Genomic DNA, 188,875 nt, shown 5'->3' on the forward strand with positions numbered 1-188,875 from the left:
CTGCCGGACGCGCTCGGCCTGGCGGCCCAGCTCGTCGTTGGGGGAGGAGCGCCAACCGGTGGGCGTGCCACCGCCGTTGGTGCCACCGCCGCCCGCGGGCGCGGCCGCCGGGTCCTGGCGCTGGGGGCGCGAGGGGAGCGGGCGCTGCGGCGGCTCGGGGGCCCGACGGCCCTGCTGCTCACGCTCCTGCTGCTCCTGCTGCTGTGCGGCGTGCCGGTTCTGCGGATCCTGCTGCGCGGGCTGCTGGTTCTGCGGCGCGGCCTGCTGCTGGTTCTGCTGCTGGAACCAGTTGGTCTCCAGCGTGTCGTACAGCGGCGTGCGGCCGTCGCCGGGACCGGCCGCGGGGAGCAGGTCCTCGGGCTGGGCGGACTGGGGCTGCGTGGACTGCGGCTGCGCGGACCGGGGCTGCGGCGACTGCGGCTGCTGCGGCGAGGTCTGCGGCTGCTGGGGGATGCCCTGGCCGGGGTCGATCTGACCGCGGCGGGGGGCCGGCGGGCGCGGCACGGTGTAGTCGGGCATCTCCCGACTGCCGCGCTGCGCGAGGCCGTTGGCCTGACCCGGCAGGGGGTCCGTCAGCGGGTCGTTCAGCGGATCCTGCTGCCGGGCCTGCTGCTGGTTGTGCTGCTGACCCTGCTGCGCGGGCTCCTGGCCCTGCGGCTGGTGCCGCTGGGCGTCGCCCGGGCCCTGGCCGCCGCCGAAGACGTCCGAGCGGACGAACTGGCCGGTGGAGCCGGTGTCCTGCGCCGCGGGGGTGCCGGGCGGCGGTCCGTCGAAGTCGGGGCGGGCGAACTCGGCGGTGGAGCCGGGGCCCTGCCGGTCGTCCACGCCCGCGCCCGCGCCGGCCGTGGGCTGCGGGAACTGGCCCGTGGACTCGTGCTCCTCGTGACCGCGCGGGGCGTCGAAGGGCTCGCGCGACACCTGCGGCTGCGCGTTCTCGTCGCTCCAACTCGGCACGCGGGGCTGCGGGTTGCCACCCGGCAGCTCGGCACGCGGCCCTCCGCGCGGCGGCAGCTGCGGCCTGCGGCCCTGGTCACCGGCGTCCGCCGGCGGGTTCATCGCATTCGTACGCTGCTGGGGAACCGGAGGCTGCGGGGCGTTGCCGCCACGGCCGCCCTGCGGCGCCTGCGGCTGACGGCCCTGGCCCGGTCCCTGCTGGCCCTGCTGCTGCACGGGCTGCCCCGGCTGTCCCTGCTGCGGAGCGGCAGGCGGACGCTGCTGTCCGGTCTCCCGGGCGGGCAGCGCGGCCCGCGGACCGGAGCCCGCGACCTGCTGGCGCGACGCACCGGCACCGGTACCGAGCCGTCCCGGACCACCCGGAGCACCGGCACCCGGGCCGCTGCCGAGGGCGGGGCCGCCACGGCCGGGCCCACCGGCGAGGCCGGGGCCACCGCCGAGCGCGGGGCCGTTGTTGCCCGCGCCGACGCCGCGGCGCGCGGCCGCGGCACCCGCGGCGGCCTGAGCGGCGGCGGGGCCACCGGTCGGGCCGGGGGCACCGGGCTTGCCCGGCGCCTTCTTGCCGCCCTGGGCCACGTCGACGGGGAGCATGACCAGCGCGGTCGTACCACCGGAGTCGGACGGGCGGAGCTGGATGCGGATGCCGTGGCGCTGCGACAGACGACCGACCACGAACAGACCCATGCGGCGCGAGACCGAGACGTCCACGGTGGGCGGCGAGGCGAGCCGCTCGTTGATCGCCGCGAGGTCCTCGGGCGAGAGGCCGATGCCGGTGTCGTGGATCTCGATCAGGACGCGCCCGTCGGGCAGCGCGTGACCGGTGACCTTGACCTTGGTCTGCGGCGAGGAGAAGGAGGTCGCGTTCTCGAGGAGCTCGGCGAGGAGGTGCACGAGGTCGTTGACGACGCGTCCGGCGACCTCGGTGGCGGGCACCGCGGCGAGCTCGATGCGCTCGTACTGCTCCACCTCGGACGCGGCGGCACGCAGCACGTCGACGAGCGGGACGGGCCGGGTCCACCGGCGGCCGGGCTCTTCACCGGCGAGGACGAGGAGGTTCTCACCGTTACGACGCATACGCGTGGCGAGGTGGTCGAGCTTGAACAGCGAGGACAGCTGGTCCGGGTCGGCCTCGCGGGACTCCAGCTCCGAGATGAGCGAGAGCTGGCGCTGGATGAGGCCCTGGGAGCGGCGCGAGAGGTTGGTGAACATCGCGTTGACGTTGCCCCGCAGAAGGGCCTGCTCGGCGGCGAGGCGGACGGCCTCGCGGTGCACGTCGTCGAAGGCCGCGGCCACCTGGCCGATCTCGTCGCGGGAGTGCACACCGACCGACTCGACGGAGGTGTCGACGTCCTGCGGGTCCGACTCCGAGAGCTGCTTGACCAGCTCGGGCAGGCGGTCCTGGGCGACCTTGGTCGCGGTGTCCTGCAGGCGGCGCAGCGAGCGGATCATGGACCGGGCCACGACGAAGGCGCCGACGAGCGAGACGCCGAGCACGAGCAGGATCAGCGCACCGTTGAGGATGGCCGACTGCTCCGACTCGTTGCGCAGCTCGCGGGCCTTCTGCTCCATCTCGCCGAGCAGCGTCAGCTCGATCTTGGCCATCGCGTCGATCTTGGTGGTGTCCGCGTCGACCCAGTCCTTGTAGGACCGCTTGTCCTGGAGCTTGATGCCGCCCTCCTGCTCGAGGACGCGCTTGGCGTACTCGTTGGCGGCCTTGACCGCGGGGTTGCCGCCGTCGATGGGCTTGGTGAGCTCCTCGGCGTTGCCCGCGTAGATCTTGCTGAACGTCTGGAGCTCCGAGCGCTCCTTCTCGTTCGCGCTGAGGCCGAAGGTGCGGTCGGTCTCGGAGATCTTGCCGTACTCGTCGTCGTTGGCCGGCAGGGCCGCGGCGATGATCGCCCGCTGGACGGACGCGTACTCCTTGGCCGAGGAGAAGGCGGCCAGGGCGCGGGTGCGCTGGATCATGTCCGGGTTGCTGGTCGCCTGCGCCATGTCCTGCGACAGCGCGAGCAGCTGCTCGACGAGCTGGCTGTAGGCCTCGACGGTCTGCGAGGTGGACTTCTCGTCCTTGAAGGCGTCCTTGCGGACCTTGTTGATGCCCTGGAGCTGCTGGGTGATCTGGACCGCGCTGTGCCGGACGCCGAGGAGGCCCTTCTCGCCGTCGGTGTCGTTCAGGTCCTGGGTGCCCTGCAGGAAGTTCCGGTACACCCGGTCGGTCTTGTCGCGCGCGCCCTTGACCGTGTAGTCCGTGGCCTTCGCGCCGTGGGCGAGCGGGCCCGCCGACTTGTCGCGCTCCTCCTGGAGCGCCGCGGCCAGCTCGGTGGCCTGCTTGGTCATGTCGGTCAGCAGCTTCATGTTGTCGAGCTGCTGGATCTCGTCCATGGACGAGTTGATGCGGAGCGCGCCGAGTGAGGTCGCGGTGATCACGGGGAGCGCGAGCAGCGAGACCAGGCGGGTGGAGATGCGCCAGTTGCGCAGGGCTATTCGGGAGCCGGGACCCGTGGGCGACTTGGCTCCGGCCGAGCTCTTGCCCTTGGCCGGGGCGGCCTTCGGGCCGCTCTCGCCGGGCGTGCCCGGTGCGGGGTTCTGGGCGTGCTGGGGAGAGGCGCCGCGGTCCGTCCCGCCGCGCTCCGGCTCCGCAGCGGCTTCCCCTCGGCCCTGGCGGGCCTGGGGAGACCCCGCGCCATCCCTCTTGAAACGTCCCTGCACTAGCGTCGCAACCTCTGGACCAGGCGTCCTGCCGCTCGGCGGCCGGACGGTGTCGGCGTCGTGGGGCGGCAAGCGCCCCATGGATGGTCGTGAGTGAGCCGGCGCTGCTCCCCCTTCCCGCCGCCACTCGGCGCTGCGTTGCGCCCCTGCGCGCCGGTTCGATCCCGCGGCGGTCCCGGGAATTCCAGCACAGTGCCGGATCTCCAACAAGGCCCGTGTGTCGCGCCGCGACCTACGTGACGCCGTGTGAGTGCGGAGTCACGAGACGTAGAAAGTGATCTAGGAGAAAACGGACTGATCGCCGCAAAGCTTCCGCCGGTGAGGGGTGTCCCAGTCTTCATGATCAGGAGCGGAATGGTGCCTTCAGTGGCGCAATGTCCGTTTTCAAGCGGCCGATCCCCGGGGTGACTTGCCCTTTTTGTCGGCTGACTCGTGAGCAAACTCACATGAAGATCATGGCCTCTTCTGGACTTTGGCCGGGAATTGGATGTTTAGCCTGACGCTTTACAGGGATGGCGAATCCGACAAGCTGCGTCCGTCAGAAGACGCCTGGACCGACAGGGCCTGAACACCAGATGAAGACTGTGAAGTCGACGATGTTCCGCAACATAGCCAACCCGCGCCGCACCACTCTCGCGCACCTCAAGGACGCCGACGAGATGCAGGCGGCGCCGCAGCAGCCGGAGCACGCCGTCGAACTGCCGACGCAGACCGCCAACCCCAAGCGCACGATCCTCATGGACGCGCCCGAGGCCCAGACTCCCGTCGCGGGCTGACGAGCGGCAGGTCGGGACGGTCCGCCGCGTTAGCCTGGAGCGTCAGACTCCACCCATTCCCATCAAGGGGCTAAGGCTCTCGTGCGCATCGCCAGGTTCTCCATCGACGGCAATGTCGGCTACGGCGTAGTCGAGGGGGAGAGCACCCCCGGTAAAGAGGGCGAGCTCGTCCTCGACATCATCAAGGGCATCCCGTACGCCGACTTCGAGCTGTCCGGCACCAAGGTCCCGCTGAGCAAGGTCCGCCTGCTGCCGCCGGTGCTCCCGAACAAGATCGTGGCCTTCGGCCGCAACTACAAGGAGCACGCGGCGGAGCTCGGCAACGAGGCCCCCGACGCCCCCTTCGCGTTCCTCAAGCCGTCCACCTCGCTGGTCGGCACCGGCGACGCCATCACGTACCCCTCGTTCTCCGAGGAGCTGCACCACGAGGCCGAGCTGGCCGTGGTCATCGGCCGCATGTGCCGCGAGGTCCCGCGCGAGCGGGTCAAGGACGTGATCTTCGGCTACACCTGCGCCAACGACGTCACCGCACGCGACGTCCAGCGCCGCGAGAAGCAGTGGGCCCGCGCCAAGGGCTTCGACAGCGCCTGCCCGCTCGGCCCCTGGGTGGAGACCGGCATCGACCTGGCGGCCGCGAACGACCTCACCGTCCAGTGCACGGTCAACGGCCAGCAGCGCCAGCTCGGCAGCACCAGCGAGATGCTCCACCCGATCGAGGATCTGATCGTGAACATCTCCGAGGCCATGACGCTGCTCCCCGGCGACGTCATCCTCACGGGCACCCCGGCAGGGGTCGGCCCCCTCAACGTCGGCGACGAGGTCGCCGTCACCATCGAAGGCATCGGCACTCTCACCAACAAGGTGATCAAGCGTGGCTAACGCGACCCGCGTACGTTTCTGTCCCTCGCCGACCGGCAACCCCCACGTGGGTCTGGTCCGCACCGCCCTCTTCAACTGGGCCTACGCCCGGCACAACGAGGGCACCCTGGTCTTCCGCATCGAGGACACCGACGCGGCTCGCGACTCCGAGGAGTCGTACGAGCAGCTGCTCGACTCGATGCGCTGGCTGGGCTTCGACTGGGACGAGGGCCCCGAGGTCGGCGGCCCGCACGCGCCGTACCGCCAGTCGCAGCGCATGGACATCTACAAGGACGTCGCCACCAAGCTCATCGACGGCGGCTACGCCTACCCCTGCTACTGCACGACGGAGGAGCTGGACGCCCGCCGCGAGGCCGCCCGCGCCGCCGGCAAGCCGTCCGGCTACGACGGCCACTGCCGCGACCTGACCGCCGAGCAGATCGCGGCGTACGAGGCCGAAGGCCGCAAGCACATCATCCGCTTCCGGATGCCCGACGAGGCCACGACCTTCACCGACCTGGTCCGCGGCGAGATCACCGTCCAGGCGGAGAACGTCACGGACTACGGCATCGTGCGCGCCAACGGCGCCCCGCTGTACACCCTGGTCAACCCGGTCGACGACGCCCTGATGGAGATCACCCACGTCCTGCGCGGCGAGGACCTGCTCTCCTCGACGCCGCGCCAGATCGCCCTCTACAAGGCGCTGATCGAGCTCGGCATCGCCAAGGCGATCCCCGAGTTCGGCCACCTCCCGTACGTCATGGGCGAGGGCAACAAGAAGCTGAGCAAGCGCGACCCCCAGGCGTCGCTCAACCTCTACCGGGAGCGCGGCTTCCTCCCGGAGGGCCTGCTCAACTACCTCTCCCTCCTGGGCTGGTCGTTCTCGGCGGACCAGGACGTCTTCACGATCCCCGAGATGGTCGCCAAGTTCGACCTCGCGGACGTGAACTCCAACCCGGCCCGCTTCGACCTGAAGAAGGCCGAGGCGATCAACGCCGACCACATCCGGATGCTGGACGTGAAGACCTTCGCCGAGGCCTGCGCGCCCTGGCTGAAGGCCCCGCACGCCAACTGGGCCCCCGAGGACTTCGACGAGGCCGCCTGGCAGGCCATCGCGCCGCACGCGCAGTCCCGCCTGAAGGTCCTCTCGGAGATCACGGCCAACGTCGACTTCCTGTTCCTGAAGGAGCCGGTCGAGGACGAGGCGTCCTGGACGAAGGCGATGAAGGAGGGCTCCGACGCCCTCCTGCGCACGGCCCGCGCCAAGCTGGAGGCGGCCGACTGGACCTCTCCGGAGTCCCTCAAGGAGGCCGTCCTGGCCGCCGGCGAGGAGCACGGCCTCAAGCTCGGCAAGGCCCAGGCCCCGGTCCGCGTGGCCGTCACCGGCCGCACGGTCGGCCTGCCCCTCTTCGAGTCCCTGGAGATCCTGGGCAAGGACAAGACCCTGTCCCGCATCGACGCGGCCCTGACGAAGCTCACCGCGTAACAGCACCCCGCACCACGAAGGACCCGGAAGCCACCACGGCTCCCGGGTCCTTCGCATACGGTCGGAAGCATGCCGATCAAAGCGGTGGACCTCATGCCGATCAAAGCCGTGGTCTGGGACATCGACGACACGATCTTCGACTACGCGCGCGCCGACACCGCCGGCATGAACGCGCACCTCGTCGCCGAGGGCCTCCTGGAGAGGTACGAGAGCGCGGAGCGCGCCCTGGCGCTGTGGCGGCGCCTCACCGAGCGCCACTGGGCCCGCTTCGGCGCGGGCGAGGTCGCCTTCGAGGAGCAGCGCCGCGACCGCGTACGCGACTTCCTGGACGCCCCCGCCCTGGCCGACCCCGACGCCGACGCCTGGTTCGCGCGTTACGTCGGTCACTACGAATCGGCCTGGTCCCTCTTCCCCGACACCGTCCCCACCCTGGACGCCCTCGCCGGCGACTACCGCCAGGCGGTCCTCTCCAACTCCGCCCTGGCCGTCCAGGACCGCAAGCTGAGCGTCCTCGGCATCCGCGACCGCTTCGAGGCCGTCCTGTGCGCCGCCGACCTCGGCGTCTCCAAGCCCGCCGCCGAGGCCTTCCACGCGGTCTGCGCGACGCTGGGCCTTGACCCCGCCGAGATCGCCTACGTCGGCGACCAGCCGGAGATCGACGCGAGGGGCGCGAGGGACGCGGGCCTCGTCGGGATCTGGCTCGACCGCAACGCGGGCACGCAGGAAGGTCCGTCGGGCGTACACCGCATCACGCGCCTCTCCGAGCTCCCCGCGCTGCTGCGCGGGGATACCCGTTTTGGAGCGCCGTCCACCTTCGGGTAATGTTCTTCCTGCGCCGAGGGGAGCGGGACGAAAAGCCCGGAACCGGAAGCGCAAGCCAAGCAAAATCCCCCCGGGGGTTGCGTTTCGGTGGCCTATGGTGTAATTGGCAGCACGACTGATTCTGGTTCAGTTAGTCTAGGTTCGAGTCCTGGTAGGCCAGCTCGCAGAGCTCATCTGCAAATGTGGATCTCATCCACGAAGCCCCCGTTGTGTAGCGGCCTAGCACGCTGCCCTCTCAAGGCAGTAGCGCCGGTTCGAATCCGGTCGGGGGTACAGATCCTTCCCGCGGGAACAGATCGGGTCGCACCCACTGTTTCTGATGCAGGATCGCTAGGGCCCCCGTTGTGTAGCGGCCTAGCACGCCGCCCTCTCAAGGCGGTAGCGCCGGTTCGAATCCGGTCGGGGGTACTGAGTTGGTCTAAACCACATTGGTCTATGGTGTAATTGGCAGCACGACTGATTCTGGTTCAGTTAGTCTAGGTTCGAGTCCTGGTAGACCAGCTCGGATCTGCGGCGTTGTTCGTTGAACGCGTGCAAGATCCACGCCCCCGTTGTGTAGCGGCCTAGCACGCCGCCCTCTCAAGGCGGTAGCGCCGGTTCGAATCCGGTCGGGGGTACAGAACGGCAAGGGGCCTTCCCACTGGGAAGGCCCCTTCGTCATTCTCCCGTCGCCTCCGCGCCCCCTGCCGACCCCTTGGCCCCTTGCGCGAAGCGGCGGTTGGACTCCTCGGCCTGCGCGATGCGACGCAGGCTCAGCAGCACCGGCTCGTACAGCACCGTGAGCGCGACGGCCGCTTCCAGCTGCCGGTCCGGCGACTCGTACCGCTCGATCAAGTCCAGTTCCGAGACCGCCAGTTGGCGCCCCGCGCGCGCATAGGGCGCCAAGTCCTCGACGGCGCACGGATATCCGAGCCGGGACAGGGTGGCGACCGCGGTCACCAGCATCCGGTACGCCGGTGACTCGTCGCCGTACTCCTGCGCGTGCTCCCAGTCGAGCCGCTCCAGGAGTGCGTCGACCGTGCGGCTGGCCTCCTGCGCCGACGTGTCCCCCTCCGTGGGCTCGGGGCCGTGCGGCAGGGCCCATACCGCCGTGCCCAGACGGGAGTTGTGGTCCAGGGAGTCGTCCTCCAGGGCCGTCAGGACCTCGCGGGCCGAGGCGACGGGGACCCGGCCCACCTGGATCAGCGCCCGCACGAGGCGGAGCCGCTCCAGATGGGAGTTGTCGTACTCGGCCTGCGTCGCGGTCACGCGGTGGCCGGGCGGGAGCAGGCCCTCGCGCAAGTAGTACTTGATCGTCGCCGTGGGGATCCCGCTGCGCCGGCTCAGCTCCGCCAGTCTCATCGGCTCGTGCCTCCTCTTGCGTCTCCCTTTGGAGAGTGGCACTATCCAATCATGGATAGCAGAACTATCCAATGCTCGGCCAAGGCTCCATCAAGGGGGAAACGCCATGAGCGACAAGCCGATCGAAGGGCGCATGACCGCCGACGCGCAGGGTGGTGTGGTCGTCTTCCACATCGGGATGCGCATCAACAACTTCCGTGCCGTACGCAGCTGGTGGCCCGTCTTCCTGGCGATGCCGCGCATGCTCAAGGAGCTGTCGCGGGACCGGGGGAGCGGGATGCTGGGATACCGGCTGCTGCTCGGTGGGCCGCGTCTGATGTACGTGGTCCAGTACTGGGAGTCGCAGGAGAAGCTGCTCGCCTACTCGGCGGCGCAGGACAAGCAGCACCGTCCCGCGTGGGCGGCCTTCAACCGCCGCATCAGGGAAGGCAGGGGGAAGGTCGGCTTCTGGCACGAGACGTTCGTCGTGCCGGCCGGATCCCATGAGGCGGTGTACGTCAACATGCCCGCGTTCGGTCTGGCGGAGGCCACCGGCGTGATCCCCGTGGGCCGTCGCGGGGACCGGGCCGCCGATCGCCTCAAGGCGGCCTGAGAGGTCGGGGAGCGCTCGGGCGGGGGCGCGGGCGAAAGAAAGCGCCGGAAGGGGCCGCCGCGGCGTTGAGGCGGTCCCTTCCGGCGCTCTGTGTCTTGCTCTGTGGTGCTGGTGCTGGTGCTGGTGCTGGCGCTGGTGCTTTCGACGTCGGACGTCAGGCGCGTCAGGCGCGAGGTGTCGTCAGCCGGCGCGGCGCAGGGCCTCGGAGAGGCGTCCCGCCGCGTCGATGACCGCCTGCGCGTGCATGCGGCCGGGGTGGCGGGTCAGGCGCTCGATCGGCCCGGAGACCGAGACGGCGGCCACCACGCGGTTCGAGGGGCCGCGCACCGGCGCGGAGACGGACGCGACGCCCGGCTCGCGCTCGCCGATCGACTGGGCCCAGCCCCGGCGGCGTACGCCCGAGAGGGCCGTGGCCGTGAAACGGGCACCCTGGAGACCGCGGTGCAGGCGCTCCGGCTCCTCCCAGGCCATCAGGATCTGGGCCGACGAGCCCGCCTTCATCGTGAGCGTCGAGCCCACCGGGACGGTGTCCCTGAGGCCCGAGAGGCGCTCCGCCGCGGCCACGCAGATGCGCATGTCGCCCTGGCGGCGGTAGAGCTGCGCGCTCTCGCCCGTGACGTCGCGCAGGTGCGTGAGGACCGGGCCCGCCGTGGCGAGCAGGCGGTCCTCGCCCGCTGCCGCCGCGAGCTCGGCGAGGCGCGGGCCGAGAATGAAACGGCCCTGCATGTCGCGCGCCACCATCCGGTGGTGTTCCAGTGCCACGGCGAGTCGGTGGGCCGTGGGTCGTGCGAGCCCGGTGGCAGCGACCAAGCCCGCGAGGGTGGCCGGACCGGACTCCAGAGCGCTCAAGACAAGGGCCGCCTTGTCGAGGACGCCGACGCCGCTAGAGTTGTCCATGCGTCGATACTCCCGTCTCACTCTGTGAAACGCAAGTTCAAATTTCCGTGGAACCCGCCACGCTGTACGAGCGATCCGCGGACCAACGGATCGGCTGTCGAGGTGCGGCACGAGGGGTACGCGCGTCGGCGAACGGATTCTCTAGTTGGGCCGGCGATGCGGCCGGTCGGAGGGAAAGCGATGGGTAGGACACTCGCGGAGAAGGTCTGGGACGACCACGTCGTCCGGCGCGCCGAGGGCGAGCCCGACCTCCTCTTCATCGATCTGCACCTGCTGCACGAGGTGACCAGTCCCCAGGCCTTCGACGGCCTCCGTCAGGCCGGCCGTCAGGTGCGGCGGCTCGACCTCACCATCGCGACCGAGGACCACAACACCCCGACCCTCGACATCGACAAGCCCATCGCCGACCCGGTCTCGCGGGCGCAGCTGGAGACGCTCCGCAAGAACTGTGCCGAGTTCGGCGTGCGGCTGCACCCGCTGGGCGACGTCGAGCAGGGCGTCGTCCACGTGGTGGGACCGCAGCTGGGACTGACCCAGCCCGGCACCACGGTCGTCTGCGGCGACTCGCACACCTCCACCCACGGCGCCTTCGGCGCGCTGGCGTTCGGCATCGGCACCTCCCAGGTCGAGCACGTCCTCGCCACCCAGACGCTGCCGATGGCCCGCCCGAAGACCATGGCCATCACCGTCGACGGCGAACTGCCCGACGGCGTCACGGCCAAGGACCTGATCCTCGCGATCATCGCGAAGATCGGTACCGGCGGCGGCCAGGGCTACGTCCTGGAGTACCGCGGCCCGGCCATCGAGAAGCTCTCGATGGAGGCCCGCATGACCATCTGCAACATGTCCATCGAGGCGGGCGCCCGCGCCGGGATGATCGCCCCGGACGAGACCACCTTCGACTACATCAAGGGCCGCGCCCACGCCCCGCAGGGCGAGGACTGGGACGCCGCGGTGGCGTACTGGAAGACCCTGAAGACCGATGACGACGCGGTCTTCGACGCCGAGGTCTACATCGACGCCGCCTCGCTGGCGCCGTTCGTGACCTGGGGCACCAACCCCGGCCAGGGAGCGCCCCTTTCGGGACACGTCCCCGACCCGGCTTCGTACGAAGACGCTTCGGAGCGCAACGCCGCCGAAAAGGCCCTGGAATACATGGGGTTGACCGCCGGGCAGGCGCTGCGCGACATCAAGGTCGACACCGTCTTCGTAGGCTCCTGCACCAACGGCCGCATCGAGGACCTGCGCGCGGCCGCCTCCGTCGTCGACGGTCGCAAAGTCGCCGACGGCGTACGGATGCTGGTCGTCCCCGGCTCGGTCCGGGTCGCCCTGCAGGCCGTCGAGGAGGGCCTGGACAAGGTCTTCACCGCCGCCGGCGCCGAATGGCGGCACGCGGGCTGCTCGATGTGCCTGGGCATGAACCCCGACCAACTGGCCCCCGGCGAGCGCTCGGCGTCCACGTCGAACCGCAACTTCGAGGGCAGGCAGGGCAAGGGCGGCCGCACCCATCTGGTCTCCCCGCAGGTCGCCGCGGCCACCGCGGTCACCGGCCACCTCGCCTCGCCCGCCGACCTGTCCGACGCCCCCGTGACCGCCGGAGTCTGAGAACCATGGAAGCTTTCACCACGCACACCGGCCGGGCCGTTCCGCTGCGCCGCAGCAACGTCGACACCGACCAGATCATCCCCGCCCACTGGCTGAAGAAGGTCACCAGGGACGGCTTCGAGGACGGTCTCTTCGAGGCCTGGCGCAAGGACTCCGAGTTCGTCCTCAACCGCCCCGAGCGCCAGGGCGCCACGGTCCTGGTCGCCGGACCGGACTTCGGCACCGGATCCTCCCGTGAGCACGCCGTGTGGGCGCTGCAGAACTACGGCTTCAAGACCGTCATCTCGTCCCGCTTCGCCGACATCTTCCGCGGCAACTCGCTGAAGAACGGCCTGCTCACCGTCGTACTCGACCAGAAGGTCGTGGACGCGCTCTGGGAGCTGACCGAGAACGACCCGCAGGCCGAGATCACGGTGGATCTGCAGGACCGCCAGGTCCGCGCGGAGGGCATCACCGCCGACTTCGAACTCGACGAGAACGCCCGCTGGCGGCTCCTGAACGGCCTGGACGACATCAGCATCACGCTGCAGAACGAGGCGGACATCGCCGCGTACGAGACCGAGCGCCCCTCGTACAAGCCGCGGACCGTCCAGGTCTGACGTCCCGCAAGACCTCGCAACACCCTGATGTACCCCCAATCGTGGACGGTTGGGGGTACATCTGTGTGCGCCCGGCCGGGGCCCCCGATGACCTGAACGGGTGGTCTCAACTCCCTTGCTCCCGAAGGAAGAAGAGGCCGGAAATCCCCTTGTACTTGGCCTGTCGGGGTACCCTCAGGAGGGCCGTGGATGGCGGTAGTTACCCCCTGCGGAGGCGACAACTCGCCCCAGATGGCACAATCGGTGCATGGGACGTGACAGCCAACTCGAGCTCTACGGGCTCGTCGCGGACCAACTGAAGGAAGCGCACTCACGGGTGCGTGCACTGCAAGTCCCGGAGGGCGTACGGATGGCGCTGACCCGGAAGCTGCTGGTCATTACGGCCGCGGCCAAACACGATCTCGCCGATGCGGCAAGGCGTCTGGAGCGATTGATGGCGTCCCTCGACGAAGCGGACGAGGGCCGATTCCCCGAAGACACCTGAGTGTCAAGCCTCAACGGGCCTTCGAGGAACTCCGAGATGGGCCAGTTCGTTGCGGCACAAGGGTGATTAGCCCGTTTCGTGTTTGATTTGCGGTATATATCTGCCTAACGTGCGAAAAAGCCGGAGTATTTCGCTCCCGGCAATGTCTCCGAAGGGGAAGACGTGAACAAGGCGCAGCTCGTAGAAGCGATTGCCGACAAGGTCGGTGGCCGTCAGCAGGCCGCCGACGCCGTGGACGCGGTCCTGGACGCCATCGTCCGTGCCGTCGTCAGCGGGGACCGTGTTTCGGTCACCGGCTTCGGCTCGTTCGAGAAGGTCGACCGTCCGGCCCGTTACGCCCGCAACCCGCAGACCGGGGAGCGCGTGCGGGTCAAGAAGACCTCCGTTCCGCGCTTCCGTGCGGGCCAGGGCTTCAAGGACCTGGTGAGCGGCTCGAAGAAGCTCCCGAAGAACGACGTCGCGGTCAAGAAGGCGCCCAAGGGCAGCCTGACCGGCGGTGCTTCGGCGACGGTCAAGAAGGCCGCGGCCAAGAAGGCCACCGCCAAGAAGGCGACGGCGAAGAAGACCACCGCCAAGAAGACCACCGCCAAGAAGACCACGGCGACGGCGAAGAAGGCGACGGCGAAGAAGACGACCGCCAAGAAGACCACCGCCAAGAAGGCGACGGCGACGGCGAAGAAGGCCACGGCGAAGAAGACCACCGCCAAGAAGGCCGCTCCGGCCAAGAAGGCGACGGCCAAGAAGACCGCGCCGGCGAAGAAGGCCACGGCGAAGAAGGCGCCCGCCAAGAAGTCGACGGCGCGCAAGACGACCGCCAAGAAGGCCACGTCCCGCAAGAAGTAAGGGCACGAGGGCACTCACGCGCCGGGCCGGGCTCCCACGGGGGAGCCCGGCCCGCGTCGTGTGTCCAAGCGCCGTGTTGTCCAAGAGCGTGTGCCTGTGGGCGTCCTACGCGCGCGGGATGCCCAAAAACCCTGCGGGGCCCGACGCTCAGAAGGTCTGCAGGGTCACCAGGGTGATGCGGCGGGCCTCGCCCTCGCCGTCGACCTCGATGCGCACGCGCTGCCCAGGCCGCAGCAGGCGCAGCCCGCCCGCGTCGAACGCGGGGGCCTCGAAGGGCACGGGAGTCCCGTCGTCGAGCAGCACGCTGCCGCTGCGGGTCTCTGAGTCGTACGTGTACGCGGTCGCCTGCATGGAGAGCAGCGTACTCAGTCGGAGATGAGCAGTCGGGCGGCGGCCGCCGTGGTGCGCGGGCCGACGCCGAGCGCGAGAGCGGCCCGCAGGTCCTCTCCGGTGTCCACGTCCTGGCGTACGGAGTCGACGCCGCCGAGCGCGAGTTCCACGGCGCCGGACGCCGCGTGACGGGCCCGGGATGCCGTGCCGAACGCGGGGCGCAATTCCGTGCCCGCCGTCGCCGACAGCAGTGTTGTCCCGATTCCCGCGGCATCCGGCATGAATGCGCGGGGGAATTGGGCGGCGTCGTCGAGAGCGCGGGCCAATTCCGCGGGGCGCAGCGCCGGCAGATCGGCGTTCAGGGCCGCGACGGGCGCTTCGGGGCGTTCGGCACGCACGAGGGCCGCTCCGTGCGCGAGAGCGGCGTTCAGGCCCCCTCCCGGCGCGTCCGGGACGATACGGGCGCCCAGGGCCGCGAGCTCGCGTCCCGCCAGGGCGTCGTCCGTGACTACTGCCACATCCCGCACCGCCGGGCAGGCCGTCGCCGCGGCCACGGTGTCCTGCGCGAACGCCAGGGCGAGGTCCGGCCGCAGGCCGTCCCCGGAGGCCGGGGCGAGCCTGCTCTTGGCGCGCGCCAGCGGTTTCAGGGGTATGACCAGGGTCCACTGCACGGGCGCTCCGTCCTTCTCGTCGCGCCCATTGTGACCTGCTGGGGAGCAGGGGCCGTGAGGGCGGGCGTACGGTGTTCTCGACAGACCGGCAGCCTGGGGCGACACTTGTGCGGCCGACCAGGTTCATGGAGGAAGGTGTCCGCGTGTCCCGCCGCAGAATCGGCTTCTGGTACCGCCTTGCGGCGGTCATCGCAAAACCGCCGCTCGTGGTTCTGTTCAAGCGGGACTGGCGTGGAATGGAACACATTCCGGCCGACGGAGGATTCATCACGGCGGTGAATCACAACTCCCATATCGACCCGTTCTCGTACGCCCACTTCCAGTACAACACCGGACGGGTGCCGCGATTCCTGGCAAAGGACGGCCTTTTCAAACGCGGCTTTGTCGCCAAAGTGATGAAGGGCACGGGCCAGATCCCGGTCTACCGCGAGACCACGAACGCGCTCGACGCCTTCCGCGCCGCGGTCGACGCCATCGAGCGCGGTGAGTGCGTCGCCTTCTACCCCGAAGGCACCCTCACCAGGGACCCCGACATGTGGCCGATGACGGCCAAGTCCGGTGCCGCGCGGGTCGCCCTGAAGACCAAGTGCCCGGTGATTCCCGTCGCACAGTGGGGCGCCAACCTCGCCCTGCCGCCGTACAGCAAGAAGCCCGCCTTCTTCCCGCGCAAGACGCTCCAGGTGAAGGCCGGGGCGCCCGTCGACCTGTCGCGCTTCTACGACAAGGAGCCGACGCCCGAGGTGCTGCGCGAGGTGACCGAGACCATCATGGCCGCGATCACCGAACTCCTTGAGGAGATCCGGGGCGAGAAGGCCCCCGAGACGCCGTACGACCCGCGCAGGGCGCGGTTGGAGCAACGACGCAAGGCCGCGGGCGGCAGCGCCGCGCGGAGCACCGCAGAGAGCACCTCGGAGGACAGCAAGTGACGAACCCCGTGAACTCGGCAGGCCCCGTGAAGGCCGCCGTCTTCGGAACGGGCTCCTGGGGTACGGCCTTCGGCATGGTGCTCGCCGACGCGGGGTGCGACGTCACCCTGTGGGGCCGTCGCGCCGAACTCGCCGACGCCGTCAACTCCACGCGGACCAACCCGGACTACCTCCCCGGCGTCGAACTCCCCGAGAACCTCAGGGCGACCACCGACCCGGCCGAGGCCGCCGCCGACGCCGACTTCACGGTGCTCGCCGTGCCCTCGCAGACGCTGCGCGGGAACCTCGCCGAGTGGGCGCCGCTGCTCGCCCCCGACACCGTCCTCGTCTCCCTCATGAAGGGCGTCGAACTCGGCTCCGCGATGCGGATGAGCGAGGTCGTCGAGGACGTCACGAAGGTCCCCGCGGACCGGATCGCCGTCGTCACCGGACCCAACCTCGCCCGTGAGATCGCCGCGCGGCAGCCCGCCGCCGCCGTGGTCGCCTGCCGGGACGAGGCCGTCGCGCAGCGCCTCCAGACGTCCTGCCACACGGCGTACTTCCGCCCGTACACCAACACCGACGTGGTCGGCTGCGAGCTCGGCGGCGCCGTGAAGAACGTCATCGGACTCGCCGTCGGCATCGCGGACGGCATGGGCCTCGGCGACAACGCCAAGGGCTCGCTCATCACGCGCGGCCTCGCGGAGACCACCCGCCTCGGGCTCGCCATGGGCGCCGACCCGCTGACGTTCTCCGGACTCGCGGGCCTGGGCGACCTGGTGGCCACCTGCTCGTCGCCGCTCTCGCGCAACCACACCTTCGGCACCAACCTCGGCAAGGGCATGACCCTGGAGGAGACCATCGCGGTCACCAAGCAGACCGCCGAGGGCGTCAAGTCCTGCGAGTCCGTGCTGGATCTGGCCCGCAGGCACGGCGTCGACATGCCGATCACGGAGACCGTCGTCGGGATCGTGCACGAGGGAACGCCCCCGATGGTCGCCCTGAAGGAGCTCATGTCGCGCAGCGCCAAGCCCGAGCGCCGCTGACTGTTTTTGGGACAGCGGGTACTCTCGACGCGATATGAGCAGCGAGAACCTCCCCCAGAGCCCTGAGCCCCGCCCCGAGCCGAGCTCTGAGCAGCCGGTCCGCAAGCCGCGTGTGGCCGTCGTGTTCGGCGGTCGCAGCTCGGAGCACGGCATCTCCGTCGTCACGGCCGGCGCCGTGCTGCGCGCGATCGACCGGACCAAGTACGACGTCCTGCCGATCGGCATCACCACGGACGGCCGTTGGGCGCTGACCGCCGACGAGCCCGACCGGATGGCCATCACCGACCGCAAGGTGCCGAGCGTCGCCGAACTCGCCGACTCCGTGGAGGGCGGCGTCGTCCTGCCGCTCGACCCGAGCAACCGCGAGGTCGTCTACAGCGAGCCCGGCTCCGTGCCCAAGGCGCTGGGCGAGGTCGACGTCGTCTTCCCGATGCTGCACGGTCCCTACGGAGAGGACGGCACCCTCCAGGGGCTGCTCGAACTCTCCGGAGTGCCCTACGTCGGCTCCGGTGTCCTCGCCTCGGCCGTCGGCCAGGACAAGGACTACATGAAGCGGGTGTTCGCGTCCTTCGGCCTGAACGTCGGCCCCTACCTCGTGATCCGCCCCCGCGAGTGGCGCCAGGACGAGGCGGGTGCCCGGCAGCGCATCGCGGACTTCGCCGGCGAGCACGGCTGGCCGCTGTTCATCAAGCCCGCGCGCGCGGGTTCGTCGATCGGCATCACGAAGGTCGACTCCTTCGAAGGCCTCGACGAGGCGATCGCCGAGGCACAGCGCCACGACCCCAAGATCCTCGTCGAGGCGCTGCTGCGCGGCCGCGAGATCGAGTGCGGCGTCCTGGAGTTCGAGGACGGCCCGCGCGCGAGCGTGCCGGCCGAGATCCCGCCCGTGCAGGCGCACGATTACTACGACTTCGAGGCCAAGTACATCGACTCGACGCCCGGCATCGTGCCCGCGCCGCTGACGCCCGAGGAGACCGCGGAGATCCAGCGGCTCGCGGTCGACGCGTTCGAGGCGGCGTCCTGCGAGGGCCTGGTGCGCGCGGACTTCTTCCTCACGGAGGACGGGCAGTTCGTGATCAACGAGATCAACACGATGCCGGGCTTCACGCCCATCTCGATGTACCCGCAGATGTGGGAGAAGAGCGGCGTCGGCTACGCGGAGCTGGTGGACCGCCTCATCCAGGCGGCGCTCAACCGCTCGACGGGGCTGCGCTAGCGGCCGAGGGGCCGTCCCCACGCCGTCAGGCGATCCCCTTGGGGATGGTCTTCTTGATGGGGGCGGCGAAGTCCGTGAGCGGGCCGAGGCCGTCCCCCGTCCGCTCCTCGGGCAGTTTCACCTCGACGTAGGCGAGGCGTGCCCCGGTGGTGAAGGTGTACGAGCCGTCGTCGTTCTTCTGCAGGAGCCAGGCCACGCCGTTGACCTTCACGCCGTTCTTCTCGGCGTACGCGGGATCGATCATCTCCGGGGGCCGCTCCACACCGCAGCGCAGTATGATCGCCGGGTCTCCCCACCCGGCGGTCAGCTCGGACGTGGGGCCGGGGTCCGTGCGCTCAAGACCGTCGAGCTTCTTCGGGAGCTGCTTGTGCAGGTCCCGGCAGAGTCCCGCTGCCTTCGCGTTCGGGGACGGAACCACCACCGACGCCTCGTCGTCCGTAGATGAGCAGGCCGCTGTCGTGATCAACAGGGCGAGAGCGGACGTTCCTGTGAGGCAGCGGCGCCGGAGGCGGGGGATGTTCACCGGGCCAGGGTAGACGGGGGCTACAAGTGCACGACCGGGCAGGTCAGCGTTCTGGTGATGCCATCCACCTGCTGGACCTTGGCGACCACCATGCGGCCGAGCTCGTCCACCGTGTCCGCCTGGGCGCGCACGATGACATCGTAGGGACCGGTCACGTCCTCGGCCTGGATCACTCCTGGGATCTTGCCGATCAGCTCGGCGACGGTCGACGCCTTGCCGACCTCTGTTTGGATCAGGATGTACGCCTGTACCACGGAACCTCCAGGGCGGCCACGAGGATCATGTGGGGGAGAAGGGACGCCACGGTACCGCGTCGCCGCTCGCCGCGGGGAGACCCGGGCGACCTGTGGCGCGCACATCGTGGTGGACGGACAACACAAGTTGACGGTCATGTCGACCGTACCGACGACAGAGACGGCTCGCGACCGGGGGCCGGGCAGCGTGAAAGGGCATGGTGAGACTCGGTGAAGGGAACCGTGGGCGAGTTGGGGGAGTTCGGGCTCATCAGAGAGCTCACCTCCCGGCTCACCTCCACTCCGGCCGTACGGCTCGGCCCTGGCGATGACGCCGCGGTCGTGTCCGCTCCGGACCGCAGGGTCGTGGCGAGCACCGACATCCTCCTGGAGGGGCGGCACTTCCGCAGGGACTGGTCCACGGCGTACGACGTGGGCCGCAAGGCCGCCGCGCAGAACCTCGCCGACATCGCGGCCATGGGTGCCGTGCCGACCGCGATCCTGCTGGGCCTGGTCGTCCCCGCCGAACTGCCCGCAAGCTGGCCGACCGAGCTGATGGACGGCCTCAGGGACGAGTGCCAGGTCGCGGGCGCGGCCGTCGTCGGCGGCGATGTCGTCCGTGGCGACACGATCACCGTCTCGATCACCGCGCTCGGCGACCTGCGCAACCACGAGCCGGTCACGCGCGCGGGTGCCCAGCCCGGCGACGTCGTCGCCGTCACGGGCTGGTTGGGCTGGTCCGCCGCGGGGCACGCGGTGCTCTCCCGCGGCTTCCGCTCGCCCCGCGCCTTCGTGGAGGCCCACCGCAGGCCCGAACCGCCGTACCACGCGGGCCCCGCGGCCGCCGGGCTCGGCGCCACCTCCATGACGGACGTGAGCGACGGGCTCATCGCCGACCTCGGGCACATCGCCGAGTCCAGCAAGGTGCGCATCGACATCCGCTCCGGAGACGTCGACGTGCCCTCCCAGATGAACGACATCGGCCAGGCCGTCGGCGTCGACCCGCTGCAGTGGGTGCTCAACGGCGGCGAGGACCACGCGATCGTGGCGACGTTCCCCGCGGACGTGAAGCTGCCCGCCCGCTGGAAGGTCATCGGGGAGGTCCTCAACCCCTCGGCGCTGCCCCAGGTGACGGTGGACGGCGCCCCGTGGACCAGCAAGGGCTGGGACCACTTCGGGGACGACGGGGACACCGAGTGACCGCGCCGCCGCGGGTGCTCACCGTCGCGGGGTCCGACTCCGGGGGCGGCGCGGGCATCCAGGCCGACCTGAAGACGATGCTGGCCCTCGGCACGCACGGCATGAGCGTCGTCACCGCCGTCACCGCGCAGAACTCCCTTGGCGTACAGGGCTTCTGGGAGCTTCCGGCGGAGGCGGTGCGGGCCCAGTACCGCAGCGTCGTCGACGACATCGGCGTGCAGGCCGTGAAGACCGGCATGCTCGCGTCGGCCGAACTGGTCGACGCGGTCGCCGAGTTGCTCGCGGACACGGACGCGCCGGCCGTCGTCGACCCGGTCGGCGTCTCCAAGCACGGCGACTCGCTGCTCGCCGCCTCCGCGCTGGACTCCGTCCGTACGAAGCTGCTGCCGGTCGCCACGGTCGCGACGCCCAACCTCGACGAGGTCGCCCAACTGACCGGCGTCCAGGTCGAGTCCGAGGACGGTCTGCGGCGCGCGGCGGCGGCCGTCCTCGCGTACGGACCGAAGTGGGTGCTCATCAAGGGCGGCCATCTGAGCGGTGACGCCGTGGACCTGCTCACCGACGGCTCCGAGGAGCACCTGCTGCGCGCCCCGCGCCACGACAACCGCCACACGCACGGCACGGGCTGCACGCTCGCCAGCGCGATCGCGTCGCAGCTGGCGAAGGGGCAGGGCGTGCCGGAGGCCGTCGCGGCCGCCAAGCGGTACGTCACCGGGGCGATCGCCGCGGGCTTCCCGCTCGGCGGCGGGATCGGCCCGGTGGATCACGGCTGGCGGTTCAGGGAGGCGTAGTCCCGCGCGGGCTGCCGTTCCGGCGCGTAGTCCTTGAGCGTGAGGTCGCTCGCGGCCTTCTCCGTCAGCCGCTTGAAGAAGCCGGCCAGGAAGCGGGAGCTGAGCACGCGGTACGCCTGGTCGCGGCTGCGGATCTTCTTCTCGGTCGGCGGCGCGAGGAAGGGGCCCGTGTTGTCCGAGATCTTCTGGCAGCCCTTGGCGTAGCCGTGGATCTCCGCCTCGTACGCGGCGAAGGCGACCCGGTGGTCGCCCCGCGCGGCCGCGAGCTCGCCGGCCAGGACGTACGCGGACACCAGGGCCGTGCCCGTCCCGATGCCGCCCATCGTGGCGCCGTACCCGGCGTCCCCGAGAAGGACCACACGGCCCTGCGAGAGCCGGTCGACGTGGATCTGGGCGATGGCGTCGAAGTACAGGTCCTCGGCGCCCTCCAGCCCGGCCAGCGCCTTTTCGGCGTGCTTCCAGCCCATGCCCGCGAACCGCTCCGCGAGGATCTTCTTCTGCTGCGCGGCGTCGTGCCGGTCGAAGTCGAGCCGCTCGGAACGGAAGACCAGGCCCACGCCCGCCCTCTCCGGGTCGCCGTCGTAGTTGCTGAACATGACGGTGCGGCCGGGTTCGCTGTAGAGGCGGGCCGTGCGGTCGAGGCCCAGGTGGTTGGGGACGTCGAAGCCCGCCATGTAGTAGCCCAGGAACCGCAGGTACCGCGACTCGTCGCCGAAGACCAGGCGGCGGGTGTGGGAGTGCAGCCCGTCGGCGCCGACGACGAGGTCGAAGCGGCGGGGAGCCCCGTGGTCGAAGGTCACGGCGACGCCTTCGGAGTCCTCGGTCAGCGAGGCGATGGAGTCTCCGAAGACGTACTCCACGCGGTCCTTGGTGCGCTCGTAAAGGATCTTGGAGAGGTCGCCGCGGAAGATCTCCACGTCACCGCTCATCAGGAACGCGGGCAGATCGACCCGCTCCGTGTCGTCGGCCTCGACGATGGTCTGGCGGCCCATGTGCGTCTGCCTGCGGTGGACCTCGTCCCAGATGCCCATGCGCCGCAGCACGGTGCGGTGCACCTCGCCCCGGAAGTCGACGGCGAAGCCGCCCTCGCGCAGGGCGGGCGCCTTCTCCACGACGGTGACGCGGGCTCCGTAGCGAGCCAGCCACAGGGCGAGCGCGGGGCCCGCGACGCTGGCGCCGGAGATCAGGACGTTCAGGTGGGCGAGGCTGTGGGTGGGGGTCTGAGGGGTGCTTGTCCGGGAGGTGCTTGCCCGGGAGGTGTTCGTCCGGGAGGTGTTTGTCCGAGAGGCGCTCGTCTTCTTCGTCATGTCAGGAAGCCTCGGGCCGGCCGCTGACCGTACGCCTACCGTTCCCTGACCGCCGCTGACCGCAGGCTCCGGCCCCGCTCGAAGGCCTTCTCGTAGGCCTGTGGGGAGAGCCGCGCGCGGGCCGCTTCCTCCAGGGGTACGACATCGGGGTCGTCGGCGATCAAGGTGCCGCGCAGGCCGTGGGCGGCGCCCAGGAGCAGGGCGGTCTCCTCCGGGGCCGCGGCGGTGGCCGCCAACGCCTCGGCCACCTCGGCCAGTTCACCGATGCCCGTGGTGAGGGTGCCGGTGCCCGAGGCGTGGATGTCGGCGCCCGAAGCCAGCACGCGGGCCTGCTCGAACCAGTCGGCGGCCTCCTGCGCGCGGGATTCGGCGAGCGCTGTCCTGCCGAGGCCCACCAGGATCCGCACGCTCTCCGCGAGGCTGAACCAGTTGGCGGCGCAGGCCTCCAGAGCCGCTTCGTAGTGCTCACGCGCGCGTGCCGTGTCTCCCGACAGACGGGCCACGTCCCCGAGTCCGCGCCGCGCGGTCGCCACCTTGTCGGGGACGCCCGTGGTGCGGGCGAGCGCCGCCGCGTGGGTGAAGTGGGCGGTGGCCTCCTCGAAGTCGCCCTGGTGCAGCAGGACCGTGCCGCGCTGGTGCAGCAGATCGGCGGTCTCCTCCGGGGCACCCAACTCCCGTACGTGTACGAGACCTTCGTCCAGCAGCCGCAGGGCGCGCTCCCGGTCGCCCCGCCAGTCGGCGAACATCCCCAGCGGATCCAGGCAGTTGGCCATGCCCCAGCGGTCACCGGCCGTACGGAAGCCCGCCAGGGCGCGGGCGAAGGCCGCCTCGGACGCGTCGGGACGGCCCGCGAACAACTCCTGGAAGCCCTGGCCGATGTCGAGCAGGGCCACCCCCCAGGGGTGGTCGCCCACCTGGTCCCGCACCCGGTCCTCCATGGCACGCGCGGGACCGCCCGCGATCGACCAGAGCACCACCAGGTGCGGCAGCCGCAGGGGCCCCTCGAGAGCGGCGAGCAGGCCGTCCGCGCGTGCGAGGCGCTCCGGTTCGGCGGGGTCGTCGCCGGTCCCCGCGATCGTGTTGACCAGGCAGAGGACGTACTCCTCGGCGAGGCCCTCCGGGGGCTCGGTGCCCACCGCGTCGAGGAGTTCGAGGGAGAGCGGGGTGCGCTCTCCGTAGAGGCCGCGCAGCCGCCAGAACCAGGAGAGCGCGGCCATCAGCCGGAGCCCGCCGAGCGGTTCGGTGCGGGTCAGGTGGCGCAGTGCGGCATCCAGGTTGCCCTGCTCGGCGGCGAGCCGGGCCAGCCAGGGCAGTTGCTCGCGCCCGCGCAGCCGCGGCTCGGCGCGCTCGGCGAGGGACAGGAAGTGCGCGGCGTGCGCGGCCCGCAGCCGCTCCTCCTCGCCCGCGTCGGCCAGCCGCCGGGCGCAGAAGGCGCGAATGGTCTGCAGCATGCCGTAGCGCCCGTCGGCCACTTCGAGGAACGACTTCTCCGCGAGGGAGGCGAGCAGGTCCTCCGGGTACGGGATCCCGCAGACGGCCTCCACGGCGTCGAGCGTGGCCCCCGAGGGGAACACCGTCAGGCGGCGGGCCAGCTCCCGCTCCTCGTCGTCGAGCAGCTCCCAGCTCCACTCCACGACCGCGTGCAGGGTGCGGTGCCGGGCCGCCTTCGTGCGGTCGCCCCGGGACAGGAGCCGGAAGCGGTCGCCGAGGCGGGCGGCGAGCTCGTCCAGGGTGAGGGTGCGGAGCCGGGCGGCGGCCAGCTCGATGGCGAGCGGAAGGCCGTCGAGGGCCGCGCAGATCTCGGCGACGAGCCGCTCCCGGTGCTCGACACCGCCGCTCTTGTCCCGGTCCACGTCAGCGCGCGTGTGCCGGTCCGTGTCCACGCGCGCGTAGTGGTCGGCCACATCCGGCCGTACGGCGGCGGCCCGGTCGGCGAAGAGCCGGGCCGCGGGCCCGGCGGCGAGCGGCGGCACCGGCCACAGGACCTCGCCCGTGATGCCGAGCCCCTCACGGCTGGTGGCCAGCACCCGCACCCCGGGGCAGGCCCCGAGCAGCAGCCCGGCGACCCGCGCCGCGTCGTCGACGAGGTGTTCGCAGTTGTCCAGGACGAGCAGCAGCTCACGGCCGCGCAGCGCGGACAGCAGCCGCTCGGTGGTGTCACCGCCCGGCGCGTGGAAGCCGTCCCGTACGCCGAGCGCGGTGAGGATCGCGTACGGGACCCCGGCCCCGTCGGCGAGCGGCGCCAGTTCCACGTAGCAGACGTCCGGCAGCGCGCGGGCGGCCTCGATCGCGAGCCGCGTCTTGCCCGCGCCGCCCGGCCCGGTGAGCGTGACGAGCCGGGCCTCGGCCAGCAGGGCGCCGATCCTCGCGAGCTCGTCGGAGCGCCCGATGAACCGCGTCAGCTGCGCGGGCACGCCCCGCTGTCGGGCCGGCTCCTGGCCCTGGAGCAGCTCCAGGTGGAGCGCGGACAGCTCGGCGGAGGGGTCGGTGCCGAGTTCGTCCGCGAGGGTGCGCCGCGCCTCCTCGTAGACGGTGAGGGCCTCGGCGGGGCGCCCGCCCGCGTGCAACGCCCGCATCAGCTGGCCGTGGAGCCGCTCGCTCAGCGGATGCCCGGCGATCAGTTCCCGCAGCTCCGGTACGAGCTCGGCGCCGCCGCCCAGCGCGAGATCCGCGTCGACGCGGTCCTGGACGGCGGCCAGGCGCTGCTCTTCGAGGCGGGCGACGAGCGGCCCCGCATCCGGGAGGTCGGCGAGGGCGGGGCCGCGCCACAGGCCGAGCGCCTCCCTCAGGAGTGCGGCGGCCCGCGGCCGGTCCCCGGAGCCGAGCGCCCGGCGCCCCTCGCGGGCCAGGCGTTCGAAGCGGTGCAGGTCGACGTCCTCGGGGGCGACGGCGATGCGATAGCCGGTGGGGGCCGCCTCGATGGCCAGGCCCAGGCGCTTGCGCAGCCGGGAGACCTGGGACTGCAGGGCGTTCGCGGCGCCCGCGGGCGGCTCGTCCCCGTAGAGGCCCTCGGTCAGCCGCTCCACGGAGACGGTGCGGCCCGCGTCCAGGAGCAGCAGGGTGAGCAGCGCGCGCGGACGCGGCCCGCCGGGGTCCAGCGGGGTGCCGTCGGGGGAGCGTACGTCGAGGGGACCGAGGATGCCGAAGCGCATCCGCAAGATTCTGGCAGGTGCCCCTCCCGGCAGGCCTCCCTGTGGGCACAACAGGTCCCCCTGGGGGCACACGAAAAAGCCGGTTCCCTAAAAGGGAACCGGCTTTTTCAGCAACCAGCTAGGTGGCCGCGCTGGCGTCAGCGCGAGACCTTGCCGGCCTTGATGCACGAGGTGCAGGCGTTGAGGCGCTTCGGCGTCCCGCCGACCACGGCACGCACACGCTGGATGTTCGGGTTCCAGCGACGGGGCGTACGGCGGTGCGAGTGCGAGATGTTGTTGCCGAAGCCCGGCCCCTTGCCGCAGACGTCGCAGTTGGCAGCCACGGGTCACTCCAAAGACTTCAGATGCACTTACGGTTAAACCCGGCATGCCGGGATCAGTGCAATGATCGGAGTGGCGTTGCCAGGAGGAATGGCCCGATGCGTATCGGGCAACCGGAGCAGCATACAACGACTGCTTCGGTACAACGAAACTACCATGGCTCGCCCGGCCCCCGCCCCGGGGCCTCTGTTCACCCTGGGTCTACGCTGCGTCCATTCCGGATGGTCAAGGAGGCGAACAGGTGCCGCAGAACCTCGACGCGGTCGCGGTGCGCGCCTGGTGCCGACTGACTCTGGACGCGCTCGGCAGGGCCCGCGAGGAGATCGACTCGATCAACGTCTATCCGGTCGCGGACGGGGACACGGGGACGAACCTCTATCTGACCGTGGAGTCCGCCTCACAGGCCGTCGACGCGGCGTTCACGGGCCACGAGCCCGCTCTGCCCTCGCTGGCCGAGACCGTGCGCGCGATGGCGCACGGAGCGCTCATCGGGGCCCGCGGGAACTCGGGCACGATCCTGTCGCAGCTGCTGCGGGGTATGGCGCAGGTCCTCGGGGGGCCGGAAGGCGGTCCCGAAGCCGAACCCGACCGTGAGGCAGATCACGTCGACGGGCAGACCCTGGCCCTCGCGTTCCGACGTGCCGCCGACCTCGCCTACCAAGCCGTCGCGCACCCGGTCGAGGGCACCGTCCTGACGGTGGCGACCGCGGCGGCCCGGGCCGCCGCGGATCTCGAAGGCGACTGCGGGGCGGTCGCGTGGGCCGCGTACGACGGCGCCTGCGCGGCCCTGGAGGCGACGCCCGGACAACTCGCGGTCCTGGGGCGCGCGGGAGTCGTGGACGCCGGCGGGCGCGGGCTCGTCGCGGTCCTCGGGGCGCTGGTGGGCGTGCTGTCGGGCGAGACGGTGGTCCTCAAGAGCGCCGAGAGCGGTCACAAGGGTGCCGAGGGCGGCCACGCGCGCGTGGAGGCCGTCGAGTGCGAGGACCTGCCGGGGGACACGGGCGGCCCCGCCTTCGAGGTGATCTATCTCCTGGAGGCGGACGACGACGCCGTCGACCGGCTGCGGAACCGGCTCGACCGGCTCGGCGACTCGCTCGTCGTGGTCGGCGGCGACGGGCTCTGGAACGTCCACGTCCATGTCGACGACGCGGGCGCGGCCGTCGAGGCGGGCGTGGAGGCGGGCCGTCCGCACCGCATCCGCATCACGCACTTCGGAGCGGGCGACGCGCACGCCACCGCGCAGCCGCCCCGGGAACGTACGCAACGAGCCATCGTCGCCGTCGTGCCCGGCGAGGGCCTTGCCGGGCTCTACGCCGAGGCAGGGGCGACCACCGTGCCCGCGCGCGTGGGGGAGCCGCCCGCGAGCGGCGAACTCGTCGACGCGATCCGGCGGGCCCACGCGCACGAGGTGGTGCTCCTGCCCAACGACGGCGAGCTGCGCCACACCGCGGCCGCCGCGGCGGAACAGGCGAGGACGGAAGGCGTGCGGGTCGCGCTGATCCCCACCCGCTCCGCGGTCCAGGGCATCGCGGCTCTCGCCGTGCACGAGCCGGACCGCCGCTTCGACGAGGACGTCGTCGCCATGACGTCGGCGGCCGGCGCGACCCGGTACGGCGAACTGGCCGTCGCCGAGCGGCAGTCGTGGACCATGGCCGGCATCTGCCAGGCCGGGGACGTCCTCGGCCTGATCGACGGCGACGTCGCGGTGATCGGCTCCGACGTGGCGCCCACCGCGGTCTCGGTGCTCGACCGCATGCTGTCGGCGGGCGGCGAGATGGTCACGCTCGTGCTCGGCGACGACGTGCCCGAGACCGTCGCGGAGCACCTGGAGAAGCATGTGCGCGAGGCGTATCTGGCGGTCGACACCGTGGTCTACCGCGGCGGCCGCCAGTCGGCGCTGCTGCTGATCGGCGTGGAGTAGCGCCCCGGTGGGCGGCGGATTCGGGACGCGTACGCCGGATTGTCAGTGGCGTGGTGTGCAATGGATCTCGTGCCTGCGCTCGAAGAACCCCTGAAGAAAGTGGTCGGCCCCGCCACCGCGAAGGTGATGGCCGAGCACCTCGACCTGCACACGGTCGGCGACCTCCTGCACCACTACCCGCGGAAGTACGCGGAGCGGGGCGAGCTCACCCGCCTCGCCGAACTCCCGCTGGACGAGCACGTCACGGTGGTCGCCCAGGTCGCGAGCGCCCGCATCCTGAAGTTCAACGGCGGCAGGGGCCAGCGTCTGGAGGTCACGATCACCGACGGCAGCGGCCAGGTCCAGCTCGTCTTCTTCGGCCGCGGCATCCACAAGCCGCACAAGGACCTGCTGCCCGGCACCCGCGCGATGTTCGCCGGCAAGGTCTCGGTCTTCAACCGCAAGATGCAGCTGGCCCACCCGGCGTACCAACTCCTCAAGGGCGACGGCGACCAGGCCGGCGAGGCCGTCGGCTCCTGGGCGGGCGCCCTCCTGCCGATCTATCCGGCCACCGCCAAGCTGGAGTCCTGGAAGATCGCCAAGTCGGTCGACATGGTCCTGCCCAGCGCCCAGGAGGCCGTGGACCCGCTGCCGCCCGCCCTGCGCGACGGGCGCGGGCTCGTCCCGCTCACCGAAGCGCTCCTGAAGATCCACCGGCCGCACTCGAAGGCGGACATCGCCGCCGCCCGCGACCGCCTCAAGTGGGACGAGGCGTTCGTCCTCCAGGTGGCCCTGGCCAGGAGGCGGTATGCGGACGCGCAGCTGCCCGCCGTGGCCCGCAGGCCCAAGGAGGGCGGCCTCCTCGACGCCTTCGACGCCAAGCTGCCCTTCACGCTCACCGAAGGCCAGGAGAAGGTCTCCAAGGAGATCTTCGACGACCTCGCCACCGAGCACCCGATGCACCGCCTCCTCCAGGGAGAGGTCGGCTCCGGCAAGACGATGGTGGCGCTGCGCGCCATGCTCGCCGTCGTGGACGCGGGCGGGCAGGCCGCGATGCTCGCGCCCACCGAAGTCCTCGCCCAGCAGCACCACCGCTCGATCGTGGAGATGATGGGCGAGCTCGCCGAGGGCGGGATGCTCGGCGGCGCCGAGCAGGCCACCAAGGTCACGCTGCTCACCGGCTCCATGGGCGCCGCCGCCCGCCGCCAGGCCCTTCTGGACCTCGTCACCGGCGAGGCGGGCATCGTCATCGGCACGCACGCGCTGATCGAGGACAAGGTCCAGTTCCACGACCTCGGCCTGGTCGTCGTCGACGAGCAGCACCGCTTCGGCGTCGAGCAGCGCGACGCCCTGCGCGGCAAGGGCAAGCAGCCCCCGCACCTCCTGGTCATGACGGCCACCCCCATTCCGCGCACGGTCGCGATGACGGTCTTCGGCGACCTGGAGACCTCCGTCCTGGACCAGCTCCCCGCCGGGCGCTCGCCGATCGCCAGCCATGTCGTCCCCGCCCAGGACAAGCCCCACTTCCTCGCCCGCGCGTGGGAGCGCGTGCGCGAGGAGGTGGAGAACGGCCACCAGGCGTACGTGGTCTGCCCCCGCATCGGCGACGAGGAGGAGGACCCGAAGAAGGCCAAGAAGAAGGCCGAGGAAGAGGCCACCGCCGAGAAGCGGCCGCCGCTCGCCGTGATCGAGGTCGCCGAGCAGCTCGCGCGCGGGCCCCTCCAGGGTCTGAAGGTCGAGGTCCTGCACGGCCGCATGCAGCCCGACGACAAGGACGCGGTGATGCGCCGCTTCGCCGCGGGCGAGACCCAGGTCCTGGTCGCCACGACGGTCATCGAGGTCGGGGTCAACGTCCCGAACGCCACCGCCATGGTGATCATGGACGCGGACCGCTTCGGCGTCTCCCAGCTGCACCAGCTCCGCGGCCGCGTCGGCCGCGGGTCGGCCCCGGGCCTCTGCCTCCTGGTCACGGACATGCCCGAGGCCAGCCCCGCCCGCGGCCGCCTCGGCGCCGTCGCCTCGACGCTCGACGGCTTCGAGCTCTCCCGCATCGACCTGGAGCAGCGCCGCGAGGGCGACGTGCTCGGCCAGGCCCAGTCGGGTGTCCGCTCCAGCCTGCGCATGCTCGCCGTCATCGAGGACGAGGAGGTCATCGCAGCCGCCCGCGAGGAGGCCGTCGCGGTCGTCACGGAGGACCCCGACCTGGAGCACCTGCCCGCGCTGCGCACCGCCCTGGACGCCCTGCTCGACGCCGAGCGCGAGCAGTACCTCGACAAGGGCTGACGGCCGTGCACGCCATATCGTGGGGTGAGCCCACCAACGTGGCGCATCCCCAGCCAGAAGGACTCAGATGACCCGCGTGATCGCCGGCTCGGCCGGCGGACGCCGCCTCGCCGTCCCGCCAGGGAACGGCACCCGCCCCACGTCCGACCGCGCGCGGGAGGGCCTGTTCTCCACCTGGCAGGCCCTGCAGGGCACGCTCGACGGCGCGCGTGTGCTCGATCTGTACGCGGGATCCGGCGCCGTGGGCCTGGAGGCGCTGTCCCGCGGCGCCGCCCACACCCTGCTCGTCGAGGCGGACGCCAGGGCGGCACGCACCATCAGGGAGAACGTGAAGGCGGTGGGCCTGCCCGGCGCCGAGGTGAGAGCGGGCAAAGCCGCCCAGATCGTCCAGGGGGGCGCTCCCGCCGCCCCGTACGACCTGGTCTTCCTCGACCCTCCGTACGCCGTCGAAGATGACGATCTTCGGGAGATCCTCCTCACACTCCGCTCGGAACGCTGGCTCACGGACGACGCGCTCGTCACCGTTGAACGCAGTACGAGAGGCGGAGAATTCGGCTGGCCGGAGGGTTTTGACCCCCTCAGGTCCCGTCGCTACGGCGAAGGGACGTTTTGGTACGGTCGCGCCGCCTCTACGTGCGACGACTCAGAGATCGCGCCATGACCGGACCGGAGAGCGAGGGACTCACGTTGCGCCGCGCCGTCTGTCCGGGGTCTTTCGACCCCATCACCAATGGACACCTCGACATCATCGCCCGCGCCTCCAAGCTGTACGACGTGGTGCACGTCGCGGTGATGATCAACCAGTCGAAGAAGGGCCTCTTCGAGATCGAGGAGCGGATCGACCTGATCCGCCAGGTCACCGCCGACTTCGGCAACGTGGAGGTCGAGTCCTTCCACGGCCTCCTCGTCGACTTCTGCAAGCAGCGCGACATCCCGGCCATCGTCAAGGGCCTGCGCGCCGTCAGCGACTTCGACTACGAACTCCAGATGGCCCAGATGAACAACGGCCTCTCGGGCGTCGAGACCCTGTTCGTCCCGACGAACCCCACCTACAGCTTCCTCTCCTCCTCGCTGGTCAAGGAGGTCGCGGCCTGGGGCGGCGACGTCGCCCACCTGCTGCCGCCGCTGGTCCACGAGGCCCTCGTCGAACGCCTGGGCAAGAAGTGACCCCTGTGCGGACCTCCTGACAGTGCGTCACCCGGTGTCGGGCGGGCGGCCGGTGGCCTTACAGTCGTCCCGTCCGTCTCCCAACCAGCTGTAGAGAGTGGCGAGCCATCGGTGGACGTGCAGAAGAAGCTCGACGACATCGTCGAGGCGATCGGCAGTGCCCGGTCCATGCCCATGTCGGCCTCGTGCGTGGTCAACCGCGCCGATCTGCTCTCGATGCTCGAAGAGGTCAGGCAGGCCCTGCCCGGCTCTCTCGCCCAGGCTCAGGAGCTCATCGGCGGCCGTGAGCAGCTGGTCGAGCAGGCCCGCCAGGAGGCGGAGCGGATCATCGAGACCGCGCACGCCGAGCGCGGCTCCCTGATCTCCGACACGGAGGTCGCCCGCCGCTCCCAGGGCGAGGCCGAACGCATCCTCGCCGAGGCCCGCCAGGCCGCCGAAGAGGTCCGCGTCGAGGCCGACGACTACGTGGACAGCAAGCTCGCCAACTTCGAGGTCGTCCTCACCAAGACCCTCGGCTCCGTCGGCCGCGGCCGCGAGAAGCTCCTCGGCACCGGACCCGGCCTCGACGAGCAGGGCTACGAGGACGAGGACGCCCCCGAGCGCAGCCACGACCCCGAGACCCTGCGCCGCAACGCCGACGCGTACGTCGACGCCAAGCTCGGCGCCTTCGAGGCGGTCCTCGCCAAGACCCTGGAGGCCGTCGGCAAGGGCCGCCAGACCCTGCACGGCCGCGCCCCCGCCGACGAGCTCGGCAGCCTCGCGGAGGGCGCCACCACCCAGGGGCACACCACCGACGCCGAGTACCTCGCCGACCTCGCGGGCCCCACGCCCGCCGCGGAGCCCGCCGCCCCGCCGCAGCCGGCCCAGGCCCCGCCGATCCCGGCCCAGCAGCCGTACGCGCCGCCCCAGCAGCAGCCCGACCCGTACGGGTACCAGCAGCAGGACCAGTACGCGTACCAGCAGCAGGCCTACGGCCAGCAGGACCCGTACGCCGCGTACCCGCAGCAGGACCAGTACGGCTATCCCCAGCAGGGCTACGACCAGCCGCAGCAGCCGCAGTACCAGCAGGCCCCCGCGCCCGCGGCCCTCGAGGAGACCAGCCTCTTCGACACGACCATGATCAGCGCCGAGCAGCTGCGCCAGTACGAGCAGGGGCGCTAGGGGCGCATCGGGACCGGATTGGGCCGAGAGCGGATGGTCAAGTATCCTGGCTCTTCGGTCGCGCATACGTCCGCGACTCCGGCTGCCCACCCAAGCCTCACTTCTGAGGCATCAGTGCGGCGGCCCCTCCTATGGACCTCCAGGATTCGAAAGCAGGAAAAGCCCTGAGCACGCGCCTCGACCACCGCAACCCCCTCGTGTTCGACACACACGAGCTGGGTCGGCGTCCCGGTGCCATGCAGCGGCTGACCCGCGAGATCGAGGCACCGGCCTCGCCGGCGTCCTTCGGTATCGAAGGTGTCATCGGGGTGCCGCAGGGCGCCCCGGTCGAGCTGGAGATCCGCCTTGAGTCGGTCATGGAAGGGGTGCTTGTCACAGGCACCGCCCGTGCATCGGCCGAGGGGGAGTGCGTAAGGTGTCTGGAGCCGCTCGAGCTGGAGCTCGACGCGGACTTCCAGGAGATGTTCTCGTACCCTGACGCCGACGACCGGGGCCGCACCGCGGAACCGGCCGACGACGCCGAGGAAGACGAGGACAGGCTCTTTCTCGAGGACGGCATGTTCGACCTCGAGCCTGTGCTGCGTGATGCGGTGGTGCTCGCACTGCCGATGCAGCCGGTGTGCCAGGACGACTGTCCGGGCCTGTGCTCCCAGTGCGGAGTGCGGCTCGCGGACGACCCGGACCACCACCACGACGCCGTCGACATCCGTTGGGCGGCTTTGCAGGGACTCGCTGGCACCATCCAGGACGGCGAGAAGGACGAGATGAGCGGCGCCGAAGCGGAAGCGGGCGTCGACGAGAAGCAGGAGAAGTAGCCGTGGCTGTTCCGAAGCGGAAGATGTCGCGCAGCAACACGCGCCACCGCCGGTCGCAGTGGAAGGCTGCGGTCCCCACCCTGGTTTCGTGTGAGCGTTGCCAGGAGCCCAAGCAGCAGCACATCGCGTGCCCGAGCTGCGGCACCTACAACAAGCGCCAGGTCCTCGAGGTCTGAGCGGCTGGTGAGAGGCACCGTGTCTAGCCCCAAGAAGGCGGAAGACGCCAAGAAACTGGCGGAGACAACGGCCTCGTCCCACACGCTTCTGGAAGGGCGGCTCGGGTACAAGCTCGAGTCCGCCCTTCTGGTGCGCGCGCTGACCCACCGTTCGTACGCGTACGAGAACGGCGGCCTGCCGACGAACGAGCGCCTGGAGTTCCTCGGTGACTCCGTGCTCGGTCTCGTCGTCACGGACACGCTGTACCGCACCCACCCCGACCTGCCCGAAGGCCAGCTGGCCAAGTTGCGGGCCGCGGTGGTCAATTCGCGTGCGCTTGCGGAGGTAAGCCGTGGCCTCGAACTGGGCTCCTTCATCCGGCTCGGCCGGGGCGAAGAGGGCACCGGAGGCCGGGACAAGGCATCCATCCTCGCCGACACCCTTGAAGCGGTGATCGGCGCGGTCTATCTGGACCAGGGTCTGGACGCGGCGGGCGAGCTGGTGCACCGGCTCTTCGACCCGCTGATCGAGAAGTCCTCGAACCTGGGTGCGGGCCTGGACTGGAAGACCAGTCTCCAGGAGCTCACCGCGACGGAGAGCCTCGGCGTGCCCGAGTACCTCGTCTCGGAGAGCGGACCCGACCACGAGAAGACCTTTACTGCTGCCGCCCGCGTCGGAGGCGTCTCGTACGGCACCGGCACCGGCCGCAGCAAGAAGGAAGCGGAGCAGCAGGCCGCCGAGTCCGCGTGGCGCGCGATCCGTGCCGCCGCGGACGAGCGGGCGAAGGCGGCGGAGGCCGCCGCTGCCGCGCAGTCCGAGGGGACCGCCGACACCCCCTCGGCCTGACGCCGCATATCCTTTGATGCCGGTCGCCCCTTCGGGGGCGGCCGGCATCTGTGCTGGAGGAGACCATGCCCGAGTTGCCCGAAGTCGAAGTCGTCCGCCGTGGCCTGGAGCGCTGGGTCAGCGGTCGCGTCGTCGCGGATGTGCAGGTGCTGCATCCGCGCGCGGTGCGGCGGCACGTCGCGGGCGGCGAGGACTTCGGCGCCCGGCTCGCGGGGCACCGGATCGGGCTCGCCCAGCGGCGCGGCAAGTACCTGTGGCTGCCGCTCGCCGACTCCGCGCAGTCCGTCCTGGCCCATCTGGGCATGAGCGGCCAGCTTCTCGTGCAGCCCCAAGAGGCGCCGGACGAGAGGCACTTGAGGATCCGGGTGCGGTTCGCGGACGAGCAGGGCACCGAGCTGCGCTTCGTCGACCAGCGCACCTTCGGCGGGCTCTCGCTGCACGACACCACCGCCGACGGACTCCCCGACGTCATCGCGCACATCGCGCGCGACCCCCTCGACGAGGCGTTCGACGACGCGGCCTTCCACCTCGCGCTGCGTGCCCGCCGTACGACGATCAAGCGGGCGCTGCTCGACCAGTCGCTGATCAGCGGCGTCGGCAACATCTATGCGGACGAGGCCCTTTGGCGCTCGAAGCTGCACTACGAACGGCCCACCGGCGCCTTCACGCGCCCGCGCACGGCCGAACTCCTGGGCCACGTACGGGATGTGATGAACGCGGCCCTGGCCGTCGGCGGCACCACCTTCGACAGCCTCTACGTGAACGTGAACGGCGAATCGGGGTACTTCGACCGGTCGTTGGACGCCTACGGCCGTGAGAACGAGCCGTGCCGCCGCTGCGGCACCCCGATCCGCAGGCGCCCCTGGATGAACCGGTCGAGCTACTTCTGCCCGCGCTGTCAGAGGGCGCCGCGCGCCTCGTCGTAGCGCTCCTGGGCCGTGCGGACCTCGTCCTGCCGGGCCTCCACGAAGCGGATCAGCGTCAGCAGGCGCTCGGCGACCTCCTGTCCCAGCGGGGTGAGGCGGTAGTCCACGCGCGGCGGGTTGGTCGGCTGCGCGTCGCGGTGCACCAGGCCGTCGCGCTCCAGCGCGTGCAGGGTCTGGGACAGCATCTTCTCGCTCACGCCGTCGACGCGGCGGCGCAGTTCGTTGAAGCGGAACGTGCCGTCGTGCAGCGCGCCGAGGGTGAGCGCTCCCCAGCGTCCTGTGACGTGCTCCAGCGTGCTCCGCGACGGGCACTGCCGGGAGAACACGTCGTACGCCATGTCCGTGGAATCCATGCAGACACCATACTCTCGCGCAGCGCTTGCCGCTGGGTTGCGCTAACTGAAAGTTAGTGCTTTCCTTCTTCTTGTGCCTGCCGGACCCCGGCGATCCACCCAGCCATGACCTGACGCAGCCCTGCCCTCACGAGGAGTACACCCGTCATGACCAGCCCTGTTGTCGCCATCGCCTACCACTCCGGCTACGGCCACACCGCCGTCGTCGCCGAGGCCGTCCGCGCCGGTGCCGCCGACGCGGGCGCCACCGTTCACCTGATCAAGGTCGACGAGATCACCGAAGCCCAGTGGGAGCTGCTCGACGCGGCCGACGCGATCGTCTTCGGCTCGCCCACCTACATGGGCACCGCCTCCGGCGCCTTCCACGTCTTCGCCGAGGCCACGTCCAAGCGCTGGTTCGCCAAGGCCTGGCACGACAAGCTGGCCGCCGGGTTCACCAACTCCGGCTCCAAGAGCGGCGACAAGCTGCACACCCTGCAGTACTTCCAGACGCTCGCGGCGCAGCACGCCATGCACTGGGTGAACCTCGGACTGACCCCGGGCTGGAACTCCACCACGGGTTCGGAGAACGACCTCAACCGCCTGGGCTTCTTCTCCGGAGCCGCCGCCCAGACCAACTCCGACGACGGCCCCGAGGGCGTGCACAAGGCGGACATCGCCACGGCCGAACACCTCGGCCGCCGCGTCACCGAGACGGCGCGCGTCTTCCTCGCGGGCAAGGCGTCCGTCGCGGCCTGACCCCGGGCCGTCCCGCCGTCAGCGGGACCGTCCGCCGGTCAGAAGCCGAAGTCCTGCGTCCACCACGGGCCGCCCTGCGCGAAGTGCGCGCCGACGCCCATGGTCCTGTAGTCGCAGTTGAGGATGTTGGCGCGGTGGCCGGGGCTGTTCATCCAGGCGTCCATCACGGACTGGGCGTTGGCCTGCCCGCGGGCGATGTTCTCGCCGCCCAGGTCCGAGATGCCCGCCTTCTCGGCGCGGTCCCACGGCGTCGCGCCGTCCGGGTCGGTGTGGTCGAAGAAGTCCCGCTCGGCCATGTCGGCGCTGAACTGCCCGGCCAGCGCCGCGAGCCGGTCGTCCGCCCGCACCGGCCTGCAGCCCGCCTTGGCCCGCTCCTGGTTGACCAGCGTGAGCACCGCGGCCTCGGCCGCGCTCTCGTCGGACGGCGACTGCGGGGGAGTGGCGGGAGCCTTGGGCTTCTCCTCCTGCGTACGAGAGGGACTCGGCGTCGCCTTCTTCTCGTCGGCGTCCGGCTTCGGCGCCGGGGAGGACGGCTTCTGCGAGGGCGTCTTCGACGGCTTTGGGTCGGCCTTGGACGGGGCCGGGGCGGGCGCCTGTGAGCGGCCCGTGCCACGGCTGGGCGAGGGCGCGCCGCGGTCGGCGGTGCCGTCGGTGCCGCCCTGCGGGTCCACCTGGGTCGGGGAGCCCGCGGAGCGCACCTGGCCGGGGTCGTCGCTGCCGAGCCGGTAGGTGTCGGCGCCGGGCACCAGGCCCGAAGCGACCGCGACGGCACCCATCGCGACGGCGGCGGAGACACCGAGCAGGCCCGTGCGGACCGGGGCGGCGGCGCGGCCCCCGCGGCGGTGCGACACCGTCCCCGGTTGGATCTCAGGGGTGGCGGCGGCGCGGCCGGCGCCGGAGCGTCGGTGGCGTCCCATCTCCTGGCCTTTCGTCCTTACGATCAACGTGACTCACCCATACGGGTGAGGCTCATCGAGTCCGGACTGTACGCGATGGCGCATGGGGGCGAAGTGCTCCGAGAGCAATTGGCCGGTTAGCGTGCAGCCATGAACGAAGACGTACGACTCACCGCCTGGGTGCGAGGACGCGTGCAGGCTGTGGGTTTCCGCTGGTTCACGCGGGCCAAGGCCCTCGAGATCGGCGGCCTGAGTGGTTTTGCTCTCAATCTGGAGGACGGTCGCGTCCAGGTCGTCGCCGAGGGGCCCCGCGCCGGCTGTCAGGAACTGCTCGACTGGCTTCGCGAGGGCGACACACCCGGACGGGTCGACGGAGTCACCGAGATCTGGGACACACCACGTGGCATATACGAGACCTTCGCCATTCGCTGACGCTGACCCGGGCGGACGCGGTGGGACGGGGGTCACCGCGTGCCGCGACGTGTGTCCCGGGCAACTGCCTGAGGCAGAAAAGACCTGGTGGTTGCCAAGAACGGCTTGCCGTGGCAGGCTCCGCAGGTAAGGATGATCTCCACGCCCCCAGGGCCCCGAAGGAGAAGCAGCGCCGCCCGTTCCGAGGCCGCGCGCCCCCGGGTCGCCCGCCAATACGGGGTGTGATCGTGTTGACCGTCAAACTTTTTGGTGAGACTCTGGAAGCCCCGCGCACCTTAGCTGTTTGGCATGTGAGAACGGCCAGCAAGACCCAGCGAAACAAAGAGTGCCAAGCACCGCGGGTGCGATTCCCTCACGACCCACACCGCTTCGGTCGGTCACTCAGTGTGGAGGACCATCCATCATGGCAAAGGCGCTTCTCGGTTACGTCGGCGGCAGCGACCCGCGACTCCTCGCCGAGATGCGACGGCTCCAGCAGCGCGTCCAGGACCTCGAATCCGAGCTCGTTCGGATCCAGGCCGAGAACGACGCGCTGGCGGCTGCCGCTTCTCACGAATCGCTCCTGGAGAGCATCGACGTACCCCAGGCGGAGCCTGCGCTCACCTGACCACTACTTGATCAAGTACATACCGGGGCCTTCCCGCAAAGGCGCCTCGTGGTAAGCAAGTGGTCGGGCTGCCCGTGTCAGCCGCTTGTCTCCAGATCTGCAAGGGACGCTTCGGCGTCCCTTCTTTCTTTGCCCCGGCGTACGCTGCTGTCTTTACCGTCTGATGTGCCCTGCATCTTCATGGGTGAAACGGTCAGTGAAAGGTAGAGTCCGACGGCGTGCATCTCAAGGCCCTGACCCTGCGCGGCTTCAAGTCCTTCGCGTCAGCCACGACACTGAAGTTCGAGCCGGGCATCACCTGCGTCGTCGGACCGAACGGTTCCGGCAAGTCCAATGTCGTGGACGCGCTCAGCTGGGTCATGGGCGAACAGGGCGCCAAGTCCCTGCGCGGCGGCAAGATGGAGGACGTCATCTTCGCCGGCACCACCGGGCGGCCGCCGCTCGGCCGGGCCGAGGTGTCCCTCACCATCGACAACTCCGACGGCGCGCTGCCCATCGAGTACGCCGAAGTCACCATCACGCGGATCATGTTCCGCAACGGCGGCAGCGAGTACCAGATCAACGGCGACACCTGCCGCCTCCTCGACATCCAGGAACTGCTCTCCGACTCCGGCATCGGACGCGAGATGCACGTCATCGTCGGACAGGGGCAGCTGGACGGCGTGCTGCACGCCGACCCGATGGGGCGGCGCGCCTTCATCGAGGAGGCCGCGGGCGTCCTCAAGCACCGCAAGCGCAAAGAGAAGGCGCTGCGCAAGCTCGACGCGATGCAGGCCAACCTCGCGCGCGTACAGGACCTGACCGACGAGCTGCGGCGCCAGCTCAAGCCCCTTGGCCGGCAGGCCGCCGTGGCGCGCAGGGCCGCCGTCATCCAGGCCGACCTGCGCGACGCCCGGCTGCGGCTCCTCGCCGACGACCTCGTACGGCTGCGTGAGGCGCTGGACGCGGAGGTCGCCGACGAGGCCGCACTCAAGGAGCGCAAGGAGAGCGCCGAGACCGAGCTGAAGGCCGCCCTGCAGCGCGAGGCGCGGCTGGAGGAAGAGGTGCGGCGCCTCACCCCGCGGCTGCAGCGGGCCCAGCAGACCTGGTACGAGCTGTCGCAGCTGGCCGAGCGGGTGCGCGGCACCGTCTCGCTGGCCGACGCCCGGGTCAAGAGCGCCACCGCCGCGCCGCCCGAGGAGCGGCGCGGGCGCGACCCCGAGGACATGGAGCGCGAGGCCGCCCGCATCCGGGAGCAGGAGGCCGAGCTGACGGCCGCGCTCGAAGCGGCCGAGCACGCCCTGGACGACACGGTGGCCCACCGGGCCGATCTCGAACGGCAGTTGGCGGTCGAGGAGCGGCGACTCAAGGACGTGGCGCGGGCCATCGCCGACCGGCGTGAAGGGCTCGCGCGGCTCGGCGGGCAGGTCAACGCGGCGCGTTCGCGGGCCGCCTCCGCGCAGGCCGAGATCGACCGGCTCGCCCTCGCGCGGGACGAGGCCGCCGAGCGCGCGGTCGCAGCTCAGGAGGAGTACGAGCAGCTCAAGGCCGAGGTCGACGGGCTCGACGCGGACGACGCGGAGCTCGGGGACCGGCACGACGCGGCGAAGCGGGACCTCGCCGAGGCCGAGGCCGCGCTCACCGCGGCGCGGGAGGCGGCCACCGCGGCCGAGCGCAGGCGGGCCGCGGTCGCAGCCCGGCACGAGGCCCTCGCGCTCGGCCTGCGGCGCAAGGACGGCACCGGCGCGCTGGTCGCGGCCAGGGACCAGCTCGCGGGGCTGCTCGGTCCCGCCGCGGCCCTGCTCACTGTCGCCCCGGGCTTCGAGGTGCAGGTCGCGGCCGCGCTCGGCGCGGGGGCCGACGCCATCGCCGTGAACGGTCCCGGCACGGCCGCCGAGGCCATCCGGCTGCTGCGCAAGCAGGACGCCGGGCGCGCGGCGCTGCTGCTCGGCGGCGCCCCCGACGACGTACAGCCGGAGCGTCCCGAGGGGCCGCCGTACGTCGCCGATCTCGTGCGGGGGCCCGACGAGCTGATGCCCGCGGTGCGGCGGCTGCTGCGCGGGGTCGTCGCCGTGGGGACGCTGGAGGACGCCGAGGATCTCGTCCACGCCCACCCGGAGTTGACCGCCGTCACCGCCGAAGGGGATCTGCTCGGGGCGCACTTCGCGCACGGCGGGTCCGCGGGGGCGCCCAGCCTGCTCGAAGTGCAGGCCTCGGTCGACGAGGCCGCCGCCGAGCTGGAGCAACTGGCCGCTCAGTGCGAGGAGTTGACCGAGGCGCAGCGGGCCGCCGGTGAGCGGCGCAAGGAATGTGCCGCGCTGGTCGAGGAGTTGGGGGAGCGGCGCAGGGTCGCCGACCGGGAGAAGTCGTCCGTGGCCCAGCAGTTGGGGCGGCTCGCCGGGCAGGCGCGGGGCGCCACCGGGGAGGCGGAACGGTCCGCCACCGCCGCCGCCAAGGCGCAGGAGGCGCTGGACAGGGCGGTCGAGGAGGCCGAGGAACTCTCCGAACGCCTTGCCGTGGCGGAGGAAGCCCCTGTCGACGAGGAGCCCGACACCTCGGTGCGCGACCGCCTCGCCGCCGACGGTGCCAACGCCCGGCAGACCGAGATGGAGGCCAGGCTCCAGGCGCGTACGCACGAGGAGCGGGTGAAGGGCCTCGCGGGCCGTGCCGACTCCCTCGACCGGGCCGCGCGCGCCGAACGTGAGGCACGCGCGCGTGCCGAGCAGCGCAGGGCGCGCCTTCGCCACGAGGCGGCGGTCGCCGAGGCCGTGGCGTCCGGCGGGCGCCAGCTGCTCGCCCACGTCGAGGTCTCCCTGGTCCGCGCCCAGGAGGAACGTGCCGCCGCCGAGCGCGCCAAGGAGGTGCGGGAGCGGGATCTGGACGTCGCGCGGGGCCAGGGCCGTGATCTCAAGGCCGAGCTGGACAAGCTGACGGATTCGGTCCACCGCGGCGAGGTACTCGGTGCCGAGAAGCGGCTGCGGATCGAGCAGCTGGAGACCAAGGCGCTGGAGGAGCTCGGTGTGGAGCCGGCGGGACTCGTGGCCGACTACGGCCCCGATCAGCCCGTGCCGCCCTCGCCCCCCGCCGAGGGCGAGGAGCTGCCCGAGGACCCCGAGCACCCGCGGAACAAGCCGGTGCCGTTCGTCCGCGGCGAGCAGGAGAAGCGGCTCAAGTCGGCCGAACGGGCGTATCAGCAGCTCGGAAAGGTGAACCCGCTGGCCCTTGAGGAGTTCGCGGCGCTGGAGGAACGGCACAAGTTCCTGAGCGAGCAGCTGGAAGACCTCAAGAAGACGAGGGCCGATCTCCTCCAGGTGGTGAAGGAGGTCGACGAGCGCGTCGAGCAGGTCTTCACCGAGGCCTACCACGACACGGCCCGGGAGTTCGAGGGCGTCTTCTCGCGGCTCTTCCCCGGCGGCGAGGGGCGGCTGATCCTGACCGACCCCGACAACATGCTCACCACGGGCGTCGACGTCGAGGCCCGACCGCCGGGCAAGAAGGTCAAGCGGCTCTCGCTGCTGTCGGGTGGTGAGCGGTCGCTGACGGCCGTGGCGCTGCTCGTTTCGATCTTCAAGGCCCGGCCCAGCCCGTTCTATGTGATGGACGAGGTCGAGGCGGCGCTCGACGACACCAATCTGCAGCGGCTCATCCGCATCATGCAGGAGCTGCAGGAGGCCTCGCAGCTCATCGTGATCACGCACCAGAAGCGCACGATGGAGGTCGCCGACGCGTTGTACGGCGTCTCCATGCAGGGCGACGGCGTCTCGAAGGTCATCAGTCAGAGGCTCCGCTAGCCGGTCCGGCAGCCAGGCCGAGGACCCACTTCAAGAGTTCAAGCCTTGAACGCACGTAGCCTCACGTTGCCCTCAAATTCACAGCAGCCCACCTATTGACTTCGAAACTTGAAGGCATAGTCTCTGCAACGTTGCTTTTACCTTCAGGTGGTGGGCGGCGTGAAGTTGTGCGCCACTTGAAGAGCTCGCCCCCACCCCGGCAACGTTGCCGGTGGCCCGAGGAGTACACGTGACCAGCACATCGCAGGCGCCTCAGTCCGGAGCCAGAGAGGCCCAGCCGGACCATCTCGGCCATGTCATCTTCATTACGGCGGCCGCCGCGATGGGTGGCTTCCTCTTCGGCTACGACAGTTCGGTGATCAACGGCGCGACCGTCGCCATCCAGCACCGCTTCGACGTCGACGCCAACATGCTCGGCTGGATCATCGCCACCGCCCTGCTGGGCTGTGCCGTCGGTGCCGCGGTCGCGGGGCGCATCGCCGACCGCATCGGCCGCATCCGCTGCATGCAGATCGCCGCCGTCCTCTTCGCGGCCAGCGCCATCGGTTCGGCCCTGCCGTTCGCGGCCTGGGACCTGACGGTGTGGCGCCTCATCGGCGGCATCGGCATCGGCATGGCCTCGGTCATCGGCCCGGCCTACATCGCCGAGGTCGCGCCGCCCGCCTACCGCGGCCGGCTCGCCTCGTTCCAGCAGGCCGCGATCGTGATCGGCATCGCCGTCTCCCAGCTGGTCAACTGGGGCATCCTGAACATGGCCGACGGCGACCAGCGCGGCAAGCTGATGGGCCTGGAGGCCTGGCAGTGGATGCTCGGCGTCATGGTCATCCCGGCCGTCCTCTACGGCCTGCTGTCCTTCATCATCCCCGAGTCGCCGCGCTTCCTGATCTCGGTCGGCCGGGACGTCGAGGCCAAGAAGGTGCTCGGCGAGGTCGAGGGGACCGCCATCGACCTGGACGCGCGCGTCGCCGAGATCGAGGCGGGCATGCGCAGCGAGCACAAGCCGTCGTTCAAGGACCTGCTCGGCAAGGTCGGCTTCCTGCCGATCGTCTGGATCGGCATCGGGCTCTCGGTCTTCCAGCAGCTCGTCGGCATCAACGTGATCTTCTACTACTCGAACCAGCTGTGGCAGTCGATCGGCAAGGACCCGTCCAGCTCGTTCCTGTACTCCTTCGAGACGTCGATCGTGAACATCGTCGGTACGGTCATCGCGATGATCTTCGTCGACCGCATCGGCCGCAAGCCGCTGGCGATCATCGGGTCCGCGGGCATGGCGGCCGCCCTGTTCACCATGGCGTGGGCGTTCTCGTACAAGACCGGCTCCGGTGACACCGTCTCGCTGCCGAACGCGCAGGGCCTGACCGCGATCATCGCCGCCAACGCCTTCGTGCTCTTCTTCGCCCTGTCCTGGGGCGTGGTGGTCTGGGTGCTGCTCGGCGAGATCTTCCCGAACCGCATCCGTGCCGCCGCGCTCGGTGTGGCCGCGGCCGCCCAGTGGCTCGCCAACTTCGCGATCACCAAGACCTTCCCGAGCATGTCCGAGTGGTCGCTGACCGGCTCGTACATCATTTACGGCGCCTTCGCGGCGCTCTCGATCCCCTTCGTCATGAAGTTCGTCAAGGAGACGAAGGGTAAGGCCCTGGAGGAGATGGGCTAAAACCCCGCTGCCCCCTCCTCATCAGGAAGCTGCCCCGGCTGAAGGACTCGTGCTCACTTGTCCTTGAGCCGGGGCAGTACGTTTTCGCAGAAGTGGTGCAGGCTGCGCCAGCCCTCGTCGACGGGCATGCCGCCGACGAGCGGGTGCAGGATGAGGCTGTCGACGTCGCCCTTGGCGTACGTCACACACTCCTCGGGCGTCAGGACGCGGTAGACGCCCTCGGCGCGCAGCTCGTCGACCGTGGTGGCCCCCGACTTCACCGCCGAGTGGATGTCCTTGTTCTGCCAGGAGGCGTACGTGCGGGCCTCGTGCAGGAAGTGCTCGCCGTGCTCGGCCCAGGTGCGGTCCGGGTCGTCGGCGATGTGCAGGAGCGGGGTCGTTGCGGCGGGCATCATCGTCCAGCCCTCCGTGCCGTGCTCCGCGAGCTGGGCGTTGTAGTACGCCTCCAGGTCGGGCAGGTGGGCGCTCGGGAAGAACGGCAGGCCGAGCCGGGCCGCGCGCCGCGCCGCCGCCTTCGACGAGCCGCCGACGAGCAGCATCGGGTGCGGCTGGGTGAACGGGCGCGGGGTGATGCGCACCGTGCGGCCGCGGAAGGCGAAGGGCTCGCCCGTCCAGGCCGCGAGCAGGGTCTGCAGGAGCTCGTCCTGGAGCTTGCCGCGCAGCTTCCAGTCGACGCCCGACTGCTCGTACTCCTCGGGCCGGTAGCCGATGCCCGCCACGGTGACCAGGCGGCCGCCGCTCAGCAGGTCGAGTACGGCGATGTCCTCGGCGAGCCGCAGCGGGTCGTGCAGCGGGCCGATGATCGCGGACACCGTCACCGCGATGCGCCGGCTCGCGCCGAAGACGGCGCCCGCGAACGTGAAGGGCGAGGAGATCCAGCTGTTCTCCGCCCCGTGGTGCTCCTCGGTCTGGATGGTGGAGATGCCGCGGTCGTCCGCGTAGGTGGCCATCTCCAGGGCGGTCCGGTAGCGCTCGCTCAACGAGGCGGGTGTCGCCGCGGGATCGACGAGGTTGAACCGTACGACTGTGGCGGGCATGCAAACGTCCCCCTTCACCGTGCGTGGGCGGCGAAGGGGGACGTTAGTTGACGTGGTGTCAGATGGATAGCCTCGTACGGAAGTTGGAGTACTCCGTACCGAAGATGGCGCGGATCAGGCGGAGACCAGCTCGGTCTCGCCCCCGCCGTCGCTCTTCCCGGCCGCGGCCGCGTCCTTCTCGACCAGCGGGGTCTTCGGCAGGATCGCGTACAGCGCGGCGGCGATGAGGATCGTGGCCAGCCAGCCGAGGCCGTGGCGGCCGATCCAGGAGGTGGCCAGCGGGCCGCTGAACCAGTCGACCTTGGTGAAGAGCAGGCCCACGATCAGGGCGACCGCCCAGGCCGTCATGGCCTGCCAGGCGAAGCCGGCCTTGTACCAGTAGGCGCTGGTGCGCTTGGTGTCCATCAGGGCCTCGCCGTCGTACGTCTTGCGGCGCAGCATGTCGATGCCGAAGACGCCGATCCAGGCGGAGAAGGCGACCGCGAGCAGGGTGAGGAAGGAGATGAACGAACCCATGAAGCTCGTCGCCACGTTCATCAGGATGTAGCCGAAGATCAGGCTGATGATCGCGTTCACGCTGACCGCCCACGCGCGCGGGACCTTGATGCCGAGCGTCATGGCGGTGAAGCCCGCGGAGTACATCGACATCGAGTTGATCAGCAGCATGCCGATGAGGGCCATCAGCAGGTACGGCACCGCGATCCACATCGGGAGCAGCTCGCCGAGGAAGGAGACCGGGTCCTGGGCCGAGGACAGCTTCGGGTCGGAGACCGCCATGACGGCGCCCATCAGGACCATCGGGACGACGACGATGCCGGCGCCGCCGATGGCGTGGCCGACGAGCGGCTTGTTCGAGGCGGTGCGCGGGAGGTAGCGGGTGAAGTCGGGGCCCGTCGGGACCCAGCTGATGCCGCCCGCGGCGATTGTGCCGACGCCCGCGACCATCATCGCGGTGGAGCCCGCGGGCTTGTCGAAGACGGCCGACCAGTCGGTCTCGGCGAGGAGGTAGATCAGTACGAGCACGCTGAACGCGCCGAAGGCGTACGTCGACCAGGTGCTGCAGATGTGCAGGATCTTGCGGCCGAGGCCGCTGATCAGGAACGTCGCGGCGACGAAGGCGACCAGCGTGACGACGGTCAGCGCGGTGCTCGACTCGATGCCGAAGCAGATGTTCAGGACCGTGATGATCGCGTACGCGCCCGTGACCGCGTTGATCGTCTCCCAGCCCCAGCGGGCGACCCAGATCAGCGCGCCCGGGAAGAGGTTGCCGCGCTGGCCGAACACCGCGCGGGAGAGCGTCATGCCCGGCGAGCCGCCGCGCTTGCCGGCGATGGAGATCAGACCGACCATGCCGTAGCTCAGCAGGGGCGAGACGAGCGCGACGACCAGGACCTGCCAGAAGTTCAGGCGGTTGGACACGACCAGGCCCGCGCCCATGGTGAGCAGCAGGACGCTGATGTTGGCCGCCACCCAGGTGGGGAACAGCTCGCGAGTCTTGCCGGTGCGCTCGGCGTCCGGGACGGGCTCAAGGCCGCGTGTCTCGAGGGCGCCTTCGGTTTCGGCGGTGGTGGTCATGGGGGTGGGTCCGTGCCTCTCGCTCGGCTCGCAACGTCGCGATCCGTCGGTGGGGGTGATCGCGATGGACTCTACGCGCGTTGATGCGGCGAGCTCCATCGTACTTTAGTCCGAGTAGTGCCCTGCTTGTGCATATGTTCTTTGGAGGAAACCACAATCTGGGCCTCTGCGGGGGCCATGGCCGATACTGGGTGGGTTATGGAAATCGTCATCCTTGCTGTAGTCATCGCCGTGGTCGTGATCGGCGCGCTCGGCGGGCTCGTGATCGGCAGCCGCAAGAAGAAGCAGCTGCCTTCGCAGGCCCCGTCCAGCACGCCCACCATCACCGCACCTGCCGCCGAACCGAAGGTCGGCGAAGAGGCCGAGGCGCCGCGCGACGAACCGCGCCGCACGATCGAGGAGGTGGAACTCCCGCTCGTCGAGCCGTCGGCCTCGGCCCCGGTCGTCGTCGAGGAACCGGTCGCCGAAGAGCCGGCCGCGCCGGAGATCGAGACCCCCGAACCCACCGCCGGACGCCTGGTCCGGCTGCGCGCCCGGCTCTCCCGCTCGCAGAATGCGCTCGGCAAGGGGCTGCTCACGCTGCTGTCCCGCGAGCACCTCGACGAGGACACCTGGGAGGAGATCGAGGACACGCTGCTCACCGCGGACGTCGGCGTCGCGCCCACCCAGGAGCTCGTCGAGCGGCTGCGCGAGCGCGTCAAGGTGCTCGGCACCCGCACCCCCGAGGAGCTGCGCGCCCTGCTGCGCGAGGAGCTCCTCACGCTCCTCGGCACCGGTGAGGGCACCGACTTCGACCGCGCCGTGAAGACCGAGTCCGGCCTGGAGACGCCGGGCATCGTGATGGTCGTCGGCGTCAACGGCACCGGCAAGACCACCACCACCGGCAAGCTGGCGCGCGTCCTCGTCGCCGACGGCCGCTCGGTCGTCCTCGGTGCCGCCGACACCTTCCGCGCGGCCGCCGCCGACCAGCTGCAGACCTGGGGCGAGCGCGTCGGCGCCCGCACGGTCCGCGGCCCCGAGGGCGGCGACCCCGCCTCGATCGCCTTCGACGCGGTCAAGGAGGGCATCGCGGACGGCGCGGACGTCGTGCTCATCGACACCGCGGGCCGGCTGCACACCAAGACCGGCCTGATGGACGAGCTCGGCAAGGTCAAGCGCGTCGTCGAGAAGCACGCCCCGCTGGACGAGGTCCTCCTCGTCCTGGACGCCACGACCGGGCAGAACGGCCTGGTGCAGGCGCGGGTCTTCGCCGAGGTCGTCGACATCACGGGCATCGTCCTCACCAAGCTCGACGGCACCGCCAAGGGCGGCATCGTCGTCGCCGTGCAGCGCGAGCTGGGCGTGCCGGTCAAGCTGGTGGGTCTCGGCGAGGGCGCGGACGACCTGGCGCCGTTCGAGCCCGAGGCGTTCGTGGACGCGCTCATCGGGGACTAGGGGGCTCCGCGCGCCGGTGCTCGTCTGCGGGTGCGTGGTGGCTTGTCACGCAGTTCCGCGCGCCCCTTCGGGGGTGTCGTGCGAGTCGCGTGAGTCGTGCGAAGCCTTACGAAGTCGCGCGAAGCCGTACGAAGTCGTACGAAAAGGAAGGGCCTCGCCGCATGGTGCAGATGCGGGGAGGCCCTTCCGTATGGGGTGGCTCGGTGTGCCGTGGCTCCGGATGCGGTGGCTCCGGATGCGGTGGCTCCGTATGTGGTGGCGGCTCAGGTCGGTGACCGATGGGCCACGTACGCCAGTGTCCCGAGGAGTAGGCGCGCCTGGGGCGGGTTCGTCGCCGAGTCGAGTGCGGGGGAGCGTAGCCACTGGACCGGGCCGAGGCCGCCGCGGTCGGACGGCGGCGCCGTGATGTGGTCGCCGGGGCCCAGGCCGTGCAGGTCGAGGGCGGCGTCGTCCCAGCCCATGCGGTAGAGCAGCTGGGGGAGTTCCGTCGCGGCGCCCGGGGCGACGAAGAACTGCGCCCGGCCGTCCGGCGTCACCGCCACAGGCCCCAGGGGAAGACCCATCCGCTCCAGCCGGACCAGGGCGCGCCGCCCCGCCGTCTCCGCCACCTCGATCACGTCGAAGGCGCGCCCCACGGGCAGCAGCACGGCCGCGCCGGGGAACTCGGCCCAGGCGTCCGCCACTTCGTCGAGCGTGGCTCCGGCGGGGACCTCGGGGGCGAAGTCCAGGGGGTGGGCGCCCGGGGCCGCGCAGTCGGCGGCGCCGCACGAGCAGACGCCGTCCAGGGCGCGGGCGCCGGGCACCGCGTCCCAGCCCCACAGGCCGGTGTACTCCGCCACCGTGGTGCAGTCCGAGGCGCGAGCGCGCCGCCGTGATCCGGTCCGGGGCTTGTCGGTTCCCCGGGTGCCGCCGATCGTGAAGCCCATGCCCCCTCCAACGGGTCGAGCGTGCCGCGGTTACGTGACGGAATCGGATCGTGACCCTCTGTTTTCACGACGGCGCCCGGCGGGCTCACGGGTGGTGCGCCCGGTGGGATGCGCCCCGGTGCACTCCGCTCCGCCCACTTTCCGTCGTCCTATGTCAAGTGAATCGCTTGTGGCCGCCCGGGAGTTCATTCGAAGGGGTGGCGAATGGTGGCGTTTCCGGGATCGCCCTCGCCGGAGGGGTGATCGTAGGATTACTTTCAGTGCACGACCCCGGGAGTTCGAGCACCCGCGGGTATGCCGGAGGCAAGTCGGTTTCCTGTTCGATGGGTGACATTCTCCGGACGGACAGCCGCAAGACGCGGCATTCTGTTAGGGCTTGGCGTGGACAGCGGCAAGTGTCTTGAGGGATGGGGGCGTTCCAGTGGGCGGCAATGGCGGAGGCGGCACGAACGCTGAGAAGCGCCCCAATGAGATGCTCACGTCCTGGTTCGTGCGCAGCGGCTGGTCGAAGGGTGAACTGGCGCGCCAAGTGAACCGCAGGGCACGGCAGTTGGGCGCCCATCACATTTCCACGGACACCTCACGGGTGCGCCGCTGGCTGGACGGCGAGAATCCTCGCGAGCCGATTCCCCGCATTCTTTCCGAACTGTTCTCCGAGCGGTTCGGCTGCGTCGTCGCCGTCGAGGACCTCGGCCTGCGAGCCGCGCACCGCACGCCCGCCTCCTCCGGCGTCGACCTGCCCTGGACCGGGCCGCAGACGGTCGCGCTCATCAGTGAGTTCTCGCGCAGCGACCTGATGCTCGCCCGCCGGGGATTCCTCGGCACCTCGCTCGCGCTCTCCGCGGGTCCCGCCCTCATCGAGCCCATGCAGCGCTGGCTGGTGCCCTCGCCGTCCACGCCGCCCGCGGAGCCCGAGCCCGCCGCCGTCTCGCGTCGCCCGGCGCGGCTCTCCAAGCCGGAGCTGGACCTGCTCGAGTCCACCACGGTGATGTTCCGTCAGTGGGACGCCCAATGCGGGGGAGGGCTCCGGCGCAAGGCCGTCGTCGGTCAACTGCACGAGGTGACGGACCTGTTGCAGGAGCCCCAGCCCGAAGCCACGTCCCGGCGCCTGTTCAAGGTCGCGGGCGAACTGGCCGAGCTGGCGGGCTGGATGAGCTATGACGTGGGCCTGCAGCCCACCGCCCAGAAGTACTTCGTCCTCGCCCTGCACGCCGCCAAGGAGGCGGGCGAGAAGCCCCTCGGTTCGTACATCCTCTCCAGCATGAGCCGCCAGATGATCCACCTCGGCCGGCCCGACGACGCCCTCGAACTGATCCACCTCGCGCAGTACGGCAGCCGCGACTGCGCCAGCCCCCGCACCCAGGCGATGCTGTACGCGATGGAGGCCCGCGCGTACGCCAGCATGGGCCAGCCCGGCAAGTGCAAGCGGGCCGTGCGGATGGCCGAGGACACCTTCGCCGACGCGGAGGACTTCAACGAACCCGAGCCGGACTGGATCCGCTTCTTCTCCGAGGCCGAACTGAACGGCGAGAACGCCCACTCCTACCGCGACCTGGCCTACGTGGCGGGCCGCAGCCCCACGTACGCCTCGCTCGCCGAGCCCGTCATGGACCGCGCCGTGGAGCTCTTCGAGAAGGACATCGAGCACCAGCGTTCGTACGCGCTCAACCTCATCGGCAAGGCCACCGTCCACCTGCTCCGGCGCGAGCCCGAGCAGAGCACCGTCCTGGCGGGGCAGGCGCTCGACATCGCCAAGAAGGTGCGCTCCGAGCGGGTCAACACCCGCCTGCGCAAGACCGTCGACACCGCCGTGCGGGACTTCGGGGACGTCGCCGAGGTCCTGCAGATCACCGAGCGGCTCGCCATCGAGATGCCGGAAACCGCGGAGGCGGTCTGAAGCACCGGCACGACCGGCTCCGGCCGCGGCAGGACCATCCCGAACAGCCCGACTCGGCTCCCCCACGCCAGGTCAATCGGATGGCCTCCGCGGCCGGTTTCTGCGGTGTGCGCAGGGTATGAACTCGCGCCCCGCCCGACCCGGCAGTTCATGACCGCGTAACACGCACGACCTCTTCGTCACTGCGGTGAAACACCGGGGGGCGCCCGCCGAAACGGCGCTGCGCCAATCTCTGGCGCATAACCGGCCCCCAGCCCCGCCCTCCCCAGGAGCAGGGCCCCTCGGTACCGCACAGGCTTCGCCCGCACGGGCCGCATACGACGACGAGGAGACGCCGATGCCCCCAGGCATCACGATCGCCGCAGACGCCCCCGAGCTGTCTGCCGCCAACACCGGGTTCATGCTCATCTGTTCCGCCCTGGTGATGCTCATGACGCCGGGACTCGCCTTCTTCTACGGAGGCATGGTCCGCGTCAAGAGCACCCTGAACATGCTGATGATGAGCTTCATCAGCCTGGGGATCGTCACCATCCTCTGGGTGCTGTACGGCTTCTCCGTGGCGTTCGGCACCGACCACGGCAGCCTCTTCGGGTGGGAGGGCGACTACGTCGGGCTCAGCGGCCTCGGCATCAACCAGCTCTGGGACGGCTACACCATCCCGGTCTACGTCTTCGCCGTCTTCCAGCTGATGTTCGCGATCATCACGCCCGCGCTGATCAGCGGCGCCCTCGCGGACCGCGTGAAGTTCACGGCCTGGGCGCTGTTCGTCGCCCTGTGGGCCACCATCGTGTACTTCCCCGTCGCGCACTGGGTGTGGGGCACCGGCGGCTGGGCCTTCGAGCTCGGCGTCATCGACTTCGCGGGCGGCACGGCCGTGCACATCAACGCCGGTGCCGCGGCCCTCGGCGTGATCCTGGTCATCGGCAAGCGCGTGGGCTTCAAGAAGGACCCGATGCGGCCGCACTCGCTGCCGCTCGTGATGCTCGGCGCGGCCCTGTTGTGGTTCGGCTGGTTCGGCTTCAACGCCGGGTCGTGGCTCGGCAACGACGACGGCGTCGGCGCGCTCATGTTCGTCAACACGCAGGTCGCCACCGCCGCGGCCATGCTCGCCTGGCTCATCTACGAGAAGATCCGGCACGGCGCGTTCACCACGCTGGGCGCCGCTTCGGGCGCCGTCGCGGGGCTCGTCGCCATCACCCCGTCCGGCGGCTCCTGCTCGCCGCTCGGCGCCATCGCCATCGGTGCCATCGCCGGTCTGCTGTGCGCCATGGCCGTGGGCCTCAAGTTCAGGTTCGGGTACGACGACTCCCTCGACGTGGTCGGCGTCCACCTGGTCGGCGGCATCGCGGGATCGGTCCTCGTCGGCTTCTTCGCCACCGGCGGCGGTCAGTCGAAGGCGCAGGGCCTCTTCTACGGCGGCGGCCTGGAGCAGCTGTGGAAGCAGCTCGCGGGGGTCGGGGCCGTGCTCGCGTACTCCCTGATCGCCTCCGCGGTCCTCGCCCTCCTCATCGACAGGACGATCGGCATGCGGGTCGCCGAGGACGACGAGGTCGCGGGCATCGACCAGGTCGAACACGCCGAGACCGCCTACGACTTCAGCGGCGCGGGCGGCGGCACGGCCCCGCGTACGACGCCGCCCCCGGTGCCCGCGCCGGTCCAGGACGGTGCCCAGGCCCAGAAGAAGAACAAGAAGGTGGACGCATGAAGCTCATCACCGCGGTCGTCAAGCCGCACCGGCTCGACGAGATCAAGGAAGCACTGCAGGCCTTCGGCGTCCAGGGCCTGACCGTCACCGAGGCCAGCGGCTACGGACGGCAGCGCGGCCACACCGAGGTCTACCGGGGCGCCGAGTACACCGTGGACCTCGTGCCGAAGATCCGCATCGAGGTGCTCGTCGAGGACGACGACGCCGAACAGCTCCTCGATGTCGTGGTGAAGGCCGCCCGTACCGGCAAGATCGGGGACGGCAAGGTCTGGAGCGTCCCGGTCGACACGGCCGTCCGGGTGCGCACCGGCGAGCGCGGGCCCGACGCGCTGTGAGGCGGTCGGGCCGGACGCGGGCGACGACGCGGAACTGAGCGGGACTGAACAGGAGCTGCTGGGTGACGAGTGTGGACGTACGTACTGAATCGGAATCGGAAGGCTCCGGACCCAGCGGTTACGCGGCGGCCCGGCTGCGGCTCCTCCAGGAGGAGTCACGGTCCGGGCCGCCGCGCCGTTGTGCCCTCGCCGAGCTGACGGACGACTGGCTGGCCGGGCTCTTCCGGGCCGCGGGCGGCGCCGAGGGCGTGCCGCGGGGTGCCGCGCTCGTCGCGGTGGGCGGTTACGGGCGCGGCGAGCTCTCGCCGCGCAGCGACCTGGACCTGCTCCTGCTGCACGACGGGAGCGCCGACGCCGCGGAGGTCGCCGCCCTGGCCGATCGCCTCTGGTACCCCGTCTGGGACCTCGGGCTCGCCCTCGACCACTCCGTGCGCACGCCGTCGGAGGCCCGCAGGACCGCCGGCGATGACCTCAAGGCGCACCTCGGACTGCTCGACGCGCGGCATGTCGCGGGCGACCTGGGGCTGACCACGGGGATGCGCACCGCCGTGCTCGCCGACTGGCGCAACCAGGCGCCGAAGCGGCTGCCCGAGCTGCGCGCGCTCTGCGAGGAACGGGCCGCCAGGCAGGGCGAGTTGAGTCACCTCCTGGAACCCGACCTCAAGGAGGCCAGGGGCGGGCTTCGCGACGCCACGGCGCTGCGGGCGGTCGCCGCCTCGTGGCTCGCGGACGCCCCCCGCGAGGGCCTCGCCGACGCCCGGCGGCGGCTGCTGGACGTGCGGGACGCGCTGCACCTGGCCACGGGACGGGCCACCGACCGGCTCGCCCTCCAGGAGCAGGACCAGGTCGCCGCCGCCCTGGGCCTGCTGGACGCCGACACCCTGCTCCGTCAGGTGTACGAGGCGGCCCGCGTCGTCTCGTATGCCAGCGACGTCACCTGGCGCGAGGTCGGGCGCGTGCTGCGGGCGCGGGCCGCACGGCCTCGGCTGCGGGGGCTGCTGGGTGGTGGGCGGGGGAGTGCCGCCGGTGGGCGGGGCGCTGCCGCCGCCGAGCGTTCGCCGCTCGCCGAGGGGGTCGTGGAGCAGGAGGGGGAGGTCGTGCTCGCCCGTGCGGCGCGGCCCGAGCGGGACCCCGTCCTTCCGCTGCGGGCCGCCGCGGCCGCCGCGCAGGCCGGGCTTCCGCTGTCGCTGCACGCCGTGCGACGCCTTGCGGCGGTGGCGAGGCCGCTGCCCACGCCGTGGCCCGCCGAGGCGCGCGAGCAGTTGGTGACGCTGCTCGGCGCGGGCCGGCCCACCGTCGAGGTGTGGGAGGCGCTGGAGGCCGAGGGGCTCATCACGCGGATGCTGCCGGACTGGGAGCGGGTGCGGTGCCGGCCGCAGCGGAACGCCGTCCACACCTGGACCGTCGACCGGCACCTGGTGGAGACGGCGGTACGGGCCGCCGAGCTCACGCGGCGGGTGGGGCGCCCCGACCTGCTGCTGGTGGCCGCGCTGCTCCACGACATCGGGAAGGGGTGGCCGGGGGACCACTCCGTGGCCGGGGAGATCATCGCCAGGGACGTGGCCGCGCGGGTCGGCTTCGACCGGGCGGACGGGGAGGTCGTCGCGTGCCTCGTGCGGCACCACCTGCTCCTCGTGGAGACCGCGACGCGGCGTGACCTGGACGATCCCGCCACGGTGCGGGGCGTCGCCGAGGCGGTCGGGTCCGTGGGGACGCTGGAGCTCCTTCACGCGCTGACCGAGGCGGACGCGCTCGCGACCGGGCCCGCGGCGTGGTCGGCGTGGCGGGGCGCGCTCGTCGCCGACCTGGTGAAGCGGGTGGGGGCGGTCCTCGCCGGGGACGAGCCCGCGGATCCCGAGGCCGCGGCGCCCACGGCCGAGCAGGAGCGGCTCGCGGTGGAGGCGTTCCGCACGGGCGGTCCCGTCCTGTCCCTGCGGGCGCGGGCCGAGGGGGAGCCCGCCGACGCGGCGGAGTCGGCGCCGCTGGGCGTGGAGCTGATGGTCGCCGTGCCGGAGCAGCCGGGGGTGCTGTCCGCGGTGGCCGGGGTCCTTGCCACGCACCGGCTCGCGGTGCGGACCGCGGAGCTGCGGGAGGCCGGGCCGCCTGCGGGGATCGAGGGGGTCGAGGGGTCGGTGCTGCTGCTGAACTGGCGGGTCGCGGCGGAGTACGGGTCCTTGCCGCAGGCCACGCGGCTCCGCGCCGATCTGGTCCGGGCTCTCGACGGGTCCCTGGACATCGCGGGGCGCCTTGCCGAGCGGGACGCCGCCTATCCGCGGCGGCGGGGGACCGTGGCGCCGCCGGCCCGGGTGACGGTGGCCCCGGCGGGCTCGCGGCGCGCGACGGTGATCGAGGTGCGGGCCCAGGACGCACCGGGGCTGCTGCACCGCATCGGGCGGGCGCTGGAGGCGGCCGGGGTGATGGTGCGCAGTGCGCATGTGTCGACGCTGGGAGCCAACGCGGTGGACGCCTTCTACGTGACGGGGACCGACGGGGCGCCGTTGTCGGGGGAGCGTGCGGCGGAGGTCGCCCGTGGGGTGGAGGAGGCGTTGCGGAGGTAGCCGGGCCGGGCCGGTGGCCGGGCGGGGCCGTGGTCGCGGCAGGGAAGTCCCGCCCGGAGCCCCGGGCACCGGCACGCGGCAGATACTCTGGAAGGCGACCTGTCAGCCCGCCCCCAGATCCGAGGATTCGCGACCGCCGTGTTCGATACTCTCTCCGACCGCCTCGCAGCGACATTCAAGAACCTCCGGGGCAAGGGCCGCCTGTCCGAGGCGGACATCGACGCCACGGCGCGCGAGATCCGCATCGCCCTGCTCGAGGCGGACGTGGCCCTGCCCGTCGTCCGTGCCTTCATCAAGCAGGTCAAGGAGCGCGCGGCCGGCGCCGAGGTCTCCCAGGCCCTCAACCCCGCCCAGCAGGTCATCAAGATCGTCAACGAGGAGCTCATCGGCATCCTCGGCGGCGAGACGCGGCGCCTGCGGTTCGCCAAGACCGCGCCGACGGTCATCATGCTCGCGGGTCTGCAGGGTGCCGGTAAGACGACCCTCGCCGGAAAGCTCGGCCGCTGGCTGAAGGAGCAGGGCCACTCCCCGCTCCTGGTGGCGTGCGACCTCCAGCGCCCCAACGCCGTCAACCAGCTGAGCGTGGTCGCCGAGCGCGCCGGCGTCGGCGTCTACGCCCCCCAGCCGGGCAACGGCGTGGGTGACCCGGTACAGGTCGCCAAGGACTCCATCGAGTTCGCCAGGACGAAGCAGTACGACGTCGTCATCGTCGACACCGCCGGCCGTCTCGGCATCGACCAGGAGCTCATGCAGCAGGCCGCGGACATCCGCGACGCGGTCAGCCCGGACGAGGTCCTCTTCGTCGTCGACGCGATGATCGGTCAGGACGCGGTCAACACGGCCGAGGCCTTCCGCGACGGCGTCGGCTTCGACGGCGTGGTCCTCTCGAAGCTCGACGGTGACGCCCGCGGTGGTGCCGCGCTCTCGATCGCGCAGGTCACCGGGCGCCAGATCATGTTCGCCTCGAACGGCGAGAAGCTGGACGACTTCGACGCGTTCCACCCGGACCGCATGGCGTCCCGCATCCTCGGCATGGGCGACATGCTCACGCTGATCGAGAAGGCCGAGCAGACCTTCTCGCAGCAAGAGGCCGAGAAGATGGCCTCGAAGCTGGCCTCCAAGAAGGGCCAGGACTTCACGCTCGACGACTTCCTGGCCCAGATGGAGCAGGTCAGGAAGATGGGCAGCATCAGCAAGCTGCTCGGCATGATGCCCGGCATGGGCCAGATCAAGGACCAGATCAACAACCTGGACGAGCGGGACGTCGACCGCACGGCCGCCATCATCAAGTCGATGACCCCGGCCGAGCGCCAGGAGCCGACGATCATCAACGGCTCGCGCCGTGCTCGTATCGCCAAGGGCTCCGGCGTCGAGGTCAGCGCGGTCAAGAACCTCGTCGAGCGCTTCTTCGAGGCCCGCAAGATGATGTCCCGCATGGCCCAGGGCGGCGGTATGCCGGGTATGCCCGGGATGCCGGGCATGGGCGGCGGCCCCGGCAAGCAGAAGAAGAAGCAGAAGCAGGCCAAGGGCAAGCAGCGCTCCGGCAACCCGATGAAGCGCAAGCAGCAGGAGCAGGAAGAGGCCACGCGCCGCGAGCAGGCCGGTCAGGCCGGGGGCGCCTTCGGCCTCCCGGGCGGCGGCCAGCCGGGCAAGGACTTCGAGCTGCCCGACGAGTTCAAGAAGTTCATGGGCTGAGCTCGGATCGTCGCGTACGCCGCTTGGGGCGCCTCTCTGGTGAGGGGCGCCCCAGGTGTTTCCGCGCGGGTGCCCAGGTTTGTTTTGTGACGTAACGTCCGAATATGAGCAACCCTGTGCCGCCGCGCCAGGCGCCCGATCAGCCGTGGCGCTCCGAGGGCGCGCCCCCGCCCGCACCCACGCCGCCGCCGAAGAAGAAGATGCCGGGCGGCTGGGGGAGCCTGATCCTGACGGCTCTGATCGTCTATCTCATCGCCAACCTCGTGCTGTCGTTCTTCAACGAGGGCGACGAGCCGACCATCTCGTACACGGAGTTCAGCAAGCAGGTCGACGACGGCAACGTCACGAAGATCTACGCCAAGGGCGACGCGATCCAGGGCCAGCTCAAGAAGGAGCAGCCCAAGCCGGACGGGGACAAGGGGAATTACACCAAGTTCACGACGCAGCGGCCCGCCTTCGCCGACGACAAGCTCTGGGACGACCTGACCAAGCACAAGGTCACCGTCACCGCCGAGCCCGTGGTGCAGGAGCGCAGCTTCCTGTCGAACCTGCTCATCTCGCTCGCCCCGATGCTGCTGCTCGTCGTGCTGTGGATCTTCATCGCGCGGCGCATGAGCGCGGGCATGGGCGGTGGCGGCGGCATGCTCGGCCGCAAGACGCCGCCCAAACCGGTCGAGTTGGAGCCCGGGGCGAAGCGGACGACCTTCGAGGACGTCGCCGGCATCGACGAGGTCGAGGGCGAGCTCAACGACGTCGTCGACTTCCTGAAGAACCCCGACGCCTACCGCACGATGGGCGCCAAGATGCCGCGCGGCGTGCTGCTCGCCGGGCCGCCCGGCACCGGCAAGACCCTGCTCGCCCGCGCGGTCGCGGGCGAGGCGGGCGTGCCCTTCTTCTCGGCATCCGCCTCGGAGTTCATCGAGATGATCGTGGGCGTGGGCGCTTCACGCGTGCGTGAACTCTTCGCCGAGGCCCGCAAGGTCGCCCCTTCGATCATCTTCATCGACGAGATCGACACCATCGGGCGCGCGCGGGGCGGCGGCAGCGGGATGGGCGGGCACGACGAGCGCGAGCAGACCCTGAACCAGATCCTCACCGAGATGGACGGCTTCTCGGGCGCCGAGGGCGTCATCGTGCTCGCCGCCACCAACCGCGCCGACATCCTCGACCCCGCCCTCACCCGGCCGGGACGCTTCGACCGCGTCGTCAACGTCTCGCCGCCCGACCGCGGCGGACGCGAGGCCATCCTCAAGATCCATACGCGCGCCATCCCGCTGGCCGACGACGTCGACCTCGCCCAGGTCGCCCGTACGACACCGGGCATGACCGGCGCCGAACTGGCCAACCTCGCCAACGAAGCCGCCCTGCTCGCCGTCAAGCGCAAGCAGAAGCAGGTCACGCAGTCCGACCTCTCCGAAGCCATGGAGAAGGTCCAGCTCGGCGCCGAACGGCCGCTGGTCATGCCGGAGGAGGAGCGCCGCCGCACGGCGTACCACGAGAGCGGGCACGCCCTGCTCGGCATGCTGCAGCCCGGCGCCGACCCGGTCCGCAAGATCACGATCGTGCCGCGCGGCCGCGCCCTGGGCGTGACGCTCTCCACCCCGGACTCCGACAAGTACGCCTACACCGAGGAATACCTTCGGGGCCGAATCATCGGTGCCCTGGGAGGCATGGCCGCCGAACACGTCGTCTACGGAGTCATCACCACCGGCGCCGAGAACGACCTGGAGCAGGTCACCAACATCGCGCGTGGCATGGTCGCCCGCTGGGGCATGAGCGAGCGCGTGGGACGCCTCTCCGCCCTGCCGAACGACGCACAGCAGGCGTACGGGCTCTCGGCCGCCCCGGAGACCCTCGACACGATCGACGGCGAGATGCGGCGGATCGTCGACGAGTGCTACGAGAGCGCCTGCCGTCAACTGCGCGACCACCGCGGCCAACTGGACGACCTGGCCGCGGCGCTGCTGGAGAACGAGACGCTGGAGGAGGCCGAGGCGTACCGGATCGCGGGCATCACGCGGATGACCAAGGACAGCTAGAGGCTCCATCACGCGGATGACCAAGGACAGCCGGAGGCTACGGAGTACCCGGCCGCTACGGAGTACGCGCGATCAAGTACCGGAAGACGTTCGGCATCCACACCGTGCCGTCCGTGAGCCGGTGCGGGTGCAGTGCCTCCGTCAGTTCCTTGTCGACCTGTGCCTGGTCCGTCGCGCCCACCGCCGCGTCGAACAGGCCCGTCGAGAGCAGCCCCCGGACCGCGCTCTCCACGTCCGCGTATCCGAAGGGGCACGCGACGCGGCCCGAGCCGTCCGGCTTGAGGCCCGCCCGCTGGGCGACCTCCTCCAGGTCGTCCCGCAGGGCGGGGCGCCAACTGCCCGTGCTCCGGAGGGGATCGGCGAGCTTCGTCGCCACCCTCAGGACGGAGGACGTCGCGCAGCGCTCCGGGGGACCCCAGCCCGCGAGCACCACCGGGGTGCCGCGCCCGGCGAGCGGGGCCGCGGCCTCCAGGAGGGACGCGAGGCCTTCGGAGTCACCTGCCATGCACCCGATCGGCTGGAACGCGGTGACGAGGTTGTACGGGGTCAGCGCCGAGTCCGCCGCGTCCGCGGGGTCGCCTTCGACGAGGCGCGTGTCGGCACGCGCGTGTGCCTCCCGCGCTCCGTCCGGCAGCAGGCGCTCGCGCGCGAGGGCGAGGCGTTCGGGCGCCGAAGGGTCGACGCCGGTGACCGCGGCACCCCGTGACGCCGCCATGAGCAGGGCGAGTCCGGAGCCGCAGCCGAGACCGAGGAGACGGGTGCCGTCGCCCACTTCGAGCCGTTCGTACACCGCTTCATAGAGCGGGACCAGCATCCGTTCCTGGATCTCCGCCCAGTCACGCGCGCGTGCGCACAGGTCCACACGGGGGGTCGCGCCCGCGTGGAGGAGGTGCGACTGCACGAGTGTTGGTGTCATCGAAAGCGCCCCAATCCGCCGAGAGTTAGTGCTGTGCCGGAATTCAACGGTTCGTCCGCCCCCGTGTAGTGCGCTCGCACTCCCCCCGTATGCCAGACAACTCCGCATCCGTCGTGGCGTCCAGAGGTTGTGTGGCAATGCTTGTGTGCCACCGTTGTGCGCCCCCTGGAGGAAAAGAATTCCCCCCTCCCGAGGCCCGCCCCTACCATGCGCGCCATGGCCAAGACACCCGTGCTCACACCCCAGGCGGACGACTTTCCCCGCTGGTACCAGGACCTGATCAACAAGGCCGAGCTGGCCGACAACGGCCCGGTGCGCGGCTCCATGGTGATCCGACCGTACGGGTACGGCCTGTGGGAGCGGATGCAGCAGGACATGGACGCCCGCATCAAGGAGACGGGCACCCAGAACGCCTACTTCCCCCTGCTCATCCCGCAGTCGTACCTCACCCGGGAGGCCGAGCACGTCGAGGGCTTCGCGCCGGAGCTCGCCGTCGTGACGCACGGCGGCGGCAAGGAGCTCGAGGAGCCCGTCGTCGTCCGGCCCACCTCCGAGACGATCGTCAACGAGTACTTCTCCAAGTGGGTGCAGAGCTACCGAGACCTGCCGCTCCTGATCAACCAGTGGGCGAACGTGGTCCGTTGGGAGATGCGCCCCCGCCTGTTCCTGCGCACCTCGGAGTTCCTCTGGCAGGAGGGCCACACCGCCCACGCGACGTACGAGGAGGCCCGCGACTTCGCGGCCCGCATCCACCGCCACGTGTACGGCGACTTCATGCGCGACGTCCTCGCGATGGACTTCGTGCTCGGCCGCAAGACCGCCAAGGAGCGCTTCGCCGGCGCCATCAACACCCTGACCCTCGAAGGCATGATGGGCGACGGCAAGGCCCTCCAGCTCGGCACCAGCCACGAGCTCGGGCAGAACTTCGCCAAGGCCTTCCACACCCAGTACCTGTCCAAGGAGGGCAGGCAGGAGCTGGTCTGGCAGACCTCCTGGGGGAGCACGACGCGGCTGGTCGGCGCCCTGGTGATGATGCACGGCGACGACGACGGCCTGCGCGTGCCGCCCCGCCTCGCGCCCGTCCAGGCCGTCGTCCTCGCCGTCAAGGGCGACGACGCCGTGCTCGCCGAGGTCCGCGCGATCGGCGAGACCCTGAAGGCGGCGGGCGTCCGCGTCCACGTCGACGACCGCACGGAGATCCCCTTCGGGCGCCGCGCCGTCGACTGGGAGCTCAAGGGCGTGCCGGTCCGCATCGAGGTCGGCCCGCGCGACCTGGCGAACGGCACCGCGATGCTGGCCCGCCGGATCTCGGACAGGCACAGCCCCGGCGGCAAGGAGCCGGTCGCGATCGAGGCCCTCCCCGGGCTGCTGCCCGGCGTCCTGGAGGAGGGCCAGCAGCTGCTCCTGACGCAGTCCCGCGAGCGCAGGGAGTCTGGCACCTCGGACGTCACCACGGTCGAGGAGGCGGTGGAGGCCACCGCCGCCGGCGGCTGGGCACGGATCCCGTGGGCCTCGCTCGGCGAAGAAGGCGAGGCCAGGCTGGCCGAGCACGCCGTGACCGTACGGTGTCTGGTCGCTGAGGACGGGGCGGTGCCGGACGCCGATGAGACCCCCGGTAACGTCGCTGTCGTGGCCCGCTCCTACTGAGGAGCGCGGCTCCGGTACCGACGCGCCGGTTCTTTGCCCGTACGCCTGTCCAGGCACCACGAGCCCCGGCGCGAGGGAACGCTCTACGCGCCGGGGCGTACGCGCCACTACGTACCGGCTTGGTGCGAGCTGTGAGGCTTCTCCGCAGATCAGCGCACCCGCCCTCGTCCGGACGCATCAACGGCAACTGACGGGTACGTGCAAATTATTTGGGATGCCCCGGAATGGAACCCCGAGGGCACCCGGCTCGTTGTCACGACGTGAGCACGACACCACCTGTTCTCGCCGCAGAGCTGGCACAGGCGTGGGCCGACATTCAGCGGCACCACCCCGAGCTGCCGGACCTAGCCGCGCCCGAATCCCTGATCGGAGAGTCGTCGTCCGCCTGTGGCGCCGAGCTCTCCTTCGAGCGACTGCTTCACGAGGCAGTCCATGGCATCGCCGCCTCGCGCGGCGTTCGCGACACCTCACGCGCCGGCCGCTACCACAACCGCAGATTCCTCGCGATCGCCGAGGAGCTGGGTCTGGACCACCCTGAGGAGCCACACCCCAGCAGTGGCTTCTCGCTGGTCACGCTCAACCCCGAGGCCAAGAAGCGCTACCGCCCGACGATCGAGCGGCTGCAGCGCGCCCTGAAGGCGCACACCGCGGCGACGACCGCGGACACCGCGCGCAGCTTCCGGGGCCCTGCCGCCCGGCACGGCTCCTCCGGAGGCGGCGTGCGCGTGAAGGCGGTCTGCGACTGCGGGCGCAACGTCCGCGTCGTGCCCTCCGTGCTCGCCCAGGCGCCGATCATGTGCGGCGGCTGCGGCAAGCCCTTCAGGATCCCGGAAGCGGTGGGCGCGGGCGTGGGCTGAGCTGGACCGGGGCGCCCGGACCGGATTCGGGTGCCCCGGCGACGTATGGCACAATGGCTAGCTGTACTCGACAGCCGCACAGGACCCCTCTCTCCTCCGGCTGACGCGTCCATCGGGCACTCGAGTACCGCAACCCCACGCGGCATCTTCGTTGTGCCCACCCACGTCAAGACCAGGAGACACCACTCCCGTGGCAGTCAAGATCAAGCTGAAGCGTCTGGGCAAGATCCGTTCGCCTCACTACCGCATCGTCGTCGCCGACTCCCGTACCCGCCGTGACGGCCGGGCCATCGAGGAGATCGGTCTGTACCACCCGGTGCAGAACCCCTCGCGCATCGAGGTCAACTCGGAGCGTGCCCAGTACTGGCTGTCCGTCGGCGCCCAGCCGACCGAGCCGGTCATGGCCATCCTGAAGCTCACCGGTGACTGGCAGAAGCACAAGGGCCTGCCGGCCCCGGCGCCGCTGCTCGTCGCGGAGCCCAAGGACAAGCGCGCCGCGTTCGAGGCCTTCACCAAGGGCCTCGAGGGCGACGACACCAAGGGTGAGGCCATCACCCAGAAGGCCAAGAAGTCGGACAAGAAGGCGGACGAGGCCGAGGCCGCGTCCACCGAGTCGACCGAGGCCTGAGCATGCTCGAGGAGGCTCTCGAGCACCTCGTGAAGGGCATCGTCGACAACCCCGACGACGTGCAGGTCGCCTCGCGCAACCTGCGCCGCGGACGCGTCCTCGAGGTCCGGGTCCACCCCGACGACCTCGGCAAGGTGATCGGCCGCAACGGCCGCACCGCACGCGCTCTGCGCACGGTCGTGGGCGCCATCGGCGGCCGCGGTGTCCGCGTCGACCTCGTCGACGTGGACCAGGTTCGCTGAACCGGGTTCGCACAGAACCACAGCAGCACCGGCTCGGGCCGGGGAGGGCTTACGAGCCGTCCCCGGCCCGTAGTCGTGAACGAGGAGAGAACGCAGTGCAGTTGGTAGTCGCCCGCATCGGCCGTGCCCACGGCATCAAGGGTGAGGTCACCGTCGAGGTCCGCACGGACGAGCCGGAGCTGCGGCTCGGCCCCGGCGCCGTCCTCGCCACCGACCCCGCCGCCACCGGTCCGCTGACCATCGAGACCGGCCGTGTGCACAGCGGCCGCCTCCTGCTGCGCTTCGAGGGCGTACGCGACCGCACGGGCGCCGAGGCCCTGCGCAACACGCTCCTGATCGCCGAGGTCGACCCGGAGGAGCTCCCCGAGGACCCCGACGAGTACTACGACCACCAGCTGATGGACCTCGACGTGGTCACCGAGGACGGGGTCGAGGTCGGCCGGATCACGGAGATCTCGCACCTGCCCTCGCAGGACCTGTTCATCGTGGAGCGCCCCGACGGCAGCGAGGTCATGATCCCCTTCGTCGAGGAGATCGTCACCGAGATCGACCTCGAGGAGCAGAAGGCCGTCATCGCCCCGCCCCCGGGGCTCATCGACGACCGCGCGGAGATCGCCTCCGCCCGTGACGCCGAGGCGGCCGGTGCGTCCGAGGCGGCCGGCGCATCCGAGTCGGCCGGCGCGTCCGAGTCGGCCCCGGAGGACCAGGCGTAATGCGGCTCGACGTCGTCACGATCTTTCCCGAGTACCTGGAGCCCCTGAACGTCTCCCTCGTGGGCAAGGCACGCGCGCGTGGGCAGCTCGACGTCAACGTGCACGACCTCAGGGAGTGGACGTACGACCGGCACAACACGGTCGACGACACCCCCTACGGCGGCGGCCCCGGCATGGTCATGAAGACCGACCCCTGGGGCGCGGCCCTCGACGACGTGCTCGCCGAGGGGTACGAGGCAGGGGCCCACGGACCCGTCCTGGTCGTCCCCACGCCCAGCGGCCGCCCCTTCACCCAGGAACTCGCCGTGGAGCTCTCGGAGCGCCCCTGGCTGGTCTTCACGCCCGCCCGCTACGAGGGCATCGACCGCCGCGTCATGGACGAGTACGCGACCCGCATGCCCGTCTACGAGGTCTCCATCGGCGACTACGTCCTCGCGGGCGGAGAGGCCGCCGTGCTGGTCGTCACCGAGGCCGTGGCCCGGCTCCTGCCCGGCGTCCTGGGCAACGCCGAGTCGCACCGGGACGACTCCTTCGCGCCCGGGGCCATGGCCAACCTCCTGGAAGGCCCGGTGTACACCAAGCCTCCCCAGTGGCGCGGGCACGGCATTCCGGACGTGCTGCTCAGCGGTCACCACGGCAAGATCGCGCGCTGGCGCCGGGACGAGGCGCTCCGGCGCACCACCCGCAACAGGCCCGATCTCATTGAGCGTTGCGACCCCAAGGCCTTCGACAAGAAGGACCGCGAGATGCTCTCGATCCTGGGGTGGCGGCCGGGGCCCGACGGCCGATTTGGGCGAGACCCCGAGGCCGTGGAAGAATAGACCGCTGCTGTACGTCCAGCGTGCGCCCCTGCCACAGGGGGAACGACGCCCGCCCGACGCGATCAGCTACCGAATTCTCATCACCACGTTCCGCTGATGACCTGTGGCATCAGCGAAGAAAGCAGACGATCATGGCTAACCTGCTCGACTCCGTCGACAGCGCGTCGCTGCGCAGCGACATCCCGGCCTTCCGCCCGGGTGACACCGTCAACGTCCACGTCCGCGTCATCGAGGGCAACCGCTCCCGTGTGCAGCAGTTCAAGGGCGTAGTCATCCGTCGCCAGGGTGCCGGCGTGCGCGAGACCTTCACGGTCCGCAAGGTCTCCTTCTCCGTCGGCGTCGAGCGCACCTTCCCGGTGCACACCCCGATCGTCGAGAAGATCGAGCTCGTCACCCGCGGTGACGTGCGTCGCGCGAAGCTGTACTACCTCCGTGACCTGCGCGGCAAGGCCGCGAAGATCAAGGAGAAGCGCGAGAGCTGAGCTCCCGCGCGGGTCCACGGCGGGGCCGGATAGCATCTGGCCCCGATGGACACCGAAGCACAGCACACGGAGCGCGACCGCTCCTCCCCACCCTCCGATCCCGGAGACGTCCCGAACGTCGCCGACGCATCCGAGGAGACGGAGGAACGGTCGCGCTCCGTTTTCGCGTCGGTCGTCGAGTGGCTGCCGGGCGGCAGGCTCACCCTGACGTTCCTGCTGTGCATGGCCTCCCTGCTCGTGGTCAGCACCTTCGTCGTGCAGCCCTTCCAGATCCCGAGCGGCTCCATGGAGCCCGCGTTCCGGGTCGGGGACCGGGTGCTCGTCAACAAGTTGGCGTACCGTTTCGGTTCCGAGCCGCAGCGGGGTGACGCGGTCGTCTTCGACGGCAGCGGCTACTTCGGAGATGCCGACTACATCAAGCGGGTCGTGGGCACGGGGGGAGACCGGGTGGTCTGCTGCGACAAGCGGGGGAGGATCAAGGTGAACGGCGAGCCCGTCGACGAGCCGTACCTGTTCGAGGGGGACACCCCCTCACAGGTGCCCTTCGACGTCGTCGTCCCCGAGGGCAGCCTGTTCCTCCTCGGAGATCACCGCAGCGCTTCCAGTGACTCCCGCGATCATCTGGGGCAGCCCGGCGGCGGCATGATCCCCGTCGGCGAGGTCATCGGCAGGGCCGACTGGATCGCCTGGCCGATCGGCCACTGGACCTCCCTGAAACGCCCCGACAGCTACGCGCGCGTGCCGGCACCAGGCGGCGCGCATGGGTAACCGCGGGCGGACGCGTGCCGCAGGACACCGGGCCGACACCCGGCTGCCCACAGGGTCGAGGCCGACCGACGGTCCGGCTCTGCCGGGCCGGGCCGAGCGGCGCAAGCTCGCGAAGAAGGTCAAGCGGCGCAGGCGGCGCTCGGCGATCAAGGAGATACCCCTCCTCATAGGTGTGGCGCTGCTGATAGCCCTCGTCCTGAAGACCTTCCTGGTGCAGGCCTTCGTGATTCCCTCGGGCTCCATGGAGCAGACGATCCGGATCGGGGACCGGGTCCTGGTCGACAAGCTCACCCCCTGGTTCGGGTCGAAGCCGGAGCGCGGCGACGTCGTCGTCTTCAGGGACCCCGGCAACTGGCTCGAAGAGGAACAGGGCAAGAAGAAGGACGACCCGGTGGTCGTCAAGCAGGTCAAGGAAGGCCTCACACAGATCGGTCTGCTGCCGTCCGACAACGAGCGGGACCTGATCAAGCGCGTGATCGGCGTCGGCGGCGACACCGTGAAGTGCTGTGACAAGAACGACAAGGTCACCGTCAACGGCGTACCGCTCGACGAGCCGTACATCCACCCCGGGGACAAGCCGTCCGCCTTCGAGTTCGAGGTGAAGGTCCCCGAGGGGCGCCTCTTCGTGATGGGCGACCACCGCAGTGACTCGGCGGACTCCCGTTTCCACCGCACCGAGAAGTACAGCGGCACCGTCTCCGAGGAGGAGGTGGTGGGGCGCGCGATCGTCATCGCCTGGCCCTTCGGGCACTGGCGCAAACTGGAGGAGCCGGACACGTATGCGTCGGTTCCCGACGCGCGTGCGGGATCGGACAACGCCACAGGAGCGTCGCATAGGGTGGCCACCGGCGATCGATACGGATTGATCCGGCTCCCGACCCCTGCGGAACTCCCGCTCGTTATGGGAGTGGTGGGCCTGCATCGCATCTGGGGCAGGCGGCGGCACGGACTGAGGAGTGGATGTGGGGGATTTGGCGGTCGGCGCACGATCCGGACACGAGGGGCCCGAGGAGCGGCCGGGACGATCCGACGAGCCGGGCGTCGAGTCCGTCGCGGGCGGCGAGAATCCCGGGAGTGACGCCGTGGACGGTGAGGACACACAGGGCGAGCGGGACGCCAAGCAGCCGAAGAAGCCCCGGTCCTTCTGGAAGGAGCTGCCGCTCCTCATCGGTATCGCGCTGGTCCTGGCGCTGCTGATCAAGACCTTCCTGGTGCAGGCGTTCTCGATCCCGTCGGACTCGATGCAGGACACACTGCAAAAGGGCGACCGCGTCCTCGTCGACAAGCTGACGCCGTGGTTCGGATCCGAGCCCGAGCGCGGCGAGGTCGTCGTCTTCAGGGACCCCGGTCACTGGCTCGACGGCGAGCCCACCCCCGACCCGAACGCGGTCCAGCGGGTCCTCGGCTGGATCGGCCTGATGCCGTCCGCCGACGAGAAGGACCTGATCAAGCGCGTCATCGGCGTCGGCGGCGACACCGTGGAGTGCAAGGGCACCGGGCCGGTGAAGGTCAACGGCAAGGCGCTGAACGAGCCGTACGTCTTCCCCGGCAACACCCCGTGCAGCGTCGACGACCAGGGCGGCCAGTTCAAGGTGACCGTCCCCAAGGGCAAGATCTGGGTCATGGGCGACCACCGGCAGAACTCGCTGGACTCCCGCTACCACCAGAACCAGCCCGGCGGCGGCGCCGTGCCCGTGGACAACGTCGTGGGCCGCGCCATCGTGATCGCCTGGCCGCCCACCCGCTGGGCGACGCTGCCCAAGCCCGACACCTTCGATCAGCCGGGCATCAACGCGCTCTCCAGCGCGGCGCCGGGTGCGCTCGGTCTCGCGGGCGCCGTGCCGATCGTGCTCTGGCGCCGGCGGCGGCTCACGGTCGCTGCCGCGCGGAACGCGAGGGTTTCTGGCGGCAGTACCGCCGGGTAGGGTGCCGTCCCAGATCGCCGATCTTCCGCCGCCCGTGCACACGGGCGGCGAGGTCGTCTCCGAGACGGGGGAGCACTGGGATGAGCAGGACACAACGTACGGACGAGGGCCACGGCCGGCTCGGCAGCGTGCTGTCGGGCGTCGCCGTGGCCCTCGGCTGTGTGCTCTTCCTCGGAGGGTTCGTCTGGGGCGCGGTCCTGTACCAGCCGTACACCGTCCCCACCGGGTCGATGACACCGACGATCGGTTCGGGCGACCGGGTGCTCGCGCAGCGTATCGACGGCGACGACGTGCGCCGCGGTGACGTCGTCGTCTTCAAGCAGGCGACCTGGGGCGACCTGCCGATGGTCAAGCGGGTCGTCGGCGTCGGCGGCGACAGGATCTCCTGCTGCAAGGACGGCAAGCTGACCGTCAACGGCAAGGAAGTCGCAGAACCGTATCTTCCCGAGGGCAAGGGCGCCGCGGCCACCGGCATCCCCGCCACGACGGTCCCCAAGGGCCGCCTGTTCCTGCTCGGCGACGAGCGCAGCGGGTCACTGGACTCCAGCGTGCACCTGGGCGACGGGGACCACGGTTCGGTGCCGCGGAGCGCCGTGCAGGGGCGGGTGGACGCGGTGGCCTGGCCGATGGACGAGTTCGGCATGCTGGAGAGGCCCGTCGGCTTCGCGGACATGCCGGGCGGCATCTCCGAGCCGGGGCCACTGCGCCTGGTGGTGATCGCGATCGTGGCCGGCATGGTGCTGGTCCTGGGCGGTGCCGCGTACGGGCCGCTGGCCAGGCGCATGGGCCGCGGGCGGGCAAGGAGTCGTACGAGGGAGGCGGCCGGTGTCGGCTGAGGACACGATGTCATCCGCTCCGCCGGAGCCCGGGCGGCCGCTGCGCCGGGTGGCGCGGGTGGTGCTGCTCGACCCCGACGACCGCATCCTGCTGTTGCACGGCCACGAGCCCGGTGACCGGGCCGACGACTGGTGGTTCACGCCGGGCGGCGGCCTGGAGGGCGACGAGACGCGTGAGCAGGCGGCCCTGCGCGAACTGCGCGAGGAGACGGGCATCACGGAGGTCGAGCTCGGCCCGGTCCTGTGGCGGCGGGTCTGCTCCTTCCCGTTCGACGGGCGGCGCTGGGACCAGGACGAGTGGTACTACCTGGCGCGTACGTCACAGACGGCGACCGTCGCCGAGGGCCTCACCGAGCTGGAACGGCGCAGTGTCGCCGGAGCGCGTTGGTGGACGTGCCGAGAACTGACCGAGGCTCATGAGACGGTGTATCCGACCAGGCTCGCCGAGCTGTTTCGCAGACTGCTCGACGAGGGGCCCCCGGTTCGGCCCGAGATCCTCGACACGGAAATCGTGTAGGGGCTCGCGGGGCTGACGCACAATAGGGGGACGCACGGCTGAAGGGGAACATGCCATGAGCGCCGAGGACCTCGAGAAGTACGAGACCGAGATGGAGCTGAAGCTCTACCGGGAGTACCGCGATGTCGTCGGTCTGTTCAAATATGTGATCGAGACCGAACGGCGCTTCTACCTCACCAATGACTACGAGATGCAGGTGCACTCGGTCCAGGGCGAGGTTTTCTTCGAGGTGTCCATGGCGGACGCCTGGGTGTGGGACATGTACAGGCCCGCCCGCTTCGTCAAGCAGGTGCGGGTGCTCACGTTCAAGGACGTGAACATCGAGGAGCTCAACAAGAGTGACTTGGAGCTGCCGGGCAGCTGAGTTCACTCGCCGGGGTGGCGGGGTTTTCCACAACCGGCGAGTAGTGCACCAAGATCCAACAGGTGCGGGCTGAACCGTGACTGTGGGTGCCGGAGGTGGTGCCGACATGAACGCACGGGGAGCACTCGGCAGGTACGGCGAAGATCTGGCCGCGCGGCGGCTGATCGAGTCGGGGATGACGGTCCTGGAGCGCAACTGGCGCGCGGGCCGGAGCGGTGAGATCGACATCGTGGCCCTGGACGGCGAGGCCCTTGTCGTCTGCGAGGTCAAGACGCGCAGGGCGGCCCCGGTCGGGGCGTCGCTGTTCGAGCATCCGATGGCGGCCGTGAGCCGGGTCAAGGCGGAGCGGCTGCGGCGCCTGGCGGAGCGGTGGATCGAGGCGCGCGGCGGCCCACCGCCGGGCGGTGTCCGCATCGACCTGGTCGGGGTCCTGATCCCGCGCCGCGGCGCTCCCGTGGTCGAGCATGCGCGCGGGGTGGCCTGATGGCATTCGCGCGTACGTGTTCTGTCGCCCTGGTCGGCGTCGAGGGCGTGGTCGTCGAGGTGCAGGCCGACCTGGAGACCGGCGTGGCGGCGTTCACGCTGGTGGGGCTGCCGGACAAGAGCCTGACCGAGAGCAGGGACCGGGTCAGGGCCGCCGTGGTCAACTCGGGCGCCGAGTGGCCCCAGAAGAAGCTCACGGTGGGGCTGAGCCCGGCCTCGGTGCCGAAGGGCGGCAGTGGATTCGATCTCGCTGTCGCGTGCGCGGTCCTCGGGGCGGCCGAGCGGATCGACCCGAAAGTGCTCGCCGACATCGTGATGATCGGCGAGCTGGGGCTCGACGGCCGGGTGCGGCCGGTGCGGGGAGTGCTGCCCGCGGTCCTGGCGGCGGCCGACGCGGGGTACGAACAGGTGGTCGTCCCGGAGTGCACGGCCGCGGAGGCCTCGCTGGTCCCCGGGATCTCGGTCCTCGGGGTGCGCAGTCTGCGCCAGCTCATCGCGGTCCTCACCGATGAACCGGTGCCACAGGAGGAGCCGGAAGAGGCGGGGCGGCCGGATCCGATGCTCGCCGGGCTCTGTGTGCCGGGGACCGGCGCGGGCACGGGCCTCGGCGGGATGCCGGACGACACCCACGCGCTGGACCTGGCCGATGTCGTCGGCCAGGCGTCGGCCAGGACCGCCATCGAGGTGGCCGCCGCCGGGGCGCACCACCTCTTCCTGCAGGGACCGCCGGGTGCGGGCAAGACCATGCTCGCGGAGCGGCTGCCGGCGATCCTGCCCCGGCTGACCCGGGAGGAGTCCCTGGAGGTGACGGCGGTCCACTCGGTGGCGGGCATGCTGCCTCCGGGCAGGCCGCTGGTGGACATCGCGCCGTACTGCGCGCCGCACCACTCCGCCACGATGCAGTCGCTCGTGGGCGGCGGCCACGGAATCGCGCGGCCCGGAGCGGTCTCGCTGGCCCATCGCGGGGTGCTCTTCCTCGACGAGGCGCCTGAGTTCAGCAGCAAGTCGCTGGACTCCCTGCGCCAGCCCCTGGAGTCGGGCCATGTGGTGATCGCGCGCAGTGCGGGGGTGGTGCGGCTGCCCGCGAAGTTCCTGATGGTGCTCGCGGCCAACCCCTGCCCTTGCGGTCGGCACGCGCTGCTGGGGGACGGCTGCGAATGCCCCGCGTCGGTCGTCCGCCGCTATCAGGCCCGCCTGTCCGGCCCGCTGCTCGACCGGGTGGACCTGAAGGTCGAGGTGGAGGCCGTCACCCGCTCCGAACTCGCCGGGTACGGCACGCGGGGAGAGTCCACGCAGACCGTCGCCGACCGGGTGCGCACCGCACGGGAGAGAGCGGCCGCCAGGCTGGCGGGCACCGGCTGGCGGACCAACAGCGAGGTCCCCGGACATGCGCTGCGCACGCGCTGGCCCGCCGCCCCCGGCGCCCTGGACGCGGCCGAAGTGGACCTGGAGCGGGGCTTCCTGACCGCCCGCGGCCTCGACCGGGTCCTGCGGGTGGCCTGGACCGTCGCGGACCTGGCGGGGCGCGACAGGCCCTCCGCACAGGACGTCGCGCTCGCCCTCCAGCTCCGTACGGGGATCTCGCGCGGTGTGCCGATGACCATCGGGGCGCTGACGTGACCGTGGATCCGCCGCTCGACGAGGAGCGGCTCGCCCGGGCCGCTCTGACGCGGGTCCTCGAGCCCGGGGACGCGGTCGGTGGGCGGTGGTTGCGGGAGGTCGGGGCCGTCGAGGTGCTTCGGCGGCTGAGGGCTGCCGAGGAGCGGTTGCCGGGGGTGACCGCGCGGCGGTGGGAGGGGCTGCGGGCGCGGGCCGCCCTGGTGCGACCGGAGAGTGACCTGGAGGGGGTGCGGGACGCCGGAGGGCGGTTCGTGTGCCCGGGGGAGCCGGAGTGGCCGTCGCCCCTGGACGACCTGGGTGACGCGCGGCCGGTCGGGCTCTGGGTACGGGGGCGGCCTTCCCTGCGGATATGGGCGCTGCGGTCGGTGGCCGTCGTGGGGGCGCGTGCCTGCACGGAGTACGGCGCGCACATGGCCGCCGGTCTCGCCGCGGGGCTCGCGGAGCGCGGCTGGGTCGTGATCTCCGGTGGGGCGTACGGCGTGGACGGTGCCGCGCACCGCGGGGCGCTCGGGGCGGGCGGTGCCACCGTGGCCGTGCTCGCGTGCGGGGTGGACCGGGCCTATCCGCGTGGGCATGCGGAGTTGATCGGGCGGATCGCGGAACAGGGTCTTGTGGTCGGGGAGTTGCCGCCGGGGGGTCATCCGACGCCGAGCCGGTTCATTCTGCGGAACAGGGTGATCGCCGCGTTGACCCGGGGGACGGTGGTGGTCGAGGCCGCCTACCGCAGCGGGGCGCTCGCCACGGCGCGCAGTGCCCAGGAGTTGGGGCGCTTCGCCATGGGGGTGCCGGGCCCTGCGACCAGCGGTCTGTCCGCCGGTGTGCACGAACTGCTCCGGGGCGACGGAGTCCTTGTCACCGATGCCGCGGAAGTCGTGGAACTGGTCGGCGACATGGGGGAGGTGGCCCCGGAGAGGCGGGGCCCCGTCGTGCCGCGCGATCTGCTCGCCCCCGGGGCGGCGCGCGTGCTGGCCGCGCTGCCCGCGCGGGGGCGTACGACGGCGCGGGGCATCGCGCGCGACGCGGGCACGAGTGAGGACGACGCCGTAGGGCGACTGTACGAGCTTCAGTCGTTGGGGTTCGTTGAACGACACGGCGATGGTTGGCAGTTGACACGCCAGACGATTGCGTCCCTGTTCGCCGAAGGAGGTGAATGGTGACCGAGCGTGTTCCGCCGGACGGATGACCCCCGACGACCTTGGGAAATCGTGCAGTTGATGCGCCGGCACCGTCACGCACCGCTATGGAATCGACTGCTTGGGGCACCCAGCGGAACGTGTCTGCGCACGCACGATCCCATAGCCTTCGCACACTGCGACACTTCAGTCACGCTACGCTCACAAGGATTCCGGCACGGACAGGCAATCAGGCGGACGACCTCATTCACTCCACGCACGCTCCCCACCGCACAGGCGCGGGCGACCCCGGTGACTCCACCGGCTCGCGCGACGTCACCGACCCACGCGACCTCACCAGTTCACGGCAGAACGGCTCAAGGCGACGAATGCCCCAGCACACCTCAGGGTCCGACCGGGCAGCGGTTCCCCCCGCTGCCCGTAGCGGCGAGCGGGAGCGGCCTCCCGCACCCTCGTCGCTGGACGAGTTGTGGCGCTCGTACAAGGAGACCGGGGACGGGCGTCTTCGGGAGCAGCTGATCCTGCACTACTCGCCCTTGGTGAAGTACGTGGCGGGCCGGGTGAGCGTGGGGCTTCCGCCCAACGTCGAGCAGGCCGACTTCGTCTCGTCCGGGGTGTTCGGGCTGATCGACGCGATCGAGAAGTTCGACATCGAGCGGTCGATCAAGTTCGAGACCTATGCGATCACGCGCATCCGCGGCGCGATGATCGACGAGCTGCGGGCGCTCGACTGGATCCCGCGGTCCGTGCGGCAGAAGGCGCGCAATGTCGAGCGGGCCTACGCCACGTTGGAGGCGCAGCTGCGGCGGACGCCCTCGGAGGGCGAGGTCGCCGCCGAGATGGGGATCGCGCTGGAGGAACTGCACGCGGTTTTCAGCCAGTTGTCGCTGGCGAACGTGGTGGCGCTGGAGGAGCTGCTGCACGTCGGCGGTGACGGCGGCGACCGGCTCAGCCTGATGGACACGCTCGAGGACCACGCGGCCGACAACCCCGTGGAGGTCGCGGAGGACCGGGAGCTGCGGAGGCTGCTCGCGCGGGCGATCAACACGCTGCCCGAGCGCGAGAAGACCGTCGTGACGCTCTACTACTACGAAGGGCTCACGCTCGCCGAGATCGGCAATGTGCTCGGGGTGACCGAGAGCCGGGTCAGCCAGATCCACACGAAGTCGGTGCTGCAGCTTCGGGCGAAGCTGGCCAGTTTCGGGCGCTGAGGGACGCTGAATCGTCCCTTCCCCAGGTGAGGGAGTTGGGGAGCGACTCCCGCGAGGGGCCTCCCGTCCGTAAAGTGGAGCTGTGCCAAGGATTCGAGCGGCCTCTGTGGCCGAGCACCGGTCGATGCAGCGAGGCGCCCTGCTGGACGCCGCGAGGTCCCTGCTGTCCGAAGGCGGTACGGAGGCGTTGACCTTCCCCGCCCTTGCCGAGCGCACGGGGCTTGCCCGGTCGTCCGTGTACGAGTACTTCCGGTCGCGGGCCGCCGTGGTGGAAGAGCTGTGCGAGGTCGATTTCCCCGTCTGGGCCGCGGAGGTCTCCGCGGCGATGGAGGGGGCGGACACGGCCGAGGGCAAGGTCGAGGCGTATGTGCGCAGGCAGCTGGCGCTGGTGGGGGATCGGCGGCATCGGGCCGTGGTCGCGATCTCCGCGAGTGAGTTGGACGCCGGGGCCCGGGAGAAGATCCGGGCCGCGCACGGTGGGCTCATCGCGATGATCGTCGAGGCGTTGGAAGCGTTGGGGCATGCGCAGCCTCGGATGGCGGCGATGTTGCTTCAGGGGATTGTGGACGCGGCGGTTCGGCGGATCGAGCTCGGCGTGGCCGAGGAGCCGGAGGCCATTACCGAGGCTGCGGTTTCCATGGCTCTGCGGGGTGTGCGGGGCTGAGGCCCTGTTCATCGATGCCCGGCGGCTGCGGGCTGTGCCCGCCCTTCCCCGAGCTGAGACCCCACTCGCCGTGGAAGCAGGCGGGACGGGCCGTGGTGCAGTAGCCACGGCGGCAGCAGGGTCAGTGGGTCCAGGTACGTCTTCGCTCTGAGCAGGCCCCAGTGAAGGCAGCTCTCCCCGCAGTGGCCCGTGGGCGGGGACAAGGTGCCCAGTTGTTCGCCCGCCGCGATTTTCTCGCCCCTCTTCGCCGTCGGGGTCACCGGCTCGTACGTCGTACGCAGTGGGGGATCTCCTGTGCCTGTCAGCTCCAGCGTGACCACTCCTCGGCCTGCCACCCTGCCCGCGAAAGTGATCCGGCCCGGTGCCACCGCTCGCACCGGGGTGCCTGGTGGGGCGGCCAGGTCCACGCCCCGATGGCCCGCGGCGTACGGGGTCGGTGGGGGGTCCCAGGGGCGTACGACCTGAGGGCGGGTGCCCACCGGCCAGGCCGTGGCCGGGGGCGGGGCGGGCATCGGGACAGGGACCGGGAAGGTCGCGAGCAGGGCCGCCAGCGTCGGCAGCAGGAGTTCCAGGCGCATGGCAGAACGGTCCCGTGCCGACCCGATCCGCGGGGATCATGGACCGGATCTGTGGACTACCGGGCGGTTGTGGACAGCGCCGTCACCCGGTACCTCGCGGGTCCCGTACACTTCTTGTGGCGATCCGGGTCACCGGGTCGACTTCGCACGCCCCGACACCAGGCCATGAACAGCCGGTGTCAGCGCCCCTCGGTCCCTAGTGGCAAGGCGCACAGCGGGCGTCAGGCGCGAGTGCCGTCCGGCACACGCGGCACAACCGAGAATCTCAAGGAGAACGGCCATGGCCGTCGTCACGATGCGGGAGCTGCTGGAGAGCGGCGTCCACTTCGGTCACCAGACCCGTCGTTGGAACCCGAAGATGAAGCGCTTCATCTTCACGGAGCGCAACGGCATCTACATCATCGACCTGCTCCAGTCGCTGTCGTACATCGACCGCGCCTACGAGTTCGTCAAGGAGACCGTCGCCCACGGCGGCACGGTCATGTTCGTCGGCACGAAGAAGCAGGCGCAGGAGGCCATCGCCGAGCAGGCCACCCGCGTCGGCATGCCCTACGTGAACCAGCGCTGGCTGGGCGGCATGCTCACCAACTTCTCGACCGTCTACAAGCGTCTGCAGCGCCTCAAGGAGCTCGAGCAGATCGACTTCGAGGACGTCGCCGCGTCCGGTCTGACCAAGAAGGAGCTTCTCGTGCTCTCGCGCGAGAAGGCCAAGCTGGAGAAGACCCTCGGTGGTATCCGCGAGATGCAGAAGGTGCCCAGCGCCGTCTGGATCGTGGACACCAAGAAGGAGCACATCGCTGTCGGTGAGGCCCGGAAGCTCAACATTCCGGTTGTCGCCATCCTCGACACCAACTGTGACCCCGACGAGGTCGACTACAAGATCCCGGGCAACGACGACGCGATCCGCTCCGTCACCCTGCTCACCCGCGTGATCGCCGACGCCGTCGCCGAGGGCCTCATCGCCCGTTCCGGCGTTGCCGCCGGTGACTCGAAGCCGGGCGAGAAGGCCCAGGGCGAGCCGCTCGCCGAGTGGGAGCGCGACCTCCTCGAGGGCGAGAAGAAGGCCGACGAGGCCCCCAAGGCCGACGAGGCCAAGGCCGAGGACAAGCCGGCCGAGGCCGCTGCCGAGGCGCCCGCCGCCGAGGCTCCGGCCGCGGACGCCGAGCAGGCCTGACCTTCACAGGTTCGGTAGTTGACGGCGGGGGCCCGATCGGCCCCCGCCGTTCACCCGTAGACCTTCGTAGATCTTTCAGACTTCGAGAGAGAAATTTCGATCATGGCGAACTACACCGCCGCTGACGTCAAGAAGCTCCGTGAGCTCACGGGCGCCGGCATGATGGACTGCAAGAAGGCGCTCGACGAGGCCGAGGGCAACGTCGACAAGGCCGTCGAGGCGCTCCGCATCAAGGGCCAGAAGGGCGTCGCCAAGCGCGAGGGCCGCTCCGCCGAGAACGGCGCCGTGGTCTCCCTCATCGCCGACGACAACACCTCCGGTGTCATCGTCGAGCTGAAGTGCGAGACGGACTTCGTCGCCAAGGGTGAGAAGTTCCAGGCCGTGGCGAACAACCTCGCCGCCCACGTCGCCAAGACCTCCCCGGCCGACATCGAGGCGCTGCTCGCGTCCGAGATCGAGGCCGGCAAGACCGTCCAGGCGTACGTCGACGAGGCCAACGCCAACCTCGGCGAGAAGATCGTCCTGGACCGCTTCGCGCAGTTCTCCGGCGCCTACGTCACCGCGTACATGCACCGCACGATGCCCGACCTGCCCCCGCAGATCGGTGTCCTCGTCGAGCTGGACAAGGCCGACGCCGACCTCGCCAAGGGTGTCGCGCAGCACATCGCCGCCTTCGCGCCGAAGTACCTCTCCAAGGAGGACGTGCCGGCCGAGGTCGTCGAGTCCGAGCGCCGCGTCGCCGAGGAGACCACCCGCGCCGAGGGCAAGCCCGAGGCCGCCCTGCCGAAGATCGTCGAGGGTCGCGTCAACGGCTTCTTCAAGGAGGCCACCCTCCTCGGCCAGCCGTACGCGCTGGACAACAAGAAGTCGGTCGAGAAGGTCCTCGCCGAGGCCGGTGTCACCCTGAAGCGCTTCTCGCGCATCAAGGTCGGCATCTGAGTCCGTACCGCGATCGACGGTAGACCCCGCTAGGGTCGAAGTGCGGTCGCCCGCGCACGGCACCTCGTGCGCGACGTACGACCGCAGGATCTGACGAGGAGGCCATTGCCGAGCATGGGATGCGAACGACACCCCACCGGCAGTGGCCTTCTTCGTATGTGTGTCAAGTAAGAGAAGCGAGAACCACATGACCACCAAGGCCGACTCGAAGAGTGACGACGGCAAAGTTGCCGGACGCTTCCTGCTGAAGCTCTCCGGCGAGGCGTTCGCCGGTGGGGGCGGCCTCGGGGTCGACCCCGACGTGGTGCACGCCATCGCCCGCGAGATCGCGGCTGTCGTCCGCGACGGCGCCCAGATCGCCGTCGTCATCGGCGGCGGAAACTTCTTCCGCGGTGCCGAGCTCCAGCAGCGCGGCATGGACCGGGCCCGCTCCGACTACATGGGCATGCTCGGCACGGTCATGAACTGCCTCGCGCTGCAGGACTTCCTGGAGAAGGAAGGCATCGACTGCCGCGTCCAGACCGCCATCACCATGGGGCAGGTCGCGGAGCCGTACATCCCGCTGCGCGCCGTGCGCCACCTGGAGAAGGGCCGCGTGGTCATCTTCGGCGCCGGTATGGGCATGCCGTACTTCTCCACCGACACCACCGCCGCGCAGCGGGCCCTGGAGATCGACGCCGAGGCGCTGCTCATGGGCAAGAACGGCGTGGACGGCGTCTACGACTCCGACCCGAAGACCAACCCCGACGCGGTGAAGTTCGACTCCCTCGGCTACGGCGAGGTCATCACCCGCGACCTCAAGGTCGCCGACATGACCGCGATCACGCTGTGCCGGGACAACAAGCTGCCCATCCTGGTCTTCGAGCTGCTCTCCGAGGGCAATATCGCCCGGGCCGTCAAGGGTGAGAAGATCGGCACTCTCGTGGGCGACCAGGGAAACCGGGCCTGATCCCAGGGACCTGGGCCAGTCTCAAGGGACGGACGCGAGACGTCACTTGAGAGGGATGGACAAAGCCCTGCCGGTCGGACACCGTGCAGGAAAGAGACGCGACGCAGCCGGCCGCCCCGTGCTAGCCGGGCCACTCAAGACACGCAGGAGCAAGTGGTGATCGAAGAGACCCTCCTCGAGGCCGAGGAGAAGATGGAGAAGGCCGTCGTGGTCGCCAAGGAGGACTTCGCCGCGATCCGCACCGGCCGTGCGCACCCGGCGATGTTCAACAAGATCGTGGCTGACTACTACGGCGCGCTGACGCCGATCAACCAGCTGGCCTCGTTCTCGGTGCCCGAGCCGCGGATGGCCGTGGTGACCCCGTTCGACAAGAGCGCGCTGCGCAACATCGAGCAGGCGATCCGCGACTCCGACCTCGGCGTCAACCCGAGCAACGACGGCAACATCATCCGGGTGACCTTCCCCGAGCTCACCGAGGAGCGCCGCCGGGACTACATCAAGGTCGCCAAGGCCAAGGCCGAGGACTCCAAGATCTCGATCCGTTCCGTCCGCCGCAAGGCCAAGGAAGCCATCGACAAGGCGATCAAGGACGGCGACATCGGCGAGGACGAGGGCCGTCGCGCCGAGAAGGAGCTCGACGACACCACCGCGAAGTACGTCGCCCAGGTGGACGAGCTGCTCAAGCACAAGGAAGCCGAGCTGCTCGAAGTCTGACGCTCAGTTCGAGGAATCAGGAAACCGATCCGTGAACGACTCTTCCTGGGGGGCGCCGCCCAGAGCCGGGTATTGGGGGCCGCCCGACCAGGGGCCTGGTCAGGGGGCGCCCTCGTCAGGTCCCGCGTACGATGCGCAGGACGCGCTGTTTCCGTCTGAGACGCAGCCCATGCCCATCGTGCCCGACGTACCCGTGACCGGCGGAGACCAGGACGACGACCGGGGGGCCACTCGGATGGGCGGCCCCCTGTTCCGTGACGAGCCTCCGCAGGAGCCCATGCCCAGCGCACCACAGCCCGCCCCGGCAGCACCGCAGAAGAAGAGCGCGGGGCGCGACCTCGGGGCGGCCATAGGAGTCGGGGTGGGACTCGGCGCGGTGATCATCGCGTCGCTGTTCATCGTGAAGGCCGTCTTCATCGGCGTCATAGCGGTCGCCGTCGTGGTCGGTCTCTGGGAGCTCACCTCCCGGCTCGAGGAACGCAAGGGCATCAAGGCGCCGCTGGTCCCGCTCGCGGTGGGCGGCGCGGCGATGGTCGTCGCCGGGTACGTCCGAGGGGCCGAGGGTGCCTGGGTCGCCATGGCCCTCACGGCGCTCGCGGTGCTCGTCTGGCGCATGACCGAGCCTCCCGAGGGCTATCTCAAGGACGTCACGGCCGGGGTCTTCGCGGCCTTTTACGTGCCGTTCCTCGCGACGTTCGTGGCGCTGATGCTCACCGCGGACGACGGTCCGCAGCGGGTGCTCACCTTCCTGCTCCTGACCGTGGTCAGCGACACGGGCGCGTACGCGATCGGCTGGCGCTTCGGCAAGCACAAGCTGGCGCCGCGCATCAGCCCCGGCAAGACCCGCGAGGGCCTGGTCGGCGCGGTCACCTTCGCGATGGCCGCGGGTGCGCTGTGCATGCAGTTCCTGATCGACGACGGGACGTGGTGGCAGGGCCTGCTGCTGGGTCTCGCGGTCGCGGCGAGCGCCACGCTCGGTGACCTGGGCGAGTCGATGATCAAGCGGGACCTCGGCATCAAGGACATGGGCACGCTGCTGCCGGGGCACGGCGGCATCATGGACCGCCTCGACTCCCTGCTGCCGACGGCGCCGGTGGTGTGGCTGCTGCTGGTGGTCTTCGTCGGGTCCGGCTGAGCCGATCCCTTCCGCGGATCGTTGTACGAGCCCCCTTCCCGCACCGGAAGGGGGCTCGTTGTCGTGGGGTCCCGGACATGGGGCGGGCGAAGCGGGAGAAGGACGGCACCTACCGCCGAGGACCGAAGGCTGAGGGCTGAGGACGCCGGGTCGGAGCGCCCCCGGCCGCCTGAACTGCGGCCGCGAGAGGCACGCGCGTCCATCTGCGACACTGGTAGTGCCATGCCTAAGCCCGGAGAACTCACTTTCGTCGCGCCCCGCGGAGCCAAGAAGCCCCCGCGGCACCTCGCCGACCTCACGCCCGCAGAGCGCAAGGAAGCGGTCGCCGCCATCGGCGAGAAGCCGTTCCGCGCCAAGCAGCTCTCGCAGCACTACTTCGCGCGGTACGCGCACGACCCGGCCGAGTGGACCGACATCCCCGCCGGTGCGCGCGAGAAGCTCCGTGAGGCGCTGCTGCCCGACCTGATGTCCGTGGTGCGGCACATCAGCTGTGACGACGACACCACCCGCAAGACCCTCTGGCGGCTCTTCGACGGGACGCTGGTGGAGTCGGTGCTCATGCGCTACCCGGACCGGGTCACCATGTGCATCAGCTCCCAGGCGGGCTGTGGCATGAACTGTCCGTTCTGTGCCACGGGGCAGGCCGGACTCGACCGGAACCTGTCGACCGGCGAGATCGTGCACCAGATCGTGGACGGCATGCGGGCGCTCAGGGACGGCGAGATCCCCGGCGGTCCCGCGCGGCTCTCGAACATCGTCTTCATGGGGATGGGCGAGCCGCTCGCCAACTACAAGCGCGTCGTCGGCGCCATCCGCGCGCTGACCGACCCGGAGCCGGACGGCCTCGGCCTTTCGCAGCGCGGCATCACGGTGTCGACGGTGGGGCTCGTGCCCGCCATCCACCGGTTCGCCGACGAGGGCTTCAAGTGCCGCCTCGCCATCTCGCTGCACGCGCCGGACGACGAGCTGCGCGACACCCTCGTCCCGGTCAACACGCGCTGGAAGGTGCGCGAGGTGCTGGACGCCGGATGGGAGTACGCCGCCAAGTCGGGGCGTCGCCTCTCCATCGAGTACGCGCTGATCAGGGACATCAACGACCAGGCCTGGCGCGGTGACCGGCTCGGGCGGCTGCTCAAGGGCAAGCCGGTGCACGTCAACCTCATCCCGCTGAACCCGACGCCGGGCTCGAAGTGGACGGCCTCGCGGCCCGAGGACGAGAAGGCGTTCGTGGAGGCCATCGCCGCCCATGGTGTGCCGGTCACCATTCGGGACACCCGGGGTCAGGAGATCGACGGAGCGTGCGGTCAGCTGGCCGCGAGCGAGCGGTAGCCGAGAGGTACGCTGGCGGGCGTACGTCCTCGTACACACATCTGCATATTCCGACAGGGGAGCGCCACAGCGCTGAGAGTGCGGCACCTTGGACAGGTGGGCCGCAGACCCTCTGAACCTCGCCCGGGTCATTCCGGGTAGGAAGTTCGGTCATCACTCAAGCTGTTGCGCCCTGCCCGCGGGCCCTTTCGGCCGGCGGGCAGGGCCGCGTCTTCTCCTGGTCACCCAGGAGGAAGTTCAGTGAGCACCACCAAGAAGGTCACGTTCACCGCGGTCGCGGTGGGCATCGGTCTTGTCGCCGTCTCCGCGTGCGGCAGCTCCGGCGGCGGGTCGGGGAGCACCGACTCGAAGAGCGTCACGCTCGTCAGCCACGACTCCTTCAACGTCTCCAAGGACGTCCTGAAGGACTTCGAGAAGCGGTCCGGCTACAAGGTCAAGGTCCTCAAGGACGGCGACGCGGGCGCCGCGGTCAACAAGGCGGTCCTCTCCAAGGACAACCCGCAGGGTGACGTCTTCTTCGGCGTCGACAACACCCTGCTCTCGCGGGCGCTCGACAACGGGCTCTTCCAGTCGTACGAGGCCAAGGGCTCGGACAGGATCAAGCCGGAGTTCCGGGTCGACCAGGACAAGCACCGGGTCACGCCCGTCGACAGCGGTGACATCTGCGTCAACTACGACAAGAAGTACTTCGCCGAGAAGAAGCTGGCCCCGCCGAAGTCCTTCGATGACCTGGTCGAGCCGCAGTACAGGAACCTGCTCGTCACCGAGAACGCCTCGACCTCGTCGCCCGGGCTCGGCTTCCTGCTCGGCACCGCCGCCAAGTACGGCGACGACGGCTGGCAGGGCTACTGGAAGAAGCTCAAGGACAACGGCGTCAAGGTCGTCGACGGCTGGGAGCAGGCCTACAACGAGGAGTTCTCCGGGTCCTCCGGCGGCAAGAAGGCCAAGGGCGACCGGCCGCTCGTCGTCTCCTACGCCTCCTCGCCGCCCGTCGAGGTCCTCTACGCCAAGCCGCAGCCCAAGGAGGCGCCGACCGGCGTCGCCACCGGCACCTGCTTCCGCCAGGTCGAGTACGCGGGCCTGCTCAGCAACGCCAGGAACGCCAAGGGCGGCAAGGCGCTCCTGGACTTCCTCGCGGGCAAGGAGTTCCAGGAGGACATGCCGCTGACCATGTTCGTGAACCCGGTGCGCGAGGGCACGAAGCTGCCCGAGCTGTTCACGAAGCACGGTGTGACGGTGGACGAGCCCCAGACCCTGGACCCGAAGAAGATCGCCGACAACCGCGAGCCGTGGATCAAGTCGTGGACCTCGCTCGTACTGAAGTAACCGAAGCGAAGGGGCGCTCCACGAAGGGGCGTGCGCGCGGGAGCGCGGCGCGGCTCGGTCTGATGGCCGTGCCCGTCGCGTTCTTCGCCCTGTTCTTCGCCTACCCGGTGACGGCGATCGTCGCGCGCGGCCTGCGCGTCGACGGTGTCTGGCAGTTCGGGCGGATCACGGACGTGCTCGGGCAGTCCGACATCGGGCACGTCCTGTGGTTCACCACCTGGCAGGCGCTGGCATCGACCGCGCTCACGCTGCTGATCGCGCTCCCCGGCGCGTATGTCTTCGCGCGCTTCGACTTCCCGGGCAAGCAGGTGCTCCGGGCCGTCGTCACCGTGCCGTTCGTGCTGCCGACGGTCGTCGTCGGGACCGCCTTCCTCGCGCTGCTCGGGCGGGGCGGGCTGCTCGACGAGGCGTGGGGCGTGCGCCTGGACACCACGGTGTGGGCGATTCTGCTGGCGCACGTCTTCTTCAACTACGCGGTCGTCGTACGGACCGTCGGCGGTCTCTGGTCGCAGCTCGACCCGCGGCAGGAGGAGGCCGCGCGGATGCTCGGTGCCTCGCGCTGGAGAGCATGGCGGACGGTGACGCTGCCCGCCCTCGGTCCTGCGGTGGCCGCCGCCGCGCTCATGGTCTTCCTCTTCACCTTCACCTCCTTCGGCGTCGTGCAGATCCTCGGCGGGCCCGCGTACTCGACGCTCGAAGTGGAGATCTACCGGCAGACCGCACAGCTGCTCGACCTGCCGACGGCCGCCGTCCTGACCATCGTGCAGTTCGTCGCGGTCGGGCTGATCCTGGCGATCCACGCCTGGACGGTGCGCCGGCGCGAGAGCGCGCTGAAGCTGGTCGACGCCTCCGGCGTGGCGCGGCGGCCGCGCGGTGCGGGGCAGTGGACGCTGCTCGGCCTGGTCGTCGCCACCGTCGCCGTGCTGATCCTGCTGCCGCTCGGCGTGCTGATCCAGCGGTCCTTCGACGGCGCCGCCGGGTCCGGTGGCTTCGGATTCGCGTACTACAAGGAGCTGACCTCGGCGGACGGCGGCGCCTTCCTCGTGCCGCCGATCGAGGCCGTCTGGAACTCGCTGCGGTACGCGGTCGTGGCCACGGCCATCGCGGTCGTGATCGGTGGGCTTGCGGCCGCCGCCCTGACGCGCAGGGCCGGCCGTCTCGTACGCGGCTTCGACGCGCTGCTCATGCTGCCGCTCGGGGTCTCCGCGGTGACCGTGGGCTTCGGGTTCCTGATCACGCTGGACAAGCCGCCGCTGGACCTGCGGGCCTCCTGGATCCTGGTGCCGCTCGCCCAGGCGCTGGTCGGCGTGCCCTTCGTCGTACGCACCATGCTGCCCGTCCTGCGCGCGGTGGACGGACGGCTCCGCGAGGCGGCGGCCGTGCTCGGGGCCTCGCCGCCGCGGGCGTGGCGGGAGGTCGATCTGCCGATGGTGCGGCGGGCGCTGCTCATCGCCGCGGGGTTCGCCTTCGCCGTGTCGCTCGGCGAGTTCGGGGCGACCGTCTTCATCGCGCGGCCCGACAACCCGACGCTTCCGGTCGCCGTCGCGCGGCTGCTCGGGCGGGCCGGTGACCTCAACTACGGGCAGGCGATGGCCCTTTCGACGATTCTCATGGTGGTGTGCGCGGTGTCCCTGCTGCTCCTGGAACGCATCCGGACCGACCGGACCACGGGGGAGTTCTGATGACGGACGCACTGCTGAGCCTGCGCGATGCGACGGTGCGGTTCGGGGGGCGGGCCGTGCTCGACGCCGTCGACCTCGACGTCGCCGAGCACGAGATCGTCTGTGTGCTCGGGCCGAGCGGCAGCGGCAAGTCGACGCTGCTGCGCGTGGTGGCCGGGCTGCAGGGCCTGGACGCGGGGCAGGTGCTGCTCGGCGGGCGCGATCAGCGTGGGGTGCCCGCGCACAAGCGGGGAGTCGGTCTGATGTTCCAGGACCACCAGCTCTTTCCGCAGCGCGACGTGGCGGGCAACGTGGCCTTCGGGCTTCGCATGCACGGGGCGTCGCGGGGCGAACAGGCCGACCGGGTCGCCGAGTTGCTCGAGCTCGTCGGGCTGCCGAAGGCGCAGCGGCGGGCGGTGGCCTCGCTGTCCGGCGGCGAGCAGCAGCGGGTGGCGCTCGCGCGGGCGCTGGCTCCGCGACCGCGCCTGCTGATGCTCGACGAGCCGCTCGGGCAGCTCGACCGCTCGCTGCGGGAGCGGCTCGTCGTCGAACTGCGGGAACTCTTCGACGAGTTGGGTACGACCGTGCTCGCCGTCACGCACGACCAGGGCGAGGCCTTCGCGCTCGCCGACCGGGTCGTGGTCATGCGGGACGGGCGGATCGCCCAGTCCGGCACGCCGTTGGAGGTCTGGCAGCGCCCGGCGGACGAGTTCGTCGCGCGGTTCCTCGGCTTCGACAACGTCGTGGCGGCGACGGTGGCCGGTGACGTCGCGGACACGGCGTGGGGCAAGGTGCCCGTGCCGGAGGGCTCCCCTGCCGGGCGGCGCAAGGTCCTGGTGCGCCCGGCCGGCGTGCGGCTCGTCCCCGCCGACGAGGGGCTGGCGTGCGCGGTGACGGCGCGTACCTTCCGCGGCACTCATGTCGCCGTGCACCTGCAGCCGGAGGAGGGGCCGCGCCTGGAGGCGGCGTGCGCGCTGCGCGAGGCGCCGGAGGTCGGGGAGACCGTGGGGGTCGGGTTCGACGCCGAGGACGTGGTGGTTCTCGGGTGACGTGCCTCTGGCGGAGGGCCTTGTCCGGGTGGCGCGCCTCCGGCGCGGGCCCTGTCCGAGCGGCGTGCCGGGGTGGCGTGCCCCGGTGAAAACGCGGGTGCCCTCGGGCGGCGGTCGCTCTAGGGTTCGGGCATGATGTCACTGAGCCATGATCGCTACTGCGACGAAGTCACCGCGCAGATCGACCTCTTGAGGGCCACGCTGGCCGGAGCCGACCTCTCCGTCACCGTGCCGACCTGCCCGGACTGGACGCTCTCGCAGCTCGTGCGGCACATGGGGGGTGCGGTGCGGTGGATCGAGCGGCTGGTGGCGACGCGTGCCGAGCGGGACATTCCGGAGGAGGACATTCCGGAGGCCGCCGGGCCCGAGGGCGACGATCCGGCCGCGCTCGACGCCTGGCTGGCACGGACCGCCCTGCTCGCCGAGCGGACGTTCCGCACGGCGGGCGCCGACGCGAAGGTGTGGTCGTGGTCCGACGACCAGAGCGCCGGGTTCTGGGCGCGGCGGGTCACGCACGAGCTGGCGATCCACCGCGCGGACGCGGCCGTCGCCGCCGGCGTCGGCTACGAGGTCGCGCCGGACGTCGCCGCCGACGCGATCGACGAGTGGCTGGACATCGTGGCGTTCGTGCAGCGCACCCAGCCGGACGACAACGCCCGTGAGCTCAGGGGCGCGGGGCGCAGCATCCATCTGCACGCGACCGACGCCGCGCCAGGACTGAACGCCGAGTGGCTCATCGAGTTCGGCGAGGACGGCTTCACCTGGCGGCGGGGGCACGCCAAGGCCACGGTGGCGCTGCGCGGGCCGCTGACGGATGTGCTGCTCGCCTTCTACCGGCGGTCCCCGCTGGACGGCGGGCGCGTGGAGGTCATGGGGGAGCGGGAGTTGCTGGACTTCTGGCTGGAGAGGGCGTCGTTCGGGTGAGGCGGAGCCGTGCCCGCTCGCGCGGTCCCATCGTGGTGAAGAGCCGGTTGAGGTGCGTCTTCGCGGTGTGGCCGGTGGTCGTGAGGCGGTCGGCGATCTCCGCGTTCGACAGGCCCCGCGCGATGAGGACGGGCACCTCGGCCTCGGTGGCCTGACGTCGCTCCGTCGCGATCAACTGGGCCTCGGCGAGGGTGCGTTCGTGGCGTGTCTCCTCGCGGGAGCGCACGTCGGGGTGGCGGTCGTGGCGGGCCTTCCGGTGGTGGCGGGTGGCTCGGGAGGCGCGCCGGACGCGGTACGGGACGGCGAGACCGGCCACGTTGTCGACGGCCACTCCCCGGCCGCCGTCGCCGACCGTCTCGTACGCCTCCTTCGGGACCGTGAACTCGCCCGGGGATGGGCGAGAAGGGCCGCGCGTGGGTGCGCGAGGAGTGGGACCGGGGGCGGTGTCCGGGGCGGTGGTGTCTGCGCTCAGTCCGTGGGTGTGCCCGCACCGAGGTTCCGCAAGGCCTCCGGGGCCTCTTCCACCCTGTCCACCAGCGCGATCCGCGACTCCATCGGCCTGTCGCGGGCCAGGGCCTTGAGCAGGGGCCAGACCGGGAGGTGGTCCGTCCAGTGGGCGCGGTCGACCAGGACCATCGGGGTGGGTTCGCCGCGGGACTCGTAGTAGTTGGGGGTGGCGTTGTCGAAGACCTCCTGGACCGTGCCCGCCGCGCCCGGCAGGAAGACGACGCCCGCGTTCGAGCGGGCCAGGAGGCCGTCCTCGCGGGTGGCGTTGGCGAAGTACTTGGCCAGGTGCGAGGCGAAGGCGTTCGGCGGCTCGTGGCCGTAGAACCAGGTGGGGATGCCCACCGAGGGCCCGCCGGAGGGCCAGCGCTCGCGGACCGCGAAGGCCGCCCTCGCCCACTCGGTGATCGACGGCGTGAACGACGGGGCCTTGGCGAGGAGTTCGAGGGCCTCGTCCAGCGTCTCGTCGGCGAGGACGGCGGTGTACGCGCCGAGGTTCGCCGCCTCCATCGCGCCGGGCCCGCCGCCCGTCGCGACGGTGAAGCCCGCGCGGGCCAGCGCGCGGCCGAGCCGCGCCGCTCCCGCGTACGCGTCCGTGCCGCGGGCCATCGCGTGGCCGCCCATGACGCCCACCACCCGCGCCCCGGCGAGCAGTTCGTCGAGCGCGTCCGAGATGGAGTCGTCGTGGATGGCGCGCAGCATCGAGGAGAGGACGTCGCCGTCGGCCTTGGTCCGCTGGAACCATGCGTACGCGTGGGCGTCCGGTGTCGCCTCGTACCCGCCGTCGGCGAGCCCCGCGAACAGGTCGTCCGGGGTGTACAGCAGACCGCGGTAGGGGTTGAACGGCAGGCCGGGGACCGGCGGGAAGACCAGCGCCCCCGAGGCCCGTACCCTGGCCGCCGCCTCCTCGTCCATCGGGCAGCCGAGGAAGACGGCGTCCGCCACGTCGGCCGCGATCAGCGCGGCGGTGCGTCCCGTCAGGTCGACGGCCTGGACGCGGCACCCCGCGAGGGCGCCGCGTCCCGAGACCTCGTCGAACTCGGCGAGGGTCTCGATCTCACGGTCCTCGCCGGGGAGTTGCGGGGCGGATGCGCGTTCAGTCGGCTCAGTCGGCTGCATCCGCCCATGCTATGCAGCGGTGTCGAGGGAAGGCGGGCTCGGCCCTGCGTCTTGGAGCTCAGCCCTGTACCTCGGACTCGTCCATCCACATGATCTCCCAGGTGTGGCCGTCCAGGTCGTCGTAGGAACGGCCGTACATGGTGCCGTAGTCCTGGACCTTGCCCGCCGTGCCGCCCGCGGCGACGGCCTTGTCGACCAGCTCGTCGACCTTCTCGCGGCTCTCGGCGCTCAGACAGAGCAGGGCCTCGCTGGTCTTCGTGGAGTCCGCGATCTCCTTCTGCGTGAAGTCCGCGTACCGCTGCTTGCTCAGCATCATCGCGATGATGGTGTCGCTGATGACGACGCACGCGCAGTCGTCGGTCGAGAACTGCGGGTTGATCGTGTAGCCGACCTCCGTGAAGAACTTCTTCGACGCGGCGACGTCGTTCACGGCCAGGTTCACGAAGATCATCTGCTGGTACATGAGTTCTCTCCCGGTGAGTTCGTGCGTCTTGTGAGTGCGCGTGCAGTGCGTGTGCAGTGCGTGTGCAGTGCGTGTGCAGTGCGTGTGCTTTACGAGAGGGTAGACACGCGTTCGACGCGGAACTCATCGCTCGTCGCGAACTTTTTCCCACGAGTTTTTTCCACGGGGTTTCGCGCGGGGTCCGGGCGGGGTTCGCGCGGGGGCCCCGCAGGGTCCCCGCGGCTTCCTCAACGCCCCAGCGGCAGCGCGGCCAGCTCCGCGACGATCCAGGTCAGCGGCCCGAACACGGCGGCGAGCGCGCCCGCGCGGAGTGCCGCTGAGCCGCGCAGCATCGTCGCGGGCGCCCCGAGGCGCAGCAGCGCGGCCGTCGTGTGCGAGCGGGACTGACGGGCCTCTACGGAGGCCGTGGCCAGGGTCAGCACGGCGCAGCCCGCGACGAGCAGCGCGCCGAGCGTGGTGAGTGGGCCGACGTCGGGGCGCGGTCCCGCGTACAGCACGACCGAGGCGAACGCGCCCGACGCCACCGCGCACAGCACGCCGAGCGGCCGGCCGATGCGGCGGGCCTCCTCCTGCAGGACGCGCCCGGCGAGCAGCCGCAGGGCGCCGGGCCGCACCGCCTGCAGGATCCGGCCGCAGAGGTAGGTGAGGCCGGGGCCCGCGAGCACGAGGCCGAGCGCGGTCAGCGCCCATCCCGCGAGGACGCCCGCCGGGCTGCCGTCGGCGCCGCCCGGCATGGGGAAGCCGCCGCGCGTCGTTCCTCCGGAGCTGCTCGCGTACGTCTCCACGGCGAGGCCCGCGGCGAGCAGCGCGACGCCCCAGGGCAGTCCGCTGGGCGGTGGCGCGGGGGCGTCGGGTTCACCGGCGGGGGCGGCGCCGGACCGCGCGCCGGAGGCCCTGGTGGGCCGCGGCCGCAGCACGACGGCGCTCGCGACCGACGCGGTGATCGGGACGAGGGCGAGCAGGGTCAGCGCGGCGGCGAGCGGCAACGGCCGGTCGGCGGCGAGCAGTTCGGGCTCGGCCCCGTCGAAGGGCAGGCCCGACAGGTCGCCGCGCAGATGCAGGAAGAAGAGCAGCGCGAGCAGCGAGCCGAGGGTGCAGGCCACGGCCGTGGAGATCGCGGCGAGGACCATCAGGCGGCCGGGGCCGAGGCCCACGGCGGAGAGCCCCGCGCGCGGACGCGTCGCCGGGTCGGTACGGGCCACGGCGACGGCGAAGTAGACGGTGGCGGCCATCGGGGCGACACACCACGCCAGGCGCAGCACGGCCCCGCCGCCGGGGTGCTCCATCGCGTACGCCAGGGTGCACAGCAGCAGGAACCCGGTGCCGGCGGACGCGGCGGCGACGAGCAGCCGTCGCAGCTGGACGAGCGGGTGGGCCCCGCGGGCTAGACGGAGAGCGAGCACGCGGCCCGGCCTTCCGCGGAGGGCACCCCGAGCACACGAGCGACCCGCGCCCCGATCCCGGCGGCCCGGCGGGCACCGGAGGCGTCCGTTGCTTGTGCTCGCGCTTGTGCTTGCGCGGGCTCGGCGGCTGCGACCCCGGCAGTCAGTCCGGCGTTGGCGGGCCCGGCGGGCTGTCCGGCACCGGCTGTTGCGACCCCGGTCGTCTCGGTGAGTGCGGTGGCTCCGGCCGATTCGGTGAGTGGGGCTCCGGTGGAGCGGCGGGTGCCTGAGGCGGTTGGTGTGGTCGGCGCGGTGTGCCTTCCCGTGGCACCGGCGTGGACCGGAGTTCCCGGGCCCGCGGAACCGCCCGTGCTTCCTTCGGGGGCGGGCAGGTGCACCGTGTTCACGCGGCGGCCGTCGAGGAGGGTGACGGTGCGGTCGGCGAGGGTGGCGACCTCCGCGTCGTGCGTGGCGAGGACGACCGTGATGCCGTGCGAGCGGGCCGCCGTGGTGAGGGTGCGCAGGACGTGGGCGCGGTCGGCGCGGTGCAGCGGGGCCGTGGGCTCGTCGGCGAAGAGTACCGATGGCGTGGTGACCAGGGCGCGGGCGATGGCGACGCGCTGGCGCTCGGCCTGGAGCAGGGCGTGCGGGCGCTTGCGTGCGCACATGCCGATGTCGAGGCGCTCCAGCCACTCCTGGGCCGCGGGCTTGGAGACGCGGTGCGAGGCGCCGCGCAGCATCAGCGGCAGGGCGACGTTCTCCCAGGCGGTGAGTTCGGGGACGAGCTGCGGCTCGGGGTCGATCCAGCCGAAGCGGTCGCGGCGGAGCCGTTCGCGTACGAGCGGGCCCATCGTGTGGACGGGCGTGCTGTTGAACCACACCTCGCCCTGCTGGGGCAGGAGTTGACCCGAAAGGCACTGCAGGAGCGTGGTCTTGCCGCAGCCGCGCGGGCCGTTCACGGCGAGGATCTCGCCCTCGCGGACACCGAGCGAGACGCCGGTGAGGGCGGGGGAGCCGTTGTGTTTGACGTGCAGGGCGCGTGCCCACAGCACGTCGTTGTCCGGCGGGGCCACCATGGCGTACACCTCGGTTCAGATCAGTTTGCCTCCCCCGTACGGGGGAACGAAGGCGGGGCCGATCGGTCACTGGGCACGCTAGGGATTCGGGCGGACTTGCCCGGAAAGGACGCGGCCCGGGGGCGCCCGTTCTCACTCGAACGGGCGCCCCCGGGGCCGGTGTTGATCCTGCTGTGAGGGACTACAGCTTCGTCCAGGCCTCCGTGAGGACCTGCCGCAGGATGCCCTCGATCTCGTCGAAGGTGTCCTGGGTGGAGATCAGCGGCGGGGCCAGCTGGACGACCGGGTCGCCGCGGTCGTCGGCACGGCAGTACAGGCCGTTGTCGTACAGCGCCTTGGAGAGGAAGCCGTACAGGACGCGCTCGGTCTCCTCGTCGTTGAACGTCTCCTTGGTGTCCTTGTCCTTCACCAGCTCGATGCCGTAGAAGAAGCCGTTGCCGCGGACGTCGCCGACGATCGGCAGGTCCAGGAGCTTGCGGAGGGTCTGGTGGAACGCGTCCTCGTTGTCGAGGACGTGCTGGTTCAGGCCCTCCTTCTCGAAGATGTCGAGGTTGGCGAGGCCGACCGCGGCGGAGACGGGGTGGCCGCCGAAGGTGTAGCCGTGCAGGAAGGTGTTCTCGCCCTTGTAGAACGGCTCGGCGATGCGGTCCGAGACGATGCACGCGCCGATCGGGGAGTAGCCCGAGGTCATGCCCTTGGCGCAGGTGATCATGTCCGGTACGTAGCCGAACTTGTCGCAGGCGAACATCGTGCCGAGGCGGCCGAAGGCGCAGATGACCTCGTCCGAGACGAGCAGCACGTCGTACGTGTCGCAGATCTCGCGCACGCGCTGGAAGTAGCCGGGCGGGGGCGGGAAGCAGCCGCCCGCGTTCTGCACCGGCTCCAGGAAGACGGCGGCGACCGTCTCGGGGCCCTCGAAGAGGATCTCCTGCTCGATCTGGTCGGCGGCCCAGCGGCCGAAGGCCTCGGGGTCGTCGCCGTGGATCGGGGCGCGGTAGATGTTGGTGTTCGGGACCTTGTGCGCGCCGGGGACCAGCGGCTCGAACGGGGCCTTGAGAGCCGGGAGTCCGGTGATGGACAGGGCGCCCTGCGGGGTGCCGTGGTAGGCGACCGCGCGCGAGATGACCTTGTACTTCGTGTGGTTGCCGTTGAGCTTGTGGTACTGCTTCGCCAGCTTCCACGCGGTCTCGACGGCCTCGCCGCCGCCGGTGGTGAAGAAGACCTTGTTGAGGTCGCCCGGCGCGTAGTCGGCCAAACGTTCCGCCAGCTCGACGGCCTTGGGGTGGGCGTAGCTCCACACCGGGAAGAAGGCCAGCTCCTGCGCCTGCTTGTAGGCGGTCTCGGCGAGCTCGTGACGGCCGTGGCCCGCGTTGACGACGAAGAGGCCGGAGAGGCCGTCCAGGTACTTCTTGCCCTTGTCGTCGAAGATGTAGGTGCCCTCGCCACGCACGATGGTGGGGACGGGCGCGTTCTCGTACGACGACATGCGGGTGAAGTGCATCCACAGGTGGTCGTAGGCGGTCTGGCTGAGGTCCTTGCTCACGGCTATCGGGTTCCCCACATGTAGGTCTGCTTCTTGAGCTTCAGATAGACGAAGCTCTCGGTGGAGCGCACGCCGGGGAGGGCGCGGATGCGCTTGTTGATGACTTCGAGCAGGTGGTCGTCGTCCTCGCAGACGATCTCCACCAGGAGGTCGTGCGAGCCCGCGGTCATCACCACGTACTCGGCCTCCGGCATGGCGGCCACGGCGTCCGCGACCGGGTCCACGTCGCCCTCGACGTTGATCCCGACCATCGCCTGCCTGCGGAAGCCCACGGTGAGCGGGTCCGTGACGGCGACGATCTGCATCACGCCCTGGTCGAGCAGCTTCTGGACGCGCTGGCGCACGGCCGCTTCGGACAGGCCCACGGCCTTGCCGATGGCGGCGTACGGACGGCGTCCGTCCTCCTGGAGCTGTTCGATGATCGCCAGAGAGACGGCGTCCACGGGCGGGGTGCCGTTCCCACTGCCGCTCCCGCCGGGGTTCCCGGTTCGAGAGCCGCGGGGGTTGCTGGGGTCTGCGCTGCGACTGGCCACGACCTCACTGTGCACGACGTCTCGTCACTTCCGCAAGGTCGGATCGATGAAATTCGTTGTCTGCGACTTCGATCGTCACGGATTCCGCAGTTCTGGGCTGCTGGGTATGTTGAAAGCGTCGGTGCTGCGACTAGGGTGGGTGTCTCATCCACTGGACATCGGGGCCCGGGGAACCGTCGGGCCCCGTGAATCTGACAGGAGGGCCGGCAGTGACCACCGAGCTGCGCCGTCTGCGCAACTACATCAACGGAGAATTCCGGGACGCGGCCGACGGACGGACCACCGAGGTGATCAATCCGGCGACCGGTGAGGCCTACGCCACCGCGCCGCTGTCGGGTCAGGCCGACGTCGACGCCGCCATGAAGGCCGCGGCCGACGCGTTCCCCGCCTGGCGCGACCTGACGCCCGCCGAGCGGCAGAAGGCCCTGCTCAAGATCGCCGACGCGTTCGAGGAGCGCGCCGAGGACCTCATCGCCGCCGAGGTCGAGAACACGGGCAAGCCGATCGGACTCACGCGGTCCGAGGAGATCCCGCCCATGGTCGACCAGATCCGCTTCTTCGCGGGTGCGGCCCGGATGCTCGAAGGCCGCGCCGCCGGCGAGTACATGGAGGGTCTGACCTCCATCATCCGCCGCGAGCCGGTCGGCGTCTGCGCGCAGGTCGCGCCCTGGAACTACCCGATGATGATGGCCGTGTGGAAGTTCGCCCCGGCGCTCGCCGCGGGCAACACGGTCGTCCTCAAGCCGTCGGACACGACCCCCGCGTCGACCGTCCTGATGGCCGAGATCATCGGCTCCATCGTGCCGCCCGGCGTCTTCAACGTCGTCACCGGCGACCGCGACACCGGCCGCGCCATGGTCGAGCACCCGACCCCGGCGATGGCCTCCATCACCGGCTCCGTGCGGGCCGGTATGCAGGTCGCCGAGTCCGCGTCCAAGGACCTCAAGCGGGTCCACCTGGAGCTCGGCGGCAAGGCTCCCGTCGTCGTCTTCGAGGACACCGACATCGCCGGCGCCGTCGCGGGCATCTCCGAGGCGGGCTTCTTCAACGCCGGTCAGGACTGTACGGCCGCCACGCGCGTGCTCGTCCACGAGTCCATCCACGACGAGTTCGTGACGGCGCTCGCCAAGGCCGCGTCCGACACGAAGACCGGGCAGCCGGACGACGAGGACGTGCTCTACGGCCCGCTCAACAACGCCAACCAGCTGAAGCAGGTCTCCGGCTTCATCGACCGGCTGCCCGCGCACGCCAAGGTCGAGGCGGGCGGCCACCGGGTCGGCGAGAAGGGCTACTTCTACGCCCCGACCGTCGTCTCGGGCCTCAAGCAGGACGACGAGATCATCCAGAACGAGGTCTTCGGCCCGGTCATCACCGTCCAGTCCTTCACGGACGAGGCGCAGGCCGTCGAGTACGCGAACGGCGTGGAGTACGCGCTGGCCTCGTCCGTGTGGACGAAGGACCACGCGCGCGCGATGCGGATGTCCAAGGTCCTCGACTTCGGCTGCGTCTGGATCAACACGCACATCCCGCTGGTGGCGGAGATGCCGCACGGCGGCTTCAAGAAGTCCGGCTACGGCAAGGACCTCTCGGCGTACGGCTTCGACGACTACACGCGCATCAAGCACGTGATGACGTCGATCGGCTGATCGAACGCGCTGCGGCACCGCGGCCCCGCACGGCAACTCCCGTGCGGGGCCGCGTCGTTCCCTTCCACGGGACCGCGCCTGGACAGGGTGTCGGATCGTGGACCGGTCACTCGACGCCTCGTCCATTGTCCGTGCCGGGCCGTCGGGGCATCCTGCCCAGGTGTCAGTCAACCGAGCCACCTCCCGCCCCTCCCGCCGAACCCTCCTGCGCGCCCTCGGCGGCGCCGCCGCACTCGGCTCCCTCGCGGGCTGCGGGGTGCCCGCCGCCTACGTGGAGTCCGGTGACCGGGCGGCGGCCGACCGCTCCGAGCGGGACAGGCGGCTCGTCTTCGCCAACTGGCCGCTCTACATCGACACCGATGACGACGACAAGACGAAGCGGCCCTCGCTGGACGCCTTCGAGAAGCGGACCGGGATCGACGTCCGCTACACGGAGGAGATCAACGACAACGACGAGTTCTTCGGCAAGATCAGCCCGTCCCTGATGAACCACCAGGAGACCGGCCGCGACCTCATCGTCATCAGCGACTGGATGTGCGCCCGTTTCGTGCGGCTGGGCTGGGTGCAGGAGATGGACCGGGCCCGGCAGCCCAACGTCACCAAGTACCTGGACCCGCTGCTGCGTTCACCGCACTTCGACCCGGGCAGGAAGTTCACCGTCCCCTGGCAGTCCGGCATCACCGGCATCGCGTACAACAAGCGCAAGGTCGGCCGCGAGATCAAGCACGTCTCCGACCTGTGGGCCGACGACCTCAAGGGCCACGTCACGCTGCTCTCCGGTCTCGACGAGGCGTTCGCGCTGCTGCTGCAGGGGGACGGCGTCGACATCACCGACTGGAAGGCCGACGACTTCCACCGCATGTGCGACAAGGTCGAGAAGCTGGTGAACAGCCACCACATCCGCCGCTTCACCGGCAACGACTACATCAAGGATCTGTCCAGCGGCGACGTGCTCGCCTGCCAGGCCTACAGCGGCGACGTCATCCAACTCCAGGCGGACAACCCCGACATCGAGTTCGTCGTACCCGAGGAGGGCGCCGAGCTGTGGGCCGAGTCCCTGATGGTCCCCAACCTGGCCCGCCACAAGCGGAACGCCGAGCGGCTCGTCGACTACTACTACGAGCCCGAGGTCGCCGCCGAGTTGGCGGCCTGGGTCAACTACGTCTGCCCCGTCCCCGCGGCCCGCGACGTCCTCGCCTCCTCCAAGGACGAGGAACGCGCCGCCCTCGCCGAGGACCCGCTGATCTTCCCCGACGACGCGATGCGCAAGCGCCTGGTGATCGCGCGGGACATCACGTCGAAGGAGCGCACGGAGTTCGCGAAGCGGTGGAACGCGTTGGCGGGGTTGTAGGGACCGTCCGGACATCTGCCGTGAGGCCCGCCGTCACCGGCGGGCCTCTTTCGTTGTTGACATGTACCTTCAAAATAAGCCACCCCGGCGCGTCCGCACGCGCTTCGGCCCCTCTCCCTCCGCTGTCGACGCACAGTGATCAGTACTGCTCCAGCGGCCCTTTCCGCCTGATCCGCGGCTCCACGCCAGGGATTGAATCCAGTCATTGGTTCTATCTTCACTTGCCCTGTCGTAGTCGCACAGACCTAAGGTAGCGACGGCATCTTGAGTGCCAGTTCTTGCAGCAGACCGTAGGCCGGAAAGCGCTGTCGTGGGAGCGAGGGGGAACGTGCGCCGCACATCGATCGATCGGCTTTCACGTGCCCCGGTATGCCCTTGCGGCGACCGCGCTCCGACGAGCCCCGAAGCTGCCCCCATGTGACGTACACGTGTCCGGGCAGCCGGTAATCCCCGATCTGCTTCTCACCCTTCTTCCCTGCCGCTCTCATGTGTGCCGCAACGGTAATGGCGGTGAAATTCCAGATGGTTTCCCCGCCTGCTTCACCTGTGGCGCCGTGGAAGGGCGATTTCCTTCGATGACCCCCTGCTAGTCGAAAGAAGTCCTCGGTTGACTGACAAAACATGGCTTGGCGCGGCAGGTGCGGCCGATCTGCGTGAGGCGTTCGCCTCGGTCGTCGCCAGGTATCCGGAGCGCGTCGCCGTCAGATGCGACGGCGTCGCGGTCTCCTACGCGGAGCTGGACGCCCTCTCGACAGCGCTCGCCGGCCGCGTCCTCGGGCGGCGGACGGAGGCGGAGAGACCCGTGGCCGTGCTGCTCGAACGCTCCGTCGACATGGTGGTCGCCGCGCTCGCCGCCATCAAGGCCGGACGCCCGTACGTGCCGCTCGACCCCGGGGCTCCCCGGGCCCGCGTCCGGATGATCCTCGATGACGCCCGGCCGGGTGTCGTCATCACCTCGACCGGCCTGCGCGACGGCGTTCCGGACGGCGTCCCCGTGCTGTGCACCGATGAATCCCGGGACGGCACGGAGAATGCGCTCCCCGTTTCCCTCGCGCCGTCCGACTCCTCGGACTGTGCGTACGTCATCTTCACCTCGGGTACCACCGGGCGACCCAAGGGCGTGGCGGTTTCGCACCGCAACGTTCTGCGTTTGTTCACCGCCACCGCGTCCTTCTTCGAATTCGGCTGCGACGACGTGTGGAGCATGTTCCACTCCTTCGCCTTCGACTTCTCCGTATGGGAGATGTGGGGTCCGCTCCTGACCGGCGGCTCCGTCGTGGTCGTTCCCTCGAAGATCGCGAAGGACCCCGCGGCATTCCGGCGGCTGCTGAGCGACGAACGCGTCACCGTACTGAGCCAGACGCCCACGGCTTTCCGGCAACTCGTCGCCGAGGACGTGCGATACGACGAGAAACTTCCGACGAAGAATGTCGTCTTCGGGGGAGAGGCGCTGAATTTCGGGGATCTCGCGCCATGGGTGGCCAAATACGGTGACAGTTCACCGCGGCTGATCAACATGTACGGGATCACCGAGATCACCGTCCACGCCACGTACCGCCGGGTGACGAGCGCCGACCTGAGCGAGGAGCGGAGCCTGATCGGCAGGCCCCTGCCCGATCTGGACGTCCTGATCGTCGACGAGGACCTGGCGCCCGTACCCACGGGCGAGCAGGGCGAGATGGTCGTGACGGGACCCGGGGTGGCGCTCGGCTACCTCGGGCGGCCGGAGCTGACCGCCGAGCGCTTCGTCGAACTTCCCGGCCCCGACGGGCGGACCGTGCGCGGATACCGCTCCGGCGACCTGGCGCGGCGGCGCGCCGACGGCGACCTGGAGTACCTGGGCCGCTCCGACGACCAGGTCAAGATCCGTGGATTCCGGATCGAACTCGGCGAGATCGAGGCCGTGTTGGGCTCCCACCCCGCGGTGCGGCACGCGGTCGCGGCCGTCCGCACCGACCCGGAGGGCGCCCCCCTGCTCGTCGGTTACGCGGTCCCCGCGGACGGGGCCGACCCGGGCGAGCGGGAACTCCGCGAGCACACGGCCCGGCTGCTGCCCGACTACATGGTGCCGGCCGCGTTCGTGACCGTGGACGAGATCCCGATGACCGCGAACGGGAAGCTGGACCGTGCCGCGCTGCCCGCTCCCGGTCCGGCCGCGACGCGGGGCGGGTCAGGACGTGGCCCGCGGTCGCTGCGCGAGGAACTGCTGTGCGGGCTCTTCGCCGAAGTGCTCGGCCGCACCGCGGTGGGCATCGACGACGACTTCTTCCGCCTCGGCGGCCATTCGCTGATGGCGATCCGGCTGGTGAACCGCATCCGCGCGGTGGTCGGCATCGAGGTCGGGATCGCGGACCTCTTCGAGGCGAGGACCGTCGCCGCGCTCGCGGAGCGCGGTCCGGTCCGGCAACGGCTGCCCCTGACGCCCCGCGACCGGGGGACCGAGACGCCGCTGTCGTTCGCCCAGCAGCGGCTGTGGCTGCTCAGTCACGTGCACGGCATGAACCCCGCGTACCACATCCCGTACGCCCTGCACCTGACAGGACGCGTGGACGTCGAGGCCCTGCGGCGCGCGCTGTGCGACGTGACGGAGCGCCACGAGGTGCTGCGCACGCTCTACCCCGACCGGGAAGGCACCCCGTACCAGCGCGTCCTCGCGCCCCACGAGCGGCCGCCACGGCTGGAGTTGGCGCATCCGGGCCCGGAGGAGCTCGACGAGCACATCCGGCGGGTCGCCCGCGCGCCGTTCGACCTGGCGAGGGACCTCCCGCTGCGCGCCGCCCTGTTCGTCCGGGACGAGGAACACAGCGTCCTCGTCCTGGTGCTGCACCACATCGCCGGCGACGGCTGGTCCCTCGAACCGCTGATGCGCGACCTGGGGGAGGCCTACGCGGCGCGGCTCGAAGGGCGCGCGCCCGCCTACGAGCCCCTCCCCGTGCAGTACGCCGACTTCGCCCTGTGGCAGCGCGAACTGCTCGGGGAGAGCGACGACCCCGACAGCACGGCCCGGCGCCAACTCGACTTCTGGACCGCGTACCTGCGCGACGCGCCCCTCGAACTCGACCTGCCCGTCGACCGTCCCCGCCCCGCCGCGGCGAGCTTCCGCGGCGGCATGGTCCCCGTCGACCTCGACGTGGACCTGCACGGCCGACTGGCCGACCTGGCCCGGCGGAGCGGCGCCACCGTGAACATGGTGCTCCAGGCCGCGGTGGCGGGGCTGCTCACCCGGCTCGGCGCCGGGACCGACATCCCCATCGGCAACGCCATCGCGGGACGCACCGACGACGCCGTGCACCCCCTCGTCGGGTTCTTCGTGAACACCCTGGTCACCCGCACCGACACCGCGGGCGACCCGACCTTCGCCGAACTGCTGCGCCGGGTGCGGACCGGGAACCTGGCCGCGTACGACCACCAGGACCTGCCCTTCGAGCGGCTGGTCGAAATCCTCAACCCCGTGCGCTCCGCGGCACGTCACCCGCTGTTCCAGGTCATGCTCGCCTCCCAGAGCAGCATCCCCGCGGGCGCCTCTCTCGGCCCGCTCGGTGTGGACGCGCGCCCGGTGGACAACGGCACCGCCAAGTTCGACCTGTCGTTCAAGTTCGACGAGCGCAGGACGGCCGAGGGTGCCCCCGCGGGCGTCGTGGGCGTGGTGGAGTTCAACGGCGACCTCTTCGAGCGCGCCACCGCCGAGCGCATCGGGGCCCGCCTGGTCCGGCTGCTCCGCGCCGTCGCCGACCGCCCCGACCTGCCGCTGAGCGGCATCGAGATACTCGACGAGGCCGAGCGCGCCCAGCTGATCACCGGCTGGAACGACACCGCCGCCGCGCTGCCCGAAGCCCCCACGGTCAGCGCGCTCGTGGAGGACCAGGCGGACCGCACGCCGGACGCCGTGGCCCTCGTACAAGGGACGACCCGGTGGACGTACCGCCGGCTCGACGAGCGGGCCGACCGGTACGCCCGGCTGCTGCACGACATGGGCGCGGGCCCCGAGCACCGGATCGGCCTGTGCCTGCGGCGCGGGCCCGAGCTGGTCGCGGCCGTCCTCGGCGTGTGGAAGGCGGGCGCGGCGTACGTGCCGCTGGACCCGGACTATCCCGCGGAGCGGCTGTCGTACATGTTCGGCGACAGCGGCGCGTCCGTCCTGCTCACCGAGAGCGACCTGGCGGACGGCCTCACTCTCCCGGCCGCGGCGCGGGTCGTGCGCGTCGACGACGACGCCCGCCTGGCGGCCGCCGCGACGCGCCTGCCCCGCACGGCCCGGGCGCACAACCTCGCCTACGTCATCTACACCTCGGGTTCCACGGGCCGTCCCAAGAGCGTGATGATCGAACACGGCGGGGTGGTCAACCGCCTTCGGGACGTCGTCGACCGTTTCGCGCTCACCGCGCAGGACGTGAGCCTGCAGATCACGTCCATCGGGTTCGAGCCGCCGGTGCGGGAGATCTTCGGTCCGCTCGCCACGGGTGCCTCCGTCGCGCTGCTGCCCCCGGAAGGCGCCCGCGACCCGGAGGTGGTGGTCCGCACCATCCGGGAGAGCCGGCCCACCGTCGTCCTGTGCGTGGTGCCCTCGCTCCTCGAGTCGCTCATCGTCTACGGCGGCGCGGACCCCGCCGACTTCGCCTCGCTGCGGCTCGTCGCCACCGGCGGAGAAGCGCTGCGCCCGGCGGAGGCACGGGAGTTGAGGGACACGTGGGGCTGCGAGGTGGTCAACCAGTACGGCCCCACGGAGACCACGATGATGGCCTGCGTCCACCCGGTGCGCGCCGAGGACCTCTCCGGACGGATCCCGGTCGGACGCCCGCTGGCCAACACCCGGGTGTACGTCCTCGACGCGGCGCTGCGGCCCGCCCCGGTCGGGGTGCCGGGCGAGGTCTACCTCGCGGGCGTCGGCACCGGGCGCGGCTACCACGGGCAGCCCGGCCTCACCGTGGCCCGCTTCGTCGCGAACCCCTTCGGCGCCCCGGGCGAGCGGATGTACCGCAGCGGCGACGTGGCGCGGTGGCGGGCCGACGGTCGCCTGGACTTCGTCGGGCGGGCCGACGACCAGGTCAAGGTCCGGGGCTTCAGGATCGAGCTCGGTGAGATCGAGACCGTCCTGTCCGCCCATCCGCAGGTGGCGCGCGCGGCCGTGATCGTCCGGGAGGACCGGCCCGGCGACAGGCGCCTCGCGGCGTACCTCGTGCCCGCCGACGCCGTCGACCCCGCCGACCGCGCCGAACCGGCCCAGCTGCGCGACCACTTGGCCGGACAGCTGCCCGACCACATGGTCCCGGCCGCGTTCGTCTGGCTGGACGCCCTGCCGCTGCGCGGCAACGGCAAGCTCAACCGGGATCTGCTGCCCGCGCCGGACATCACCCCGCAGGGCGGGTTCAGGGCGCCGCGCTCTCCGAAGGAGGAGATCCTCTGCGGCCTGTTCGCCGAGGTGCTCGGCGTCTCACCGGTCGGCATCGACGACGACTTCTTCGAGCTCGGCGGCCACTCGCTGCTCGCGGCCCGGCTGATCAGCAAGGTGCGCGCCGTCCTCGGCCTCGAACTGGCCATGCGCAGCATCTTCGAGGCACCGACCGTCGCGGGCCTCGTCCAGCGGCTCGGCACCGACAGCACCGCCGACGCCCTGCAGCTGATGCTGCCGCTGCGCGCGCAGGGCGACGGGCCCCCGCTGTTCTGCGTCCACCCCGGCGGGGGGCTCAGCTGGAGTTACGCCGGGTTCCTCAAGTACGTCCGGCCCGATGTCCCGGTCTACGGGATCCAGGCCAGGGGGCTGCTGACCCCCGACGACATGCCGGGCAGCGTCGAGGAGATGGCGGCCCACTACGTCGAGGAGATCCGGGCCGTCCAGCCCGAAGGGCCCTACCGCCTGCTCGGCTGGTCGTTCGGCGGCATCGTCGCCTTCGAGATCGCCGTGCAGCTGCAGCGGCAGGGCGCGGAAGTCGGCCTGCTCACGATGCTCGACTGCTATCCCGGGGTGCCGAACCACTACCGCATCGACGACCGCAGCATGATCGTCTCCCTGCTCGACCCGTCCAGGCCGCAGGTGGTGCCGCAGGAAGGGTCACCGGAGATCGCCAAGGCCGTGGAGATCCTCAAACAGGACACCGGAGCCCTGGCCAGCCTCGACGAGTCCCAACTCGTGGCGCTGCTGACGGTCATGGCGCACAACCGGCGCATCGTCGCGGCGCACGAGCCGGGCACGTTCGACGGCGACGTCCTGTTCTTCCTCGCCACCCAAGGGCGTACGGAAGGCGCACCGACCGCCGAGATCTGGCACAAGCACGTGCGCGGCACCGTCGTCTGCCACCCCATCGACTCCACCCACACCACCATGAACCGGCCCGAACCCCTGGCGGAGATCGGCGGATTCCTCGCCGAAGCCCTGGACCGCGCCGCCGACAGCACCCGCCCGAAGGGGACCGCACAGTGACGAATCCGTTCGAAGACGCCGACGGCCGATTCCAGGTCCTGGTCAACGCCGAGGGCCAGTACTCGCTCTGGCCGGTCTTCGCCGAGGTCCCGGCCGGCTGGACCGTGGCACACCCGGAGGACACCCGGCAGGCGTGCCTGGACCACGTCGAGGCCCAGTGGACCGACATGCGGCCCAGGAGCCTCGTCGAGGCCACTGCCCAGGCCGAGGCCACCGCCGAAGCCGAGGCCACCGCCGCTGCCGAGGCGGGCCGCTCATGAAGGACTTCGCCATCCTCAAGGACCGTGCCGTCTGCGCCCTGTTCCTGGCGCGGCTCGTGTCCCTGCTCGGCAACGCCATCGCGCCCGTCGCCATCGCCTTCGCCGTCCTGGAGACGCCGGGTGCCTCCGCCTCGTCCCTGGGCCTCGTCCTCACCGGCAGGCTCCTGGCCCAGGTCACGTTCGTCCTCCTCGGCGGGCTCATCGCGGACCGGCTGCCGAAGCAGCGGGTCATGGTCGGCGCGGACCTGGCCGCCGGCGCGGTGCAGGCGATCGTCGCCGCCCTGGTGATCACGTCGAACGCCTCCGCGCTCGGCCTGGCCGGACTCGCCGCACTCAGCGGCGCCGCGGCCGCGCTCTTCGAGCCCGCCTCGCGGTCCCTGATGCCGCAGCTCGTGTCCGGCGACGCGCTCCAGTCCGCCAACGCCCTGCTCAAGCTGTCGATGCGCGGCGGCAGCATCATCGGCGCCGCCCTCGCGGGCGTCCTGGTGGCGCTCATCGGCGTGGGACCGACCATCGCCGTGGACGCCGCCACCTTCCTGGTCTCCGCGCTCCTCCTGCTGACCATCCGGGTCCGTCTCCCCGCACCGCCCGCGGCGGGGCCGAGCCTTCTGGTCCAACTCAAGGAGGGCTGGCAGGAGTTCACCTCGCGCCAGTGGGTCTGGGTGATCGTCGCCCAGCTCGCGTTCGTGAACGTCCTGCTGGCCGGCGCCTTCTACGTACTGGGCCCGGTCGTGGCGGAGGCCTCGCTCGGCGGCGCGACGGCCTGGAGCGCGGTGCTCACCGCACAGGCCATCGGCTTCGTCCTCGGCACGGTGGCGGCCATGAAGGTGCGGCCCCGCAACCCGATCCGGACCGCCGCCCTGCTCACCGTCGGCTTCCCGCTGCCGCTGTTCCTGCTGGCGGGCCACGCCCCCGTCTACGCGATCGCCGTGGCCGCGTTCCTGGCCGCCATCTGCATCGACGTCTACGAAGTCACCATCGACACCGCCCTGCAGAAGCACGTGCCGCCCGAGGCGCTGGCGCGGGTGATGTCGTACGAGTCGCTCGGCTCCTTCGCCTTCGTCCCGCTCGGCCTCGCGGTCGCCGGACCGGTCGCGGACGCCGTGGGCACGGGCGCCGCGCTGACCGGCGCCGGAGTGCTGATCATGCTCGCCGGGCCGATCGTCGTGCTGCTCCCCTCCATCCGCCGGGTCCAGGCCCCCGACCCGCAGGCGGGCGAGGCGAAACAGGACGTGGCCAGTGCCTGAGCCGCGGGACTTCACCGCGCCGCGCTCCCGCCACGCCGGACGCGGCGCCTCCGACACCCTCATCGACGCACACCCCTCGCAGGAGCAGGACGTGACATCAGCCAACGAGACCCCGGCCGTCGCCGAGCCCGCCAAGCCCGTCACCGGTTGGAGCGGCTCCCCGGACTACTTCACCATCCGCGAGTACACGGCGTTCGACCCGCAGGCCGTCGTGGACGTGCTCCGCGGCAGGGTCGCGGGCGCCATGTTCCGCGGCATGCTCGCCCCGGAGACCTGCCGGACCATCGCCGAACGGTTCTGGGACAGCCCGCATCGCCGGACCCGCGGCGCCGAGGCGCCCGGCTACTTCCTGGGCGCGTACCACTACCACAAGACGACGGAGGCCTATCTGCGGGAGTCCGCCGAGATGGCCGAGGCCCTCGCCGCGGTCGTCGACGTCCCCGACAACCCGCTCCGGCGCTTCTACGGAGGACTGGCCGAGGCCCTCGCCCCCGACGGCGCCGACGTGCGCCTGGCCCGCCACGACGGCGCCCCCGCCTGCCGGGGCCTGCTGCGCTCCTGGCACGGGCAGGGGGAGTACGCCCTGGCCCCGCACGACGACCGGTCGCAGTGCACCGAGCCGCGGCAGGCGGACTTCGAGATCCAACGGGTCGTCCACCACGACGTGGTGGCCCTGAACATGTGCCTGGAGAACGGCAGCGGCGGCCGCCTCGCCTACTGGAACATCCAGCCCGACGACGAGAGCAAGCACCGCCTGGGACTCCACCACACCGGCTCCCCCTACCCGTTGGAGTCCCTCGACGGCATCGAGATGAAGTGGGTCGAGGTCGACGCCGGTGACGTGTACGTCTTCAACGGCGCCCATGTGCACGCCGTGGAGCCCAACACCGACCCGGAGCTGCGGCGCACCACCCTCGCCGGGATCTTCGGCTTCGCCGACGACGCGACCGTGGTCTCGTGGACATGAGTACGCCGCCCCTCTTCCCGCGCTGGCTGCTCCGCAAGCCGTCCGAGGACGCCGTCGCCCGCGTCTTCTGCTTCCCCTACTCAGGCGTCGGCGCCTCGATGTTCAACCAGTGGCCGCAGACGTTCGACGGGGTCGAGGTGTGCCCGATCCAGCTGCCCGCCCGCGAGAACCGCATCCGCGACGCCCACTTCGGTACGTACGAGCAACTGGCGGCCGACGTGGTGGAGGCCCTGCTGCCCTACCTGGACCGCCCGTTCGCCTTCTTCGGGCACTGCGCGGGGTCCCTGCCGGCCTTCGAGACGGCACGGCGCCTCGCGGACCTGGGACTGCCCACTCCCGCGCGGCTCGTGGTGTCCGCGCAGGTCGCACCGCACCACTGCCCCAACGACCGGTTCCTGGACATGGACGACACCGCGCTGGGCGCCGAACTCGCCGAGATCACCGTCGCCCGGGGCAGCGAACCCCACCCCCTGCTCATCGAGCTGACCCTCCAGGTACTGCACCAGGACCTCGCCGCCAACCGCGTCTACACCCGCCAGGAACCGGTGCGGCTGCCGTCACCGGTCACCGTGGTCCAGTGGTCCGACGACCGTGAGATCACCCCCGCCCAGATGGAGGGCTGGCGGCACTATGCCGACGACGTGCGGTTCGCCGAACTGGAGGGCGGGCACTACGCGTTCCTCTCCGCGCCGCCCGCGCTGCTGTCCCTGCTCGGGGACATCGCCGCGCCGACTCCCCTAGGAGGCCCTTGATGGCGGACACGATCGTCTCCGCGTTCGAGAGCGTCGCCCGCGTCCACCCCGACCGGGTCGCCGTGAACGCGCCGGACGCCGCGCTGACGTACGCCCAACTGGACGCGCGCGCCAACCAGTTGGCCCATCACCTGCGTGCCGTCGGCGTCGGCGTGGGGGACACGGTCGGCCTCGACGCCGACCGCTCCGCCGACACCGTCGTCATGGCGCTCGCGATCCTCAAGGCCGGCGCCGGCCACCTCGCCCTGGACCCGCACCAGCCGGCCGGGCGCAGGAGCGAAGTGCTCGACGACGCCGGCGCCGACGTCGTCCTGACCCGGCAGGGGCGCGTGGTCCCCGGCGTGCCCGCCTCCTGCAGGGTCATCGACCTCGACGCCGGGCGCGCGGCGCTCGCGGACCGCCCGGCCACCGCGCCCGGCGTCCCGCTCACCCCCGACGACCTCGCCTACGTCGCCTACACGTCGGGCTCCACGGGCCGGCCCAAGGGCGTGTGCGTGCCGCACCGCGCGGTCGTGCGACTCGTCGTCGACGAGGACTTCGTCCGCATCCGGCCGGACGACGTCTTCCTCCATTTCGCGCCCCTCGCGTTCGACGCCTCCACGCTGGAGGTGTGGGGGCCGCTCCTGAACGGCGGCCGGCTCGCCGTGCCCCCGGACGGCGATCTCTCCCTGGACGAGCTGACCGCCTTCCTGCGGGCCGAGCGGGTCACCGTCATGTGGCTCACCGCCGGGCTCTTCCACCGCCTCGCCGACCGGGGCATCCCCGAACTCCCCGCGCTGCGCTGCCTCCTGGCCGGCGGGGACGCCCTGTCCGGGCCGCATGTCGACCGGGCCCTGCGCGCCCTGCCGGGCGCCGCCGTCATCAACGGCTACGGCCCCACCGAGAACACCACCTTCACCTGCTGCCACCGCTTCACCGCCCCGCTCGACGGAGCCCCGGTGCCGATCGGCACCGCCATCCGGGGCACGCGTGCGTACGTACTCGACGCGTCGCTGCGGCCCGTCCCCGAAGGAGCGGAGGGCGAGCTGTACGCGGCGGGCGAAGGCCTGGCGCACGGCTACCTCGGCGACCCGGCCCAGACGGCCGAACGCTTCGTCGCCGCCCCCTCGGGCCCGCCCGGCACGCGCATGTACCGCACCGGCGACCGGGTGCGCCACCTGCCCGGCGGTGCCCTGGAGTTCGTGGGGCGCGGCGACGACCAGGTCAAGATCCGGGGCTTCCGCGTCGAGCCCGGGGAGGTCGCCGCGGCCCTGACCGGCCTCGGCGACGTGGCCCAGGCCGTGGTCACCGCCCACCGCACGCGCTCCGGCGAACGCCGCCTGGTGGCGCACGTCGTCGCCGTGCCGGGAGCCGATCCGTCGCCGCTCGCCCTGCGCGCCGAACTGGCGGCGAAGCTGCCCGGCTACGCCGTGCCCGCGCTCATCCGGATCACGGACGCCCTGCCGCTCACCGGGAACGGCAAGGTCGACCGCGCCGCCCTGGCGGCGGCCGATTCCCGCGAGCGCCCCGAACTCAACGCGCCCCACCGCGAACCCGGCACCCCGCTGGAGGAAGCCATGGTCCACCTGTGGACCGACCGCATGGAGCTCCTGGGAATCGGCGCCGACGACGACTTCTTCGAGCTCGGCGGCCACTCCCTGCTCGCGGTGACGCTGATCACCGCGCTCAAGAAGGAGTACGGGATCGACATCTCCCCGCTGGACTTCTATCTGGACCCCAGCCCGGCCGGCCTGGCCCGGTCCCTGGAGAAGGCCGGGCTGCACCTGTGAGGATCACGGCACCCACCGCTCCCGACCGCGTCGACCTGGACCGGATCGACCTGTTCGACCCCCGCTTCCACTCCGACGGCGACCCCCACACGGTCTGGGCGGCCCTGCGCCGCAGGGCCCCGCTGCACCGCCAGGAGCTCCCCGACGGCAGGGCCTTCTGGTCGGTGACCCGCTACGACGACGCCTGCCGTGTCCTGGGCGACCACGACGCCTTCACCTCCGAACGCGGCAGTCTCCTGGGCCAGCTCGGCCGCCACGACGCCGCGTCGGGCCGCATGCTGGTCGCCACCGACCCGCCCCGCCACACCGAACTGCGCCGCCCCTTGAACCGGTTGTTCACCGGCAAGGCGCTCGCGAGCACCGAAGCGCGCATACGACAGGCGGTGCGCACGGTCCTCGCGCCCGCCGGGGACGGCGCGGAATGGGACCTCGCGCGGCAGGCCGCGATGCTGCCGATGGCCGTCGCGGGACTGCTGCTCGACCTGCCGGAGGAGGACTGGCCGCGGATCGTGCGCTGGACGGGCATGGCGGCGGCGCCCGAGGACCCCGAGTTCCGTGTCAACAACGGGTTCACCACCCTGGCGGTCGCCCATCACGAGCTGTTCGCCTACCTCAAAGAGCAGCACAGGCTCCGGGCGGGCACCCCGGGTGACGACGCGTTCCGGCTCCTGATGACCATGCACGCGGGCGAAGGGCCGCTCACCGTGGAGGAGGTCGTCGTCAACTGCTACAGCGTGCTGCTCGGCGCCAACGCCACCACCCCCCACACGGCGGCAGGCACGGTCCTCGCCCTCCTCGAACACCCCGACGCGTTCCGGGCCGTGCGGCAGGACCCGTCCCTGATCCCCTCGCTCGTCGAGGAGGGACTGCGCTGGACCTCCGCGGCCAGCAGCTTCCTGCGCCACGCGGAGCACGACGTCGAACTCGACGGGGGCACGGTGCCCAAGGGCGACGCCGTCGCGGTGTGGGTCGGTTCGGCCAACCGCGACGAGTCCGTGTTCCCCGACCCCTACCGGTTCGATCCGGCCCGCACCGGCAACCGGCACATCGCGTTCGGCTTCGGACCGCACTACTGCCTCGGGGCGGCCGTGGCCAGGCTCACCCTGCGCCTCTTCCTCGAGGAGGCCCTCTCGCTCGTCGACACCTGGGAACTGGCCGGTGAACCCCGCCATCTCGCGTCGAACTTCGTCGCGGGACTCACCGCGCTCCCCGTCCGCACCACGGTGCGCTCCGGTACGTCCCGGTCGGCCGTATGAAGCCGTATGAAGGAGAGGAACCCATGCAGCAGCACACCTCCACGGACCTCCCGTCTCCGGAGTCCCGGCTCACCGACACCCTGCTGCCCGTCTTCGGCGCTCATCTGCACGCACCGGACCTGTCCCCGGACGACGACTTCTACGCGCGGGGCGGCGACTCCCTGATCGCCCTCAAGGTGGTCAGCGACGCCCAGGAGCAGGGCGTCCCCATGTCGCTGCGGGACCTCCTGTACTTCCCCACGGTGCGTGAACTCGCCGCCCATCTCGCCGCGTCCGGCGAGCAGGCTCCCGACGCAGCGGGGCCGACCGCCGCGGCGCCGGCCGCCGCCGCGCCCTTCGGCCTGCTGGAGCCGAGCGACAGAGGCCTCCTCCCGCAGGGCGTCGTGGACGCCACCCCGGCCACGGCCCTCCAGGTCGGCATGGTCTACCTGTGCGAGGCGAGCGGCGACCCCGAGCTCTACCACTCGCTCATCGGCTGGGAGACGGTCGCGCCCTTCGACGAGGAGCTCTTCCGCCAGGCCCTGGCCGAACTGGTCGAGCGCCACCCGGCCCTGCGCTCGTCCTTCGACCTCGGCAGCCTCAGCGCCCCGGTCCAGCTCTTCTGGGAGAGCGCCGACGTCCCGGTCACCGCCGAGAGGGTCCCCGACCCCGCTCTCGCCCGCGAGCGAACCGCGCGCTGGCGCGAGCGGAGGCCGGGCCTGCCCATCGACTGGGGGAGTGCCCCGCTGTTCCGCTGCCATGTGGTGGCGGCGGACGGCTCCTTCCACGTCACGCTCGCCTTCCACCACACCGTCGTCGACGGCTGGAGCTACGGCCGGCTCATCGTCGACCTCCTCACGCTGTACGACGCGAAGCTCGGCGGCACCGACGCGGTCCTCGCGCCCCAACCCGGCGCGGTGCACCGCGACTTCGTCCGCGCGGAACAGGAGATCCGTACCTCCGAAGCGGCGGCGGCCCACTGGCGGGAGCAGGCCGACGTGCCCGCGCTCCTCCTGGAGCGGGGGCAGTTCAGCGGCGCGGCCGACGCGGTCGCCGAGGTCGGCTTCGAGCTCCCGGCCGACCTCATGGAGCGGCTGCGCGAGGCGGCTCGCGACCTCGGCGTACCGCTCAAGGCCCTGGCCCTCGGCACGCACGCGCGCGCCCTCGCCGACTGGAAGGGGCGCGAGCGGGACGTGACGACCGGCGTCGTCCTCAACGCCCGCCCCGATCAGCCCGGCGCGGACCTGGTGGTCGGCCTGTACCTCAACACCGTCCCGCTGCGCTTTCGTTCACTCGCGGGAAGCTGGGCCGACCTCGCCAGGACCGCGCTGGCCGCGGAGCGCAACGCCATGCCCTACCGGGCCTTTCCCCTCGCCGAGATCGAGACCCGGCTCGGCCGGCCCGCCTTCGACACCACCTTCAACTTCACGCACTTCCACATCTACCGGGACGCCGAGGAACTCTCGTCCCTGAAGGTGCGGTCCTGGTGGGTGCGGGGCAAGCCCAGCTTCCCGTTCCGTGTCGACTTCGAGGTCGACAGCTCCGAGGCCGGCGGCAGCCGCGTCGTCGTCGCCTTCGACCCCGCCCTCGTGGACCCCGCCGACGCGAGCCGCTACGCGCACCTCTTCGAGGCCGCCCTGCACGCCGCGGCCGCCGACCCGCAGGGCCGTCCGGCCCCGGCCGCCGGACCGGTCGTCACCGCCGGCGGCACCCCGTGACGGGGACCCGGGCGGCCGAGCGCACCATCGCCGTCGTCTACGACAAGGGCGCCGCGTCCCCGGGCGAGATCGGTGTCGGTCTGCGCGGCCTCGGGCGTCCCGTCTTCCTCGTCCCCGACACCGCCCACGTCGCCCAGTTGCGCGGCGTCCTCGAAAGCCTCGGCGACGTGGTGCCGTTGACCGGCGACGCGGCCGCCGACATCGCCCTCGTACGCCGTGTCGCACCGGCCGCCCTGCTGACGTACAGCGAACCCATGCTGCGGACCACGGCCGCGCTCGCGGCCGAGGCCGGGCTTCCCTTCCACGACGTGGAGACCGCCCGCGTCCTGACCGACAAGGTCCGCCAGCGGAGCCTGCTGCGCGAGGCCGGGGTCGACGACGTCCGCACCCGGCCGCTGTCGGCCCCCGAGCAGTGGCCGCGGGTCCGCGAGGCCGTCGGCCTGCCCGCCGTCATCAAGCCGGTGCGCGGCGCGGCGAGCCGCAACACCCACGCGGTGACCGACGACGCCGAGGCCAGGGCGCTGCTCCCGCAGATCTTCGCCGCCCTGGACGGCGAGGACGGCGGGGGCGGGCCGCCACTCATCGTCGAGGAGATGCTCCAGGGCAGGCCGAGCCTGCCCTACGGGGACTACGCGTCGGTGGAGAGCCTGTGCACCCCCGACGGCGTGACGCATCTGGCGCTCTCCGGCAAGCTGCCGCTCCTGACGCCCTTCCGTGAGTCCGGCCGCTTCTGGCCCACCCATCTCCCGGACCACGAACAGCGGGCGATCCTCGACCTGGTCTCCGGCGCGCTGAAGGCCCTCGGCGTGACCTACGGCCTCACCCACACGGAACTCAAGCTCACCGCCTCGGGCCCGCGGATCATCGAGGTGAACGGCAGGCTCGGCGGACACGTCAACGGCCTCGCGCGCACCGCCTGCGGCACGGACCTGGTGCGCCTGGCCGCGCTCGTCGCCCTGGGCGAACCCGTCGAGCCCCCGGCGCTGCGGCCCGACCGCGTCCACTTCCAGCACCACGGCCTGGCCCCCACCCAGTCGTGCGTCCTCGAAGCCGTGCACGGGGCCGACGAGTTGAGGAACCTGCCGGGCATCGACGGCTACCGCACCTTTACCCGCATCGGCGAACGGCTCCCGGGCGGTGTCCTCACCCACGAGATGGACGTCGTCTGGGGGACGGCCCCCACCCACGAGGTGATGACGCAGACCCTGGACCGCGCGCTGTCCGTCCTGTCCTACGACTTCCGCTTCTCCTTCGGGGTCCGCCGGATCAGCGCCGCGGTGCTGCGCGACAGCGGCCTCCCCGGAACGAAACCGATCGGAGCAGACGCACTGTGAGCACCACGACTCCTCTGCCGCGCACGGCGGAACAACTGGTCACGGAGCTGTTCGCCGTCATCGACGACCGGAGGTGGGACGACCTGCCCTCGGTCTTCGCCCCGGACTGCGTCTACGCCCGCCCGGGCTACGCACCGCTCAGCGGTCTCACCGACATCGACCACTTCTACCGCCGCGTACGGATCGTCTCCACCGGCCGGCACCACGTCGAGCGGGTGGTGTCCGACCTCGGGTCGGCCGCCTGCTGGGGGCGCTTCACCGGTGAGGACCGCTCCGGGCGGCCCCTGGACGAGGGGTTCGCGGACACGTATCTGGTGCGGGACGGAAAGATCGCCCACCGTACGACGTACTTCTTCCGCGCTGCCATCTGACCTTCCCCGCACGGCAGTTGCCGCACCGAGAGAGTGGATGACCCATGGAAGCTGTTCGGCCCGAGACGGCGGGCCCGGTTGCGCTGACCGACCCCAGAACCGGAGAGCACCTCGGCGAGGTGCCCCTGATGCCGCTCACCGGTGTCGACGACGTGGCACGCGCCGCCGCCGAGGCGTTCCCCGGGTGGGCGATGACCCCGCTGGCCGAGCGGTGCGCCCTCGTCCTGGACATGGCCCGCCACCTGGAGAAGGACATCGACGACCTGGCTCCCGTGTTCAGCAGGGAGCACGGGAAGACGCGGGACGAGGCCGCCGCCGAGCTGGCCCGCGCCGTCGAGATGCTGCGCTGGAGCGCCACGGCGGCGCAGGAGGTGACCGCCGCGTCCCCGCTGGCCGAGCGCGGGGGAGCGCGGCGCACCGTGACCGTCGAGCCCGGCGGCCCGGTCCTCGCGATCGTCCCGTGGAACTTCCCCGCGGTCGTCCTCGCCCGGAAGGTCGGCCCGGCCCTGGCCATGGGGTGCCCCGTCGTCGTCAAGGCGCCCGACGAGACCCCCGCCGTGGCCGCCGCGTTCGACCGGGCCGCCACCGCCGCCGGGCTGCCCCCGGGCACCGTCCGGTTCGTCCACGCGAGCCCTTCGGTGTCGGACGCCCTCGTGCGGCGCCCGGAGTTCGCCACGGTCACCTTCACCGGATCCACCCGGGTCGGCAGGCTGGTCGCCGCCTCCGCCGCGGCCACGCTCACCCCGTGCGTCCTGGAACTCGGCGGCCACGCCCCGGCCGTGGTCACCGCGGACGCCGACCTGGATGCCGCCGTGGCGGCCCTGGCCCCGGCGAAGTTCGGTTCGACCGGACAGAGCTGCGGCGCACCGAGCCGGTTCCTCGTGGACCGCAGGGTCCATGACGCGTTCGTCGAGAAGCTCGTCGAGCACGCCCCTCTCCGCGACGACCAGCGGTCTCCCTCGGGCGCGCCGGGCACGATGGGCCCTCTCAACAACGCCCGTCAGCGCGAGCGGATCCACGCCCTCGTGCTCGACGCTGTGCGCGGGGGAGCCCGGGTGCGGCTCGGCGGGACGGTCCCTGAGGGGTCCGGTCACTACTATCCGGCCACCGTCCTCACGGACGTGCCGTGGGACGCCCGTGTCCTGGCCGAGGAACCGTTCGGGCCGATCGCCCCCGTGCTCGCGTACGACGACGAGGACACCGCCGTCGCCCTGGCGAACAGCACCGAGTACGCCCTGTCCGCCTACGTCTTCGGTGATCCGCGGCGCACGGAGCGCCTCGTCCGCGCTCTCGACGCGGGCAGCGTCTCCCTCAACTGCGCGGCGGGTGCGGCACCGGACGCCCCCCTGGGCGGCCGCGCGGCCAGCGGATACGGCTACGAAGGCGGTGACCAGGGGCTGTTGGCGTTCGGCCGACTGAAGATCCTCTCAGCGGGCGGCCGTTGAAGGCCCCCCGGAGCTCTCCGCCAGGAACTCCTCCACGGCCCGGACGAACGCCTCCGGCACGGCCTCGTGGACCAGGTGCCCCACCGGGAAGGCGACCAGACGCCCGTCAGGAATGCGCCGGGCGAGCTCGGCCAGTCCTTCCTGGGGCACATGGCTGTCCGGGCCGCCCGCCACGACGAGGGTCCTGGCCGTGATCAGCCCCAGCCCGTCGAGCCACCGCGGATCGGGCGTGTCGATCTGGCTCCTGACGGCGCCCACCAGATCCCAGTCGAAGTCCAGCTCGCCTTCCGGCCGGGTCGCGGGGAAGGGCTCGCGGGGGAGGGGGAGGGGAGCCTCCTCCAGGACGAGCCGGTCCACCTGCCCGGGCCGTTCCTGCGCGAGCAGGTAGGCCACGATGCCGCCCATCGAGTGCCCGATCAGATCGATCCTGCCGAGCCCCAGCGCGTCCAGGGACGCGAGTACGTCGTCCTTCATCAGCTCCAGCGAGTACGTCCCCGGCCAGTCGCTCCGCCCGTGTCCGCGCAGATCGAAGGCGTACACACGATGGTGCCGTGCCAGCAGGGGCGCCACCGCGTCCCACGTGCCGGCGTGCTCCCCCATCGAGTGCAGAAGGACGAGCGGCGGTCCCTGCGGTGGTCCGGACACCCGGCAGGCGAGCCGCATGTCTGCCACGTCCACGGTGCGGTGATCGACCATGTCCCGAGTGTAGGTGGGCTGTTCACCCACCGCCTGCGGTGCGTCAGCGGCGCCGGGGCGCCTTCTTCCACGCCTCCTCCGCCATGTCCACCGCGCTCAGGCGCCAGCCGTCCAGCGTGTCGCGGACCGTGGTCACGAGCCGGCGCCACTTGAACCAGGGGGCAGGCCGCGGAACGGGACGAAGGTCAGGACGTCGTCGACGGCGTTCTCGGCGATGCGGATCAGGCGCTCGCCGGTCCGCCAGTCGTGGTCGGGCTCGGGTGTCATCGCCGTCTCTCAGCCGTCGCGCGGGGGCGGGGCGGGAGCGCGCAGCTCCGCCAGGACGTCGACGCGGTTGGTGGTGATCGAGTCGACGCCCGCGTCCAGCAGCCGGCGCATCGAGCGCCGGGTGTCCGGGGTCCAGACGGAGATCAGGAACCCCTCGCGGTGCACCTGGAAGGCGAGTTCGCGGTCGATCAGGGGGAAGCGGTAGTTGAGCCAGCGCGGCTTGACCGCGTCGAGCAGGGCGCGGCGCGGCGGCGCAAGGCTCGTCCAGGTCAGGGCGATCTCCGCGGCGGGGTCCACGGCGCGCACCGCGAGCGTCGTCCGCGCGCCCGCGCAGTAGTACGCGCGCTCGGCCGCCCCGCAGTCCGCGACGGCCCCGAGGACCGTGCGCACCGACTCGGGCGTCGCGTCCGGCAGATCGACCATGACGCGGTGCCCGTCGGTGGCCTTCAGGGCCGCTTCGAGGGTCGGTACGCCGCCCTCGGTGAGGCCGTCGAGCTCGGCGGTGGAGAGGGCGGTGAGCGGACGTTCGTACCCCCACAGGCGCTTGAGCGTCGCGTCGTGGAGCAGGACGGGCACGCCGTCACGGCTCAGTCGGACGTCGATCTCCACCGCGTCCGCGCCCTGTTCGAGCGCGGAGCGCAGGGACGGGATCGTGTTCTCGCGGACGCGGTAGGGATCGCCTCGGTGGGCCACTGCAGTCACGGTGCGCATGGGCCCATTGTGGTGCCGCCCTTACGGGGCGAGCCAGGTCTCCGTGTACGTGTCGATCTCGGCGGCGATGCGGTCCTTGCCCGCCCGGTCCAGGAAGGAGGCCTCGACGGCGTTCTTGGCGAGGGCGGCGATGCCGCGCTCGTCGAGGCCGAGGAGGCGGGCCGCGACCGCGTACTCGTTGTTGAGGTCGGTGCCGAACATCGGAGGGTCGTCGGAGTTGACCGTCACGACCACCCCGGCCTCGACGAACTGCCTGATCGGGTGCTCGTCGAGGGTGCGCACGGCGCGGGTCGCGATGTTCGAGGTCGGGCAGACCTCCAGCGGGATGCGGTGCTCGGCGAGGTGGGCGAGCAGCTTCGGGTCCTGCGCGGAGGTGGTGCCGTGGCCGATGCGCTCGGCGCCGAGGTGGGTGAGGGCGTCCCAGACGGTCTCGGGGCCCGTGGTCTCGCCGGCGTGCGGGACCGAGTGCAGGCCCGCGGCGATCGCCTGGTCGAAGTAGGGCTTGAACTGCGGGCGCGGCACGCCGATCTCGGGCCCGCCGAGGCCGAAGGAGACCAGGCCCTCGGGGCGCAGCTTGTCGGTGGTGGCGAGCCGGAGCGTCTCCTCGGCCGACACGAGCCCGGCCTCGCCGGGGATGTCGAAGCACCAGCGCAGTACGGTGCCGAACTCGTCCTCGGCGGCCTTGCGGGCGTCCTCGATGGCGTCCATGAAGGCGCGGTCGTCGATGCCGCGGCGCACGGAGGAGTACGGGGTGATGGTCAGCTCGGCGTAGCGGACGTTCTGCCGGGCCATGTCGCGGGCCACCTCGTAGGTGAGGAGGCGGACGTCGTCCGGGGTGCGGATCAGGTCCACGACGGAGAGGTAGACCTGGATGAAGTGCGCGAAGTCCGTGAACGTGAAGTAATCGGCCAGCGCCTCGGGGTCGGTCGGCACCGCGGAGTCGGGGTGCCGGGCCGCCAGCTCGGAGACGATGCGGGGGGAGGCCGAGCCGACGTGGTGCACGTGCAGTTCCGCCTTGGGCAGTCCGGCGATGAAGGCGTGCGGGTCTCCGGCTGTCGCCGCGGCGTTCTGCTGCTCGGTCACGGTTTCCTCCCCAGGAACGGGCTTGATCGGCTGATCGGTGGGTCGGGATCATCGTAGGCGGCGGTCGGCGCCGGGAAAGCGGGGGCCGTAGCATGACGGAACGTACGAAAGAGGTGACCCGTCATGTCCGCCAAGCCCGAGGACGATGCCGCGCGGGACGCGGACGCACCGGACCTTCCGGAGGAACGGGACCCGTGGGCTCCGCCGCCGGAGGACGCGGTGAGCCTGGACAAGCGGGGCGCCGGTCCGTGGGCTCCGCCGGTGGGGCCGGAGGGTTCCGGTTCCGGCGGGTCTGTCGGGCCGTGGGGTACCGCGGGGCCCGGAGCTCCGGGTGCGCCCGGTGCGCCGGGGCCCGCGGCGCACGACCAGTGGACCGTCACGTCGATGCCGGATGCGGGGACGCCGCCGCCCGTGCCGTCGGCTGACGGCAACCCCTTCGCGGCGCCCGGCGAGCCCGTGCCGCCGCCTCCGCTGTCGCCGGACGGGCCGGGGCAGATGCCGTACGGGTACCCGGGGCAACCCGGCGGGTACCAGGGACAGGCCGGTGGGTATCCGGGGCAGCCCGGATACCCGGGGTATCCCGGCTACCCGGGACATCCGGGATACGCGGGCTACCCAGGCCATGGCGCGCCCGGCTACGGCTGGCCCGCCCTGCCGATGGCGCCCGCGAACGGCATGGGCGTGGCCGGACTCGTCCTCGGGATCATCGCGGCGGCCGGCTTCTGCCTGTGGCCGCTGGCGATCGTCCTCGGCATCCTCGCGATCATCTTCGGCGCGGTGGGGCGCGGCAAGGCGCGCCGTGGCGAGGCGACGAACGGCGGCCAGGCCCTGGCCGGAATCATCTGCGGCGCGGTCGGCATCGCGCTGGGCGCCGCGGTGGTCGTGCTCCTGCTGGTGGTCCCGGACGAGGACACGGACGCGGGGACCACACAGGGCGACCCGGGCTTCTCGACGACGCTGGTGGTGGGGCGGCCGTCCTAGACCGCCGCCAGGGGGACCCGGAGACCCGGGCGGGCCAGGTGGGCCTGGCCGCTGAGGTGCTCCGCGGGCCGAAGGCCTCGTGAGGCCTCGTCCCCTGCGGTCCTGCTGGACGCGAGGCGGAGGGGCGGGTGACGGAAAGGCTTCCGCCGCGCAGCGGCGGCCCAGGAGGTCGCCTCCCGCACTGCTCAAGCCGCCCCCGCCAGGACCCCCCGCGCCTCCATCAGCGCGAAGCCCAGCAGGTTCGGCCCCCGCCACTTCTCCGGGTCCTCGACGCGGGGGTCGTCCGCCGCGAGGCCCACGCCCCACACCCGGTCCAGCGGACTCGCCTCGACCAGGACCCGCCGCCCCGTCCCCAGCAGGAACTCCCGCAGGCCCGCGTCCGACGCGAACTTGTGGACGCTGCCCGCGACCACGATCTTGAACCGCTCCCGCTCCCACACCGCCTCGTCGAAGCCCCGCACCAGCCGTCCCGCGTTCTTCGCCTCGGCCGGGGTCCGCGCCGCGAGGACCGCGCGCTCGGCCTCCGCGTCGCCGAAGAGGCGGGCCTTGGCCGCCATCATCCAGTGCTCCGCCGTCGCGTACGCCACGCCGTCCACCGTGAAGGGGGAAGGCCACCACTGGCTGAGGCAGCTCGCCCCCAGCGTGCCGTCCCGCCGCGGCGTGTGCCCCCAGAAGTGCAGGTACTTGACCGGTTTCCCCGCCCGCACCGCGCCGACCAGCGCCTCCACCGAGCGGACCGAGCCAACCGAGTCGATCTCCGTCATGCACGCGAGTCTGGCACGCACCACTGACATTCCGTCCGGGGTTTTCCAGGACGACTCGACACCTGGTCGACAGATTCCGTCGCGTAACCAAAAGGCAACTACGGAATCACTTGTTGGACTACCACTGCTCTGTCAGGATCGGCACTCAAATCGATCTGGAGCTACGCCGACCCCCGCCGCACGGGGAGAGCGGCGGAGGAGAGCGTCATGCACAACTTCCAGGCGCAGGACCACTTCGCGGACGGCGCGCAGTACATCGCCGGGCGACTGACCAAGGGAACCTCGGGCCGGACCCACGCGGTCGTCGACCCCGCCACCGGCGACGAGGTCCACACGTACGAACTGGCCGGAAGCGACGACGTCGACGCCGCCGTCGCCGCGGCCGCCGAGGCGTTCCCCGGCTGGGCGGGCGCCACCCCCGGCGAGCGCTCCGACGCCATGCACCGCTTCGCGGCCGTCCTGGCCGAACGCGCCGAGGAGTTCGCGCAGGCCGAGTCGCTGCAGTGCGGCAAGCCGATCAAGCTGAGCCGCGAGTTCGACGTCCCCGGCACCGTCGACAACACCGCCTTCTTCGCGGGCGCGGCCCGGCACCTGCAGGGCCAGTCGGCGGGGGAGTACACCGGGGACCACACCTCGTACGTACGCCGTGAGCCGATCGGTGTCGTCGGGTCCATCGCGCCCTGGAACTACCCGCTCCAGATGGCCGCCTGGAAGGTGTTGCCCGCCATCGCGGCGGGCAACACCATCGTCCTCAAGCCCGCCGAGCTCACCCCCTTCACCTCGCTCCTCTTCGCGCGGGCCGCCACCGAGGCCGGCATCCCCGACGGTGTCGTCAACATCGTCACGGGGGCCGGCAAGGACGCCGGTGAGCACCTCGTCGGCCACCCCGACGTCGCCATGACCTCCTTCACCGGCTCCACCGGCGTCGGCAAGCGCGTCGCCGAGATCGCCACCGCCACCGTCAAGCGCCTCCACCTGGAGCTCGGCGGCAAGGCGCCCTTCGTGGTCTTCGACGACGCCGACCTCGACGCCGCCGTGCACGGCGCGGTCGCCGGAGCGCTCATCAACTCGGGACAGGACTGCACCGCCGCCACGCGCGCGTACGTCCAACGCCCCCTGTACGACGCCTTCGTGGCGGGCGTCGCCGACCTGATGCGGACCGTGCGGCTCGGTGACCCGTTCGACCCGAGCACCGACATGGGGCCGCTCATCTCGCACGTGCACCGCGACCGCGTCGCCGGTTTCGTCGACCGGGCCCGCTCCTACGCGCGCGTGGTCACCGGCGGCGAGGCGCTCGACCACCCCGGCGCGTACTACCAGCCCACGCTGATCACGGACGCCGCGCAGGACAGCGAGATCGTGCAGTCCGAGATCTTCGGCCCGGTCCTCGTGGTGCTGCCCTTCGACAGCGACGACGAGGGCATCCGGCTCGCCAACGACACCCCCTACGGCCTCGCCGCGTCCGCCTGGAGCCGCGACGTGTTCCGCGCCAACCGCGCGACGCGCGAGATCAAGGCCGGGTGCGTGTGGGTCAACGACCACATTCCGATCCTCAGCGAGATGCCGCACGGCGGCTACAAGGCGTCCGGCTACGGCAAGGACATGTCCGCGTACTCGTTTGAGGAGTACACCCAGGTCAAGCACGTCATGTTCGACAACACCGCGGTGGTCCGCAAGGACTGGCACCGCACGATCTTCGGGGACCGATAACCACCAGGCCGCACGACCGGCGGCCGCCTTCCTCCCGAAAGGGCAACCACGCGCATGGAGCAGTACGAGCCCGACATCCCCCAAGCTCTCGACTCCGTTCGAGCAGGGAGGGACCCCCTGTCCCCGGCCCAACTGGCCGCCATGCACCGCAGCCTGAGGAACGGCAGGGGCTCCCTGACCCGCCGTTCCCTGCTGCGTGCCTCGACCGGCGGCGCGCTCGCCGTCGGTGGACTCGGGGCGCTGACCGCCTGCGGGATCCCCGCGGCGGGCAAGGGCCAGGGCGAGGTCTCGTCGGACGACCACTCGGCGCAGGAGAAGAGGATCGCCTTCTCCAACTGGACCGAGTACATGGACGTCGACGAGAAGGACAAGAACCGGCGGCCGACCCTGGAGGCGTTCACGAAGCGCACCGGGATCACGGTCAAGTACACCGAGGACATCAACGACAACGTCGAGTTCTTCGGGAAGATCAAGCCGCAGCTCGCGCAGGGCGACGAGACCGGACGCGACCTCATCTGCGTCACCGACTGGCTGGCGGCCAGGCTCATCCGCTTCGGGTGGGTCCAGAAACTGGACCCGGCCAACCTGCCCCATGCGTACGCCCGTCTCTCCACCCAGTTCCGCGACCCCGACTGGGACCCGGGCCGGGCCTACTCGTACCCCTGGACGGGCATCTCCACCGTCATCGCGTACAACAAGAAGGCGACCGGAGGGAAGGAGATCACCTCTGTATCGCAGCTGCTCGACGACCCGAAGCTGAAGGGGCGCGTCGGATTCCTCTCCGAGATGCGCGACACCGTCGGCATGACGCTCATCGACATGGGCAAGGACCCGGCGGACTTCACCGACGACGACTTCGACGCGGCGATCGCCCGCCTCCAGAAGGCCGTGGACAAGAAGCAGATCCGCCGCTTCACCGGCAACGACTACACCTCGGACCTCGACAAGGGCGACATCGCCGCCTGCATCGGCTGGGCCGGCGACATCGTGCAGCTCCAGGCCGACAACCCCGACGTCGGCTTCCACATCCCGGACCAGGGCTACATCACGTCGACGGACAACCTGCTCGTCCCGAACAAGGCACGCCACAAGCGCAACGCCGAGCGGCTCATCGACTACTACTACGAGCCGGAGCCGGCGGCCCGCCTGGCGGCGTACATCAACTACGTGTGCCCGGTGGACGGGGTCCAGGAAGCGCTCGCGAAGATCGACAAGGACGCCGCGTCGAATCCGCTGATCATTCCCGACAAGGAGATGAAGGCGAAGTCCCGGGCGTTCCGCTCTCTTTCCCCGAAGGAAGAGACGGCCTACGAAGAGAAGTTCGCCAAGCTCACCGGGGCGTAGGGCCGGGCTGTGGCTGTTTGAATCTGCGGGCCGTCCGCGGCTGGTCGCGCAGTTCCCCGCGCCCCTTCCAGGGGCGCCTCTGTACCCCTCGACTCCCTCTGGACCCCACCATGACCTCTGCCCAAGAACCCGGCGGCGACGTTCGCCTCAACGGGATCAGCAAGACGTACGGCTCCTTCACCGCCGTGCATCCGCTCGACCTCACCGTGCCGCAGGGCTCGTTCTTCGCGCTGCTCGGGGCGTCCGGCTGCGGCAAGACCACCACGCTCCGCATGATCGCGGGGCTCGAGGAGCCCAGCTCCGGCACGGTCCGCCTCGGCGACCAGGACGTCACGTCCCTGCCCCCGTACAAGCGGCCGGTGAACACCGTCTTCCAGTCGTACGCGCTCTTCCCGCACCTGGACATCTTCGAGAACGTCGCCTTCGGCCTGCGCCGGCGCGGCATCAAGTCCGTGAAGAAGCAGGTCGGCGAGATGCTCGACCTCGTCCAGCTCGGCGAACAGGCCCGCAAGAAGCCGCACCAGCTCTCCGGCGGCCAGCAGCAGCGCGTCGCCGTCGCCCGCGCGCTGATCAACCACCCCAAGGTGCTCCTGCTCGACGAGCCCCTCGGCGCCCTCGACCTGAAGCTGCGCCGCCAGATGCAGCTGGAGCTCAAGCGCATCCAGACCGAGGTCGGCATCACCTTCGTGCACGTCACGCACGACCAGGAGGAGGCCATGACGATGGCCGACACCGTGGCCGTGATGAACGGCGGCCGCGTCGAGCAACTCGGCGCCCCCGCCGACCTCTACGAGAACCCGCGCACCACCTTCGTCGCCAACTTCCTCGGCACCTCGAACTTCATAGAGGCCGAGATCAGCGCGAAGAGCGGCGACGACCTCGTCCTCAAGGCCGGCGACTGCAAGCTCACGCTGCCCGCGGCACGATGTACCGCCCCCACCACGACCGGCGGCAGGGTCCTGCTCGGCGTACGCCCGGAGAAGATCTCCCTCACGCACGCCGACGACGCGGGGCAGATCCCCGAGGGCCGCAACCGCATCACGGGCCGCATCGCCGACAGCAGTTTCATCGGCGTCTCCACGCAGTACGTCGTCGACAGCCCGGTCTGCGACTCCTTCGAGGTGTACGCGCAGAACATCGAGCGCGACGGCCGCCTCACCCCGGGTGCCGAGGTCGTCCTGCACTGGAATCCGGCGCACACCTTCGGCCTCGACGCGGCCCAGGACGCCGATGCGGGCGTCGAGAAGGTCGAGGAGGACGCCTGAGCATGACGACCGTGACCGACGCACCACCACCACCGCCGTCCCCGAAACCGCTGCCCGCCCCCGAGGCCGCGCCGCCGCGCAAGGTCCGCAGGCGCGGCCGCCTCGTCCCTTACTGGCTGCTGCTCCCCGGCATCCTCTGGCTCGTCGTCTTCTTCGCGCTGCCGCTGGTCTACCAGGCCTCGACCTCCGTGCAGACGGGGTCGCTCGAAGAGGGCTTCGAGGTCACCTGGCACTTCGCCACCTACTGGGACGCGCTCGCCGACTACTGGCCGCAGTTCCTGCGCTCGGTGCTCTACGCGGGCGCCGCCACGGTCCTGTGTCTGCTGCTCGGCTATCCGCTCGCGTATCTGATCGCGTTCCGCGCGGGGCGCTGGCGCAACGTCATCCTCGTCCTGGTCATCGCGCCGTTCTTCACCAGCTTCCTCATCCGTACGCTGGCGTGGAAGACGATCCTCGCGGACGGCGGACCCGTCGTGGGCGCCCTCAACTCGCTGCACGTCCTGGACGTCACCAGCTGGCTGGGGATCACGGCGGGCGACCGGGTCCTCGCCACACCGCTCGCGGTGATCTGCGGACTCACGTACAACTTCCTGCCGTTCATGATCCTGCCGCTCTACACCTCGCTGGAGCGGATCGACGGGCGGCTCCACGAGGCCGCGGGCGACCTCTACGCCAAGCCGTCCACGACCTTCCGCAAGGTGACCTTCCCGCTCTCGATGCCCGGCGTCGTCTCCGGGACGCTGCTCACCTTCATCCCCGCGGCGGGCGACTACGTGAACGCGGACCTGCTCGGCTCGACCGACACCCGCATGGTCGGAAACGTCATCCAGACGCAGTTCCTGCGCATTCTGGACTACCCGACGGCCGCGGCGCTGTCCTTCATCCTCATGGCCGCCATTCTGTTCATGGTGACCTTCTACATCCGCAAGTCGGGGACGGAGGATCTCGTCTGATGGCCACCTTCTTCCGTTGGCTGCGGCGCAATCTCGTCGTCATGGCGGGCCTCTGCACGCTCGCCTATCTCCTCCTGCCGAACGTGATCGTGACGGTCTTCTCCTTCAACAAGCCGAAGGGGCGCTTCAATTACTCCTGGCAGGAGTTCTCGCTCGACGCGTGGAAGGACCCGTGCGGCGTCGCCGACATGTGCGGGTCGCTCTCGCTGAGCCTGCAGATCGCCGCCTGGGCGACGATCGGCGCGACCGTGCTCGGCACGATGATCGCCTTCGCGCTCGTGCGCTACCGCTTCAGGGCGCGCGGCGCCGTGAACTCGCTGATCTTCCTGCCGATGGCGATGCCCGAGGTCGTCATGGCCGCCTCGCTGCTCACGCTCTTCCTCAACATGGGCGCGCAGCTCGGCTTCTGGACGGTCCTGATCGCCCACATCATGTTCTGTCTCAGCTTCGTGGTGACCGCCGTCAAGGCGCGCGTCATGTCGATGGACCCCCGCCTGGAACAGGCCGCGCAGGACCTTTACGCAGGTCCCGTGCAGACATTCCTGAGGGTCACACTGCCGATCGCCGCACCCGGCATCGCGGCGGGCGCGCTGCTCGCCTTCGCGCTCTCCTTCGACGACTTCATCATCACGAATTTCAACGCGGGCTCGACCGTGACCTTCCCCATGTTCGTCTGGGGATCCGCGCAGCGGGGCACGCCCGTTCAGATCAATGTGATCGGTACGGCGATGTTCCTCGTGGCCGTACTGCTCGTGCTCGCTGGAATGTTCATCGGCAAGCGCCGCAACAAGCAAGCGCAATAGCGCTTCTACTGTTCCTGAAGGAGTGGAAATCATGGCCCCAAGCGCCATGACCCGTTGGACCAAGTCTCTCTCCGACGCCCAGCCGGTCTCGTACTGGCTGGACGACCCCGGCAGGCCCGCCCCCGAGCCCGCCCTGACCGGCGACGACCGGTGCGACCTCCTCGTCGTCGGCGGCGGGTACAGCGGACTGTGGACCGCGCTCATCGCCAAGGAGCGCGACCCGCGCCGCGAGGTGGTCCTGGTCGAGGGCCGCGAGGCGGGCTGGGCCGCCTCGGGCCGCAACGGCGGCTTCTGCGCCGCGTCCCTCACCCACGGCATCTCCAACGGCCTGTCCCGCTGGCCCGGTGAGATCGAGAAGCTGGAGGAGCTCGGCGCCCGCAACCTCGACGAGATCGAGGCGGCTGTCAGGCGCTACGCCATCGACTGCGACTTCGAGCGCACCGGCGAGATCGACGTGGCCACCGAGCCGCACCAGCTGGCCGAACTCCGCGAGATGTACGAGGAGATGGCGGAGCACGGCCTCGCGGGCGGCGCCGAGCTGCTCGACGCGGACGCGCTGCGCGAGCAGGTCGACTCGCCGACCTTCCTCGGCGGCCTGTGGGACCGCGAGGGCGTCGCCATGCTGCACCCGGCGAAGCTCGCGTGGGGCCTGAAGCGGGTCTGTCTGGAGAAGGGCGTACGCGTCTACGAGCACACGCCCGCCCTCCAACTGGCCTCCGCGGGCGCGGGGATGGCGATCCGCACGCCGTACGGCAGGGTCTTCGCCCGCCAGGTCGCGCTCGCCACCAACGTCTTCCCCTCGCTGGTCAAGCGCATCCGCTCGTACACCGTGCCGGTCTACGACTACGCACTCATGACGGAGCCGCTGAGCGAGGACCAGCTGGCGTCGATCGGCTGGAGGAACCGCCAGGGGCTCGGCGACAGCGCCAACCAGTTCCACTACTTCCGGCTCTCGGCCGACAACCGCATCCTGTGGGGCGGTTACGACGCGATCTATCCGTTCGGCGGGAAGGTGCGCGCGGAGTACGACGACCGTCCCGAGACGTACGCGAGGCTCGCGGGCCACTTCTTCACCTGTTTCCCGCAGTTGGAGGGGGTGCGCTTCACGCACGCGTGGGGAGGCGCGATCGACACGTGCTCGCGCTTCTCGGCGTTCTTCGGCACGGCCCACAAGGGCCGCGTCGCGTACGCCGCGGGCTACACGGGCCTCGGCGTCGGGGCCACCCGGTTCGGCGCCGACGTCATGCTGGACCTGCTCTCCGGCGAGCGCACGGAGCGTACGAGTCTGGAGATGGTGCGGACGAAGCCGCTGCCGTTCCCGCCCGAGCCGTTCGCCTGGACCGGTGTCGCGCTGACGAAGTGGTCGCTGGCCAGGTCCGACGCCAACGGCGGCAAGCGGAACCTGTGGCTCAAGACGATGGACAAGCTGGGCCTGGGCTTCGACAGCTGAATCGACGTACGCACGTGAACCGACGTACGCACGTGAACCGGCGCACACCCTCGGAACCGCTGTGAGCCGCTTCACTACCAACAAGTAGCCGAACCCGCGTAATGCTCGGCCCAAGGACCTCTCTCTCCTGTGACACGCACGGATGTTGCACAGGAAAGGGAGGTCCCGCCATGACTGTCTCGGGTGGCTCAGGGGCGAAGTCGGCGGTCGAGTGGCTCGTGTCGGTGGCGCCGGATCCGGACGCCTGCCGCTGGGAGTGGGAGCGCAATCCGCTCGGGGTCGCGCTCCTGCCGGCCGGGCGGCGCTGGGACGTGCTGATCCTGCCCGGCGAGCTCGGATATCCCACGCTCGACGTGCTGACCCGCTGCATCGACCGCCCCGGACCCGTCCTCGCCGACTTCGGGGACTCGCGCATGGGGTTCTTCGTGCCGGCGGGCACGGTCGCCCGCTGGCTCGGCACGGGGGTGCGCGGCGCGGGCCGCGGCACCTGGATCGTCGTGCCCTACCCGGGCCGGGCCACCGGCGGCGTGCGCTGGCTCATCCCGCCGGACGGCTCCGGCACGCTGACGGATCCGGCGCTGCTCGAACTCGCGATGCACGAGGCGGCGGCGGGCCTGGCACGGGACGCGCACGACGCCCAGGGCGAAGGGGAGGCGTGAGCCGCGTGAACCCTTGACAACTTAATTGGTCTGGACCAAGTTGGGCGCGCGCCACCCTCCAATCCCCCCATGCCCGGAGGCAGTTGTGGACCGCTCGCTGACACGCCGCATCAGACGTACGACCCTTGCCGTGGCCGCGGCCCTCGCGCTCACCGCGCCCGCGGTGACTTCGGCGACCGCTCGGACGGCGGCCGACGCCGCGCCGCAGGCCCCCGCCGACCACGCCCTCGTCGGCTATCTGCACACCAGCTTCGCCAACGGCTCCGGCTACACCCGCCTCGCGGACACCCCCGACAGCTGGGACATCATCGACCTCGCCTTCGGCGAACCGACCTCCGCGACCTCGGGCGACATCCGGTTCGGCCTCTGCCCGAAGACCGAGTGCCCCAACGTCGAGACCAAGGACGAGTTCAAGGCCGCGATCAAGGCCAAGCAGGCGGCGGGCAAGAAGGTCCTGATCTCGATCGGCGGCCAGAACGGCCAGGTCCAACTGACCACGACCCAGGCCCGCGACACCTTCGTGAGGTCCGTCTCCGCGATCATCGACGAGTACGGACTCGACGGCCTGGACATCGACTTCGAGGGCCACTCCCTGTCGCTGAACAAGGACGACACGGACTTCAAGCACCCGAAGACCCCGTCGATCGTGAACCTCATCGCGGCGGTGAAGACCCTCAAGGCCAAGTACGGCAGCGGCTTCACGCTCACGATGGCCCCGGAGACCTTCTTCGTGCAGCTGGGCTACCAGTACTACGGCACCGGCCCATGGGGCGGCCAGGACCCGCGCGCCGGCGCCTACCTCCCCGTCATCCACGCCCTGCGCGACGACCTCACGCTGCTGCACGTCCAGGACTACAACTCCGGCCCGATCATGGGCCTGGACAACCAGTACCACTCGATGGGCGGCGCGGACTTCCACATAGCGATGACGGACATGCTGCTCACCGGCTTCCCCGTGGCGGGCGACAAGAACAACGTCTTCCCGCCCCTGCCCCCGCAGAAGGTCGCGATCGGCATGCCCGCCTCGGTCAACGCGGGCAACGGCCACGTCCCCACGACGGAGGTCAACAAGGCCCTGGACTGCCTGACGAAGAAGACGAACTGCGGCTCGTACCAGACCCACGGCACCTGGCCGGACCTGCGCGGCCTGATGACGTGGTCCATCAACTGGGACCGCTTCAACAACGGGGAGTTCTCGAAGAACTTCGACGCGTACTTCGGCTGACGCCGCCGAAGGCACCGCCCGTGTGGGGTCAGGCGCGGACCTGGCCCCACAGCCGCGCCAGGGCCTCGCGCCGCCCGGGCCCGCCGAGCGCGTCGAGCAGCGGCGGCAGGTCGACCGGCACCGACCGCACCCGCGCCGACGTGCTCCCGTCCCCGCGCCGCACCGCGACACTGGCCCGCGGCGCCGCCGCCCCTCCCGGATGCAGCAGCACACAGGTCGCGCTCTCGCCGTCCGGCTGCCGGGCGAGGGCATGGGCGTACAGGAAGGCCTGGTACAGATCGGCGGCGGCGAGCTTCTTCGCGCTGCCGTACAGCTTGTACTTGACGTCGACGGGCAGCCGGAAGCCGGTGCCGTCCGGGCGGCTGCCGCAGATCAGTACGTCGGGCCGCACCTCGCTGTAGGGCAGCTCCGTCAGCTCGTCGAGGAGCACGCCCCGCTCGCGCGACTGCTCGCGGACGACGCAGCCCGAGCCCGCCGAGGCGTCCTTGAGCAGCCGTGTCGCGAACGACTCGAAGAGGGTGTTCATGTCGACGAGGAACGCCCGCGACGCGAGCGGGCCGAGCGCGAAGAGGTCCGCGACACCGCCGCCGGTGAGCAGCAGCGCCGCCCAGCGATGGGCGGAACGGTAGTGCTCGTTGTGCCGGTGGTAGTCGAGCCGTGCGAGCGCCGTGCGCGGATCGCCGAGCGGGGTCGGCGCGAACTGCGCGAACCGCGCCGCGGCACGCCGTGCCCTGGCCCGCACGGCGGGGGAGCGGGCGGTGCGGGCCGCGAGGTCGGTCGCGGCCGCGCAGACGCGGTTGTCGACGATGTCGCCGTCGTGCTCGTCGAAGCGGCAGGCGAGGCGGTCCAACCGGCCGTGGTGACGCAGGACCTGGCGGTCGGCCAGGAGGCGGCCGCGCAGTGCGGGCAGGTCGTCGTCGAGCGTCACGTAGTCACGGCGCACCCCGTGCGCGAGCAGCCGTTCGCAGTGCTCGGTGACGAGAAGGGCCACCAGGTCGCGGAGGTTCGGGGCGCCTTGGGCGAGCGTGCGACGCGCGTCGAGCCGCGGGCAGGTCCCGTCGGAGGCGTACGCGAGCATGCGCAGCACGTCGAGGCCCTCGCCCAGGTACTTGGGCCGGACGCGGATCTCGCAGGAGTCGAGCTGGACGACGCCGACGTACTGGGCGGCGGTCAACTCCAGCCGGTCGCCGACCAGTTCCCGCACGCGGACGCGGTCCATGAGCGGTCCCGCCGCGCACAGGCGGCGGTCGGCCCCGCTGAGCCGGATCCCCTCGGCGACGGTGTTCTCGTACTCCCGGAGCGTCACCACCGGTCTCGGCGGCGCGGCGTTGCGGGGCACGCTACTCACCCCCGCCGTTGACCTGCAGTTCGGTGTAGAGGGCGGTGACCAGGCCCTCGTCCGTGAGGTCCTTGAGGGTGTGCGTGTCGGCGTCCACCAGGTCCTCGCCGAGGAAGGCGGCGAGGAGGGTGTAGTCGTCGTAGGCGTACTCCTGGAGGAGCGGCAGGATCTCGCCGCGGATGATTCCCGCGAGCTCGGCGGCAGAGTCGACGGGCGCGCCGTTCGGCAGGAAGAAGGCGTGCCCGATCTGCTTCTCGCGGTCGAGGAGCGTCCTGATGCGCTGGTTGAGCGAGTCGAGCAGGTCGGCGAGGTGCAGCTCCTCTACGTGGCAGCCCTGCAGGGGCGAGGAGTCGGGCAGCAGCTCCAGGAAGGCGAAGCGGCGCCGGATCGCCGCGTCCAGGGTGCGGATCGAACGGTCGGCGGTGTTCATGGTGCCGATCAGGAAGACGTTCGGCGGGATGCGGAACGGCTCCTGGCTGAGCGGAAGCGTCACCGCGCGGCCGCGCTTGTCCTTCTCCAGGAGGGTCACCAACTCGCCGAAGATCTTGGGAAGGTTGCCGCGGTTCAGCTCGTCCACCACGACGAGGTAGGGGTGGTCGCGGTCGGCGTCGGCGGCCTCGCACACCCGCTTGAAGACGCCTGCGGTCAGATCCAGCTGGAGCCCGCCGCCCGTCCCGCTCCTCACCGGCCGGAAGCCCTCGACGAAGTCCTCGTACCCGTAGCTCGGATGGAAGGTCACGACGGTCAGCCGCCCGGCCGCGGTGAGCGCGTCGAGCGTCTCGCCGAACGCCCTCGTGCCCGGGTCGGCGTACGCGTCCGTGCCCGGCACGCCGCCCGACAGCTCGCCGAGCCAGCGCACCGCGAAGCGCAGCGCGGCATAGGTCTTTCCGGTGCCCGGAGGACCGAACAGAACGGCCTGGCCCCGGCGTTGGAGGGCCTCGGCGATGCGGGTCAGGTCGGGGTCGAGGGGCCGGGCGGTGACGGCATCGGCCTCGGCGGTGACGTCCGGCTCGTCGGAACCGGCCCGGCGCGGCGACGACTTGGCGCGCTGGATCCTGTTCCACAGCACGCCGGAGACGTCCTTGACGGTGACCGTCGCCCAGGCGCGCTCCGGTTCGTCGAGCCGCGTGGCGTAGCTCTCGTCCCAGTCGACGCTCACCGTGTGGCGGTGGTCGGCGCGGGATTCGCGCCACTGGTAGCCCTCACCCGTGACGCGGCCGACACCGAGGACCTGGCTGGTGCCCTTGTTGGCGACGACGAGATCGCCGGGGCGCAGGCTCTGCAGCTTCCAGACCTCGTTGGCCTTGGCGCTGATCTTCGACTTGTTGCCGTTGTACGTCGCGGAGTGCGCCGCCGTGAAGGCGGCGAGGAACTCGTCCTTGTCCGCGTACGACCTGAGGTCGGCCACCTCGTCCCAGCCGACCGCGATGTAGCCGCCCGCGCGGCACTCGTCCCACAGGTGCGCGTCGTGACCGGGGGCGATCTTCACGATCTGCTGGACCCGGCGGGGGTTGGCCCACCACTCCAGGAAGAGCACCACGAGGTCGTAGGGCCACCCGGCGAAGCGCTCGTCGGCGTCGACGACGTCCTTCAGCCTGGCCCGCAGCGCGAACCCCTCCAGCTTGGGGACGGGTTCGCCGGTGAGCCGCTCCATGAAGTGCCGGACCCAGCCCGTCCCGTAGACGGGGAGAGCGGACTCGGGGGCGTAGATCCGCAGGGTCTTGCCGACGAGGGCGGGGCCCGAGCGGACCGCGTCGATGGTGTCGATGTCGGCGAGGCGGCCCTCGCGGGCGGCCGTGACGGCCGCGACGATCCCGGCGCGCACGCTCTCCCAGGCCTCTTCGGGCCCGGCGTAGCGGGAGTCGTGCCACCAGCCGGTGTCCCGGCCCTTCCCGTAGATGAGGTGCTTGCGCGCGGAGCCGCCCGCGATGCTGCCCAGCGCGTCGCTGCCGAACTCGACCAGATAGCAGTACGGCTGGGTCCTGCCGCTGTCGCCCTGACCGAGCGCGTACCGCTCCAGGGGCAGCGCGGGCCACTCCTCCCAGGGAAAGGCCTCGCGGACCAGCCGGGCCTGCTCGTCCCGTGTGCGCAGCGTCTCCTCGTGGCGCGTCCGGTCGAAGGCGGCGAGCGCGTCGGCGAGCGGCCAGGGGCGCATGGCCTGCGCCTGGGTGGGCGACACCGGTCCGAGGACGCAGCTGCAGACGCCGGTGACCGCCCTGCCCGAGCCGCCGAGAAGACCGATGGACCGGGCGAACGCGGCCCGCCCCTCGATGTCGTCCGACGGCGCCGAGTCGATGAGGCGGCGCCACAACACCCGCTCGGGGTCGGGGAATCGAGGCAGTTGGCCGCTGTCGGTGAGGTGCGTGCAGGCGGGATCGTGGTGGATCTTGCGGCCGTGCGCCGGCAGGATCACCTCGCCGGGCGAGGGGGTGAGCGCGTAGTCGCGCCCTTCGAACGTGACGGCCACCCGCTCAGGCGCCTCGGCCATGTCTCTCCCTCGCGCTAGCGCTGCTCCCCGGTCGGCCCCCGACCGTACCGCGCGATCACCAGCACCATGACCTGCAGCAGCATCCCGCACAGCAGCCACGAGGCCAGCACGTCCAGGGGCCAGTGGTAGCCGCGGCGGACCAGGCCGAAGCCGATCGCGATGGTCAACAGGGCGCAGCCGATGGACAGTTCGCGGCGGCCGTACGCGCCCCGCAGGAGCGGCAGCAGGAGCAGGACCGCCGCGCCGTACGCCACCGCCGCCGTCGCCGCGTGGCCCGAGGGGTAGAAGCCGTCGCCTGTCATGCCCGGTGGGCCGGGGCGGGCGACGGCTGCCTTGAACGGGGCGATCAGGGCCGGGACCAGGGCCATCGTCACGGCGGCGGCCAGCGGGGGCAGCCACCAGCGGAACGCGTCGGCGCGGCGGCCGCGCCAGGCCACGTACGCGAGGACGGCGGCGAGCACCGGCACGGCGACCGTGATGTTGCCGAGGTCGGCGAGGAACTCCGCGGCGCGGTCCGGGATGCGGCTGCCCGCCAGGGCGCGGCCGAGCCGTTCGTCGGCACGGCGCAGCGGGCCGTCGACGGCGACCTGCCAGGTGAGGAGCGCGAGGAAGAGCGCGCACAGGGAGAGGGAAAGGGTCGGCCGCCCCGGAACAGGGGGGGTGGTTCCGAGGCGGCCGAACTGATCGGGGTGCCGCGCGCCCCGGGGGGTTTGGGGCGAGCGGCGATCCGATCGGTGAGGAGTTCCGGAGCCAAGAGCTCCGGGTGCGTGCACCAGGGCACGACCAGGGCGGGGCTGGGGAGGCTCCGCCGTGGTGTCGCCCACAGTCCCCTGTGGGCGGGGTGTTTCTCTCATCTGCAGAAACCGTACGGCAGGTGGTTGCGGGCGGACAGCCGGAACGGCATCCCGACATGGGGCCCGCACACCTTCTTCACACGCCCCGACGGTCACCCCAGGTCACGTCTCCCTCACCGCGCGGGGTCCACACACGTCAGGGCGGGTTCCGCCGTTGCGGAGCCCGCCCCGAGGCGTGTCCGGCCGATCGGACGCGGCTGGATCAGACGCGGGCGAAGGCGCCCTCGATGATGTCCAGGCCCTCGTTCAGCAGGTCGTCGCCGATGACCAGCGGCGGCAGGAAGCGCAGGACGTTGCCGTACGTGCCGCAGGTGAGGACGAGCAGCCCCTCCGCGTGGCAGGCCTTGGCGAGGGCCGCGGTGGCCTCCGGGTTCGGCTCCTTGGTCGTACGGTCCTTGACCAGCTCGATGGCGATCATCGCGCCGCGGCCGCGGATGTCGCCGATGATGTCGAACTTCTCGGCCATGGCCGCGAGGCGGGCCTTCATCGTCGACTCGATCGCCTTCGCCTTGGCGTTGAGGTCGAGCTCCTTCATGGTCTCGATGGCGCCGAGCGCACCGGCGCAGGCCACCGGGTTGCCGCCGTAGGTGCCGCCGAGGCCGCCCGCGTGCGCGGCGTCCATGATCTCGGCGCGGCCGGTGACCGCGGCGAGCGGCAGGCCACCGGCGATGCCCTTGGCGGTCGTGATCAGGTCAGGGACGATGCCCTCGTCCTCGCACGCGAACCACTGACCGGTGCGGCAGAAGCCGGACTGGATCTCGTCGGCGACGAAGACGATGCCGTTGTCGTTTGCGAACTTCACGATCTCGGGCAGGAAGCCCTTGGCCGGCTCGATGAAGCCGCCCTCGCCGAGCACCGGCTCGATGATGATCGCGGCGACGTTGTCGGCGCCGACCTGCTTGTTGATCATGTCGATGGCCTGCTTGGCGGCCTCGGGACCGGCGTTCTCGGCGCCGGTCGGCCAGCGGTAGCCGTAGGCGACCGGGACGCGGTAGACCTCGGGCGCGAACGGGCCGAAGCCGTGCTTGTACGGCATGTTCTTCGCCGTCAGCGCCATCGTGAGGTTGGTGCGGCCGTGGTAGCCGTGGTCGAAGACGACGACGGCCTGGCGCTTGGTGTGCGCGCGGGCGATCTTGACGGCGTTCTCGACGGCCTCGGCGCCGGAGTTGAACAGCGCCGACTTCTTCTCGTGGTCACCCGGCGTGAGCTCGGCGAGCGCCTCGGCGACGGCGACGTAGCCCTCGTACGGCGTGACCATGAAACAGGTGTGGGTGAAGTCCGCCAGCTGCGCGGAGGCGCGGCGCACCACGGCCTCGGCGGAGGCGCCGACGGAGGTCACGGCGATGCCGGAGCCGAAGTCGATCAGACGGTTGCCGTCGACGTCCTCGATGATGCCGCCGCCGGCGCGCGCCGCGAAGACGGGCAGCACGGAGCCCACGCCACCGGCGACCACGGCGGTACGGCGGGCCTGCAGCTCCTGCGACTTCGGACCGGGGATGGCGGTGACGACGCGGCGCTCCTGCGGGATGTCGCTCATGCGGGGCTCCTGATTCTGGGGTTGGACGGCTGCCCCGGGGCTGATTCCGGTTTCGCCTGGTTCTTCGGGGGGTTTCCTCGCAGATTAGGGGCGGGGCACGGAGCCGGTCATGCTCCATCGGGGTGGGGTTGCCCCGCGGCGTTGTCCGACTTGGACACATGCCGGTGCCCCGCCGACCGCACCGACCGGGCGCGTAACCGGTGAACTCCCCTCCGGGGGGCACTAGATTGACCCCGGATCGACGGACGGACCGGCAGGTCAGGGGGCAAGGGCGATGGACACCGAGGGCACGCACGGGGCACGCGACGGGCGGCGGGCGGCGCCGGTGCCGCGCCCGGCTCCGCCGGCCGTCCCCGCCGCCCCCGCCACACCGCCGATGCCCCGGCAGCCGCCCGGCGCCGAGCTCTCCTCCTCCGTCGCCGACTGGCTCGCCGCGCCCCGCCCGAAGACCGGGCCCGGCATCTGGCGCTTCGGCTACGAGCCCCCGGCCGCGCCCGCCCCCGAGGGCACCGACCGGCGCCTCGTCGTCGGCATGGTGATCTCCGCCGTGCTCGGCCTGCTGTTCTGGTCGCTGTGGCGGCAGGGCAGCATCCCCTACCAGTGGGCCGTCCTGAAGCTGTTCACGCCGGGGGACTGGTGGTGGGCCGGCAGCGCCCAGCCCAAGGGGTGGCAGGGCGGGGAAGCCAAGGTCGTCTACGACGGAGTGGTCTTCGGCGCCGTGGTCTACGCGGTGGGACGGCTCGGCGCCTGGCCCGACGCGATCCAGCACTTCGTGGTGCGGCGCCCGCAGCCGGCCCGCTCCGTGCTCGCCTCGGTCATGGCGGTCGGCGTCCTGCTCTTCGTCTGGCCGAGCGCCCTCGGGCTCGACATGCGGCCGCTGCCCGTCGTCGACCCCGTCCTGTCCCTGATCGTCCTCGTCTCGGGTGGCTACGAGGCCCTCACCTCGCCCGTGGTCACCGACGCCGTGTACGCGCTGGTCACGCTCGCCGTGCTGCTGCCCTTCGCCCGGATCGGCGGCTGGTGGCAGGCCATCCGCGAGAGCAGGTCCGCCCCGGCGCGGCGGCCCGCGGCCCCGCCCCGCCCCGCCGACGCCCCGACCCGCGCCCACTGGCCCGAACTGCGCGCCGCGGGCCACGACAAGGCCGCCGACCTGCTCTCCGCCGAACTGCTCGGCGGGCGCATGAACGACGTCGACTGCGCCCGCGTCACCCACGCCTGGCGCGCCGCCGCCCCCGACCCGGGTGCCCTCGCCACCTTCGTGGACACCGTCGCCAGGAACGGCGCCGCCTCCTGGACGCACCCCTCCGGCCAGCGCGACCTGCCCGCCCGCACCGCCACCCACGACCTGCTGGTGAGCCAGGTCAGGATCGGCCGCTACGCCCGGGACGAGCGCAACCCCCATGCCGTGCGCGGCTGCTACGCCGCGCTCGACCCCGCCGTCCTCGGCACCTCGCTGCTCGCCGTGGGCCCCTCCGGCGCGGGCAAGACCGGACGGCTCATGCGGCCCCTCGCCGAGTCGCTCGCCCTGGGTGCCCTCACCGGGCGGTGCGCGGTCGTCGCCGTGTGCGCGGCGGGCACGGCCCTCGGCGCCGACGACGCGTACGACGTCGTGGTCAAGCCCGGCGACCCGGCGTCCGTCCACGACATCGACCTGTACGCGGACTGCGCCGACGCGGACGAGGCGGCCGCCTTCCTCGCCGAGGGCCTAATCGGCGACCTGGAGGCCGTCGACACACAGCGCGCCGCCACCGCCCTCGCCCAACTGCTCGGCCCCTACCGCGCCCTGCACGGACGCTTCCCCTCCGTCCCCGTGCTGCGCGAACTGCTCGAAGGGGACCCCGCGGGTCTCGCCGCACTCCAGGCGGGCCTCGCCACCGGCGAGCACGCCGCGATGCGCCGCGAACTGGACGCCCGAGTCCGCCAGTCCGGCACCCCCAACGACCCGGGGCCGGCGCTCGCCGACCGGATCGCGCTCCTCGACCGGCCCGCCTTCGCCGACTTCTTCGACCCGGACGGCCAGGGGCGCCCCTTCTCGATGCGGGCCGTCGCCCACCACCCGCTGCGGGTCAGGATCGACCTGCCCGAGCAGGGCCACGAGGAGGCCTCGCGGCTGCTCGCCCGGCTGCTGCTCGCCCAGTTCGCGTACGTGGCGCGCGGCCGCGCCCGGCGGCGGCACTTCGCCTGTCTGGTCCTCGACGACGCCGCGCGCACCCTGACCGCCGAGAGCGTGCGCGCCATCCAGCGGCTGCGGTCGCTGAACGCGGGCGTCGTGCTCGGCCTGCGCACCGTCGGCGAGGTGCCCGAACCGCTCCAGGGCCCGCTGTACGCGGCGGTCGGCTGCCGGATGGCGTTCTCCGGCGTGACGACCTGGGACGGACGCCGCTTCACCGAGGCGTGGGGCACCGAGTGGATCGAGACGAAGGAAGTCGCCCAGCACACCGTCTTCGCCGACCAGCCGGTGACCCGGGCGCTGCACTCGCTGCGCAAGCTGGTCACCGGCAAGGCGGTCACGACGGACGCCGTCACCGTCCGCAAGGTCGAGCGCGAACGCTGGTCGGCCTCCGACCTCGCCCACTCCCTGCCGCCCGGCCACGCCGTGCTCTCGCTGACCACGGTCGACGGCGAGCACGCGCCGCCGCTCCTGGTGGATCTCCGGGGGTAGGGCGCCTTCGGTCACGTACGCCGCCTTCCGTCGTGTGGGCACCGTACGGTGAGGCAGAATCGACACAGGTCGTTCATACGGACCGGCCAAAAGATCCACATCCCGGCGCCCGGGCCCCCGGGGTGCCGGGCGTCCGCCGCCCCGCCCGCCGCAGACCTGAAGGTCCCATGCCGCCCACGCTCGCCTCGCTCGTCCACCACTCCGCGCTCAAGCTGACCGTGCGGGCGGGCGAGGAACGCCTGGACACCCCCGTCCGCTGGGCCCACGCCAGTGAACTCGCCGACCCCGTGCCCTACATGGAGGGCGGCGAGCTCCTGCTGATCACCGCGCTCAAGCTGGACGCGGAGGACCCGGAGGCCATGCGCCGCTATGTGAAGCGGCTCGCGGGAGCAGGGGTCGTCGGGCTCGGCTTCGCCGTCGGCGTGCACTACCCCGACATCCCCGAGGCCCTGCTCGACGCCGCCACCGAAGCCGACCTGCCGCTCATCGAGGTGCCCCGGCGCACGCCGTTCCTCGCCATCAGCAAGGCCGTCTCCGCCGCCATCGCCGCCGAGCAGTACCGCGCGGTGACCGCGGGTTTCGCCGCCCAGCGCGAACTGACGAAGCAGGCGCTGAGCGACGGCCCCGAAGGGCTCCTGCTCGCCCTCGCCGGACAGGTCGACGGCTGGGCCGCGCTCTACGACGCGTCCGGCGCCGTCGTCGCCACCGCCCCCGAGTGGGCCTCGCGCCGGGCCGCCCGCCTCACCGCCGACGTCGAACGCCTCAGGGAGCGCCCCGCCCCCGCCAGCTCCGTCGTCGCGGGCGCGGACGACCGCGTCGAGCTGCACTCGCTGGGCACCGGACGCAGGCCGCGCGCCGCGCTCGCCGTCGGCACGGCAGCGGCCCTCGGCACCGCCGAGCGGTACGCGGTGCACTCCGCCGTGGCCCTGCTGACCCTGACCACGGAGCGCTCCCGCTCGCTGCACGCCGCCGAGCAGCGCATCGGCGCCGCCGTGCTGCGGATGCTGCTCGCGGGGGAGCCCGACCACGCGCGGACCGTCGCCGGGGACCTGTACGGCGGGCTCCTCGACGCCCCCTTCCGCCTCGTCGTCGCGGAGGTGGCGTCCGCGTCGGCGGCACGGGTGCGGGCGGGTGCGGAGAGCTCCGTGCCCGAGGCCGAGGAGCCCCAGGAGGCGGCACTGCCCGCGGCCGTGGTCCTCGCGGCGGCCGGTGCCACCGGCACCGATCCGCTGGCCGCGCTCGTCGACGTCGTCGAGGCCGCGGCCGCACGCTCCGGCGAGGCCCTGCTCGTGGTCCCGTACGGGGAACGGCTCGTGCTGCTCGCGGTGGACGGCGGCGCCGGAGTGCGGGCGTGCGCGGAGTACGCGGCGGCGCTGGAGGCAGGCCGGGGCACCGCGCCCCGCGAGGCCACCGCCTCCGGCGAGGAGGCCGAGCTGGTGATGGGGCTCTCCGCACCGGCCGGGCCGATCGCCGCGGCCAGCGCGTACAAGCAGGCGGAACAGGCGCTGTCCGTGGCGCGGCGGCGCGGCCGTGCCCTCGTCGAGCACGAGGAACTGGCCGCCGGTTCCGTTCTGCCGCTGCTCGCGGACGACGCGGTGCGGGCGTTCGCGGACGGCCTCCTGAGGGCGCTGCACGAGCACGACGCGACCGGCCGCGGCGACCTCGTCGCCTCGCTGCGGGCCTGGCTCTCCCGGCACGGCCAGTGGGACGCGGCGGCCGCGGACCTCGGCGTCCACCGGCACACCCTGCGGTACCGCATGCGCAGGGTCGAGGAGATCCTCGGCCGCTCCCTGGACGACCCGGACGTGCGCATGGAGCTGTGGCTTTCCCTGAAGGCGACGTCGATGGGCTCGGACTGACGGGGCTCCGTAAGGGGCGCGGGGCTGTGACATGTGCGGCTCCGCCGCGTGGGCGCGACCAGCCCTCACCGGCCTGCAGCCCCAAGAACGCCCCCCTCCGGGGACCAGCCCCCACCAGCCCGCAGCCCAGGACCACACCCCCGCCCCATACAAACCGGTGCGGGCCCAGGGGCCAGTACTCCGTGCCGGACAAACGCCAGCCCCTTCCCCTGCCCCTACGGTGAGGGACGTACCCCCAGACACACCTCCGCGGAAGGGCCGGGAATCGACATGACTTCCATCCACGCCTTCTGGCTCGCCGGTCGCCAGACCACCGGCGAGACCACCTTCGACGTCACCTCTCCCTGGGACGGGCGGCTCGTCGGCAAGGCCGCCGTCCCGACCGACGCCCAGGTCGAGGAGGCCGTCGCCGCCGCGTACGCCGTGCGCGAGGAGTTCGCCGCGACCCCGGCCCACGTCCGCGCCGCCGCCCTCACCCATGTGTCGAACCGCCTGGTCGAGCGCACCGAGGAGATCGCCCAGCTGATCTCCGCCGAGAACGGCAAGCCGATCAAGTGGGCCCGCGGCGAGCTCGGCCGCGCGATCTCCGTCTTCCGGTTCGCCGCGGAGGAGGCCCGCCGGTTCAACGGCGGCGAGGCCCAGCGCCTGGACACCGACGCGGGCGGCCAGGGCCGCCTCGCCCTGACCCGCCGCTTCCCCAAGGGCGTCGTCCTCGGCATCGCGCCGTTCAACTTCCCGCTGAACCTCTGCGCGCACAAGATCGCCCCGGCCATCGCCGTCGGCGCGCCGATCATCCTCAAGCCGGCCCCGGCCACCCCGCTCTCCGGCCTGATCCTCGGCGAGCTCCTCGCCGAGACCGACCTGCCGGCCGGCGCCTGGAGCATCCTGCCGGTCGCCAACGACAAGATGCCCGCCCTCGTCCAGGACGAGCGGATGCCGGTCATCTCCTTCACGGGTTCCGAGAAGGTCGGTTACGCGATCATGGACTCGGTGCCGCGCAAGCACTGCACCCTGGAGCTCGGCGGCAACGGCGCGGCCGTCGTCCTCGGCGACTACTCCTCGGACGAGGACCTCGACTGGGCGGCCTCGCGCATCGCGACGTTCTCCAACTACCAGGGCGGCCAGTCCTGCATCTCCGTGCAGCGGGTCATCGCGGACGCCTCCGTGTACGACCGGCTCGTGCCGCGCGTGATCAAGGCCGTCGAGGCCCAGGTCACCGGCGACCCGTCCGACCCGGCGACCGAGGTCGGCCCGCTGGTCAGCGAGGACGCCGCCAAGCGCGTGGAGTCCTGGGTCGACGAGGCCGCGAAGGCGGGCGCCAAGGTCCTCACCGGCGGCAAGCGCGACGGCGCCTCCTACGCGCCGACCGTGCTCGCCGACGTACCGGCCGACGTGACCATCGCCTGCGAGGAGGTCTTCGGCCCCGTCCTCACCCTCAAGAAGGTGGACGGCGAGGAAGAGGCGTTCGCCGCCGTCAACGACTCCAAGTACGGCCTCCAGGCGGGCGTGTTCACGCACGACCTGCAGGTCGCCTTCCGCGCGCACCGCGCCCTGGAGGTCGGCGGCGTGGTCATCGGCGACGCCCCGTCCTACCGCGCCGACCAGATGCCGTACGGCGGCGTCAAGCAGTCCGGCGTGGGCCGCGAGGGCGTGGCCTTCGCCATGGCCGACTACACGTACGAGCGCGTCATGGTCCTCACGGGCCTCGACCTGTAGGCGCCGGGTCCCCGAGGACGACGGCCGGAGCCCACTGTGCGGGGGCTCCGGCCGTTCTCGTACGCGTACGCGGGGGCGCTCTGCGCCGAACGCTGCGCGAGGACTGGTGGGGTCGGGACGAATCGGGTACCAACGATCCAGTAGCACCAGTCAGTAACCGACCGGGTCAAGATCGGGCCAACCGGTCCGACGGCCCCACTCCGCGGCGAGGTGAGCTCCTCATGTCCGCACCAACCCCCAAACCGTCCGTGAGCGAACGCGAGGCCCGGCAGGTCGCCGAGGCCGCCCGCGAGCAGGACTGGCGCAAGCCCAGCTTCGCCAAGGAACTCTTCCTCGGCCGCTTCAGGCTCGACCTGATCCACCCGCATCCGATGCCGCCCGACGAGGACGCGCAGCGCGGCGAGGAGTTCCTCGCCAAGCTCCGCGACTTCTGCGAGACGAAGATCGACTCGGCCCGCATCGAGCGCGAGGCGAAGATCCCCGACGAGGTGATCAAGGGCCTCAAGGAGCTCGGCGCGCTCGGCATGAAGATCGACACGAAGTACGGCGGGCTCGGCCTCACGCAGGTCTACTACAACAAGGCCCTCGCCCTGGTCGGCTCCGCGAACCCCGCGATCGGCGCGCTGCTCTCCGCGCACCAGTCGATCGGCGTGCCGCAGCCCCTGAAGATCTTCGGCACACAGGAGCAGAAGGACGCCTTCCTGCCGCGGTGCGCCCGCACCGACATCACCGCGTTCCTGCTCACCGAGCCGGACGTCGGCTCCGACCCGGCGCGCCTTGCCACCACGGCGGTGCCCGACGGCGACGACTACGTACTGGACGGCGTGAAGCTGTGGACCACCAACGGCGTCGTCGCCGACCTGCTCGTCGTCATGGCGCGGGTGCCGAAGTCCGAGGGGCACAAGGGCGGCATCACGGCGTTCGTCGTCGAGGCCGCCTCCGAGGGCGTCACCGTCGAGAACCGCAACGCGTTCATGGGCCTGCGCGGCCTGGAGAACGGCGTCACCCGCTTCCACCAGGTCCGCGTCCCGGCCGCCAACCGCATCGGCCCGGAGGGGGCGGGGCTGAAGATCGCCCTGACCACCCTCAACACCGGGCGGCTTTCCCTGCCCGCGATGTGCGTCGGCGCGGGCAAGTGGTGCCTGAAGATCGCCCGCGAGTGGTCGGGCGCCCGGGAGCAGTGGGGCAAACCGGTCGCGTACCACGAGGCCGTCGGCTCGAAGATCTCCTTCATCGCGGCGACGACCTTCGCGCTCGAAGCCGTCCTCGACCTCTCCTCGCAGATGGCCGACGAGGACCGCAACGACATCCGCATCGAGGCGGCCCTCGCCAAGCTGTACGGCTCCGAGATGGCCTGCCTGATGGCCGACGAGCTCGTCCAGATCCGCGGCGGCCGCGGCTTCGAGACCGCCGCGTCCCTCGCCGCCCGCGGCGAACGCGCCGTCCCCGCCGAGCAGGTCCTGCGCGACCTGCGCATCAACCGCATCTTCGAGGGCTCCACGGAGATCATGCACCTGCTGATCGCCCGCGAGGCCGTGGACGCCCACCTCAAGGTCGCGGGCGACCTCATCGACCCCGACACGTCCCTGTCCGACAAGGCGAAGGCGGGCGCGCGGGCGGGCGGCTTCTACGCCCGCTGGCTGCCGAAGCTGGTCGCGGGCCCGGGCCAACTCCCGCGCTCGTACGCGGAGTTCAACCCGGCGGGCCACGCGGACCTCTCCGGCCACCTGCGCTACGTCGAACGCGGCGCCCGCAAGCTGGCCCGCTGCACCTTCTACGCCATGTCCCGCTGGCAGGGGAAGATGGAGACCAAGCAGGGCTTCCTCGGCCGCGTCGTCGACATCGGTGCCGAGCTCTTCGCGATGAGCGCGGCGTGCGTGCGCGCCGAACTCCTGCGCACCACCGAGGAGTACGGCCGCGAGGCGTACCAACTGGCCGACATCTTCTGCCGCCAGTCCCGCATCCGCGTCGACGAGCTCTTCGACCGGCTGTGGACCAACACCGACGAACTGGACCGCAAGGTCGTCAAGGGCGTCCTCTCGGGCACGTACACCTGGCTCGAATCGGGCATCATCGACCCCTCGGGAGACGGACCGTGGATCGCGGAAGCGGCCCCCGGCCCCTCGAAACACGAGAACGTCCACCGCCCCATTCGCTGAATCCCTTCGCGCGCGCGGCATTCCGCCCCACCCGAAACCGGTCCGCTTGCTGTGAGTTGTGACCCCACCCACAATGGGCGGACCGGCCGGCGAGTCCAGGGGGGATTCCGTTGTCCGTCCTCAAACTGGAACGCCTCACCGGAAAGATCATGCGGGCCGGCGAAGGAAGAATGCTGCGCAGGCTCGAACGCATCAGGGACCAGGTCGACTCCATCGAGGAGGACGTCGAGCGGCTCTCCGACGCCGAACTGCGCGCCCTCACCGACGAGTACAAAGAGCGGTACGCGGAAGGGGAGAGCCTCGACGATCTCCTTCCCGAGGCCTTCGCGACCGTCCGCGAGGCCGCACGACGCACCCTCGGCATGCGCCATTTCGGCGTCCAGGTGATGGGCGGCGCGGCACTCCACCTCGGGAACATCGCCGAAATGCAGACGGGTGAGGGAAAGACCCTCTCCGCGACGCTGCCCGCCTATCTCAACGCCCTCACGGGCAAGGGCGTCCACCTCGTCACGGTCAACGACTACCTGGCCGCGCGCGACGCGGCGTGGATGGGCCGCGCCTATCGTTTCCTCGGCCTGACCGTCGGCGTCATCAAGGCCGACATGAGCCCGGCGGAGCGCCGCGAGGCGTACGGCTGCGACATCACGTACGGCACGAACAACGAATTCGGCTTCGACTACCTGCGCGACAACATGGCCTGGTCGAAGAGCGAACTGGTGCAGCGGGGACACCACTTCGCGATCGTCGACGAGGCGGACTCCATCCTCATCGACGAGGCCCGCACCCCGCTGATCATCTCCGGCCCCGCCGACCAGCCCACGCACTGGTACGGATTCTTCGCCGACGCCGTCAAGAGGATGAAGGGCGTCGCGATCCAGGAGGAGAAGTTCACGACCCCGCAGCGCAAACTCGAACTGGCCGAGCTGCGCACCGCGTACGACTACGAGTACGACCCGAAGAAACGCACCGTCGCCGTCCTCGACAGCGGCGTGGAATTCCTGGAGGACCAGCTCGGCATCGACAACTTCTACGACTCGGCCCACACGTCCCTCATAGGCCAGCTGAACAACGCGCTCAAGGCCAAGGAGCACTTCAAGAAGGACAAGGACTACGTCGTCACGGACGGCGAGGTCCTCATCGTCGACGAGCACACCGGACGCATTCTCGCCGGACGCCGTTACAACGAAGGAATCCACCAGGCGATCGAGGCGAAGGAAGGGGTGACGATCAAGGACGAGAACCAGACGCTCGCCACGATCACCCTGCAGAACTTCTTCCGCCTCTACGAGAAGCTCTCCGGAATGACGGGCACGGCCATGACCGAGGCCGCCGAGTTCCACCAGATCTACAAACTCCACGTGGTGCCCATTCCGACCAACAAGCCGATGGTCCGCGCCGACCGGCCCGATGTCATCTACCGCGACGAGTCCGTGAAATTCGAGGCCGTCGTCGCCGACATCATCGAAAGGCACGACGAGGGCCAGCCGATCCTCGTCGGCACCGTCTCCGTCGAGAAGTCCGAGCACCTCTCCGCGCTCCTGGCCGCGCGCGGCATCCGGCACGAGGTGCTCAACGCCAAGAACCACCGGCGCGAGGCCCAGATCGTCGCGCAGGCAGGCCGCAGGGGAGCCGTCACCGTCGCCACGAACATGGCGGGCCGCGGCACCGACATCATGCTCGGCGGCAACCCCGAGGCCATGGCCGAGGCGGAGCTCAAGGAGCGCGGCCTGACCCCGGAGGAGGCGCCCGACGAGTACCGCGCGGCCCTGGAGCGCATCGAGGCCGAGGCGGCGGCCGAGCACGCCGAGGTCAAGGAGCTCGGCGGCCTCTACGTCCTCGGCACCGAGCGGCACGAGTCGCGCCGCATCGACAACCAGCTGCGCGGCCGCAGCGGCCGCCAGGGCGACCCCGGCCAGTCCCGTTTCTACCTCTCGCTCGGCGACGACCTGATGCGGCTGTTCCGCGCCGAGCTGGTCGAGCGGGTCATGCTGATGGCCAACGTCCCCGACGACGTCCCCATCGAGAACAAGATGGTGACCCGCGCCATCGCCTCCGCGCAGTCCCAGGTCGAGCAGCAGCACTTCGAGACCCGCAAGAACGTCCTCAAGTACGACGAGGTCCTCAACCGCCAGCGCGGCCTGATCTACAAGGAGCGCCGCCGCGTCCTGGAGGGCGAGAACCTCCGCGAGCAGATCCACCACTTCATGGCGGACACCGTCGAGGGGTACGTCGGTGCCGCCACCGCCGAGGGCTTCGCCGAGGAGTGGGACCTGGACCGGCTGTGGAGCGCCTGCCGCCAGCTCTACCCCGTGCGCGTCACCCCCGACGACCTCGACGAGGAGGCGGGCACCCGCGCCGACGTGGGCGCCGACCTCATCCGCGAGGCCCTGACCGACGACATGCACGCGCGCTACGAGGAACGCGAGCGCGAGCTCGGCGAGGACGTCATGCGCGAACTGGAGCGCCGCGTGGTGCTCTCCGTCCTCGACCGCAAATGGCGCGAGCACCTGTACGAGATGGACTACCTCCAGGAGGGCATCTGGATGCGGTCCTACCTCGGAAGGGACCCCCTCTTCGAATTCCAGCGCGAGGGGTACGAGATGTTCGCCGCGATGATGGACGCCATCAAGGAGGAGTCCGTCGGCTACCTGTTCAACCTGGAGGTCAGCGTCGAGCAGCGGGAGCAGCCGGCGCGGGACGCCGTGGAGATCAGCGCCAAGGGCCTCCGGGCCAGGCAGCACGCCGGCCAACTCCACTTCAGCGCGCCCACGATGGACACCGCGGAGGGCGTCATGGAGGGCGACTTCGAGGCGGCGGACGACGGCCCCGCAGACCGCCGCGGGTGACCCGCTCCGCACGCCACGTACGCCACATCGGGGCCCGCCCTGTCGGGGCGGACAGGTCTTGCGGCCACAATGGAGGGATGAGCGACAGCCCATCACCCCTCGCCGACCCGCACCTCGTCTTCGACCCCGACGCCGGGGACGGCCCGCGGGACATCGTGATCCTCGGCTCCACGGGTTCGGTCGGCACCCAGGCCATCGACCTCGTCCAGCGCAACCCCGACCGCTTCCGCGTCACGGCGCTCTCCGCCGCGGGCGGCCGCGTCGGCCTCCTCGCCGAGCAGGCACGTCAGCTGCGGGTGAAGACCGTCGCGGTGGCCCGCGAGGACGCCGTGCCGGCGCTGCGCGAAGCCCTCCGGGGGCAGTACGCCGCGGGGGAGCCGCTCCCCGAGATCCTCGCGGGACCCGACGCCGCCACCGAGGTCGCCGCCGCCGACTCCTCGACGTGTCACACGGTCCTCAACGGCATCACCGGCTCCATCGGCCTCGCGCCGACGCTCGCCGCCCTGGAGGCGGGCCGCACCCTGGCGCTCGCCAACAAGGAATCCCTCATCGTCGGCGGCTCCCTGGTCAAGGCGCTCGCCAAGCCCGGACAGATCATCCCGGTCGACTCCGAGCACGCGGCGCTCTTCCAGGCCCTCGCCGCGGGCACCCGTGCGGACGTGCGCAAGCTGGTCGTCACCGCTTCCGGCGGCCCCTTCCGCGGACGTACGAAGGCCGATCTGGCGAACGTCACCCCCGAGGACGCGCTCGCCCACCCCACCTGGGCCATGGGGCCGGTGATCACGGTCAACTCCGCGACCCTGGTCAACAAGGGCCTGGAGGTCATCGAGGCCCACCTCCTCTACGACATCCCCTTCGACCGCATCGAGGTCGTCGTCCACCCGCAGTCCTACGTGCACTCCATGGTGGAGTTCACCGACGGCTCGACGCTGGCCCAGGCCACCCCGCCCGACATGCGCGGCCCGATCGCCATCGGCATCGGCTGGCCCGAGCGCATCCCCGACGCCGCCCCCGCCTTCGACTGGACGAAGGCGTCGAGCTGGGAGTTCTTCCCCCTCGACAACGACGCGTTCCCGTCGGTCGGGCTCGCCCGGCACGTCGGGGAGCTCGCGGGCACGGCGCCGGCGGTGTTCAATGCCGCCAACGAGGAGTGCGTGGACGCCTTCCTGAAGGGAGCGCTGCCCTTCAACGGCATCATGGAGACGGTGACCGAGGTCGTGGCGGAACACGGCACACCGTCCGCGGGAACTTCCCTGACCGTCGCGGACGTCCTCGAAGCGGAGACCTGGGCGCGCGCTCGGGCGCGTGAACTGGCAGCCAAGACGACCGCGGAGGCTCGTGCATGACGACCTTGATGATGATCCTCGGGATAGTCGTCTTCGTGATCGGGCTGCTCTTCTCGATCGCCTGGCACGAGCTGGGGCACCTGTCGACCGCCAAGTTGTTCGGCATCCGCGTGCCGCAGTACATGGTCGGTTTCGGCCCGACCCTCTTCTCGCGCAAGAAGGGCGACACCGAGTACGGCATCAAGGCGATCCCCCTCGGGGGCTACATCCGCATGATCGGCATGTTCCCGCCGGGCGCGGACGGCCGCATAGAGGCACGGTCCACGTCGCCCTGGCGCGGCATGATCGAGGACGCCCGCTCGGCGGCCTTCGAGGAGCTCGAGCCGGGCGACGAGACCCGCCTCTTCTACACGCGCAAGCCGTGGAAGCGCGTGATCGTCATGTTCGCGGGCCCCTTCATGAACCTGGTCCTCGCCGTGGCGATCTTCCTCGGCGTGATGATGACGTTCGGCATCAGCAGCCAGACGACCCAGGTCAGCAAGGTCTCGGACTGCGTCATCCAGCAGAGCGAGAACCGCTCCAAGTGCGAGAAGGGCGACCAGGCCGCGCCCGCGAAGGCGGCGGGCCTGAAGCCGGGCGACAAGATCGTCGCCTTCCAGGGCGACTCCGTCGACGACTGGTCCACGCTCCAGGCGAAGATCCGCGACACCATCGGCCCGGCCACGATCACGGTCGAGCGCGACGGCAAGCGGCTCGACCTGCACGCGAACCTGATCAAGAACCAGGTCACCAAGACCGACGGCGACGGCGCCTACGTCGAGGGCAAGTACGTGTACGCGGGCTTCCTCGGCTTCACCCCCGCCACCGGCATCGTCCAGCAGTCCTTCGGCGATTCCGTCGAGCGCATGGGCGACATGATGGAGAACGGCGTCGAGTCGATCATCGCCCTGCCGTCCAAGATCCCCGACCTGTGGGACGCGGCGTTCGGTGACGGCGAGCGCAAGCAGGACTCCCCGATGGGCGTGGTCGGCGCGGCCCGCGTCGGCGGCGACGTGTTCACCCTGGACATCCCGCCGGAGAACCAGATCGCGATGATGCTGTTCCTCATCGCGGGCTTCAACCTCTCGCTGTTCCTGTTCAACATGCTGCCCCTGCTGCCGCTGGACGGCGGTCACATCGCGGGCGCCCTGTGGGAGTCCGTGCGCAGGAACGCGGCGAAGGTCATGCGCCGCCCGGACCCGGGCCCGTTCGACGTCGCGAAGCTGATGCCGGTCGCCTATGTGGTGGCGGGGATCTTCATCTGTTTCACGATTCTGGTACTGATCGCGGACGTCGTGAACCCGGTGAGAATTTCCTGACGGGAACGTCCCGGTTACGAGAAGTTTGCGGCGGCCCGGCACTCTATGTGGCGGGCCGCCCACCATTGGGTGGACTTCCGGACGTGATGTGCCCGTGCCCCATGGGGTGCCGTAATCTCGAAGCCTGGAGCCCGCCGATCTCGGGACTCGATTCACACCTTGTGATCCACACTCTTGGGGATGCTCGCCAGATGACTGCCGTATCGCTCGGAATCCCGTCCGTACCGACCAAGCTTGCCGACCGCAGGGTCAGCCGCAAGATCCAGGTCGGTTCGGTGGCCGTAGGTGGGGACGCACCGGTCTCGGTCCAGTCGATGACCACGACGCGTACCTCCGACATCGGCGCCACGCTCCAGCAGATCGCCGAGCTGACGGCCTCGGGCTGTCAGATCGTGCGCGTCGCCTGCCCCACGCAGGACGACGCGGACGCGCTTGCGACGATCGCGCGGAAGTCCCAGATCCCGGTGATCGCGGACATCCATTTCCAGCCGAAGTACGTCTTCGCGGCGATCGACGCCGGGTGCGCGGCGGTCCGCGTCAACCCGGGCAACATCAAGCAGTTCGACGACAAGGTCAAGGAGATCGCGAAGGCCGCCAAGGACGCGGGCACGCCGATCCGCATCGGCGTCAACGCCGGCTCCCTGGACGCCCGCCTCCTGAAGAAGTACGGCAAGGCGACGCCCGAGGCCCTGGTCGAGTCGGCCCTCTGGGAGGCCTCCCTCTTCGAGGAGCACGACTTCCGGGACATCAAGATCTCGGTGAAGCACAACGACCCGGTGGTCATGGTCAACGCCTACCGCCAGCTGGCCGCCCAGTGCGACTACCCCCTGCACCTCGGCGTGACGGAGGCGGGCCCGGCCTTCCAGGGCACGATCAAGTCGGCGGTGGCCTTCGGCGCGCTGCTCTCCGAGGGCATCGGCGACACGATCCGCGTCTCCCTCTCCGCGCCCCCCGCGGAGGAGATCAAGGTCGGCATCCAGATCCTGGAGTCCCTCAACCTCCGCCAGCGCCGCCTGGAGATCGTCTCCTGCCCGTCCTGCGGCCGCGCCCAGGTCGACGTCTACAAGCTGGCCGAAGAGGTCACCGCGGGCCTGGACGGCATGGAGGTCCCGCTCCGCGTCGCCGTCATGGGCTGCGTCGTGAACGGCCCGGGCGAGGCCCGCGAGGCCGACCTCGGCGTCGCCTCCGGCAACGGCAAGGGCCAGATCTTCGTCAAGGGCGAGGTCATCAAGACGGTCCCCGAGTCCAAGATCGTCGAGACGCTCATCGACGAGGCGATGAAGATCGCCGAGGAGATGGAGAAGAACGGCGTGATGTCGGGCGAGCCGACGGTCTCGGTGGCGGGCTGACCCCACACCCCAAGTGCCCCGCCGCTCGCAGAGCGCCGGGGCACACGTGTGTCCGAGGCGAGGCCCCCGGGACCGGCACCCCCCCACCGACCCGCACCCCGGGATCCGCCCGGCCCCGCACGGACAAAAGGCGCCCCCCGCACAACCCGCCCCCGCCAGGTACAGTGCGGAGATCAGCAGACCGTATGGTGAGGCCCCCGCACGTGTTGACTCAGACCACTACCCGGGTCCTCGAACCGAGTGACCTCGACGCCGCGCTCGCCGTGCTCGACCGCGAGCCGGTCGCGAACGCCTTCGTGACCGCCCGCGTCCAGGTGGCAGGCCTCGACCCCTGGCGCCTCGGCGGCGAGATGTGGGGCTGGTACGAGGACGGCATGCTGGAGTCCCTCTGCTACGCGGGCGCCAACCTCGTCCCCATCTGCGCCACCCCCCGCGCGGTCCGCGGCTTCGCCGACCGCGCCCGCAGGGCAGGCCGCCGCTGCTCCTCCATCGTCGGCCCCGCGACGTCCACCGCCCAGCTGTGGCGCCTCCTCGAACCCTCCTGGGGACCCGCCCGCGAGGTCCGCGCCCAGCAGCCCCTGATGGTCACCGACCGCCTCCCGGACGACGTCGTCCCCGATCCGTACGTCCGTCGCGTCCGCAAGGACGAGATGGAGACGATCATGCCCGCGTGCGTGGCGATGTTCACCGAGGAGGTCGGCGTATCCCCGCTGGCCGGCGACGGCGGACTGCTCTACCAGGCCCGCGTCGCCGAACTCGTCGGCTCCGGCCGCTCGTTCGCCCGCCTCGACCAGGACGGCAAGGTCGTCTTCAAGGCCGAGATCGGCGCCGCCACCGCCCAGGCCTGCCAGATCCAGGGCGTCTGGGTCGCCCCCGAGTACCGCGGCCGCGGCCTCGCCGCCCCCGGCATGGCGGCCGTCCTGTGCTACGCCCTCGCGGACGTCGCCCCCGTCGTCAGCCTCTACGTCAACGACTTCAACACCGCGGCCAGGGCGGCGTACCGAAGGGTCGGCTTCCAGGAGGTCGGCGCGTTCATGAGCGTGCTGTTCTGAACGCGACTCCCGCGAAGTAGGGTCGCCCCATGACTGACGACGTCGTGATCGGCCCGCTCGACCTCGGCGCGCGGGTGGACGAGGCGCTGCGCGTCCAGGCCCACGCCTTCGGGCTCAGCGACGACGAGGTGGCCGTGCGGCGGCAGATCGTCCTGCGGCACCTCACCTACCGCGGCGCCCGCGCGTTCGGCGCGACCACGCAGGACGACCGCCTCGTCGGCTTCGTCTACGGCATGCCCAACGACCGCGCCCACTGGTGGTCCACCGTCGTCGAGCCCTACCTGCGCGGCCGGGACCTGGACGGCTGGCTGGACGACTCCTTCGTCATCACCGAGCTGCACGTGCACCCCGGCCACCAGAACCGCGGCATCGGCCGCACCCTCATCACCACCATCACGGACGGCGTCCCCGAGCCCCGCTCGATCCTCTCCGCCATCGACGTGGAGAGCCCGGCCCGCGGCCTGTACCGCTCCCTGGGATACGCGGACCTGGCCCGCCGCGTCCTGTTCCCCAGCGCCCCCAAGCCGTACGCCGTGATGGGCGCCCCCCTGCCCCTGAGGCGTCACGCCTGAATCGATTTCCGGCCGGGGTGGGCCCCCGGATAACCTCCTGGGACCAACCTTTCGCAGCAGGAGTCAAGAATCATGGCCAAGGCCCAGGTCCAGCGCATGTCCCGACTGATGGCGAAGACCCTGCGCGACGACCCGGCGGACGCCGAGGTGCTGAGCCACAAACTCCTCGTCCGCGCCGGTTACGTACGCCGTACCGCCGCCGGCGTCTGGTCCTGGCTGCCGCTGGGCAAGAAGGTCCTCGCCAACGTCGAGCGCGTGGTGCGCGAGGAGATGGACGCCATGGGCGCCCAGGAGGTCTCCCTGCCGGCCCTGCTGCCCAAGGAGCCCTACGAGGCGACCGGCCGCTGGACCGAGTACGGCGCCGAGCTGTTCCGCCTCAACGACCGCAAGGGCGGCGACTACCTCCTCGGCCCCACCCACGAGGAGATCTTCACCCTCCTGGTCAAGGACCAGTGCACGTCCTACAAGGACCTGCCGGTGACCCTCTACCAGATCCAGACCAAGTACCGCGACGAGGCCCGCCCCCGCGCCGGCATCCTGCGCGGCCGCGAGTTCCTCATGAAGGACTCGTACTCCTTCGACCTGGAGGACGAGGGCCTCGCCCAGTCCTACGCCCTGCACCGCGCCGCGTACCAGAAGATCTTCCGGCGCCTCGGCCTCGACTACCGCATCTGCGCCGCCACCGCCGGCGCCATGGGCGGCTCGAAGTCGGAGGAGTTCCTGGCCCCGGCCGCGGCCGGCGAGGACACCTTCGCCGACTGCCCGAACTGCGACTACGCGGCGAACACCGAGGCCGTCTCCTTCGCCCTGAAGCCGGCCGACGCCGCCGGCGTGCCCGCCGCCGAGGAGATCCCCACCCCGGACACCCCGACCATCGAGACGCTCGCCGCGCACCTCGGTGTCGAGGCCTCCGCGACCCTCAAGAACCTCCTGGTGAAGGTCGACGGCGAGATCGTCGCCGTCGGCGTCCCCGGCGACCGCGAGGTCGACATGGACAAGGTCGAGGCCCACTTCGCCCCGGCCGCCGTCGAGCTGGTCACGGCCGAGGACTTCGAGGGCCGCGACGACCTCGTACGCGGCTACGTCGGCCCGCAGGGCCTGGAGAAGGTCCAGTACGTCGCCGACCCGCGCGTCGCCCCCGGCACCGCGTGGATCACCGGCGCCAACAAGGACGGCGTGCACGCCAGGAACGTCGTCGCGGGCCGCGACTTCGAGGTCGACGCGTACGTCGACGTCGTGGTCGTCCAGGAGGGCGACCCCTGCCCGAACTGCGGCACCGGCCTCAAGCTGGACCGCGCCATCGAGATCGGCCACATCTTCCAGCTGGGCCGCAAGTACGCCGACGCCTTCCAGCTCGACGTCCTCGGCCAGAACGGCAAGCCGGTCCGCGTGACCATGGGTTCGTACGGCATCGGCGTCTCCCGCGCCGTCGCCGCCCTCGCCGAGCAGCACGCCGACGACAAGGGCCTGGTCTGGCCCGAGGAGATCGCCCCGGCCGACGTCCACGTCGTCGCGGCGGGCAAGGCCCTGCAGACCGAGCTGGCTCTTGAGGTCTCGGACAAGCTGGCAGCGGCCGGTGTCCGCGTCCTGGTCGACGACCGCCCCGGCGTCTCCCCGGGCGTGAAGTTCACCGACTCCGAGCTGATCGGTGTGCCGAAGATCCTGGTCGCGGGCCGCCGCTCGGCCGACGGCGTCGTCGAGCTGAAGGACCGCCGCACCGGCGAGCGCGAGGAGCTGACGGTCGACGAGGCGATCGCCCGCCTGACGGCTTAGGCAAACGCCGGAGGGGCTGACTTCGTCAGCCCCTCCGGCGTTTGAGGAGCGGGGTCCGGGGCGGAGCCACGGGAGACGGCGCCGTAGACGCACGACCTCCTACAGCCACCCCGCGAACTCCAACAACAGCTCCGCATCCTGCACACGCCCCACCCGCCGTGCCCGGACACCGGACTCGACCGCGCGGAACAGGGTCCAGCCCCGCAACCGCTCCTGCTCCACCTCGAGGGACTCGGCAAGCTTCTTCACGCGCCGCCGCGTGATCGAGGCCCCCGAGGGCGAGGCGATCAGGTCCTCCACCCGGTCACGGACCAGCCGTGCCAGGTCGAAGGCGGGCTCACCGACCACCGGGTCCGGCCCCACGGCCAGCCACGGCAGCCGGTCCCCGGCGAGGACCTTGCTCTGCCGGAAGGTGCCGTGCAGGAGCCGGGGCTCCACCTCGGCGGCGAGCAGCTCGTCACGCGCGGCGAGCGCCGCGTCCACCAGCGGCGCGACCTCGGCGTCGGAGGAGGCCCGCATCGCCTCGGCCTGCCGCCCCGTCCGCTCGGCGACCGTCTCGAAGCGGTGCCCGGCGGGCGGCTCCACCCACAGCCGCCGCAGCGTCCCCGCGGCTTCGAGCAGCGCCTTGGCCTCGGGCAGCGAGCGCACGGACACGTCGCGGTGCAGCCGTTCGAGGAGCAGCGCTCCGTCCGGCGCCTCGGGGTCGAGCAGCCGCGCGGCGCCGAGCCCGCCCCAGTGGGCGAGGGCGGCACGCTCGCTCAGCGGCCGCGAGCGGGGCGGCACGAGCTTCAGCACGGCGGGCGTCCCGTCGGGCTGCCGCACCAGCAGGACGAGGCCGCTGCGCCCGCCGGGGACATGCATCCGCTCGACGGTCAACTCGCGTAGAGCGACGGCCTGTTCGACTGCCTCGGGCAGCTTCTCCAGCCAGTCGTCGCCGTCCTGCGCCGTCTCGCCGAGTGCCGTGACGAGGCGCTGGGGCGGTTCGAAAGCCATGCGCGAGTCGTTCCTTCCTGAACGTCCTGACGGTTACGCCTTGGGCGTCGCCGGCGCCGACGAGCCGGACGCGGCGGACCGCTCGGCGAGCCCAGGGAAGGCTACGCTCCCGCCCCGCCACCGCGCCGCCCGGACCGCCGCCTCGCGCAGGGCGGCGGCCGCGCTGCCCCGCCGGGTGCCCGACGAGGCGCGTACGAGATCGGAGTAGACGCCCGCGACCCGGTCCTCCAGCTCCGTGGCGAGCCGCTCGGCCGCCGCGGAGTCCGGCACGGGGAAGGGCAGGGCGTAGGCCGCGTCGGCGGGCTGCGGTTCGCCGCCCAGGTCGCGGACCGCGCGCTGCAGTTCGTCGCGCCGGGCGCGGTGCGCGTCGTACGCCGTGCGGGCCTCGGCCCTGCGCTTGTCGCCGATCCGGCCGCCGACGACGCCGTAGCCGTACACGGCAGCGTGCTCGGCGCCCAGGGCGGCCTGCACGGCCTTCAGTTCCTCGTCCTTGGAGCCGTTCTTGGAACCGTCCGTCGAGCCGCTCACTTGTCGCCCTCCGTCAGCAGATACGCGTGGGCCGCCCCCGCGGCGGCCACCGAGGCGAGCAGCCTGGCCTGCTCGGCCGGGGCGTCGAGCAGGGCCTCGCCCCTGCGGTCGGACAGCGCGCGCTCGGCCTCCGCGAGGTCGCGCAGGGCGTCCTTCTCCTTCGCGGGCACCGCCGGGGACGGCGCGGCCGAGGGGGCCGCCGAGGACGAGGACGACGCGGTGGGGGACGGCGAGGGACTGCCGTCCCTGAACGCCTCGGCGTGCCGCGCCACCTCCTCCCGCAGCGGCCGGAGCCGGTCGGCGAGGGAGGGGTGCGCCGCGAGCACGGCGTCGTAGCGCCCGAGGAGCTCCCTGCTGTCCTTGGCGGCCTTCGCCCGCAGGCGCCGGGTGGCGGACGGGCGTTCGTCGGAGTCGGCGGAGTCCGTGCAGCCCGCGAGCAGCGCGGCCGACGCGACGCCGGCGGCCCCGGCGAACAGGCTCCTTCGGCGCGGTCCCGGACGGGACCGCGAGGCGGTGAGATACGGCGGCACGGCAGACATCCTCGTAAGGAAGGCCAAAAGGCGTGAACGAGAAAGGAACAGGAAGGAAGATCGGTGGGCGCGGGCCCGGTGATCACCGTACCTTCGGACCGTCCCGCTCCCCGCGAGCGGCTCGGACCGGAGCCCCGTACCGCCCCGCCCGTGGGCGGCAACACCCCTCCGGACCGGATACCCTTTGACCTGACACGCGACGATCCCACAACAGCACACGCGGCCGAGGAGTCACCCGGATGAGCACCACCCAGAGCGAGAGGCTGCGGCAACTACTGGAACCGCTCGTCACCTCCCAGGACCTGGATCTCGAAGAGATCGAAGTGGCCTCGGTCGGACGCAAGCGAGTGCTGCGAGTCGTCATCGACTCCGAGAACGGCGTGGACCTGGACCAGATCGCGGACGTGAGCCGTGTGCTCTCCGCGAAGCTCGACGACACCGACGTCATGGGCGAGGGGGAGTACGACCTGGAGGTCGGCTCACCCGGCGCCGAGCGCGCCCTGAGCGAGCACCGCCACTACGTGCGCGCCGTCGACCGTCTCGTCAAGTTCCAGCTGACCGAGGGCGGCGAACTGACCGCCCGCATCCTCACCGTGGACGACGAAGGGCTCGACCTCGAGGTGCCCGGCGTGAAGGGCCGCAAGCCCACCGCGCGCCGCATCGCCTTCGACGAGATCGCCAAGGCGCGCGTCCAGGTCGAGTTCAACCGCAAGGACAAGAAGGAAGAGGAGGCGTAGCCGTGGACATCGACATGAGTGCCCTGCGGGGTTTGGTCCGGGAGAAGGAGATCTCCCTCGACCTCCTCGTCGAGGCGATCGAGTCGGCCCTCCTCATCGCCTATCACCGCACCGACGGCAGCTTCCGCCGCGCACGCGTGAAGCTGGACCGCGAGAGCGGCCACGTGACGGTGTGGGCGACGGAGGACCCGGCCGACCTCGAAGAGGGCCAGGAGCCCAAGGAGTTCGACGACACCCCGTCCGACTTCGGCCGCATCGCCGCGACGACGGCGAAGCAGGTCATCCTGCAGCGCCTGCGCGACGCCGAGGACGACGCCACCCTCGGCGAGTACGCCGGGCGCGAGGGCGACATCGTCACCGGCGTGGTCCAGCAGGGCCGCGACCCGAAGAACGTGCTGGTCGACATCGGCAAGCTGGAAGCGATCCTGCCCGTGCAGGAGCAGGTGCCGGGCGAGGAGTACCCCCACGGGCTGCGCCTTCGCAGCTACGTCGTCCGGGTGGCCAAGGGTGTTCGCGGCCCGTCCGTGACGCTGTCGCGCACGCACCCGAACCTGGTGAAGAAGCTCTTCGCGCTGGAGGTCCCGGAGATCGCCGACGGTTCCGTCGAGATCTCGGCCATCGCCCGCGAGGCCGGCCACCGCACCAAGATCGCGGTCCGCTCGACCCGCTCGGGCCTGAACGCCAAGGGCGCCTGCATCGGCCCGATGGGCAGCCGCGTGCGCAACGTCATGGCCGAGCTCAACGGCGAGAAGATCGACATCGTCGACTGGTCGGACGACCCGGCGGACATGGTCGCCCACGCGCTCTCCCCGGCCCGCGTCAGCAAGGTCGAGATCGTCGACCTCGCCGCCCGCTCGGCCCGGGTGACCGTCCCGGACTACCAGCTCTCGCTCGCGATCGGCAAGGAGGGGCAGAACGCCCGCCTGGCCGCGCGGCTCACGGGCTGGCGCATCGACATCAGGCCCGACACCGAGCAGCCCGCCGACCAGTAGCACGGCGGTCGCGCCGTGGCCGCCGGGAATAAATTCCGGGCGGCCATGGCTTGGATCACGACAGTATGTGGCGAGTAGCCGTTCGATTCTTGCCCCAAAGGGGTGAGGTCGGTGCGGGGAGGTAGACTTAAACGTGTCTGGCCGGACGCATGCCCGCGCATGCCCTGAGCGCACCTGTGTGGGGTGCCGGGAGCGAGCGGCCAAGAGCGATCTGCTGCGCATCGTGGCGAAAGAGGGCGCCTGCGCCCCCGATCCAAGCGGTACGCTGCCCGGCCGGGGTGCGTATGTACACCCCGCCCTGGTCTGTCTAGACCTGGCGGTCCGCCGCCGTGCGTTCCCACGGGCCTTTCGAGCCCAGGGATCGCTCGACACGGAGGCGTTGCGCCGGGCTGTCGAGACAGTTGCCCAGTAGGCAACAGCGAAAGACGTGGTTGCACGGAACCCCGTGCGGCCCTGGTACCCCGCGAGTTGGAAGTAGGTCGAGATTGCGATGAGCACTCGATGAGCACGCGATGAGTACGCCCATGAAGTAGCGACGGTCCGGCGTAACCCGGACCTAAAAGGAGCGAAGTGGCTAAGGTCCGGGTATACGAGCTCGCCAAGGAGTTCGGCGTAGAGAGCAAGGTCGTCATGGCCAAGCTCCAAGAACTCGGTGAATTCGTACGTTCGGCGTCCTCGACGATCGAGGCGCCGGTAGTACGCAAACTGACTGACGCATTGAACCAGGGCGGTGGCAACGGCAAGTCCGCCGCCAAGCCCGGCGCGCCGCGCAAGCAGGCCGCCCCCAAGCCGGCGACCCCGTCGGCACCCTCTCCCGCGCAGGCCGCGCGTCCGGGCCCGGCTGCCCCGAAGCCGCCGGCGCCCAAGCCCGCCGCGGCCGAGAAGCCCGCGGCCCCGGCGACCCCCGGTCCGCGCCCGACGCCCGGCCCCAAGCCGCCCGCGCCCAAGCCGGCCCCGGCGTCCCCGGCGCCGTCCGCCCCGGAGTTCACCGCTCCGCCGGCCGCGCCCGCCGCTCCCGCGGCGCCGCAGGCCCCCCGTCCGGGCGCCCGCCCGGGTGCCCCGAAGCCCGGTGGCCGTCCGGCCCCCGGCCAGGGTCAGGGCGGTCAGGGCCAGGGCGGTCGTGGTGACCGTCAGGGCGGTGCCCCGCGCCCCGGTGGCCAGGGTGCCCCCCGTCCCGGCGGTGCCCGTCCCGCGGGTCCGCGTCCGGGCAACAACCCCTTCACCTCTGGTGGCTCCACCGGCATGGCGCGCCCGCAGGCGCCCCGTCCGGGCGGTGCCCCGCGTCCCGGCGGCCAGGGCGGCCCCGGTGGCGCCCCGCGCCCGCAGGGCGGTCAGGGCGGCCCCGGTGGCGCTCCCCGTCCGCAGGGTCAGGGCGGCGCCCGTCCGACCCCGGGCGGCATGCCTCGTCCGCAGGCCCCGCGTCCCGGCGGCGGCCCCGGCGGCAACCGTCCGAACCCGGGCATGATGCCGCAGCGTCCCGCTGCGGGCCCGCGTCCCGGTGGTGGCCCCGGCGGTGGCCGCGGTCCCGGCGGCGGCGGTCGTCCGGGCGGCGGCGGTCGTCCCGGTGGCGGCGGCTTCGCGGGTCGTCCCGGTGGCGGTGGCGGCGGCTTCGCCGGCCGTCCCGGCGGTCCCGGTGGCGGCGGCGGTGCCGGTCGTCCCGGTGGCGGCGGCGGCTTCGGCGGTCGTCCCGGCTTCGGTGGCCGTCCCGGTGGTCCGGGTGGCCGCGGTGGCACGCAGGGCGCCTTCGGCCGTCCGGGCGGGCCCGCGCGTCGCGGTCGCAAGTCGAAGCGGCAGAGGCGCCAGGAGTACGAGGCCATGCAGGCCCCGTCGGTCGGCGGCGTGATGCTGCCTCGCGGCAACGGCGAGACCGTTCGCCTGTCGCGCGGTGCTTCCCTCACCGACTTCGCGGAGAAGATCAACGCCAACCCGGCGTCGCTCGTCGCGGTCATGATGAACCTCGGCGAGATGGTCACGGCCACGCAGTCCGTCTCCGACGAGACGCTGCAGCTCCTCGGCGACGAGATGAACTACCAGGTTCAGATCGTCAGCCCCGAGGAGGAGGACCGTGAGCTGCTCGAGTCCTTCGACATCGAGTTCGGCGAGGACGAGGGCGGCGAAGAGGCCCTCATCGCCCGTCCGCCGGTAGTGACCGTCATGGGTCACGTCGACCACGGAAAGACCCGACTCCTCGACGCCATTCGCAAGACGAACGTCGTCGCGGGCGAGGCCGGTGGCATCACCCAGCACATCGGTGCCTACCAGGTCGCGACCGAGGTGAACGGCGAAGAGCGCGCCATCACCTTCATCGACACCCCCGGTCACGAGGCGTTCACCGCCATGCGTGCCCGTGGTGCGAAGTCCACCGACATCGCGATCCTCGTGGTCGCGGCCAACGACGGTGTGATGCCGCAGACGATCGAGGCGCTGAACCACGCCAAGGCGGCCGACGTGCCGATCGTGGTCGCGGTCAACAAGATCGACGTCGAGGGTGCCGACCCGACCAAGGTGCGCGGTCAGCTCACCGAGTTCGGTCTGGTGGCCGAGGAGTACGGCGGCGACACGATGTTCGTCGACATCTCCGCCCGCCAGGGCCAGAACATCGAGCAGCTGCTCGAGGCCGTGGTCCTGACCGCGGACGCCTCGCTCGACCTGCGGGCCAACCCGGAGCAGGACGCGCAGGGTATTGCCATCGAGGCCCACCTCGACAAGGGCCGCGGCGCCGTCGCGACCGTCCTCGTCCAGCGCGGTACCCTCCGCGTCGGCGACACGATGGTCGCCGGTGACGCCTACGGCCGCGTCCGCGCGATGCTCGACGACAAGGGCGAGAACGTGGAAGAGGCGGGTCCCTCGACCCCGGTCCTCGTCCTCGGTCTCACCAACGTCCCGGGCGCCGGCGACAACTTCCTGGTCGTCGACGAGGACCGTACGGCCCGTCAGATCGCCGAGAAGCGTGCCGCCCGTGAGCGCAACGCCGCGTTCGCCAAGCGCGTGCGCCGTGTCTCGCTCGAGGACCTGGACAAGGTGCTCAAGGCCGGCGAGATCCAGCAGCTCAACCTCATCATCAAGGGTGACGCTTCCGGTTCCGTCGAGGCTCTTGAGTCCTCCCTGCTCCAGCTGGACGTCGGCGAAGAGGTCGACATCCGCGTCCTGCACCGCGGTGTGGGTGCGGTCACCGAGTCGGACATCGACCTGGCGATGGGCTCCGACGCCATCGTCATCGGCTTCAACGTCCGTGCGGCCGGTCGTGCCGCGCAGATGGCGGAGCGCGAGGGCGTCGACGTCCGCTACTACTCGGTGATCTACCAGGCCATCGAGGAGATCGAGGCGGCCCTCAAGGGCATGCTCAAGCCGGAGTACGAGGAGGTCGAGCTCGGCACCGCGGAGATCCGCGAGGTCTTCCGCTCGTCCAAGCTCGGCAACATCGCGGGTGTGCTCATCCGCTCCGGCGAGGTCAAGCGCAACACCAAGGCCCGCCTGCTGCGCGACGGCAAGGTCATCGCGGAGAACCTCAACATCGAGGGCCTGCGCCGCTTCAAGGACGACGTCACCGAGATCCGCGAAGGCTTCGAGGGCGGTATCAACCTCGGCAACTTCAACGACATCAAGGTCGACGACGTCATCGCGACGTACGAGATGCGCGAGAAGCCGCGCGGCTGATCGACTGCTTCACGGCAGTCTGAACTGCGCGGTCAGTGTCGGGGCCGGTCGGCGGGGAAAATCCCGTCGATCGGCCCCGGCCGTTCCGTGTACGGTTCTTGTGTCCCTGCCAAGCGGTTGGCGGGGCCTCGACCCCGTACCGGCGGGACATCCGGACACACATGTATGTGGGGACTCTGTCCTTCGATCTGCTCCTCGGCGACGTACATTCGCTGAAGGAGAAACGCTCCGTCGTCCGTCCGATCGTCGCCGAACTCCAGCGAAAATACGCGGTGAGCGCGGCGGAAGTGGGCGGTCAGAACCTGCACCGGAGGGCCGAGATCGGCCTCGCGGCGGTGTCCGGTGACGCGGGCCATCTCACGGACGTACTGGACCGGTGCGAGCGCCTCGTCGCCGCCCGGCCCGAAGTGGAGCTGCTGTCGGTCCGGCGGCGGCTGCACGGCGACGACGATTGAACAAGGCAAGACAAGCCCAGGGAATGCCCGGGGATAAGGGAGACGGAGCAGTGGCCGACAACGCGCGGGCGAAAAGGCTGGCGGACCTCATCCGAGAGGTGGTTGCTCAGAAGCTGCAGCGCGGGATCAAGGACCCGCGCCTCGGGACGCACGTGACGATCACGGACACCCGGGTGACCGGTGACCTGCGGGAGGCCACGGTCTTCTACACGGTCTACGGCGACGACGAGGACCGCGCGGCCGCGGCCGCGGGCCTGGAGAGCGCCAAGGGCGTCCTCCGTTCGGCGGTCGGCCAGGCCGCGGGCGTGAAGTTCACCCCGACGCTGGCCTTCGTCGCCGACGCCCTGCCGGACAACGCGCGGGCCATCGAGGACCTGCTCGACAAGGCACGGCTCTCGGACGCCAAGGTGCGGGAGGTCTCCGCCGGCGCCGAGTTCGCGGGCGACGCGGACCCGTACAAGAAGCCCGAGGACGACGAAGACTCGAACGAGACGGACGGCGACGCCCGCGCATGAGCAAGAGCAGCACCACAACGCCGGACGGCCTTGTCATCGTCGACAAGCCGTCCGGCTTCACTTCGCACGACGTGGTGGCCAAGATGCGCGGGATCGCCAAGACCCGCCGCGTCGGTCACGCGGGCACCCTCGACCCCATGGCGACGGGTGTCCTCGTGCTCGGCGTGGAGCGCGCCACCAAGCTTCTCGGCCACCTGGCGCTGACCGAGAAGGAGTACCTCGGCACGATCCGTCTCGGGCAGAACACGCTCACGGACGACGCCGAGGGCGAGATCACCTCGTCCGCCGACGCCTCGAAGATCACCCGTGCGGCGATCGACGCGGGCATCGCCAAGCTCTCCGGCGACATCATGCAGGTGCCGTCGAAGGTCAGCGCGATCAAGATCGACGGCAAGCGTTCGTACGCGCGCGCCCGCAAGGGCGAGGACTTCGAGATCCCGGCCCGGCCCGTGACGATCTCCGCCTTCACCGTGTACGACGTCCGCGACGCCGTGGCCGAGGACGGCACGCCCGTCCTCGACCTGGTCGTCTCGGTCGTCTGCTCCTCGGGCACGTACATCAGGGCGCTCGCCCGCGACCTCGGCGCGGACCTGGGCGTCGGCGGTCATCTGACCGCGCTGCGCCGCACCCGCGTCGGCCCCTACAAGCTGGACTCGGCCAGGACGCTCGACCAGCTCCAGGAGGAGCTGACCGTGATGCCCGTGGCCGAGGCGGCGGGCCGGGCCTTCCCGCGCTGGGACGTGGACGAGAAGCGCGGCAAGCTGCTCCTCAACGGCGTACGGATCGACATGCCCGAGGAGTACGCGGGCCGGGGCGCCGTCGCCGTCTTCGACCCGGAGGGCCGCTTCCTGGTCCTCGCGGAGGAGTCGAGGGGCAAGGCCAAGAGCCTGGCCGTCTTCGCGTGACGCCCGTCGTGGAGCGGCGGACCCAGGTCCGCCGCTCCACGATCCCCCCACTCAAAGGTGTATCCATCCCCCCGCGCCGATTCACCCCTTCGAGCAGGCGCTCGGAGTGAACCGAGGGAGCGGAAGGGGGCGCGTTCGCACCGCGTTCTGTCCCGCTGATCACCGCAGACCTACGGTCGAAGGGACGGGTTGGAAAAGAGGGCGAGGGCGAAGCCCTTCCGTTGAGGGTGGTGGTGGGAGACGGGCGGGCGGGGAGGTTCGAGCATGTCGGGACGGGGCCCGCGGGCCAGGGGCACCGGGGACACGGGGGAGCGGAGCGGCCCCACGGTGCTCGACCGGGCCCTGGTGCGGATATGCGACCTGGCGGGGCGCCCGAGGGGCACGGGATTCGCCGCCGACGAGCTCGGCACGGTCGTCACCAGCCACGAAGCGGTCGACGGCCTGGCCCGCATCGTCCTGCACGCCCCCGGCGAGCGCACCTGCGTGGTGCCCGCCGAGGCCGTGGTGGCACTGCCCGGCACCGATCTCGCCCTCGTCCGCACCGAAGGGCTCGGCCTGCGCCCCCTGCCCATCACGGAACGGGACTCGGTGGCGACCGGCGCCTATGTGCGCATCGCCGCGCGCGGCTGGCGCGAGGCCCGCGTCCTCGGCGCGTCCCCGGTGACGTACACGGCGACGGACCGCTTCCATCTGGTGGGCGCCGCCCTGGAGCTGGCGATCGGCACGGACGGCGCCGACGCGCTGCGGCTCGGCGGCGGGGCGGCGGGCGGTCCCGTCGTGGACGCCTCGTCCGGCGCCGTCATCGCCGTCCTCGGCACCGCGCTGCTGCCCCAGAGCCTCGGCCCCGCCCCTGAGGAGCAGGAGGCCCCCTTCGCGTACCGCCCCGCCGGTTACGCGGTGCCGCTGCGGGATGCGGCGGCCGCCGATCCGGACGGGCCGCTCGCGGAGCTCCTCGCGCGCAATGGGGCGACCGTTCCCGCGTACGGCGCGGACCTCAACCTCGCGGGTGCCCTGCACCTCACGGCCACCTCGACCGGCTCCGACGGGCCGTGCGCCGAGTCGCGCGAGCCGGTCGAGCCGGTCGAACGGCCCGATGCGGCAAGGGAGTTCGACGCCTTCACCGCGGGGCCCGCGCGGGTGCTCGCCCTGGTCGGAGACCCCGGCACGGGACGGACGACGGAGCTGGCGGCGCTCGCCGCGCGGCGGGCCAGGGGTGCCGCGCCCGCCCCGACGCTGTGGCTGCGCGGCGCCGACCTGTGGGCCACGGACGCCTCCGTGGCCGACGCGGTGGAGCGGGCGTTGGACCGGGCGGGGCGGATCCTTGCGGCGTCGGCGTCGGCGTCGGCGTCGGCGTCGGCTTCGGCATCGGCGTCAGGGGAAGCGGAGTCGGGTTCCTTGCCATCCGAAGCGGCGCTGGAGGGGCGGGACCTCGGGGACATCTCGGCGGGCCGGGTGGCGCGGGTCGTGCGGAGGGCGGGGCGGCCGTTGCTGTTGCTGCTCGACGGGCCCGAGGAGATGCCTCCCGTGCTCGCGCACCGCCTCGCGGAGTGGAGCCGCGGCACCGACCAGTGGCTGCGGGGCACCGGGACGCGGCTCGTCGTGGCCTGCCGCTCCGAGTACTGGGAGCAGGCCGGGGCGTACTTCGACGCGGCCTCGCTGCACGGCACGGACGCCGCGGCGGGGCTCCCCGGCTGCGTACGCCTCGGAGATCTGCCGGAGCCGCAGGCGCGCAGGGCCCGTGGGCGGTACGAGATTCCGGACGCCGCGCTCGCCGATGCCGACGCCCGTCATCCGCTGGCGATGCGGCTGCTCTGCGAGGTGCGCGCCGCACGGCCGGACGCGCCGCCGCCGGGCACACCGGGCCGCGAGGAGGTCTTCGCCGCCTATCTGGACCTGCTCTGCCTGCGCGTCGCGGTGCGGCTCGCCGCGGCGAACGGGCTGCGCGGGAATGCCGTACGGCGCCTGGCGGCGAAGGTGTCCGGGCAGGTCCACGAGGCCGCGCGGCGGTGTCTCGGGCCAGGACAGGGCGAGCTGGACCGGGCCTCCTTCGAAGCGGTGTTCCCATGGGGCGCGCTGTCGGCGCAGCGCGGAGGCAGGGAGTTCCACCGCTGCACGGGGTGGGCGTCGGCCGTGCTCACCGAAGGGCTGCTCGTCCCGGCCGGGGCGGGCTACCGCTTCGCGCACGAGGAGCTGGCCGACTGGATCCAGGGCATGCACCTGGACGTGGACGGCGCGCTGGCCACGCTGGTCCACCGGTACCGCGACGCGTCCCGGGCCCCCGCGGTCCCCGAACAGCGCCGACGCCGCCCCGCCGCGGAGACCGGCCGGCCCCTGCCGGTGCCCCGCCACCGCATCGGCCCGGTGATCCAGGCCCTGCTGTTGCTGGGGCGCCAGCGCGGCGCGGCCGAACTGGCCGCACGCCTCGGGGAGTTGATGGACGCCCTGACGGATCTCGCGGCGGCGGGAAGGCCGGGGGCGCCCGGCGGTGGCTGCGGCGGTGCCGCGGAAGCGGACGCCGGTGTCCGCAGTCGTGCGGCGGGCGAGCGGGGCCCGGAGGCGGCGGCCGTGGGCGGCGGAGGGCGGGGCCCGGAGCCCGGTGTGCCGGATGCCGTGTGGTGGGCCTCGCGGCTGCTGGGCGAGGTGCTCCTGCGCGTGCCCGACGCGACCCCGTACCTCGCGGTGCTCGAACCGCTCGCCGAGCGAGGGGAGTTCGGGACCGCGTTCTGGCTGCGGCTGCCGCTGGGGGAGGCCGAGCGGTTCGCGCTGCTGCGGCGCCTCGTCGCGCACGACGGACCGCCGGGGACGGGAGACCGCTGCCTCGACGCGGTGGCCGAGCTGCTCGCCGCCGACCCCGCGGCCGTGCAGCCGCACCTGGCCCGCTGGTTCACCGACGAGCGGCCGCTGGACTCCGCCCCCGACGCCACCGTCGCCTCCGCCGCGCAGGCGCTCCTGCACACCCACCGGCACCGCGCCATCGACGACCTCACCGAGGCCCTGGTCGACTGCGCCCACGCCCGCGCCGACGAACTGCTCGCCGCGCTCGCCGAGGACGAGCCCTCCGCCATCTGCCGCGCCGTCGACCGCTGGGCCCACGACGAGCGCCCGGGGCGCCGCGTGGCAGCCGCCGCGTACGGCGTGCGGGCCGCCCCGCACGCCACCACCGAGGCCGACCGCGAGCTCCTGCGGTACGCCGCCTTCGCGCTGCTCGCCCGCCCCGCCGACGACACCCTGCACGGCGCCGCCCTCGCCCTGCTCGTCCGCGACCCGCAGACCCGCTCCCGCCACCTGCACCACGCCCTGCGCCGCTTCGCCGCGGGCGACCCGCAGCTGCCCGCGAGCGCGCTCGCCGCCGCCCTGACCACCCACCCCGAGCCGGTGCTCGCCGCCTTCCGGGCCAGGCTGCACGACCCGGGGGCGGGCGCCTGCGACATCCTGTGCGGCCTCGCCGACGTGACCACGCCCGCCCTCGCGCGCCGCGTGGCCACTCTTGTGCACGACCTCCTGGAGGCCCGCCCCGAAGCGGCAGGCCCCGCCGCCGCGTACGTCGACCGGCGGCTCGAACACGGCCCCGGTGTGCGCGCCGTCCTCTACCCCCTGGTGGCCGGGCTGCTGCACAGCCGTCCCGCGCGGGTGCGGGCCGCCCTCGCGCCCGTGCTCGCGGCCCCCGGTACCGCCGCGTCGCGCGCGCTGCGGGGCGAGCTGCTCGACGTACTGCTCAGCCAGGAGCGCGACGCGGCCGTCCTGGAGAGCGTCCTGCGGTCCGTGGCGGACGCCGCGCGGGAGTGCGGCGAGGCCTGCACCCGAGAGCGCGTGCACCGCGTCGGGCTGCTGCTCGTGCGCACTCCGGAGGGCGCGTCCCGCTTCGACCGGTGCCTGGTCGAACTGGCCCGCGCCCGGCCGGGCTTCGCCGCGCTCGTCGCCGGCTGGCTGGACGGCGCCCCGCAGGAGTGGGCCGCGCTGGTCGGCCCCAGCGCCCGCCGCACGATCGAGGCCCTCGCGGGCGGCATGCGGGTCCCCGCCTAGCCGGGAGTGCCTGGAGTGACCCCCGCCACCCCCTCCGATGCGAGCGGGGACCCGTCGGCATGGCAGTCTTAGTCCTGCGATATCGGCAAGGGGAACGTACAGACGTACGTGACGTATACGGGTTCGGCGAGGAGCGAAGAAGTGCAGCGCTGGCGTGGCTTGGAGGACATCCCCCAGGACTGGGGGCGCAGCGTCGTCACCATCGGTTCCTACGACGGTGTGCACCGCGGTCACCAGCTGATCATCGGGCGTGCCGTGGAGCGGGCGCGCGAGCTCGGCGTGCCCGCCGTGGTCGTCACCTTCGACCCCCACCCGAGCGAGGTCGTGCGCCCCGGCAGCCACCCGCCGCTGCTCGCCCCGCACCACCGCCGCGCCGAGCTGATGGCCGAGCTCGGCGTCGACGCGGTCCTGATCCTCCCCTTCACCACCGAGTTCTCGAAGCTGTCGCCCGCCGACTTCGTGGTGAAGGTCCTCGTCGACAAGCTGCACGCGCGCGTGGTCGTCGAGGGCCCCAACTTCCGCTTCGGCCACAAGGCCGCGGGCAACGTCGACTTCCTTGCCGAGCTCGGTCGTACGTACGACTACGAGGTCGACGTCATCGACCTCTACGTCAGCGGTGAGGCCGGCGGCGGCGAGCCCTTCTCCTCCACCCTGACCCGGCGCCTGGTCGCCGAGGGCGACGTGACCGGTGCCGCGGAGATCCTCGGCCGTCCGCACCGCGTCGAGGGCGTCGTCGTGCGCGGCGCCCAGCGCGGGCGGGAGCTGGGCTTCCCCACCGCCAACGTGGAGACACTGCCGCACACCGCGATCCCCGCCGACGGTGTCTACGCCGGGTGGCTGCAGGTCGAGGGCGAGGCCATGCCCGCGGCGATCTCCGTCGGCACGAATCCGACATTCGACGGGACCGCGCGGACCGTCGAGGCGTACGCGATCGACCGCGTCGGTCTTGACCTGTACGGGTTGCACGTGGCCGTGGACTTCCTGGCGTTCGTGCGGGGGATGGCCAAGTTCGACTCGATCGACGACTTGCTCGTCGCCATGGCGGACGACGTGAAGAAGTCCCGGGAGCTGGTCGAGGCGGCGGAGGCCTAGTCGCCGTCGGGGGCTCTGTTCCGTACGCGGCCGCGGGTGCGTCGTGGTCGCTCGCGCAGTTCCCCGCGCCCCTAAGGGGCGCGGGGAACTGCGCGACAAGCCCCCACCGGCCTGCGGTCGCCCATAAACCGAACCCGGCAGACGCTAACGCGCCGCCGCCCAATGGCACGCCACCTGCGTCTCACCGCCCCCGGAGAGGACCGCAAGGTCCTCCTCGCGGCAGCGGTTCGCGACCCCCACCCGCTCCGCCTCCCCAGAGGCAAGCACCTGGCAGCGCGCATGGAACCGGCACCCGCCCGGGATCCGCGACGGGTCCGGCGGCTCCCCCGTGAGGACCACCGGCGACCCCGGCGCCTCCGGCAGCACCGACAGCAGGGCCTGGGTGTACGGATGTCGAGGAGCCGTCAGGACCTCCTCCACCGTGCCGGTCTCGACGATCCGGCCCAGGTACATCACCGCCACCCGGTCCGCGATGTTCCACGCCAGGCCCAGATCGTGCGTCACCACCAGCGCGGACAGGCCGAGTTCGTCCCGCAGGCGCAGCAGCAGGGCGAGGATCTCGCCGCGTACGGACGCGTCGAGCGAGGCCACCGGCTCGTCGGCGACGATGAGTTCGGGCTCCAGGACCAGCGCGCCCGCGATGACCACGCGCTGGCGCTGGCCGCCGGAGAGCTCGTGCGGGTAGCGCAGGAAGAAGCGCTCCGGCGGGCGAAGCCCCGCCCTGGAGAGGGCCTCGGCGACCGCGGCCCGCTCGTCGCCCCCGTACCCGTGGATGCGGAGCCCTTCCGCCACGGCGTCGTACACCGTGTGCCGGGGGTTCAGGGAGCCGCTGGGGTCCTGCAGGACCAGCTGGACCCGCTTGCGGTACGCCTTGAGGGCGCGGCCCGCGTAGTCGAGCGGCTTCCCGCCGAACGTCACCTTGCCGGACGTCGGCGGCACGAGCCCGAGCAGCGAACGCGCCAGTGTCGTCTTGCCGCACCCCGACTCGCCGACCAGGGCGACGATCTCGCCGCCCTTGATGTCGAGGTCGACGCCGTCCACGGCCCGCGCGGTCGCCGCCCCACGGCGGCCGGGGAAGGCGATGTGCAGGTCGGCGGCGGACAGCAGGGGGCCGCCTGCCTCCCGGGTCGGCGTGCGCGGTTCCTGGGCCGTCGTGCGCGGTTCCTCGGTGGTCATGCGCGGTTCCTCTTCACGGGGGCTCTCGGTCACGGCGTGCGCTCCGCCGCCGGGGGCGCGGAGGTGGGCTGCGCGGGGAGCGGCGCGCCCGCGTGGACGCACGCCGCGCGGTGCTGCGGTCCCGCGTCCCGCAGGGCCTGGTCCTCCGTGTCGCAGACGTCCAGGGCGACCGGGCAGCGCGGATGGAACGTACAGCCCGTGGGCAGCGCGGACGGGTCGGGCGGGTCGCCCGGCAGGCCGCGTGGCGCGAACCGGGACGCCGCGTCGCCGATCCGCGGGAAGGCCGCGGAGAGCGCCTTGCCGTAGGGGTGCCGGGCGTTCTCGTAGACCTCGGTGGCCGGGCCCTCCTCGACGACGCGGCCCGCGTACATGACCGCGAGCCGGTCGCAGGTGTCGGAGAGCACCGCGAGGTCGTGGCTGATCATCATCAGGCCGAGGTCCTGCTCGGCCACCAACTGCTCGATCAGGCGCAGGATCTGGGCCTGGATCATCACGTCGAGTGCGGTGGTCGGCTCGTCCGCGATGATCAGGCGCGGGTCGCAGGCAAGGGCCATCGCGATCATGACCCGCTGGCGCTGGCCGCCGGAGAGCTCGTGCGGATACGCGGCCGCGCGAGCGGCGGGCAGGCCCACGTGTTCGAGGAGCTCGCCCACCTTCTTCTCCGCGCCCGCCTGCGTCGCCTTCTTGTGCAGCAGGATCGGCTCGGCGATCTGGTCGCCGATGCGGTGCACGGCGTTCAGCGAGTGCATCGCGCCCTGGAAGACGATCGACGCGCCCGCCCAGCGCACCGCGCGGACCCGCCCCCACTTCATGGTGAGGACGTCCTCGCCGTCGAGCAGGATCTCGCCGGACACCTTCGTGCCCGCGGGAAGCAGGCGCAGCAGGGCGAGGGCGAGCGTGGACTTGCCGCAGCCGGACTCGCCGGCGACGCCGAGCTTCTGGCCCGCGTCGACGGAGAGGTTCACGCCTCGTACGGCGGCGGCGCCGTTCGCGTACGTCACTTCGAGGTTCCTGACGTCGAGCAGGCGCAGGCCGCTCGACTCCTGGGACGTGGTCGACTCGTGGGACTTGGTCAACGGGAGGCCCCCAGCCTGGGGTTGAGCACGGATTCCACGGCGCGGCCGCACAGCGTGAACGCCAGCGCCACGATCGCGATGGCGAGCCCGGGCGGGGCGAGGTACCACCAGTGCCCGGCACTGACCGCGCCCGCCTCACGCGCGTCCTGCAGCAGGCCGCCCCACGAGACGCTCGTCGGGTCGCCGAGACCGAGGAAGGCGAGCGTCGCCTCGGTGAGGATGGCGCCGGAGATCACCAGCGTGGTCTGCGCGAGGACGAGCGGCATGACGTTCGGCAGCACGTGCCGCGCCATGATGTGGCCGTGGCCGCCGCCGAGCGCCTGGGCCCGTTCGATGTACGGACGGGACTCCACGGCGAGGGTCTGCGCGCGGACCAGGCGGGCCGTCGTGGGCCAGGTCGTCACGCCGATCGCCAGGATGATCGTCCAGATGGAGCGGGACATCACGGACGCGAGGGCGATGGCGAGGACCAGCGTCGGCATCACCAGGAACCAGTCGGTGACGCGCATGATGACGGTGGCGTACCAGCCCTTGAAGTGCCCTGCCGTGATGCCCACGAGGGTGCCGATGGCCACCGAGAGGACGGCGGCGAGCAGCCCCACGGACAGCGAGATGCGCGCGCCCCACACCAGCAGGCCGAGCAGATCGCGCCCGAACTGGTCGGTGCCCAGCGGGAACTCACCGCTCGGCGACTCCATCGGCCTGCCCGGCGCTTCGGTCACGCTCTGCGCGTCCGAGCCGACGAGCAGCGGCGCGAAGATCGCGGCGAGCGCGATCAGGACGAGGGCGGCGAGCCCGAAGAGCCCGGCGCGGTGCGTGCGGTACTCGCGCCAGAAGCGGGCCGCGGAGTGCCGGCGGCGCGTCCAGGCGAGGGACCGCGCGCTCTTCGCGCTCGCCGCGGCGGTGGTCGGTGCGGATTCGGTCGTCATCGGCCCACCCGGGGGTCGAGCAGCGGATAGATCACGTCGGCCAGGGTGTTCATCAGGATCACCGCGGTGGAGAAGACGAAGAAGAGCCCTTGGACCAGCGGCAGATCGGGCACGCTCAGCGCCTGGTAGAAGAGCCCGCCGAGGCCCGGCCAGGAGAAGACGGTCTCGACGAGGATCGCGCCCGCGACCACCGTGCCGAGGTTGACGAACATCAGCGTCACGGTCGGCAGCATCGCGTTCGGGACGGCGTGCCGACGCCGTACGAGATCGTCGCGCAGCCCCTTGGCGCGCGCGGTCGTCAGATAGTCGCTGCCCATCTCGTCGAGCAGCGAGGACCGCATGACGAGCAGGGTCTGCGCGTACCCGACGGCGACCAGCGTGACGACGGGGAGCACCATGTGGTGCGCGACGTCGACGACGTACGCGAACCCGGTCTCGCCGCCCGACTCCAGACCACCGGTCGGGAACATCCCGGGAATCGGCCCGATCCCCACCGCGAAGGTGATGATCAGCAGCAGACCGAGCCAGAACGACGGCACCGAGTACAGGGTCAGCGCGAGACCGGTGTTGAAGCGGTCGCCGAACCTGCCGTTGCGCCAGGCGGTGCGTGTGCCCAGCCAGATGCCGATGAGCGTGTAGAGGACGTACGCCGTTCCGGTGAGGAGCAGCGTCGCGGGCAGCGCCTCCGTGATCTTCTCCATCACGGGGGCGTGGAACTGGTACGACGTGCCGAAGTCGCCGCTCAGGACGTTGCCGGTGTAGTCCCAGAACTGGGCCATGACCGGCTTGTCCAGCCCGAACTCCTTGCGCATCGCGGCCAGTTGCTCGGCCGAGACCCGCTTGCCGCCCGTCATCTGCTTGACGGGGTCGCCGGGGATGAGCCGGAACAGGAAGAAGCTGGTGACGAGCACGGCGAACAGCGACACGATCGCGCCGCCGAGTTTGCCCGCCACATAGAGGAGATAGGCGCGGGTGTTGCGGGCCCGCGGCCCGCGGGCCGACGGCGCCCCGGCCTTCGCCGGGTCGCCGTCGGCCCCGGGGCCCAGGGGGCCCTCGGTGTCGAGCAGTGCGGGATTGCTGTCAGCGGTCATGCGTTACTCGCGGTCCTCTGCGGTCGAACGGCGGCGCAGGGCGAACAGGGCTCCGCCGCCCACGAGCACCACCGCGGCAGCGGCGATACCGATGATGACACCGGTCGAGCTGCCGTCCTTGGAGGAACTCTTCCCATCCGCGGGAACGGCCGACCACCAGCTCCAATATCCGTCCTGGCCGTAGATGTTGCCCGCGGCGGTCGGCATGGTGGTGATGGACTTGATCTGGTCGGTGCGGTAGGCCTCGACGGCGTTCGGGTACGCGAGGACGTTCATGTAGCCCGAGTCGTACAGCCACGACTGCATCTCCTTGACGATCCCGGCGCGCTTGTCGGGGTCGTACTCGGCGAGCTGCTTGTCGTAGAGGTCGTCGAACTTCTTGTCGCAGATGAAGTTGTCGGTGGCCGCGCTCTCCTTGGCCTTCTCCGGCAGCGCGGCGCAGGTGTGGATGCCGAGCACGAAGTCCGGGTCCGGGTTGACGGACCAGCCGTCGAAGGCGAGGTCGTACTCGCCGGCGTACCAGGGCACGGAGACGTCGTCGAGGCAGTTGACGTCGAGCCCGATCCCGAGGTCGCCCCACCACTCCTTGAGGTACTTTCCCACGGCCTTGTCGTTGGGGTCGGTGGCGTGGCACAGGATGCGGAACTTCAGCGGCTTGCCGTCCTTGCCGACGCGCTTGCCGTCGCTGTTCTCCTTGTAGCCCGCTTCGTCGAGGAGCTGGGCGGCCTTCTTCGGGGCGTACGCCAGCTCCTGGTCGGCGGAGGGCTTCCAGGCGTAGTCGGAGAAGCGCGGCGGAATGTAGCCCGCGCCTTCCACCGCGTGTCCCTGGAAGACCTTGTCGACGAGCGCCTCGCGGTCGACGGAGAGGAAGAGCGCCTGGCGGACCTTCTTGTCGAGGAGCGCCGGGTGCCCGTCGCCGAACTTCTCGCCGTCGCGGGTCTTGGCGCCGGGGTTGGTGGCGAGCGCGAAGAAGCGCCGCCCCGGCCCCTCGTTGACCTTGATGTTCTCCTCGTTCTTCAGGGAATCGGCCTGAGCGGGAGTGAGGGCGGGCTGCCCGGCGACGAAGGAGACCTCGCCCTTCCTGAGGGCGGAGACGGCGGCGTCCTGATCCTTGTACGTCTTGAAGACCAGCTCGTCGAACTTCGCGGGGCCGCGCCAGAAGTCCTTGTTGGCCTTGAGCCTCACGTACTGGTCGACCTTGTAGTCCGTCAGGACGAACGGGCCGTTGCCGACGACGGGGAAGTCCTTGTCGTTGTTGAACTTCGAGATGTCGTCGACCTTCTCCCAGATGTGCTTGGGGACGATCGGCACGTCGAGGGCGGCCATGGTCGCCTGCGGCTTCTTCAGCTCGATGACCAGCTTGGTGGGGCTGGGCGCGGTCACCTTCTTGAAGTTGGTGACGAAGTTGGAGTTCGCGGTGGCGGTGCCCTCCTTGGACATCACCTTGTTGAACGTCCACGCCGCGTCCTCGGCGGTCGCCTTCTTCCCGTCCGACCACTTGGAGTCGCCCCGGATGGTGTACGTCCAGGTCAGCTTGTCGGCGGAGGACTCCCACTTGGTGGCGAAGCCGGGGATCGCGTGGTTGTCCTTCGCGTCGTAGTTCGTCAGGTACTCGTACGTGAGGCGGTGGATGCTGGTGCTGAGCAGCCGCTGGGCGAGGAACGGGCTGAGCGAGTCGACGCTCTGCGCCACGGCGACGGTGAGCACCTTCTTGCCGTCGGCCTTGGCCTCGGCCTGCTGCGGGGCCGGGTTGAGCGGCGTGGCGAGACCGGCCGTAAGAGTGAACGCGGCGGCGGCCCCGCCGGCGAGCACGAGGCGCCGACGGTGTCGGCAAAGGGGCCGGGCCACGGTCTTCCGTGTTGCTGCCGGTGAGGGTGATGCTGCTGCTCTGCCGTGCTGATCTTGTGTGTCCATGGGTCGGTGACCTCGCGTCATCGCTCGCGCAGGGATGGCTGGTTGAACGCTGTTTGCACGTTGGGTGATCAAGGGACGTCAGCTGGTTGATGTGTGTGTCTACCAGCGGCAGTCTGCGCGCGTCAACGGCAGGTGAACCCCATGTGGCCTGCGGAAATAACGAGTTGACCGGGATTTCATCCGCATTGGTCAAGACCGGTGAAGCGTGGCTGGTGAGGGGGTGACGGTGAGGGGAGGGGGGACGTGACCTGGCGTGCAGCGGTGGACCGGCTGTGCTGCCCGCTTCCGCCGTTCCCGCTGTGGGCAGGCGTTCCGCTTGGGCTGGCGGTGCTGCATCCGTTCCTGCTGTGGGCAGGCGTTCCGCTTGGGCTGGCGGTGCTGCATCCGTTCCTGCTGTGGGCAGGCGTTCCGCACGGCGGAACGGGTGGGCACAGCCCGAAGCTGCGGGGTGCGAGGAACAAGGGGCGGTACGCCAGTGGGCCCGCACCGAGGAACGGTGCGGGCCCACTGGGGAGTTGGCGTCAACTACTGCTGCGGCGGAGGCGGCGCCTGGAACGGCGCCCCCGGCTGAACGGGCGGCTGGGCCTGAGGCGGCACCTGCCATCCCTGCGGCGCCCCCGGCTGCTGCGGATACCCCTGCGGCTGCTGCCCGGGCTGCGGCTGCTGAGGAGCGTACGGCTGAGGCTGCCCCGGATAACCCTGCTGCCCCGGCTGCGGCTGCGCCTGAGGCGGAGCCATCTGCTGCCCCGGCATCGGCGGAGCCATGTGCGGCGGCGGATTCCCGTCCGACGTCCACAGCCCCTGCTGCTGCTGAGCCCGCACGAAGTCCTCGGCGACCAGCGCCGAAAGGTTGAAGTACGCCTCGCGCACCTTCGGCCGCATCATGTCGAGATCGACCTCGGCACCGGCGGCGAGGTGCTCGTCGAAGGGGATCACGACAACGCCCCGGCACCGCGTCTCGAAGTGCGACACGATGTCGTCGACCTTGATCATCTTGCCCGTCTCGCGCACACCGGAGATGACGGTGAGGGACCGCGAGACGAGATCCGCGTACCCGTGCGCGGAGAGCCAGTCCAGCGTCGTGGACGCACTGCTCGCACCGTCCACGGACGGCGTCGAGATGATGATCAACTGGTCGGCCAGGTCGAGGACGCCCCGCATGGCGCTGTAGAGCAGGCCCGTACCGGAGTCGGTCAGGATGATCGGGTACTGCTTCCCGAGTACGTCGATCGCGCGCCGGTAGTCCTCGTCGTTGAAGGTCGTCGAGACGGCCGGATCGACGTCGTTGGCGATGATCTCGAGCCCGGACGGCGCCTGCGAGGTGAACCGGCGGATGTCCATGTACGAGTTGATGTACGGGATCGCCTGGACGAGGTCACGGATGGTGGCCCCGGTCTCGCGCCGCACGCGGCGCCCGAGCGTACCGGCGTCGGGGTTGGCGTCGATCGCCAGGATCTTGTCCTGCCGCTCGGTGGCGAGGGTGGAACCCAGCGCGGTGGTGGTCGTCGTCTTGCCCACGCCGCCCTTGAGGCTGATGACGGCGATGCGGTAGCAGGAGAGCACCGGGGTCCGGATGAGCTCCAACTTCCGCTGCCGCTCGGCCTCTTCCTTCTTGCCGCCGATCTTGAACCGCGAGCCGCCGCCCGCGGGCCTGCTGCTCTTGGCCTTCGGCTTGGTGTTGCGCAGCAGTCGGTCGGAGGACAGCTCGACGGCGGCGGTGTACCCGAGCGGAGCCCCGGGGTTGGTCCGCTCCCGCTGATCGTGCTGCACGGCCTGCGGCCAGGCGGCTCCGGTACGGGGGTCGATGGGCGGCTGGCCCTGCTGTCCCGGCTGCCCCGGCTGCTGGGCCTGCGGCTGCTGGGGCTGCTGCGGGGGAGCGGCGTGGGCCTGCGGCTGCGGCTGTGCCACGGCGGGCGGAAGGGGCTGCTGGGCCTGAGGCGCCTGCGGGTGAACGGGCGGCTGGGGCTGGGGCTGAGGCTGGGGCTGAGGTGCCTGGGCCTGCGGGGCTTGCGGGTGCGGCTGCTGTCCCTGGGGGGCAGGCGGCTGCGGGAAGCCGTATCCGCCGGGCTGGGCGGGGGAGTTGGGTGTGGTCGGTGCCGGTGCCGGTGCCGGTGCCGGGGTTTGCGGGTGGGGCTGCTGCTGGATCGGTGTGGGCTGCTGTCCCTGCGGGGCAGGCGGCTGCGGGAAGCCGTAACCTCCCGGCTGTACCGGCGAGTTGGGTGCGGTCGGGGCAGGAGCGGGCATGGCGTTCTGCGCGGGCGGCGCGACGGGGGCGACCGGCGACGGGGGAGGCGCGACGGGCGACACGGGCGCGGGCGGCTGCGGGAATCCGTAACTCCCCTGCGGCGGCTCAGGGGCCTGCGCCTCGGCGGCCGGAGGCACAGGAGCGGCAGGCGTGTTCCACGCTCCCGGCACGGGTTGCGGAGCCTGCGGCTGAACCTGGGCGGGGAAGGGGGCCGGTGCGGGCGCGGGCGCCTGCGGCGGGGTCTGCGCCCGCACGGGCTCGGGCGAGGACTGCGCGGGCGGCGGAGTCGGCGCGGGCATGGGCCACTGCGGAGCGGAGGTCGGAGCCGCGGGCTGGTACGCGGGCGGCAGGGGCGGCAGCCCGTCCTGCGGCGCGGGCGGCGGCGGAGTCCACGACGGCGGCACGGAGTCCTGTACGTCGTCCTCGGCCGCGGCGGGCACGGCGTCCTGCGGAACGGCGTCGCTGACGGCGTCGGACGGCTCGGCGTCGTCGCCCGCCGCCGCGTCGGAGACCTCGTCGGGGTCCTGCTCGCCCTGATCACCCCGACCGTCGACGACCGGCACGGAATCGGCGGGCTCGTCCTCGCCGGACGCCTCGCCGGAGTCACCAGAAGCATCGCCGGAGCCGGAGCCGGAGCCGGAGCCGGAGCCGGAGCCGGAGCCGGAGCCGGACTCGACGTCATCACCGGCCACGGCCGAGACCTCGTCGCGATCAAGGTCGTCATCGCTGTCGACGGCGGCATCGAGGTCAGCGCCCTCAGCTGCCTCGACAACCTCAGACGTCTCGGCAACCGCAGGACCTTCGACAACCGCAGGACCTTCGGCAACCACAGAAGTGTCGGCAGCCTCGGCCTCGGGAGCCTCGGAGGAGGCCTCCGCCGTGGCCCGCTCCTCGATCTCCTGCTTGAGGGCACGGGCCGAGAACCGCATGGTGGCACCGCTTTCGAGGTCACCGCTGCCCAGGCTCTCGGCAACGGGCTCGACCTCGACCTCGGCCTCGCTCTCCTGGACCTCCTCCTCACCCAGACCCTTGTCCGCGTCCGCGTCCGCGTCCGCGTCCGCGTCCGCGTCCTTGGCCTCGGCCAAGGCGTCGACCTCGCTCTTCGGTACGACACCGGTCACGTGCACGGAGGCCGCGGGCCCGGCAAGGGCCCCGCTCCAGTCGGAGGCGCCACCGTCGGCGGCCACCGGCGGCACGACGGGCGGCTTCTCCGGCTCCGCGGGCTGGAACCCGCTGCCCACCGGCAGCTTCGGCACCACGCTGGGAACCGGCGGAGCCGGAGGCATCGCGAAGGAGGGGGTGATGGGCGGCGGCGTGGAAGCGACCGGAGCCGGGTCAGGCTGCGGCTCGGCCTCCGGAGCCGAGACAGCCGAGGCAGCCGAGGCAGAGGCAGGCGGCGTCGGAGCGGACGGCGTGGAGACCGGAGGAGTGGAGGCCGGAGGAGTGGAGGCCGGCGGCGTGGAGACCGGAGGAGCCGAAGGCGTCTCGCCCGCGCTGCCCGAAGCGTTCTGCGTGTACCAGGCGGGCGGCGCGTAGTCGATGGTGAACTCGCCCGTCGTCTCGGCAGCGGACTCCGCGTCGGACTGATCATCGACGGGTGAGTCCCAGCCCCCGCGGATCTCGTCCCGATCGCTGTTCACAATGCCTCCTGGTGTGGTCGAGCACCCTCGTGCCGTGGTGGGGGGCGACCGTTCCTGTCGTCCGATCCGCCTGGCTCTCCCCGTTGAGGGACGCGCACGACCCGCTCGAGGGTTCTGGCGTCGCGTCCTGTCCCAGCCTAATCACCAAAACCACCAGCACGGCAGGGCCGTCCACCCCACCAATGCTGTCCATTGCGTCACGCCCCGCCCAGGAGCGTTCCACGTACATCAAACCGTGACAGACAAATGCCCCAACACATGACAGCCCGCCGTGAATTGGCGCGATGCCCCTCAGGGGCAGGGGGGGGCGGACATCGAAAGATGAGGTCCGGCGGAGGGCAGACAGCGCAAGCTTCTGGTGCGTACGACGCTGGGCGGCGAGACCCACGTGGGAGTCCCCGAAGCCGTGTACCGCACGGCCGTCGTGCTCGCCAACAAGGCCGCGGACAAGCTCGATTGCGGTGCCGAGCGGATCGGCGCCCCGAGCGGATCAGCGCCCCCGGGCGGGACGTCCCGCTGGTGATGCCGGAGGGGGACGACCCGAAGCCCGTCCCGCTGCCCCGCGCGAAGGGCACGCCCTGCGGATGGGCGGCGCGGGCCGATCTGCCTCGCGAACGACGCAGGCCCGACAGGCCATTGCGACCTCTCCACCGCACCTGAGTCACCGCACCTGAGTCCATGTCCGACGAGGACGACGCATTCCCCGCTGTCCTTCGCCGCCTGGTACGGGGGCTGGAGCAACCGCCTCCTGGGCGACGGCATCGTCGAGGCGGTGAAGCGACGGCCGCTGAAGGAGTTCGCCGAGGACCAGACGGCCCGCCGGGGCTGCTCGCCCCCGCGCTACTCCTTCTGATCTCCGTCAGAACCGCAGCCACAGAGCCCGTACATAAGAGTCGTCCAGCAGCTGCCGTCCGTCCATCGCGCTCGCGCGCACCGAAGCGGGCACATCCGGGCAACGTAGCGAGCCCTGGCCGAGCGCCGGCCCCGAGCCTCCCGAGCCTCCCGAGCACCGGCCCCGTCCCCCGAAGAGACCGCGCCGTACCCCGAAGGCGCAAGGAGGGCCTACTCGCCCCCCAGCCCCCCATTCCGCACCGAAGGCTCAAGATCGAACTCCCCGTCCCGCGCCCCGAGCACGAACGCCCGCCACTCCGCCTCCGTGTACCGCAGCACGGTCCCCGGATCGAGCGACGACCGCATCGCCACGGCGCCTCCCGGCAGATACGCGATCTCGACCCGCTCCTCGTGCTCCTCCGTACCCGGAGCGCTCTGCCACTCGACACCGGAGATGTCGAGGGCGTAGAGCTCCTCCTTCTCGCGTTCCTTGCGTGCCTTGTCCTGCGGCTCGGTCATGGCGGAGCGGTCCCTTCACGACGTACGAAAGAGCTGTCCGGTTAGCCTATCGGGGGCATTCCGCCCTGTTCAGAGGTTTCGCGGGCCCGCGTAAGGGGCCTCTCGGACCGACTGGTACCCTGTGTAACGGCCGCTTGTCTGCGCACGCTCGGATCCCCAGGGGATCCGGACCCCGCGCCCCGCGGCCCATCCCGGCCTCCCGAGTCACGGAAGCTCCCCTGAGACGTAGACCAGGGGCACTCGGAGGCACTCGAAGACATCACGAGGAGTACGCGTGTCGCTCGACGCCGCTACGAAGAAGCAGATCATGACCGAGTTCGGCCAGAAGGAGGGCGACACCGGCTCCCCCGAGGTCCAGGTCGCACTGCTCTCCCGCCGCATCTCGGACCTGACCGAGCACCTCAAGACCCACAAGCACGACCACCACTCCCGTCGTGGTCTGCTGATCCTGGTCGGTCAGCGTCGCCGCCTGCTGCAGTACCTGGCCAAGAAGGACATCCAGCGCTTCCGTGCGCTGGTCGACCGCCTCGGCATCCGTCGCGGTGCGGCGGGCGCCAAGTAAGTCGCCGTGAAGGGAGCGGTTCCCACTCGAAGCACTCGAAGGGGGCCGCTCCCTTTGCTGTACGTGCGCAGTGTCACTGACGCTTTGTAGTCTGGTGATACCAAGCACGCCCACGTACGTCCCCACGAGTACCCCACACCCCAAGAGGGAGAGGCGCACCCAGCCGCCGCCGGTCCTCGGTAGTGGCCCCCGGGAGACATCCCCGGGTGCTTCGATCGAAGACCGGCCCGCACACACGGCGCGCTTCTCCACACGGTCCCGCACCACTCACGGGACCCCCGCCCCCGGCCACACGGGCCAAGGGGCGAGAAGACGACACGTAGACATACGTAGACACGTAGGAGAACCGCTAGTGGAGAACGAGACCCACTACGCCGAGGCCGTCATCGACAACGGCACCTTCGGCACCCGCACCATCCGCTTCGAGACGGGCCGCCTGGCCCGTCAGGCCGCCGGCTCCGCCGTGGCCTACCTGGACGACGACACGATGGTCCTCTCGGCCACCACCGCGTCCAAGAAGCCCAAGGACCAGCTCGACTTCTTCCCCCTGACGGTGGACGTCGAGGAGCGGCAGTACGCCGCCGGCAAGATCCCCGGTTCGTTCTTCCGCCGCGAGGGCCGCCCCTCCGAGGACGCGATCCTGACCTGCCGCCTGATCGACCGCCCGCTGCGTCCTTCCTTCAAGAAGGGCCTGCGCAACGAGATCCAGGTCGTCGAGACGATCATGGCCCTCAACCCCGACCACCTGTACGACGTGGTCGCGATCAACGCCGCCTCCTGCTCCACGCAGCTGGCCGGCCTGCCCTTCTCGGGCCCGATCGGCGGCACGCGCGTGGCGCTCATCAAGGGCCAGTGGGTCGCCTTCCCGACGCACACCGAGCTCGAGGACGCCGTCTTCGACATGGTCGTCGCCGGTCGCGTCCTGGAGGACGGCGACGTCGCGATCATGATGGTCGAGGCCGAGGCCACCGAGAAGACCATCGAGCTCGTCAAGGGCGGCGCCGAGGCGCCGACCGAGGAGATCGTGGCCGCCGGCCTGGAGGCCGCGAAGCCCTTCATCAAGGTCCTGTGCAAGGCCCAGTCGGACCTCGCCGCCAAGGCCGCCAAGCCCACCGGCGAGTTCCCGATCTTCCTCGACTACGAGGACGACGTGCTGGAGGCCCTGACCGCCGCCGTCAAGACCGAGCTCGCCCAGGCGCTCACCATCGCCGGCAAGCAGGAGCGCGAGACCGAGCTGGACCGCGTCAAGGCGCTGGCCGGCGAGAAGCTGCTCCCGCAGTTCGAGGGCCGCGAGAAGGAGATCTCCGCCGCGTACCGCTCGCTGACCAAGACCCTGGTCCGTGAGCGCGTCATCAAGGAGAAGAAGCGCATCGACGGCCGCGGTGTCACCGACATCCGCACCCTGGCCGCCGAGGTCGAGGCCATCCCGCGCGTGCACGGCTCGGCGCTGTTCGAGCGTGGCGAGACCCAGATCCTGGGCGTCACCACCCTCAACATGCTCCGCATGGAGCAGCAGCTCGACACCCTTTCCCCGGTGACGCGCAAGCGCTACATGCACAACTACAACTTCCCGCCGTACTCCACCGGCGAGACCGGCCGCGTCGGCTCCCCGAAGCGCCGCGAGATCGGCCACGGCGCCCTCGCCGAGCGCGCCCTCGTGCCGGTCCTGCCGACGCGCGAGGAGTTCCCCTACGCGATCCGTCAGGTGTCCGAGGCCCTCGGCTCCAACGGCTCGACGTCCATGGGCTCCGTCTGCGCCTCCACCATGTCGCTGCTGAACGCCGGTGTGCCGCTGAAGGCCGCCGTCGCCGGTATCGCCATGGGCCTGATCTCCCAGGAGATCGACGGCGAGACGCACTACGTCACCCTCACCGACATCCTCGGTGCGGAGGACGCGTTCGGTGACATGGACTTCAAGGTCGCCGGCACGAAGCAGTTCGTGACCGCCCTGCAGCTCGACACCAAGCTCGACGGCATCCCCGCCTCGGTCCTGGCCGCCGCGCTGAAGCAGGCCCGTGACGCGCGTCTGCACATCCTCGACGTGATGAACGAGGCCATCGACGTTCCGGACGAGATGTCCCCGAACGCGCCGCGCATCATCACCGTCAAGATCCCGGTGGACAAGATCGGTGAGGTCATCGGCCCCAAGGGCAAGATGATCAACCAGATCCAGGAGGACACCGGCGCCGACATCACGATCGAGGACGACGGCACCATCTACATCGGTGCCGCCGACGGCCCGGCCGCCGAGGCCGCCCGCGCCACGATCAACGGCATCGCCAACCCGACCATGCCGGAGGTCGGCGAGCGCTACCTGGGCACCGTCGTGAAGACGACGACCTTCGGCGCGTTCGTCTCCCTGCTCCCGGGCAAGGACGGTCTGCTGCACATCTCGCAGATCCGCAAGCTCGCCGGCGGCAAGCGCGTGGAGAACGTCGAGGACGTCCTCGGTGTGGGCCAGAAGGTCCAGGTCGAGATCGCCGAGATCGACTCCCGCGGCAAGCTCTCCCTCATCCCCGTCATCGAGGGTGAAGAGGGCGACGACAAGAAGGACGACACCGACAAGTGACGTCGCGTAGCACCACGACGACGGCCCGCGTCTCCTCGGAGGCGCGGGCCGTCGCCCGTACCCAAACCCTGATCAAGGGCGAGAACGGCATCGGCACGGTCCGCAGGACGACCCTCCCGGGCGGCCTGCGCGTCGTCACGGAGACGCTGCCCTCCGTGCGCTCGGCGACCTTCGGCATCTGGGCAGGCGTCGGCTCGCGCGACGAGACCCCGTCCCTGAACGGCGCCACCCACTACCTCGAGCACCTCCTCTTCAAGGGCACGAGCAAGCGCAGTGCCCTGGACATCTCGTCCGCGATCGACGCGGTCGGCGGCGAGATGAACGCCTTCACGGCGAAGGAGTACACGTGCTACTACGCGCGCGTGCTCGACACCGACCTGCCGCTCGCCATAGACGTCGTCTGCGACATGCTGACCGGCTCCCTGATCCTCCAGGAGGACGTCGAGGCGGAGCGCGGCGTCATCCTCGAAGAGATCGCGATGACCGAGGACGACCCGGGCGACTGCGTGCACGACCTGTTCGCGCACACGATGCTCGGCGACACCCCCCTCGGCCGCCCGGTCCTCGGCACCGAGGAGACGATCAACGCCCTCACCGCCGACCGCATCCGCCGCTTCTACAAGAAGCACTACGACCCGACCCACCTCGTGGTCGCCGCCGCGGGCAACGTGGACCACAACAAGGTCGTACGCCAGGTCCGCGCCGCCTTCGAGAAGGCCGGCGCCCTCCAGCGCACGGACGCGACCCCGATGATCCCGCGCCAGGGCTCCCGCGCCCTGCGCACCTCGGGCCGCGTCGAGGTCATCAACCGCAAGACCGAGCAGGCCCACGTCATCCTCGGCATGCCGGGCCTGGCCCGCACCGACGACCGCCGCTGGGCCCTGGGCGTCCTGAACACGGCGCTCGGCGGCGGCATGTCCTCCCGCCTCTTCCAGGAGGTGCGGGAGAAGCGCGGCCTGGCCTACAGCGTGTACTCGTACACGTCGGGCTTCGCCGACACCGGCCTCTTCGGTGTGTACGCGGGCTGCCGCCCCAGCCAGGTGCACGACGTCCTGAAGATCTGCCGCGACGAGCTCGACCAGGTCGCGCAGCACGGTCTGACGGACGACGAGATCGGCCGCGCCATCGGCCAGCTCGCGGGCTCCACCGTCCTCGGCCTGGAGGACACCGGCGCCCTGATGAACCGCATCGGCAAGAGCGAACTCTGCTGGGGCGAGCACATGTCGGTCGACGACATGCTGGCCAAGATCTCCGCGGTCACCCCCGACGAGGTGCGCGAAGTGGCCCGTGACGTCCTCGGCCGCCGCCCGTCCCTCTCGGCCATCGGCCCGCTCAAGGACAAGCAGGCCGCCCGCCTCCACGAAGCGGTCGCCTAGGCCGCCGGAGGACTCGGCACAACAGGGCCCAACTCCCTTAAGGAATGAAGGACATGAGCAAGCTGCGCGTGGCGGTCATCGGGGCCGCGGGCCGGATCGGCTCCGAGGCCGTGAAGGCCGTCGAGGCCGCCGACGACATGGAACTGGTCGCCGCTCTCGGCCGGGGCGACGAGCTGGAGAAGCTGACCGGCGCCGGCGCCCAGGTCGCGGTCGAACTGACCCACCCGGACTCGGTGATGGGCAACCTCGACTTCTGCGTGCGCAACGGCATCCACGCCGTCGTCGGCACGACGGGCTGGAACGACGAGCGCCTCGCGCAGCTGCGCACCTGGCTGGCCGCCTCCCCGGAGACGGGCGTGCTCATCGCCCCGAACTTCTCCATCGGCGCGGTCCTGACGATGAAGTTCGCGCAGATCGCGGCGCCCTACTTCGAGTCCGTCGAGGTCGTCGAGCTGCACCACCCGAACAAGGCCGACGCCCCCAGCGGCACGGCCCAGCGCACCGCCCAGCTCATCGCCGAGGCGCGCAGGCAGGCGGGCAGCGCCCCGCAGCCCGACGCCACGTCGACGGCCCTGGACGGCGCGCGCGGCGCGGACGTGGACGGCGTGCCGGTGCACTCGGTGCGCCTGCGCGGTCTCCTCGCCCACCAGGAGGTCCTGCTCGGCGGCGAGGGGGAGACCCTGACCGTGCGCCACGACTCGCTGCACCACAGCAGCTTCATGCCGGGCATCCTGCTCGGCGCGCGCCGCGTGGTGAGCACGCCGGGCCTCACGTTCGGCCTGGAACACTTCCTGGACCTCGGCTGACCACGAGCTGACACCCATGCGCGCAAAGATCACCTACGCCGTCACGGCTGCCGTCCTGGTCGTCTACTTCGTCCTGGTCGGCAGCCGCGGCGTGCTCCTCATACAGCACGGCACCGCGCTCACCGTCACCTTCGGCGTCGCGGTGCTGATCCTGCCGTTCATCGGCATCTGGTTCCTCTGGAAGAACACCCAGTTCGTCCGGAACGCCAACCGTCTCGCCGCCGAGCTGGAGGCCGAAGGCGGCCTCCCCGTCGACGAGTTGAAGCGCACCCCCGCCGGCCGCATCGACCGCGACTCGGCCGACGAGGTCTTCGCCCGCCGCAAGGCGGAGACGGAGGACTCACCGGACGACTGGCGCTGCTGGTTCCGCCTCGCCGTGGCCTACCACGACGCGCGGGACACCCCTCGCGCGCGGAAGGCCATGCAGCGGGCCATCGCCCTGCACGCGGGCAAGCCGGTCGACGTCTGACGAGGTGTGCCTAGGCGGTGGGCCGGTACTCGTCGGCCCACACCTCGATGGAGTCGGCGGCGCGGTTGAACGCCTCGTGCCGCGCAAGGAAGTCGGCGTTCCGGTCGGTCAGCAGAGGCTGCGGCCCATCGGCCTGCGCGTCACGTCGTACGAGAACGAGCGCCTGCCCCTGCACCGTGCGGGGCAGGCCCAGCCACCGCACCGGCTGCTGCGCGGTGCGGACGGTCGCGACCTGCGCCCACGGCACGGTCTGCGTCGTCAGGAAGCCGACCCTGCGCAGCCCCTGGGCGCTCACCCACGTCCCCATGCGCAGCAGCCGCACGGAGCTCGCGATGATGAGAGCGGCGAGCCCCGCGCAGATCGCGGCACCCGCGAGCGAGTCCGCGAACGCGATGATCACGGCGGCGAACAGGACGTACGAGGCGAGCAGCAGCAGAAGGGCCGCGGCGCCCACCCGCCAGGGGCCCGGACGGTAGGGCCGGCGCCAGTGATCGCGGTCCTCGAAGGGCAGGGCGGCGTCGTCCGCCGCGTCGTCGAAAGCGCGGTCCGCGGTCAGGAAGGGCAGGGGCACGGGCTGATCCTCACTCGATCCACGCACTGGGCTGTGCCCGGTGAGGCTATCGAGCCGTGTCCCCTGCTACCACCCTTGGGGGTCCGGACGAGTCAGCGCCGAACGGCGTCGGTCCGCGCTGATCCGTGCTGGTCCGGGCCGGTCAGCGACCGTCGGACGCCTCGGACTGCTGTGTCTTCGCGGGTGACTGGTCGGCGGACATCGCGGGCATCCCGAAGAGCAGGGATCCCACCAGACCGGCCACCACGGTGAGGCCCATGAGCGTGCGACCGACGATCTGGCCTGCCGATGCGCGCTCTCGGGGCGGGGGAGTGACGTTGCTGCGGAACTTGTCGGCTTCGGCGATGAAGGCGAACGGGACGGGCTCTCGCCGACGGAACATGGGGTGCGCTTCTCCTCACGGGTCTCGAACGAACCTCTGTGATTAGACAGACGCTCGAATCGCCCAAAAGGTGCCCTGTTTCAGCAAATTAGTCGAAGAATGTCGTAGCCGGTCACCGAGGGACCGATTGTCAGTGGCTGGCCATAGAGTGGGCGCCGCCCGAGTGATGCACATGGAAGGACCCCCGCCTGTGAGCGAGACCCCCACCGAAGACCTCAAGCCCAGCTTCCGCAGCGAGGTCACCGTCGAGCTCGTGAAGCACGCCGCCACCGACTCGGACGTCCTGTGGGCGGCCCGAGTCTCCACGGCGGGCGAGCAGTCCCTCGACGAGCTCCAGAAGGATCCGGAGCGCTCCAAGGGTCTGATCAACTACCTGATGCGGGACCGCCACGGCAGCCCCTTCGAGCACAACTCGATGACGTTCTTCATCAGCGCCCCCATCTTCGTCTTCCGCGAGTTCATGCGACACCGCGTCGGCTGGTCGTACAACGAGGAATCGGGTCGCTACAGGGAGCTGGAGCCGGTCTTCTACGTCCCCGACGCCTCCCGCAAGCTCGTCCAGGAAGGCCGCCCGGGCAAGTACGTCTTCGTCGAGGGCACCCAGGCCCAGCAGGAGCTGACGGGCCGCGTCATGGAGGACTCCTACCGCCAGGCGTACGAGGCCTATCAGGAGATGCTCGCCGCCGGCGTCGCCCGCGAGGTCGCCCGCTCGGTGCTCCCCGTCGGCCTCTTCTCCTCGATGTACGCGACGTGCAACGCCCGTTCGCTGATGCACTTCCTCGGCCTGCGCACCCAGCACGAGCTCGCCAAGGTCCCGTCCTTCCCGCAGCGGGAGATCGAGATGGTCGGCGAGAAGATGGAGCAGCACTGGGCCGAACTGATGCCTCTCACCCACGCGGCCTTCAACAAGAACGGACGTGTGGCGCCGTAAGGCACTGATGTACGGATGCGCCGAGCGAAGTGTCCGTATTGCGGCACTTCGTGAAGTTCATCTAGCCTGATCAAACGGACCCGGCACTGCTTGAACCCCCGAGCAGGCAGTGCCGGGCTCCACACTTGTCAGGTCCGCTCGCATCCCCCGAGGGGGGACCCCGCGCTGAGCAGCGAGTAGCGTGTTACCCATGGCTCCGACCTCCACTCCGCAGACCCCCTTCGGGAGGGTCCTCACCGCCATGGTCACGCCCTTCAAGGCGGACGGCGCACTTGACCTCGACGGCGCGCAGCAGCTCGCCGCCCACCTGGTGGACGCAGGCAATGACGGCCTGGTCATCAACGGCACCACCGGTGAGTCCCCGACCGTCAGTGACGCGGAGAAAAACGATCTCGTACGAGCCGTACTGGACGCGGTCGGAGACCGCGCCCACATCGTCGCGGGCGTCGGTACGAACGACACCCGCCACAGCATCGAGCTGGCCCGCGCCGCCGAGCAGGCCGGCGCCCACGGCCTCCTGACCGTCACGCCGTACTACAACAAGCCCCCGCAGGAGGGCCTGTTCCGGCACTTCACCGCCATCGCCGACAGCACCGAGCTGCCGGTCATGCTCTACGACATCCCGGGCCGCAGCGGCGTACCGATCAACACGGAGACGATCGTCCGGCTCGCCGAGCACCCCCGGATCGTCGCCAACAAGGACGCCAAGGGCGACCTCGGCCGCGCGAGCTGGGCCATCGCCCGCTCGGACCTCGCCTGGTACTCCGGCGACGACATGCTGAACCTGCCGCTCCTGTCCGTCGGCGCATGCGGCTTCGTCTCCGTCGTCGGCCACGTCGTCACCCCGGAGCTGCGCGCCATGCTCGAGGCGCACCTCACGGGCGACGTGCAGAAGGCCACGGAGGTCCACCAGAAGCTGCTCCCGGTCTTCACCGGCATGTTCCGCACCCAGGGCGTGATCACGACCAAGGCGGCGCTCGCCCTCCAGGGCCGGCCCGCGGGTCCGCTGCGTCTGCCGCTGGTGGAGCTGTCGCCCGACGAGACGGCCCAGCTCAAGATCGACCTCGCCGCCGGCGGGGTACAGCTGTAACCACAGACTTCACAACTGAATACGCGAAACACCGCGGGCGCGACGTGAACCGTCGTCCGCCCGCACCCCACACAAACAACTGCTACTGCACGAACGTCATACGCGCCACGTGCCTTGGAGGTACGTGGCGCGCGTGGTGAGGAGAGTCTTTTGAGTCATCCGCATCCTGAACTCGGCGCTCCGCCGAAGCTCCCGAAGGGCGGCCTGCGGGTCACCCCGCTCGGCGGCCTCGGCGAGATCGGCCGCAACATGACCGTCTTCGAGTACGGCGGCCGCCTGCTGATCGTCGACTGCGGAGTGCTCTTCCCCGAGGAGGAGCAGCCCGGAATCGACCTGATCCTGCCGGACTTCACGTCCATCAGGGACCGCCTCGACGACATCGAGGGCATCGTCCTCACGCACGGCCACGAGGACCACATCGGCGGTGTCCCCTACCTCCTGCGCGAGAAGCCGGACATCCCGCTCATCGGCTCCAAGCTGACGCTCGCGCTGATCGAGGCGAAGCTCCAGGAGCACCGCATCCGGCCGTACACGCTGGAGGTCGCCGAGGGCGACCGCGAGCACCTCGGCCCGTTCGACTGCGAGTTCGTCGCGGTCAACCACTCCATCCCGGACGCCCTGGCCGTCGCCGTCCGCACCCCCGCGGGCATGGTCGTCGCCACCGGCGACTTCAAGATGGACCAGCTGCCGATGGACGGCCGCCTCACCGACCTGCACGCGTTCGCGCGGCTGAGCGAGGAGGGCATCGACCTCCTCCTCTCCGACTCGACGAACGCCGAGGTGCCGGGCTTCGTCCCGCCCGAGCGGGACATCTCGAACGTGATCCGCGGCGTCTTCGCCGGCGCCCAGAAGCGGATCATCGTGGCGAGCTTCGCCAGCCATGTGCACCGCATCCAGCAGATCCTGGACGCCGCCCACGAGTACGGCCGCCGGGTCGCCTTCGTCGGCCGCTCGATGGTCCGCAACATGGGCATCGCCCGCGACCTCGGCTACCTCCGCGTACCGCCGGGTCTGGTCGTCGACGTGAAGACGCTCGACGACCTCCCCGACAACGAAGTCGTCCTGGTCTGCACCGGTTCCCAGGGCGAGCCCATGGCCGCGCTCTCCCGCATGGCCAACCGCGACCACCAGATCCGGATCGTCCAGGGCGACACGGTGATCCTGGCGTCGTCGCTCATCCCCGGCAACGAGAACGCGGTCTACCGCGTCATCAACGGCCTGACCCGCTGGGGAGCGAACGTCGTCCACAAGGGCAACGCCAAGGTGCACGTCTCCGGCCACGCCTCGGCCGGCGAGCTCCTGTACTTCTACAACATCTGCAAGCCCAAGAACCTGATGCCGGTCCACGGCGAATGGCGCCACCTGCGCGCCAACGCCGAGCTCGGCGCCCTCACCGGCGTCCCGCACGACCGCATCGTGATCGCCGAGGACGGCGTCGTCGTCGACCTCGTCGAGGGCAAGGCCAAGATCGTCGGCAAGGTCCAGGCCGGATACGTGTACGTCGACGGCCTCTCGGTCGGCGACGTGGGCGAGCCCGCGCTGAAGGACCGCAAGATCCTCGGAGACGAGGGCATCATCTCGGTCTTCGTCGTCGTGGACTCCAGCACCGGCAAGATCACCGGCGGCCCGCACGTCCAGGCACGCGGCTCCGGCATCGACGACTCGGCGTTCGGCGCCGTCATCCCGAGGATCCAGGAAGTCCTGGAGAAGTCGGCCCAGGACGGCGTCGTCGAGCCCCACCAACTGCAGCAACTCATCCGCCGCACGCTGGGCAAGTGGGTCTCGGACAACTACCGCCGACGCCCGATGATCCTGCCCGTGGTCGTCGAGGTCTGACCCCTTCGACTACGCGATCTCCGGAGCGGGGCGCCTCGATTTGCATCGGGGCGCCCCGCTCCGTTAGGTTTACGGCTCCGCCAGCGAGGGAAGCCCCGAGCACTCACGTGCCTGGGACCGACCGGAGCGGGGCGGAAATTCCGACTCAGAATCTCTGATAAAGTCGGAACCGCCGGAAAGGGAAACGGGAAGGCCGAAAGGCCGGACCGGGAACCGAAAGGCACCGAGGAAATCGGACACGAAAGAGTCTGATAGAGTCGGAAACGCAAGAACAAAAGAAACACCGAAGGGAAGCGCCCGGAGGAAAGCCCGAGAGGGTGAGTACAAAGGAAGCGTCCGTTCCTTGAGAACTCAACAGCGTGCCAAAAGT

The 188,875-nt window shown here is 71.2% G+C and carries 155 protein-coding genes, 5 tRNA genes and 7 pseudogenes (1 of these 167 only partly in view); 121 read left to right on the forward strand and 46 right to left on the reverse strand.

All coding sequences use genetic code 11. The features are described from left to right. On the reverse strand, nt 1-3,663 hold the 5' portion of the coding sequence (locus ACZ4D5_RS35970; RefSeq protein ID WP_467776694.1) for a sensor histidine kinase. Its footprint begins 228 nt before the window's first position; 3,663 of the gene's 3,891 nt are visible here — the first part of the coding sequence; it begins with the start codon at nt 3,661-3,663; its stop codon lies beyond the left edge, outside the window. A 575-nt stretch (nt 3,664-4,238) separates the two neighbouring features. Between ACZ4D5_RS35970 and ACZ4D5_RS35975 the strand changes: the two genes are divergently transcribed. The 9 genes from ACZ4D5_RS35975 (at nt 4,239) to ACZ4D5_RS36015 (ending at nt 8,222) form a co-directional block, all read left to right on the forward strand. Next, entirely contained in the window at nt 4,239-4,439 is a 201-nt protein-coding gene (locus ACZ4D5_RS35975) for a hypothetical protein (protein WP_467776695.1), read from the forward strand. A gap of 81 nt (nt 4,440-4,520) precedes the next feature. Continuing rightward, nucleotides 4,521-5,318 carry a fumarylacetoacetate hydrolase family protein gene (locus ACZ4D5_RS35980; protein WP_467776696.1) on the forward strand — a complete coding sequence of 266 codons (798 nt, stop codon included), beginning with the start codon at nt 4,521-4,523 and terminating at the stop codon, nt 5,316-5,318. Next, entirely contained in the window at nt 5,311-6,783 is a 1,473-nt protein-coding gene (gene gltX / locus ACZ4D5_RS35985; RefSeq protein WP_467776697.1) for a glutamate--tRNA ligase, read from the forward strand. Before ACZ4D5_RS35980 ends, gltX begins: the two co-directional genes overlap by 8 nt. Nucleotides 6,784-6,876: 93 nt before the next feature. Continuing rightward, entirely contained in the window at nt 6,877-7,605 is a 729-nt protein-coding gene (locus tag ACZ4D5_RS35990; RefSeq protein WP_467776822.1) for an HAD family hydrolase, read from the forward strand. Between the two features lie 88 nt (nt 7,606-7,693). Continuing rightward, nucleotides 7,694-7,765: transfer RNA gene (locus tag ACZ4D5_RS35995), tRNA-Gln, on the forward strand. A 40-nt stretch (nt 7,766-7,805) separates the two neighbouring features. After that, nucleotides 7,806-7,878 (forward strand) — tRNA-Glu (locus ACZ4D5_RS36000). 62 nt (nt 7,879-7,940) lie between these two features. Further along, nucleotides 7,941-8,013, forward strand: a tRNA-Glu gene (locus ACZ4D5_RS36005). Nucleotides 8,014-8,034: 21 nt separating this feature from the next. Further along, nucleotides 8,035-8,106: transfer RNA gene (locus ACZ4D5_RS36010), tRNA-Gln, on the forward strand. 43 nt (nt 8,107-8,149) lie between these two features. Beyond that, nucleotides 8,150-8,222: transfer RNA gene (locus ACZ4D5_RS36015), tRNA-Glu, on the forward strand. Between the two features lie 40 nt (nt 8,223-8,262). On the opposite strand, the gene ACZ4D5_RS36020 is transcribed toward ACZ4D5_RS36015, so the two are convergent. Next, entirely contained in the window at nt 8,263-8,946 is a 684-nt protein-coding gene (locus ACZ4D5_RS36020; RefSeq protein WP_467776698.1) for a MerR family transcriptional regulator, read from the reverse strand. A 106-nt stretch (nt 8,947-9,052) separates the two neighbouring features. Between ACZ4D5_RS36020 and ACZ4D5_RS36025 the strand changes: the two genes are divergently transcribed. Beyond that, nucleotides 9,053-9,538, forward strand: a complete 486-nt coding sequence (locus ACZ4D5_RS36025; RefSeq protein ID WP_467776699.1) for a DUF4188 domain-containing protein — start codon at nt 9,053-9,055, stop codon at nt 9,536-9,538. A gap of 180 nt (nt 9,539-9,718) precedes the next feature. On the opposite strand, the gene ndgR is transcribed toward ACZ4D5_RS36025, so the two are convergent. Further along, the gene (ndgR, locus tag ACZ4D5_RS36030) at nt 9,719-10,435 is read right to left on the reverse strand and encodes an IclR family transcriptional regulator NdgR (protein ID WP_055698144.1); all 717 of its coding nucleotides are present in this window, start codon (nt 10,433-10,435) and stop codon (nt 9,719-9,721) included. A 180-nt stretch (nt 10,436-10,615) separates the two neighbouring features. Between ndgR and leuC the strand changes: the two genes are divergently transcribed. The 4 genes from leuC (at nt 10,616) to ACZ4D5_RS36050 (ending at nt 13,966) form a co-directional block, all read left to right on the forward strand. Beyond that, nucleotides 10,616-12,040, forward strand: a complete 1,425-nt coding sequence (gene leuC / locus ACZ4D5_RS36035) for a 3-isopropylmalate dehydratase large subunit (protein WP_467776700.1) — start codon at nt 10,616-10,618, stop codon at nt 12,038-12,040. A gap of 5 nt (nt 12,041-12,045) precedes the next feature. Further along, a complete protein-coding gene (gene leuD / locus ACZ4D5_RS36040) occupies nt 12,046-12,639 on the forward strand; it encodes a 3-isopropylmalate dehydratase small subunit (protein WP_467776701.1) in 594 nt (197 codons plus the stop codon). A 247-nt stretch (nt 12,640-12,886) separates the two neighbouring features. Next, nucleotides 12,887-13,123 (forward strand): SCO5555 family protein, encoded by a 237-nt coding sequence (locus ACZ4D5_RS36045; protein WP_362340034.1) that lies wholly within the window; start codon nt 12,887-12,889, stop codon nt 13,121-13,123. A gap of 162 nt (nt 13,124-13,285) precedes the next feature. Beyond that, nucleotides 13,286-13,966 (forward strand): HU family DNA-binding protein, encoded by a 681-nt coding sequence (locus ACZ4D5_RS36050; RefSeq protein ID WP_467776702.1) that lies wholly within the window; start codon nt 13,286-13,288, stop codon nt 13,964-13,966. A gap of 147 nt (nt 13,967-14,113) precedes the next feature. Here ACZ4D5_RS36050 and ACZ4D5_RS36055 read toward each other — a convergent pair whose 3' ends face one another. Beyond that, nucleotides 14,114-14,317: a hypothetical protein gene (locus tag ACZ4D5_RS36055; RefSeq protein ID WP_030787468.1), complete on the reverse strand. Its 204-nt coding sequence runs from the start codon at nt 14,315-14,317 to the stop codon at nt 14,114-14,116. 14 nt (nt 14,318-14,331) lie between these two features. Next, nucleotides 14,332-14,967, reverse strand: a complete 636-nt coding sequence (gene cofC / locus ACZ4D5_RS36060; RefSeq protein ID WP_467776703.1) for a 2-phospho-L-lactate guanylyltransferase — start codon at nt 14,965-14,967, stop codon at nt 14,332-14,334. A gap of 143 nt (nt 14,968-15,110) precedes the next feature. Between cofC and ACZ4D5_RS36065 the strand changes: the two genes are divergently transcribed. The 3 genes from ACZ4D5_RS36065 to ACZ4D5_RS36075 all read left to right on the forward strand — a co-directional run bounded on the left by ACZ4D5_RS36065 (nt 15,111) and on the right by ACZ4D5_RS36075 (nt 18,134). Beyond that, entirely contained in the window at nt 15,111-15,893 is a 783-nt protein-coding gene (locus tag ACZ4D5_RS36065) for a lysophospholipid acyltransferase family protein (protein WP_467776704.1), read from the forward strand. Nucleotides 15,894-15,967: 74 nt separating this feature from the next. Beyond that, nucleotides 15,968-16,918: an NAD(P)H-dependent glycerol-3-phosphate dehydrogenase gene (locus tag ACZ4D5_RS36070; RefSeq protein WP_467776823.1), complete on the forward strand. Its 951-nt coding sequence runs from the start codon at nt 15,968-15,970 to the stop codon at nt 16,916-16,918. A gap of 34 nt (nt 16,919-16,952) precedes the next feature. Further along, nucleotides 16,953-18,134, forward strand: coding sequence for a D-alanine--D-alanine ligase family protein (locus ACZ4D5_RS36075; protein WP_467776705.1), 1,182 nt, complete (start codon nt 16,953-16,955; stop codon nt 18,132-18,134). Nucleotides 18,135-18,159: 25 nt separating this feature from the next. Here ACZ4D5_RS36075 and ACZ4D5_RS36080 read toward each other — a convergent pair whose 3' ends face one another. Continuing rightward, nucleotides 18,160-18,657, reverse strand: a complete 498-nt coding sequence (locus ACZ4D5_RS36080; RefSeq protein ID WP_467776706.1) for a DUF3515 domain-containing protein — start codon at nt 18,655-18,657, stop codon at nt 18,160-18,162. Nucleotides 18,658-18,677: 20 nt separating this feature from the next. After that, entirely contained in the window at nt 18,678-18,911 is a 234-nt protein-coding gene (locus ACZ4D5_RS36085; protein ID WP_016642988.1) for an Lrp/AsnC family transcriptional regulator, read from the reverse strand. Between the two features lie 210 nt (nt 18,912-19,121). On the opposite strand from ACZ4D5_RS36085, the gene ACZ4D5_RS36090 reads away from it, so the two are divergent. Together ACZ4D5_RS36090 and thiD are read left to right on the forward strand one after the other, a co-directional pair. Further along, a complete protein-coding gene (locus ACZ4D5_RS36090) occupies nt 19,122-20,090 on the forward strand; it encodes a thiamine-phosphate kinase (protein WP_467776707.1) in 969 nt (322 codons plus the stop codon). Beyond that, nucleotides 20,087-20,881: a bifunctional hydroxymethylpyrimidine kinase/phosphomethylpyrimidine kinase gene (gene thiD / locus ACZ4D5_RS36095; protein WP_467776708.1), complete on the forward strand. Its 795-nt coding sequence runs from the start codon at nt 20,087-20,089 to the stop codon at nt 20,879-20,881. Before ACZ4D5_RS36090 ends, thiD begins: the two co-directional genes overlap by 4 nt. Before the next feature lie 260 nt (nt 20,882-21,141). On the opposite strand, the pseudogene ACZ4D5_RS36100 reads toward thiD, so the two are convergent. The 3 genes and pseudogenes from ACZ4D5_RS36100 to rpmB all read right to left on the reverse strand — a co-directional run. Continuing rightward, a pseudogene (locus ACZ4D5_RS36100) lies at nt 21,142-22,188 on the reverse strand (FAD-dependent monooxygenase); the annotation flags it as partial. Nucleotides 22,189-22,223: 35 nt separating this feature from the next. Continuing rightward, nucleotides 22,224-25,340, reverse strand: coding sequence for an AfsR/SARP family transcriptional regulator (locus tag ACZ4D5_RS36105; RefSeq protein ID WP_467776709.1), 3,117 nt, complete (start codon nt 25,338-25,340; stop codon nt 22,224-22,226). Nucleotides 25,341-25,477: 137 nt separating this feature from the next. Continuing rightward, nucleotides 25,478-25,663, reverse strand: a complete 186-nt coding sequence (rpmB, locus tag ACZ4D5_RS36110) for a 50S ribosomal protein L28 (RefSeq protein WP_030195073.1) — start codon at nt 25,661-25,663, stop codon at nt 25,478-25,480. 239 nt (nt 25,664-25,902) lie between these two features. Here rpmB and ACZ4D5_RS36115 point away from each other — a divergent pair, with 239 nt between their 5' ends. The 9 genes from ACZ4D5_RS36115 (at nt 25,903) to mutM (ending at nt 34,915) form a co-directional block, all read left to right on the forward strand. After that, nucleotides 25,903-27,582 (forward strand): DAK2 domain-containing protein, encoded by a 1,680-nt coding sequence (locus ACZ4D5_RS36115; protein ID WP_467776710.1) that lies wholly within the window; start codon nt 25,903-25,905, stop codon nt 27,580-27,582. Between the two features lie 60 nt (nt 27,583-27,642). Continuing rightward, the gene (gene recG / locus ACZ4D5_RS36120; RefSeq protein ID WP_467776711.1) at nt 27,643-29,844 is read left to right on the forward strand and encodes an ATP-dependent DNA helicase RecG; all 2,202 of its coding nucleotides are present in this window, start codon (nt 27,643-27,645) and stop codon (nt 29,842-29,844) included. Between the two features lie 67 nt (nt 29,845-29,911). Continuing rightward, nucleotides 29,912-30,505 carry a 16S rRNA (guanine(966)-N(2))-methyltransferase RsmD gene (rsmD, locus tag ACZ4D5_RS36125; protein ID WP_467776712.1) on the forward strand — a complete coding sequence of 198 codons (594 nt, stop codon included), beginning with the start codon at nt 29,912-29,914 and terminating at the stop codon, nt 30,503-30,505. 26 nt (nt 30,506-30,531) lie between these two features. Then, on the forward strand, nt 30,532-31,011 hold the full coding sequence (gene coaD / locus ACZ4D5_RS36130) for a pantetheine-phosphate adenylyltransferase (protein ID WP_467776824.1): 480 nt from the start codon (nt 30,532-30,534) through the stop codon (nt 31,009-31,011). Between the two features lie 111 nt (nt 31,012-31,122). Next, nucleotides 31,123-32,172, forward strand: coding sequence for an ATP synthase subunit B family protein (locus ACZ4D5_RS36135; RefSeq protein WP_467776713.1), 1,050 nt, complete (start codon nt 31,123-31,125; stop codon nt 32,170-32,172). 131 nt (nt 32,173-32,303) lie between these two features. Then, entirely contained in the window at nt 32,304-32,987 is a 684-nt protein-coding gene (locus tag ACZ4D5_RS36140; RefSeq protein ID WP_362340019.1) for a YceD family protein, read from the forward strand. Nucleotides 32,988-32,989: 2 nt separating this feature from the next. Continuing rightward, entirely contained in the window at nt 32,990-33,163 is a 174-nt protein-coding gene (rpmF, locus tag ACZ4D5_RS36145; protein WP_026165248.1) for a 50S ribosomal protein L32, read from the forward strand. A 7-nt stretch (nt 33,164-33,170) separates the two neighbouring features. Beyond that, on the forward strand, nt 33,171-33,989 hold the full coding sequence (gene rnc, locus ACZ4D5_RS36150; protein WP_362340018.1) for a ribonuclease III: 819 nt from the start codon (nt 33,171-33,173) through the stop codon (nt 33,987-33,989). Nucleotides 33,990-34,054: 65 nt separating this feature from the next. Beyond that, the gene (gene mutM, locus ACZ4D5_RS36155) at nt 34,055-34,915 is read left to right on the forward strand and encodes a bifunctional DNA-formamidopyrimidine glycosylase/DNA-(apurinic or apyrimidinic site) lyase (RefSeq protein WP_467776714.1); all 861 of its coding nucleotides are present in this window, start codon (nt 34,055-34,057) and stop codon (nt 34,913-34,915) included. On the opposite strand, the gene ACZ4D5_RS36160 is transcribed toward mutM, so the two are convergent. Beyond that, nucleotides 34,888-35,268, reverse strand: a complete 381-nt coding sequence (locus ACZ4D5_RS36160) for a winged helix-turn-helix transcriptional regulator (RefSeq protein ID WP_467776715.1) — start codon at nt 35,266-35,268, stop codon at nt 34,888-34,890. The genes mutM and ACZ4D5_RS36160 overlap by 28 nt on opposite strands. A gap of 147 nt (nt 35,269-35,415) precedes the next feature. Here ACZ4D5_RS36160 and ACZ4D5_RS36165 point away from each other — a divergent pair, with 147 nt between their 5' ends. Next, nucleotides 35,416-36,006 (forward strand): flavodoxin family protein, encoded by a 591-nt coding sequence (locus ACZ4D5_RS36165; RefSeq protein WP_467776716.1) that lies wholly within the window; start codon nt 35,416-35,418, stop codon nt 36,004-36,006. Between the two features lie 38 nt (nt 36,007-36,044). On the opposite strand, the gene ACZ4D5_RS36170 is transcribed toward ACZ4D5_RS36165, so the two are convergent. Then, nucleotides 36,045-36,923, reverse strand: coding sequence for a CAP domain-containing protein (locus tag ACZ4D5_RS36170; protein ID WP_467776717.1), 879 nt, complete (start codon nt 36,921-36,923; stop codon nt 36,045-36,047). 129 nt (nt 36,924-37,052) lie between these two features. Here ACZ4D5_RS36170 and ACZ4D5_RS36175 point away from each other — a divergent pair, with 129 nt between their 5' ends. The 4 genes from ACZ4D5_RS36175 to ACZ4D5_RS36190 all read left to right on the forward strand — a co-directional run bounded on the left by ACZ4D5_RS36175 (nt 37,053) and on the right by ACZ4D5_RS36190 (nt 43,365). After that, the gene (locus tag ACZ4D5_RS36175) at nt 37,053-37,334 is read left to right on the forward strand and encodes an acylphosphatase (RefSeq protein ID WP_392143155.1); all 282 of its coding nucleotides are present in this window, start codon (nt 37,053-37,055) and stop codon (nt 37,332-37,334) included. A gap of 403 nt (nt 37,335-37,737) precedes the next feature. Next, nucleotides 37,738-37,941 carry a hypothetical protein gene (locus ACZ4D5_RS36180; protein WP_098245029.1) on the forward strand — a complete coding sequence of 68 codons (204 nt, stop codon included), beginning with the start codon at nt 37,738-37,740 and terminating at the stop codon, nt 37,939-37,941. Nucleotides 37,942-38,159: 218 nt separating this feature from the next. Next, entirely contained in the window at nt 38,160-41,711 is a 3,552-nt protein-coding gene (gene smc / locus ACZ4D5_RS36185; protein ID WP_467776718.1) for a chromosome segregation protein SMC, read from the forward strand. A 229-nt stretch (nt 41,712-41,940) separates the two neighbouring features. Then, entirely contained in the window at nt 41,941-43,365 is a 1,425-nt protein-coding gene (locus ACZ4D5_RS36190) for a sugar porter family MFS transporter (RefSeq protein ID WP_467776719.1), read from the forward strand. Between the two features lie 53 nt (nt 43,366-43,418). Here ACZ4D5_RS36190 and ACZ4D5_RS36195 read toward each other — a convergent pair whose 3' ends face one another. Both ACZ4D5_RS36195 and ACZ4D5_RS36200 read right to left on the reverse strand, forming a co-directional pair. After that, nucleotides 43,419-44,402: an LLM class flavin-dependent oxidoreductase gene (locus ACZ4D5_RS36195; RefSeq protein ID WP_467776720.1), complete on the reverse strand. Its 984-nt coding sequence runs from the start codon at nt 44,400-44,402 to the stop codon at nt 43,419-43,421. A gap of 114 nt (nt 44,403-44,516) precedes the next feature. Continuing rightward, nucleotides 44,517-45,977 (reverse strand): cytosine permease, encoded by a 1,461-nt coding sequence (locus tag ACZ4D5_RS36200; protein WP_467776721.1) that lies wholly within the window; start codon nt 45,975-45,977, stop codon nt 44,517-44,519. A 198-nt stretch (nt 45,978-46,175) separates the two neighbouring features. Here ACZ4D5_RS36200 and ftsY point away from each other — a divergent pair, with 198 nt between their 5' ends. Then, on the forward strand, nt 46,176-47,411 hold the full coding sequence (gene ftsY, locus ACZ4D5_RS36205; protein WP_467776722.1) for a signal recognition particle-docking protein FtsY: 1,236 nt from the start codon (nt 46,176-46,178) through the stop codon (nt 47,409-47,411). Nucleotides 47,412-47,674: 263 nt separating this feature from the next. On the opposite strand, the gene ACZ4D5_RS36210 is transcribed toward ftsY, so the two are convergent. After that, entirely contained in the window at nt 47,675-48,337 is a 663-nt protein-coding gene (locus tag ACZ4D5_RS36210; RefSeq protein ID WP_467776723.1) for a bifunctional DNA primase/polymerase, read from the reverse strand. A gap of 421 nt (nt 48,338-48,758) precedes the next feature. Between ACZ4D5_RS36210 and nsdA the strand changes: the two genes are divergently transcribed. From nsdA to ftsH, 6 genes are all read left to right on the forward strand, one after another. Next, nucleotides 48,759-50,234, forward strand: a complete 1,476-nt coding sequence (gene nsdA, locus ACZ4D5_RS36215) for a transcriptional repressor NsdA (RefSeq protein WP_467776724.1) — start codon at nt 48,759-48,761, stop codon at nt 50,232-50,234. Between the two features lie 337 nt (nt 50,235-50,571). Further along, the gene (locus ACZ4D5_RS36220) at nt 50,572-51,939 is read left to right on the forward strand and encodes an ammonium transporter (RefSeq protein WP_467776725.1); all 1,368 of its coding nucleotides are present in this window, start codon (nt 50,572-50,574) and stop codon (nt 51,937-51,939) included. After that, nucleotides 51,936-52,274, forward strand: coding sequence for a P-II family nitrogen regulator (locus ACZ4D5_RS36225; RefSeq protein ID WP_362340004.1), 339 nt, complete (start codon nt 51,936-51,938; stop codon nt 52,272-52,274). The genes ACZ4D5_RS36220 and ACZ4D5_RS36225 overlap by 4 nt, the downstream gene beginning before the upstream one ends. 62 nt (nt 52,275-52,336) lie before the next feature. After that, nucleotides 52,337-54,832, forward strand: a complete 2,496-nt coding sequence (locus ACZ4D5_RS36230; protein WP_467776726.1) for a [protein-PII] uridylyltransferase — start codon at nt 52,337-52,339, stop codon at nt 54,830-54,832. A 138-nt stretch (nt 54,833-54,970) separates the two neighbouring features. After that, a complete protein-coding gene (gene ffh, locus ACZ4D5_RS36235) occupies nt 54,971-56,527 on the forward strand; it encodes a signal recognition particle protein (RefSeq protein ID WP_467776727.1) in 1,557 nt (518 codons plus the stop codon). Nucleotides 56,528-56,631: 104 nt separating this feature from the next. Next, on the forward strand, nt 56,632-58,566 hold the full coding sequence (gene ftsH / locus ACZ4D5_RS36240; RefSeq protein ID WP_467776728.1) for an ATP-dependent zinc metalloprotease FtsH: 1,935 nt from the start codon (nt 56,632-56,634) through the stop codon (nt 58,564-58,566). Nucleotides 58,567-58,621: 55 nt separating this feature from the next. Here ftsH and ACZ4D5_RS36245 read toward each other — a convergent pair whose 3' ends face one another. Next, entirely contained in the window at nt 58,622-59,482 is an 861-nt protein-coding gene (locus ACZ4D5_RS36245; protein WP_467776729.1) for an SAM-dependent methyltransferase, read from the reverse strand. A gap of 216 nt (nt 59,483-59,698) precedes the next feature. Here ACZ4D5_RS36245 and proS point away from each other — a divergent pair, with 216 nt between their 5' ends. The 18 genes from proS to ACZ4D5_RS36335 all read left to right on the forward strand — a co-directional run bounded on the left by proS (nt 59,699) and on the right by ACZ4D5_RS36335 (nt 74,393). Further along, nucleotides 59,699-61,129, forward strand: a complete 1,431-nt coding sequence (gene proS / locus ACZ4D5_RS36250) for a proline--tRNA ligase (RefSeq protein ID WP_467776730.1) — start codon at nt 59,699-59,701, stop codon at nt 61,127-61,129. 224 nt (nt 61,130-61,353) lie between these two features. Beyond that, nucleotides 61,354-61,986 carry a hypothetical protein gene (locus ACZ4D5_RS36255; RefSeq protein ID WP_362339998.1) on the forward strand — a complete coding sequence of 211 codons (633 nt, stop codon included), beginning with the start codon at nt 61,354-61,356 and terminating at the stop codon, nt 61,984-61,986. 190 nt (nt 61,987-62,176) lie between these two features. Then, nucleotides 62,177-62,614 (forward strand): 30S ribosomal protein S16, encoded by a 438-nt coding sequence (gene rpsP, locus ACZ4D5_RS36260; RefSeq protein WP_362339997.1) that lies wholly within the window; start codon nt 62,177-62,179, stop codon nt 62,612-62,614. Between the two features lie 2 nt (nt 62,615-62,616). After that, nucleotides 62,617-62,856: an RNA-binding protein gene (locus tag ACZ4D5_RS36265; RefSeq protein ID WP_014176063.1), complete on the forward strand. Its 240-nt coding sequence runs from the start codon at nt 62,617-62,619 to the stop codon at nt 62,854-62,856. Between the two features lie 95 nt (nt 62,857-62,951). Continuing rightward, nucleotides 62,952-63,569, forward strand: a complete 618-nt coding sequence (gene rimM / locus ACZ4D5_RS36270) for a ribosome maturation factor RimM (protein WP_467776731.1) — start codon at nt 62,952-62,954, stop codon at nt 63,567-63,569. Then, nucleotides 63,569-64,390, forward strand: a complete 822-nt coding sequence (gene trmD / locus ACZ4D5_RS36275; RefSeq protein ID WP_467776732.1) for a tRNA (guanosine(37)-N1)-methyltransferase TrmD — start codon at nt 63,569-63,571, stop codon at nt 64,388-64,390. Before rimM ends, trmD begins: the two co-directional genes overlap by 1 nt. Before the next feature lie 131 nt (nt 64,391-64,521). Then, nucleotides 64,522-64,872, forward strand: coding sequence for a 50S ribosomal protein L19 (rplS, locus tag ACZ4D5_RS36280; protein ID WP_055569038.1), 351 nt, complete (start codon nt 64,522-64,524; stop codon nt 64,870-64,872). Nucleotides 64,873-64,917: 45 nt separating this feature from the next. Then, the gene (gene lepB, locus ACZ4D5_RS36285) at nt 64,918-65,640 is read left to right on the forward strand and encodes a signal peptidase I (RefSeq protein ID WP_467776733.1); all 723 of its coding nucleotides are present in this window, start codon (nt 64,918-64,920) and stop codon (nt 65,638-65,640) included. Next, complete coding sequence (gene lepB, locus ACZ4D5_RS36290) at nt 65,633-66,718, forward strand: signal peptidase I (RefSeq protein ID WP_467776734.1); 1,086 nt, start codon at nt 65,633-65,635, stop codon at nt 66,716-66,718. The genes lepB (ACZ4D5_RS36285) and lepB (ACZ4D5_RS36290) overlap by 8 nt, the downstream gene beginning before the upstream one ends. Nucleotides 66,719-66,722: 4 nt before the next feature. Then, nucleotides 66,723-67,565, forward strand: a complete 843-nt coding sequence (gene lepB, locus ACZ4D5_RS36295; RefSeq protein WP_467776735.1) for a signal peptidase I — start codon at nt 66,723-66,725, stop codon at nt 67,563-67,565. Nucleotides 67,566-67,645: 80 nt separating this feature from the next. Continuing rightward, nucleotides 67,646-68,401 carry a signal peptidase I gene (lepB, locus tag ACZ4D5_RS36300; RefSeq protein WP_467776736.1) on the forward strand — a complete coding sequence of 252 codons (756 nt, stop codon included), beginning with the start codon at nt 67,646-67,648 and terminating at the stop codon, nt 68,399-68,401. A 7-nt stretch (nt 68,402-68,408) separates the two neighbouring features. Continuing rightward, the gene (locus ACZ4D5_RS36305) at nt 68,409-68,918 is read left to right on the forward strand and encodes an NUDIX hydrolase (protein WP_467776737.1); all 510 of its coding nucleotides are present in this window, start codon (nt 68,409-68,411) and stop codon (nt 68,916-68,918) included. 55 nt (nt 68,919-68,973) lie between these two features. Continuing rightward, nucleotides 68,974-69,282, forward strand: coding sequence for a DUF2469 domain-containing protein (locus ACZ4D5_RS36310; protein WP_005311352.1), 309 nt, complete (start codon nt 68,974-68,976; stop codon nt 69,280-69,282). Nucleotides 69,283-69,358: 76 nt separating this feature from the next. Next, complete coding sequence (locus ACZ4D5_RS36315; RefSeq protein WP_467776738.1) at nt 69,359-69,766, forward strand: YraN family protein; 408 nt, start codon at nt 69,359-69,361, stop codon at nt 69,764-69,766. Continuing rightward, on the forward strand, nt 69,766-71,385 hold the full coding sequence (locus tag ACZ4D5_RS36320) for a YifB family Mg chelatase-like AAA ATPase (protein ID WP_467776739.1): 1,620 nt from the start codon (nt 69,766-69,768) through the stop codon (nt 71,383-71,385). The genes ACZ4D5_RS36315 and ACZ4D5_RS36320 overlap by 1 nt, the downstream gene beginning before the upstream one ends. Next, the gene (gene dprA / locus ACZ4D5_RS36325; RefSeq protein WP_467776740.1) at nt 71,382-72,542 is read left to right on the forward strand and encodes a DNA-processing protein DprA; all 1,161 of its coding nucleotides are present in this window, start codon (nt 71,382-71,384) and stop codon (nt 72,540-72,542) included. The genes ACZ4D5_RS36320 and dprA overlap by 4 nt, the downstream gene beginning before the upstream one ends. A 344-nt stretch (nt 72,543-72,886) precedes the next feature. Next, entirely contained in the window at nt 72,887-73,729 is an 843-nt protein-coding gene (gene whiG, locus ACZ4D5_RS36330) for an RNA polymerase sigma factor WhiG (protein ID WP_362339986.1), read from the forward strand. A gap of 106 nt (nt 73,730-73,835) precedes the next feature. Next, nucleotides 73,836-74,393: a TetR/AcrR family transcriptional regulator gene (locus tag ACZ4D5_RS36335; protein WP_467776741.1), complete on the forward strand. Its 558-nt coding sequence runs from the start codon at nt 73,836-73,838 to the stop codon at nt 74,391-74,393. Between the two features lie 8 nt (nt 74,394-74,401). Here the strand turns inward: ACZ4D5_RS36335 and ACZ4D5_RS36340 are convergent, their stop codons facing one another. After that, complete coding sequence (locus ACZ4D5_RS36340) at nt 74,402-74,971, reverse strand: peptidoglycan DD-metalloendopeptidase family protein (RefSeq protein ID WP_467776742.1); 570 nt, start codon at nt 74,969-74,971, stop codon at nt 74,402-74,404. A 280-nt stretch (nt 74,972-75,251) separates the two neighbouring features. On the opposite strand from ACZ4D5_RS36340, the gene rpsB reads away from it, so the two are divergent. From rpsB to ACZ4D5_RS36390, 10 genes are all read left to right on the forward strand, one after another. Then, complete coding sequence (gene rpsB, locus ACZ4D5_RS36345) at nt 75,252-76,145, forward strand: 30S ribosomal protein S2 (protein WP_467776743.1); 894 nt, start codon at nt 75,252-75,254, stop codon at nt 76,143-76,145. A gap of 102 nt (nt 76,146-76,247) precedes the next feature. After that, on the forward strand, nt 76,248-77,084 hold the full coding sequence (tsf, locus tag ACZ4D5_RS36350) for a translation elongation factor Ts (protein ID WP_467776744.1): 837 nt from the start codon (nt 76,248-76,250) through the stop codon (nt 77,082-77,084). 187 nt (nt 77,085-77,271) lie between these two features. Continuing rightward, nucleotides 77,272-78,033, forward strand: coding sequence for a UMP kinase (gene pyrH, locus ACZ4D5_RS36355; protein WP_467776745.1), 762 nt, complete (start codon nt 77,272-77,274; stop codon nt 78,031-78,033). A 156-nt stretch (nt 78,034-78,189) separates the two neighbouring features. Continuing rightward, nucleotides 78,190-78,747, forward strand: coding sequence for a ribosome recycling factor (frr, locus tag ACZ4D5_RS36360; RefSeq protein WP_467776746.1), 558 nt, complete (start codon nt 78,190-78,192; stop codon nt 78,745-78,747). A 31-nt stretch (nt 78,748-78,778) separates the two neighbouring features. After that, the gene (locus ACZ4D5_RS36365; RefSeq protein WP_467776747.1) at nt 78,779-79,882 is read left to right on the forward strand and encodes a phosphatidate cytidylyltransferase; all 1,104 of its coding nucleotides are present in this window, start codon (nt 78,779-78,781) and stop codon (nt 79,880-79,882) included. A gap of 222 nt (nt 79,883-80,104) precedes the next feature. Next, nucleotides 80,105-81,211 (forward strand): dual-specificity RNA methyltransferase RlmN, encoded by a 1,107-nt coding sequence (rlmN, locus tag ACZ4D5_RS36370; protein WP_362339978.1) that lies wholly within the window; start codon nt 80,105-80,107, stop codon nt 81,209-81,211. Between the two features lie 240 nt (nt 81,212-81,451). Beyond that, nucleotides 81,452-82,537 (forward strand): thiamine ABC transporter substrate-binding protein, encoded by a 1,086-nt coding sequence (locus ACZ4D5_RS36375; RefSeq protein ID WP_467776748.1) that lies wholly within the window; start codon nt 81,452-81,454, stop codon nt 82,535-82,537. Further along, nucleotides 82,513-84,219: an ABC transporter permease gene (locus ACZ4D5_RS36380; RefSeq protein WP_467776749.1), complete on the forward strand. Its 1,707-nt coding sequence runs from the start codon at nt 82,513-82,515 to the stop codon at nt 84,217-84,219. The genes ACZ4D5_RS36375 and ACZ4D5_RS36380 overlap by 25 nt, the downstream gene beginning before the upstream one ends. After that, a complete protein-coding gene (locus ACZ4D5_RS36385) occupies nt 84,219-85,247 on the forward strand; it encodes an ABC transporter ATP-binding protein (RefSeq protein WP_467776750.1) in 1,029 nt (342 codons plus the stop codon). The genes ACZ4D5_RS36380 and ACZ4D5_RS36385 overlap by 1 nt, the downstream gene beginning before the upstream one ends. Before the next feature lie 132 nt (nt 85,248-85,379). Beyond that, nucleotides 85,380-86,171 (forward strand): maleylpyruvate isomerase family mycothiol-dependent enzyme, encoded by a 792-nt coding sequence (locus ACZ4D5_RS36390; RefSeq protein WP_467776751.1) that lies wholly within the window; start codon nt 85,380-85,382, stop codon nt 86,169-86,171. Here ACZ4D5_RS36390 and ACZ4D5_RS36395 read toward each other — a convergent pair. Beyond that, a pseudogene (locus ACZ4D5_RS36395) lies at nt 86,116-86,322 on the reverse strand (LuxR C-terminal-related transcriptional regulator); the annotation flags it as partial. The gene ACZ4D5_RS36390 and the pseudogene ACZ4D5_RS36395 sit on opposite strands and share 56 nt — an antisense overlap. A gap of 84 nt (nt 86,323-86,406) precedes the next feature. On the opposite strand from ACZ4D5_RS36395, the pseudogene ACZ4D5_RS36400 reads away from it, so the two are divergent. Then, nucleotides 86,407-86,603 (forward strand): annotated as a pseudogene (locus ACZ4D5_RS36400) (glycosyltransferase); the annotation flags it as partial. Nucleotides 86,604-86,639: 36 nt separating this feature from the next. Here the strand turns inward: ACZ4D5_RS36400 and ACZ4D5_RS36405 are convergent. The 6 genes and pseudogenes from ACZ4D5_RS36405 to ACZ4D5_RS36430 all read right to left on the reverse strand — a co-directional run bounded on the left by ACZ4D5_RS36405 (nt 86,640) and on the right by ACZ4D5_RS36430 (nt 92,806). After that, nucleotides 86,640-87,794 (reverse strand): LOG family protein, encoded by a 1,155-nt coding sequence (locus ACZ4D5_RS36405; RefSeq protein ID WP_467776752.1) that lies wholly within the window; start codon nt 87,792-87,794, stop codon nt 86,640-86,642. A 58-nt stretch (nt 87,795-87,852) separates the two neighbouring features. Further along, nucleotides 87,853-88,257 (reverse strand): VOC family protein, encoded by a 405-nt coding sequence (locus ACZ4D5_RS36410; protein WP_467776753.1) that lies wholly within the window; start codon nt 88,255-88,257, stop codon nt 87,853-87,855. Nucleotides 88,258-88,484: 227 nt separating this feature from the next. Continuing rightward, on the reverse strand, nt 88,485-89,660 hold the full coding sequence (locus tag ACZ4D5_RS36415) for a hypothetical protein (RefSeq protein ID WP_467776754.1): 1,176 nt from the start codon (nt 89,658-89,660) through the stop codon (nt 88,485-88,487). 353 nt (nt 89,661-90,013) lie between these two features. Then, a pseudogene (locus ACZ4D5_RS36420) lies at nt 90,014-90,715 on the reverse strand (ABC transporter ATP-binding protein); the annotation flags it as partial. Between the two features lie 181 nt (nt 90,716-90,896). Further along, on the reverse strand, nt 90,897-92,276 hold the full coding sequence (locus tag ACZ4D5_RS36425) for an aspartate aminotransferase family protein (protein ID WP_467776755.1): 1,380 nt from the start codon (nt 92,274-92,276) through the stop codon (nt 90,897-90,899). Beyond that, entirely contained in the window at nt 92,261-92,806 is a 546-nt protein-coding gene (locus tag ACZ4D5_RS36430; protein ID WP_362339967.1) for an Lrp/AsnC family transcriptional regulator, read from the reverse strand. The genes ACZ4D5_RS36425 and ACZ4D5_RS36430 overlap by 16 nt, the downstream gene beginning before the upstream one ends. Nucleotides 92,807-93,000: 194 nt before the next feature. Between ACZ4D5_RS36430 and ACZ4D5_RS36435 the strand changes: the two genes are divergently transcribed. The 13 genes from ACZ4D5_RS36435 to ACZ4D5_RS36495 all read left to right on the forward strand — a co-directional run bounded on the left by ACZ4D5_RS36435 (nt 93,001) and on the right by ACZ4D5_RS36495 (nt 113,304). Continuing rightward, a complete protein-coding gene (locus ACZ4D5_RS36435; RefSeq protein WP_467776756.1) occupies nt 93,001-94,437 on the forward strand; it encodes a gamma-aminobutyraldehyde dehydrogenase in 1,437 nt (478 codons plus the stop codon). 160 nt (nt 94,438-94,597) lie between these two features. Further along, on the forward strand, nt 94,598-95,788 hold the full coding sequence (locus tag ACZ4D5_RS36440) for an extracellular solute-binding protein (RefSeq protein WP_467776757.1): 1,191 nt from the start codon (nt 94,598-94,600) through the stop codon (nt 95,786-95,788). A gap of 607 nt (nt 95,789-96,395) precedes the next feature. Beyond that, a complete protein-coding gene (locus ACZ4D5_RS36445; RefSeq protein WP_467776758.1) occupies nt 96,396-102,206 on the forward strand; it encodes an amino acid adenylation domain-containing protein in 5,811 nt (1,936 codons plus the stop codon). After that, nucleotides 102,203-102,466 (forward strand): MbtH family protein, encoded by a 264-nt coding sequence (locus tag ACZ4D5_RS36450; protein ID WP_467776759.1) that lies wholly within the window; start codon nt 102,203-102,205, stop codon nt 102,464-102,466. The genes ACZ4D5_RS36445 and ACZ4D5_RS36450 overlap by 4 nt, the downstream gene beginning before the upstream one ends. Continuing rightward, nucleotides 102,463-103,713 carry an MFS transporter gene (locus tag ACZ4D5_RS36455; protein WP_467776760.1) on the forward strand — a complete coding sequence of 417 codons (1,251 nt, stop codon included), beginning with the start codon at nt 102,463-102,465 and terminating at the stop codon, nt 103,711-103,713. The genes ACZ4D5_RS36450 and ACZ4D5_RS36455 overlap by 4 nt, the downstream gene beginning before the upstream one ends. Continuing rightward, on the forward strand, nt 103,706-104,680 hold the full coding sequence (locus ACZ4D5_RS36460; RefSeq protein WP_467776761.1) for a hypothetical protein: 975 nt from the start codon (nt 103,706-103,708) through the stop codon (nt 104,678-104,680). The genes ACZ4D5_RS36455 and ACZ4D5_RS36460 overlap by 8 nt, the downstream gene beginning before the upstream one ends. Continuing rightward, on the forward strand, nt 104,677-105,432 hold the full coding sequence (locus tag ACZ4D5_RS36465; RefSeq protein WP_467776762.1) for a thioesterase II family protein: 756 nt from the start codon (nt 104,677-104,679) through the stop codon (nt 105,430-105,432). Before ACZ4D5_RS36460 ends, ACZ4D5_RS36465 begins: the two co-directional genes overlap by 4 nt. Beyond that, entirely contained in the window at nt 105,432-107,201 is a 1,770-nt protein-coding gene (locus ACZ4D5_RS36470) for an amino acid adenylation domain-containing protein (protein ID WP_467776763.1), read from the forward strand. Before ACZ4D5_RS36465 ends, ACZ4D5_RS36470 begins: the two co-directional genes overlap by 1 nt. After that, nucleotides 107,198-108,457 carry a cytochrome P450 gene (locus tag ACZ4D5_RS36475; protein WP_467776764.1) on the forward strand — a complete coding sequence of 420 codons (1,260 nt, stop codon included), beginning with the start codon at nt 107,198-107,200 and terminating at the stop codon, nt 108,455-108,457. Before ACZ4D5_RS36470 ends, ACZ4D5_RS36475 begins: the two co-directional genes overlap by 4 nt. A 23-nt stretch (nt 108,458-108,480) precedes the next feature. Beyond that, nucleotides 108,481-110,154, forward strand: coding sequence for a condensation domain-containing protein (locus tag ACZ4D5_RS36480; RefSeq protein WP_467776765.1), 1,674 nt, complete (start codon nt 108,481-108,483; stop codon nt 110,152-110,154). Beyond that, nucleotides 110,151-111,488, forward strand: coding sequence for an ATP-grasp domain-containing protein (locus ACZ4D5_RS36485; protein WP_467776766.1), 1,338 nt, complete (start codon nt 110,151-110,153; stop codon nt 111,486-111,488). Before ACZ4D5_RS36480 ends, ACZ4D5_RS36485 begins: the two co-directional genes overlap by 4 nt. Further along, on the forward strand, nt 111,485-111,859 hold the full coding sequence (locus tag ACZ4D5_RS36490; protein ID WP_467776767.1) for a nuclear transport factor 2 family protein: 375 nt from the start codon (nt 111,485-111,487) through the stop codon (nt 111,857-111,859). Before ACZ4D5_RS36485 ends, ACZ4D5_RS36490 begins: the two co-directional genes overlap by 4 nt. A gap of 44 nt (nt 111,860-111,903) precedes the next feature. Further along, the gene (locus ACZ4D5_RS36495) at nt 111,904-113,304 is read left to right on the forward strand and encodes an aldehyde dehydrogenase family protein (protein ID WP_467776768.1); all 1,401 of its coding nucleotides are present in this window, start codon (nt 111,904-111,906) and stop codon (nt 113,302-113,304) included. Here ACZ4D5_RS36495 and ACZ4D5_RS36500 read toward each other — a convergent pair. The 4 genes and pseudogenes from ACZ4D5_RS36500 to ACZ4D5_RS36515 form a co-directional block, all read right to left on the reverse strand. Next, nucleotides 113,287-114,000 carry an alpha/beta fold hydrolase gene (locus ACZ4D5_RS36500; RefSeq protein ID WP_467776769.1) on the reverse strand — a complete coding sequence of 238 codons (714 nt, stop codon included), beginning with the start codon at nt 113,998-114,000 and terminating at the stop codon, nt 113,287-113,289. The two genes, ACZ4D5_RS36495 and ACZ4D5_RS36500, sit on opposite strands and share 18 nt — an antisense overlap. Nucleotides 114,001-114,132: 132 nt before the next feature. Next, a complete protein-coding gene (locus ACZ4D5_RS36505; RefSeq protein WP_467776770.1) occupies nt 114,133-114,267 on the reverse strand; it encodes a hypothetical protein in 135 nt (44 codons plus the stop codon). Nucleotides 114,268-114,276: 9 nt separating this feature from the next. Then, nucleotides 114,277-114,978 (reverse strand): glycerophosphodiester phosphodiesterase, encoded by a 702-nt coding sequence (locus ACZ4D5_RS36510; RefSeq protein ID WP_467776771.1) that lies wholly within the window; start codon nt 114,976-114,978, stop codon nt 114,277-114,279. A gap of 21 nt (nt 114,979-114,999) precedes the next feature. Continuing rightward, nucleotides 115,000-116,186 (reverse strand): annotated as a pseudogene (locus ACZ4D5_RS36515) (adenosine deaminase). Between ACZ4D5_RS36515 and ACZ4D5_RS36520 the strand changes: the two are divergent. After that, nucleotides 116,185-117,042 carry a DUF4190 domain-containing protein gene (locus ACZ4D5_RS36520; protein WP_467776772.1) on the forward strand — a complete coding sequence of 286 codons (858 nt, stop codon included), beginning with the start codon at nt 116,185-116,187 and terminating at the stop codon, nt 117,040-117,042. The pseudogene ACZ4D5_RS36515 and the gene ACZ4D5_RS36520 overlap by 2 nt on opposite strands. Before the next feature lie 185 nt (nt 117,043-117,227). On the opposite strand, the gene ACZ4D5_RS36525 is transcribed toward ACZ4D5_RS36520, so the two are convergent. Then, a complete protein-coding gene (locus tag ACZ4D5_RS36525) occupies nt 117,228-117,836 on the reverse strand; it encodes an NADAR family protein (protein WP_467776773.1) in 609 nt (202 codons plus the stop codon). Between the two features lie 177 nt (nt 117,837-118,013). Between ACZ4D5_RS36525 and ACZ4D5_RS36530 the strand changes: the two genes are divergently transcribed. The 8 genes and pseudogenes from ACZ4D5_RS36530 to ACZ4D5_RS36565 form a co-directional block, all read left to right on the forward strand. After that, nucleotides 118,014-119,516, forward strand: a complete 1,503-nt coding sequence (locus tag ACZ4D5_RS36530) for a gamma-aminobutyraldehyde dehydrogenase (RefSeq protein WP_467776774.1) — start codon at nt 118,014-118,016, stop codon at nt 119,514-119,516. Between the two features lie 54 nt (nt 119,517-119,570). After that, nucleotides 119,571-120,860 carry a polyamine ABC transporter substrate-binding protein gene (locus ACZ4D5_RS36535; protein ID WP_467776775.1) on the forward strand — a complete coding sequence of 430 codons (1,290 nt, stop codon included), beginning with the start codon at nt 119,571-119,573 and terminating at the stop codon, nt 120,858-120,860. 110 nt (nt 120,861-120,970) lie between these two features. Continuing rightward, nucleotides 120,971-122,125 (forward strand): ABC transporter ATP-binding protein, encoded by a 1,155-nt coding sequence (locus ACZ4D5_RS36540; RefSeq protein ID WP_467776776.1) that lies wholly within the window; start codon nt 120,971-120,973, stop codon nt 122,123-122,125. A 2-nt stretch (nt 122,126-122,127) separates the two neighbouring features. After that, on the forward strand, nt 122,128-123,078 hold the full coding sequence (locus ACZ4D5_RS36545; RefSeq protein WP_467776777.1) for an ABC transporter permease: 951 nt from the start codon (nt 122,128-122,130) through the stop codon (nt 123,076-123,078). Then, nucleotides 123,078-123,881 (forward strand): ABC transporter permease, encoded by an 804-nt coding sequence (locus ACZ4D5_RS36550; protein WP_467776778.1) that lies wholly within the window; start codon nt 123,078-123,080, stop codon nt 123,879-123,881. The genes ACZ4D5_RS36545 and ACZ4D5_RS36550 overlap by 1 nt, the downstream gene beginning before the upstream one ends. Before the next feature lie 31 nt (nt 123,882-123,912). Continuing rightward, nucleotides 123,913-125,331: an NAD(P)/FAD-dependent oxidoreductase gene (locus ACZ4D5_RS36555; protein WP_467776779.1), complete on the forward strand. Its 1,419-nt coding sequence runs from the start codon at nt 123,913-123,915 to the stop codon at nt 125,329-125,331. 170 nt (nt 125,332-125,501) lie between these two features. Further along, nucleotides 125,502-125,990, forward strand: a complete 489-nt coding sequence (locus tag ACZ4D5_RS36560; protein ID WP_467776780.1) for a hypothetical protein — start codon at nt 125,502-125,504, stop codon at nt 125,988-125,990. Nucleotides 125,991-126,210: 220 nt separating this feature from the next. Continuing rightward, nucleotides 126,211-127,215, forward strand: a pseudogene (locus tag ACZ4D5_RS36565) (chitinase); the annotation flags it as partial. A gap of 28 nt (nt 127,216-127,243) precedes the next feature. Here ACZ4D5_RS36565 and ACZ4D5_RS36570 read toward each other — a convergent pair. The 4 genes from ACZ4D5_RS36570 to gabT form a co-directional block, all read right to left on the reverse strand. Beyond that, entirely contained in the window at nt 127,244-128,554 is a 1,311-nt protein-coding gene (locus ACZ4D5_RS36570) for an McrC family protein (protein ID WP_467776781.1), read from the reverse strand. Nucleotide 128,555: 1 nt separating this feature from the next. Beyond that, complete coding sequence (locus tag ACZ4D5_RS36575) at nt 128,556-131,042, reverse strand: AAA family ATPase (protein ID WP_467776782.1); 2,487 nt, start codon at nt 131,040-131,042, stop codon at nt 128,556-128,558. 14 nt (nt 131,043-131,056) lie between these two features. After that, complete coding sequence (locus ACZ4D5_RS36580) at nt 131,057-131,815, reverse strand: phosphatase PAP2 family protein (protein WP_467776783.1); 759 nt, start codon at nt 131,813-131,815, stop codon at nt 131,057-131,059. Between the two features lie 283 nt (nt 131,816-132,098). Beyond that, the gene (gene gabT / locus ACZ4D5_RS36585) at nt 132,099-133,433 is read right to left on the reverse strand and encodes a 4-aminobutyrate--2-oxoglutarate transaminase (protein WP_467776784.1); all 1,335 of its coding nucleotides are present in this window, start codon (nt 133,431-133,433) and stop codon (nt 132,099-132,101) included. Between the two features lie 274 nt (nt 133,434-133,707). Here gabT and ACZ4D5_RS36590 point away from each other — a divergent pair, with 274 nt between their 5' ends. The 11 genes from ACZ4D5_RS36590 to ACZ4D5_RS36640 all read left to right on the forward strand — a co-directional run bounded on the left by ACZ4D5_RS36590 (nt 133,708) and on the right by ACZ4D5_RS36640 (nt 152,065). Then, nucleotides 133,708-136,095 carry an ATP/GTP-binding protein gene (locus ACZ4D5_RS36590; RefSeq protein ID WP_467776785.1) on the forward strand — a complete coding sequence of 796 codons (2,388 nt, stop codon included), beginning with the start codon at nt 133,708-133,710 and terminating at the stop codon, nt 136,093-136,095. A 167-nt stretch (nt 136,096-136,262) separates the two neighbouring features. Then, on the forward strand, nt 136,263-137,954 hold the full coding sequence (locus ACZ4D5_RS36595) for a PucR family transcriptional regulator ligand-binding domain-containing protein (RefSeq protein WP_467776786.1): 1,692 nt from the start codon (nt 136,263-136,265) through the stop codon (nt 137,952-137,954). Nucleotides 137,955-138,224: 270 nt separating this feature from the next. Next, complete coding sequence (locus ACZ4D5_RS36600) at nt 138,225-139,670, forward strand: aldehyde dehydrogenase family protein (protein ID WP_467776787.1); 1,446 nt, start codon at nt 138,225-138,227, stop codon at nt 139,668-139,670. Nucleotides 139,671-139,891: 221 nt separating this feature from the next. Beyond that, a complete protein-coding gene (locus tag ACZ4D5_RS36605; RefSeq protein ID WP_467776788.1) occupies nt 139,892-141,829 on the forward strand; it encodes an acyl-CoA dehydrogenase family protein in 1,938 nt (645 codons plus the stop codon). Between the two features lie 149 nt (nt 141,830-141,978). After that, entirely contained in the window at nt 141,979-144,675 is a 2,697-nt protein-coding gene (gene secA, locus ACZ4D5_RS36610) for a preprotein translocase subunit SecA (protein ID WP_467776825.1), read from the forward strand. Nucleotides 144,676-144,752: 77 nt separating this feature from the next. Beyond that, the gene (gene dxr / locus ACZ4D5_RS36615; RefSeq protein ID WP_467776789.1) at nt 144,753-146,021 is read left to right on the forward strand and encodes a 1-deoxy-D-xylulose-5-phosphate reductoisomerase; all 1,269 of its coding nucleotides are present in this window, start codon (nt 144,753-144,755) and stop codon (nt 146,019-146,021) included. Beyond that, on the forward strand, nt 146,018-147,319 hold the full coding sequence (locus ACZ4D5_RS36620) for a M50 family metallopeptidase (RefSeq protein ID WP_467776790.1): 1,302 nt from the start codon (nt 146,018-146,020) through the stop codon (nt 147,317-147,319). The genes dxr and ACZ4D5_RS36620 overlap by 4 nt, the downstream gene beginning before the upstream one ends. A gap of 191 nt (nt 147,320-147,510) precedes the next feature. Further along, entirely contained in the window at nt 147,511-148,668 is a 1,158-nt protein-coding gene (gene ispG / locus ACZ4D5_RS36625; protein WP_467776791.1) for a flavodoxin-dependent (E)-4-hydroxy-3-methylbut-2-enyl-diphosphate synthase, read from the forward strand. Nucleotides 148,669-148,871: 203 nt separating this feature from the next. Next, nucleotides 148,872-149,720, forward strand: a complete 849-nt coding sequence (locus tag ACZ4D5_RS36630; RefSeq protein WP_467776792.1) for a GNAT family N-acetyltransferase — start codon at nt 148,872-148,874, stop codon at nt 149,718-149,720. Nucleotides 149,721-149,749: 29 nt separating this feature from the next. After that, the gene (locus ACZ4D5_RS36635) at nt 149,750-150,292 is read left to right on the forward strand and encodes a GNAT family N-acetyltransferase (protein WP_467776793.1); all 543 of its coding nucleotides are present in this window, start codon (nt 149,750-149,752) and stop codon (nt 150,290-150,292) included. A 72-nt stretch (nt 150,293-150,364) separates the two neighbouring features. Continuing rightward, nucleotides 150,365-152,065, forward strand: coding sequence for a proline--tRNA ligase (locus ACZ4D5_RS36640; protein WP_467776794.1), 1,701 nt, complete (start codon nt 150,365-150,367; stop codon nt 152,063-152,065). A gap of 99 nt (nt 152,066-152,164) precedes the next feature. On the opposite strand, the gene ACZ4D5_RS36645 is transcribed toward ACZ4D5_RS36640, so the two are convergent. Genes ACZ4D5_RS36645 through ACZ4D5_RS36655 form a run of 3 tightly spaced genes read right to left on the reverse strand, consistent with a single transcriptional unit; the run spans nt 152,165 to nt 154,125 of the window. Beyond that, a complete protein-coding gene (locus ACZ4D5_RS36645; protein WP_467776795.1) occupies nt 152,165-153,058 on the reverse strand; it encodes an aminoglycoside phosphotransferase family protein in 894 nt (297 codons plus the stop codon). Nucleotides 153,059-153,091: 33 nt separating this feature from the next. Next, entirely contained in the window at nt 153,092-153,586 is a 495-nt protein-coding gene (locus ACZ4D5_RS36650; RefSeq protein ID WP_467776796.1) for a ferritin-like domain-containing protein, read from the reverse strand. After that, nucleotides 153,583-154,125, reverse strand: a complete 543-nt coding sequence (locus ACZ4D5_RS36655) for a hypothetical protein (RefSeq protein ID WP_467776797.1) — start codon at nt 154,123-154,125, stop codon at nt 153,583-153,585. The genes ACZ4D5_RS36650 and ACZ4D5_RS36655 overlap by 4 nt, the downstream gene beginning before the upstream one ends. Nucleotides 154,126-154,355: 230 nt before the next feature. Between ACZ4D5_RS36655 and rimP the strand changes: the two genes are divergently transcribed. The 9 genes from rimP (at nt 154,356) to ACZ4D5_RS36700 (ending at nt 166,492) form a co-directional block, all read left to right on the forward strand. Then, a complete protein-coding gene (gene rimP / locus ACZ4D5_RS36660; protein WP_467776798.1) occupies nt 154,356-154,853 on the forward strand; it encodes a ribosome maturation factor RimP in 498 nt (165 codons plus the stop codon). A gap of 2 nt (nt 154,854-154,855) precedes the next feature. Then, on the forward strand, nt 154,856-155,845 hold the full coding sequence (gene nusA / locus ACZ4D5_RS36665) for a transcription termination factor NusA (RefSeq protein WP_467776799.1): 990 nt from the start codon (nt 154,856-154,858) through the stop codon (nt 155,843-155,845). A 133-nt stretch (nt 155,846-155,978) separates the two neighbouring features. Beyond that, nucleotides 155,979-156,257 (forward strand): YlxR family protein, encoded by a 279-nt coding sequence (locus ACZ4D5_RS36670; protein WP_467776800.1) that lies wholly within the window; start codon nt 155,979-155,981, stop codon nt 156,255-156,257. A 158-nt stretch (nt 156,258-156,415) separates the two neighbouring features. Beyond that, nucleotides 156,416-159,502, forward strand: coding sequence for a translation initiation factor IF-2 (gene infB, locus ACZ4D5_RS36675; RefSeq protein WP_467776801.1), 3,087 nt, complete (start codon nt 156,416-156,418; stop codon nt 159,500-159,502). A gap of 161 nt (nt 159,503-159,663) precedes the next feature. Beyond that, nucleotides 159,664-159,957, forward strand: coding sequence for a DUF503 domain-containing protein (locus tag ACZ4D5_RS36680; protein ID WP_055701494.1), 294 nt, complete (start codon nt 159,664-159,666; stop codon nt 159,955-159,957). A gap of 50 nt (nt 159,958-160,007) precedes the next feature. After that, complete coding sequence (gene rbfA, locus ACZ4D5_RS36685; protein WP_467776802.1) at nt 160,008-160,472, forward strand: 30S ribosome-binding factor RbfA; 465 nt, start codon at nt 160,008-160,010, stop codon at nt 160,470-160,472. After that, a complete protein-coding gene (truB, locus tag ACZ4D5_RS36690) occupies nt 160,469-161,377 on the forward strand; it encodes a tRNA pseudouridine(55) synthase TruB (protein ID WP_467776803.1) in 909 nt (302 codons plus the stop codon). The genes rbfA and truB overlap by 4 nt, the downstream gene beginning before the upstream one ends. A gap of 264 nt (nt 161,378-161,641) precedes the next feature. Next, the gene (locus tag ACZ4D5_RS36695; RefSeq protein ID WP_467776804.1) at nt 161,642-165,400 is read left to right on the forward strand and encodes a trypsin-like peptidase domain-containing protein; all 3,759 of its coding nucleotides are present in this window, start codon (nt 161,642-161,644) and stop codon (nt 165,398-165,400) included. 141 nt (nt 165,401-165,541) lie between these two features. After that, on the forward strand, nt 165,542-166,492 hold the full coding sequence (locus ACZ4D5_RS36700) for a bifunctional riboflavin kinase/FAD synthetase (protein ID WP_467776805.1): 951 nt from the start codon (nt 165,542-165,544) through the stop codon (nt 166,490-166,492). 144 nt (nt 166,493-166,636) lie between these two features. Here ACZ4D5_RS36700 and ACZ4D5_RS36705 read toward each other — a convergent pair whose 3' ends face one another. The 6 genes from ACZ4D5_RS36705 to ACZ4D5_RS36730 form a co-directional block, all read right to left on the reverse strand. Then, complete coding sequence (locus tag ACZ4D5_RS36705; RefSeq protein WP_467776806.1) at nt 166,637-167,668, reverse strand: ABC transporter ATP-binding protein; 1,032 nt, start codon at nt 167,666-167,668, stop codon at nt 166,637-166,639. A 29-nt stretch (nt 167,669-167,697) separates the two neighbouring features. Next, nucleotides 167,698-168,699, reverse strand: a complete 1,002-nt coding sequence (locus ACZ4D5_RS36710; RefSeq protein ID WP_467776826.1) for an ABC transporter ATP-binding protein — start codon at nt 168,697-168,699, stop codon at nt 167,698-167,700. Nucleotides 168,700-168,740: 41 nt separating this feature from the next. Next, a complete protein-coding gene (locus tag ACZ4D5_RS36715; protein WP_467776807.1) occupies nt 168,741-169,673 on the reverse strand; it encodes an ABC transporter permease in 933 nt (310 codons plus the stop codon). Further along, complete coding sequence (locus ACZ4D5_RS36720) at nt 169,670-170,764, reverse strand: ABC transporter permease (RefSeq protein WP_467776808.1); 1,095 nt, start codon at nt 170,762-170,764, stop codon at nt 169,670-169,672. The genes ACZ4D5_RS36715 and ACZ4D5_RS36720 overlap by 4 nt, the downstream gene beginning before the upstream one ends. A gap of 3 nt (nt 170,765-170,767) precedes the next feature. Continuing rightward, nucleotides 170,768-172,678 (reverse strand): ABC transporter substrate-binding protein, encoded by a 1,911-nt coding sequence (locus ACZ4D5_RS36725; RefSeq protein WP_467776809.1) that lies wholly within the window; start codon nt 172,676-172,678, stop codon nt 170,768-170,770. A gap of 525 nt (nt 172,679-173,203) precedes the next feature. Then, the gene (locus tag ACZ4D5_RS36730; protein ID WP_467776827.1) at nt 173,204-176,182 is read right to left on the reverse strand and encodes a MinD/ParA family ATP-binding protein; all 2,979 of its coding nucleotides are present in this window, start codon (nt 176,180-176,182) and stop codon (nt 173,204-173,206) included. Nucleotides 176,183-176,225: 43 nt separating this feature from the next. Here ACZ4D5_RS36730 and ACZ4D5_RS36735 point away from each other — a divergent pair, with 43 nt between their 5' ends. Continuing rightward, nucleotides 176,226-176,459 (forward strand): hypothetical protein, encoded by a 234-nt coding sequence (locus tag ACZ4D5_RS36735; RefSeq protein WP_467776828.1) that lies wholly within the window; start codon nt 176,226-176,228, stop codon nt 176,457-176,459. Between the two features lie 23 nt (nt 176,460-176,482). Here the strand turns inward: ACZ4D5_RS36735 and ACZ4D5_RS36740 are convergent. Further along, a pseudogene (locus tag ACZ4D5_RS36740) lies at nt 176,483-176,563 on the reverse strand (SCO5717 family growth-regulating ATPase); the annotation flags it as partial. 358 nt (nt 176,564-176,921) lie between these two features. Here ACZ4D5_RS36740 and ACZ4D5_RS36745 point away from each other — a divergent pair. Next, nucleotides 176,922-177,086, forward strand: coding sequence for a hypothetical protein (locus ACZ4D5_RS36745; RefSeq protein WP_467776810.1), 165 nt, complete (start codon nt 176,922-176,924; stop codon nt 177,084-177,086). A 539-nt stretch (nt 177,087-177,625) separates the two neighbouring features. Here ACZ4D5_RS36745 and ACZ4D5_RS36750 read toward each other — a convergent pair. After that, nucleotides 177,626-177,913: a DUF397 domain-containing protein gene (locus ACZ4D5_RS36750; protein ID WP_467776811.1), complete on the reverse strand. Its 288-nt coding sequence runs from the start codon at nt 177,911-177,913 to the stop codon at nt 177,626-177,628. A 274-nt stretch (nt 177,914-178,187) separates the two neighbouring features. On the opposite strand from ACZ4D5_RS36750, the gene rpsO reads away from it, so the two are divergent. The 5 genes from rpsO to ACZ4D5_RS36775 all read left to right on the forward strand — a co-directional run bounded on the left by rpsO (nt 178,188) and on the right by ACZ4D5_RS36775 (nt 183,695). Continuing rightward, entirely contained in the window at nt 178,188-178,475 is a 288-nt protein-coding gene (rpsO, locus tag ACZ4D5_RS36755) for a 30S ribosomal protein S15 (RefSeq protein ID WP_030363216.1), read from the forward strand. 352 nt (nt 178,476-178,827) lie between these two features. Then, nucleotides 178,828-181,044 carry a polyribonucleotide nucleotidyltransferase gene (locus ACZ4D5_RS36760; RefSeq protein ID WP_362343630.1) on the forward strand — a complete coding sequence of 739 codons (2,217 nt, stop codon included), beginning with the start codon at nt 178,828-178,830 and terminating at the stop codon, nt 181,042-181,044. Continuing rightward, a complete protein-coding gene (locus ACZ4D5_RS36765; RefSeq protein ID WP_467776812.1) occupies nt 181,041-182,420 on the forward strand; it encodes a M16 family metallopeptidase in 1,380 nt (459 codons plus the stop codon). Before ACZ4D5_RS36760 ends, ACZ4D5_RS36765 begins: the two co-directional genes overlap by 4 nt. 53 nt (nt 182,421-182,473) lie before the next feature. Beyond that, nucleotides 182,474-183,226 carry a 4-hydroxy-tetrahydrodipicolinate reductase gene (gene dapB, locus ACZ4D5_RS36770; protein WP_467776813.1) on the forward strand — a complete coding sequence of 251 codons (753 nt, stop codon included), beginning with the start codon at nt 182,474-182,476 and terminating at the stop codon, nt 183,224-183,226. Between the two features lie 16 nt (nt 183,227-183,242). Next, nucleotides 183,243-183,695 (forward strand): hypothetical protein, encoded by a 453-nt coding sequence (locus ACZ4D5_RS36775; protein ID WP_467776814.1) that lies wholly within the window; start codon nt 183,243-183,245, stop codon nt 183,693-183,695. A gap of 10 nt (nt 183,696-183,705) precedes the next feature. Here the strand turns inward: ACZ4D5_RS36775 and ACZ4D5_RS36780 are convergent, their stop codons facing one another. Further along, nucleotides 183,706-184,266 (reverse strand): PH domain-containing protein, encoded by a 561-nt coding sequence (locus tag ACZ4D5_RS36780; RefSeq protein WP_467776815.1) that lies wholly within the window; start codon nt 184,264-184,266, stop codon nt 183,706-183,708. A gap of 142 nt (nt 184,267-184,408) precedes the next feature. Beyond that, nucleotides 184,409-184,648 (reverse strand): hypothetical protein, encoded by a 240-nt coding sequence (locus tag ACZ4D5_RS36785; RefSeq protein WP_362343644.1) that lies wholly within the window; start codon nt 184,646-184,648, stop codon nt 184,409-184,411. Between the two features lie 190 nt (nt 184,649-184,838). Between ACZ4D5_RS36785 and thyX the strand changes: the two genes are divergently transcribed. The 3 genes from thyX (at nt 184,839) to ACZ4D5_RS36800 (ending at nt 188,505) form a co-directional block, all read left to right on the forward strand. After that, nucleotides 184,839-185,579 carry an FAD-dependent thymidylate synthase gene (gene thyX, locus ACZ4D5_RS36790; protein ID WP_467776816.1) on the forward strand — a complete coding sequence of 247 codons (741 nt, stop codon included), beginning with the start codon at nt 184,839-184,841 and terminating at the stop codon, nt 185,577-185,579. A 190-nt stretch (nt 185,580-185,769) separates the two neighbouring features. Then, a complete protein-coding gene (gene dapA / locus ACZ4D5_RS36795; protein ID WP_467776817.1) occupies nt 185,770-186,669 on the forward strand; it encodes a 4-hydroxy-tetrahydrodipicolinate synthase in 900 nt (299 codons plus the stop codon). A 150-nt stretch (nt 186,670-186,819) separates the two neighbouring features. Continuing rightward, nucleotides 186,820-188,505 (forward strand): ribonuclease J, encoded by a 1,686-nt coding sequence (locus ACZ4D5_RS36800; protein ID WP_467776818.1) that lies wholly within the window; start codon nt 186,820-186,822, stop codon nt 188,503-188,505. Nucleotides 188,506-188,875 lie beyond the last annotated feature (370 nt).

The organism is Streptomyces sp. NPDC025651 (assembly GCF_055558735.1).

Coding starts and splice junctions, on each gene's coding strand:
- ACZ4D5_RS36140 (WP_362340019.1), top strand. CDS start 32,304: ATGGACCTCCAGGATTCGAAAGCAGGAAAAGCCCTGAGCACGCGCCTC.
- ACZ4D5_RS36025 (WP_467776699.1), top strand. CDS start 9,053: ATGAGCGACAAGCCGATCGAAGGGCGCATGACCGCCGACGCGCAGGGT.
- rpsB (WP_467776743.1), top strand. CDS start 75,252: ATGGCCGTCGTCACGATGCGGGAGCTGCTGGAGAGCGGCGTCCACTTC.
- ndgR (WP_055698144.1), bottom strand. CDS start 10,435: ATGGACAACTCTAGCGGCGTCGGCGTCCTCGACAAGGCGGCCCTTGTC.
- pyrH (WP_467776745.1), top strand. CDS start 77,272: ATGACCACCAAGGCCGACTCGAAGAGTGACGACGGCAAAGTTGCCGGA.
- ACZ4D5_RS36785 (WP_362343644.1), bottom strand. CDS start 184,648: ATGTTCCGTCGGCGAGAGCCCGTCCCGTTCGCCTTCATCGCCGAAGCC.
- ACZ4D5_RS36775 (WP_467776814.1), top strand. CDS start 183,243: ATGCGCGCAAAGATCACCTACGCCGTCACGGCTGCCGTCCTGGTCGTC.
- ACZ4D5_RS36465 (WP_467776762.1), top strand. CDS start 104,677: ATGAGTACGCCGCCCCTCTTCCCGCGCTGGCTGCTCCGCAAGCCGTCC.
- trmD (WP_467776732.1), top strand. CDS start 63,569: ATGCGGCTCGACGTCGTCACGATCTTTCCCGAGTACCTGGAGCCCCTG.
- ACZ4D5_RS36645 (WP_467776795.1), bottom strand. CDS start 153,058: ATGGCTTTCGAACCGCCCCAGCGCCTCGTCACGGCACTCGGCGAGACG.
- rimP (WP_467776798.1), top strand. CDS start 154,356: ATGAGCACCACCCAGAGCGAGAGGCTGCGGCAACTACTGGAACCGCTC.
- ACZ4D5_RS36265 (WP_014176063.1), top strand. CDS start 62,617: ATGCTCGAGGAGGCTCTCGAGCACCTCGTGAAGGGCATCGTCGACAAC.
- ACZ4D5_RS36470 (WP_467776763.1), top strand. CDS start 105,432: ATGGCGGACACGATCGTCTCCGCGTTCGAGAGCGTCGCCCGCGTCCAC.
- ACZ4D5_RS36560 (WP_467776780.1), top strand. CDS start 125,502: ATGACTGTCTCGGGTGGCTCAGGGGCGAAGTCGGCGGTCGAGTGGCTC.
- ACZ4D5_RS36305 (WP_467776737.1), top strand. CDS start 68,409: ATGTCATCCGCTCCGCCGGAGCCCGGGCGGCCGCTGCGCCGGGTGGCG.
- ACZ4D5_RS36340 (WP_467776742.1), bottom strand. CDS start 74,971: ATGCGCCTGGAACTCCTGCTGCCGACGCTGGCGGCCCTGCTCGCGACC.
- ACZ4D5_RS36170 (WP_467776717.1), bottom strand. CDS start 36,923: ATGGGACGCCACCGACGCTCCGGCGCCGGCCGCGCCGCCGCCACCCCT.
- ACZ4D5_RS36620 (WP_467776790.1), top strand. CDS start 146,018: ATGACGACCTTGATGATGATCCTCGGGATAGTCGTCTTCGTGATCGGG.
- tsf (WP_467776744.1), top strand. CDS start 76,248: ATGGCGAACTACACCGCCGCTGACGTCAAGAAGCTCCGTGAGCTCACG.
- ACZ4D5_RS36735 (WP_467776828.1), top strand. CDS start 176,226: ATGGGCGGCGGCGTGGAAGCGACCGGAGCCGGGTCAGGCTGCGGCTCG.
- ftsH (WP_467776728.1), top strand. CDS start 56,632: ATGAGCAACCCTGTGCCGCCGCGCCAGGCGCCCGATCAGCCGTGGCGC.
- ACZ4D5_RS36535 (WP_467776775.1), top strand. CDS start 119,571: ATGGAGCAGTACGAGCCCGACATCCCCCAAGCTCTCGACTCCGTTCGA.
- gabT (WP_467776784.1), bottom strand. CDS start 133,433: ATGAGCGACATCCCGCAGGAGCGCCGCGTCGTCACCGCCATCCCCGGT.
- ACZ4D5_RS36390 (WP_467776751.1), top strand. CDS start 85,380: ATGATGTCACTGAGCCATGATCGCTACTGCGACGAAGTCACCGCGCAG.
- lepB (WP_467776736.1), top strand. CDS start 67,646: ATGAGCAGGACACAACGTACGGACGAGGGCCACGGCCGGCTCGGCAGC.
- proS (WP_467776730.1), top strand. CDS start 59,699: ATGGCCAAGACACCCGTGCTCACACCCCAGGCGGACGACTTTCCCCGC.
- ACZ4D5_RS36695 (WP_467776804.1), top strand. CDS start 161,642: ATGTCGGGACGGGGCCCGCGGGCCAGGGGCACCGGGGACACGGGGGAG.
- ACZ4D5_RS36225 (WP_362340004.1), top strand. CDS start 51,936: ATGAAGCTCATCACCGCGGTCGTCAAGCCGCACCGGCTCGACGAGATC.
- leuC (WP_467776700.1), top strand. CDS start 10,616: ATGGGTAGGACACTCGCGGAGAAGGTCTGGGACGACCACGTCGTCCGG.
- ACZ4D5_RS36160 (WP_467776715.1), bottom strand. CDS start 35,268: ATGGATTCCACGGACATGGCGTACGACGTGTTCTCCCGGCAGTGCCCG.
- ACZ4D5_RS36575 (WP_467776782.1), bottom strand. CDS start 131,042: ATGGCCGAGGCGCCTGAGCGGGTGGCCGTCACGTTCGAAGGGCGCGAC.
- ACZ4D5_RS36600 (WP_467776787.1), top strand. CDS start 138,225: ATGACTTCCATCCACGCCTTCTGGCTCGCCGGTCGCCAGACCACCGGC.
- dxr (WP_467776789.1), top strand. CDS start 144,753: ATGAGCGACAGCCCATCACCCCTCGCCGACCCGCACCTCGTCTTCGAC.
- secA (WP_467776825.1), top strand. CDS start 141,979: ATGCGGGCCGGCGAAGGAAGAATGCTGCGCAGGCTCGAACGCATCAGG.
- ACZ4D5_RS35990 (WP_467776822.1), top strand. CDS start 6,877: ATGCCGATCAAAGCCGTGGTCTGGGACATCGACGACACGATCTTCGAC.
- ACZ4D5_RS36385 (WP_467776750.1), top strand. CDS start 84,219: ATGACGGACGCACTGCTGAGCCTGCGCGATGCGACGGTGCGGTTCGGG.
- whiG (WP_362339986.1), top strand. CDS start 72,887: ATGCCCCAGCACACCTCAGGGTCCGACCGGGCAGCGGTTCCCCCCGCT.
- recG (WP_467776711.1), top strand. CDS start 27,643: ATGGATCTCGTGCCTGCGCTCGAAGAACCCCTGAAGAAAGTGGTCGGC.
- ACZ4D5_RS36195 (WP_467776720.1), bottom strand. CDS start 44,402: ATGCCCGCCACAGTCGTACGGTTCAACCTCGTCGATCCCGCGGCGACA.
- ACZ4D5_RS36510 (WP_467776771.1), bottom strand. CDS start 114,978: ATGCGCACCGTGACTGCAGTGGCCCACCGAGGCGATCCCTACCGCGTC.
- dapB (WP_467776813.1), top strand. CDS start 182,474: ATGAGCAAGCTGCGCGTGGCGGTCATCGGGGCCGCGGGCCGGATCGGC.
- ACZ4D5_RS36550 (WP_467776778.1), top strand. CDS start 123,078: ATGGCCACCTTCTTCCGTTGGCTGCGGCGCAATCTCGTCGTCATGGCG.
- ACZ4D5_RS36180 (WP_098245029.1), top strand. CDS start 37,738: ATGGCAAAGGCGCTTCTCGGTTACGTCGGCGGCAGCGACCCGCGACTC.
- ACZ4D5_RS36200 (WP_467776721.1), bottom strand. CDS start 45,977: ATGACCACCACCGCCGAAACCGAAGGCGCCCTCGAGACACGCGGCCTT.
- ACZ4D5_RS36480 (WP_467776765.1), top strand. CDS start 108,481: ATGCAGCAGCACACCTCCACGGACCTCCCGTCTCCGGAGTCCCGGCTC.
- ACZ4D5_RS36605 (WP_467776788.1), top strand. CDS start 139,892: ATGTCCGCACCAACCCCCAAACCGTCCGTGAGCGAACGCGAGGCCCGG.
- mutM (WP_467776714.1), top strand. CDS start 34,055: ATGCCCGAGTTGCCCGAAGTCGAAGTCGTCCGCCGTGGCCTGGAGCGC.
- ftsY (WP_467776722.1), top strand. CDS start 46,176: ATGGAAATCGTCATCCTTGCTGTAGTCATCGCCGTGGTCGTGATCGGC.
- dapA (WP_467776817.1), top strand. CDS start 185,770: ATGGCTCCGACCTCCACTCCGCAGACCCCCTTCGGGAGGGTCCTCACC.
- ACZ4D5_RS36715 (WP_467776807.1), bottom strand. CDS start 169,673: ATGACGACCGAATCCGCACCGACCACCGCCGCGGCGAGCGCGAAGAGC.
- ACZ4D5_RS36045 (WP_362340034.1), top strand. CDS start 12,887: ATGGGACGTGACAGCCAACTCGAGCTCTACGGGCTCGTCGCGGACCAA.
- ACZ4D5_RS36320 (WP_467776739.1), top strand. CDS start 69,766: ATGGCATTCGCGCGTACGTGTTCTGTCGCCCTGGTCGGCGTCGAGGGC.
- ACZ4D5_RS36640 (WP_467776794.1), top strand. CDS start 150,365: ATGGCCAAGGCCCAGGTCCAGCGCATGTCCCGACTGATGGCGAAGACC.
- ACZ4D5_RS36525 (WP_467776773.1), bottom strand. CDS start 117,836: ATGTCAGTGGTGCGTGCCAGACTCGCGTGCATGACGGAGATCGACTCG.
- ACZ4D5_RS36175 (WP_392143155.1), top strand. CDS start 37,053: ATGAACGAAGACGTACGACTCACCGCCTGGGTGCGAGGACGCGTGCAG.
- ACZ4D5_RS36220 (WP_467776725.1), top strand. CDS start 50,572: ATGCCCCCAGGCATCACGATCGCCGCAGACGCCCCCGAGCTGTCTGCC.
- ACZ4D5_RS36245 (WP_467776729.1), bottom strand. CDS start 59,482: ATGACACCAACACTCGTGCAGTCGCACCTCCTCCACGCGGGCGCGACC.
- lepB (WP_467776734.1), top strand. CDS start 65,633: ATGGGTAACCGCGGGCGGACGCGTGCCGCAGGACACCGGGCCGACACC.
- ACZ4D5_RS36520 (WP_467776772.1), top strand. CDS start 116,185: ATGTCCGCCAAGCCCGAGGACGATGCCGCGCGGGACGCGGACGCACCG.
- ACZ4D5_RS36020 (WP_467776698.1), bottom strand. CDS start 8,946: ATGAGACTGGCGGAGCTGAGCCGGCGCAGCGGGATCCCCACGGCGACG.
- ACZ4D5_RS36595 (WP_467776786.1), top strand. CDS start 136,263: ATGCCGCCCACGCTCGCCTCGCTCGTCCACCACTCCGCGCTCAAGCTG.
- ispG (WP_467776791.1), top strand. CDS start 147,511: ATGACTGCCGTATCGCTCGGAATCCCGTCCGTACCGACCAAGCTTGCC.
- ACZ4D5_RS36540 (WP_467776776.1), top strand. CDS start 120,971: ATGACCTCTGCCCAAGAACCCGGCGGCGACGTTCGCCTCAACGGGATC.
- rsmD (WP_467776712.1), top strand. CDS start 29,912: ATGACCCGCGTGATCGCCGGCTCGGCCGGCGGACGCCGCCTCGCCGTC.
- ACZ4D5_RS36410 (WP_467776753.1), bottom strand. CDS start 88,257: ATGTACCAGCAGATGATCTTCGTGAACCTGGCCGTGAACGACGTCGCC.
- ACZ4D5_RS36500 (WP_467776769.1), bottom strand. CDS start 114,000: ATGGTCGATCACCGCACCGTGGACGTGGCAGACATGCGGCTCGCCTGC.
- ACZ4D5_RS36455 (WP_467776760.1), top strand. CDS start 102,463: ATGAAGGACTTCGCCATCCTCAAGGACCGTGCCGTCTGCGCCCTGTTC.
- ACZ4D5_RS36590 (WP_467776785.1), top strand. CDS start 133,708: ATGGACACCGAGGGCACGCACGGGGCACGCGACGGGCGGCGGGCGGCG.
- rplS (WP_055569038.1), top strand. CDS start 64,522: ATGGCTAACCTGCTCGACTCCGTCGACAGCGCGTCGCTGCGCAGCGAC.
- ACZ4D5_RS36505 (WP_467776770.1), bottom strand. CDS start 114,267: ATGACACCCGAGCCCGACCACGACTGGCGGACCGGCGAGCGCCTGATC.
- ACZ4D5_RS36720 (WP_467776808.1), bottom strand. CDS start 170,764: ATGACCGCTGACAGCAATCCCGCACTGCTCGACACCGAGGGCCCCCTG.
- ACZ4D5_RS36750 (WP_467776811.1), bottom strand. CDS start 177,913: ATGACCGAGCCGCAGGACAAGGCACGCAAGGAACGCGAGAAGGAGGAG.
- ACZ4D5_RS36055 (WP_030787468.1), bottom strand. CDS start 14,317: ATGCAGGCGACCGCGTACACGTACGACTCAGAGACCCGCAGCGGCAGC.
- ACZ4D5_RS36635 (WP_467776793.1), top strand. CDS start 149,750: ATGACTGACGACGTCGTGATCGGCCCGCTCGACCTCGGCGCGCGGGTG.
- ACZ4D5_RS36075 (WP_467776705.1), top strand. CDS start 16,953: ATGAGCAGCGAGAACCTCCCCCAGAGCCCTGAGCCCCGCCCCGAGCCG.
- ACZ4D5_RS36545 (WP_467776777.1), top strand. CDS start 122,128: ATGACGACCGTGACCGACGCACCACCACCACCGCCGTCCCCGAAACCG.
- ACZ4D5_RS36680 (WP_055701494.1), top strand. CDS start 159,664: ATGTATGTGGGGACTCTGTCCTTCGATCTGCTCCTCGGCGACGTACAT.
- truB (WP_467776803.1), top strand. CDS start 160,469: ATGAGCAAGAGCAGCACCACAACGCCGGACGGCCTTGTCATCGTCGAC.
- leuD (WP_467776701.1), top strand. CDS start 12,046: ATGGAAGCTTTCACCACGCACACCGGCCGGGCCGTTCCGCTGCGCCGC.
- ACZ4D5_RS36405 (WP_467776752.1), bottom strand. CDS start 87,794: ATGCAGCCGACTGAGCCGACTGAACGCGCATCCGCCCCGCAACTCCCC.
- ACZ4D5_RS36310 (WP_005311352.1), top strand. CDS start 68,974: ATGAGCGCCGAGGACCTCGAGAAGTACGAGACCGAGATGGAGCTGAAG.
- ACZ4D5_RS36070 (WP_467776823.1), top strand. CDS start 15,968: ATGGTGCTCGCCGACGCGGGGTGCGACGTCACCCTGTGGGGCCGTCGC.
- ACZ4D5_RS35975 (WP_467776695.1), top strand. CDS start 4,239: ATGAAGACTGTGAAGTCGACGATGTTCCGCAACATAGCCAACCCGCGC.
- ACZ4D5_RS36655 (WP_467776797.1), bottom strand. CDS start 154,125: ATGTCTGCCGTGCCGCCGTATCTCACCGCCTCGCGGTCCCGTCCGGGA.
- ACZ4D5_RS36255 (WP_362339998.1), top strand. CDS start 61,354: ATGGAACCCCGAGGGCACCCGGCTCGTTGTCACGACGTGAGCACGACA.
- ACZ4D5_RS36705 (WP_467776806.1), bottom strand. CDS start 167,668: ATGACCACCGAGGAACCGCGCACGACGGCCCAGGAACCGCGCACGCCG.
- lepB (WP_467776733.1), top strand. CDS start 64,918: ATGGACACCGAAGCACAGCACACGGAGCGCGACCGCTCCTCCCCACCC.
- ACZ4D5_RS36105 (WP_467776709.1), bottom strand. CDS start 25,340: ATGCGCTTCGGCATCCTCGGTCCCCTCGACGTACGCTCCCCCGACGGC.
- ACZ4D5_RS36210 (WP_467776723.1), bottom strand. CDS start 48,337: ATGGGCTTCACGATCGGCGGCACCCGGGGAACCGACAAGCCCCGGACC.
- ACZ4D5_RS36530 (WP_467776774.1), top strand. CDS start 118,014: ATGCACAACTTCCAGGCGCAGGACCACTTCGCGGACGGCGCGCAGTAC.
- ACZ4D5_RS36555 (WP_467776779.1), top strand. CDS start 123,913: ATGGCCCCAAGCGCCATGACCCGTTGGACCAAGTCTCTCTCCGACGCC.
- ACZ4D5_RS36495 (WP_467776768.1), top strand. CDS start 111,904: ATGGAAGCTGTTCGGCCCGAGACGGCGGGCCCGGTTGCGCTGACCGAC.
- ACZ4D5_RS36725 (WP_467776809.1), bottom strand. CDS start 172,678: ATGGACACACAAGATCAGCACGGCAGAGCAGCAGCATCACCCTCACCG.
- rlmN (WP_362339978.1), top strand. CDS start 80,105: ATGCCTAAGCCCGGAGAACTCACTTTCGTCGCGCCCCGCGGAGCCAAG.
- ACZ4D5_RS36165 (WP_467776716.1), top strand. CDS start 35,416: ATGACCAGCCCTGTTGTCGCCATCGCCTACCACTCCGGCTACGGCCAC.